The organism is Micromonospora sp. WMMD723 (assembly GCF_049863385.1).
GTDB classification, from domain to species: domain Bacteria; phylum Actinomycetota; class Actinomycetes; order Mycobacteriales; family Micromonosporaceae; genus Micromonospora; species Micromonospora wenchangensis.
In genome coordinates this window covers 5,450,569-5,681,254 of the sequence record NZ_JBMKNR010000001.1, presented here as the reverse complement: position 1 = coordinate 5,681,254, position 230,686 = coordinate 5,450,569, and the positions used below count along the sequence as shown (strand labels likewise).

The 230,686-nt window shown below is 73.6% G+C and carries 190 protein-coding genes, 1 pseudogene and 1 riboswitch (2 of these 192 running past the window's edge); of the genes and pseudogenes, 101 read left to right on the top strand and 90 right to left on the bottom strand.

Annotated features, from left to right (window positions below; genetic code table 11):
* Together ACN261_RS24620 and ACN261_RS24615 are read left to right on the top strand one after the other, a co-directional pair.
* Positions 1 to 528 carry the final stretch of an ABC transporter ATP-binding protein gene (locus tag ACN261_RS24620; RefSeq protein ID WP_425852379.1) on the top strand. It extends 1,206 nt beyond the left edge of the window, so only the last 528 of its 1,734 coding nucleotides appear in the window; its start codon lies beyond the left edge, outside the window; it ends in the stop codon at positions 526 to 528.
* A gap of 132 nt (positions 529 to 660) precedes the next feature.
* A complete protein-coding gene (locus ACN261_RS24615; protein WP_425852377.1) occupies positions 661 to 1,365 on the top strand; it encodes a VOC family protein in 705 nt (234 codons plus the stop codon).
* 57 nt (positions 1,366 to 1,422) lie between these two features.
* On the opposite strand, the gene ACN261_RS24610 is transcribed toward ACN261_RS24615, so the two are convergent.
* Complete coding sequence (locus ACN261_RS24610) at positions 1,423 to 1,722, bottom strand: STAS domain-containing protein (protein WP_357927539.1); 300 nt, start codon at positions 1,720 to 1,722, stop codon at positions 1,423 to 1,425.
* Complete coding sequence (locus tag ACN261_RS24605) at positions 1,719 to 5,828, bottom strand: SpoIIE family protein phosphatase (RefSeq protein WP_425852374.1); 4,110 nt, start codon at positions 5,826 to 5,828, stop codon at positions 1,719 to 1,721. The genes ACN261_RS24610 and ACN261_RS24605 overlap by 4 nt, the downstream gene beginning before the upstream one ends.
* A 360-nt stretch (positions 5,829 to 6,188) precedes the next feature.
* On the opposite strand from ACN261_RS24605, the gene ACN261_RS24600 reads away from it, so the two are divergent.
* Positions 6,189 to 7,205, top strand: coding sequence for a LacI family DNA-binding transcriptional regulator (locus tag ACN261_RS24600; protein ID WP_421482011.1), 1,017 nt, complete (start codon positions 6,189 to 6,191; stop codon positions 7,203 to 7,205).
* Between the two features lie 59 nt (positions 7,206 to 7,264).
* Here the strand turns inward: ACN261_RS24600 and ACN261_RS24595 are convergent, their stop codons facing one another.
* On the bottom strand, positions 7,265 to 7,915 hold the full coding sequence (locus ACN261_RS24595; protein ID WP_425853647.1) for a formylglycine-generating enzyme family protein: 651 nt from the start codon (positions 7,913 to 7,915) through the stop codon (positions 7,265 to 7,267).
* 59 nt (positions 7,916 to 7,974) lie between these two features.
* Positions 7,975 to 9,633, bottom strand: a complete 1,659-nt coding sequence (locus ACN261_RS24590) for an FAD-binding dehydrogenase (RefSeq protein WP_425852372.1) — start codon at positions 9,631 to 9,633, stop codon at positions 7,975 to 7,977.
* 96 nt (positions 9,634 to 9,729) lie between these two features.
* Here ACN261_RS24590 and ACN261_RS24585 point away from each other — a divergent pair, with 96 nt between their 5' ends.
* The 4 genes from ACN261_RS24585 (at position 9,730) to ACN261_RS24570 (ending at position 15,658) form a co-directional block, all read left to right on the top strand.
* Positions 9,730 to 10,974 (top strand): PucR family transcriptional regulator, encoded by a 1,245-nt coding sequence (locus tag ACN261_RS24585; RefSeq protein WP_425852370.1) that lies wholly within the window; start codon positions 9,730 to 9,732, stop codon positions 10,972 to 10,974.
* A 32-nt stretch (positions 10,975 to 11,006) separates the two neighbouring features.
* Positions 11,007 to 12,644, top strand: coding sequence for a copper resistance protein CopC (locus ACN261_RS24580; protein WP_425852368.1), 1,638 nt, complete (start codon positions 11,007 to 11,009; stop codon positions 12,642 to 12,644).
* A 114-nt stretch (positions 12,645 to 12,758) separates the two neighbouring features.
* Positions 12,759 to 14,012 (top strand): kynureninase, encoded by a 1,254-nt coding sequence (gene kynU / locus ACN261_RS24575; RefSeq protein ID WP_425852366.1) that lies wholly within the window; start codon positions 12,759 to 12,761, stop codon positions 14,010 to 14,012.
* An 80-nt stretch (positions 14,013 to 14,092) separates the two neighbouring features.
* Positions 14,093 to 15,658: a Na+/H+ antiporter gene (locus ACN261_RS24570; RefSeq protein ID WP_421482005.1), complete on the top strand. Its 1,566-nt coding sequence runs from the start codon at positions 14,093 to 14,095 to the stop codon at positions 15,656 to 15,658.
* A gap of 71 nt (positions 15,659 to 15,729) precedes the next feature.
* Here ACN261_RS24570 and ACN261_RS24565 read toward each other — a convergent pair whose 3' ends face one another.
* The gene (locus tag ACN261_RS24565) at positions 15,730 to 16,062 is read right to left on the bottom strand and encodes a hypothetical protein (RefSeq protein ID WP_421482004.1); all 333 of its coding nucleotides are present in this window, start codon (positions 16,060 to 16,062) and stop codon (positions 15,730 to 15,732) included.
* 335 nt (positions 16,063 to 16,397) lie between these two features.
* Here ACN261_RS24565 and ACN261_RS24560 point away from each other — a divergent pair, with 335 nt between their 5' ends.
* From ACN261_RS24560 to ACN261_RS24545, 4 genes are all read left to right on the top strand, one after another.
* The gene (locus tag ACN261_RS24560; protein WP_421482003.1) at positions 16,398 to 16,565 is read left to right on the top strand and encodes a hypothetical protein; all 168 of its coding nucleotides are present in this window, start codon (positions 16,398 to 16,400) and stop codon (positions 16,563 to 16,565) included.
* Positions 16,566 to 16,706: 141 nt separating this feature from the next.
* The gene (locus tag ACN261_RS24555) at positions 16,707 to 18,410 is read left to right on the top strand and encodes a pectinesterase family protein (protein ID WP_425852365.1); all 1,704 of its coding nucleotides are present in this window, start codon (positions 16,707 to 16,709) and stop codon (positions 18,408 to 18,410) included.
* Positions 18,411 to 18,537: 127 nt separating this feature from the next.
* The gene (locus tag ACN261_RS24550) at positions 18,538 to 19,917 is read left to right on the top strand and encodes a carbohydrate-binding protein (RefSeq protein ID WP_421482001.1); all 1,380 of its coding nucleotides are present in this window, start codon (positions 18,538 to 18,540) and stop codon (positions 19,915 to 19,917) included.
* A 59-nt stretch (positions 19,918 to 19,976) separates the two neighbouring features.
* A complete protein-coding gene (locus ACN261_RS24545) occupies positions 19,977 to 21,314 on the top strand; it encodes an MFS transporter (RefSeq protein WP_425852362.1) in 1,338 nt (445 codons plus the stop codon).
* On the opposite strand, the gene ACN261_RS24540 is transcribed toward ACN261_RS24545, so the two are convergent.
* Both ACN261_RS24540 and ACN261_RS24535 read right to left on the bottom strand, forming a co-directional pair.
* The gene (locus ACN261_RS24540) at positions 21,226 to 23,061 is read right to left on the bottom strand and encodes a right-handed parallel beta-helix repeat-containing protein (protein ID WP_425852360.1); all 1,836 of its coding nucleotides are present in this window, start codon (positions 23,059 to 23,061) and stop codon (positions 21,226 to 21,228) included. The genes ACN261_RS24545 and ACN261_RS24540 overlap by 89 nt on opposite strands.
* 167 nt (positions 23,062 to 23,228) lie before the next feature.
* Complete coding sequence (locus ACN261_RS24535; protein WP_421481997.1) at positions 23,229 to 25,421, bottom strand: carbohydrate-binding module family 20 domain-containing protein; 2,193 nt, start codon at positions 25,419 to 25,421, stop codon at positions 23,229 to 23,231.
* 301 nt (positions 25,422 to 25,722) lie between these two features.
* On the opposite strand from ACN261_RS24535, the gene ACN261_RS24530 reads away from it, so the two are divergent.
* Positions 25,723 to 27,018 carry a low temperature requirement protein A gene (locus tag ACN261_RS24530; RefSeq protein ID WP_425852358.1) on the top strand — a complete coding sequence of 432 codons (1,296 nt, stop codon included), beginning with the start codon at positions 25,723 to 25,725 and terminating at the stop codon, positions 27,016 to 27,018.
* A gap of 97 nt (positions 27,019 to 27,115) precedes the next feature.
* Here the strand turns inward: ACN261_RS24530 and ACN261_RS24525 are convergent, their stop codons facing one another.
* Complete coding sequence (locus ACN261_RS24525) at positions 27,116 to 28,561, bottom strand: pectinesterase family protein (protein WP_425852356.1); 1,446 nt, start codon at positions 28,559 to 28,561, stop codon at positions 27,116 to 27,118.
* Positions 28,562 to 28,764: 203 nt separating this feature from the next.
* Here ACN261_RS24525 and ACN261_RS24520 point away from each other — a divergent pair, with 203 nt between their 5' ends.
* The 7 genes from ACN261_RS24520 to ACN261_RS24490 all read left to right on the top strand — a co-directional run bounded on the left by ACN261_RS24520 (position 28,765) and on the right by ACN261_RS24490 (position 38,031).
* Positions 28,765 to 29,697 carry an STM4015 family protein gene (locus tag ACN261_RS24520; RefSeq protein WP_421481994.1) on the top strand — a complete coding sequence of 311 codons (933 nt, stop codon included), beginning with the start codon at positions 28,765 to 28,767 and terminating at the stop codon, positions 29,695 to 29,697.
* A 6-nt stretch (positions 29,698 to 29,703) separates the two neighbouring features.
* Positions 29,704 to 30,654 carry an STM4015 family protein gene (locus ACN261_RS24515; protein ID WP_425852353.1) on the top strand — a complete coding sequence of 317 codons (951 nt, stop codon included), beginning with the start codon at positions 29,704 to 29,706 and terminating at the stop codon, positions 30,652 to 30,654.
* A 1-nt stretch (position 30,655) separates the two neighbouring features.
* Positions 30,656 to 31,774, top strand: coding sequence for an STM4014 family protein (locus ACN261_RS24510; protein WP_421481992.1), 1,119 nt, complete (start codon positions 30,656 to 30,658; stop codon positions 31,772 to 31,774).
* Positions 31,762 to 32,565: an STM4013/SEN3800 family hydrolase gene (locus ACN261_RS24505; RefSeq protein ID WP_425852351.1), complete on the top strand. Its 804-nt coding sequence runs from the start codon at positions 31,762 to 31,764 to the stop codon at positions 32,563 to 32,565. Before ACN261_RS24510 ends, ACN261_RS24505 begins: the two co-directional genes overlap by 13 nt.
* Entirely contained in the window at positions 32,562 to 33,887 is a 1,326-nt protein-coding gene (locus ACN261_RS24500; RefSeq protein ID WP_425852349.1) for an STM4012 family radical SAM protein, read from the top strand. The genes ACN261_RS24505 and ACN261_RS24500 overlap by 4 nt, the downstream gene beginning before the upstream one ends.
* Complete coding sequence (locus ACN261_RS24495; RefSeq protein WP_425852347.1) at positions 33,884 to 34,942, top strand: STM4011 family radical SAM protein; 1,059 nt, start codon at positions 33,884 to 33,886, stop codon at positions 34,940 to 34,942. The genes ACN261_RS24500 and ACN261_RS24495 overlap by 4 nt, the downstream gene beginning before the upstream one ends.
* 125 nt (positions 34,943 to 35,067) lie before the next feature.
* Positions 35,068 to 38,031 (top strand): COR domain-containing protein, encoded by a 2,964-nt coding sequence (locus tag ACN261_RS24490; protein ID WP_425852345.1) that lies wholly within the window; start codon positions 35,068 to 35,070, stop codon positions 38,029 to 38,031.
* Between the two features lie 13 nt (positions 38,032 to 38,044).
* On the opposite strand, the gene ACN261_RS24485 is transcribed toward ACN261_RS24490, so the two are convergent.
* The 7 genes from ACN261_RS24485 to ACN261_RS24455 form a co-directional block, all read right to left on the bottom strand.
* Positions 38,045 to 39,535, bottom strand: coding sequence for an MFS transporter (locus tag ACN261_RS24485; RefSeq protein WP_425852343.1), 1,491 nt, complete (start codon positions 39,533 to 39,535; stop codon positions 38,045 to 38,047).
* Positions 39,532 to 41,316 (bottom strand): IucA/IucC family protein, encoded by a 1,785-nt coding sequence (locus ACN261_RS24480; RefSeq protein WP_425852341.1) that lies wholly within the window; start codon positions 41,314 to 41,316, stop codon positions 39,532 to 39,534. Before ACN261_RS24480 ends, ACN261_RS24485 begins: the two co-directional genes overlap by 4 nt.
* Positions 41,313 to 41,888: a GNAT family N-acetyltransferase gene (locus ACN261_RS24475; RefSeq protein WP_421481984.1), complete on the bottom strand. Its 576-nt coding sequence runs from the start codon at positions 41,886 to 41,888 to the stop codon at positions 41,313 to 41,315. Before ACN261_RS24475 ends, ACN261_RS24480 begins: the two co-directional genes overlap by 4 nt.
* Positions 41,885 to 43,177 carry a lysine N(6)-hydroxylase/L-ornithine N(5)-oxygenase family protein gene (locus ACN261_RS24470; protein WP_421481983.1) on the bottom strand — a complete coding sequence of 431 codons (1,293 nt, stop codon included), beginning with the start codon at positions 43,175 to 43,177 and terminating at the stop codon, positions 41,885 to 41,887. The genes ACN261_RS24475 and ACN261_RS24470 overlap by 4 nt, the downstream gene beginning before the upstream one ends.
* A 46-nt stretch (positions 43,178 to 43,223) precedes the next feature.
* A complete protein-coding gene (locus ACN261_RS24465) occupies positions 43,224 to 44,753 on the bottom strand; it encodes a pyridoxal phosphate-dependent decarboxylase family protein (RefSeq protein ID WP_421481982.1) in 1,530 nt (509 codons plus the stop codon).
* Positions 44,754 to 44,898: 145 nt separating this feature from the next.
* On the bottom strand, positions 44,899 to 46,140 hold the full coding sequence (locus ACN261_RS24460; protein ID WP_421481980.1) for an MFS transporter: 1,242 nt from the start codon (positions 46,138 to 46,140) through the stop codon (positions 44,899 to 44,901).
* Positions 46,137 to 46,847 (bottom strand): siderophore-interacting protein, encoded by a 711-nt coding sequence (locus tag ACN261_RS24455; protein WP_422756465.1) that lies wholly within the window; start codon positions 46,845 to 46,847, stop codon positions 46,137 to 46,139. Before ACN261_RS24455 ends, ACN261_RS24460 begins: the two co-directional genes overlap by 4 nt.
* Before the next feature lie 106 nt (positions 46,848 to 46,953).
* Between ACN261_RS24455 and ACN261_RS24450 the strand changes: the two are divergent.
* Both ACN261_RS24450 and ACN261_RS24445 read left to right on the top strand, forming a co-directional pair.
* Positions 46,954 to 48,972, top strand: a pseudogene (locus tag ACN261_RS24450) (penicillin acylase family protein); the annotation flags it as partial.
* 36 nt (positions 48,973 to 49,008) lie between these two features.
* The gene (locus ACN261_RS24445) at positions 49,009 to 49,569 is read left to right on the top strand and encodes a GNAT family N-acetyltransferase (protein WP_421486813.1); all 561 of its coding nucleotides are present in this window, start codon (positions 49,009 to 49,011) and stop codon (positions 49,567 to 49,569) included.
* 54 nt (positions 49,570 to 49,623) lie between these two features.
* Here the strand turns inward: ACN261_RS24445 and ACN261_RS24440 are convergent, their stop codons facing one another.
* Together ACN261_RS24440 and ACN261_RS24435 are read right to left on the bottom strand one after the other, a co-directional pair.
* Positions 49,624 to 50,214 carry a hypothetical protein gene (locus ACN261_RS24440; protein WP_421481978.1) on the bottom strand — a complete coding sequence of 197 codons (591 nt, stop codon included), beginning with the start codon at positions 50,212 to 50,214 and terminating at the stop codon, positions 49,624 to 49,626.
* A 223-nt stretch (positions 50,215 to 50,437) separates the two neighbouring features.
* The gene (locus ACN261_RS24435) at positions 50,438 to 50,905 is read right to left on the bottom strand and encodes a hypothetical protein (protein WP_425852337.1); all 468 of its coding nucleotides are present in this window, start codon (positions 50,903 to 50,905) and stop codon (positions 50,438 to 50,440) included.
* 116 nt (positions 50,906 to 51,021) lie between these two features.
* Between ACN261_RS24435 and ACN261_RS24430 the strand changes: the two genes are divergently transcribed.
* A complete protein-coding gene (locus ACN261_RS24430; protein ID WP_204924296.1) occupies positions 51,022 to 51,249 on the top strand; it encodes a hypothetical protein in 228 nt (75 codons plus the stop codon).
* A 40-nt stretch (positions 51,250 to 51,289) separates the two neighbouring features.
* On the opposite strand, the gene ACN261_RS24425 is transcribed toward ACN261_RS24430, so the two are convergent.
* Positions 51,290 to 51,787, bottom strand: a complete 498-nt coding sequence (locus ACN261_RS24425; protein WP_421481976.1) for a DinB family protein — start codon at positions 51,785 to 51,787, stop codon at positions 51,290 to 51,292.
* 185 nt (positions 51,788 to 51,972) lie between these two features.
* On the opposite strand from ACN261_RS24425, the gene ACN261_RS24420 reads away from it, so the two are divergent.
* Entirely contained in the window at positions 51,973 to 52,671 is a 699-nt protein-coding gene (locus tag ACN261_RS24420; protein WP_425853646.1) for a GyrI-like domain-containing protein, read from the top strand.
* Here the strand turns inward: ACN261_RS24420 and ACN261_RS24415 are convergent.
* Positions 52,656 to 53,003: a hypothetical protein gene (locus tag ACN261_RS24415; RefSeq protein WP_425852335.1), complete on the bottom strand. Its 348-nt coding sequence runs from the start codon at positions 53,001 to 53,003 to the stop codon at positions 52,656 to 52,658. The genes ACN261_RS24420 and ACN261_RS24415 overlap by 16 nt on opposite strands.
* Positions 53,004 to 53,373: 370 nt before the next feature.
* Between ACN261_RS24415 and ACN261_RS24410 the strand changes: the two genes are divergently transcribed.
* From ACN261_RS24410 to ACN261_RS24390, 5 genes are all read left to right on the top strand, one after another.
* Positions 53,374 to 53,841 (top strand): hypothetical protein, encoded by a 468-nt coding sequence (locus tag ACN261_RS24410; RefSeq protein WP_421486811.1) that lies wholly within the window; start codon positions 53,374 to 53,376, stop codon positions 53,839 to 53,841.
* The gene (locus ACN261_RS24405) at positions 53,841 to 55,238 is read left to right on the top strand and encodes a hypothetical protein (protein WP_425852333.1); all 1,398 of its coding nucleotides are present in this window, start codon (positions 53,841 to 53,843) and stop codon (positions 55,236 to 55,238) included. The genes ACN261_RS24410 and ACN261_RS24405 overlap by 1 nt, the downstream gene beginning before the upstream one ends.
* Positions 55,235 to 56,767, top strand: a complete 1,533-nt coding sequence (locus ACN261_RS24400) for a VWA domain-containing protein (protein ID WP_421481973.1) — start codon at positions 55,235 to 55,237, stop codon at positions 56,765 to 56,767. The genes ACN261_RS24405 and ACN261_RS24400 overlap by 4 nt, the downstream gene beginning before the upstream one ends.
* 14 nt (positions 56,768 to 56,781) lie before the next feature.
* Positions 56,782 to 57,894, top strand: coding sequence for an ATP-binding protein (locus ACN261_RS24395; RefSeq protein WP_421481972.1), 1,113 nt, complete (start codon positions 56,782 to 56,784; stop codon positions 57,892 to 57,894).
* Between the two features lie 74 nt (positions 57,895 to 57,968).
* On the top strand, positions 57,969 to 60,788 hold the full coding sequence (locus ACN261_RS24390; protein ID WP_425853645.1) for a DUF5682 family protein: 2,820 nt from the start codon (positions 57,969 to 57,971) through the stop codon (positions 60,786 to 60,788).
* A 151-nt stretch (positions 60,789 to 60,939) separates the two neighbouring features.
* Here ACN261_RS24390 and ACN261_RS24385 read toward each other — a convergent pair whose 3' ends face one another.
* Positions 60,940 to 62,577 carry a hypothetical protein gene (locus tag ACN261_RS24385; RefSeq protein ID WP_421481970.1) on the bottom strand — a complete coding sequence of 546 codons (1,638 nt, stop codon included), beginning with the start codon at positions 62,575 to 62,577 and terminating at the stop codon, positions 60,940 to 60,942.
* A gap of 528 nt (positions 62,578 to 63,105) precedes the next feature.
* On the opposite strand from ACN261_RS24385, the gene ACN261_RS24380 reads away from it, so the two are divergent.
* The 3 genes from ACN261_RS24380 to ACN261_RS24370 all read left to right on the top strand — a co-directional run bounded on the left by ACN261_RS24380 (position 63,106) and on the right by ACN261_RS24370 (position 69,426).
* Entirely contained in the window at positions 63,106 to 64,611 is a 1,506-nt protein-coding gene (locus ACN261_RS24380) for a phosphoesterase (protein ID WP_425852330.1), read from the top strand.
* Positions 64,612 to 64,885: 274 nt separating this feature from the next.
* Positions 64,886 to 67,705, top strand: a complete 2,820-nt coding sequence (locus ACN261_RS24375) for a M14 family zinc carboxypeptidase (RefSeq protein WP_425852326.1) — start codon at positions 64,886 to 64,888, stop codon at positions 67,703 to 67,705.
* 164 nt (positions 67,706 to 67,869) lie between these two features.
* On the top strand, positions 67,870 to 69,426 hold the full coding sequence (locus ACN261_RS24370) for a class I SAM-dependent methyltransferase (protein WP_421481967.1): 1,557 nt from the start codon (positions 67,870 to 67,872) through the stop codon (positions 69,424 to 69,426).
* A gap of 69 nt (positions 69,427 to 69,495) precedes the next feature.
* On the opposite strand, the gene ACN261_RS24365 is transcribed toward ACN261_RS24370, so the two are convergent.
* A complete protein-coding gene (locus ACN261_RS24365; protein ID WP_425852324.1) occupies positions 69,496 to 70,389 on the bottom strand; it encodes a hypothetical protein in 894 nt (297 codons plus the stop codon).
* 483 nt (positions 70,390 to 70,872) lie between these two features.
* Between ACN261_RS24365 and ACN261_RS24360 the strand changes: the two genes are divergently transcribed.
* Both ACN261_RS24360 and ACN261_RS24355 read left to right on the top strand, forming a co-directional pair.
* On the top strand, positions 70,873 to 72,342 hold the full coding sequence (locus ACN261_RS24360) for an RICIN domain-containing protein (RefSeq protein ID WP_421481965.1): 1,470 nt from the start codon (positions 70,873 to 70,875) through the stop codon (positions 72,340 to 72,342).
* Between the two features lie 164 nt (positions 72,343 to 72,506).
* Positions 72,507 to 73,634: a helix-turn-helix domain-containing protein gene (locus tag ACN261_RS24355; RefSeq protein ID WP_425852322.1), complete on the top strand. Its 1,128-nt coding sequence runs from the start codon at positions 72,507 to 72,509 to the stop codon at positions 73,632 to 73,634.
* A 3-nt stretch (positions 73,635 to 73,637) separates the two neighbouring features.
* On the opposite strand, the gene ACN261_RS24350 is transcribed toward ACN261_RS24355, so the two are convergent.
* On the bottom strand, positions 73,638 to 75,875 hold the full coding sequence (locus ACN261_RS24350) for an ATP-binding protein (protein WP_421481963.1): 2,238 nt from the start codon (positions 75,873 to 75,875) through the stop codon (positions 73,638 to 73,640).
* Positions 75,876 to 76,099: 224 nt separating this feature from the next.
* A complete protein-coding gene (locus tag ACN261_RS24345) occupies positions 76,100 to 77,545 on the bottom strand; it encodes an arabinofuranosidase catalytic domain-containing protein (protein WP_421481962.1) in 1,446 nt (481 codons plus the stop codon).
* A 369-nt stretch (positions 77,546 to 77,914) separates the two neighbouring features.
* Between ACN261_RS24345 and ACN261_RS24340 the strand changes: the two genes are divergently transcribed.
* Entirely contained in the window at positions 77,915 to 78,928 is a 1,014-nt protein-coding gene (locus ACN261_RS24340) for a LacI family DNA-binding transcriptional regulator (protein ID WP_425852319.1), read from the top strand.
* 116 nt (positions 78,929 to 79,044) lie between these two features.
* On the opposite strand, the gene ACN261_RS24335 is transcribed toward ACN261_RS24340, so the two are convergent.
* Positions 79,045 to 80,775 carry an amylo-alpha-1,6-glucosidase gene (locus tag ACN261_RS24335; protein ID WP_421481960.1) on the bottom strand — a complete coding sequence of 577 codons (1,731 nt, stop codon included), beginning with the start codon at positions 80,773 to 80,775 and terminating at the stop codon, positions 79,045 to 79,047.
* A gap of 326 nt (positions 80,776 to 81,101) precedes the next feature.
* On the opposite strand from ACN261_RS24335, the gene ACN261_RS24330 reads away from it, so the two are divergent.
* Both ACN261_RS24330 and ACN261_RS24325 read left to right on the top strand, forming a co-directional pair.
* Entirely contained in the window at positions 81,102 to 82,934 is a 1,833-nt protein-coding gene (locus ACN261_RS24330) for an RICIN domain-containing protein (protein WP_425852316.1), read from the top strand.
* 157 nt (positions 82,935 to 83,091) lie between these two features.
* Positions 83,092 to 84,681, top strand: a complete 1,590-nt coding sequence (locus ACN261_RS24325; RefSeq protein ID WP_425852315.1) for an arabinofuranosidase catalytic domain-containing protein — start codon at positions 83,092 to 83,094, stop codon at positions 84,679 to 84,681.
* An 82-nt stretch (positions 84,682 to 84,763) separates the two neighbouring features.
* Here ACN261_RS24325 and recD2 read toward each other — a convergent pair whose 3' ends face one another.
* A complete protein-coding gene (gene recD2 / locus ACN261_RS24320; RefSeq protein WP_425852313.1) occupies positions 84,764 to 86,980 on the bottom strand; it encodes an SF1B family DNA helicase RecD2 in 2,217 nt (738 codons plus the stop codon).
* 111 nt (positions 86,981 to 87,091) lie between these two features.
* Complete coding sequence (locus ACN261_RS24315) at positions 87,092 to 90,454, bottom strand: M12 family metallo-peptidase (protein ID WP_425852311.1); 3,363 nt, start codon at positions 90,452 to 90,454, stop codon at positions 87,092 to 87,094.
* Positions 90,455 to 90,799: 345 nt separating this feature from the next.
* On the opposite strand from ACN261_RS24315, the gene ACN261_RS24310 reads away from it, so the two are divergent.
* The 4 genes from ACN261_RS24310 to ACN261_RS24295 are packed head-to-tail and all read left to right on the top strand — an operon-like array spanning position 90,800 to position 94,201.
* Complete coding sequence (locus tag ACN261_RS24310; protein WP_425852309.1) at positions 90,800 to 91,693, top strand: ABC transporter ATP-binding protein; 894 nt, start codon at positions 90,800 to 90,802, stop codon at positions 91,691 to 91,693.
* A gap of 1 nt (position 91,694) precedes the next feature.
* Positions 91,695 to 92,426 carry an ABC transporter permease gene (locus ACN261_RS24305; protein ID WP_421481954.1) on the top strand — a complete coding sequence of 244 codons (732 nt, stop codon included), beginning with the start codon at positions 91,695 to 91,697 and terminating at the stop codon, positions 92,424 to 92,426.
* A gap of 21 nt (positions 92,427 to 92,447) precedes the next feature.
* Positions 92,448 to 93,599: a sensor histidine kinase gene (locus ACN261_RS24300; protein ID WP_421481953.1), complete on the top strand. Its 1,152-nt coding sequence runs from the start codon at positions 92,448 to 92,450 to the stop codon at positions 93,597 to 93,599.
* On the top strand, positions 93,596 to 94,201 hold the full coding sequence (locus ACN261_RS24295; RefSeq protein ID WP_421481952.1) for a response regulator transcription factor: 606 nt from the start codon (positions 93,596 to 93,598) through the stop codon (positions 94,199 to 94,201). Before ACN261_RS24300 ends, ACN261_RS24295 begins: the two co-directional genes overlap by 4 nt.
* 25 nt (positions 94,202 to 94,226) lie before the next feature.
* Here the strand turns inward: ACN261_RS24295 and ACN261_RS24290 are convergent, their stop codons facing one another.
* From ACN261_RS24290 to ACN261_RS24280, 3 genes are all read right to left on the bottom strand, one after another.
* Entirely contained in the window at positions 94,227 to 94,823 is a 597-nt protein-coding gene (locus ACN261_RS24290) for a GNAT family N-acetyltransferase (RefSeq protein ID WP_425852305.1), read from the bottom strand.
* Between the two features lie 3 nt (positions 94,824 to 94,826).
* On the bottom strand, positions 94,827 to 95,957 hold the full coding sequence (locus ACN261_RS24285; protein ID WP_425852303.1) for a DNA glycosylase AlkZ-like family protein: 1,131 nt from the start codon (positions 95,955 to 95,957) through the stop codon (positions 94,827 to 94,829).
* Positions 95,958 to 96,063: 106 nt separating this feature from the next.
* Positions 96,064 to 97,290 (bottom strand): sensor histidine kinase, encoded by a 1,227-nt coding sequence (locus ACN261_RS24280; protein WP_425852302.1) that lies wholly within the window; start codon positions 97,288 to 97,290, stop codon positions 96,064 to 96,066.
* A 168-nt stretch (positions 97,291 to 97,458) separates the two neighbouring features.
* Between ACN261_RS24280 and ACN261_RS24275 the strand changes: the two genes are divergently transcribed.
* Positions 97,459 to 97,677: a hypothetical protein gene (locus ACN261_RS24275; RefSeq protein WP_425852300.1), complete on the top strand. Its 219-nt coding sequence runs from the start codon at positions 97,459 to 97,461 to the stop codon at positions 97,675 to 97,677.
* A gap of 60 nt (positions 97,678 to 97,737) precedes the next feature.
* On the opposite strand, the gene ACN261_RS24270 is transcribed toward ACN261_RS24275, so the two are convergent.
* The 3 genes from ACN261_RS24270 to ACN261_RS24260 form a co-directional block, all read right to left on the bottom strand.
* Positions 97,738 to 98,751, bottom strand: a complete 1,014-nt coding sequence (locus ACN261_RS24270) for a HEAT repeat domain-containing protein (RefSeq protein ID WP_425852297.1) — start codon at positions 98,749 to 98,751, stop codon at positions 97,738 to 97,740.
* A 4-nt stretch (positions 98,752 to 98,755) separates the two neighbouring features.
* Entirely contained in the window at positions 98,756 to 99,418 is a 663-nt protein-coding gene (locus ACN261_RS24265) for a HEAT repeat domain-containing protein (RefSeq protein ID WP_421481946.1), read from the bottom strand.
* An 86-nt stretch (positions 99,419 to 99,504) separates the two neighbouring features.
* Positions 99,505 to 100,245, bottom strand: a complete 741-nt coding sequence (locus ACN261_RS24260) for a YqjF family protein (protein ID WP_425852294.1) — start codon at positions 100,243 to 100,245, stop codon at positions 99,505 to 99,507.
* Between the two features lie 355 nt (positions 100,246 to 100,600).
* Here ACN261_RS24260 and ACN261_RS24255 point away from each other — a divergent pair, with 355 nt between their 5' ends.
* The 23 genes from ACN261_RS24255 to ACN261_RS24145 all read left to right on the top strand — a co-directional run bounded on the left by ACN261_RS24255 (position 100,601) and on the right by ACN261_RS24145 (position 138,370).
* A complete protein-coding gene (locus ACN261_RS24255) occupies positions 100,601 to 102,616 on the top strand; it encodes a phage tail sheath family protein (protein ID WP_421481944.1) in 2,016 nt (671 codons plus the stop codon).
* Between the two features lie 12 nt (positions 102,617 to 102,628).
* Positions 102,629 to 103,147, top strand: coding sequence for a phage tail protein (locus tag ACN261_RS24250; protein ID WP_204924330.1), 519 nt, complete (start codon positions 102,629 to 102,631; stop codon positions 103,145 to 103,147).
* Positions 103,144 to 103,857: a hypothetical protein gene (locus ACN261_RS24245; RefSeq protein ID WP_421481943.1), complete on the top strand. Its 714-nt coding sequence runs from the start codon at positions 103,144 to 103,146 to the stop codon at positions 103,855 to 103,857. The genes ACN261_RS24250 and ACN261_RS24245 overlap by 4 nt, the downstream gene beginning before the upstream one ends.
* Positions 103,854 to 104,687 (top strand): hypothetical protein, encoded by an 834-nt coding sequence (locus tag ACN261_RS24240; protein WP_425852291.1) that lies wholly within the window; start codon positions 103,854 to 103,856, stop codon positions 104,685 to 104,687. The genes ACN261_RS24245 and ACN261_RS24240 overlap by 4 nt, the downstream gene beginning before the upstream one ends.
* Entirely contained in the window at positions 104,684 to 105,970 is a 1,287-nt protein-coding gene (locus ACN261_RS24235) for a DUF4255 domain-containing protein (RefSeq protein WP_421481941.1), read from the top strand. The genes ACN261_RS24240 and ACN261_RS24235 overlap by 4 nt, the downstream gene beginning before the upstream one ends.
* Positions 105,970 to 107,814, top strand: a complete 1,845-nt coding sequence (locus ACN261_RS24230) for an ATP-binding protein (RefSeq protein WP_421481940.1) — start codon at positions 105,970 to 105,972, stop codon at positions 107,812 to 107,814. The genes ACN261_RS24235 and ACN261_RS24230 overlap by 1 nt, the downstream gene beginning before the upstream one ends.
* A complete protein-coding gene (locus tag ACN261_RS24225; RefSeq protein ID WP_421481939.1) occupies positions 107,811 to 108,053 on the top strand; it encodes a hypothetical protein in 243 nt (80 codons plus the stop codon). The genes ACN261_RS24230 and ACN261_RS24225 overlap by 4 nt, the downstream gene beginning before the upstream one ends.
* Positions 108,050 to 115,570, top strand: coding sequence for an eCIS core domain-containing protein (locus tag ACN261_RS24220; RefSeq protein ID WP_425852288.1), 7,521 nt, complete (start codon positions 108,050 to 108,052; stop codon positions 115,568 to 115,570). The genes ACN261_RS24225 and ACN261_RS24220 overlap by 4 nt, the downstream gene beginning before the upstream one ends.
* Positions 115,567 to 116,211, top strand: a complete 645-nt coding sequence (locus tag ACN261_RS24215; RefSeq protein ID WP_363794604.1) for a hypothetical protein — start codon at positions 115,567 to 115,569, stop codon at positions 116,209 to 116,211. Before ACN261_RS24220 ends, ACN261_RS24215 begins: the two co-directional genes overlap by 4 nt.
* The gene (locus ACN261_RS24210; RefSeq protein ID WP_421481937.1) at positions 116,208 to 116,627 is read left to right on the top strand and encodes a hypothetical protein; all 420 of its coding nucleotides are present in this window, start codon (positions 116,208 to 116,210) and stop codon (positions 116,625 to 116,627) included. Before ACN261_RS24215 ends, ACN261_RS24210 begins: the two co-directional genes overlap by 4 nt.
* The gene (locus tag ACN261_RS24205; protein ID WP_421481936.1) at positions 116,620 to 117,771 is read left to right on the top strand and encodes a hypothetical protein; all 1,152 of its coding nucleotides are present in this window, start codon (positions 116,620 to 116,622) and stop codon (positions 117,769 to 117,771) included. Before ACN261_RS24210 ends, ACN261_RS24205 begins: the two co-directional genes overlap by 8 nt.
* Positions 117,768 to 118,274: a phage baseplate assembly protein V gene (locus tag ACN261_RS24200; RefSeq protein ID WP_067303923.1), complete on the top strand. Its 507-nt coding sequence runs from the start codon at positions 117,768 to 117,770 to the stop codon at positions 118,272 to 118,274. The genes ACN261_RS24205 and ACN261_RS24200 overlap by 4 nt, the downstream gene beginning before the upstream one ends.
* Complete coding sequence (locus tag ACN261_RS24195; RefSeq protein WP_421481935.1) at positions 118,274 to 118,618, top strand: hypothetical protein; 345 nt, start codon at positions 118,274 to 118,276, stop codon at positions 118,616 to 118,618. The genes ACN261_RS24200 and ACN261_RS24195 overlap by 1 nt, the downstream gene beginning before the upstream one ends.
* A complete protein-coding gene (locus ACN261_RS24190; RefSeq protein ID WP_363655134.1) occupies positions 118,615 to 118,977 on the top strand; it encodes a GPW/gp25 family protein in 363 nt (120 codons plus the stop codon). The genes ACN261_RS24195 and ACN261_RS24190 overlap by 4 nt, the downstream gene beginning before the upstream one ends.
* The gene (locus tag ACN261_RS24185; protein WP_425852285.1) at positions 118,974 to 121,352 is read left to right on the top strand and encodes a baseplate J/gp47 family protein; all 2,379 of its coding nucleotides are present in this window, start codon (positions 118,974 to 118,976) and stop codon (positions 121,350 to 121,352) included. Before ACN261_RS24190 ends, ACN261_RS24185 begins: the two co-directional genes overlap by 4 nt.
* Positions 121,349 to 123,805: a putative baseplate assembly protein gene (locus ACN261_RS24180; protein ID WP_425852284.1), complete on the top strand. Its 2,457-nt coding sequence runs from the start codon at positions 121,349 to 121,351 to the stop codon at positions 123,803 to 123,805. The genes ACN261_RS24185 and ACN261_RS24180 overlap by 4 nt, the downstream gene beginning before the upstream one ends.
* Positions 123,802 to 125,925 (top strand): hypothetical protein, encoded by a 2,124-nt coding sequence (locus ACN261_RS24175; RefSeq protein ID WP_421481932.1) that lies wholly within the window; start codon positions 123,802 to 123,804, stop codon positions 125,923 to 125,925. Before ACN261_RS24180 ends, ACN261_RS24175 begins: the two co-directional genes overlap by 4 nt.
* A complete protein-coding gene (locus tag ACN261_RS24170; protein ID WP_425852282.1) occupies positions 125,922 to 129,353 on the top strand; it encodes a DUF6519 domain-containing protein in 3,432 nt (1,143 codons plus the stop codon). Before ACN261_RS24175 ends, ACN261_RS24170 begins: the two co-directional genes overlap by 4 nt.
* Before the next feature lie 615 nt (positions 129,354 to 129,968).
* On the top strand, positions 129,969 to 131,078 hold the full coding sequence (locus ACN261_RS24165) for a hypothetical protein (RefSeq protein WP_425853644.1): 1,110 nt from the start codon (positions 129,969 to 129,971) through the stop codon (positions 131,076 to 131,078).
* Between the two features lie 11 nt (positions 131,079 to 131,089).
* Positions 131,090 to 131,932, top strand: a complete 843-nt coding sequence (locus ACN261_RS24160; RefSeq protein ID WP_421481929.1) for an ACP S-malonyltransferase — start codon at positions 131,090 to 131,092, stop codon at positions 131,930 to 131,932.
* Between the two features lie 8 nt (positions 131,933 to 131,940).
* On the top strand, positions 131,941 to 135,534 hold the full coding sequence (locus ACN261_RS24155) for an SDR family NAD(P)-dependent oxidoreductase (protein ID WP_425852280.1): 3,594 nt from the start codon (positions 131,941 to 131,943) through the stop codon (positions 135,532 to 135,534).
* A 30-nt stretch (positions 135,535 to 135,564) separates the two neighbouring features.
* Positions 135,565 to 136,896 carry an MATE family efflux transporter gene (locus tag ACN261_RS24150; protein ID WP_421481927.1) on the top strand — a complete coding sequence of 444 codons (1,332 nt, stop codon included), beginning with the start codon at positions 135,565 to 135,567 and terminating at the stop codon, positions 136,894 to 136,896.
* Positions 136,897 to 136,933: 37 nt separating this feature from the next.
* The gene (locus ACN261_RS24145) at positions 136,934 to 138,370 is read left to right on the top strand and encodes a condensation domain-containing protein (RefSeq protein WP_425852277.1); all 1,437 of its coding nucleotides are present in this window, start codon (positions 136,934 to 136,936) and stop codon (positions 138,368 to 138,370) included.
* A 50-nt stretch (positions 138,371 to 138,420) separates the two neighbouring features.
* On the opposite strand, the gene ACN261_RS24140 is transcribed toward ACN261_RS24145, so the two are convergent.
* The 3 genes from ACN261_RS24140 to ACN261_RS24130 form a co-directional block, all read right to left on the bottom strand.
* Positions 138,421 to 139,644: a multidrug effflux MFS transporter gene (locus ACN261_RS24140; protein WP_204924640.1), complete on the bottom strand. Its 1,224-nt coding sequence runs from the start codon at positions 139,642 to 139,644 to the stop codon at positions 138,421 to 138,423.
* A 193-nt stretch (positions 139,645 to 139,837) separates the two neighbouring features.
* Positions 139,838 to 140,791, bottom strand: a complete 954-nt coding sequence (locus ACN261_RS24135; RefSeq protein ID WP_425852275.1) for a siderophore-interacting protein — start codon at positions 140,789 to 140,791, stop codon at positions 139,838 to 139,840.
* Between the two features lie 100 nt (positions 140,792 to 140,891).
* The gene (locus ACN261_RS24130; RefSeq protein WP_421481924.1) at positions 140,892 to 141,452 is read right to left on the bottom strand and encodes a GNAT family N-acetyltransferase; all 561 of its coding nucleotides are present in this window, start codon (positions 141,450 to 141,452) and stop codon (positions 140,892 to 140,894) included.
* Between the two features lie 441 nt (positions 141,453 to 141,893).
* Here ACN261_RS24130 and ACN261_RS24125 point away from each other — a divergent pair, with 441 nt between their 5' ends.
* From ACN261_RS24125 to ACN261_RS24110, 4 genes are read left to right on the top strand one after another with little or no spacing between them, the layout of a single operon-like run.
* Positions 141,894 to 142,598 carry a tryptophan 2,3-dioxygenase family protein gene (locus ACN261_RS24125; RefSeq protein ID WP_425852273.1) on the top strand — a complete coding sequence of 235 codons (705 nt, stop codon included), beginning with the start codon at positions 141,894 to 141,896 and terminating at the stop codon, positions 142,596 to 142,598.
* A gap of 55 nt (positions 142,599 to 142,653) precedes the next feature.
* Positions 142,654 to 143,949 carry a tryptophan 2,3-dioxygenase family protein gene (locus tag ACN261_RS24120; protein WP_425852271.1) on the top strand — a complete coding sequence of 432 codons (1,296 nt, stop codon included), beginning with the start codon at positions 142,654 to 142,656 and terminating at the stop codon, positions 143,947 to 143,949.
* Positions 143,946 to 145,112, top strand: a complete 1,167-nt coding sequence (locus tag ACN261_RS24115; protein ID WP_425852269.1) for an aminotransferase class V-fold PLP-dependent enzyme — start codon at positions 143,946 to 143,948, stop codon at positions 145,110 to 145,112. The genes ACN261_RS24120 and ACN261_RS24115 overlap by 4 nt, the downstream gene beginning before the upstream one ends.
* Positions 145,109 to 146,131 carry a methyltransferase gene (locus ACN261_RS24110; RefSeq protein WP_421481919.1) on the top strand — a complete coding sequence of 341 codons (1,023 nt, stop codon included), beginning with the start codon at positions 145,109 to 145,111 and terminating at the stop codon, positions 146,129 to 146,131. The genes ACN261_RS24115 and ACN261_RS24110 overlap by 4 nt, the downstream gene beginning before the upstream one ends.
* A gap of 54 nt (positions 146,132 to 146,185) precedes the next feature.
* On the opposite strand, the gene ACN261_RS24105 is transcribed toward ACN261_RS24110, so the two are convergent.
* Positions 146,186 to 147,202, bottom strand: coding sequence for a methyltransferase (locus ACN261_RS24105; protein WP_425852267.1), 1,017 nt, complete (start codon positions 147,200 to 147,202; stop codon positions 146,186 to 146,188).
* A gap of 57 nt (positions 147,203 to 147,259) precedes the next feature.
* Here ACN261_RS24105 and ACN261_RS24100 point away from each other — a divergent pair, with 57 nt between their 5' ends.
* Positions 147,260 to 147,640 (top strand): YccF domain-containing protein, encoded by a 381-nt coding sequence (locus tag ACN261_RS24100; RefSeq protein ID WP_421481917.1) that lies wholly within the window; start codon positions 147,260 to 147,262, stop codon positions 147,638 to 147,640.
* 121 nt (positions 147,641 to 147,761) lie between these two features.
* On the opposite strand, the gene mnhG is transcribed toward ACN261_RS24100, so the two are convergent.
* From mnhG to ACN261_RS24060, 8 genes are all read right to left on the bottom strand, one after another.
* Complete coding sequence (mnhG, locus tag ACN261_RS24095) at positions 147,762 to 148,127, bottom strand: monovalent cation/H(+) antiporter subunit G (protein ID WP_145920159.1); 366 nt, start codon at positions 148,125 to 148,127, stop codon at positions 147,762 to 147,764.
* Positions 148,124 to 148,387 (bottom strand): monovalent cation/H+ antiporter complex subunit F, encoded by a 264-nt coding sequence (locus ACN261_RS24090; protein ID WP_088645903.1) that lies wholly within the window; start codon positions 148,385 to 148,387, stop codon positions 148,124 to 148,126. The genes mnhG and ACN261_RS24090 overlap by 4 nt, the downstream gene beginning before the upstream one ends.
* The gene (locus ACN261_RS24085) at positions 148,384 to 148,947 is read right to left on the bottom strand and encodes a Na+/H+ antiporter subunit E (protein ID WP_421486809.1); all 564 of its coding nucleotides are present in this window, start codon (positions 148,945 to 148,947) and stop codon (positions 148,384 to 148,386) included. The genes ACN261_RS24090 and ACN261_RS24085 overlap by 4 nt, the downstream gene beginning before the upstream one ends.
* Positions 148,948 to 149,057: 110 nt before the next feature.
* Entirely contained in the window at positions 149,058 to 150,638 is a 1,581-nt protein-coding gene (locus ACN261_RS24080; RefSeq protein WP_421481916.1) for a Na+/H+ antiporter subunit D, read from the bottom strand.
* Positions 150,635 to 151,126, bottom strand: a complete 492-nt coding sequence (locus ACN261_RS24075) for a Na(+)/H(+) antiporter subunit C (protein WP_425852263.1) — start codon at positions 151,124 to 151,126, stop codon at positions 150,635 to 150,637. The genes ACN261_RS24080 and ACN261_RS24075 overlap by 4 nt, the downstream gene beginning before the upstream one ends.
* Positions 151,123 to 153,945, bottom strand: a complete 2,823-nt coding sequence (locus ACN261_RS24070) for a Na+/H+ antiporter subunit A (protein WP_425852261.1) — start codon at positions 153,943 to 153,945, stop codon at positions 151,123 to 151,125. The genes ACN261_RS24075 and ACN261_RS24070 overlap by 4 nt, the downstream gene beginning before the upstream one ends.
* A gap of 146 nt (positions 153,946 to 154,091) precedes the next feature.
* A complete protein-coding gene (locus tag ACN261_RS24065) occupies positions 154,092 to 154,571 on the bottom strand; it encodes a potassium transporter TrkA (RefSeq protein WP_357930412.1) in 480 nt (159 codons plus the stop codon).
* 254 nt (positions 154,572 to 154,825) lie between these two features.
* Complete coding sequence (locus tag ACN261_RS24060) at positions 154,826 to 155,764, bottom strand: ion transporter (RefSeq protein ID WP_421481911.1); 939 nt, start codon at positions 155,762 to 155,764, stop codon at positions 154,826 to 154,828.
* Positions 155,765 to 155,954: 190 nt separating this feature from the next.
* On the opposite strand from ACN261_RS24060, the gene ACN261_RS24055 reads away from it, so the two are divergent.
* The 3 genes from ACN261_RS24055 to ACN261_RS24045 are packed head-to-tail and all read left to right on the top strand — an operon-like array spanning position 155,955 to position 157,949.
* Positions 155,955 to 156,713: a hypothetical protein gene (locus ACN261_RS24055; protein WP_421481910.1), complete on the top strand. Its 759-nt coding sequence runs from the start codon at positions 155,955 to 155,957 to the stop codon at positions 156,711 to 156,713.
* Positions 156,713 to 157,378 (top strand): DUF6529 family protein, encoded by a 666-nt coding sequence (locus ACN261_RS24050; RefSeq protein WP_421481909.1) that lies wholly within the window; start codon positions 156,713 to 156,715, stop codon positions 157,376 to 157,378. Before ACN261_RS24055 ends, ACN261_RS24050 begins: the two co-directional genes overlap by 1 nt.
* A gap of 7 nt (positions 157,379 to 157,385) precedes the next feature.
* A complete protein-coding gene (locus ACN261_RS24045) occupies positions 157,386 to 157,949 on the top strand; it encodes a Rieske (2Fe-2S) protein (RefSeq protein WP_421481908.1) in 564 nt (187 codons plus the stop codon).
* Between the two features lie 14 nt (positions 157,950 to 157,963).
* Here the strand turns inward: ACN261_RS24045 and urtE are convergent, their stop codons facing one another.
* The 6 genes from urtE to ACN261_RS24015 form a co-directional block, all read right to left on the bottom strand.
* On the bottom strand, positions 157,964 to 158,656 hold the full coding sequence (gene urtE / locus ACN261_RS24040) for an urea ABC transporter ATP-binding subunit UrtE (protein ID WP_421481907.1): 693 nt from the start codon (positions 158,654 to 158,656) through the stop codon (positions 157,964 to 157,966).
* The gene (gene urtD, locus ACN261_RS24035; protein WP_425852257.1) at positions 158,656 to 159,411 is read right to left on the bottom strand and encodes an urea ABC transporter ATP-binding protein UrtD; all 756 of its coding nucleotides are present in this window, start codon (positions 159,409 to 159,411) and stop codon (positions 158,656 to 158,658) included. The genes urtE and urtD overlap by 1 nt, the downstream gene beginning before the upstream one ends.
* On the bottom strand, positions 159,408 to 160,595 hold the full coding sequence (urtC, locus tag ACN261_RS24030; RefSeq protein WP_421481905.1) for an urea ABC transporter permease subunit UrtC: 1,188 nt from the start codon (positions 160,593 to 160,595) through the stop codon (positions 159,408 to 159,410). The genes urtD and urtC overlap by 4 nt, the downstream gene beginning before the upstream one ends.
* Entirely contained in the window at positions 160,592 to 161,479 is an 888-nt protein-coding gene (urtB, locus tag ACN261_RS24025; protein WP_421481904.1) for an urea ABC transporter permease subunit UrtB, read from the bottom strand. The genes urtC and urtB overlap by 4 nt, the downstream gene beginning before the upstream one ends.
* Before the next feature lie 63 nt (positions 161,480 to 161,542).
* Complete coding sequence (gene urtA, locus ACN261_RS24020; RefSeq protein WP_363794735.1) at positions 161,543 to 162,787, bottom strand: urea ABC transporter substrate-binding protein; 1,245 nt, start codon at positions 162,785 to 162,787, stop codon at positions 161,543 to 161,545.
* Positions 162,788 to 163,352: 565 nt separating this feature from the next.
* Complete coding sequence (locus ACN261_RS24015) at positions 163,353 to 164,492, bottom strand: substrate-binding domain-containing protein (RefSeq protein WP_421481901.1); 1,140 nt, start codon at positions 164,490 to 164,492, stop codon at positions 163,353 to 163,355.
* Positions 164,493 to 164,587: 95 nt separating this feature from the next.
* On the opposite strand from ACN261_RS24015, the gene ACN261_RS24010 reads away from it, so the two are divergent.
* The gene (locus ACN261_RS24010; protein WP_204924370.1) at positions 164,588 to 165,028 is read left to right on the top strand and encodes a MarR family winged helix-turn-helix transcriptional regulator; all 441 of its coding nucleotides are present in this window, start codon (positions 164,588 to 164,590) and stop codon (positions 165,026 to 165,028) included.
* Between the two features lie 71 nt (positions 165,029 to 165,099).
* Here the strand turns inward: ACN261_RS24010 and ACN261_RS24005 are convergent, their stop codons facing one another.
* From ACN261_RS24005 to ACN261_RS23970, 8 genes are all read right to left on the bottom strand, one after another.
* Positions 165,100 to 165,954, bottom strand: a complete 855-nt coding sequence (locus tag ACN261_RS24005) for an urease accessory protein UreD (RefSeq protein ID WP_425852253.1) — start codon at positions 165,952 to 165,954, stop codon at positions 165,100 to 165,102.
* Positions 165,954 to 166,691: an urease accessory protein UreG gene (gene ureG, locus ACN261_RS24000; protein ID WP_421481899.1), complete on the bottom strand. Its 738-nt coding sequence runs from the start codon at positions 166,689 to 166,691 to the stop codon at positions 165,954 to 165,956. The genes ACN261_RS24005 and ureG overlap by 1 nt, the downstream gene beginning before the upstream one ends.
* Positions 166,681 to 167,364 carry an urease accessory protein UreF gene (locus ACN261_RS23995; RefSeq protein WP_425852251.1) on the bottom strand — a complete coding sequence of 228 codons (684 nt, stop codon included), beginning with the start codon at positions 167,362 to 167,364 and terminating at the stop codon, positions 166,681 to 166,683. The genes ureG and ACN261_RS23995 overlap by 11 nt, the downstream gene beginning before the upstream one ends.
* Positions 167,364 to 169,067, bottom strand: coding sequence for an urease subunit alpha (locus ACN261_RS23990; protein WP_425852249.1), 1,704 nt, complete (start codon positions 169,065 to 169,067; stop codon positions 167,364 to 167,366). Before ACN261_RS23990 ends, ACN261_RS23995 begins: the two co-directional genes overlap by 1 nt.
* Positions 169,064 to 169,423 (bottom strand): urease subunit beta, encoded by a 360-nt coding sequence (locus ACN261_RS23985; protein ID WP_425852244.1) that lies wholly within the window; start codon positions 169,421 to 169,423, stop codon positions 169,064 to 169,066. The genes ACN261_RS23990 and ACN261_RS23985 overlap by 4 nt, the downstream gene beginning before the upstream one ends.
* The gene (locus ACN261_RS23980; RefSeq protein ID WP_088646841.1) at positions 169,420 to 169,722 is read right to left on the bottom strand and encodes an urease subunit gamma; all 303 of its coding nucleotides are present in this window, start codon (positions 169,720 to 169,722) and stop codon (positions 169,420 to 169,422) included. The genes ACN261_RS23985 and ACN261_RS23980 overlap by 4 nt, the downstream gene beginning before the upstream one ends.
* 251 nt (positions 169,723 to 169,973) lie before the next feature.
* Positions 169,974 to 170,759 (bottom strand): 2OG-Fe(II) oxygenase, encoded by a 786-nt coding sequence (locus ACN261_RS23975; protein WP_425852243.1) that lies wholly within the window; start codon positions 170,757 to 170,759, stop codon positions 169,974 to 169,976.
* Between the two features lie 38 nt (positions 170,760 to 170,797).
* Positions 170,798 to 172,996 carry a tetratricopeptide repeat protein gene (locus ACN261_RS23970; RefSeq protein ID WP_425852241.1) on the bottom strand — a complete coding sequence of 733 codons (2,199 nt, stop codon included), beginning with the start codon at positions 172,994 to 172,996 and terminating at the stop codon, positions 170,798 to 170,800.
* Positions 172,997 to 173,399: 403 nt separating this feature from the next.
* Here ACN261_RS23970 and ACN261_RS23965 point away from each other — a divergent pair, with 403 nt between their 5' ends.
* Positions 173,400 to 173,957: a hypothetical protein gene (locus ACN261_RS23965; protein ID WP_421481893.1), complete on the top strand. Its 558-nt coding sequence runs from the start codon at positions 173,400 to 173,402 to the stop codon at positions 173,955 to 173,957.
* 33 nt (positions 173,958 to 173,990) lie between these two features.
* On the opposite strand, the gene ACN261_RS23960 is transcribed toward ACN261_RS23965, so the two are convergent.
* The gene (locus ACN261_RS23960; protein ID WP_425852239.1) at positions 173,991 to 174,623 is read right to left on the bottom strand and encodes an SGNH/GDSL hydrolase family protein; all 633 of its coding nucleotides are present in this window, start codon (positions 174,621 to 174,623) and stop codon (positions 173,991 to 173,993) included.
* A 292-nt stretch (positions 174,624 to 174,915) separates the two neighbouring features.
* Here ACN261_RS23960 and ACN261_RS23955 point away from each other — a divergent pair, with 292 nt between their 5' ends.
* Positions 174,916 to 175,647: an ANTAR domain-containing protein gene (locus ACN261_RS23955; protein ID WP_425852237.1), complete on the top strand. Its 732-nt coding sequence runs from the start codon at positions 174,916 to 174,918 to the stop codon at positions 175,645 to 175,647.
* Positions 175,648 to 175,658: 11 nt separating this feature from the next.
* Here ACN261_RS23955 and ACN261_RS23950 read toward each other — a convergent pair whose 3' ends face one another.
* The 3 genes from ACN261_RS23950 to ACN261_RS23940 form a co-directional block, all read right to left on the bottom strand.
* A complete protein-coding gene (locus ACN261_RS23950) occupies positions 175,659 to 176,369 on the bottom strand; it encodes a GAF and ANTAR domain-containing protein (RefSeq protein ID WP_425852235.1) in 711 nt (236 codons plus the stop codon).
* A gap of 167 nt (positions 176,370 to 176,536) precedes the next feature.
* Positions 176,537 to 177,073, bottom strand: coding sequence for an RNA 2'-phosphotransferase (locus ACN261_RS23945; RefSeq protein WP_425852233.1), 537 nt, complete (start codon positions 177,071 to 177,073; stop codon positions 176,537 to 176,539).
* Between the two features lie 74 nt (positions 177,074 to 177,147).
* Positions 177,148 to 177,996 (bottom strand): SDR family oxidoreductase, encoded by an 849-nt coding sequence (locus ACN261_RS23940; protein ID WP_425852231.1) that lies wholly within the window; start codon positions 177,994 to 177,996, stop codon positions 177,148 to 177,150.
* 120 nt (positions 177,997 to 178,116) lie between these two features.
* Between ACN261_RS23940 and ACN261_RS23935 the strand changes: the two genes are divergently transcribed.
* The 4 genes from ACN261_RS23935 (at position 178,117) to ACN261_RS23920 (ending at position 181,436) form a co-directional block, all read left to right on the top strand.
* The gene (locus ACN261_RS23935; RefSeq protein ID WP_421481887.1) at positions 178,117 to 178,512 is read left to right on the top strand and encodes a winged helix-turn-helix transcriptional regulator; all 396 of its coding nucleotides are present in this window, start codon (positions 178,117 to 178,119) and stop codon (positions 178,510 to 178,512) included.
* A 67-nt stretch (positions 178,513 to 178,579) separates the two neighbouring features.
* Positions 178,580 to 178,692: riboswitch (SAM riboswitch) on the top strand.
* 267 nt (positions 178,693 to 178,959) lie between these two features.
* Positions 178,960 to 179,856, top strand: a complete 897-nt coding sequence (locus ACN261_RS23930; protein WP_425852229.1) for an ABC transporter substrate-binding protein — start codon at positions 178,960 to 178,962, stop codon at positions 179,854 to 179,856.
* Positions 179,857 to 179,895: 39 nt separating this feature from the next.
* The gene (locus ACN261_RS23925; protein ID WP_425852226.1) at positions 179,896 to 180,690 is read left to right on the top strand and encodes an amino acid ABC transporter permease; all 795 of its coding nucleotides are present in this window, start codon (positions 179,896 to 179,898) and stop codon (positions 180,688 to 180,690) included.
* Positions 180,687 to 181,436: an amino acid ABC transporter ATP-binding protein gene (locus tag ACN261_RS23920; protein ID WP_421481884.1), complete on the top strand. Its 750-nt coding sequence runs from the start codon at positions 180,687 to 180,689 to the stop codon at positions 181,434 to 181,436. Before ACN261_RS23925 ends, ACN261_RS23920 begins: the two co-directional genes overlap by 4 nt.
* A 47-nt stretch (positions 181,437 to 181,483) precedes the next feature.
* Here ACN261_RS23920 and ACN261_RS23915 read toward each other — a convergent pair whose 3' ends face one another.
* A complete protein-coding gene (locus ACN261_RS23915; RefSeq protein ID WP_421481883.1) occupies positions 181,484 to 181,981 on the bottom strand; it encodes a hypothetical protein in 498 nt (165 codons plus the stop codon).
* 400 nt (positions 181,982 to 182,381) lie between these two features.
* Here ACN261_RS23915 and ACN261_RS23910 point away from each other — a divergent pair, with 400 nt between their 5' ends.
* On the top strand, positions 182,382 to 182,714 hold the full coding sequence (locus ACN261_RS23910) for a hypothetical protein (protein ID WP_425852223.1): 333 nt from the start codon (positions 182,382 to 182,384) through the stop codon (positions 182,712 to 182,714).
* Positions 182,715 to 182,776: 62 nt separating this feature from the next.
* Here the strand turns inward: ACN261_RS23910 and tatC are convergent, their stop codons facing one another.
* The 5 genes from tatC to ACN261_RS23885 form a co-directional block, all read right to left on the bottom strand.
* Positions 182,777 to 183,730, bottom strand: a complete 954-nt coding sequence (gene tatC, locus ACN261_RS23905; RefSeq protein ID WP_421481880.1) for a twin-arginine translocase subunit TatC — start codon at positions 183,728 to 183,730, stop codon at positions 182,777 to 182,779.
* 18 nt (positions 183,731 to 183,748) lie between these two features.
* Complete coding sequence (gene tatA / locus ACN261_RS23900; RefSeq protein WP_363655222.1) at positions 183,749 to 184,102, bottom strand: Sec-independent protein translocase subunit TatA; 354 nt, start codon at positions 184,100 to 184,102, stop codon at positions 183,749 to 183,751.
* A 214-nt stretch (positions 184,103 to 184,316) separates the two neighbouring features.
* Positions 184,317 to 184,562 (bottom strand): hypothetical protein, encoded by a 246-nt coding sequence (locus ACN261_RS23895; RefSeq protein ID WP_421481879.1) that lies wholly within the window; start codon positions 184,560 to 184,562, stop codon positions 184,317 to 184,319.
* 13 nt (positions 184,563 to 184,575) lie between these two features.
* Positions 184,576 to 185,571, bottom strand: a complete 996-nt coding sequence (locus ACN261_RS23890) for a helix-turn-helix transcriptional regulator (RefSeq protein WP_421481878.1) — start codon at positions 185,569 to 185,571, stop codon at positions 184,576 to 184,578.
* Complete coding sequence (locus ACN261_RS23885) at positions 185,568 to 186,566, bottom strand: helix-turn-helix transcriptional regulator (protein ID WP_421481877.1); 999 nt, start codon at positions 186,564 to 186,566, stop codon at positions 185,568 to 185,570. Before ACN261_RS23885 ends, ACN261_RS23890 begins: the two co-directional genes overlap by 4 nt.
* A 110-nt stretch (positions 186,567 to 186,676) precedes the next feature.
* Here ACN261_RS23885 and ACN261_RS23880 point away from each other — a divergent pair, with 110 nt between their 5' ends.
* Both ACN261_RS23880 and ACN261_RS23875 read left to right on the top strand, forming a co-directional pair.
* Positions 186,677 to 187,747 (top strand): cation diffusion facilitator family transporter, encoded by a 1,071-nt coding sequence (locus ACN261_RS23880; protein ID WP_421481876.1) that lies wholly within the window; start codon positions 186,677 to 186,679, stop codon positions 187,745 to 187,747.
* Positions 187,748 to 187,801: 54 nt separating this feature from the next.
* The gene (locus ACN261_RS23875) at positions 187,802 to 188,887 is read left to right on the top strand and encodes a DUF3866 family protein (RefSeq protein WP_421481875.1); all 1,086 of its coding nucleotides are present in this window, start codon (positions 187,802 to 187,804) and stop codon (positions 188,885 to 188,887) included.
* An 83-nt stretch (positions 188,888 to 188,970) separates the two neighbouring features.
* Here ACN261_RS23875 and ACN261_RS23870 read toward each other — a convergent pair whose 3' ends face one another.
* From ACN261_RS23870 to rfbA, 4 genes are all read right to left on the bottom strand, one after another.
* Complete coding sequence (locus ACN261_RS23870) at positions 188,971 to 189,168, bottom strand: hypothetical protein (RefSeq protein WP_088646859.1); 198 nt, start codon at positions 189,166 to 189,168, stop codon at positions 188,971 to 188,973.
* Positions 189,169 to 189,223: 55 nt separating this feature from the next.
* Positions 189,224 to 190,582: a Pup--protein ligase gene (gene pafA, locus ACN261_RS23865; protein ID WP_088646860.1), complete on the bottom strand. Its 1,359-nt coding sequence runs from the start codon at positions 190,580 to 190,582 to the stop codon at positions 189,224 to 189,226.
* A gap of 83 nt (positions 190,583 to 190,665) precedes the next feature.
* Entirely contained in the window at positions 190,666 to 191,274 is a 609-nt protein-coding gene (gene rfbC, locus ACN261_RS23860) for a dTDP-4-dehydrorhamnose 3,5-epimerase (RefSeq protein WP_425852218.1), read from the bottom strand.
* The gene (gene rfbA / locus ACN261_RS23855) at positions 191,271 to 192,188 is read right to left on the bottom strand and encodes a glucose-1-phosphate thymidylyltransferase RfbA (RefSeq protein WP_421481873.1); all 918 of its coding nucleotides are present in this window, start codon (positions 192,186 to 192,188) and stop codon (positions 191,271 to 191,273) included. Before rfbA ends, rfbC begins: the two co-directional genes overlap by 4 nt.
* Positions 192,189 to 192,276: 88 nt before the next feature.
* On the opposite strand from rfbA, the gene rfbB reads away from it, so the two are divergent.
* From rfbB to ACN261_RS23825, 6 genes are read left to right on the top strand one after another with little or no spacing between them, the layout of a single operon-like run.
* On the top strand, positions 192,277 to 193,278 hold the full coding sequence (rfbB, locus tag ACN261_RS23850) for a dTDP-glucose 4,6-dehydratase (RefSeq protein WP_421481872.1): 1,002 nt from the start codon (positions 192,277 to 192,279) through the stop codon (positions 193,276 to 193,278).
* Positions 193,275 to 194,162, top strand: a complete 888-nt coding sequence (gene rfbD / locus ACN261_RS23845; protein ID WP_421481871.1) for a dTDP-4-dehydrorhamnose reductase — start codon at positions 193,275 to 193,277, stop codon at positions 194,160 to 194,162. Before rfbB ends, rfbD begins: the two co-directional genes overlap by 4 nt.
* Positions 194,159 to 194,566 (top strand): DUF2304 domain-containing protein, encoded by a 408-nt coding sequence (locus ACN261_RS23840; protein ID WP_145920204.1) that lies wholly within the window; start codon positions 194,159 to 194,161, stop codon positions 194,564 to 194,566. The genes rfbD and ACN261_RS23840 overlap by 4 nt, the downstream gene beginning before the upstream one ends.
* Positions 194,559 to 195,260 (top strand): glycosyltransferase family 2 protein, encoded by a 702-nt coding sequence (locus ACN261_RS23835; RefSeq protein ID WP_145920205.1) that lies wholly within the window; start codon positions 194,559 to 194,561, stop codon positions 195,258 to 195,260. The genes ACN261_RS23840 and ACN261_RS23835 overlap by 8 nt, the downstream gene beginning before the upstream one ends.
* Positions 195,260 to 196,570, top strand: coding sequence for a lipopolysaccharide biosynthesis protein (locus ACN261_RS23830; protein WP_425852214.1), 1,311 nt, complete (start codon positions 195,260 to 195,262; stop codon positions 196,568 to 196,570). Before ACN261_RS23835 ends, ACN261_RS23830 begins: the two co-directional genes overlap by 1 nt.
* Positions 196,571 to 197,599: a glycosyltransferase family 2 protein gene (locus ACN261_RS23825; RefSeq protein WP_425852212.1), complete on the top strand. Its 1,029-nt coding sequence runs from the start codon at positions 196,571 to 196,573 to the stop codon at positions 197,597 to 197,599. It begins immediately after the preceding gene.
* Between the two features lie 55 nt (positions 197,600 to 197,654).
* Here the strand turns inward: ACN261_RS23825 and prcA are convergent, their stop codons facing one another.
* The 7 genes from prcA to arc form a co-directional block, all read right to left on the bottom strand.
* Complete coding sequence (gene prcA, locus ACN261_RS23820) at positions 197,655 to 198,488, bottom strand: proteasome subunit alpha (protein ID WP_088646869.1); 834 nt, start codon at positions 198,486 to 198,488, stop codon at positions 197,655 to 197,657.
* Between the two features lie 62 nt (positions 198,489 to 198,550).
* On the bottom strand, positions 198,551 to 199,390 hold the full coding sequence (gene prcB / locus ACN261_RS23815; protein ID WP_204960155.1) for a proteasome subunit beta: 840 nt from the start codon (positions 199,388 to 199,390) through the stop codon (positions 198,551 to 198,553).
* Positions 199,309 to 199,995 (bottom strand): endonuclease VII domain-containing protein, encoded by a 687-nt coding sequence (locus tag ACN261_RS23810; protein ID WP_421481869.1) that lies wholly within the window; start codon positions 199,993 to 199,995, stop codon positions 199,309 to 199,311. The genes prcB and ACN261_RS23810 overlap by 82 nt, the downstream gene beginning before the upstream one ends.
* Before the next feature lie 21 nt (positions 199,996 to 200,016).
* Entirely contained in the window at positions 200,017 to 200,229 is a 213-nt protein-coding gene (locus tag ACN261_RS23805) for a ubiquitin-like protein Pup (RefSeq protein WP_302743503.1), read from the bottom strand.
* A 109-nt stretch (positions 200,230 to 200,338) separates the two neighbouring features.
* Positions 200,339 to 201,856, bottom strand: coding sequence for a depupylase/deamidase Dop (gene dop / locus ACN261_RS23800; RefSeq protein ID WP_363655246.1), 1,518 nt, complete (start codon positions 201,854 to 201,856; stop codon positions 200,339 to 200,341).
* Positions 201,857 to 201,914: 58 nt separating this feature from the next.
* Positions 201,915 to 203,984: a hypothetical protein gene (locus tag ACN261_RS23795; RefSeq protein ID WP_425852206.1), complete on the bottom strand. Its 2,070-nt coding sequence runs from the start codon at positions 203,982 to 203,984 to the stop codon at positions 201,915 to 201,917.
* 151 nt (positions 203,985 to 204,135) lie between these two features.
* Entirely contained in the window at positions 204,136 to 205,917 is a 1,782-nt protein-coding gene (gene arc, locus ACN261_RS23790) for a proteasome ATPase (protein ID WP_088646667.1), read from the bottom strand.
* 176 nt (positions 205,918 to 206,093) lie between these two features.
* Between arc and ACN261_RS23785 the strand changes: the two genes are divergently transcribed.
* Positions 206,094 to 206,390 carry a ferredoxin gene (locus ACN261_RS23785; protein ID WP_088646668.1) on the top strand — a complete coding sequence of 99 codons (297 nt, stop codon included), beginning with the start codon at positions 206,094 to 206,096 and terminating at the stop codon, positions 206,388 to 206,390.
* A 66-nt stretch (positions 206,391 to 206,456) separates the two neighbouring features.
* Here ACN261_RS23785 and ACN261_RS23780 read toward each other — a convergent pair whose 3' ends face one another.
* The 3 genes from ACN261_RS23780 to ACN261_RS23770 form a co-directional block, all read right to left on the bottom strand.
* Entirely contained in the window at positions 206,457 to 207,029 is a 573-nt protein-coding gene (locus ACN261_RS23780; protein WP_088646669.1) for a hypothetical protein, read from the bottom strand.
* Positions 207,030 to 207,110: 81 nt separating this feature from the next.
* Positions 207,111 to 208,055, bottom strand: coding sequence for a tRNA (adenine-N1)-methyltransferase (locus ACN261_RS23775; protein WP_425853643.1), 945 nt, complete (start codon positions 208,053 to 208,055; stop codon positions 207,111 to 207,113).
* A 74-nt stretch (positions 208,056 to 208,129) separates the two neighbouring features.
* Complete coding sequence (locus ACN261_RS23770) at positions 208,130 to 209,221, bottom strand: site-2 protease family protein (protein WP_425853642.1); 1,092 nt, start codon at positions 209,219 to 209,221, stop codon at positions 208,130 to 208,132.
* Positions 209,222 to 209,360: 139 nt separating this feature from the next.
* Between ACN261_RS23770 and ACN261_RS23765 the strand changes: the two genes are divergently transcribed.
* From ACN261_RS23765 to ACN261_RS23745, 5 genes are all read left to right on the top strand, one after another.
* A complete protein-coding gene (locus ACN261_RS23765; RefSeq protein ID WP_421481867.1) occupies positions 209,361 to 210,272 on the top strand; it encodes a RecB family exonuclease in 912 nt (303 codons plus the stop codon).
* A 103-nt stretch (positions 210,273 to 210,375) separates the two neighbouring features.
* Positions 210,376 to 211,569 (top strand): sensor histidine kinase, encoded by a 1,194-nt coding sequence (locus tag ACN261_RS23760; protein ID WP_363795341.1) that lies wholly within the window; start codon positions 210,376 to 210,378, stop codon positions 211,567 to 211,569.
* Positions 211,570 to 211,589: 20 nt separating this feature from the next.
* Positions 211,590 to 212,321 carry a response regulator gene (locus ACN261_RS23755; RefSeq protein WP_425853641.1) on the top strand — a complete coding sequence of 244 codons (732 nt, stop codon included), beginning with the start codon at positions 211,590 to 211,592 and terminating at the stop codon, positions 212,319 to 212,321.
* A 354-nt stretch (positions 212,322 to 212,675) separates the two neighbouring features.
* Complete coding sequence (locus tag ACN261_RS23750; RefSeq protein ID WP_204924410.1) at positions 212,676 to 213,443, top strand: ABC transporter ATP-binding protein; 768 nt, start codon at positions 212,676 to 212,678, stop codon at positions 213,441 to 213,443.
* A complete protein-coding gene (locus ACN261_RS23745; RefSeq protein ID WP_421481866.1) occupies positions 213,443 to 215,995 on the top strand; it encodes an ABC transporter permease in 2,553 nt (850 codons plus the stop codon). The genes ACN261_RS23750 and ACN261_RS23745 overlap by 1 nt, the downstream gene beginning before the upstream one ends.
* A gap of 75 nt (positions 215,996 to 216,070) precedes the next feature.
* On the opposite strand, the gene ACN261_RS23740 is transcribed toward ACN261_RS23745, so the two are convergent.
* The 3 genes from ACN261_RS23740 to ACN261_RS23730 form a co-directional block, all read right to left on the bottom strand.
* Positions 216,071 to 216,718, bottom strand: a complete 648-nt coding sequence (locus ACN261_RS23740; RefSeq protein ID WP_425852201.1) for an HAD family hydrolase — start codon at positions 216,716 to 216,718, stop codon at positions 216,071 to 216,073.
* Positions 216,719 to 216,837: 119 nt separating this feature from the next.
* On the bottom strand, positions 216,838 to 217,605 hold the full coding sequence (locus ACN261_RS23735; protein ID WP_421481864.1) for a neutral zinc metallopeptidase: 768 nt from the start codon (positions 217,603 to 217,605) through the stop codon (positions 216,838 to 216,840).
* 115 nt (positions 217,606 to 217,720) lie between these two features.
* Complete coding sequence (locus tag ACN261_RS23730) at positions 217,721 to 217,927, bottom strand: hypothetical protein (protein WP_425852199.1); 207 nt, start codon at positions 217,925 to 217,927, stop codon at positions 217,721 to 217,723.
* A 123-nt stretch (positions 217,928 to 218,050) separates the two neighbouring features.
* Between ACN261_RS23730 and ACN261_RS23725 the strand changes: the two genes are divergently transcribed.
* Both ACN261_RS23725 and ACN261_RS23720 read left to right on the top strand, forming a co-directional pair.
* Positions 218,051 to 218,452: a YciI family protein gene (locus ACN261_RS23725; protein WP_421481861.1), complete on the top strand. Its 402-nt coding sequence runs from the start codon at positions 218,051 to 218,053 to the stop codon at positions 218,450 to 218,452.
* A 10-nt stretch (positions 218,453 to 218,462) separates the two neighbouring features.
* Positions 218,463 to 219,716: an RNA polymerase sigma factor gene (locus ACN261_RS23720; RefSeq protein ID WP_425852197.1), complete on the top strand. Its 1,254-nt coding sequence runs from the start codon at positions 218,463 to 218,465 to the stop codon at positions 219,714 to 219,716.
* Positions 219,717 to 219,776: 60 nt separating this feature from the next.
* Here the strand turns inward: ACN261_RS23720 and ACN261_RS23715 are convergent, their stop codons facing one another.
* Both ACN261_RS23715 and ACN261_RS23710 read right to left on the bottom strand, forming a co-directional pair.
* The gene (locus tag ACN261_RS23715) at positions 219,777 to 221,300 is read right to left on the bottom strand and encodes an NAD(P)-binding domain-containing protein (RefSeq protein ID WP_425852195.1); all 1,524 of its coding nucleotides are present in this window, start codon (positions 221,298 to 221,300) and stop codon (positions 219,777 to 219,779) included.
* A gap of 123 nt (positions 221,301 to 221,423) precedes the next feature.
* Positions 221,424 to 222,299: an endonuclease/exonuclease/phosphatase family protein gene (locus ACN261_RS23710; RefSeq protein ID WP_421481858.1), complete on the bottom strand. Its 876-nt coding sequence runs from the start codon at positions 222,297 to 222,299 to the stop codon at positions 221,424 to 221,426.
* A 154-nt stretch (positions 222,300 to 222,453) separates the two neighbouring features.
* On the opposite strand from ACN261_RS23710, the gene ACN261_RS23705 reads away from it, so the two are divergent.
* Positions 222,454 to 223,476 carry a glycoside hydrolase family 43 protein gene (locus ACN261_RS23705; RefSeq protein ID WP_425852193.1) on the top strand — a complete coding sequence of 341 codons (1,023 nt, stop codon included), beginning with the start codon at positions 222,454 to 222,456 and terminating at the stop codon, positions 223,474 to 223,476.
* A 58-nt stretch (positions 223,477 to 223,534) separates the two neighbouring features.
* Here ACN261_RS23705 and ACN261_RS23700 read toward each other — a convergent pair whose 3' ends face one another.
* Entirely contained in the window at positions 223,535 to 223,672 is a 138-nt protein-coding gene (locus ACN261_RS23700; protein WP_421481856.1) for a hypothetical protein, read from the bottom strand.
* Between the two features lie 196 nt (positions 223,673 to 223,868).
* Entirely contained in the window at positions 223,869 to 225,506 is a 1,638-nt protein-coding gene (locus tag ACN261_RS23695; protein WP_425852191.1) for an LLM class flavin-dependent oxidoreductase, read from the bottom strand.
* 233 nt (positions 225,507 to 225,739) lie between these two features.
* On the opposite strand from ACN261_RS23695, the gene sthA reads away from it, so the two are divergent.
* From sthA to prfH, 4 genes are all read left to right on the top strand, one after another.
* Complete coding sequence (gene sthA / locus ACN261_RS23690; protein ID WP_421481854.1) at positions 225,740 to 227,143, top strand: Si-specific NAD(P)(+) transhydrogenase; 1,404 nt, start codon at positions 225,740 to 225,742, stop codon at positions 227,141 to 227,143.
* Between the two features lie 144 nt (positions 227,144 to 227,287).
* On the top strand, positions 227,288 to 228,499 hold the full coding sequence (locus tag ACN261_RS23685) for an ROK family protein (RefSeq protein WP_425852189.1): 1,212 nt from the start codon (positions 227,288 to 227,290) through the stop codon (positions 228,497 to 228,499).
* 216 nt (positions 228,500 to 228,715) lie between these two features.
* Positions 228,716 to 229,888 (top strand): RNA ligase RtcB family protein, encoded by a 1,173-nt coding sequence (locus tag ACN261_RS23680; protein ID WP_425852187.1) that lies wholly within the window; start codon positions 228,716 to 228,718, stop codon positions 229,886 to 229,888.
* Complete coding sequence (prfH, locus tag ACN261_RS23675; RefSeq protein WP_425852185.1) at positions 229,885 to 230,559, top strand: peptide chain release factor H; 675 nt, start codon at positions 229,885 to 229,887, stop codon at positions 230,557 to 230,559. Before ACN261_RS23680 ends, prfH begins: the two co-directional genes overlap by 4 nt.
* Here the strand turns inward: prfH and ACN261_RS23670 are convergent.
* Positions 230,519 to 230,686, bottom strand: partial view of a DUF1349 domain-containing protein gene (locus ACN261_RS23670; protein WP_425852183.1) — the 3' end only. The gene runs 456 nt beyond the window's last position; 168 of the gene's 624 nt are visible here — the last part of the coding sequence; its start codon lies off the right edge, out of view; its stop codon occupies positions 230,519 to 230,521. The genes prfH and ACN261_RS23670 overlap by 41 nt on opposite strands.

Below are 230,686 nucleotides of genomic sequence, written 5' to 3'. Positions count from 1 at the left end.
GCGGTCACCGACCTCGACCCGGCCGAGCGCCGTCGCCGGATCGCCCTGGTCACCCAGGAACACCACGTCTTCCTCGGTACGCTGCGGGACAATCTGGTGTTCGCCGCGCCGGGCGGCACCGACGCGCAGTTGCGGGCCGCCCTGGCGGCGGTGGGGGCCGACTGGTTCGCCGACCTGCCGGACGGTCTCGACACCCCGCTCGGGGCCGGGGTGCGCGACCTGGGCCCGGCCGAGGCCCAGCAGTTGGCGTTGGCCCGACTCGTGCTGGCCGACCCGGACATCCTGATCCTCGACGAGGCGACCGCCGCGCTGGACCCGACGACCGCCAGGCGTACCGAGCGGGCGCTCGGTGCGGTGCTGGCCGGCCGGACGGTGATCGCCATCGCGCACCGGCTCAACACCGCGCACGACGCCGACCGGGTGGCGGTGCTGGAGGACGGCCGGATCACCGAGGTCGGCCGGCACGACGACCTGGTCGCCGCCGACGGCGTCTACGCGTCGCTGTGGCGGTCCTGGCACGGCCACTGACTGGCACGACCCCGCCGCTGATCATCCCGGGCGGACCTTCCGGCCGGACCCGTGTGCCGCCACCGCCGATGCGCCCGGTCGGCCCGGCGCAATCGCCTTGTCGCCCCACCGGTCGGCGTCTACTGTGCGGTGATGCTCTCGGGACCCCTGACGTTGACCCTCGATGCGCGACATCCGGTGCGGCTCGCGCGCTTCTGGGCCGGCCTGCTCCACCGGGAGGTCGTCGAGGACGCCACCGGTGGTGCGCTCCTGCCCGGCACGGCCACCCAGCTCGGCCTCCGGTTCGTCCCGAGCCCCACTGAGAAGCGCGGGCCGAACCGGATGCACCTGCACCTGACCAGCACCAGCCCCGACGACCAGCAGCGGCAGGTGGCGGCCGCGCTGGATCTCGGCGGCAGCCACCTCGACGTCGGGCAGCGTCCCGAGGAGGGGCACATCGTCCTGGCCGACCCCGAGGGCAACGAGTTCTGCGTCATCGAGGCGGGCAACGGCTTCCTCGCCGGGTGCGGTCCGCTCGGCGAGATCGCCTGCGACGGCACGCGGGAGGTCGGCCTCTTCTGGAGCGAGGCGTTGGGCTGGCCGCTGGTCTGGGACCACGATCAGGAAACCGCCGTCCAGTCACCGTACGGCGGCACGAAGGTCGCCTGGGGCGGCCCGCCCCTGGCCCCGAAGCAGGGCCGGAACCGGCAACGCCTGGACCTCACGCCCGAGGGCGACCAGCAGGCGGAGGTCGACCGGCTGGTCGCCCTCGGGGCCACCCGCCTCGATGTCGGCGCGGACGGCGACGTCGTGCTGGCCGATCCGGACGGCAACGAGTTCCGTGTGACGGCGAGCTGACCGACCGGCCGTTCGCCGGGCGTCCCGGCGGCCCCCGGCCGGTGTCGGCCGGTCGGGTCAGTCGCGGATCGTGACCGTGGTGAGTCGACTCAGACCGGAGATGGTCAGGACGCTTGCCAGCAACGGGTTCGCCACCACCGACAGGCCGTCGACGTGGGCGAACAACGCGGCCAGAGCGGCGCTGTCCAGGTATTCCACGCCGGTCAGGTCCACGGTCAGCCGGTGCCCGTCGACGGCGGCGTCGGCTATCGCCGCCCGGAACTCGTCGGCGTTGCTCATGTCGATCTCGCCGGTGACGGTCAGCACCGGCGCGCCGTCGGCCTGCCGGCCGGTGGCCAGGCCCAGGGGCGTGTTCATGCGGGAATCCTCGTGTGCAGCTCGACGGTGGTGCCGGCATCGGTGGTCCGGATGTCCACGTGCGACATCAACGCGCGCATCAGGTTGATGCCGCGTCCCCGGTCGTGGTCGATCTCGGGCACCTTCCACCGTCCGGAGTCGACCACCGTGACGAACAGGTCGGTGCCGGCGGCCACCGCGAGCAGACGGATCAGACCGGGACGGGCGTCGCGGTGGCCGTGCTCGACCGCGTTGGCGCAGGCCTCACCGGTGGCCACCAGCACGTCCTGGGCCAGGTGCGGGTCGGCACCGGTGCGGCGCAACCACTGGCGCAGGGTGGACCGCACCGGGGCCATCTGTGAGCGGTCGGCGGGGAACGACAGCTCCAGCGGTGCCGGATGGCGGTAGAGCAGCAGGGCGATGTCGTCGTACCCGCCCTGCGGGGTCATCCGCCGCATCACCCGGTCGGCCAGCTGCTCCACCCCGGCGGTGTGGTCCTCCCGGACGGCGGAGGCGGCCTGCGCGATCCCCGCGTCGAGCGACTGGCGGCGGCGTTCCACCAGGCCGTCGGTGTAGAGCAGCAGCACAGCCCGGGCCGGCACGATGCTCGTCGCGTCGGGGCGGCCACCGCGCGACGGGATGCCCAGCGGGCTGCCCCGGCCGTCGGCCAGCAGTTCGGTGTGGCCGTCGGGATGGGTGAGGATCGCCGGCGGATGCCCGGCGCTGCTGTAGGTCAGCTTCCCGGTCTCCGGGTCGAGGATGCCGCAGAACACGGTGGTGCAGGCCGCGCCGGGCAGCATCCGGGCGAACCGGTCCAGGGCGGTGAGCACCTGCGCCGGGCCGGACGCCTCCAGCAGCAGGGCCCGGCAGGCGCTGCGCAGTTGCCCCATCACGGCGGCGGCGGGCAGGCCCCGGCCGACGCAGTCGCCGACGACGATGCCGATCCGGCCGTCGGGCAGGGTCACCGCGTCGTACCAGTCGCCGCCGACCTCGAGGGGGCGGGTCGCCGGCTCGTAGCGGACGGCGAACCCGGCGGGGAGTTCGGCGGGGCCGAGGATGGAGCGTTGCAGGGCGACCGCCACCTCACGTTGCTGGTCGGCGGCGTGGGCCCGGTGCAACGCCTGCCCGAGCGCCCCGCACAGCAGCAGCAGGAGCATCTGGTCCTCGGTGCCGAAGCCGCGCGCCGGGTCGAGTTCGAGCCAGATCACCAGCGGGCCCTGCGGCGAGTCGACAGTGGTGCCGACGCCGACGGGCCGGGACCCGGTGGCCGGGTCGATGGTGATCCGCAGGGGTGGCTGCGCCCGCAGCGTGGTGACCGTCTCGCGGACCGGGCCGGACAGTTGCTCCCAGTCGGTGCCGGGTGCGGCGGTCACCGTCGGCGTGCCGTCGGACGCCCAGCGGACGGCGACCGCCCGGTGGGCCTGCCAGAGCTGGCTCAGCTCCTCGATGCCGGCGCGCAACGCCTCGCTGGTGCTGGCCGCCCGGGACAGCCGCTGGTTGAGCGTGCTGAGGGCGGTCTCCCGCTGCACCGCGTACCGTTCGGCGGTGACGTCGCGGATGGTGCCGACGACCATCCGCCGGCCGTGGTCGTCGGTGACCGCGTTGAAGGCGACCGCCGTCCAGAGGCGGTGCCCGTCGCGGTGCCGCAACGGCACCACGAACGATCCGTGGGAGACGGTCATCGCCTGGGCGAACGCGTCGGCCACCAGCCGGTTCGCCGAGGCGTCGGCGACGTCGTCGGGCCACCACGGGTAGCGGGGGCGGTAGGGCAGGCCCTCGGGGCCGTACCCGAACAGTTCGGCGAAGGCGGTGTTCATCTCCACCAGCGCGCCGTCGGCGTCGAGGACGAAGAACCCCTCCTGCAACGAGTTGATCATCGCGGCCCGCCAGTTGGCGTGGTGGTTACGCAACCGGGCCAGGTCGACGTTGGCCCGGACCCGGGCCAGCAGCTCCTCGGCGGAGAAGGGTTTGACCAGGTAGTCGTCGGCACCCGCCTCCAGCCCCTCGACGGCGGCCTCCTGGCCGGCGCGGGCCGACAGCAGCAGCACCGGCACCCCCATCGTGCGGGGCTCGGCGCGCAGGGCGGCGACCAGTTCGAGGCCGTCCAGGCCGGGCATCATCACGTCGCTGACGATCAGGTCGGGCGGTGCGGTCCGGGCCCGGGCCAGCGCGGCGAGCCCGTCGCCGACGGCGGTGACGTCGTAGCGGGACCGCAGCAGCCGGTGCAGGTACTCGCGCATGTCGGCGTTGTCGTCGGCGATCAGCACCCGGGGCCGGTCCGCGCCGGGAAGGTCGGCCGGTGCCGGCTGCGGCACCGGCCGGTCGTCGGTGTGGGCGGCCGGCAGCCAGCGCAGCGCCTCCGCGACGAACGGTTCGGCGCTGTCCGACGGCACCGGCTCGCCGACGCCGGTGACGACGTGCTCGGCGGGCAGGTGGGCGACGCCGTACGGCAGCCGGACGGTGAAGGTGGTGCCGACGTCCGGGGTGCTGTCCACGGTGATCGTGCCGCCGTGCAGGCCGACCAGCTCCCGGACCAGGGCCAGGCCGATGCCGCTGCCCTCGTGGGACCGGGAGCGGGCCTGCGGCACCCGGTGGAAGCGCTCGAAGAGCCGGGGGATCTCGTCGGCCGGCACCCCGATGCCGGTGTCGGTGACCTGCACCGTCGGGGTGCCGTCGCGGTCGGCGACCGTGACCCGGATACCGCCGTGGAAGGTGAACTTGAGGGCGTTGCTGAGCAGGTTGAGCACCACCTTCTCCCACATCGCCCGGTCAACGTGCACCGGCCCCGACAGCGGCGGGCAGTCCACGTCGAGGGTGAGGCCGGCGCGTTCGACCGCCGCCCGGAACACGCTGGCCAGCTCGGCGGTGAACCGGGACAGGTCGACGGGCTCGTAGCTCGCCTGCATCCGGCCGGCCTCGATGCGGGAGAAGTCGAGCAGCGCGGTGACCAGCTTTCCCAGCCGCAACGCGTTGCGGTGCATGACGTCCAGCTCGTCGCGGACCTGCACGTCCCCGTCGCCCAGTCGGGCCCGCAGCTCCTGCAACGGGCCGCTGATCAGCGTCAGCGGGGTCCGGAACTCGTGGCTGATGTTGGAGAAGAACGCCGTCTTGGCTCGGTCCAGCTCGACGAGTTCCTCGGCCCGCTGCTGCTGCACCTCGTAGGCGACCGCGCCGTTGATCAGGGCGGCGCTCTGCTGGGCCACCAGGTCGAAGAAGGTGCGGTAGCCGTCGTCGAGCGCCCGGCCGGCGCTGGCGGCCAGCACGATGACGCCGATGTCCTCTGCGCCGGTCTCGCCGTGCAGCGGCAGCACCATCGCCTCGGTGGGCGCGGTCTGCCAGCCGCCCGCCGGCAGTTCGCCGGCCCGGTCGAGCAGGTCGGTGACGTGCGCCGGTCGACCGTCGGCGAGCACCTGCGCCACCGGCCACACCGCGGCGGCGGCCCCGCCCTCGCGGTCGACCTCGCCGGGGCGGGTGCTGGCGGTCAGCCGCAACCCGCCGTCGCGGGCCCGCAGGTACACCGCCGCGTACGGCACGTCGGCGCCGGCCCGGCCGAGCGACCCGGCGACCAGCCCGCACGCCTCCCCGACGGTACGGGCGGTGCCGGCCTGGGCCCCGAGGTCCTGCAACGTGGCGAGCCGCCGCTGGCCGATCACCCGTTCGGTGGTGTCGCTGACCGCGGTGAACACGCCGCGCACCACACCGTCGTCGTCGTGCAGCGGGCTGTAGGAGTACGTCCAGTAGGTCTCCTCCCAGTAGCCGTGTCGGTTCATCGGCAGCAGCAGGTCCTCCGACCAGGTCGCCTCGCCGGTCTCCACCACGCCGCGCAGCATCGGCCCGATGATGTGCCAGATCTCGCCCCACACCTGGTCGCCGGGCTTGCCGAGGGCCGGGTGTTTGCTGCCGAGCAGCGGGCCGTAGGCGTCGTTGTAGAGGAAGCGCAGCTCCGGGCCCCACCAGACGATCATGGGGAACCGGGAGGTCAGGCAGATCCGGGTGGCGGTGCGCAGGCTCGCCGGCCAGTCGTCGACCGCGCCCAGGGAGGTGGCGGGCCAGTCGAAGGCGCGCATCCGGGCCGCCATCTCGCTGGCGCCGGTGAACACGGAACGCCTCGCCTCAGCCTCGGCCATCGCCGCCCCGCCCTCCCGCACGTCTCGCGCAGGGACGACCGCGTGTCCGCGGCTCGTCGCCGGTCACCGGCAGAGTCTCCTGCCACTGCGGCACAGCATGCCGCATGCGCCGCCGCAGCAGAAATCGGGCGGGGCGTGAAGGCCCGTCGACCCCCGGCCCGACCCACCGCACCCGACAAGTCGGTTTCGGGAAAGTTTCGGCTGTCCGACCCCCGGCGACCCACGTCCCGGGAACGGACCGGCACGCCGCCGGGAGCCGGTGTCGGGCGGTCGCATCGCCGCAACGACCAGGGCGTCACCCGACCTCCGAAACTTTCGGGCTATGCTGCCGACGGGCGCACGACTGCGGAGGAGATGGGCATGGCGGAGGACCGGGCGACGCTGTCGGAGATCGCGACCGCCGCGGGGGTGTCCGTGCCCACCGTCTCGAAGGTGCTCAACGGTCGACCCGACGTCGCCCCGGCGACCCGACGCCGGATCCAGGATCTGCTCGACCGGCGGTCGTACACCGCCCGCCGGGCGCCCTCGATGCCCGGTGCCGCCGGCCTCATCGACCTGGTCTTCCGGGATCTCGGCAGCCCCTGGGCGATGCAGATCCTCGACGGTGTCGAGGATCTGGCCTACCGGGCGGGCGTCGGGGTGGTGGTCTCCGCCGTGCACGGGCGCAGCCGCAGCCGTCCCGACCGGCGGTGGATCGAACAGCTCTCCAAGCGCCGCTGCGACGGGGTGCTGCTCGTGCTCTCCGACCTGTCCCCCAGCCAACAGGGTCAGCTCGAAGAGCTGGGCATCCCGGTGGTCATCATCGACCCCGCCGGCCAGCCCGGCGCGGGCATCCCGTCGGTGGGGGCGACGAACTGGTCCGGCGGGGTGGCCGCCGCCGAGCACCTGCTCGACCTGGGTCACCACCGGATCGCGGTGATCGGCGGCCCGCCGACGGTGCCGTGCAGCCGCGCCCGGGTCGACGGGTACCGGGCCGCGATGAACGCGGCCAACCGCAAGATCCCCGCCGGGTACGTCCGGCACGGCGACTTCACCTCCCCGTCGGGCTACCGGGAGATGAACGCCCTGCTGGACCTCGCCCAGCCCCCCACCGCCGTGTTCGCCTGCGCCGACGAGATGGCGTTGGGCGCCTACGAGGCGCTCTACGAACGCGGCGCCCGGGTCCCCGACGACATCAGCATCGTCGGCTTCGACGACCTCGACTCGGCCCGCTGGGCGGCCCCGCCGCTGACCACCGTGCGTCAGCCGCTGGCCGAGATGGCCGGCATGGCGACCCGGATGCTGCTCTCGCTGGTGGCCGGGGAGGGGCTGGACAGCCACCGGATCGAGCTGGCCACCCCGCTGATCGTGCGGCACAGCACCCGCCGGATGGCCTGACCGGCCCGGTTCCCGCCCGTGGAGGCGCCACGGACCGTCCGGGGGCACCGGTCGCGGGGTCAGCGCGGCAGGGACCGGGCCAGCCGGAAACCGACGTCGTCGATGCGCAACCTCGGGTGGCTGCGGCGGCGTACCGAGGCGCGGCAGCTCCAGTGCTCGTCGAACCAGCCGCCCCCGCGCAGCACCCGGTAGCCGCCGTACACCTCGGCGTCGTAGACGTCGAAGCACCACTCCCAGACGTTGCCGAGCAGGTCGTACAGGCCCCACGGGTTGGCGGCGCGCCCCGCCACCGGGTGCGGCCGTTCGCCGGAGTTCCCCCGGTACCAGGCGATCTCGTCGAGCGGGCCGTAGCGCGGACCGGTGGTGCCGGCCCGACAGGCGTACTCCCACTCGGCCTCGGTCGGCAGCCGGTAGCCGTCGGCGCGCGGGTCCCAGTCCGCACCCTCACCGTCGTCGTGCAGCCGGTACGCCGGGGTCAGCCCCTCCTGGCGGGACAGGGCGTCGCAGAAACGCACCGCGTCGACCCAGGACACCCCCTCGACGGGCAGCCGGTCGCCCCGGGTGGTGCTCGGCCGTTCCCCGGTCACCCGGGCGTACCACCCCTGGGTGACCGGTACGACGCCGAGCCGGTACGCCGCCACCCCGACCGACCAGCGCCGCTCGGTGCGCCTGTCGGAGAGCGTCACCTGCCCCGCCGCCACGGTCACCATCGCGGTCAGCGCGTCGTCGTCCACGGCAGCCGAGCCTAGCGAGGGCCCGGCCGGGGCGGTCAGCCGACGGCCGCCGCCGCCGCGCGACCGGCGGTACGACCGGAGAACAGGCAGCCGCCGAGGAAGGTGCCCTCCAGGGCGCTGTAGCCGTGCATGCCCCCGCCGCCGAAGCCGGCGACCTCGCCGGCCGCGTACACCCCGGCCAGCGGTTCGCCGTCGGGACGCAGCACCCGGGCGGACAGGTCGGTGTGCAGCCCGCCGAGGCTCTTGCGGGTCAGCACGTGCAGTTGCACCGCGATCAGCGGGCCGGCCGCCGGGTCGAGCAGCCGGTGCGGGGTGGCGACCCGGATCAGCCGGTCACCCCGGTAGCGACGGGCCCCCCGGATCGCGGCGAGCTGGGCGTCCTTGCCGAACGGGTGGGCGATCTCCCGGTCCCGCGCCTCGACCAGCGCGGTCAGCGCGGCGGTGTCGAGCTGCGGGCCGTCGGTCTCGGCGGCCAGCTTGTTCATCCCGGCCACCAGCTCGGGCAGCGAGTCGGCGACGACGAAGTCGGCCCCGTGCCGCTTGAACGCCTCGACCGGCCCGGGCGCCCCCGGCCTGACGCGTTGCAGCACCTGCCGGACGCTGCGGTTGGTGAGGTCGGGGTTCTGCTCGGAGCCCGACAACGCGAACTCCTTCTCGATGATCTTCTGGGTGAGCAGGAACCAGCTGTAGTCGTGGCCGGTGGCGCGCAGGTGCCGCAGGGTGGCCAGGGTGTCGAAGCCGGGGAACAGCGGTGCCGGCAGCCGGGCCCCGGTGGCGTCGAGCCAGAGCGAGGACGGGCCGGGCAGGATGCGGATACCGTGCCGGGGCCAGATCGGGTCCCAGTTGCGCAACCCCTCGGTGTAGTGCCACATCCGGTCCGGGTTGATCACCTGCCCGCCGGCGGTCTCGGTGATGGCGAGCATCCGGCCGTCGACGTGGGCGGGGACGCCGGTGACCATCCGGGTGGGCGGGGTGCCGAGCCGGGCCGGCCAGGCCCGCCGGACGAGGTCGTGGTTGCCGCCGATACCGCCCGAGGTGATGATCACGGCCTGGGCGTCGTGCTGGAAGTCGCCCACGACCTCCCGGGAGCTGCTGCACCCCCGGGGCGCGTCGTCGGGGGCGAGGAGCGCGCCGCGCACCCCGGTGACGGCTCCCGCGGTGGTGACGAGTTCGTCGACCCGGTGCCGGAACAGCAGCGTCACCCGGCCCTGCGCGACGGCCTGCCGGACCCGCCTGGCGAACGGCTCGACCACGCCGGGGCCGGTGCCCCAGGTGACGTGGAACCGGGGCACCGAGTTGCCGTGCCCGTGGGCCGCTCCCCCGCCCCGCTCGGCCCAGCTCACCACCGGGAAGACCCGGTGGCCCATCGACCGCAGCCAGGCCCGCTTCTCACCGGCGGCGAAGTGCACGTACGCCTGCGCCCACTGGCGCGGCCAGTGGTCCTCGGGCCGGTCGAAGGCGGCGCTGCCGGTCCAGTCCTGCCAGGCCAGCTCGACCGAGTCGCGGATGCCCATCCGCCGCTGCTCGGGCGAGTCGACGAAGAACAGCCCGCCGAACGACCAGAACGCCTGCCCGCCGAGGTTGTGCTCCGACTCCTGGTCCAGCAGCAGCACCCGACGGCCCGCGTCGGCGGCCTCGGCGGCGGCGACCAGGCCGGCCAGGCCGGCGCCGATCACGATGACATCCGTCTCCATGCGCCGACCCTACGTAGCGTGATGCCAAGATGATCCGTGCCGGGGTGCAGTATTCACCAGCGGAATTGTCACCCGGATGACAAAGGATGGCCGATCGTGTCCGACGCCCTGCTCGACATCGAGCCCGGTCTCGCCGGTCTCGCGCCGTCGGTCGGCGACCACCTGCGGGGGCTGCGCGGGCCGCTGCACGGGCGGATCCTCGCCACCGTCCGGGCCGCGATGGCCGCCCAGGGCCGGTCGCTGACCGGTGGGCAGGGGCAGGGCCTGGCGCTGGGCGTGCAGACCGCCGTCGACACCTTCGTCGAGGCGGTCGCCGACCCGGCCCGGGAGCTGACCGCAACCCGGGAGGTGTTCCACGCCCTGGGACGCACCGAGTACCGCGAGGGGCACCGGGTGGACGCGCTGCGGACCGTGCTCACCCTCGGGGCCCGCGACATCTGGGCCTTCCTGGTGGAACACGCCACCGCGCCGGCCGGGCCCGGCGGGCCCCCCACCACGCCGGCCGGCCCGGCCCCGGCCGACCTGTACGTGATCGCCGGGGCGCTGTTCGGCTACGTCGACGCGCTGGCCGGGGCCGCCGCCGAGGGGTTCCTCGCCGAGCAGCGGGACACCGCCCAGGACTGGGTCACCACCCGACGCCGGCTGGTCACCCTCCTCGTGCAGCCCGACCCGCCGACCGGGGCGGTGCTGCACGCCGCCGCCGACGCGGCCCGCTGGCCGCTGCCGGCGACCGTTGCCGTGTTCAGTGTCGACGGCACCGACGCCGAACACGTGGCCCGGGGCATCGGCGCGGGCGCGCTGGCCGCCGTCGTCGGCGACGCCATCCGGGTGGTGCTGCCCGATCCCGGTACGCCGGGACGGCTCGACCGGGCCCGGCAGGCGCTGGTCGGACGCCGGGCCGCGCTCGGGCCGACGGTGCAGCGGCAGCGGGCGCGGCTGTCGTACCGGCTGTCCCGCCGGGCGCTGGCCCTGCACCAGCAGGGTGCGCTCGGCCCGGACCCGGTGGTGTCCTGCGACGACCACCTGCTCACCCTGCTCACCGCGTGGGAGCCGGGCCTGGCCGGGCACCTCGCCGGCACGGTGCTGGCCCCGCTGGCCGGGCTGCGGCCCACCACCCGCCGGGCCCTGGCCGAGACCCTGCACGGCTGGCTGCGCCGGCAGGGGCAGGTGGTCGCCGTCGCCGAGGACCTGCACACCCACCCGCAGACCGTCCGCTACCGGATGCGGCAGCTGCGCGGCCTGTTCGGCCCGGCCCTCGACGACCCGGACGCCCGCCTCCTGCTGACCCTCGCCCTGCACCAGCACCCGACCGGCGAACCGGATCGTTCCGGCCACGGTTGAACCATGTGATCACGAAATACGAACCACTGTGCGTGCGTACCACCCGTTCCGCCGTGCTGTTGGGCTTGCTCCTCGCGCTGCTGTCCGTACCGCTGACCCCGGCGACCCCGGCCGCCGCCCACGCCGCGCTGGTCGCCACCAGCCCGGTCCGCGACGCGGTGATCGGCTCCCCGCCCGGGGAGGTGGTGCTGGTCTTCAGCGAGTCGGTCTCCCCGGTCATCGGCCGGGTGCAGGTGCTCGGCCCGGACGGGCGGCGGGTCACCGCCGGGGAGCCGGTCGCGGACGGGGCCACCCTGCGCATCCCGGTCCGGGTGCCGGACCGGCCGCTCGGCACCTACCTGGTCAGCTACCGGGTCATCTCGGCCGACAGCCACCCGGTCGCCGGCAGCTTCGCCTACTCGGCCGGCGCGCCGTCGGCGACGCCCCCGGAGCCGGTGAGCGTCGACGAGCGCCCCTCGGGCGGGTGGACCCCCGCCGCCCGCTACGTCGGCTACCTGGGCCTGGTGCTGGCGGTCGGCCCCACCCTGCTGGGCGCGGTGCGCTGGCCGCGCCGTCGCCGCCGTCGCGCGGTGACCGCCACCGGGTACGTCGGTCTCGCCCTGGTGGTCGTGGGCGCCGCCGGAACGTGGGTGACGCAGGCCGCCGACATGGTCGGGGTGCCGGTCGGCGACCTGTCGCGTGGTGACCTGACGGCGGTGGCGGGCAGCGACGTCGGGCCGGTGCTGGGCGCGCGGCTGGCGCTGGCCGCGATCGCCGCCGGGCTGCTGGCGGCGGTGGCCGCAGGGCGGGCCGGGCGCGGCCGGCGGGTGGCGCTGGCGGTGGTGGGCCTGGCCGGGCTGGTGACCTGGCCGCTGGCCGGGCACCCGGTGGCCTCGCCCCTGCCGCCGGTGAGCGTCCTCGCCGACGTGGTGCACCTGGCCGGGATGAGCGTGTGGCTGGGCGGGCTGTTCACCCTGGCGGTGTTCCTGCTGCCCGGCACCCACCGGCGGGTGCTGGGCCGCATCCTGCCGGCCTGGTCGCGGTGGGCGACCGTCGCGGTGGGGTGGCTGGTCGCCTCCGGCGTCGGGCAGGCCGCGATCGAACTCGGCCGGCCCGGCGCGCTGGTCGGCACCGCGTACGGCCGGCTGCTCTGCGCCAAGGCGGCGCTGCTCGCCGCCGTGCTCGGCGTCGCGGCCTGGCAGCGGCGGGCGGTGCGCGCCGGCCGGGCCGCCGACCGGCCGGGCCGGGTCGCGTGGGCCGCCGGGGTGGAACTCGCCGCCACGGCGGTGGTGCTGGCGCTGACCGCCGTGCTGGTGCAGACCCCGCCCGGCCGGACCGCCGACACGCAAGCCGCCCGTGCCACCCGCGAGGGCGTCGCGCAGACCCTCGCCAGCGGCACCTACACCCTCCAGTTCGACATCTACCCGGTCCGGGTGGGGGTGCCGAACTCGCTTCACGCGTACGTCTACACCCCGCAGGGGCAGCCGCTGCCGGTGGCCCAGTGGACGGTCAGCCTCGCCCTGCCGGCGGCCGGGATCGAACCGATGACGGTGCCGGTGGACACCCCGGAGCCGCACCACGGCAGCGCCGAGATCAGCCTGCCGGCGCGCGGGGACTGGACGATCCGGTTCACCGTACGCACCAGCGACATCGACCAGGCCACCGTCACCGCGACCGTCCCGGTCCGCTGACCCGCTGCCGACCCGGCGGGGTACGGGGTGGCCGGGCCACCGGCCCTTACGGTTCGCCGGGCCGATCGGCTAGCCTGCATCGGCCCGGGTGTCCCCGGGCGGAGGGAGGACACCATGACCACACCGACATCCCGGGACGTCGCGCAGGAGTGGGACGCCGCCGATCCACTCGCCGGCCTGCGGGACCGGTTCGTGGTCGACGACCTGCTCTACCTCGACGGCAACTCGCTGGGCCGGCTGCCGGCCGCCACCGGCGACCACCTGGCCGGCCTGGTCCGTGGCGGGTGGGGCACCGAGCTGGTCCGGAGCTGGTCGACCTGGATCGAGTGGCCGCGCCGCATCGGTGACCGGATCGCCGCCCACGCGCTGGGCGCCCGCGACGGTGAGGTGATCGTCTCCGACTCCACCTCGGTCAACCTCTACAAGCTGGCCGCCGCCGCCCTCGACGCCCGGCCCGGCCGGGGCACGATCCTGGCCGACGCCGAGGAGTTCCCCACCGACCGGTACCTGCTGGAGGGGCTGGCGGCCCAGCGCGGGCACACCCTGCGGCTGCTCCCCTCCGACCTCGACGAGGGGCTGGACCCGGACACCCTGGCGGCGGCGCTGACCGAGGACGTGGCGCTGGTGGTGCTGTCGGCGGTGTCGTACCGCTGCGGGGCCCTGCTGGACGTCGCGGCGGTGACCGAGGCGGCCCGCCGGGTCGGCGCGCTGGTGCTGTGGGATTTGTCGCACGCGGTCGGCTCGGTGCCCCTGGACCTGACCACCGCCGGGGCCGACCTCGCGGTCGGCTGCACCTACAAGTACCTCAACGGCGGCCCCGGGGCACCGGCCTTCCTCTACGTGCGGCGGGAGCTGCAGGAGTCGCTGCGGCAGCCGATCTGGGGCTGGTTCGGCCAGCGTGACCAGTTCCGGATGGGCGCCGGCTACGAGCCCGCGCCCGGCCCGGAGCGGTTCCTGGTGGGCACCCCGCCGGTGCTCGGGATGGCCGCCCTCGACCCGGCCCTGGACGTGCTGGCCGACGCCGGGATGGACCGGGTCCGGGAGAAGTCGGCCCGCCTCGGCGAGCTGATCGTCGAACTGGCCGACGCCTGGCTCGTCCCGCACGGCTTCCGGCTCGCCTCGCCCCGCGACCCCACCCGGCGCGGCGGGCACGTGTCGCTGTACCACCCGGAGGCCCTGCGGATCTCCCGCGCCCTGGTCGATGCCGGGGTCGTCGGCGACTACCGGGTGCCGGACCGGTTGCGGCTCGGCCCGGCGGCGCTCTACACCCGGCACGTCGACGTGTGGGACGCGATGGACCGGCTGCGGGACATCGCCGAGCGGCGGGCCTGGACCGGGGTGCCGGCGGAGCCGTCCCGGGTCACCTGAGCCGACCCGGGCAGATCCCGGATTCTCCCCGCCCCGCCGCCGACTTCGTACCAGCATGTCGGGTGGAGGCGGGGGGTGGCGTGGACGTCCTGGTCCTGATCGTGGTGCTGGCCGCCACCGTGCTGGTCGGCACCACCATCGGCGGCCGGTACCGGGTCGCCCCGCCGGTGCTGCTGATCACCATGGGTGGCCTGCTGGCGCTGCTGCCGCCGCTGTCGGACGTGGTGCTCGAACCCGACGTGGTGCTGCTGCTCTTCCTGCCGGCCGTGCTCTACCGGGAGAGCCTGGTGATCAGCCTGCGGGAGATCCGGTCGAACCTGCTGGTGATCGCCTCACTGGCGGTGGCGCTGGTGGTGGTGACCATGGTGGCGGTGGCGCTGGTCGCCAAGTCACTGGGGATGAGCCCGCAGGCGGCCTGGGTGCTGGGCGCGGTGCTCGCCCCCACCGACGCGGCGGCGGTGGCCGGCCTGGCCAAGCGGATGCCCCGCCGCATCCTGACCACGCTGCGGGCGGAGAGCCTGGTCAACGACGGCACCGCGCTGGTGCTGTTCTCGGTCACCGTCGGCCTGATCGTCGGTGGTGCCGCGCCCGGGGTGTTGGGGTTCCTGGGCCGGTTCGTCGGCTCGGCCGGGGGCGGGGTGGCCGCCGGTCTGGTCGTCGGGCTGGTGGTGGTGCTGATCCGCCGCCGGCTGGACGACCCGCTGCGCGAGGGCGCGCTGAGCGTGCTCACCCCGTTCGCCGCGTTCCTGCTGGCCGAGGTGGTGCACGCCAGCGGGGTGCTCGCCGTCGTGGTGGCCGGGCTGCTGCTGTCGTACGCCAGCCCGAGGATCATCCGGGCCCGGTCCCGGGTGCTGGCGTACGCCTTCTGGGACCTGTCCACCTTCCTGATCAACGGGGCGCTGTTCGTGCTGCTGGGGATGCAGATCCCCCGGGCGGTGAACCACGTGACCAGCACCTCGCTGGTGCGGTCGGTGGCGATCGCCGCCTCGGTCACCCTGATGGTGGTGGTGGTCCGGCTGGTGTGGTTGCAGCTGTTCTCCTACGGCCTGCCGGTGGTGGGCCGGGGCGCCACGGTGAGCCGGCGGGTCCGGGTGGCGGCCGGCTGGGCGGGGTTCCGGGGGGCGGTGTCGCTGGCCGCCGCCCTCGCGGTGCCGGTCACCACGGCCACCACGCACACGCCGGTGCCGGAGCGGGATCTGATCATCTTCTGCACCGCCGTGGCGATCGTGTCGATCATGTTGGTGCAGGGCACCACCCTGCCGGCGGTGGCCCGCTGGGCCGGCCTGCGGGGCGACGAGGCACGTGGGGACGAGGTGCGGCACGCCCGCCGCCGGGCCACCGAGGTGGCGTTGGCGGCGCTGCCGGGCGTCGCCGCCGACCTCGAGGTCGACGGCACGGCGGTGGACCGGTTGCGCGCCGACTACCAGCGTTACCTGGACCTGGTGACGGAGTCCGGTGGCGGGCCGGAGGCCGACCGGGCCCAGGAGTCGGACACGCGGCTGCGGTTGGGGGTGCTGGAGCACAAGCGCCGCGAGGTGACCCGGCTGCGCGACAACAACGAGATCGACGACAGCGTGCTGCGCGAGGTCCAGGCGGCGCTGGACATCGAGGAGATCCGCCTGCTCGGCCCCCAGACCGAGGACTGAGCCGGGGGTGCCGCCGACGGTCCCGGTCGGAGAAGGGCGTGCCCGGCGGGATCATCCTGCGGGCGGGGGTGTCAGCCGGGCGGAGGCGGGCACTCGAGAACGGCGATCGAGTTTCCGGTGAACAGTCCCAGGTGCGGATGTCCGGAGAAGATGCGGACCGCCTCGTCGTGCGAGTCCGCCTCCACGATGGTGTAACCCGTCATGCCGTCGGTGAAGTCCTCGACCCCCTGCGCCGTGACCAGCTTCTTCGCGAACAACGGAGCGCCCGGGTCGACGAGAGCCCGCTCGTTGGTCTGGGCCCACGATGCCCAGGCGTCGAGGAACTCGGCCTGCTGCTGTTCGCTGAGTGTGGCCTTGCCTGCCTCATCGGCCGCGCCGTTGAAGAGCGCGAGGAACCTACCCATCCGCGCATCGTACCGGCGGCCGGCCGGGGCGTACCTGCGCGCCTCGCGGACACCGGCGAGGCGGGCGGAGCGGTCAGCGTCCACGAGCGGGTCCGGAAACCCGGACACGTCACCAGCGCGACCAGCGTCGTTGAGCAGGCGGAGACCGCTGTCTGCGCATTGTCCGCACGTGGCCGGCGGACCTCCCCGCTCTCCACCGTATCTGTCCGATCACTGAGTGCTGATCTCGGGTGTGGCTCGCAGGACAACTGCCCTTGCGGCCAGGAGCCACGCCCGCGTCCGGCGCGCCGGTCTCCCTCCCCGGGCACCGTCGCGCCCCGTCGAAGGAGGATCGGGTGGACAGCGTGCAGGGCGAGCCGGCACCGAGTCGGGGCGAGCGGATCCAGGCCGCGGAACACGAGGCGGCGAAGCGACGGCTCCTCGCGCAGGCCGAGGCCGAACGGATACCGGCCGAGGAGACGACCCGGGCACTGCCGGACCGCCGGTGGCGTCACGGACAGTAGCGGACCGTCGCGGGCGGGGCCCGTCCGTTCCCGACGACGGCATCGATTGACAGTCGCGTATGGGTGGCGTTACGGTGCGCCGGGAAAGCGCTTTCACGCACCGTCGCCCGCCTCCATCCCGTCCCCGGAGGTTCATCCGCCATGCGCCGAAGCCGCCGCCCGCTCGCCGTCGCCGCGCTCGCCACCGCGCTGCTCGCCGTCGCCGCGCTCGCCGGCACGCAGATCGCCCACGCCGCCACCCTGTTCAGCGACGACTTCACCGACGGCGACCTGCGCGGCTGGTCGAGGTCCGGCGGCTCCTGGTCGGTGGCCGCCGACGACACCCCCGCGTTGCAGCAGGCCAGGGCCGACACCGGCGACGCCCGGCTGTTCGCCGGCAGCGCGTCCTGGGCCGACCAGGCCGTCCAGGCCCGGGTGAAGCCGCTGACCCTGCCCGGCACCGGCATGGTCGCGCTGCTGGCCCGGGCCAGCGGCGCGACCAGCTACTACCGGCTCGCCCTGCACGCCGGCGACCAGGTCCGGTTGGAGGCGGTACGCAGCGGCCGGGTCACCCCGCTGGGCGCGGTGTCCCACCCGGTGACGGTCGGCGACTGGCACACGCTGCGGATCGAGGTCGCCGGGACGGTGGTGAGCGGCTGGGTCGACGGTGTCCCCGTCGGCTCCGGCACCGGGACGCTCACCGCGACCGGTCGGATCGGCGTGCAGACCGGCTACGCCACCGCCCGCTTCGACGACGTACTGGTGACCGGGGGCGGTTCCGCGCCGACCAGCACGCCACCGACCCCCGGCGGCACGCCGACCGGCACGTCAGCCACCGCCACCCCGTCCGGCACGCCCCCACCGGGGAGCCCGACGCCCACGCCCACCGACACCGGTCCGGCGCAACGGTCCTCCGTGGTCGCGCCCGACGGCAGCGGGGACTTCACCAGCGTGCAGGCGGCCGTGGACGCGGTGCCGGCGGGCAACGCGAGCCGGTACACGATCACCATCCGGCCGGGCACGTACCGGGAGACGGTGACGGTGCCGGCCGGCAAGCCGTACGTGTCGTTCGTCGGGTCGACCGGGGACCCCCGGGACGTGGTGATCGTCTACGACAACGCCTCGGGCACCCCGAAGCCGGGCGGCGGCACGTACGGCACCTCGGGCAGCGCCTCGGTGACCATCGACGGCAACGACTTCACCGCCCGGCACCTGACCTTCGCCAACGACTTCGACGAGGCGGCGCACGACTACAGCGCCGAGCAGGCGGTGGCCGTGCTGACCCGGGCCGACCGGCTGGTCTTCGACGACGTGCGGTTCCTGGGCAACCAGGACACGCTCTACCACAACAGCGCCTCCGCCGACGCCGTCGGCCGGGCCTACTTCCGGGACTGCTACGTCGAGGGCGACGTCGACTTCATCTTCGGCCGGGGCACCGGGGTCTTCGACGGCTGCGAGATCCGCTCGCTGGACCGGGGCTCGACCGGCAACAACGGCTACGTCACCGCCGCCTCCACGATGATCGGCAACCCCTACGGCCTGCTGTTCACCGGCTGCGCCCTGACCACCGACGCGGCGGCGGCGCAGAGCGTGCACCTCGGCCGGCCGTGGCACCCGGGCGGGGACGTCAACGCGATCGGTCAGGTGGTGTTCCGCGACAGCGTGCTCGGCGCACACGTGAAGGACTCCCCCTGGACCGACATGTCCGGCTTCTCGTGGCGCGACGCCCGGTTCGCCGAATACCGCAACAGCGGACCCGGCTCGACGGTCACCGCCGACCGGCCACAGCTGACCGACGCGCAGGCCCCGGACTTCACCCCGCAGCGCTACCTGGCCGGCGTCGACGGCTGGAATCCGGTCCCCTGAGCACCCGCGTCGCCGCCGGCCACGATCCGCCCCGTGGCCGGCGGCGGCGCGGACCCGACGACGGCCGGGCATTTACATTTAACAAACTTAACTGCTAGCCTCCCCGCCATCGACGAGGAGGTATGTCATGCGACTTCGACCTGCGACGACGGCCGTGCTGGCCGGCGCGGTGCTGCTCGCCGCCGCGCTGCCCGCCGCGACCGGCGTCGCCGCGCCGACCACCGCCACCACCACCGCCGGCACCCTCGCGGCCTGCTCCGCACCGGCCTGGGCCGAGGGCGTCAGCTACCCGGCGGGCACCCGGGTCAGCTACCTCGGCCGCCTCTACGAGTCGCTGGTGACCCACACCCCGCCGGCCGGCGCCGGCTGGAACCCGGCCGCCGTCCCGGCGCTCTGGCGCGACCTCGGCGTCTGCGCCGGCACCCCCTCCCCCACCCCGTCGCCGACGCCGACCGCCACGCCCACCCGGCCCCCGACACCGACCCCGACGCCCACCCGCACGCCGTCCCCGACCGCCACCCCCGGCACGACCACGCCGCCGCCGGACGGCACGGGCTGCGCGCTGAAGTCCCGGCCGACCGGCACGGTGCTCCAGGGCTACTGGGAAAACTGGGACGGCGCGGCCAACGGCGTCCACCCGCCGCTGGGCTGGATACCGATCACCGACGCCCGGATCACCGGGCACGGCTACAACGTGGTCACCGCCGCCTTCCCGGTGATCCGCGCCGACGGCACGGTGCTCTGGGAGGACGGCATGGACGCCACCGTCCGGGTGCCCACCCCGACCGAGATGTGCCAGGCCAAGGCCGCCGGGCTGACCCTGCTGCTGTCGATCGGCGGCGCCACCGCCGGCATCGACCTCGGCTCGGCGACCGTCGCGGACCGGTTCGTCGCCACCGTCGTGCCGATCCTCAAGCGGTACCACTTCGACGGCATCGACATCGACATCGAGACCGGGCTGACCGGCAGCGGCGACATCACCCGGCTGTCCCCCTCACAGGCGAACCTGATCCGCATCATCGACGGGGTGCTGGCCCAGATGCCGGCCGGCTTCGGCCTGACCATGGCCCCGGAGACCGCCTACGTCACCGGCGGCAGCGTCACCTACGGCTCCATCTGGGGCGCGTACCTGCCGGTGATCAAGCGGTACGTCGACAACGGGCGGCTCTGGTGGCTGAACATGCAGTACTACAACGGCAGCATGTACGGCTGCGCCGGTGACTCGTACCCGGCCGGGACGGTGGCGGGCTTCACCGCCCAGACCGACTGCCTCAACGCCGGCCTGGTCGTCCAGGGCACCACCATCCGGGTCCCGTACGACAGGCAGGTGCCCGGCCTGCCCGCGCAGCCCGGCGCCGGCGGTGGCTACCTCGCGCCGGCCTCGGTGGCGCAGGCGTGGAACACCTACCGGGGCGGCCTCAAGGGGCTGATGACCTGGTCGGTGAACTGGGACGGCGCCAAGGGCTGGACCTTCGGCGACAACGTCCGCACGCTCCAGGGACGCTGAACCCGACGGGTCGGGGCCCCGCTGCGGCCGGGGCCCCGACCGGCGGGAGCATTCCGGGAATGACAGCCGACCCCGTACCCGCGCCGCCGATGACCTACCGGCAGGTCCTCGCCACCCGCAACGTGCCCCAGCTGCTGCTGTCGGCCTCGTTGTCCCGCCTGGCGTCCGAGATGCTGCTGTTCGTCGTCGTGCTCTACGTCCTCGCGCGGTTCCGTTCCCCGGTCCTGGCCGGGTTGAGCGGGTTCTTCCTGACCCTGCCCGGCTTCCTGGTCAGCCCGATGGCCGGCGCGCTGCTCGACCGGGTGGGTGCCGCCCGCGCGGTCATCCTGGACAATCTCGTCAGCGCCGTCCTCATCGGTCTGATCGCGCTGGCCTCCGTGGGCGGCCGGCTCACCCCCGCCGTGCTGCTGACCCTGCTGGGGCTCTTCTCGTTGACCAGCCCGCTCAGCGCGGGCGGGATCCGCACGCTGATCCCCCGGTTCGTGCCCGACGACGCCTACGACCGGGCCAACGCGCTGGACCTCAGCACCTACTCGGCCATCGAGGTCGTCGGTCCGCTGGTCGGCGGTGCCGTGATCGCGCTGATCGGCCCCGACCCGGCGCTGGTGCTGGTGGCCGCGATGTACGTCCCGGCCGCGCTGAGCCTGCTGCTGCTGCGCGGGTCAGCCGCCGGACCGCCCCGGACGGAGCGCCGGCACCTGCTGCGCGAGGCGTGGGAAGGCGTCACCTACCTCGTCCGCGACGCCACCCTGCGCGGACTCGCCCTGTCCTACTCCTGCTACCAGGTCACCTTCGGCATCCTCGTCGTGGCGGTGCCGGTCTCGGTGGCCCAGCGGGTCGGTGGCGCGGGGCACACCGAGCAGTACGCCGGCGCGCTCTGGAGTCTGGTGGGTCTGTGCGGTGCGGCCGGTGCGCTGACCGCCGGACGACTGCTGCGGGCCGGTCGCGAACGGCTGCTGCTGATCGTCACCACGGTGCTCTCCGCCGTCGCGATCCACCCGCTGGGCGCCATCGCGACGCTCGCCACCCTGGCGGTCGGGCTGGCGCTGTTCGGCCTGCTGGAGGGCGCTCTCAACGTGGGTGTGCTGTCGCTGCGGCAACGGCGGACCGATCCCGCCCGGCTGGGCCGGGTGATGACGGTCTCCATCAGCGTCAACCTGATCGGGTTCCCGGTCGGCACCGCGCTCGGCGGGGTCCTGGTCGAGCGTTCCGGGTCGCTCGCGTACGCGGTCGCGGCGGGCTTCGCGCTCCTCGCGGCGCTGTGGGGCGCCCTGGTCATCCCCCGCGAGCCGGCCGGGACGCCCCCGGTCAGAGCCGGGCGCCCACGTCGACGCCGCTTGCGGGGCGCAGGAAGTCCGACGTCGGGACGGACCCGTCGGTGGCCCGGGGGCCGGTGATGGTCGACGGGTCGGTGCTGGCCAGCGGCCAGGTGCCGCCGAGGTCCCAGGAGTTGCCGGTCCCGGTCGAGGAGCCGGGCGACACCTCCGGGGCGTTGTCGACCGCGAGGTTGCGGTACAGCTGGGAGGCGGAGCGGGAGACGTCGAAACCGGCCCTGCCGTTGCGCCACGCGGTGTTGCGGTCGAAGACCAGCGCGCCCGGGTTGCCGTTGTCGATGAAGCCGCCGGCCGAGTTGCCCCAGGCCATGCTGTTGCGGGTGACGTGGTCGACGGCGGGGCGGGGATCGTTGCCGCCGCCGTGCTTGAAGCCGTTGCCGTCGCCTGCGTAGTCGGGCAGGTCCCAGTAGTTGTAGCCGTTGTCGTAGGCGACGCTGTCCTCGATCAGGATGGGCGACTGGAACAGCCAGGCGTCGAACCCGTCGTCGGAGTTGCGCCACAGCCGCGCGCCGCGTACCTGGTTGTCGAGGCCCGAGCCCTCCTTGATGGCCAGCCCGTCGGCGCTCTCGCCGTTCTTGCGGGGGTCCCGGTTGCCGTAACTGTCCAGGTTGATGATCCGGTTGCCGCTGGACTCGCCCTGCAGGTGCAGCCCGGACTCGTAGTTGTCCCGGGTGACCAGACGCTCGTACCTGCCGTAGTTGGTGTCCACCCCGAAGATGCCGTACGGGCCGTGGACGATCTCCAGGCCGACGAACCGCCACCAGTCCGCCTCGACGTGCAGCACGCCCCGGTCGGCCCGGGGGATGCTGGTGCCCACCGCGGCCGGCGTGTACGGCATGTTCTCGCCGTCGATGACCACCTTCTCGCCCTGGTAGTTCATCAGGGTGATCGGATGGTATCCGTTACCGTCCTTGAGGATCTTGATGGTGCTGGTCGGCGCGTAGGTGCCACCGCGTACCGCGATGGTGGTGCCGGGCTCGGCCAGGTCGTGGGCCCGCTGGATGGTGCGCAGCGGCCGGGCCAGCGTGCCGGGGTTGGCGTCGTCACCGTCGGTGGCGACCACCAGCACGACGGTCCCGGGCGGCGGCACGGTGGGTGGCGGGGTCACGGGCGGCGTGGTGGGTGACGGCGTGACCGACGGGGTGGGGACCGGGGGTGTGGTCGGGCTCGGCGGCGTGGTCGGCGCGGTGCCGCCGTCGCGGACCAGGACGTCGTCGAAGGTGGCCGCCGACGACGCGGTCTGCAGGCCGATCCGGCCGGCGGCGACCAGCGGGCTGGTGGCCTGCCCGACGGGGACGCCGTCGACGCTGCCCCGCACGGTGCTGCCGGTGACCTCGACGGCGAGGGTGTACCAGACGCCGGTCGTCACGGTGCGGGTGGCGCTGGCGAGCACGGTGACCGCGTTGCCGTTGACCGCCTGCAACTGCACCCGGTCACCGGGCAGCAGCGCCAGCCGGTGGTAGCGCGTCGCGCCGGACGCGCGGGCCAGCAGCCCGACGTGGCCGCCGGGCCCGAGGCTGAGCGGCTTCACCCGGGCCTGGACGGTGTAGTCGGTCCAGCCGGCGTTGCCGGCGAAGAGCCGGGCGTTGCCGCTGCCCGCGTCGGACTGCCGCAGGGCTGGGGAGCCGTCGGTGACGACACCCCACTTCCCACCCGACCGGGACCAGCCGGCGGTGTCGCCGTCGGTGAAGTCGTCGCTGAACAGGGTGGCGGCCGAGGCGGTGCTCACCGACCCGGCCAGGAGGGCGGCCGTGGCGGTGAGCACGGCGGCGAGCAGCGGGGCCAGCCGGCGCAGCGGGGACGGACGCATGGGGCGTACCTCCGGCGGGGTGGGCGGCGCGGAGCAAGAAAGCGCTTGCCGGACGATACGAGAGGGCATCGACATCCGTCAACCTGATGGGGTCGAAACCGACCGGAGGTCGAACGGCACGGCGGCCGACCCCCGGAAAGGGATCGGCCGCCGTGATCCGCCAGGCGTCACCGCCAGGTGTCGTTGGCGCTCCACGAGCCGGTGGACCCGACGGTGCCGCTGCGGTTGCCACCGGACTCCCAGGTCACCGTGCCGTTCGGGTTCTTCTTGAGGTACTTGTACTCGAACGTCGTGTTCGCCGGCAGGGCGACCGTGGCCCGCCACAGCGGGTAGGCGGCCGAGGAGAGCGCCACCGCGCCGGCCGGGTTCCACGAGCCGAGCGCCGCGACGCTGCCCACCACGTAGACGTTCTGCCCGTACGCGGTGGTGGCGTTGACGGTGAACGACGCGCCCTGGGTGCCGGCCGGGTCACCCCGGAAGGTGTCGGTGACCGACGCGGTGCCGCCGCTCGGCGTGGTCAGCGTCCGGTTGCTCCCCGACTCCCAGGTCACGACGCCGGCCGCGGTCTTCTTGAGGAACTTGAACTCCACCGTCGAGGACGCCGGCAGGGTGACCACCGCCCGGTACGTCCCCCCACCCTGCGCGGTCAGCGCGACGGCGGCGGCCGGGGCCCACGAGCCCAGCGCCGGGACGCTGCCGACGACGTAGGCGCTCTGGTCACCGCTCAGCGTGGCGGTCACGGTGAAGGTGGTGGCGACGGAGCCGGCCGGCGCGGTCGGCGTCGGCGTGGCGGTGGGCGTGGGCGTCGGGGTGGCGGTGGGCGTGGGCGCCGGGCCGGCCTTCGCGTTGACGTGCAGCGCCACCGCGCCGTTGGCGGGGATCTGCACGGTGGCCCGGCCACCGCTGACGGTCACCGTCGTGCCGGTGCAGCCGGACCCGCCCCGCGCCCCGGAGATCACGTCGCAGTACGACCCGTCGGCCAGGCCGGTGGTGAAGGTGGCGGTGGTGGCAGACCCGGAGTCGTTGATCCCGATCCAGGCGCGGTCGCCCCGGTGGAAGCCGATGACGTTGCTGTTGACCACGGTGAAGTCGGAGACGGTCCTGACCGACTTCGCGGCGTTCGCCCAGCCGACCATGCCCTTGATCCCGGTGGACCGGGTCAGACAGTTCCAACTGCCGCCGCAGACGGTGTCGGTGACGTAGCCGTTGCCGTCGGCGGGCGGCGACTGGTTGCGGTTGGACCAGGTGAAGCTGTCGTAGACCGACGGCTTGCCGTGCGGGTAGGCCAGCGCGAAGTAGTTGGCCAGGACGTAGTCGCTGCCGTCGCGGTAGGACAGCACCACCCCGTCGCGTTCCAGGTCGTGGTTGGTGACCATGGCGAACACGTTGGCACTGGGCGCGTCGAGGTTCCAGCTGCCGACGTTGGCCAGGTTGGCGATCGAACCCTGGAACGCGGACTTCAGGCCCTTGGCGTACCCGAAGTCGAGCACGTCGCCGTTGCCGGTGAAGGCACGCGCCTTGAGCGCGTCGTTGCTGGCTCCGTCGAAGATCTCCTGGGCGACGTACGGACGCTTGTTCTCGGCGGTGGTGTTGCGCACCTTGCCGAGGATCGCGGCGAAGTCGTCCTTCTTGACGTGCTTGACCGCATCCACCCGGAACCCGTCGACGCCGAGGCCGACCAGATCGTTGAGGAACCCGGCGATCTTGGTGCGGACGCTGTCCTTCTCGGTGTAGAGGTCGGTCAGGGACAGCAGCTCGCAGCTGGTCACCTGGGCCTCGTTGTTCCAGTCGTTGATCGCACCGGAGGTCGGGCAGTTGTCCCCCGGGCGGTGGAAGTCGCCCGTGCCGTAGGGCACGGCGGGGAAGCTGTAACCGGGGCCGGAGAAGTCGGTGCCGGCGTACCCGACGACCGACTCGGGGTTGTTGGCGCCGGCCATGTGGTTGACCACCGCGTCGACGTACACCCGCACGCCGGCGGCGTGGCAGGTGGTGACCATGTCGGCGAACTGCTGCCGGGTGCCGAACCGGCTCTCCAACCGGTAGGAGACCGGCTGGTAGACCTCGTACCAGGGGTGGACGCCGTCGGCGCTGCTCGGCAGGCTGACCGACTCCTGCGGCGGGGCGACCTGCACCGCGCCGTAGCCGGCCGGGCCGAGGTGGTCGGTGCACGCGGCGGCGACGGAGCGCCAGTTCCATTCCCAGAGATTCGCGGTGACCTCGCTGTCGTTGAGGGCGACGGCGGCGGAGGCGGGAACGGTCGCCGGCAACGCGCTCAGGCCGGCGAGGGAGGTGGCGGTGACGGCGAGGGCGAGGAGACCCCGTCGCAGACGGGTTCCCCGGGAGACGCGGGGTGTGGACATCGGGAGTTGACCTACTTCCGGGGGTCGAAGAGGCGCTTGACGGTGGGACGGCCGTCCGGTGGAGAAGACGATGCGGCATCGATGAAAGGTTTTGCAAGAGCTTGCGGCAAACTTTTCGACATCCGCCGGCAATGATCCGTAAGGAGTTGCAGCGTGCGGTGTGCCGGCCACCCGGCGTCGCCACCGCTCCGAACGGGGGGTTTGCCCTACGTCGCGCCGGGAACCCGGCGTCGTCCGTACCGTCACGAGGGGGTGCCGTGACCCGTCCGCCCGCCGGCCGGGCCGGCACCGCATGGCACCGGTGACCACGTCGTTACGCCGGGGCCTGCGGCCGGTCACCGAAGCCACCCGGGTGAGCACCACCGAGGTCTTCTTCGACCTGGTGTTCGTCTTCGCGTTCCTCCAGGTCACCACCCTGATGATCGCCGAGGACAACGACCTGGGCGTGCTGCACGGGCTGCTCGTGCTGAGCCTGCTGTGGTGGTCCTGGTCGCTGTTCGCCTGGCTCGGCAACCGGGTACGCGCCAACTACGGCATCGCCCGGCTCACCCTGCTGGCCACCACCCCGGTGATGTTCGTGCTCGCCGTCACCACCCGGGAGGCGTTCCAGGACTCACCAGGCGGGATCGACACACCGCTGTGGTTCGTGGGCTGCTATCTCGCCGTACGGTGCTGCTACCTGGGCCTGCGCCTGTACTCGTCGCCGGAGCTGCGGGCCCGCGACGTCCTGGCGCTCACCGGGCCTCCGGTCCTGGCCGCGGCGCTGCTGACCGGCGCGGCGCTGCTGCCGCGCACCGCGCTGCCCACCGACCGGATGGTCGCCGCGCAGGTGCTGCTGTGGGTGCTGGCCGGCATCGTCGACTATGTCGCCGGCCAGGCCCTGCCGCTGCCGCCGCGCAGGATCTTCTCCGCCCGGCACTGGACCGAACGGCACAACCTGATCGTCATCGCCGCCCTCGGGGAGGTGCTGATCGCGGTCGGCATCGCCGGCTCCCAGCTCACCAACTCGATCGGCCTACTGACTGCCTCTGCCCTCGCGGTGGTGGTGGCGGGCGCCCTGGAGTGGATCTACATCGACCTGTCGACGCTGGTCGGCGAGCACGCCCTGCGCGCCGCCCCACCGGCCGAACGGACCGCGCTCGCCCGGGACTGCTACTCCTTCCTGCACCTGCCGATGATCGCCGGCATCATGCTGCTGGCCCTGGGCTTCAAGCACATGCCCACCCTCGTCGGGGAGGCCGGCACCTACACGGGCGGTCAGCCGCTGGACCACACCGGCCGCTACGCGCTGTACGGCGGCGTGGTCACCTTCCTGCTCTCCCACGCGACGTTCCAGTGGCGGCTCAGCCGTACCTGCCGGAACCTGATCTGGCCCCGGCTGGTCGCCGCCGCGACGCTGCTCGCCCTGCTGCCGGTCACCGCCGGCATCCCCGCCCTACGGGCGCTGGCCTGGCTGGCCCTGGTCTGCCTGGCCACGGCGGTCACCGAGTTCCTGGTCAGCCGCCGTGAGCGGCAACGACTGCGTCGCGCCCTCATCGAGGAGCGCGAGGGCACCTGCCCGGTCGAGCGGCACGGGCCGGGCCGGTCGGTCGGCTGACCGGCCCGGCCCGTGCCGCGGACCGTCCCCGCGTCGGCACCCGACGCGGGGACCGGCGTCACCCCGGGTGATCCTCGTCCACCGTCACGTCACACGCTCACATCGGGTTCCAGCCGTCGCTGCCGGCCAGGTACCGCTGCGGCGTGTAGGTGGCCGCCTGGGCGTCGCTGAGCTGGGGACGGTTGCCGTTGGTGCCGGCACCGGGCCCGGTGTTGCGGTACTCGCGGAACCGCGCGTTCTGCCACACGTTGCCGGACATGTCGGTCCAGGGCTGGGCGGTCTTCATGGTCGCGCTCAGCGTCGACTCGCGGTAGAGGACCTGGGCGTCCGGCCCCCACGGGCGGCCGAGCTGGGTGGTGTTGTTCGTCGCCCCGGTGATCGTCGACCGGTAGATCAGCATTCCGTACGTCTTGCTGGCCGGCGTTCGCGCGGCGGTGATCGGTCCACCCGTCGACCGCTTCTCGTAGATCGAACTGCCGTCGATGACGATCGTGCCGCCGCCGAAGATGAAGTCGACGGTGCCCTCCACGTAGGAGCCCACCACGTACGCCCGGGTCTTGTCGTTGACCAGGAAGGTGTCCTGGTCACCGAGGAGCCGGACGTTGCGCAGCACCGCCCGGTCGGCGTTCAGGTGCAGCGCCACCGCCTGTTGGTCGACCCCCGAGGAGTTCTCCACGAAGTCGTTGGCGATGGTCAGGTTCTCGGCGACGAAGTTCGCCCCGTCGACGAACATGCTCGCGCTGTTGAACGTGCCGTAGGTCGTGCCGTCCGGCTTGCGGGTGCCGGCGGAGTTGTTGTAGACCAGCACGACGTTCGACGGTGCCGAGCCGAGGCCGCGCAGGGTGACGTTGGTCTTGTTCGACGCCACCCGGACGACCTCGCGGTAGGTGCCGGGCTTGATGGTGATCGTGGTACGGCTGGAACTGTTCGCCGGCACCGCGTCGAGGGCGGCCTGGACCGTGCGGTACCTGCCGGTGCCGTCCGAGGCGACCGTGGGCGTCCCGCTGGTCGGCGGCGGCGTGGTCGGGGGCGGCGTGGTCGTCGGCGGCGGCGTGGTGGGTGGCGGCGTCGTCGGCGGCGGGGTGGTGGGTGGCGGTGGCGTCGTCGGCGCGGCGGTGGTGGGGGTGGTCGACCCCGTGCAGGCGGTGCCGTTGAGGGTGAAGCCGGCCGGGTCGGGGTTGCTGCCGGTCCAGGTGCCGTTGAAGCCGACGTCCACGACACCGCCGGTGGCGATGGCGGCGTTGTAGTCGAGGTTGGTGGCGACCACGGCGCCGCTGGTCGGGCTGGCGGTGAAGCCCCACGCGCTGGTGATGGTCTGCCCCGCCGGGAAGGTCCAGCCGAGCCGCCAGCCGGTGACGGGATCGCCCAGGTTCCTGATCGAGATGGCGGCGGTGAAGCCGCCGGACCACTGGGCGCCCACCTGGTAGGTGACCTGACAACCGGCGGCGGCCTGCGCCGAGACGGCGGTGACCACGCCGGCGACGAGGGTGATGGTGACGGCGGTGGCGACGATCGACGCCGCCCGCCGGGTGCGATTTCTCACGAACGAACTCCCCAGGGGTATCCGACACGGACAGCCGTGGGAGCGCTTTCCTGAGCCTCCCACACCCGCCTTCCGCTGTAAAGCGTCACCGACCGGACACCCCCGGTGGAGGCGGACCCGTCCGGTCACCCGGTGCTGATCATCCTGTCGGTCGGGCCTGTTACGGTCGCGCCGCTGTCACACCAGTCGAGCCGGAGGTAGGCGTGATCCGTTCGCACTTGTCGTCGTTCGCCGGAATGCCGGTGGTCCCCTTCACACCGGGGATGACCCTGCCCGACGACCCGTCGGCCGTCGCCTGGCGGCTGGAGGTCGAGGACTTCGAGGCCGAGCCGGAGGAGTTCGCCGGCCTGGTCGCGGCGCTGCGGGCCGAGGTGCCCGGTGACGCGGTCCGCGCCCTGGTGATCGGCGAGTGGGGCTCGGCGTACGAGCGGGCGCTCCCGGTCGACCTGCTGGCCGACGCCGCGAAAGACTGGACCGCCCTGCGCGCGGTGTTCCTGGCCGACCTGGTCAGCGAGCAGTGCGAGATCTCCTGGCTCACCCACGGTGACCTCACCTCGCTGCTGACCGCCTACCCGGAGCTGGAGACGCTGTGGGTACGCGGGGCCAACGAGCTGACCCTGCAACCGGTACGCCACACCGGGCTGCGGGAGCTGGGCTTCCAGACCGGCGGCCTGCCGGCCGAGGTGACCCGGGCGGTGGGCGACTGTGACCTGCCCGCCCTGCGCCGGCTCGACCTGTGGCTCGGCCGGCAGGACTACGGCGGCGACACCGGCGTCGACGACCTGGCCGCCGTCCTGACCGGCGACCGGCTGCCCGAGCTGCGGCACCTGGCGGTCTGCAACGCCGAGTTCGCCGACCACGTCGCGCAGGCGGTGGCCACCGCCCCGGTGGTGTCCCGGCTGGAGGTGCTCGACCTGTCGATGGGGGTGCTCACCGACCCGGGCGCCGAGGCGCTGCTGGCCGGGCAACCGCTGACCCACCTGCGCCGGCTCGACCTGCACCACCACTTCCTCTCGCCCGAGGTCGCACAGCGGCTGGTGGACGCGCTGCCCGGTGTCCAGGTCGACCTGGACGACCCGCAGACGCCCGACGAGTACCACGGCACGGTCTACCGGTTCACCGCGGTCGGGGAGTGAGCGACGATGACCTTCGGTTCCCACGCCCGGACGTTCGCCGGCCGGCCGGTGGTCGAGTTCCCCGCCGACGGGCCGCCACCCGTCGTGGACGGCCCGGTCTGCTGGCGGATCGCCGACTGGCACTTCGACGGCGACACCCGGCAGGACATCCTGTCGGAGCAGTTCCGGGACCGGTTCGACAGGTTCGTCGAGCAGCTCGGTGACCAGGTCGAGGCGCTCGTCGTCGGGGCCTGGGGATACGCGGCGTTCCACCACGCCCCGATCGCCCAGCTCTGCGCGGCGGCGCACCGGCTGCCCCGGCTGCGGGCCCTGTTCCTGGGCGACATGGTCACCGAGGAGTGCGAGGTCTCCTGGATGCGGGTCGGCGACGTCAGCCCGTTGCTGACCGCCTACCCGGAGCTGGAGGTGCTGCGGGTACGCGGCGGTGAGGAATTCAGCTTCTCCCCGGTGCGGCACGGGCGGCTGCGGACGCTGTCCGTGCAGAGCGGCGGCCTGTCCCGGGAGTTCGTCGCCGCGGTGCTGGCCTCGGAGCTGCCCGCGCTGCACCACCTGGACCTGTGGCTGGGCACCGACGACTACGGCGGGGACACCACCGTGGCCGACCTGGACGCGCTGCTGGCCGGCAAGCTCTTCCCGGCGCTGCGCCGGCTCGGGCTGCGCAACGCCGAGATCGCCGACGAGCTGGCCGCCGCGCTCGCCACCGCCGCCGTGGTGCCCCGGCTGGAGCGGCTCGACCTGTCACTGGGCACCCTGTCCGACGACGGGCTGGCCGCGCTGCTCGCCGGGCAGTCCCTGACCCACCTGTCCGCCCTCGACCTGCACCACCACTACCTGTCGGAGGAGGCCGCCAACCGGGTGGTCGCCGCATTGCCCGGCGTCGAGGTGGACGTCTCCGAGCCGCAGGAACCGGACGAGGACGACGGGGAGACCTACCGCTACACGGCGGTGTCGGAGTGACATGCGACTGACCGTGGTGGGCAACCCCGACAACCGGCGGGTCGCGCTGTTCCGGCGGGCCGTACGCGAGGCGGGGTTGCCCGACCCGGCGGTGCTGCCCTGGGCGCGGGTGCTCACCGGGGCCGCCCCGCCGGACGCCGACGCCCTGGTCCGGGTCGACTCCCCCGGCGAGGACGCGGAGGTGGACCGGCTGCTGCGCGGCGCGGCCACCCCCGCCCGGCACGGGGAGCTGATCGGCCTCGCCGACACGTACGCCGGGCTGGTGGCCGGAATGGGCCGGGTGGCCGCCGGGGGCGCGACGCTGCTCAACCACCCCGACGACGTGGCGGCGCTGTGCGACAAGCGCCGCTGCCACGCGCTGCTGTCGGCCGCCGGGGTGCCGGTGCCGGCGGCGCTCCCGCCGGTCGGCGGCTATCCGCAGTTGCGGGCGGCGATGACGGCGGCCGGCTGGCACCGGGTGTTCGTCAAGCCGGCACACGGCTCGTCGGCGGCCGGCGTGATCGCGCTCGCGGTGGGACCGCACCGGGTGCAGGCGGTCACCCCGATCGAGATCACCCCGGACGGTCTGTTCAACTCGCTGCGGCTGCGCCGCTACGACGACGAGGCGACCATCGCGGCGCTGGTCGACCGGCTCGCCCCGGAGGGCCTGCACGTGGAGCGGTGGCTGCCCAAGGCCGGGCTGGCCGACCGGGTGGTCGACCTGCGGGTGGTGGTGGTCGCCGGCCGGCCCACCCACGCCGTGGTCCGGGCGGCCCGGGGACCGCTGACCAACCTGCACCTCGGCAACGCGCGTGGCGACCTGGCCGCGCTGCGGGCGGCGGCCGGCCCGGAGTCCTGGGCGGCGGCGATGCGGACCTGCGAGCGGGCGGCGGCGTGCTTCCCCCGGTCGCTGCACGTCGGCGTCGACCTGATGTTCCTGGTGGGCTGGCGGCGGCACGCGGTGGCCGAGGTCAACGCGTTCGGCGACCTGCTGCCCGGGGTTCTGGCCGACGGCCGGGACACCTACGCCGAGCAGGTGCACGCGCTGGCCAGCGGCCGGTGGGACCGGTGGCGGGCGACGGCCACGGCGGCCGGCGGGCCGGCGACGACCCGACGGGAGGAGGTCGGATGCGTACGCTGATCGGCAGTCACGACATCTGCCTGGTCACCCTCGACACGCTGCGCTTCGACGTGGCGGCCGAACTGGCCGCGGCCGGGCGGACGCCCCGGCTGGCCCGGGTGCTGCCCGGCGGGCGGTGGGAGCGGCGGCACTCCCCCGCCAGCTTCACCTACGCCGCGCACCACGCCTTCTTCGCCGGTTTCCTGCCCACCCCGGTCGGGCCGGGCCGGCACGAGCGGCTGTACGCGGCGGCGTTCCCGGGCAGCGAGACCGCCGGGGACGACACCTGGGTCTTCGACGCCCCCGACCTGCCGACCGCACTGGCCGGGGCCGGCTACCACACGCTCTGCCTGGGCGGGGTGGGTTTCTTCAACAGGCGCAGCCCGCTCGGGTCGGTGCTGCCCGGCCTGTTCGCCGAGGCGCACTGGGAACCGGAGTTCGGGGTCACCTCCCCCACCTGCCTGGACGCGCAGCTCGACCGGCTGGCCGAGGTGCTGCCCGGCCAGCCCGCCGACCGGCCGGTGTTCACCTTCCTCAACGTCGCCGCCCTGCACCAACCCAACCGGCACCACCTGCCCGGCGCGGCGCACGACAGCCGGGACAGTCACGCCGCCGCCCTGGAGTACGTCGACTCCCGGGTCGACCGGCTGTTCGCCCTGCTCACCGGGCGGGGACGGCCGGTGTTCACGATCATCTGTTCCGACCACGGCACCGCGTACGGCGAGGACGGGCACACCGGCCACCGGATCGGCCACGACGTGGTGTGGACCGTCCCGTACGCCCACTTCGTCCTGCGACCGGGGGAATGGTGACCAGCACCGACACGGGCCTCGACGGCTCGCCGTACCAGCAGTACCTCTACGCGTACCCGCACAAGACCTCCTACCGGGCGCTGCGGCCCCGGCCGCTGCTGGCCGACGTGTGGCGGGCCGAGGCCCGCGACGCGCTCTTCCTCTACGTGCACCTGCCGTTCTGCGAGATGCGCTGCGGCTTCTGCAACCTGTTCACCCGGGCCAACGCCCCGCAGGAACAGGTGACGGCCTACCTGCGGCAACTGCGCCGGCAGTCCGAACGGGTCGCCGACGCGCTCGGCGACGACGCCGGGTACGCCCGGGTGGCGCTCGGCGGGGGCACCCCCACCTACCTGACCGCCGACGAGCTGACCGACCTGTTCGACATCGTCACCGGCACCTCCGGGGCGCGGCTGCCCGGCGTACCGCTGGCGGTGGAGACCTCGCCGGCCACCGCGACGCCGGACCGGCTCGCGGTGCTCTCGGCGCACGGGGTGCACCGGGTGAGCATCGGCGTGCAGAGCTTCCTCGACGTCGAGGCGCGGGCCGCCGGCCGGCCGCAGCGCCGCGCGGAGGTGGAGGCGGCGCTCGGTGCGATCCGGACCGCGGCGGTCCCCGTGCTCAACATCGACCTGATCTACGGCATCGACGGGCAGACGGCGGCGACCTGGCGGGAGAGCCTGGACGCGGCCCTGGCCTGGCGGCCGGAGGAGCTGTACCTCTACCCGCTGTACGTGCGGCCGTTGACCGGGCTGGGTCGGCGGGCGCACGGCCGGGCCGACTGGGACGCCCACCGGCTGGCCCTCTACGAGCAGGCGGTGCAGGTCCTCGGCGCGGCCGGCTACCGGCAGGAGTCGATGCGGCAGTTCCGCCGTGCCGACGTGCCCACCCCGGACGGGCCGGACTACTGCTGCCAGGACGACGGCATGGTCGGCCTGGGCTGCGGGGCGCGCTCCTACACCACCGCGCTGCACTACTCGTTCGACTACGCGGTCTCGGTGACGCAGGTCCGGGCGGTGCTGGACGACTACCTCGCCCGCCCCGCCGACGACTTCCGGCACGCCGAGTTCGGCTTCACCCTCGACGGCACCGAGCAGCGCCGCCGGTGGTTGCTCAAGTCGCTGCTGCGCGCCGAGGGGGTCGACGCGGCGGCCTACGCCGCCCGGTTCGGCCGGCCGCCCGGCGAGGACTTCCCCCAGCTGGGGCGGCTGGCCGACCGGGGCTGGGCGGACGCCGACGGGCTGCGGCTCACCCCGGCCGGGCTGGCCCGGTCCGACGCGATCGGCCCGTGGCTGACCTCCGCCCGGGTCCGGCAGGCGATGACCGGGTACGTGCCCCGGTGACCGCCCGGCCGCCGCACGTCGTCCCGCCCCGCACGGCGCTGCCGCTGTACCCCGTCCCGCCCCGGGCGGCGCGGTCGGGGTGTTCCGGGGCGGGTGCCACCGACGCCGGGGCGGGTGCCACCGACGCCGGGGCGAGGGCCGACGACCTCGGGGCGGAGCTGGCGGTGCTCTACCGGGGGCCGTTGGCGAGCTGCAACTACGACTGCCCGTACTGCCCGTTCGCCAAGCGGGTCGACCCGCCGGAGCTGCTGCGCGCCGACCGGGCGGCGCTGGACCGGTTCGCCGGCTGGGTGGCGGCCACCACCGACCGGCGGCTGTCGGTGCTGTTCACCCCGTGGGGCGAGGGGCTGACCCGCAGCTGGTACCGCGACGCCATGGTGACGCTGTCGCACCTGCCGCACGTCGACCGGGTGGTCATCCAGACCAACCTGGCCGCCCGGGTGGACTGGTTGGCCGACGCCGACCTCGCGACGGCGGCACTGTGGACGACGTACCACCCGGGGCAGGTCACCCGGGACCGGTTCCTCGCCCGCTGCGCCCGGCTGTCCGAGCTGGGCGTGCGCTACTCGGTCGGGGTGGTCGGCCTGCCCGAGCACCTGGCCGAGGCGCGGGCGCTGCGCGCCGCCCTGCCCGAGACGGTCTACCTGTGGATCAACGCGGCCGACGGGCACCGCTACCCCGCCGAACAGGAGGCGGCCTGGACGGCGCTGGACCCGCTGTTCGGCTGGAGCGTCCGTCCGCACCCGTCGCTCGACCGGCCCTGCCACGCCGGGGAGACGGCGATCTCCGTCGCGGGCGACGGCACCGTGCGCCGTTGCCACTTCCGGCCCACGCCGATCGGCAACCTCTACGACGGGTCGTGGCGGGCCGCCCTGAAGCCCCGGGCGTGCGACGCCGCCCTCTGCGACTGCCACATCGGGTACGTCCACCTCAAGCCGCTCGGCTTGCGCGACGTGTTCGCCGGTGGGGTGCTGGAGCGTATTCCCGCTGCCTGGCCGACGGTCACCCCGCCGTCGGTCCGGACGGCCCAGTCGATCCCCTCCCCCGGCCGGTAGGAGCCGGACGTCGGCTGGCACGTCCTCAGTACGATCGTCGATCTGCCGTCCCCCGGCATGTTCGACGTGGGCGGGCGGCACGACCGCACCACCACCGTCCGTCACCGTCATCAGGGGACCGCTGGATGTCGACGTCCGTGCTCGACCGGATCAGTGAAGCCGACCGGACGAGAAGCACCGTCCTGTCGTTGGCCGGGACGCGGGAGACCGAACTCCCCGCGACGGTCGGCACCCTGCGCCGGTTGCGGACCCTCGACCTGCGACACAGTCGGATACGTACGCTGCCCCCGACCATCGGGGCGCTGAGCAGGCTGGAGGTGATCGACGCCAACGGCGGGGCGCTGACCGGGTTACCGGCAGAGATCGGTCGGCTGCACCGGCTACGCGAGCTGGACCTGGGTGGTTGCCCGGTGCGGGAGATCCCCCGCCAGTTGTGGGAGTGCGCCGCCCTGCGCCGCCTGCGGCTCGACGGCGACTACCAGCAGCTACCCCCGGGCATCGGGCAGCTCCGTCACCTGGAGTGGCTCTACATCGAACCGACCTGCCGGCTCGTCTGGCTGCCGCGCGGCTTCTCGGCGCTGCCGTCGTTGCAGGAGCTGGCCCTGGCGCCGGCCCCCGACGGCACGCTCGCCGGGGCGGTGTTCCGGCTGCCCCGGCTGCTCCGGCTGACCGTGCTCGGTGACGGCCCGGTACGGCTGCCCCCGGAGACGGGCCAGTTGAGCCGGCTACGCGAACTCGATCTCGGTGACGCCGTCGTCACCGACCTGCCGACCGAGCTGGCGGACCTGCCCGACCTGATCACCCTGCGGGCGCGGGCGGACCGGCTGGCCGAACCGCTGGGCGAGCTGTACCGGCGTGGTCTGCCAGCGCTGCTGTCCTACCTGCGTGACGAGGGCCGGGACGGGGTGCCGCTGCACGAGATCAAGGTGCTGCTCGTCGGCGAGGGCGAGGTGGGCAAGAGTTCGCTGGTCGGCGCGTTGCACCGGCATCCGTTCCTGGTGGGCCGGCCGACCACCCACGGGATCGAGCTGAGCAGGCTCGCCCTGCCCCACCCGGAGACCCCGGAGGTGGACATCACCCTGCGGATGTGGGACTTCGGCGGCCAGGAGGTCTACCGGATCACCCACCAGTTCTTCTTCTCCCGCCGGTCGCTGTACCTGCTGGTGTGGAAGCCCCGGCAGGGTCAGGACGAGAACGCGATCGAGTTCTGGCTGCGGCTGATCCGGTTACGCATCGGCCGGGACGCCCGGGTCCTGATCGTGGCCACCCACGGCGACGAGCGGCAACCCGAGATCGACCTGCCCCACCTGCGGGCGAAGTTCGCCCCGTCGCTGCTCGGCCAGTGGGTGGTGGACAACGCCTCCGGCCGGGGCGTCACGCAGATCGAGGCGGAACTGGCCCGGCAGGCGGCCCGGTTCCCGCAGATGGGACGGCGGCTGAGCAAGCGGTGGGTGGCCGTGCGCGACGCCCTGGCCACCTTCACCGAACCACAGATCCCGTACGCCACCTACCATGCGCTGTGCGCGCAGCACCAGCTCGACGCCGATGCCGAACGGACGCTCATCGAACTGCTGCACGACCTGGGCACCGTCGTGCACTTCTCCGGGGACGACGGGCTGCGCGACATCATCGTCCTGCAACCGGAGTGGTTGACCCGGGCGATCGGCTACGTCCTGGAGGACCGCCGGACGCGCGCCGACGGCGGGGTGCTCGACCATGCCCGGCTGCGCGAGATCTGGCAGTCGCCGACTCCGGGACGGGAGCAGTACCCGACCGCCTACCATCCGTACTTCCTGCGGCTGATGGAGAAATTCGACGTCTCCTACCGGCTACCCGAGAACGACCGCAGCCTCGTCGCCCAGCTGGTCCCCTATCAGAAGCCGGAGGTGCCCTGGCAGGAGACGCCGCTGCGGATGCCCCGGGTCAACACGGTCAGCCTGATCTGTGAACTGTCCGACGAGGCCCCAGGGTTGATCTCCTGGCTCACCGTCCGCAACTACCGGTTCTCCACCGGCCTGCACTGGCGGCGGGGGGTGTTCCTGCGGCACCGTGCGTACCACCTCGATGCGTTGATCCAGCTCGACGACGACAGGCGGCTGTCCCTGGTGGTCAAGGGAGGTGCCCCGGTCTACTTCTTCAGCATCCTGCGCGACGCCATCGAGGACCTGCTGCGCAGCCGGTGGCCCGGCCTGGCTTACCGCCTGCTGGTGCCCTGCGTCAACACGCTTGCCGACGGGCCGTGCCGGGGCACGTTCCCGCTGGTCGCGCTCGACGGGTTCCTTCGGGAGAACCGGACGGTGGTGGCCTGCCACACCTGTCTTCAGGACACCGACCTGTGGCTGCTGCTGAGCGGTTTCCCCCCTGAGCAGGGTCCCGCCTTCGCCGCGTTGGCCCGCCAGGAGCGGCGGATCGCCGAGATCGAACAAAGCATCTCGGCGGTGCACGCCACCGTCGGCCACCTGGAGGAGATCGCCAGCGACACCGCGCTGCTGCTGCACGGCATCCGCCGGATGCTGGCCGTCGAGGTGGCCGACTGCCCGGCGCTGGTCAGCATCTGCGAGGTCCCCAGGTCGCGGTACAACCCGGCCCGACTGGTCACGCACCAGTTCCAGCTCAGCCTCTGGTGCGAGGTCCCCGACCAGCAGCACCGGTGTACGCATCCCGGTTACCCGTTCACCCGGTCACGGGACTGGTTCCTGCGGGCCGGGCCGTACCTGGAGCGGCTGGCCATGGTGTTGCGGCTGATCCCGCTCACCGGCGCGGTCACCGGGCTGCTCGGTGTGCTCGAACCGGCCCGCGCCGCCGAGATGGCCCGGCTGAAGGCAGAGATCGACCTGATGGGCGCGGCGACGAACCTGCTACCGGGCGACCGCGGCACACCACCGCGACCGGCGGTGCCCGACTCCCCGGACGCTGCCTTCCGCGGCGACGAGGTAACCGGTTTCCGGGCCGTCCGCGAGCTGCTGTTCGCGCTGGACCCGGCGCGGGAGTTCGCCGGCCTGCGGCGGGTGGTGGCGGAGTCGGGCGACTACCTCTGGGTCTGCCCGGAGCACTACCTGCACTACGACCCGGGGCTGCCGGAACTCTGAGTGACCCGGCCGGTCAGCGGATGCGCTCGGCGCGGCGCAGCAGCCCGGCGGCGAGCAGCCCACCGGCCAGGACCGCCACCGCCCCGGCGGTCTGCCCGGTGACCAGCGCCGACGCGAACGCGTCGGTGACCTGGGCGCGTTCGGTCTCGTCGGCGGCGGCCAGCGCGGCCGGATACGACCCCGCCCCGGCCACCGCGACCGGCACCAACGCGGCGAACCGGGCGTTGAGCACCGCGCCGAGCACGGCGATGCCGAGGCTGCCGCCCACCTCGGCCATGGTGCCGTCGATCCCGGCGCCGACGCCGGCCTTGGCCGGCGGGATGGAACTCATCACCGCCTCGACGATGGCCGGGTTGGCCAGGGCGCAGCCGAAACCCATCACCAGCAGCCCGGTCAGCAGCACCGCGTAGCCGTCGGAGCGGACGTGGGTGACCAGGGTGAGACCGGCGGAGAGCAGCACCATGCCCAGCGCGATGGCCCCGGGCACCCCGAGCCGGCGGATCAGCCGGGTGGCGACCCCACCGAGGTTGAGCAGCACGATGGACAGCGCGAACGGCACCATCCGCAGCCCCGCCTCCCAGGCCGGGTAGCCGCGGACGAACTGGAGGTCCTGGGTGAGCAGGAACAGCGCGCCGGTGGACCCGAAGGTGATCAGGACGACGCCGGTGACCGCGCCGACGAACCGCCTGTCGGTGAAGAAGTGCATGTCCAGCATGGGGGCTGTGATCCGCCGTTCCCACCAGACGAACGCGGCCAGCAGGAGCACACCGCCGCCGGCCGCGCCGAGCACCGCCGGTGCCGTCCAGCCACGCCCGGGACCGTCGATGATCGCCCAGACCACGCCGGTGAGGCCGGCGGTGGACAGCAGCACCCCGCCGACGTCGGGCTGGCCGCCGACCGGGTCGCGGGACTCCGGCACCAGCGTGAGGCCGGCCGCCAGGCAGACCAGCACGATGGGCACGTTGACCAGGAAGATGGCCCCCCATGGCAGGTGGGCGAGGATGATCCCGCCGATCGGTGGGCCGGCGGCGTACCCGAGGGCGCTGGTGGCCGCCCAGATGCCGATCGCCCGGGAGCGTTCGGCACCGTCGAAGACCTGCATGGCGACGGCGAGGGTGGCGGTGACCAGCAGCGCCCCGCCGACACCCATGCCGGCACGGGCGGCGATCAACTGGTCACCGGAGCGGGCCAGCCCGGCGGCCAGCGAACCGACGCCGAACAGCACCAGGCCGGCGACGAGCATCCGGCGGCGGCCGTAGCGGTCGGCGGCGCTGCCGGCGGTGAGCAGCAGCCCGCACTGCACCAGCGCGTACGCGTTGATCATCCACTGGATGTCGGTGGTGCTCGCGTCCAGCTCGGTGGTGAGCACCGGCACCGCCACGGTGAGCACCGTGTTGTCCAGCACCACGGTCAGCTGGGCCAGGCAGAGCACCGCCAGGATCAGCCAGCGGGACCGCAGCGGGGTCGCCGGGCCGGGCCGCGCGGCGGACAGCGCGGTGGTCATCGGGGCGGAGCGTAGCGGGCGAGCGGGTTGGTCAGGGTGCCGGCGAACTGGAGCGCCGCCGACGGGTCGGCGAGGTCGACCATCTGCTGGTTGTTGCGCAGTTGCAGCCGGTTGAGGCAGGACAGGGTGAACTCCGGGGCGAACAGGTCGTGCCGGCGCAGCCGGTCGGCCAGGTGCGGCACCCGGGCGGCGTAGTCGGTCGCGCAGTCGGCGACGGTACGCCAGAAGTCGTCCTCGTCGAGCACCCCGGCCCCGGCCAGCACGGCGTTGAGGTGGCGGAAGAAGCAGTCGAAGACGTCGGTGAAGATGGTCAGCAACTGCTCGTCGTCGGGGATGGCGGCACGGACCCGGCGTACCAGCGGCGGCAGGTCGGCGTCGGGGTCCATCACCACGATCTCCTCGGCGATGTCCTTGAAGATGACCCGCTCCACCACGCCGTCGTGCAGCACCAGGATGACGTTCTCACCGTGTGGCATGAAGGCCAGCCGGTGGGCGTAGAAGCTGTGCAGCAGCGGCACCAGGTAGGCGTCGAGGTAGCGGCGCAGCCACTCCCGCGCGGGCAGGCCGGACGCGGCGATCAGGGCGGCGGCCAGCGACCGTCCGTCGCGGTCGGTGTGCAGCAGGGCGGCCATGGTGGACAGCCGCCGGCCGGGGGCCAGGCCGGGCACCGGGCTCTCCCGCCACAGCGCCGCCAGCATCTTGCGGTACGGCGAGTAGCGGTCGGTGGCCGCCTCGTACTGCGGGTGGCGGTAGCCGACGGCGGCCCGCTCGCGCAGGATGGTCAGCCCGGTGCCGGCGAGCACCGGGTCGCCGGTGACCAGGTCGAGGAGCCAGTCGTTGATCGCCGGGGTGGCCTCCATGTAGGCCGCCGACAGGCCGCGCAGGAACCCCATGTTCAGCACGGACAACGCGGTCTTGACGTAGTGCCGGCGCGGCTCGGTGACGTTGAAGAAGGTCCGGATGGACTGCTGCGCCAGGTACTCGTCGGGGGCCTCGCCGAGGCAGACCAGGCGCTGCCGGGCGACCTCCCCGGCGAAGGTGACGGCGAGCCGGTTCCACCACTGCCACGGGTGCACCGGGATGAGCAGGTAGTCGTCGGGGTCGAGGCCGGCGTCGGTCAGGGTGGCAGTGAACCGGGCCAGGGTGTCCGGGCCGAGTTCGGTGTGCAGCAGGGTGGCGTAGTCGAGGTCGGCGGCGCTGCTGAAGGTGGCGTGGTCGCGGTGCGCGGCGACCCAGACCAGCCGCACCGGCCGGCCGGCCTCCGGGGCGTACGCGTGGTATTCACCGATGCCGAAGCCGATCCGGCCGTTGTTGGCCACGAAGCACGGGTGGCCCTCGGTCATCCCCGTCTCGATGGCCTGGAAGTCGGCGCGGGCCAGCTCGTCGGCGCCCACCGCCGGCCGGGTCAGCTTGTAGGCGGTGCCGGCCAGGGTGGAGGTGATCTCCTCCAGGTAGACGGGGAGCACCTCGTCGCTGAGGCCGAGCGCGCCGCGCAGTTCGAGGCAGAGGTCGACGGCGTCGAGCGGCAGGTCCTCGTCGCCGCGCCGCCTGGTGATGCTCTCCGGGTCGATCTGCCAGTGGTCGAGGGTGAACCGGCGGGCGGTGAAGCGGTACTCGACCGTGTCGTCGTCGCAGCGGACGGCCCACCGGTCGTCGCCGGTGGGGGCGGGCTCGATCAGGCGTTCGTGGGCGAACTCGGCAAGCGCCTTGGCGACCAGCAGCCGGTTGGCGTGGGCCCAGGTGGCGGGGGTCAGGTGGGCCACGGATGCGGCGGGGTTCACGCGGGCACGTCTCCTCGGGTGGCGGCCAGGAACTGGTCGCGGGTACAGACGCTGAGCAGGGCGTCCTTCTCCGGTTTGCGGATCGGTCCGACGACGGTGAAGCCGACGGCGGCGTTGAGGGCGTGCACGGCGGTGTTGCGCACGTCGGGTTCGACGACCACCCGTCGGGTGGCCGGGTCGGCGAACAGCCAGTCCAGGACGGTGGTGATGACGGCCCGGGTGAAGCCGTGCACCGGCTGGTCGGTGGGGGCGCAGAGGAAGTGCATGCCGACGTCGCCGGGCTGCGCGGGGTGCAGGCCGACCAGCTCGACCCGGGCCGGGTCGTAGCGTTCGGCGAGGAACGTCGGTTCGCCGCGCCACAGCCCGAGGTACGCGTCGTGGTGCGGGTGGTCGGCGATCCCCCGGTACTCCCGGGCGACCCGGTCGACGTCGGCGTCCTGCATCAGCCAGAACGCCGACTTCGGGTGGGTCACCCAGCGGTGCAGCAGCCCGGCGTCGCCCTCCGGGTCGAGGGTACGCAGCGCGAACTCACCGAGCGCGGGGTCGTGCCGGCGGTGGACGACGTGGGTCACGAGGTGCCGCCCGCCGGGACGCCGAACTCCTGGAAGGCGATCCGGTCCTCGATCGGGTAGTGCTCGCGTCCGGTCAGCTCCCGGATGATCCAGGAGTTGCGGTACGGGCCCATGCCCAGGTCGGGTGAGGTGATGCTGTGCGTGTGGGTGCCGGCGTTCTGCAGGAACACCCCCCGACCGGTGTGGTCGATGCTGTAGTTGCGGGCCACGTCGAAGCGGCCGTGGGCGTCGAAGCGCAGCCGGTCGCGGATCGGGTCGAGGAACTCGGGCACCCGGTAGTGGTAGCCGGTGGCCAGCACCAGCCCCTCGGTGTCGAGGGTGAGGTCGCGCTCCTGTTCGATGTTGCGCAGCCCGAGGGTGTACGTGCCGGCAGCCTCGTCGTACCGGGCGCTGGTGAGTTCGGTGTTGGTCAGCAGCCGGGTCGGCACCGGCCCGTGCACCCGGTGGGCGTAGAGCAGGTCGAAGATGTCGTTGATCAGGTCGGCGTTGATCCCCTTGAACAGGCTCTTCTGGGCGCCCTCCAGCCGGTAGCGGGTGGCCTCGGGCAGCGCGTGGAAGTAGTCCACGTAGTCCGGGGAGGTCATCTCCAGGGTGAGCTTGGTGTATTCGAGGGGGAAGAAGCGCGGCGACCGGGTGACCCAGTTGAGCTGGTAGCCGCAGGTGCCGAGGTCGGTGAGCAGGTCGTGGTAGATCTCGGCGGCGCTCTGCCCGCTGCCGACGACGGTGATGCTGCGCTTGGCGCGCAGCGCCGCCCGGTGCTCGCGGTAGCGGGAGTTGTGGATGACGTCGCCGCCGAGGCCCCGGCAGGCGTCCGGGACGTACGGCGGGGTGCCGGTGCCCAGCACCAGGTGCCGGGCCCGGTGGGTGACCCGTTCGCCGGCCACCTCGGCGTGCACCACGTACCGTTCGTCGGCGGGGTCGTAGGAGATGCCGGTGACCTGGTGGCCGAAGCGGACCGAGGGCAGCTTCGCCGCCGCCCAGCGGCAGTAGTCGTTGTACTCGTGGCGCAACGGGAAGAAGCTCTCCCGGATGTAGAACGGGTAGAGCCGGCCGACCTCCTTGAGGTAGTTGAGGAACGAGTACGGCGAGGTCGGGTCGGCCAGGGTGACCAGGTCGGCGATGAACGGCGTCTGCAGCCGGGTGGACTCCAGCAGCATGCCGGGGTGCCAGTCGAACTCGTCGCGGGCTTCGAGGAACAGGCCGTCGAGGTCGTCGAGCGGCGCGGTCAGACAGGCCAGCCCGAGGTTGTACGGGCCCAGCCCGACGGCGATGAAGTCGTGGGTCGACACAGGGGTTTTCTCCAGGGCGGGGTGGTCAGCCGACGGGGCTGGGCAGCTAGGCGGTGGCCCGGGTGCGGGCGTACCAGCCGGCGTGTTCGGCGATCAGGTCGCACACGTGGGCGATGTCGTCCAGGGTGGTCTCGGGGTTGAGCAGGGTGAGCTTGAGGTGGTGCGCGCCGTCGACCTTGGTGCCGGCGACCAGCGCCGCGCCGGAGGCGGCCAGCGCCTCCCGGGCGTACAGGTTGGCGTCGTCGACGACGTCCCGGCCGGCACCGGGGGGCAGGTAGCGGAACACCACCGTGCTCAACTGCGAGCGGGTGACCACCTCGAAGCGGGGGTCGTCGGCGAGCAGCCGCCAGGCGGCGGCGGCGAGGTCGACCACCTCGTCGAACAGGCTGCCGATGGCGTCGGGGCCCATGGTGCGCAGGGTGAGCCAGAGCTTGAGGGCGTCGAACCGGCGGGTGGTCTGCAGGCTCTTGTCGACCTGGTTGGGGATCCGCCGCTCGGCCATCCGGGCCGGGTTGAGGTAGTCGGCGTGCCAGGTGGCGTGGCGCAGCACCCGCCGGTCCCGGACGACCAGGGCGCTGGAGCTGACCGGCTGGAAGAACGACTTGTGGTAGTCGACGGTGACCGAGTCGGCCCGTTCGATGCCGGCCAGCAGGTGCCGCCGGGTGGGCGAGACCAGCAGCCCGCAGCCGTACGCGGCGTCGACGTGCAGCCAGACCCCGGCGGCGGTGCAGATCTCGGCGATCCGGTCCAGCGGGTCGATGGTGCCGAAGTCGGTGGTCCCGGCGGTGGCGACCACGGCCAGCACGGTCTGACCGTCGCGACGGCACCGGTCGAGGGTCTCGGCCAGTTCGTCGGTGCGCATCCGCCGGCCGGCGTCGGTGGCGATGGTGAGCACCGCGTCGGCGGCGAGGCCGAGCAGCTTGGCGGCCTTCTGGACGCTGAAGTGTCCGGCGGTGGAGGTGATGATCCGCAGCCGGGACAGCACCTCGGGCCGGCTGGGCCGGTCGGGGCCGCCGCCGACGATCCGGGCGTACGCCTCCTCCCGGGCCAGCAGCAGCGCCTGGAGGTTGGACTGGGTGCCGCCGCTGGTGAAGACGCCGTCGGCGGCCGGACCGAAGCCGATCCGCCCGGCGGTCCAGTCGACCAGGCGACGTTCGATCAGGGTGCCGCCGGCGCTCTGGTCCCAGGTGTCCAGGGAGGAGTTGACCGCGCTGAGCACCGCCTCGCCGACCAGGGCGGGGATGACCACCGGGCAGTTGAGGTGGGCCAGGTAGCGGGGGTGGTGGAAGTAGACGGCGTCGCGCAGGTAGACGTCGTGCAGTTCGTCGAGGGCGGCGGCGGTGTCGCCGAGCGGTCGGTCCAGGTCGATGCCGGCGACCCGGGGGGCCAGCTCGTCGGGGGTGATGCCGGTGCCGGGCCGGTCGACGCCGGCCACCCGGGCCGCGACCCGGTCGATGCCCTCGGTGACGGCCCGACGGTAGTCCTCGACGGTGCCGGCGGTGAACAGGTGGGCGCGGGGCGGGGTGGGACGCGTCCCGGTCACGGGGGCCTCGATTGTGGATCCGGGCAGGCTCATGAGCAGTCCTCGACGGTCGGTGACGGGGGCGCGGGCGGGGGCGGGGGCGGGTCAGGTCGTCCCGGCAACCCAGTTGATCTCGCTGAGTTAGGCTACCCTAACCTAACTACTTGTCAATGCCGACACCCCCGCCCCGCCCACCGGCTCAGCCGACCGGGGCGGGCGCAACCACCGGCTCGGCCGGCCGGATCGCGCCCGGCCGGAACCGACGCTGGTGCCCCAGTCCGACCAGGACGCCGACGGCGACCAGCACCACCGAGGCGAGCGCGACGGCGGGATAGCCGACCCGGTCGGCGGCGGCCAGCCCGACCGAGGCCGCCAGGAACGAACAGATCAGCCCGAACGACGACAGCACGGTGAAGTCGGTCCCCCCGGTGCCCGGCCGCGAGTAGTCCATGTTGACCACGTAGAGCACCACGTTGGCCACCGTGTACGCGGCCATGAAGCAGCACAGCGCGGCCACCGTCGATCCCAGCGGCGCCCGCCCGTTGAGCAACGGCAGCAGCAGCACCGTGGAGACCGCGAGCGCCGCTCCCCCGACGACGAGCAGCCGCGCCCGGCCGAACCGGTCCACCCCGACCCCGGCGAGCAGGCCGGCGACGATCGCCGGTGCGCTGATCACCACACCGGTGACCACGCCGATGCGGGAAAGCGACCAGCCCGCGTCGACCAGCGCCGGGGTGACCAGGGCGTAGGCGGCACCGGCTCCGGTGTAGACCAGCGGCACCACGCCGAAGGTCCACCAGCGGCAACCGGGCTGCCCGAACACCGACAGCAGCGCCCGGTACGCCTGCCCGGCGCCGGCCACCCGGGCGACCCGGTCCGGTTCCCGCAGCCGCCACACCACCACCAGGCCGACGGCGGTCAACGCGGCCAGCAGACCGATCGCCGGCAGCCAGCCGAACCGGTCGTAGACCAGCACGCACGCGCCGCCACCGAGCAGGTTGCCCAGGTAGCTCGCGGCGACCTGGATGCCGTTGCCGGCACCCCGCGTCCCCTCGGACAGCACCCGGACGGCGACCGCGTCGACCGCGATGTCCTGGGTGGCGGAGAGGAAGACGTAGGCGGCGCAGATCGCCACCACCGGGCCGAGCTGCCGGGTCGGGTCGGCGAACGGCAGCAGCGCCAGCAGGCTCAGCACCAGACCCGCCTGCAACGGCAGCAGCCAGGACCGGTAGTGCCCGTGCCGGCGGGAGCCGTACCTGTCGAGCAGCGGGGCCCAGAGGAACTTCAGCGGCCAGACCAGGCCGACGAACTGGAGCAGGGCCAGGGTGTCCAGTGAGGTGCCGCCGTCGCGCAGGATGGCGGTCAGCCCGACGGTGATGAACCCGATGCCGAGATACTGCGTGACGTAGAGCGTGGTGAGCGTGCCGAGGCGTCCGGTCACCGCGCGCTCCAGTAACCCAACGCGGTGAGCTGCTGCTTGCCCAGACCGAGGGTGCGGCGCACGTGCCGGGTGAGCGCGCGGGTGCTGCCCGCCTCGCAGGCCAGCCAGTAGTGGGCGTCCGGCGCGGCCGGCAACTCCGCCCGGACGGTGTCGACGAGCTGCTGCCCGTCCTGCCCGCGCGGCACCCAGGTGACCCGGTGCTGCTCCCCGGCGCGGGGGGTGAGTGCCTGCTCCCCGGGGTGGGCGTACTCCAACCAGACCGTGGCGGGGATGTCGGCGGCGGCGTCGAGCAGGCTGTTCACCGCCGGCAGCGAGGCGGCGTCACCGACCAGGTAGAGGTGGGCGGGGACCGGGTCGGGCAGGGCGAAGGCGCTGCCCTGCAGGGTGGCCACGATGGTGTCACCGACCTGCGCGCCGGCCGCCCAGCGGGCCGCGCAGCCGTCGTGCAGGGCGAACTCCAGGCTGAACCGGCCGGTCGCCGGGTCCGGGTCGACCAGGGTGTACGCCCGCTGGTGCGGGCGGCCCGCGTCGTCGAACCAGAGCCGGATCCACATGGTGGGGTGCACCTTGGCCGCCGCCAGCAGGCCGCCGTCGTCCATCAGCAGACGCCGGTAGTGGTCGCCGACCGGCTCGGTGCCGCGCACGGTCAGCCGGAAGTCCCGACCGCCCATGGCCTTGAGCACCAGGGCCTCCCAGTTCCGTTTCACACGCCCTCCAGGTAAGGTCCGCCTAAGTTAGGCGAGGGTAACTTACCTGGGGAGTCCTGTGGAGAGTGGGACCGGCACGCAACCGGGCGGTCGTCCGGCCACCGGCGTGCACCGCGATCGGTGGGGCGTACCGCACCTGTGGGCCGACACCGTCGACGAGCTGGCCCGATGGCAGGGCCGGGTGGCCGCCACCGACCGGGCCTGGCAGCTCGAGGTCGAACGGTGGCGGGCCGAGGGCCGGCTCGCCGCTCACGTCGGGCCGACCGAACGCGACTGGGACCGGTTCGCCCGGCGCTCCCGCCTCGACGACACCGCCCGGCGCTGCTTCGAACGGCTCACCCCGGCCACCCGGCGCTGGGTCACCGCGTACGCCGACGGGGTCAACGACGCGTTGCCGGCCGGCGCGGCGGCGGCCCCGGAGTTCGCCGCCACCGGCAGCACGCCCGGCCGGTGGCGACCCTGGACGCCGCTGGGCGTGTTCCTGGTCCAGCACATCCTGTTCGGCACCTTCCCGCAGAAGCTGTGGCACGCCCACGTCGCCGCCACCCTCGGCCCGGACGCGACCGAGCTGTTCGCCGTCGAGGGACCCGGCGGCTCCGGCAGCAACGCCTGGGCGCTGCCCGCCGACCCGCTGACCGGACGCGGGCCGGTCATCGCCGGTGACCCGCACCGGCTGCTCGAACTGCCCGGCATCTACCAGCAGATCCGGCTCGCCTGCCCCGAGTTCGACGTGGTCGGGCTGGCCTTCCCCGGCGTGCCGGGGCTGCCGCACTTCGGTCACGCCGGTGACGTCGCCTGGGCGGTCACCAATGCGATGGCCGACTACCAGGACCTCTACCGCGAACAGCTGCGCCGCGACGGCGACCGGGTGCTGGTCCGCGACGCCGACGGCTGGGTGCCGGCCCACCGGCACGTCGAACGGATCGAGGTCCGCGGCGGCGCGACCGAGACCGTCGAGGTGATCGAGACCCCGCGCGGGCCGGTGATCGACCACGACCGGCACACCGGCGAGGCACTCAGCCTGCGCACCCCGACCCGGGTCACCGGGAACCTCGGCTTCGAGGCGCTGCTGCCGCTGCTACGGGCCCGCACCGCCGACGACGTCGCCGACGCGCTGCGTGGCTGGGTCGAACCGGTCAACAGCGTGCTCGTCGCCGACCGGCACGGCACGGTACTCCAACTCGTCGCCGGCCTGGTGCCGCAGCGCGACGACAGGTGCCGGCGCGAACCGGTGCCCGGCTGGGAGCCCCGCTACCGGTGGTACGGCGACTATGCCACGACCAAGCCCGTCGAGGTCGGCGGGCCGGCGGTCTGCGCCAACGACCGCCGCGACGACACCGCCGCCCTCGGCGTCGACTTCGCCCCGCCGCACCGGGCCCGCCGCATCCGTGACCTGCTCGCCGACGGCGTCGCCGCCCCCGACGTCCACATGGACACCCGACGCGGGTCGGCGGTCCTGCGGGACCTGCTCGCCCGGCTCGACCCGACACCGCTGAGCGCGCCGGCCCGACGGCTGCGGGACCGGCTGACCGGATGGGACGGTCGGATGGCCGCCGAGAGCGTCGACGCCGGGGCGTTCGCCGCCTGGCGGGCCGCGCTGGTCCACCGGCTGGCCGCGCACCCCGCGCTGGGGCCGTTGCACTCCCCCGGCGGCTACGACCCCCTCTTCGCGCCGTGGACCGACCCGCTGGCCCGCATCGGGCACGCCGTGGAGGGGGTGGTCGCCGGGCTGCCCCGCCTCGGCGGTGCGGTCGAACCGCTCGCCGTCGCCGCCCTGGAGGACGTCGCCGCCGGCGACCCACCCGGCCCCTGGGGGCGGCGACACCTGCTGCACCCGCTGCACCTCGGGGTGTCCGACGCGGTCACCGCACGGGTCGCCGCGATGCGGGCGGGCACCGCGCTCGGCGGTGACACCGACTGCGTACTGGCCACCTCCAGTGTTCCCGGGGTCTCCGACGCGTGCTGGCGCGGGCCGGTCGCCCGGTACGTGTGGGACCTCACCGACCGGGCGGCGAGCCGCTGGATCGTCCCCTTCGGCGTCTCCGGCCGCCCCGACGACCCGCACTTCGCCGACCAGTTGCCGCTGTGGGCCACCGGTGGGCTGATCCCCGTCGGCACCGACTGGCACACCCTGACCCCCGCACCCCGAGACGAGGACCCCGTGACCTACCAGGAGCAGATCCCCGGCTTCGGTGAGCTGACCCTCACCGTGGTCGACCCGGACGCCCACGCCACGCTGCTGCACGGCTGGGTGACCGAGCCCCACGCGACGTTCTGGGGCATGGGGTCGTACACCGTCGAGGAGGTACGCGAGGTCTACACGTTCGTCGACGGCCTGAGCACCCACCACGCGTACCTGATCGGGTTGGACGGCACCCCGGTCGGCCTGTTCCAGACCTACCAGCCGGAGGCCGACCCGGTCGGGGAACGCTACCGGGTACGCCCCGGCGACATCGGCATGCACCTGCTGCTCGCCCCGGGCCGCCGACCGCCGCGCGGGCTCACCGACGCGGTCGGCCCGGCGCTGGCCCGATTCCTGTTCCGCGACCCCACCCGGCTGCGGATCGTGGTCGAGCCCGACGTGCGCAACCGGTTCGCGCTGCGCCGGCTGGAACGCGAGGGGTTCACCTTCGCCGACGAGATCGACATGCCCGACAAGCGCGCGCAGTTGGCGTTCCTCACCCGCGAGCGGTTCGAGGCGGACCACCCCGTCCCGGCGTGAGCCGTCCGGCCCACCGCCCGTCGAGCGGGTGTGCCGGACGGGCAGGCGGGCCGGTCAACACGTACGGATCCGGCCGTTGTGGCCGGCCGGCACCAGTCGTCCCGCGTACGCCCAGCCCTGCAACGGGTCGGACGACTGGGACGAGCGCATGTCGTCCCCGGGATCGAGTCGTGGCCAACGGATCTTGATCCAGACGCCCGCGACCTCGTCGTCCAGGACCGGATCGAAGCTCGTGGTGGTCGAACAGCCGGCGTAGACCAGGGTCTTGTCCCATGCCGCACCGGCCCGCCTGCCCTCCGGCCCCGGCGACGTACGGACGAACAGGTGGCCGGGAGCGACGACGAGGTACGGTGCCAGATCACCTGCCGGGGGCGCAACGTCCGCGTAGCTCTCGGCCCGCTCCAGTGCCTCTTCGCGGGTGAGTTCCCTGGCGCCGTTCTGGAAGATGTTGGCATTGTTGATGACGTCGGCGGCCTGGCCACCGTTCTGCGCCTGCTTGTTGCCGGTGCCACCGGTCTGGGACTGACTGTCGCCGTGCCCTTCGCCCTGCTCGGACTGCAGGCACGCCACCACACCGAAGAGGACGGTCGCCAGCACCCCGCAGATCGCGACCGCCAGGTTCTTCCTGTTCCAACTCCACGCCATGGCACTCACTCCGCAACTCGGCGTACGACCTCGGAGGTGCGGGACAGCGGACGATCGCTGGGCGATTCGCCCGGAATCTCGACCTGCGGTCAATACAAGCACCGGTTTCGATGTCCACCAAGGCCACGAACTGTCCCGAAGGCGACAAAAGTTCACCGGAACCCCGGGCAGAGCCGTTCGCCCCGACGGCGGGCCAACTTCCACCTTCGGCCACCATCGGTGCTCAGTGCGACGGCGTGTCGGCCCGGGTGCGGACGACCTGTGACCATGCGGGCACCGGCAGGCGGGCGGTGGAATTGATGACGAGTCGGTGCCGGTCGCCGAGCTGGTCGTCGGCCTGGATCCTGATCTCGAACGGATCGCACTGCACGAGCCCGTCGACGGTGAACGAGCCGAGCCGGTATCCCTCCGTGAGCTTGGGCTGCGGCGGTAGGGGCGCCCGACCCAACCAGAAGAACTCCGCGTCGACCGGCCGCACGCCCCGCGCGGCCAACTCCTCCTGGAAGGTCTGGTACGGCAGCCAGGGTCCCGCGACATCGACGTTACGACGGACGGCTTCCCAGACGAAGTTCACACCCAGCAGCCCGAGTACGACCCCAGGAAGCACGGTGAACAGGCGTGATCGCCGCACCGTGTGCCAGTGCGGCACCCCACCCGGCGCGCGGGTAACCGTGAAGTCACCGGTAGTCACCGTTCGACCGTAGTCGAGGGCGGCAACGCGGCTCACGTACGCCCGGCGCCGACGGACGGCGAGCGGCGCGGCGTAATCGGGTCGCGGCCCGGCCCGCCGGCCGGGACGATGTGGCGATGTCCGGCACACCCGAGGGATTCACCTACCGCCTACGCAAGAACGGCGACGTGGAACTGCTGCACCACGGCCGTCTCGCCACCGTGCTGCGGGGCGTCGCCGCGGCCCGGTTCCTGACCGACGTGGACAGCGACGACCCGCAGGAGTTGATGGCCCGCCTCACCGGCAACTACCGGCACGGCAACGAACGGACCGCCAAACGGCACCCCCGCAACCGGGGCCGCTGACCCTCCGCACGCACCCGTCCCGGACCGGGGCCGTGGACCGTCAACCGTCGACGATCTGCTCGCGGAGGATGTCGGCGTGCCCGCAGTGCTGGGCGAGTTCGCGGAGCACGTGCAGATACACCCACCGCAGCGGGACCGGTCCCCTCCGGTGCCCGGACAGGACGTCGTCCAGGCCCAGCGTCGCGGTCGCCCGGCGGGACGCCGCGCAAGCCTCCCGGTGGGCCTGGCGCACGGTGGCGACCGTGTCGCTGTCGTCGAGCACGAACGACTCCTCCGACGCCGCGGGGATGCCCAGTTCGGCGCGCGACCGGCCGGTGACGGCCTCGTCGAACCAGACCCGCTCCACGAAGGTCGCGTGTTTCACCAGGCCCAGCAGCGTGGTCCGGGAGGCCACCAGCGACCGGCGGGCCTGTTCCTCGGTCAGCCCCTCCAGGCAGCCGTCGAGCGCGGCGCGATGCTCGTCGAGGAACGCCTCGAACTGCGCAGCGAGCGGCTGGGCGACGACGGCTTCGGCGAAGGTCGGCGGAAAGGCGGGCATGCAGGACAGCATCCCAGACCCGCCGGTCGTCGACTGCCCGGGAGTCCTCCTGACATAGTGTCGGTCGCACCCGCACGGGCACGTGGTGCCCGACGGACCGCCGGAAGGAGGGTCGGGAGCATGACGAGGTGTCCGGTCCGCTCCGGCGACGGGTCGACGGGCCACGTCCCGGGCGGCGTCGACCGATGCCGGTGACGGGCCCCGCCGACGGGAAGGTCGACTTCCGCCGGACCCTGGACGCCTACCGGGCGCAGAAGGGCCGGTTCCGGCTGGTCGACGTGCCCGACATGCAGTACCTGATGATCGACGGCCGGGGCGACCCCAACACCGCGCCGGCCTTCACCGCAGCGGTCGAGGCGCTCTATCCCGTGGCGTACCGGGTGAAGTTCGCCAGCAGGCGGGAACTCGGGCGGGACTACGTGGTCCCGCCGTTGGAGGGCCTGTGGTGGGCCGAGGACATGGCGTCCTTCACCACCGTGCGGGACAAGTCGCGGTGGCGCTGGACGCTGATGCTCATGGTCCCCGACTGGATCGGGCCGGGCATGGTCGCCGCCGCCGCCGCGCAGGCCGGGGCGAAGCGGCCACCCGGACGGCTGGACGACGTCCGCCTGGAGCGGCTGGCCGAGGGGCGGTGCGTGCAGACCCTGCACGTCGGCTCCTTCGACGACGAGGCCGCCGTGCTCGCCCGTCTGCACCACGAGTTCGTCCCCGCCCACCGGCTCCGCCTGACCGGCACCCACCACGAGATCTACCTGAGCGACTTCCGCCGGGTCGCCCCCGACCGGAGGCGCACCATCCTGCGCCAGCCGGTCGTCGCCGACACCCGGCCCGTCGGGGATCGTCGCGGGGCTGCCGCCGACGGCGGCGGTCAGCCGGCGCGGTAGCTCAGGTGGTAGCCCGTCGGCCAGCTGTGCAGGTTGTTGAGTTCGGCGGCCGGGCCGGTGCAGTCGGTCGTCCGGTAGCCGGACACGGAGTGGAAGCCCCCGCTCCAGGCGAGCAGCCAGGTCGCCGCGGCCGGGACGGGCCGGCAGACGCCGTCGGGCGTGGCCTGCCGACCGACGACCTCGGTCGGGTAGCTGGAGTAGAACACCAGCCCCGTGTCCGGGCTCTGGACGGGCTCGCCGGCGGTCGCGGACGACGTCGGCAGGATCGCGGTGAGCACGACGCCCAGGGCGGCGGCGAGACCCGCGGCTGATCGGTGAACGGCGGCGCGCATGGCGGTCTCCTTCGGCACGGCTGCGGTCCGTAATCCGGCGCGAGCCATAGAAAGTGACATGTCTCGATATAACAATCCGTCGGGATGCGGGCGGTGTCAAGGAGCCGGGGCGGGGCAGCGGCCTGCCGAGGGTGGCATCGGAACCCCGCAGAGTGACGGAACGGCCGGCCGGTGCGACCGCTCGGACCGGACCGCGGGACGGGGCGACGGGAGGCCGTGGAAGTGTCGTACCCGTGGGCCATGATCTTGTGGTCACGGCGACGCCGGCCCGGCCGGCGCACGCCATCAACCATGGTCGACGCCGGTGTACCGGCGGGTGGGAGGACATGCGGTGACGGACGCCGACGAGGCCGCGTGGCGGCGGCGGAGCGTGGTGGCGGTGGTGCCGCCGGCCCGGCCCCGCAAACTGGCCAAGGTGCCCTTCGTCGAGCTGGCCGACGGGCGGTTACAGGGTGTGGTGTCCAGCGGTTCCGACATCGAGCGGGTGTACGTCTCGTCGGTGACCGCCGGTAACCACGCCTACCACTGCAGCACCAACAACAACCGGCCCTGCGGCGGGCTGCGCGGCGCGCCCTGCAAGCACCTGGAGGCCCTGGCCGACGAGGCCGTCCTCCAGTACGGCGTCGACCGGGTCGCCCGCTACCTGCGGGTCGACGCCGGTGACGGCACGCAGACCGGGGTCGAGCTGCTGTCCCGGCTGGACGCCCGGCACGAGCCGACCTCCGCCGCCGTGGTGTTCAGCCGGTTCCTGCGTCACCTGGCCTACCTGGAGCTGCCGACCAGCACCACGGCGCTGCCCGAGCTGCACTGGTTCCCGTCGACCGCGGCAGGCCGCTGATGCTCGGCACACAGCTGGCACAGCTGCACGGCGACGCCCCCACCGGGCTGGCCGACGCCGACGACGTGGTCGCCGGACTCGACGAGGCCCTGCTGCGGGGCTTCGCCCGGGTCGGCGAGGCGGACGCCGCCGCGCTGACCGCACTGGCCGCCGCGGTCGCGGGCACGCCGCCGGGTGAGCGGGTGGCCGAGGCGGTCGGCAAGGTGACCGCCGGCTCCGTCGGGCAGGAACACCTGGCCGCCCTGGCCGGAGCCCGCACGGCGCTGCTGGGCGCGACCCACGACGCCCTGCTCGACCGGCTCGACACCGCCCTCGGGCGGGAACGCACGGCGTGGACGGCACCCGCCGGTGAGCCCGCCGACGGCTCCCCCGCCCGCGCCGCCGCCCGGTCCTGGCTGCACGAGACGGCCCTCGCCGGCTGGCGGGGCATCGACCACGAGCTGCTCTCCGCCGTCGGCACGCCGGTCGAGGCGGCACTGGCCGAGCCGGGGGCGCGCCGGCTGGCGGTGCTGCTCGACGGGCTCGCCGCCGAGCTGCGGGCCGGGTTGCCGGTGGCCACCATGGCGCAGCCGCCGGTACGCCGCTGGGCGGACCTGTGGGCCCGGGGCGTGCTGCTGGCCCAGGACGGGCCGGCCACCGACCCGACGGCCGGCACCACCACGGTGAGCGGTCGCCTGCTGCCGCTCGGGGTCGACGTCCACGAGCACGAGACCGCCGTCCAGGTGCAGCTGCACGCGATCTTCGAACCGGCCGACGCCGGCACGCCCCGGCTGGTCCGGGTGACGGTGGGCGCGGCCAAGGTCGCCACGATCGGCGGCCCGGCGGTGTGGCGGCTACTGTCGGCGTACCCGGTGCTGCTCACCGCGATCGCGCAGCGGCGGGCGCTGACCGTGACCGACCTGCCGGCGTACGGCGGCGACCTGCACTGGGTCGACGAACGGGCGCGGGCCGGCGAGCCCGCCGATCCGTTCGCCACCGCCCGGGTGCTGCTGGGCACGGCGACGTCGGCGGCCACCGCGCCGCTGGACCGGCACCCGGCGGCGATCGCCGAGCCGGTGCTGCTGGAGGGTTACACCGTGCACGACGGCGGGTCGACCGTCGACCTCGGCGGGCAGCGCCTCGCGGTCGCCCTGGACCGGCTGCCGGCCGCCGGGCCGCTCACCCCGGCGCTGGTCGCCGCCTCGTCGTCCTGCCTGGGCCTGGCCCGCTTCGACGGCGGCCGGTGGCTGGTGCAGCCGCTGGCGGTGCAGGCCACCGTCAAGCGCCGGCCGGTGGAGGCGCACAACGGCGACTGGGCCGACGGGGTGACCGACCCGAAGGTGGCGAAGGCCGAGGCCAGGGCGGGCGACGCCGTGGCCGTGCTGCGCGAACGCGCGGGACGGTTGCTGCGCCGATGAGCGACCCGACCCCCACGACCGGTGCCGTGCTCCCGGGTGACGCGCCGACCCCGGGCGATGTGGTGACCCCGGCCGACCTCGCTGCCGCCAACCGCCGGCAGGTGCTCTACTGGCGGCTGCTGGGGCGGCTCTTCGACCCCGACGAGCAGCCCACGCTGGAGGCGGCGAGCGTGGCCGTGGTCGACGACCTCGGCCTGCCCGCCGCCCTGCTGGACCCGACCGTGTCGGTGGACACCGTGGTGCAGCGTTTCCCCGCGCTCGCCGACGAACTCCGGGGCCTGCTCGCCCCCGCCCCGGCCGGCCCGACCGACGACCGGCCCGTCGCCGCCTCCCCCGACGCCGGGGCCCCGTCGGCCACGACGCCGGAGGCGACCACCGACGGCACGGAGGCGACGGAAGCGAGCATCGACGGCACGGGCGCGCCGGGCGGGGGTGACCCCGCCGACGGCGGGGTCCACCGGCCCGGCGAGGCCGAGGTGCGCCGGGCGGCGCTGGTGTCGAAGCTGCTGCTCAACGTCTTCGGCACCGGGTCCGGGCCGGTCAGCGCCGGCCAGTTGGCCCGGTGGCAGGCCGACGCCGGCTGGTTCGAGCAGGCGCTCGGCTGTCCTCCGGGGGAACTGCGTCGGCAGGGCGGCACCGGACTGGGAGCGACGCTCGCCGGGCTGGAGGGTGACCTGGTCCGCCGGATGCACCTGCGGGAGGTGCTGGCCGACCCGAAGCTGGCCGCCCAGCTCACCCCCAGCATGTCGCTGATCGAGCAGCTGCTGCGGGACAAGTCCAACCTGTCCGGGGTGGCGCTGGCCAACGCGAAGTCGCTGATCCGGCGGTACGTCGACGAGGTCGCCGAGGTGCTGCGGACCCAGGTCGAGCAGACCACCGTCGGCGCGATCGACAGGTCGGTGCCGCCGAAGCGGGTGTTCCGCAACCTCGACCTCGACCGCACCATCTGGCAGAACCTCACCAACTGGAGCCCGGAGGACGAACGCCTCTACGTCGACCGGCTCTACTACCGGCAGACCGCCCGCAAGACCACCCCGTCGCGGCTGATCGTGGTGGTGGACCAGTCCGGGTCGATGGTCGACTCGATGGTGAACTGCACCATCCTGGCCTCGATCTTCGCCGGGCTGCCCAAGGTGGACGTGCACCTGATCGCGTACGACACCCGGGCGTTGGACCTGACCCCGTGGGTGCACGACCCGTTCGAGGTGCTGCTGCGCACCAAGCTCGGTGGCGGCAACGACGGACCGGTGGCGATGGCGATGGCCCGCCCCAAGATCGTCGAACCGCGTAACACCGTCATGGTGTGGATCTCGGACTTCTACGAGTTCGACCGCTCCCAGCCGTTGTTCGACGGCATCGAGGCGGTGCACCGCTCCGGGGTGCGGTTCATCCCGGTCGGCTCGGTCAGCAGCTCCGGCCAGCAGAGCGTCAACCCCTGGTTCCGGCAGCGCCTCAAGGACCTGGGCACCCCGGTGCTCTCCGGTCACATCCGCAAACTCGTCTTCGAGCTCAAGAGCTTCCTCACCTAGGAGAATCACCCCTCATGTCCGAGATGTTGCGTGCCCCCGCCGAGGTCAAGTACGCCGACGAACTCGACTACCTGGAGTCGGTCGACACCGGCCCGAAGCCGTTCTCGTGGCGGTTGAGCCCGCGCATGGTGCGGCTGTTCGTCCTCGGCTCGGAACGGGCCGACGGTCTGGAGCGGGAGATCCCGCAGAAGTGGTTCGGTGACCGCAGTTTCGTCGAACGCAGCATCGTGACCCTGGCGTCGGACCGGGGCCTGCTGCTCATCGGCGACCCCGGCACCGGCAAGAGCTGGCTGGCCGAGCTGCTGTCCGCCGCGATCTGCCGCAACTCGACGCTGGTGGTGCAGGGCACCGCCGGCACCACCGAGGACCACATCAAGTACTCGTGGAACGTCTCGATGGTCATCGCCAAGGGGCAGTCCCGGGAGTCGATGATCCCGTCGCCGATCATGACGGCGATGGAGCAGGGCGTGGTGGGCCGCTTCGAGGAGCTGACCCGCTCCACCAGCGACGTGCAGGACGCGCTGATCTCCATCCTGTCGGAGAAGTACGTCTCCATTCCCGAGCTGAACGACGACAACATCGTCTTCGCCCAGCCCGGTTTCTCGATCATCGCCACCGCGAACAGCCGGGACCGGGGCGTCAACGACCTGTCGTCGGCGTTGAAACGCCGGTTCAACTTCGTCCGCATCCCGGTGGTCACCAACAAGCGCAGCGAGGCGGAGATCGTCCGGTTCCGCACCGAGGAACTGCTGCGCCGGCACCGCATCGAACTGGACGTGCCGCCCACCCTGCTCGACATCCTGCTGCAGAGCTTCGCCGACCTACGGGCCGCCGCCGCGTCGGCGACCAGCGACGACGAGAAGCTGGAGTCGGCGCTGTCCACCGCCGAGCAGATCGGGGTGCTGGAGGACGCCATCCTGCACAGCCAGTTCTTCGGCGACCGGGCCCTGCGGGTGGAGACGCTGGCCTCCTCGCTGGTGGGGTCGCTGGCCCGACGCAGCCCGGAGGACCTGGCGATCCTCAACAAGTACCTGCACGGCGTGGTGGAGCCCCGGGCCAAGAAGGACGGCGAGGGCTGGGCCGGCTTCCTCGACGGCGGTCGCCAGGCGATCGCCTCGCTGTCGTGACCACCGCCGACACCGGCACCCCCGCGCCGCCCGGCGTCGCCCCGACCGCGACCGCCGTCGGCGACGCCGACGGGGTGACCGCCGGGCCGTTCGGGGCGCTGCGCGAGCAGCTCACCGACGCGGCGGCCACGTTCGCCGGTTCCGCCGACGCGCTGGCCGGCATCCTCGCCGGGATCGTCGACGACGTCGACCGGGCGCTGGGCGAGCGGTTGGAGATCTTCCCGGTCTGTCACCACTCGCCGGCCTCGGCGCTGGCGATGGTACGCCGGCTGCGGCACAAGCAGCCCAAGGTGATCTATCTGGAGCTGTGCGAGGATCTCCAGCCGCTCCTGGGCGAGCTGCGCAACTGCCGGCTGCCGGTGGCGGTGCAGGCGTTCGCCTCGGAGCTGGACGGCTTCCCCGCCGAGTGGGGGCCGCTGAGCGTCGTCGCGCCGATCACCGAGGCATCCGCCGAGTACCAGGCGATCGCGTACGCGCTGGAGACACCCGGGGTGGAGCTGGTGCTGGTGGACCGCTCCACCGACCACGTCTTCCAGTGGTCACCGCGCGGCGACGCCCCGGCGGCCACCGACGCGCCGGCCGACACCGCACCGGAGGCGGCGGGTGGCGGGGCCGGCGAGGAGGCGGAACTGCACGGGGACGCGGTCGGCGTGGAGATCGGCGACCTGCGGCCCCGGTTCGCCGAGCTGGAGGCGTACCTGCTGCACCACGGCAAGGTGCGGCACTGGTCGGAGTGGTGGGACCAGTACGTCGAACGGCCTCTCGCCGACGCCGACCACGACACCTACCGGCAGGTGATGGTGCTGATCGGCAGCCTGTTCCGCCGGCTGCGGCCGGCCGGGTCGGACCGTACCGACCGCGACGAGGACCGGGAGCGCTACATGTGGACCCGGATGCGGGAGCACCTCGCCGCGTCCGGGGCCGACCCGGCGGACTGTCTCTACGTGTGCGGTGCGTTCCACGCCGCCAGCCGGGTCGAGCAGTTCGGCCTGGATTCCCCCGCCCCGGACTTCGCGATCACCCCCCGCACCGGCACCCGCTGGCGGTACGGGCTGATCCCGTCGAGCCACTCGGCCATCGAGGCGCAGTTCGGGCTGGCGCCGGGGTCGGTGTCGATCGCCGCCGCCAACTGGACGCGGGCGGTCGGCCGGTCGGGACTGGCCCCGTACCGGCTCGACGGTCAACGGGGCGTCAAGGGCGGGCGGGGCAGGCGGAAGGCCACCCCGCCGGTCGCCCCGTCGGCCGGTCCGGTCGCCGACCGGCTCACCGGCTTCCTCGCCGCGCCCCCGGCGCTCGACGGGCTGGACGAGGCGGAGCTGCGCGGGTGGTGCGTGGACATCGTCCGGTTGGCCCGCCGCAACGGGTACCTGGCCAGCACGGCCGACGCGATCGCGGTGTTCGAGACGTCGATCCTGCTGGCCGGGTTGCGCAACCGGGCCCGGCCCACCCCGTACGATTTCGCCGACGCGGCGGTGACCTGCATCGAGAAGGACGTCGTGCCGGGCCGCCGCGACGTGCGGCGGCTCTGCGAGATCCTGCTCGGCGGGGACCGGATCGGGCAGGTCGGCTACGACGCCCTGCCGCCGCTGGCCCGCGACGTGCTCGACCGGCTGCAACCCCTCGGCCTGGATCTGGAGAAGCGCACCATCCAACGGGCCCTGCTCGACCTGCACGCCACCCCGGCGCTGGCCGGCTGCTCGGATCTGCTGTGGATGCTGCGGCACCTGCTGCCCGCCGACGCGGTCCGCCCGATCATGGGTGAGCGCCGGTTGGGGCACCGGTCGATCCAGGAGAGCTGGGACCTGGCGTTGGGCCGGCACCAGCGGGCGCTGATCGAGCTGGGCTACGAGGGGGTGACCGTCGAGCAGGTGCTGGAGCAGCGGCTGCGGCGGTCGGTCCGGGGCCCCGACGCGACGGCCGCCGGCGCCCTCGCCGCCGTGGAGGACGCCATCCGGTTGCTGGACAGCCCCCGGCTGGTCGACGAGTTGGGCGCGCGGGCCGTGGAACTGCTGTCCACCGAACGCACGGTGGACGACGCCCCGGACGTGCTGCGGCGCATCCGCCGGTTGCTGGCCCACCACCGGGCCACCGCGCCGGCCCTGCCGGCCTGGTGCGAGGCGTTCGTGACGACCGGGTACGCGCACTACTGCACCCTGCTGCCGACCGCGTTCGTCGAGGAGGAGACCGGGGTCCGGCAGGTCGGGGCGATGCTCGGCTTCCTGTTCAGCATGGAGAGCCTGGCGCTGTCGCTGGGCTGCGACAGGTCCCAGCTCGAACTCGCGGTGGCCCAGTCGCATCCGGAGAGCCCGGCGAAGGTCGCCCTGCTCTGGGCGGCCCGGCACCAGCTCGGCCTGCTGCCGCTGGCCGAGCTGCGGCAGCGCTGCGCCGACCTGCTGGGTAACCCGCTGGTGGTGCCGGCGTTCCCGAGGTACCTCTCCGGTTTCGTGCACGCGCTGGAACCGGTGCCGGGGCTCGCGCCGTTCGTGGTGGAGACGATGTCCACCGCGTTCGCCCGGTTGCCCGACCCGGTGCTGCTGCCCTGGCTGCCCACGCTGATCACCACCCTGCGCGAGCACGGCCCGGAGCTGGTGCCGCTGCTGGTGCGGGAGGCGGCACGCACCTTCCCGGGGACGCTGCCCGAGCTGGACGCCTGGGTGCCGCCCTGGTCGGGGCCGTCGGCCGGGCCCGCCCCGGCGGCCCGGCCGGGCGCGCCGGCGGGGCAGGTGCACGGCCTGCTCGCGGCGCATCCGGTGGCGGTGGACGCGGTCGCCGGGCTGCTGGGCTGCGACGGCGGTTGGTCGGAGCCGGTCGACGCCCCGGCGGGGTCGGCGGCGGCGACGCTGCTGCTCGCCCATCCGGACACGGTGGAGGCGGTGTCGGTGCTGCTCGGCTGAGGCCGGCGGTCGTGCCGGGCGGCTGGTGCCCGGCACGACCGCCGGCCGCCGGTGGGGTGCCGCCACCACAGGTGCGGTGGCGGCACCCCACGGCCGGGTCACCGGCTGGGGGTCGTCGCCGGATCGCCGGGGTGGGTGGTCAGGGCCCACGTCACGGGGTGTACGTCACACCCGGGTAGTCGGCCTGGGCCTGGACGAACTGCGCCTGCCAGTCGGCGGGCCAGCCGCCGAATGCGGTGGTGGCCAGCGGCTTGAGGCTCACGCCGGCCGCGCCGCTCCAGAAGTGCACGAACTCCCCCCAGTTGAGGTCCCGGGCGTAGACGCCGTCGAACTGGTGGAAGTGCTGGGACAGCAGCTGGAAGAACTTGTTGAGCACGACCTTGCCGCCGTAGTTCTGGTAGATCGGGTAGAACCAGTCCCGGAACCAGTACGTGTTGGCGACGGGGAAGTTGTCCGAGGTGAGCAGCTTCGCGTTCTTCCAGCGGGTGGCGTCGGTGGTCCGGCCGGTGCCGACGTAGCAGTCGTACTGGAAGATCTCGGCCCACTTGCTGTCGCCCCAGATGCCGTACGCGGGTGAGCCGTTCACGCCGAACGCGGTGAACTCGACGGTGTGGTTCATCTCGTGGGAGATGACGTCCTCGTTGAGGTCGGTGTTTCCCCAGCCGCCGCCGCTCATGTCGTTGACGTCGCGGAATGCCGTGTTGGGGTCGAACTGGCTCAGCGCGAACCCGCCCGATCCCGCGTCGTCGTGCAGCACCTCGTACAGCCGCTGGCCGCTGAGGTTGCCGTAGTTGGCCTGGACGTACTCCCAGATCTGTTTGGCGTAGTCCTTCACCCAGGTCAGGTCGGTCGAGGCCAGTCCCGGATCGCGGTAGATGGCCACGTTGGCGTCGTAGTAGTAGCGGGTGAGCGTCTCGTTGGGGGCGTGCCAGGTCTCGGTCCAGGTGGTGGCCGGGGTGGCACTGAGGGTGGTGGTGTCGGCGGTGGCGTAGCCGGAGTTGCCGGCCACCCCCTCGGCCCGCAGCCGGTAGTAGTAGTGGGTGCCGGCCGGCAGTTTCAGGTTGTGGAACTTCGTGGTGCTGGCCGGCAGCACGTACGCGGTGCTCCAGGTGGTGCCGTTGGTCGAGCGTTCCAGCCGGTAGGCCGTCTCCCAGCGGGTGTTGTCGGTCCAGGTGAGCCGGATCTGGTCGCTGGCCGGGGTGGCGATCAGGCCGGTGGGCGCGGCCGGCGCCGGGGTGGTGGCGGTGGTGGTCCCGTAGATCTGCCATTCGCCGATCTGCATGTTGACCGACCCGTTGGTGGCGGTCACCCGCAGCCGGTAGTACCGGTAGGCGGTGGTGTTGCCGAACGAGTAGGTGTTGCGGTGGAAGCCGGTGATGAACGTCTGGTTGCTCTGGGTGTCCAGCGGCGTCCAGCTGCTGCCGGTGGTGGAGGCCTCGAAGACCCAGTTGCGCGGGTTGCGGTCGGGCCAGTCGTTGGCGGAGGTGACGGCGTAGCTGGTCACCACGGCCGCCGTGGTCGCCTCGAACTGGATCCAGCCGGCCCCGCTGTAGGTGAAGTACTTGCGGTAGGGCGTGTTGTCGATGACCTTCTCGATGCCCTCGTCGCCGGTGGTCGACCACTGGTCGGTGATCGTGCCGGGGGTGTCGGTGATGTCCACCGCGGCGGCGAGGTGGACACCGGCCAGCTGGCTCGGGGTCCCCGCGAGGAGCAGGACGATCGCGGCCACCGCGGCGAGCAGGGGCAGTGCCGTGCCCGGGGGGCGGCGGCGGATCGGGTCAGCGCGCATGGAGTGGGTTCCTCTCGGCGTGGTCGGTCCTGTCCGGTGCATGCCGGGAGTCGATGCCACCTCCCGGTGACCCCCGCGCACGCGACATGACGACCCGCCCGGCGTTTCTCGGGACCGGGTCGTGGAATAGGTGGCGGGGAATGGCTCCGAAATGGATTCGCCAGGAGCTTGACGAACAGGCCGGACGACACCGGAATAGCATTCGATGTGGATGCCGCCGACCACTCCCCGTTGACCTTCTGCGCACCGAATACTAGTTGCGGCATAGCAAGCGGTCAATGAGACCTCTTTCTCACCAATGACCCGGAAATGCAACCGCATAGATATCCCACCCGTGGGAGGCGACCCGGGACGGCAGCCGGGGCCACGACAGGTGATGGCCCGGCCACCGGCCGGGCCGGGCGCGCGGCGGCGCTGGCCGGCCGTCGTTCACCCCCCTCCCGCACGCCGTGCAGCGGCCGTTCACCCTCCTCTCGGAGGCTTCGTCACCGACACGGTCGACATCCGGATCACGTGGAGGGCTCCGCAGTGCAGCACAGGGATTCCGAGGACGCCACAGGCGGTCAACTGTCCCGCCGCCAACTGGTGAAATACGCGGGCGTCGGCGCGACGCTCGCCGCCGCCGGCCCGTTCGTGGGCGTCGAGGCGGCCCACGCCGACCCGGACCGGCAGGACCAGGCGACGGCCGGGGCAGGTCGGGCCGATGACCGGAGCTGGCGGGCCGGCGACCACCACATCCACTCCGAGTACAGCGGGGACTTCGACACCTCGACGAACCCGCCGACGTTCCGCAAGGGCACCGACGCGGTCTACCCGATCGTCACCAACGCGATCATGGCGAAGAACTTCGGGCTGACCTGGGCCATGTGCACCGACCACGGTGGACCGACGCACTCCAAGGTGAACCTGGAGCAGGCGTACCCCGATCTGCTCCGGTCCCGCCGGCTGGTGCCCGAGGTGTTGCAGTTCTGGGGCATGGAGTTCGACGCCCCGGCGATGGACCACCACACCCTGATGATCCCCCGGCACGCCGACGAGGCGAAGCAGCTCTTCGAGCTGGAGAGCCGGTTCGCCAAGCGGGACCCGTTCCCGGCCGACCCGGGCCGCGACACCGAGGCCAAGATGGTGGAGTTCCTCAAAGTCGCGCGGACAATGCCGCACAAGCCGCTGGTGATCGCCCACCACACCTCCCGCTCGGCGACCGGGCTCGGGGTGTACGGGCAGGACCTCCCGCACGAGTTCCGCAACGGCAACGACGCGGCCCCGGACGTGTACGTCGGCTTCGAGGGCGCCCCGGGCCACCAGGCGGGCCCACTCAACGGCAGCGCCCGCGGCGGCTACGGCAACCACCCCACCTACGGCGGCTACGACCAGGCGACCGCCCGGGTCGGCGGGCTGTGGGACGCGCTGCTCGGCGAGGGGCGACGCTGGTGGATCACCGCGACGTCCGACTCACACGTGCACTGGACCCGGGGCGGCACCGACTTCTGGCCGGGTGAATACAGCAAGACCTACGTGCTGGCCCGGCAGGAGTACCACGACATCATGGACGGCCTGCGCCACGGACGGATCTTCGTCACCACCGGTGACCTGATCAGCCGCCTCGACGTCACCGCCAGCAGCCAGGGGCACTCGGCCGGAGCGGGCGAGACCGTCACCGTCAGCCGCCGCGACCGCACCGACGTGGACGTCGTTATCCGGTTCCGGCCGCCGGCCGGGACGAACGGCAACGGGGACCGCCCACAGGTCCGCCGGGTCGACCTGATCGTCGGGCAGGTCACCGGCCCGAGCGTCGACCGGGACGCCGACACCAACCCCACCACCGCCGTGGTGGCCCGGTTCGGTCCGCGCGACTGGCGGCAGCAGGGTGCGCAGTACGTCATCCGGCACACCCTGCGCGACGTCGGGGTCGACAGTTACCTGCGGGTCCGCGGCACCAGCACCGACGAGGCGGAGCCGCTGGCCGACGGGCTGGAGAGCCCGTGGAGCGACCTGTGGTTCTACTCCAACCCGGTGTTCGTCCGGGTGCGCTGACCGCCCGGTCCCGGCCCGCGGGCGGCGGGCCGGGACCACCCCCACCCGGTCGACGACGGTGGATATGATCAGGCGTACGGCGAGGGTCTCCCCCGACGGACGAGGGTCCAGGGTGGACGCCAACTCGCCATCAAACGCCCGTGTTCGAGCGGGTGTGGGGCAATTGGCGAATCGCGTACCGGCCCCCGGTTGTGAATCTTGACCACCCGAAAGCGCAGGTCATACGCTCCGGGCACCCCTGATTCATTTCCCGGGAAGGGAAACGAAACGCCTCATGCGAACGCCGATAATCCGCTCCGCATCGCTTTCCCGCCAGCGGTTGGCCAGCGCCACCGCCATCGTCCTCCTGGCCGGAATCACCCCCCTGGTGGTCGGCCCGTCCGCCTCCGCCGCGCCCCCGACGACCTGTAGCACCGATCCCACCGACCGGTTGGCCTCGGTGCCCAGCCCGGAGAGCTTCCTCGGCTTCCCGCTCGGCACCGGCCAGGAACGGGTGGTCACCAACGAGGAGGTACGGGGCTACCTCGACGCCGTGGACACCGCCTCCAAGCGGGTCGTCACCGGCGTGCTGGGCACCAGCGTGCTCGGCCAGCCGCTGCCGTACGCGATCGTGTCCAACGAGCGCAACGTGCGGCCGGCCGTGCTCAGGGGCATCGCCGAGGACGTCCGCTCGCTGCGCGACCCCCGGACGGTCAACCAGCAGCAGGCCGGCGAGATCGCCGAGGCGGCCCCGGCCATCGTCTGGGTCACCGCCAACGTGCACGGCGGCGAGAAGAGCGGCACCGACGCCGCCCTCAAGACGCTGTACGAGCTGGCCGCCGGCCTGTCCTGCGAGGTCCAGCAGCGCAACGACAACCTGGTCACCATCATCGTGCCGACGCAGAACCCGGACGGCCGCGACGCCAACCGCCGGCAGAACGAGTACGGCTTCGACATGAACCGGGACTGGTTCGCCCGGACCCAGCAGGAGACCGACGGCAAGCTCGAACTGATGCGCAGGTACCCGCCGCAGGTCTTCATCGACGCGCACGAGATGGGCGGCCGGCAGTACTTCTTCCCGCCCAACGCCGACCCGATCCACCACGAGATCTCCGGCGAGGCGGTCGACTGGATCAACCGGATCGGCGAGGCCAACAAGGCCGGCTTCGGCTACAACGGCGCGTGCGGTGGCGCGGTGACCACCGAGTGCTACTTCAACTACTCCACCTACGACCTGTTCTTCATGGGGTACGGCGACACGGTGCCGGCCGCAGGCTTCGGGGCCGCCGGCATGACGTTCGAGAAGGGCAGCTCGTCGGCGGTGGCCGACCGGGTGCAGCAGCAGTTCCACACCCAGTGGTCGACCCTCGGGTGGGCGGCGGCGCACAAGGGTGAGGTGCTGAACGGCTGGTACAAGGTCTGGAAGGACGCCCTCGCCCAGGGCCGGGCCGGCACGTTGGAGCCCAACGAGGTGGTCCAGCCGACCAACACCGTGCAGTTCCCGGTGCCGGCGCAGACCGTCCGGTCGTACTTCCTGCTGCCCGACCGGCAGCTCGCCGACGCCCGCCAGCTCGTCGAGCGGCTACGCCGGATGGACGTCGAGGTCTACCAGGTGAAGAAGGCCGTCAAGCTGCCCACCGCCAAGCTCTTCGGCGGCCGGTCGGCGACCAACCTGACCGTACCGGTCGGGTCGTACTGGATCCCGATGAACCAGCCGCAGAAGCACTGGATCCAGGCGATCATGGGCGAGGACCCGTACACGCCGTTCCCGTACTTCTACGACGTGTCGTCGTGGAGCAACCCGCTGCTGATGGGTGTGAACGCCGTCTACACCGGCGCGGACGTCAAGCCCAACGCGGAGCTGATCGACAAGATCCAGAACACCGGTGGCGGCAAGATCCTGGCCGCGCCGCCGTTGAAGGGCTCCTACACCTACGAGCTGGACTCCGCCGCCGCGGCCGAGTTCACCTTCACCCTGCTGGGTCAGGGCGTGCAGCTGGTGCGGGACCTCGACAACGGGCAGGTGGGGATGCCGGCCGGCGCGTTGACGCCGGAGCTGAACACCACGGCCAAGAAGCTGGGCGTCACGCTCACCCCGTACACCACGGCGGCGGTCGGCACCCCGATCAGCCGGCCGGATGTCGGCCTGTTCCAGGGCACCGGCATCTCCACCACCTCCGGTTCGCACGGCGAGGCCCGGTACGTGCTGGGCAAGCGGTGGGGCCTGGACCTCACCCCGGTCACCACCGCCGACATCAACGACAACACCCCCGCCTTCACCGGTCGCACGGTGCTGCTGGTGCCGGACGGCAGCAACGCGACAGGCGGGTTGACCGCGACCGGGCAGGCCAACCTGCGCGCCTGGATCGCCCAGGGCCACACCTACCTGGGCCTGCGTAACGAGGGCACCCGGATGGCCCGCGCCGCCGGTCTCACCTCGACCACGGAGAAGCCGAAGCCGACCGGCTACACGGTGATCGGTTCGCACCTGCGGGTCGACGTGGACCCGGACAGCCCGGTCGGGCTGGGCCGGCCGGCGGAGGACTTCGAGTTCAACAACAACGACCCGATCCTCACCCCCAGCAGCACCGGCCGCAACGTGCTGCGCTACCCGAGCGGGGACACCTTCTGGGCCAACGGCTACACGGTGCAGGGTGACGCGCTCAAGGGCACGGTCGCGGTGGTGGACGAGCCGACCGGCGCCGGACGGGCGGTGCTGTTCGCGTTCAACCCGCTGTTCCGGGCGTACAACGAGAGTGGCCTGCACCTGGTGGCCAACGCGCTGCTCTACCCGGGCGGCGGCACGGCGGCCCGGACCGCGTCGCCGGTCCCGGTCGACCCGGCCCGCGCCGCCGCGGCGGCCGCCCCGGTCGCCGAGAACCTGGGCGGACAGTGGCGGCCGTTCACCCTCCAGGTGGCCGCCGGTGACCTGGCCCGCACCGAGGCGGTCGTCGACAGGTACACCGACACCGCCCGGGTATCCGTGGCGGACGGCTCGGCGTACCTGGTGATCCCGAACCCAGCGGGTCTCCAGATCGACGAGCACCCGTTCCTGGGTGACCTGGTGCGGACCCTGCGGGCCGAGCAGGTCCCGCTGCGTTCCGTGGTGGGTTAACACCCGCCAGGGGTGGGGGCGACGCCGCACGGCGTCGCCCCCACGCCCGGTCCGGGCACCGCGCGCCTCCCGGCACCCACGCCGCACCGGCACCACGTGCGCCGCCGCGACTGCCACCCCACCCCGCGCGGAGCCGGCCATCCGGCGTCGGCTAGGAACGGTGCATGCCCCGCTACCTGCTGTTTCCCGGCCGACATCACCTGCTGACCCGGTTCCAGGCCGACTATCTGCACCGGCTCGCCACCGCCGGTCACCACGACACCCCCGACGGCGACCGGGCCGGCGACGACGGGACGACCGTGGTGTGGGCGGTCACCTCGGCCAACCACGAGAACACCCGCCGCAACCCGGTCCCCTACCACCGGCGGGAGGCGGCGATCGAACGGTTCAGCGTGCTGGCCGGGCTGCGGTCGGTGGTGGTGCCGGTCTTCGACACCGCCGAGACCGACCGGTTCGCCGAGGTGACCCTCAAGAACGTGGCGGCCACCGCCGGCCTGGAGCTGACCCCGGACGACACCGTGGTCGCCTGCTCGACGCCGCAGGTCGCCGCCATGTACGCCCGGTTGGGGTTCCCGATCGCCGGGGTGGAGGCCGACGTAGACCCGACCCCCGCCCGGCCCTGGGACGTGCTGTTGCGGCTGGCCGCCGACGACCCGTCGTGGCGGGAGCTGGCCCACCCGGCGACCCTCGACGTCTACGCCCGCTACCGGCTCGACGACCTGGTCCGTTCGGTGGTCAACGACCCGGTGGTCGGCGACGAGGGCGGGCTGACCGCCACCCGCGACTACCGGACGTACGCCGAGGCGTTCGCCGACGCGGCGCAGCGCAAGTGGGCGGCGGTGCGCGAGCACGTGCGGCCCGGCCGGATCGTCGACGTCGGCTGCGGCGCGGGCGCGGTGCTGGAGCTGGCCGACCGGGAGCCGACGCTGCGGGAGAGCGACCTGATCGGGGTCGAGGTGGCCCGCCACCTGTACGAGGAGTGCGTGCACAAGAAGGCGCAGGGGGTCTTCGCCAACCCGAACGTCTTCTTCTACCGTCGCAACGTGCTCGGCGGGGCGGTGTTCGCGCCCCGGTCGGTGGACACCACGATGACCTTCGCGCTGACCCACGAGATCTGGTCGTACGGCGATCGGATGGCGTCGCTGCGCCGGTTCGTGCAGGCCATCTACGACCACACGGTGCCCGGCGGGGTGTGGATCAACAGCGACGTCTGCGGGCCGGACGGCCGGGACCGGACGGTACGGCTGCGGCTGTCGACCACCGACGGGGCGAACCCGACCCGGCCCCGCGAGGATCTGGCGTCACTGCCTGCCGACCGGGTGGCCGCGCACCTCGCCGGGCTGTCCACCCGGGCCCGGCTGGACCAGTTCGCCGTCGACTACCGGTTTCCGTTCGGGTTCCGCCCGGTCGACGACGGCACCGGCGCGGTGGTCGAGCTGCCGCTCGGCGCGGCGATGGACTTCCTCACCCGCAAGGACTACACCGACAACTGGCTGTCCGAGACGCAGGAGGAGTTCTGCGGGTTGGAGTGGGCCGACTGGAAGGCCCTGCTGGCCGACGTGGGGTTCGAGGTCGACCCGGCCAGCGGCCCGTACCGCAACGACTGGATCGTCACCCACCGGCTCGCGCCGACCGCGGCGCTGTCGACGGTGGAGGGGGCCCCGCTGGACTGGCCGGTGACGCACGTGCTGCTGGTCGCCCGCCGGCCGGTCAACACCTGATCCGGCGGGAGACGGAAGGCCGGGGGCGGGAGGGATCCGCCCGCCCCCGGCACCGCCGTCAGGAGCCGGTCAGGACAGGAACTTGTCCAGCGCCGCCTCGATGGTGCCGCTGTCCGGGGCCGCGTACGCCTTCATCGTCGTCTTGTTGTACGAGATGAAGCTCGGGCACCGGGTCGCCGGGGCGTTGACGACCCCGCCGTCGCCGATCTTCTCCGCGGTCTTCGCGGCGTAGAAGGTCAGCTGGTAGCGCGAGGAGATGTACGAGACGCTGACGTTCTTGCCGTCGCTGGCCTTGTAGTCGCACTTCTTGGGCGCGCCCTCGCTGCCCGGGACCATCGACATGCAGCCGACGACCGAGACGCTGGTGAAGTCGGCCGACTTGGCGTAGTACCGCTTGTCGGAGCCGACGATCTTCGACGACCAGAACGACGGCCGCTCCGGGTTGTTCGAGAAGACGTACGCCTTGGCGGTGGCCGGGCCGGTGTAGGTGGCCGCGTTGAGGATCGGGCTGCCGTCGCAGACCGACGACAGGTCGCTGGAGTAGCGGGCCGTCACCGCGTTGTTGTTGTTGTTGTTCGGCTGCTCCGTGGGCGGGTCGGACGCCTGCGGAGTGGACGAGGGTTCCGTGCCGGAGCCCTGGTTGGCGGTCGCGCTCGGCGTCGGGGTCGGGTCGGGCTCGTCGTCGTTGCCGACCAGGGCGAGCCCGATGCCGGCGCCACAGAGCGCGAGGATGAGGACCACCGCGCCGATGATGAGGCCGATGACCAGGCCCCGGTTCGACTTCTGCGGCGGCACGGGAACACCGAACTGCGGGGCCTGGCCGAACTGCGGGGCCTGACCGTACTGCGGGGCCTGACCAGGCTGGCCGTACGCCGGGTAGCCGGCGGACGGTGCCGGCGGCCCGCTCCACGGGGTGACGTTCGGATCCGGCTGTTCTCCGTACGGAGGGTGACTGTTGCTCATCTGAAGCCCTTATCGCTGTCGACGGTACCCAGGCACTGGATCATCGGTCAGGGTAGTGAGCGGCACAAACCGAGGCGCTGGTTGTCGGACGGCAACGAACCCCGACCGACCACGGGCAGAGCGGGCACGACTACTTTCCGTGGCGAAGTGCGATCCTCCGCGATGCCCGCCGAGCCGCCGCGGGTGGCTTCGGCGGCGAAATGTGGGGTGCGGAAAAGGGATTCCGCCCGGATCGTGCCTTCCGTGCCGGACACCGCGAGAAGGGTTCACAATGTGATGTAGATCATGCATCACGATCTCGACAACCGCGACGACCGCTGCAAACCACGACGTGGCGCGGATCTCCCACCCACCCGCTATACATCGATGTTCATCACATCGAAGTATGGGCATGTGACGGTGGATCGGCTTATCGTGAGGCTCATGAAAAGGTCCCGCCCGTCCCGGCGGGCACCCCGCGTCCACCGCACGAGGAGGCGGCCCATGCCTGCCGCGCCCCACCCCACCACCCTCCGTCGGATCGTCCTCGTCCTCGCCGCCTGCGCGGCCGTGCTCGCCCCGCTGACCCTCACCGCCCCCGCCGCACGGGCCGCACCCGTCACCGTGGTCAACGGCACGCAGTTCACCGACACCAACGGCGCCGGCGTGCACGCCCACGGCGGCGGCATGATCAAGGTGGGCGACTACTACTACTGGTTCGGCGAGAACCGCAACGACAACAACACCTTCCGGTACGTGTCGGTCTACCGCTCCACCGACCTGCGCACCTGGGAGTTCCGCAACAACGTGCTCACCCAGTCCTCGGCCGGCGAGCTGGCGACGGCGAACATCGAACGCCCCAAGGTGATCTACAACGCCGGCACCGGCCAGTACGTGCTCTGGATGCACTGGGAGAACGGCGTCGACTACAACCAGGCCCGGGTCGCGGTGGCCACCTCCAGCACGGTCGACGGCAACTACCGCTACCTGGGCAGCTTCCGCCCGCTGGGCCACGACTCCCGGGACCAGACGGTGTTCCGCGACGACGACGGCACCGCGTACCTGATCTCGGCCACCCGCAACAACGCCGACCTGAACATCTACCGCCTCACCGCCGACTACACCGGGGTCGCGTCGCTGGTGCGGACGCTGTGGCCGGACAACTACCGGGAGGCCCCGGCGATGTTCAAACGCAACGGGGTCTACTTCCTGGTCACCTCGGGGGCCACCGGCTGGTCGCCCAACCAGGCCCGGTACGCCACCGCCAGCAGCGTCGGCGGCACCTGGACCAACCCGACGAACTTCGCCGACGGCACCACCTACGACTCCCAGTCGGCGTACGTGCTGCCGGTGCAGGGCAGCGCCGCCACCTCGTACCTCTACCTCGGCGACCGCTGGGCCGGCGCGACGGGCGGCCCGGTGAACCAGTCCCGGTACGTCTGGCTGCCGCTGAACTTCCCCACCGCCACCTCGCTGACCATGAACTGGTTCCCGCAGCTCACCATCGACACCGCCACCGGCGTGGTCTCCGGCGTCGACGGCGGCTACACCTTCGACACGCTGCGCGCCCGGCACAGCGGCAAGTGCCTGGACGTGCTCGACCGGTCCACCGCCGACGCCGCCGCCGTGGCCCAGTACGGCTGCAACTCCGGCACCAACCAGCAGTGGCAGCTGCGCGACGCCGGCTCCGGCTACGTCCAGATCGTCGCCCGGCACAGCGACAAGTGCCTCACCGTGGCCGGCGGGTCCACCGCCGACAGCGCCGCGGTGCAGCAGTTCGGCTGCCAGTCGGGGCGTACCGACCAGCAGTGGCAGGTCCGCGACGCGGGCTCCGGGTACGTCCAGCTCGTGGCCCGGCACAGCGGCAGGTGCCTCGACGTCAACGGCTACTCCACCGCCGACGGCGCCCGGGTGATCCAGTACACCTGCGGCACCGGCGCCAACCAGCAGTGGCAGCGGGTCCGGGTGGCCTGACCGCACCCCGTCCGCCGGCCCGCCTCCCGCAGGCCGGGACGGCGGACGACCGCCGCCCCGCATCCCACCAGCACCGGAACCCGGTGTGACGATGACCTCACCCCACGTGTACCCGCGCCGACGTCTACTGGACCGGACAGCAGACGTCCGCGCGGGGGTACGGGGTGCGCGACAGCACGCAGGAACAGCTTCACCGGCTCCGGTCACTGCGGACCGCCGCCGGGCTGACCATCGGGGAACTCGCCGCCCGGTCCGGGGTGAGTGCCCGCACCATCGGAGGGATCGAGCGGCACACGATCCGCCGCCCGCACCCCGGCACACTGCGGGCGTTGGGCACCGCCCTGGGGCTGCACGGGCCCGACGCCGACCGGCTCGGCACCGCCGGCGGGCAGGTGGGTGTGGTCACCGGGCTGCCCGGGGTGACTCCCCACTTCACCGGCCGCCACGCCGACCTCGCCTGGCTGACCGCCCGGCTGGGCCACCGCCACGCGGTGCAACTGATCGGCCTGCCCGGGGTGGGCAAGACCGCGCTGGCCGTCCAGGCCGCCACCCGGCTGGCCGACCGGTTCCCCGACGGGGTGCGCTTCCTCGGCCCGGTCGGGGACGCCACCGCCGCCACGATCGCGCGACGGCTGCTGCCGGCCGCCACGACGGCATCGACCGGGTCGGACCCGGAGGCCGTCGGGGCGTACCGCGATCTGGTGCGCGCCCGGCGGATGCTGGTGGTGCTGGACGGCGTCCGGGACACCCGCCAGGTCGGGCCGTTGCTCCCCGTGGACGCCACCGCCGTCACCCTGGTCACCGGCGGGCAGCCGCTGGCGGGGCTACCGGAGGCCGACAGGTGGCTGGTGCCGCCGCTGCCGGCCACCGACGCGCGGGCCGCACTGACCGCCATGGTGGACGGCAGCACCCCCGCCCCGGCGGTGGCCGAACTGGCCGCCTGCTGCGCCGGCCTGCCGCTGGCCCTGCGGGTGACCGCGAACCGGCTGCTGACCCGCCCGCAGTGGAGCGCACAGTGGCTGATCGACCGGTTGACCCGACCGGAACGGGTGCTCGGCGCGCTGGTCGCCGGGGACCTGTCGGTCCGCGACGCCTTCGAGCGGGCGTACGCCGGGCTGTCGTCGCCGGCCCGGCGCGCCCTGCGGCTGCTGCCCCGGCTGGTCGGACCCGCGCCCGCCGAGGCGGGTTTCCTCGATCTGGCCGAACGGGGCTGGCTCACCGCCGGCCGGGACCACCGCTACCAGCCCCATCCGCTGGTCCGCGCCTTCGCCCGGGTGGTGCCCGGCACCTGACGTTCAGTCGGTCCCGGACAGCTCGGCGAGCAGGTCCCCGGCCCGGCGGGCCAGGTCCGGGTCGTCACAGTCGTCGGCCAGCGCGATCGCCCGCGCCAGGTACGCCGGGGCCGACCGGGTCTCCCCGGTACGACGCAGCGCCTCGACCAACTCCACCAGGGCCAGCGCCTCGGTCGCCGGCATCGCGGTCGCGCGCAACCCGGCCACCGCCTCCCGCCGGACCGCGACGCACTCCGGCCACCGGCCGAGGGCGGCGAGGTCGTCGCCGATGCGCCGACAGGTCAACGCGTCGGTGCAGGCCCGGGCGAAAGCCGCGATCGGATGGTGCGGATCGCGCAGCAGCCGTCGGGTCCGCTCGTGCACCCGCAGCGCCTCGGCGGGCCTACCCAGCGCCAGCAGGGAGGAGCCGAGTGAGGCCATCGCCTGTGGCAGCCCCTCCGGGTCGGCCGCGCGGCGCAGCATCACCCAGGCCCGCTGCCGGTGCCGCAGCGCCGCCGCGTGCTCGCCCAGCCCGGTGTGGCCGCTGGCGGCGTAGAGCAGCGCCCACCCCTGCTGGGCCGGATCGCCCGCGCGGACGGCCCGCTCCAGCGCCCGGGTGGCGGTGGCGACGCTGCGCGCGTACTCACGTTGGCAGATCGCCTGCGCCCAGGACAGGTAGTTGAGGTGGACCGCCTCCGTGCGGGGGTCGCCCAGCCGGGCGGCGGAGCCGGCGGACAACCGGAAGACCTCCGGCCAGACGTCGAGGTGCACCCGGCTGTCGGAGAACCAGTGCAGCGCGTCGACGGTGTCGACCACCTGCCCGTGCAGGTCCTCGGCGGCGGCGGACCGCAGCGCCGCGAACCAGTTGCCCCGCTCGGCGTCGAGCCAGCCGGCCGCCGCCGTCCGGTCCGGGAACTCCGTCAGCGACGCCGGTCCACCCGGCTCGAAGTGCTGCCCGGCGGCCGTGGTGCGGGCCAGCCACCAGCGCAGCAGGATGGTCCGCAACGCACCGGTCGTCGCCGGCTCCTCGGCGGTCATCCGGTCGGCGGCGAACTCCCGGACCAGGTCGTGCAGCCCGTACCGGTCCGCCGGCACCGCGGCCACCAGGCCGCTCTCGACCAGGGCCTCCAGCCGTCCCTCGGCCTCCTCGGCGTCGGTGCCGCCGAGAACGGCGACCGGATCCGGGCCGAAGTCCGGGCCGGGCACCAGGGACAGCCGCCGGAAGGTGCGCCGCAGGTCCGTCCCCAGCCGCCGGTACGACAGGCTCAGCGCGGTGTGGATGCCGGCGGCCCCGGCGTCGATCACCGTGAGCCGGGCCTGCTCGCCGGTGAACCGCCGGTTCAGCTCCCCCACCGACAGCCCCGGCTCGTCGGACAGCCGTTGCCCGGTGACGCGCAGGGCCAACGGCATGTGCCCGCAGTGCCGGGCCAGCTCCGCCCACCCGGTCGGGTCGGCGGCGGCGTCGGGTGCGGCGATGGCCCGCAGCATCGCGGTCGACTCCTCGGCCGGCAACGGCTCCAGGGACAGCCACCGGGCGGCGTCCAGGCCGCTGAGCCGTCGCCTGCTGGTGACCAGCACGAGACCGGGCCCGGCCCCGGGCAGCAGCGGCCTCGCCTGGGCCTCGTCGGCCGCGTTGTCCCACACCACCAGGGCCCGGCGCTGGCAGAGCACCGACCGGTACGCCGTGGCCCGCTCGTCGAGCCCGGCGGGGATCCGCCGCTCCGGCACACCGAGGGCGCGCAGCAGCAGGTGCAGCGCCTCGCCGGGCGGGGTGGGGACGTCGTCCATGCCGCGCAGGTCGACGAAGAAGCAGCCGTCGGGGAACTCCGGGGCCAGGTCGGCTGCGGCCCGTGCCGCGAGGCCGGTCTTGCCCACCCCGGCCGGCCCGGTGACGACGACCACGGTGGCCTGCCGCCGGTCGCCCGACGGCCGACGCGCGGCGTCGCCGAGGGTACGCAGTGCCGCCGCCCGCCCGGTGAAGTGGCACGGTGGGGCGGGTGGCTCGCAGCCGGCGGGCCGGTCGGAGGTGGCCTCGTCCAGCCGGTGGCGCACGTCGTCAGGCACGTCGAGGACGTCGCACAGGACGGTCAGGGTACGCCGCTGCGGGCGACGGACCCGGTCGCGTTCGATGTCGCTGATCGCCCGGACACTGACCCCGCAACGCTCGGCGAGCCCCTCGATCGACAGGCCCGCCGCCAGCCGGTGGGCCCGCAGCACCGCGCCCAGCGACGGCCGTTCGGGTGTGCTCGGTATCGGGTTCACCGGGCACACCCTCACAGATCGCCGACCCGCGGTGCCACACATCGACCAGTGACTTACCGCATGCCCGGGTCACCGACCATTCAGCCGCCACGTCTGGTATCCGTCGTCGGGCCGCAGCGGCACCGGGTTCCGGTTCGGACCGTGGCCCTCGATCAGCTGCCACCGGCCGCCGTACTCCCCCCATCTCGACACACCGGCCCGACCTGCCGGTTGCGGCGCAGCGGTCAGCTCCGCAGGCTCCACTGCTGGTTCTGTTGCCCGTTGCAGGCCCAGAGAACGAGTTTGGTGCCGTTGGCCGTGGCCGCGTTGGCGGCGTCCAGGCAGAGACCCGACTGCACGCCGGTGATGGTGCCGTTGGCGTTGACGTTCCACTGCTGGTTGGCACCCTCGTGACAGTCCCAGATGATCACCTTGGTGCCGTTGCCGGTGCCCTGCCCGGAGGCGTCGAGACACTTGCTGCCCGAGACCTGGAGCTGCCGGCCCGCCGTGCGGGTGAAGCGCTGCGCGGTTCCGCCCGTACAGTCCCACAGCTGGACCTGCGTGCCGTTGGTGGTGCTGCCGTTCGGCACGTCGACACAGCGACCCGACTGGGTGCCCACGAGTTGGACACTCTGCGCCGGGGTGCCGCCACCGGCCGGAGCGTATCCCGCCCCGGCGATGTTCGCCTGCACCGCGTCCTCCGTGGCCGGCGACGGGTAACCCGAGGTCAGCACGCCCTCGAAGAAGGTACCCCGGCCGGAGACGCTGTTGTCGCCGCCGATGCCGAGCAGAATCGCGCCCTCCTTCTTCATCGGGTGGTATCCGTTGGGCCGCCGCCCGTCGAAATAGGTCGTCAGGCCACCCGACTGGGCGTTGCCACCGCGGATCGCCCAGTGGTTCGGCTCGCCTTTGACCATGGCGGTCACGAAACGGTGGTTGATGGACGCGATGTTGTTGTAACCGGCGTTCACCCCGGAGAACAACCCCCACTCCAGATCGGCCATGACCCACGGGCCGGCGCCGGCACCGTATCCCCACTGCTTGTTGGCGCCGAAGTAGACCGTCTCCATGATGGCCGGCGAGTCGGCCTGGCCGTCGGTCTGCGCATTGCCGTAGTCGAAACAACACCACTGGTTGTAGTGCGTGCCGTCGACCACGGCGTAGATGCCCTCGGGCTGGTCACCGGTGGCGACGCCGTTGGTGTTGTTGTTGCGGTAGCCGGTGCCGGGCGAGACGTAGACGCCGTACGCCTTCTGGCCGCCGATCGTGATCGGGGCCGCCTTCGCGTCGGCCAGGTTGTCCCAGCCGCCCGGCGCGGGGCCGGGCCAGTAGCCGCCGGGCGCCTGGGTGAGGCGGTTGTTGCGGCCCGACTGGTCGTAGATGATCGTGATCACGCAGCTCGTGTTGGCACAGAAGGAGTCCTGGATCGCGGCGTCGACGACGCCACCCGCGCTCAGCACCCCGACGTCCCGGGTGGTGTTGTCCGACGTCCGGCGCACCTGGTACAGCGGCCCGTTGTACGCGCCGTACAGGGCGCGGGTGGTGCTGTGCGCGGCCACGCACGGTGTGCCGCCCGAGGCGTAGATGTCGCACGGGCCGGTGGTCGCGGCCTGCGCGCCCGGCGCGTCGGCCAGCACGGAGCCGCCGCTGACGACGGCGAGGGTCGCCATCGTCGCCACGGCGATCGTCATACGACTGGGCCTTCTCTTCACCTTCATCGAATCCCTCTCCGGAACGGTACGGGTGCGGTGGTGGCCGCCTCCGGCACGGCTGTGCTTCGCGTCCGAACGACCGGGGGTACGGAACCGATCCATCGGCCGTGCCTTCTCCTGACATAAAACGTCAGATCTTTAACATTAACTTCTGTCGATATATTGCGCTACCCCGCTGGCCCTGTCCGCCCCGACCTGCGCCCCACGGAACGCCGGGCATCGGCGGATTGCCCCCGGGGGTGGCCACGGAACTGTTCCTGCCCCGTGGGGAATTGCCGTACGGCTATGCTCCACGGGAAACACGACGCATTCCCGCGTCGGTGGCGGAATTCGGCGTTGAGGGCGGGCATGAACATCGGGGAGATCGCCCGGCGGGCCGGAGTGTCCCGCAGCACCGTGTCCTATGTGTTGAGCGGGAAGCGGGCGGTGTCGGCGACGACCCGGCAACGGATCCAGGCGGTCATCGACGAGCTGGGCTACCGGCCCAACGCCAGCGCCCGCGCGTTGAAGGAGGGGCGCACCCGCACCCTCGGGCTGGTGATCCCCCCGGCCAACCAGCGTCTGACCGACATGCAGCTCGGCTTCGTCGCCAGCGTCGTCGAGGCGGCGGCCCGGCACGATCTGGACGTGCTGCTGTCCCCGTCCGGCGGCGACCACGACCGGTCCTTCGAGCGGATCGTCACCGGCCGCCGGGTGGACGGGGTGGTGCTGATGGAGATCCGGCTGACCGACGAGCGGGTGACCCGGCTGGCGACGGCGGGAGTGCCGTTCGTGACGATCGGTCGGACGGCCGACCCGCACGCGATGAGCTGGATCGACGTCGACTACGCGACGTTGATCTCCCGCTGCGTACACCACCTGGCCGACCTGGGACACCGCCAGGTGGCCCTGGTGAACCGGTCCGCCGAGCTGGTCGCGGCGGGTTACGGCCCGAGCCACCGCGCCCTGGCCGGGTTCCGGGCGGCCGTCGCCGAGCGGGGCCTGACCGGTGTCGACGTCTGCTGCGGCGACGACACGCCCTCCGGTGAGGCGTGCGTGGCGCACCTGCTGGCGGCGCATCCGGAGGTCACGGCGGTGGCCACCATCAACGAGGCGGCGCTGCCCGGCATCCAGCGGGCGTTGAACGGCGCCGGCCTCTCGGTGCCTGGCGACTTCTCCGTCACCGGGGTCGCCGCCCAGCACTGGGCGGAGGATTTCCACCCCCCGCTGACCGCCGCCGACGTGCCGATGCGCCAGATGGGCGCCGAGGCGGTGGCGCTGCTGCTGGAGCTGATCGCCGCGCCCGGCGGCCCACCCCGGCACCGGCTCTACGCGCCACCCGTCTCGCTGCGCTCCAGCACCGGCCCGGTCCGACCCCGCTGACCCGGCTCCGACCTCCGGCCGGGGCGGCCGTCCCGGTCGCCGGCCGGGGCAGCCGGCACACCGCGCGCCGAACGTCCCCGCGCCGGGACCCCGCCCCGCCGGGCCCGGCGCGGGGTTCACGCGTCGCACGGCCCCGGGCCCGCCGACGCTGCCCGGCGTTCCTGCTGCGCGGCGGCGAGGATGAGATAGCTACTGGCCGTCCAGGTGTACGCCCGGTCGCGCAGGCCCGCACCGGTCTCGGCGTCGAAGTTCTCGGCGAAGCCGGACTTCTCGCACAGGGTCAGGAACCGCCTGCTGATCTCGTCGGCCAGCGCGGTGTGCCCGGCCCGGCGCAGCCCGTCCTCGACCAGCACGGTGGAGGGTGCCCAGATGGGGCCCCGCCAGTAGCCGTCGGCGAGGTAGTGCGGCGAGTCGGTCGGTTCGGTGGCCAGCCCGTGGGTCGTCAGGTGGGCCGCGACGCCCCGGGCCAGCGCACCGGCGACCGGGGCGGGCAGGTCCTCGCCGAGGATGACGGGCATCAGGTCGAGCAGGCTGCGGCTGGCCCGGCGTCGCCCGGTGTGCGGGCTGCGGGCGGTGAAGCGTTCGCCGTCCCACAGGTCGCGCAGCAGGGCGGTACGGACCCGGTCGGCCTCGGCCGACCAGCCGGCGGCGGGCCCGCCCAGTTCGGCGGCGAGGTCGGCCAGGCAGCGTAGTTGGCTGACCAGGAGGGCGGCCAGGTCGGCGGTCTCCAGGACCCGGCCGTCGTCGAAGGTGGTGGCGTTGTCCCAGCCGCTGTCGTTGCCGTGCTGGTAGTGGGGCAGGTCGCTGCCGGGGGCGCGGCGTGCGTCCAGCCAGAACCGGGTCCACCGGGCCAGCCGGTCGTACGTCCGGGCCAGCACCGCCCGGTCCGGCGGGGTAGGCAGCCGGCGGCGCAGCTGGCCCAGGGCCCAGCCGTGCACGGGCGGCTTGACGAAGTTGTGCAGCACCTCGGAGTGGGTGACCGAGTCGGGCAGGGCGCCGGCGGCGTCCTGGTGGTCGAACGGCAGGTGGAACTGGTGCCAGGCCAGGTCGGGTTCGCCGGCGGCCAGGGCGATCGCGTTGAAGCAGTGGTCCCAGCTCCACACCTTGTCCATCCAGTGCTTGGACATCAGCACGGCCGGTCGGGTGACGAAACCGCCCGGCTCGACGGTGGCCGACCACAGCACGTACGCGGCCAGGTCGGCGGCGGGGGTGTCGGCGTCGCGCCAGGGGGCGACCGCGTCGACGAAGGCGGCGAACTCGGCCGTGCGCTCGCGGTACAGCTCGTCGAAGGTGCCGGTCGGCCGGTAGGGGGGCCGGGCGGTGGCGTACTCCTCGATGGCGATCTCCCAGGGCCGGTCGGCGGGGAGGTCCAGCCACCGGTCGGCGACGCCGAGCGCCTCGACGCCGACCACGTCGTGCAGCGGCGCGGACAGCCCGGTGACCCGGTAGCGGCGGCCCGTCTCGTAGGAGGTGAACACGGCCGAGCCGTCGACCGGGTCGCGGTAGAGGTAGGTCCCGCTGAACGGGGTGAGGGTACGGGCGGCGGCGGCGATCCGCAGGCCGAGCCCCCGGCCCCGCAGCCGCAGGGTGTCCGGCCCCTGGTAGCCGACGTCGATCCGGCCGTCGCCGTCGCGCCAGGTGAGCAGCGCGGGGGTGGCGACGACCGTGGCGTCGGCGTGCGGGGCCAGGCGCAGCACCGGGTGCATGCCGCTCTGGTGGGAGACCAGGTGCAGGTCGTCGGCGTACGTCTTCTCGGCCACCACCGGGGAGATGTCGAACCAGGAACCGCGGTAGCTGAACGGGACGTCCTGGAGGGAGAACTCCGGGCCGGACGGTGCGACGGTCATGTCGGGTGACGCCCTTTCGTGGTTCGGGTGGTCAGCCTTCGACGGTGCCACGTCGGCCCACCGGCGGCGGACGACGGAACCGAAGCCTCGAATCGGTTCGAACGAACATAGGTCCGTCCGCGCCGGGTGGTCAAGGAGGACTCCTGCCGGTCCGGGCCAGCAGGCGCGACCGGCTGACCGGAACGCAGATCATCTGCGGAAACATCCCCTTCACCGGACCGTCATTACATTGACATCCTTCATCATGTCGCTCTACGATCCCTTGCGAATCGATTCGCCTGCGAAGCCCTCCCGGAGAGCGTCCCCACGCCCCACAAGGAGCCGCCGTGAACACCCCGTCCCACCGCCGCCCCGGACGAGCCCGCGCGATCGCCACCCGGATCGCCGTCGGTCTGCTCGCCGTCGCCACCACCGCCGTCGCCGCCACCCCGGCCCGGGCCGCCGACGAGTCGATCAGCGTCAACTTCGCCAGCGTCGACGGCACCCCCACCTACCGGGCCTCCGGCTGGATCTACGGCATGACCGAGAACGCCAGCGGCCCGGCCGACCACTTCTACCGGGACGTCAGGTTCCAGTACATGCGGGCCGGGGGCGCGCAACTGCCGGGCAGCGGTTGGGTCGGCGGCAACTACGACCGCCGGTGGAACTCCACGCTCGCCCAGGCCCGCCGCACCGCCGCCCTGGGCGGTCAGTTCATCATCCTGCCGCACGACCTGTGGGGCGCCGACGGCGCGGGGATCTCCCGCTTTCCCGGCGACAACGGCAACTGGACCGACTACGACAACTTCCTGACCCGGCTCATCGGCGACGTCCGGGCGGCCGGACTGAGGGTGCAGTGGGACATCTGGAACGAACCCAACATCACCATCTTCTGGAACCGCCCGATCTCCCAGTACCTCGAACTGTGGCGGCGCACCTACCAGCGGCTGCGGGCGGAGTTCCCCGACCAGCTCATCGTCGGGCCGAGCTGCGCCTGCGTGCCGTCGACCAACCATGCGTTCTGGAACCAGTACCTGGACTTCGTCCGCTCCACCAACACGGTGCCGGACATCGTCAGCTGGCACTCGCTGCCCGGCGACCCGGTCGCCAACGTCGCCGCGGCCGACGCCACCCTCGACGCGCGCGGCATCACCCACCCGCGGCCGTACCAGATCAACGAGTACGGCGCGTCCAACGAGCAGAACCCGGCGGACGGCGCCTGGTACGTCGCCCGGCTGGAACGGGCCCGCGCGGACGGCCTGCGGGCGAACTGGGCCAGCGCCGGCAACCTGCACAACGACCTGGGCAACCTGCTGGTCCGCAACGCCGCCGGCCAGCACCAGCCCAAGGGCGAGTGGTGGGTCTACCGCTACTACGCCGCGCAGACCGGGCAGATCGCCGCGGTGACCCCCAGCCCCTCCTACGACGCCTTCGCCACCAGGGCGACCGGGACGGCGAGGGTGCTGGTCGGCGGCGGTCGGACCACCGGCAACCTGACGGTCAACCTGCAACGGCTGGACGCCACCAGCGGCATCGTGCAGAACAACCAGGTGCGGGTGCTCACCCAGCGCATCCCGTACAACAACGGTGGCGCGGTGCAGGGGCCGGTCACGGTGTCGAACACCGTGGTCACGCTGACCAACAACGCCGCCTCGGTGAGGCTGCCGTACGGCAACCAGAACGACACGTACACCGTCACCGTGCTGCCGCCCACGGAGACCGGCTTCACGTCGGTGGCGGTGGCCCAGCACTCCCAGCAGTGCCTGGACAACACCGGCTCGGGCGCCACCGACGGCAACCCCCAGCAGCAGTTCCCCTGCGAGGGCGGCGACCAGCAGCTGTGGAACTTCCGCCCGGTCGCCGGGGTGGCCGACACGTACACGGTCGTCAACCAGCAGAGCGGCAGGTGCCTGGACGTCAGCGGGGCGTCCACCGCCGACGGCGCGGCCGTCGACCAGTGGACCTGCCAGAACGGCCCCAACCAGCAGTTCACCCTGCGCCGGGTGACGTACGGGGGCAACGATCCGCACGACTACCAGCTCGTCGCCCGGCACAGCAACAAGTGCGTCGACGTCAACGGGGTCTCCACCGCCGCCCAGGCGCGGATCCTGCAGTGGACGTGCAAGCCGGTCAGCCAGAGCAGCCCGCTGAACCAGACCTGGCGGCTCTGGGGCCGGTGACACCGCCGGCCCGCGCGCCGGGCCGGACCACCCCCCTTCAAATTGATTTCTGTCACTGTCTTGGGTGATCCTGGGAGGGCTGGCGAACCGATTCGCCACCACCACCCGAGGGCGGGTCCACCCGGCCCACCCCGTCGACGCACCAAGGAGCCGCCCCGTGCGTACCCCGTCCCCGAACGGACCGGTCCCCGGTCCCGTCCCCCGGTCCCGCCGCCGGCACCGGCTGACCCTGCTGGTCGGCGCGCTGGCCGGCCTCCTCGTCATCGCCGGGGCCGCCCCCGGCGTCACCTCTCCCGCCGCCGAGGCCGCTGCGGCGATGGCCGCCATCGAGCCGGGACAGAGCACCCGGATCGTCGGCACCGCCTCCGGGCGCTGCCTCGAGGTCCCCAACTCCAGCACCACCAACGGCACCCAGACGCAACTGTGGGACTGCCAGGGCGGCGCCGGACAGACCTGGACCTGGACGGCCAGCCGGCAACTCACGGTCTACGGCAACAAGTGCCTGGACGCCTCCGGTCGGGGCACCACCGCCGGCACGGCCGCGATCATCTGGGACTGCAACGGCCAGACGAACCAGCAGTGGAACGTCAACGCCAACGGCACCATCGTCGGGGTGCAGTCCGGCCTGTGCCTGGACGCGAACGGCAACGGCACCGCCAACGGCACCAAGGTCCTGCTGTGGACCTGCAACGGTCAGGCCAACCAGCAGTGGACCTCGCCGACCACCCCGCCCACCACCGCCCCGCCGACCACCCCGCCGCCGACCACTCCCCCGCCCGCCGGCGCCCTGCCGTGCGACATCTACGCCGCCGGTGGCACCCCGTGCGTGGCCGCGCACAGCACCACCCGGGCGCTCTACGCCGCCTACACCGGCAACCTCTACCAGGTACGCCGTTCCTCGGACAACGCGACCCGCAACATCGGGCTGACCGGCACCGGCGGCACCGCCAACGCCGCCACGCAGGACTCGTTCTGCGCCGGCACCACCTGCGTGGTGACCGTCGTGTTCGACCAGTCCGGCCGCGGTAACGACCTGTGGTACCAGGGCTCCAGTGTGGTGCCCGGGTCGCCGCAGAGCCGGCCGGCGGTCGCGACCTCGGAGTCGCTGACGGTGGGCGGCGCGAAGGCGTACTCGCTCTACATCAACCCGGGCAACAGCTACTGGCGTGACGGTCACCTGACCGGGGTGCCGACCGGTGCCGCGCCGGAGGGCATGTACATGGTCACCAGCGGCACCCACGTCAACAACGGCTGCTGCTTCGACTACGGCAACAGCGAGACCACCCGTAAGGCCGACGCCGCCGGGGCCATGGACGCGATCAACTTCAGCAAGCAGTGCTGGTTCGGCGGCTGCTCCGGCTCCGGGCCGTGGGTGCAGGCCGACCTGGAATGGGGGCTGTTCCCCGGCGGCAGCAGCTCATGGAACCCCAACCAGCGGGCCTTCACCAGCAAGTTCGTCACCGCCACCCTGAAGAACAACGGCACCTCGCGCTTCGCCATCAAGGGCAGCGACGCCCAGTCCGGCAGCCTCTACACCCTCTACGACGGGTCGCTGCCGCCGGGCTACAGCCCGATGAAGAAGCAGGGCGCGATCATCCTGGGCAGCGGCGGGGACTGCTGCAAGCCCGACGGCGGCGCGAACCTCAGCGCCGGCACCTTCTACGAGGGCGCGATGGTCGCCGGCTACCCGTCGGACGCCACCGAGAACGCGGTGCAGGCCAACATCACCGCCGCCGGCTACCGCTGACGGATCTCCGCTGGTGCGCCGCGCCGGTCACCGTCCACGGTGGCCGGCGTGGCGGCCGTCGACGGCGGACGCCGGTCCGGCGCTACCCGGCCGGCGCGCCGAGGCGGTGGTCCAGGGCGGTGTGCCGGCGGCCCGCGCCGACGGTACGCACGGCAGCGGACAGCGCCCGGCGGGAACCGACCAGGACGACGAGTTGCCGGGCCCGGGTGACGGCGGTGTAGAGCAGGTTGCGTTGCAGCATCATCCAGGCACTGGTGGTCAGGGGTACGACCACCGCCGGGTACTCCGAGCCCTGCGAGCGGTGGATGGTCATCGCGTAGGCGTGGGCCAGCTCGTCCAGCTCGTCGAACTCGTAGTCGAGGTTCTCGTCCTCGTCGGTGCGTACGGTGAGGGTCTGTTCCTCGGGGGTGATGGCGGTGACGATGCCGAGGGTGCCGTTGAAGACGCCGGCCTGGCCCTTGTCGTAGTTGTTGCGGATCTGGGTGACCTTGTCGCCGACGCGGAACACCCGCCCGCCCATCCGCCGCTCGGGTTGCCCCTCGCGGTGCGGGGTCAGGCGCTGTTGCAACAGGGTGTTGAGGGCTGCGGCACCGGCCGGTCCCCGGTGCATGGGGGCGAGGACCTGCACGTCACGGCGCGGGTCGAGGCCGAACCGGGCGGGGATCCGGGTGCAGGCGACGTCGACGGTCAGCGCGGCGGTGGCCTCGGTGTCCTCGCAGGCGAACAGGAAGAAGTCCGGCAGGCCGTCGAGCAGGGGCGGCCGGCCGGCGTTGATCCGGTGCGCGTTGGTGATCACGCCCGACTGGGCGGCCTGGCGGAACACCCGGGTCAGCCGCACCCGGGGGATGGCCGGCGCGGTGAGCAGGTCGCGCAGCACCTCCCCGGCGCCGACGCTGGGCAACTGGTCGACGTCGCCCACCAGGAGCAGGTGCGCCCCCGGCGGCACCGCCTTGACCAGCTTGTTGGCCAGGATCAGGTCGAGCATGGACGCCTCGTCGACGACGAGCAGGTCCACGTCGAGCGGGTTGTCCCGGTCGTGGACGGCCTCCCCGCCGGGACGCAGTTGCAGCAGCCGGTGCACGGTGGCGGCGGGGTGCCCGGTCAGCTCCGACAGCCGTTTCGCGGCCCGCCCGGTCGGCGCGACCAGGGTGATCCGGGCCTTCTTCGCGGCGGCCAGCGCGACGATGGACCGCACGGTGAAGCTCTTGCCGCAGCCCGGCCCGCCGGTGAGCACCGCCACCTTCGCCGTCAGCGCCAGCCGGACGGCGTGCTCCTGCTCGGGGGCGAGGTCGTTGCCGGTGACCGCCCGCAGCCAGGCCAGCGCCCGGGGCCAGTCGACGTCGGTGAAGTGGGGCAGCCGGTCGGCCCGGTCGTGCAGCAGTCGCAGCAGGGAGCCGGCCAGCGACTGCTCGGCACGGTGGAACGGCACGAGGTAGACCGCCGGCACCGGCTCGCCGTCGTCGCCGGGCAGGAACTCCCGCACCACGCCCTCCTCGGCGACCAGGTCGTCCAGGCAGCGGGTGACGAGATCACCCGGGACGTCGAGGATCTTCGTGGCGTCGGCGACGAGCGCCGGGGCGGGCAGGTAGCAGTGGCCCGAGTCGGTGGCCTCGGACAGGGTGTACCGCAGACCCGCCATCACCCGCTGCGGGCTGTCGTGCGGGATGCCCACCGCCTGGGCGATGGTGTCGGCGGTCTTGAAGCCGATGCCCCACACGTCGGCCGCCAGCCGGTACGGCTCCTTCGTCACCACCTCGATCGAGGCGTCGGCGTACTGCTTGAAGATGCGCACCGCGAGTGAGGTGGACACCCCGACGCCCTGCAGGAAGACCATCACCTCCTTGATGGCCTTCTGCTCCTCCCAGGCGGCGGTGATCTTCGCGGTGCGTTTCGGTCCGAGCCCGGCGACCTCGACCAGCCGGGCCGGTTCCTCCTCGATGATCCGCAGGGTGTCCAGGCCGAAGTGCGCCACGATCCGCTCGGCGAACACCGGCCCGATGCCCTTGACCAGGCCGGAGCCCAGGTAGCGCTGGATGCCCTGGATGGTCGCCGGCAGCACCGTGGTGTACGAGTCGACCTCGAACTGCCGGCCGTACTTCGGGTGCGACGACCAGCGTCCCGACAGCCGCAGGCTCTCCCCGGGCTGCGCGCCCAGCAACGCGCCGACCACGGTCAGCAGGTCGGAGCCCCGGTCGGTGGCGACCCGGGCGACGGTGTAGCCGGTCTCCTCGTTGACGTAGGTGAGCCGTTCGAGGACCGCGTCCAGGGTGGCGAGCGGCGGGCGGGCGGGGGCGGTCACCCCCTCATCGTGCCGGGTGCCCGACGCGCCCCGTCCACCGCCCGGACGCCGACCGGCGTCCTCCCCCGCCCGGTGGGCGGGGAAGGACGCCGGGTGTCGCGGTGCGCCTGGTCAGCCGATGGTGAGGTTGCCGCCGGAGGCGGTCAGGGTGCTCTCCCGGGTCGACGCGCCGGTCCAGTCCGACGAGAAGAGCAACCGGTCACCGTCCCAGACGGTGATGCCGACCCCGTCGCGCCGGCCCGGCTCGCCCCGGTCGGTGGCGGTCACCCGCATGGTCAGCCCGGTGGCCACCGGGACCGGGTTCTGTGCGGTGGAGATGTCGTACAGGGTGACCTGGTAGCGCAGGTCGGCGACCGCTTCACCGGCCACCGCGACACCGAACGACTCCAGCGCGGTGCTCTGGAACTTGTACCGCTTGCCGCCCGACTTGTAGCCGACCTTCGCGCTGCCGACCAGCTTCTTGCCGTTGTTGATCCGGCCGTCCAGGGTCACCTCGATGCGCCGGTCGTCGTCGAGCGGATAACCACCGGCGGTGGCCCCGCCCTTCAGGTAGCCCGAGCCGGCGACCGTCCGGCCGTACCCGCCGGCCACCGTGACGGTGGCCGTCACGCTGCCGGTGTACGCCCCCGACACCGTGGCGGTGACCGGGTGCGCGCCGTGCGGCAGCACGGCACGGCAACTGGCCGAGCCGTCGTCCGCCGCCGCGCCGAACGGCGTCGCGACCGCCGTGCAGAGGGTCTCGTCGCCCTCGGTGAAGGTCACCGTCGCGTTGCGGACGTCACCGCCGCCACCGAGGACGGTGGCCCGCAGCAGCACGCCTGTCGTGTCGGCGTCGTCCACCGGGGCGGCCAGGGCGTCACCGGTGTAGGTGACGGTGGCCGCGCGGACCCGGGTGATGGTGAGGTCGGCGTCGCTGAGGTCGAAGAAGACGTTGCCGACCGCCTCGATCTTCAACCGGCCCCGGGCGGTGTCCACGTTCGGCAGGGTCACCGTCGCGGCGCCGGTGTTCGGCACGCTCTCGGCCAGCACGTGCGGGAAGGTCGCCCCGCCGTCGGTGGACAGCGAGATGCGCACCTCGCCCACACTGATCGGGGCGGTGTCCGTGCCGGCCACGTCCCAGGTGACGGGCATGGTGCCGCCGCCCAGGTGGGCCGTCGGCGTCGCCTGCGAGGTGACCAGGAACGGGCCGGCCGCCGGGGCGAGGGTCAACGCCACGTCGGCGCTGCCGATGCCACCGCCGCCCGGGTGGTGGTCCCGGCCGGTGAGCCGGAAGTGCAGGGTCCGGTCGTTGGTCACGCCGACCCAGTCGGCGGTGGGCAGGAACTCCGAGTAGCAGTCCACCGTCGCGGCGGGCACGTTGCTCGCCCCGCCGGTGGCCGGTGGGGCCGGCGCGGCCGGGCAGGCCCCGGTGGCGGCGTTGGTGTTGTTCGCCGCGATCTGGGCCAGGTCGGGGAAGTGCCGGGTCGGATCGGTGGTCACCGCGTTCTCCCCCGGCGAGTGGTACTCCAGGGTGTCGGTGGGGCTGACCGCCGCCGCCTCGCCGAACTGCCGGAACAGCGGCCCGTTGGTCTTGGTGTTGTTGACCAGCGCGGTGCCGGTGCTGCCGCCCCGGTCGTTCTGCTCCCACAGGTAGCTGACGGTGTCCCCGTCGGCGTCGGTGGCGCTACCGGTCAGCGCGAACGGGGTCCGCGCCGGGATGGTGTGCGCCGCCGCCGGCACGGTGACCACGGGGGCCCGGTTGCCGGTCTGCGCGGTCTGGAAACCGTTGTTGCCGGCCGCGCCGCCCCGGGCGGTCTCACCGACGAAGCCGGTCGTCCCGACGGTGTCGGTGAGACCGAGCGACGACACGTCGACCCCGGCCAGCGGGCCCGCACCGAAGGTGACCTGGAAGCCGGTGTCGTTCGGCGCACCGAGCCCGCCGAAGGCCGACACGGTGACGGTGGCACCGGCCGGCCAGCCGGCGATCGCCTCGATGGCCGCCTTGATCCCGGCGGCGGTGTAGTTGCCGCCGCGCACGATCGGCACCGAGGACTGCCCCGCGTAGCTGAGGCTGAACGCGTCGCCGTCGGTGTCGAAGCCGGACAGCGAGACGGTCTGCACCTCGTTGAGCGCCGGCCGGGTGCCGGTGACGAACGTGCTGATCTCGGTGTAGCTGCGCTGCGACCAGTACGGGTCGCTGTGCGGCTGGAGGTTGTCCTGCTGGCAGATGCCCGCGTACGCCATGATCGACGAGCCGCTGCCCGGCTCGTAGGAGTTGGCGGCGCTGCGGTTGCTGCCGGAGCAGTTGTACTGGGTGCCGTTGAAGGTGTGGTTGCCGGCGAACTGGTGGCCGATCTCGTGCGCCACGTAGTCGACGGCGTAGAAGTCACCGACCGGGGTGGGCAGGCCGGTGCAGCCGCGCGCCTTGCCGTCCAGGCCGACCACGCCGAGGCCGGCGACGCCGCCACCGGGCAGGCCCAGGCCGATGTGCCCGACGTCGTAGTTGCCCGCGCCGACGAGCTGGCCGAGCACGATCCGGTTGCGGTTGAGCAGCGAGCTGGTGCACGACGAGATCTGTGTCGGCGTGTAGCAGGCCGCCGCGCCGCACGGCCCGTTCGGCTCGGTGGCCAGGGCGGCGGTGTTCAGGTTGGTCTTGTCGGTGTCGTTGACCAGCACCAACCGGATCGCCGTCTCGTCCTCGTAGATCTGGGTGACCCGGTTGATCAGGGTCACCTTCGCCGCGGTGACGTTCTCCGCACCGAAGAAGGTGGCGTACGACGGGTCGGTGACCAGGGCCAGCCGGTAGGTGCGCAGGGTGACCGGCGGGCCCGCCGGCTCGTCCGCGGCCACCTCCGGCGACAGCGCCCCGGCCGCCGCCGCGACGTCCTCCCGCTCCACCATGGCCGGGTCGGTGTCGACCAGGTCACGGGCGTAGTAGCTGGCGTAGACGCTCTGGTCGCCGTGGTAGTACGGGTCGAGGTACCAGCTGCCGCCGGTCGACCGGACCGAGGCGTGGAAGCCCAGCGGGGTCAGGTCGGCGCGGATGGTCGCCGTCGGGTCGTCCAGGCCCCGACCGACGTACGTGCTGATCTCGGGGTGCCGGGCGGCGAGCCCCGGCTCCATCACCGGCGAGTCGACCAGGGCGAACCGCTGGAAGCCCCCGGTGGGGGTGGGCAGCGCGACGGTCAGCGCCGGCTGCGACCGTCGGGCGTTGCCGGCCCGCTCGGCCGGGGCGTCGGCCAGGGTGCCGGCCAACGCGCCCCGGTCGAGGGTGTAGGCGGCGAACCGCTCGGCGCGGATGTCGGGGGTACGCCCGTCCCGGGCGTTGGCCGACGGCTCGCTCGGCAGCTGCCGCCAGGGGCCGGAGTCGGCCGGCGCGGCGACCGCCGCGGTACCGCCGGTCAGCGGCAGCGCGGTGGCGACCAGCACCGCGGCGCACAGCCCGGCCAGTCGGCGGCGGCCGCGACCAGCGGGATCGGGGGGTGGAACCGTCATCGAGTGGGCCTCACTTCACCAGGTATGGGGAACGGGCCGGATGGCGTGGCGTTCGTGGGCCACGCCGGGCTGTCCCGGGAAGCCCACGCTATGACGGGTCCCCTGTCGACAGACATCATCCGTAAAGTCGACGCGGCGGCGAAGCACGGCGGTGTAAGCGGTCCTCGGTGGAGCCCGGTGCGGTCGGCAGGTGACCAGGGACCGGGTGCGTCGTGGTCGGACGACCGCTGACCATAGCGGGGCGACACCGGCCCGCCGACGCGGGCACGGCCGGGACATTTGTCCTGGCCGGACGGGTATCGCCGGCTCTGCCCCCGGCAGCCCCGGCTGCCTAGCGTGACGGGCATGGATGACACCGCGGTACGCCTGACCGGGCTCACCCGGCGGTTCGGCCCCGTCCGGGCCGTCGACGGGATCGACCTGACCATCGCGTCGGGCAGCACGGTCGCCCTGCTCGGCCCCAACGGCGCCGGCAAGACGACCACCCTCTCGCTCCTGCTCGGCCTCGCCCCACCCGACGCCGGAACGGTGACGCTGTTCGGCCGGTCGCCGGGCGAGGCGGTCCGGGCCGGCCAGGTCGGGGCGATGGTGCAGGACGCCGGTTTCGTCCCCGGTGCCACCGTGCGGGACCTGGTCGCCCTCGCCCGGGGGCTGTATCCGCGGCCGCTGGACACCGCCCGGGTGCTCGCGCTGGCCGGGCTGACCGACCTGGCCGACCGCCGGCTGGACCGGCTCTCCGGCGGCGAGACGCAGCGGGCGCGGTTCGCCTTCGCGTTGGCCGGTGACCCGGACCTGCTGGTCCTGGACGAGCCCGGCGCGGCGCTGGACGTCGCCGCCCGGCAGGCGTTCTGGACGGCGATCCGCCGGTACGCCGCCGACGGTCACACCGTCCTGTTCAGCACCCACCACCTGCACGAGGCCGACGAGCACGCCGACCGGGTGGTGCTGCTGGCCGGCGGGCGGGTGGTGGCCGACGGCCCGCCCGCCGAGATCCGGGCGGTGGCCGGCGGTCGTACGGTGGCCTTCGACCTCGCCGACGGGTCGGTGGCGGGCCTCGACCTGCTGCCCGGCGTCCGGTCGGTGCAGGTCCGGGGCGGTCGGGTGGCGCTCGCCACCGACGACGCCGACGCCACCGTGCTGGCGCTGGCCGCCGACCGGGGTTTCCGGGGCCTGGAGGTCACCGGCGTCGGGCTGGAGGCGGCCTTCCTCACCCTCACCGCCGCAGAAGGGAACCACTGACATGCGCGCCTATCTGCGCTTCGAGCTACGTCGCCTGGCCCGGGAGCCGCGGCTGGCGCTGTTCACCGTGCTGGGGCCGGTCGTCACCTACGTGATCTTCTCGGGCCTGCTTCCGGCGGGCGACCGGCTGGAGGGCGTCACCGCCGCCGCCGCGCTCATGGTCGGCCTGGCCGGCTACGGCGCGATGGCCGGGGTGCTCTCGGTGGGCTCGTCGGTGGCCCAGGAACGCGCGGTGCGCTGGCTGCACCAACTGCGGGTCACCCCGCTGTCCCCCCGCCGGGTGGTCGCGGTGAAGGCCCTGGTCAGCACCGTGAGCGGGGTGCCGTCGCTGGTCGCGGTGGGCATCGCCGGCCGCCTCCAGCACCACGTCGAGCTACCCGCCGGCAGGTGGGCGGCCCTGCTGGTGCTGATGTGGGTGGGCACGGTGCCGTTCGCGCTGCTCGGGCTCGCCATCGGGTACGGCCTCACCCCGCAGCTCGCCCAGCCGGTCAACTTCCTCGCCTTCCTCAGCCTGTCGGTGCTCGGCGGACTGCTGGTGCCGGCGGAGTACTTCCCCGACCTGCTGCGGCACCTGGCGCACACGCTGCCGACGTACCGGTTCGCCGAACTCGGCTGGCGTACGGCGGCCGGCCTGGCCCCCGAACCGACCGGACTGGCGGTGCTCGCCGGCTGGACGGTGGCCTTCGGCGTGCTCGCCGCGGTGGCGTACCGCCGGTCGACCGCGCGTCGCTGAGATCCCGCTACGGTGTCGACCATGTCCGGTGCCACGATCGCGGCTCCCGCCACCGGCCGCCGCCGACGGGGATTGCTGCTGGTGGCGTCGCACACGCTCTGGTTCTGGCTGCTGCTGCCACCGTCCACCGCGATCGCCCACGGGCAGGTACGCCCGACGGCGGTCGCGGCGGCCGGGCTGGTCACCTTCGCGCTGCTCTACCTCGCGCTGGTGGCGGTGCCGGTGGCCGACCTGGTGGTGCCGCCCGTGCTGTTCCACCTCGGCCTGCTGGTGTTCGCGGCGCTCGGGGTGGGCCTCGCGGGCGCGTACGCCGGCGGCCCGGAGGGCTGGCTGATCCTGCTGACGTACGTCGCGACGGCCGGTGCGGTCGGGCTGGTCCGGCCGAGCCGGGGGTTCGCCTGGGTCGGCGGCAGTGCCGCTGCCGTCCTGACGATCGGGCTGGCGCACCGGGTGCCGGTCGGTGACATCGCCGCCTCGGCACTGATCACGGTGCTGGCAGGCGCCATGACCCTGGCGTTCACCCGGACGGCCCGACTGGTGGCGGAGCTGCGCCGCACCCAGCAGGAGCTGGCCCGGACGGCGGTCGAGCAGGAGCGGCTACGGTTCGCCCGGGACCTGCACGATCTGCTCGGCCACACACTGTCACTCGTGGTGGTGAAGGCGGAGGTGGTGCGCCGGCTCGCCCCGGCCGATCCGGCGCGGGCAGCGGCCGAGGCCCGGGACATCGAGCGCATCGGCCGTACCGCGCTCGCCGAGGTGCGCGAGGCGGTCACCGGTTACCGGGACCGGAGCTTCGGTCGGGAACTGGACGGTGCCCGGACCGCCCTCGCCGACGGCGGAATCACCGTCACCGTGCGGCAACCCGGTCGGCCGCTGCCGGTGGAGGCGGACGACGCGTTCGGCTGGGTGCTGCGGGAAGGAGTGACGAACGTGCTGCGGCACAGCCACGCGTCGCGTTGCGAGATCGAGGTGCGCGTCGACGCCGAGGAGTCGGTGCTGACCATCGGCGACGACGGTGTCGGCGGCCGGGTCGAGCCGGGCAACGGCCTGCGGGGTCTCACCGAACGGCTCGCACGGGCGGGCGGGGAGCTGCACGTCACCTCCGTCCGTGGCGGCGGTGTGCGGCTCACCGCCCGGATTCCCACCGGCCCGGACGGGGCGGCGCGCGGATGATCCGGCTGCTGCTCGCCGAGGACCAGGGCATGATGCGCGGCGCACTGGCCCTGCTGCTCAACCTCGAACCCGACATGGAGGTGGTGGCCGAGGCCGGCACCGGCACCGCCGCGTTGGCGGCGGCCCTGCGGGTCCGCCCCGACGTGGCCCTGTTGGACATCGAGATGCCCGCCGGCAGCGGGCTGGACACCGCAGCGGCGTTGCGGCGGCAACTGCCCTCCTGCCGGGTCCTGATCCTCACCACGTTCGGGCGACCCGGCTACCTGCGCCGGGCGATGGAGGCCGGGGCGCGGGGCTTCCTGGTCAAGGACGGACCGGTGGAGGAGTTGGCGGTGGCGGTCCGGCGGGTGCTGGCCGGTGAGCGGGTGATCGATCCGGCGCTGGCGGCGGCGGCCCTGGCGACCGGCCCGAACCCGCTCACCGAACGGGAACGGGAGGTGCTCGTCGCCGCCGTGGACGGTGCCACGGTGGCTGACGTCGCCGCCCGGCTGCACCTGTCGGAGAGCACGGTCCGCAACTACCTGTCGGCTGCGATCGGCAAGACGGGCACCCGCAACCGGATCGAGGCGGCCCACACCGCCCGCGCCAACGGCTGGCTCTGACCGGCCCTGGCCCGGGGTGCCGGGGTCAGCCGGCCGGCCGATCGCCCCGGATGCGGGCGTGCAGGTGCATGTCGTGCCGACCGTCGGCGTGCACGGCGTCGCTGCGTTTGGTGCCCTCCAGCCGGAACCCGGCGCGCAGCGCGGTCCGGCAGGAGGCGACGTTGCGGGTCGAGTGGTCCAGGTGCAGCCGGTGGAAGCCCGCCCCGTCCAGCGCCCAGCCGGCCAGCGCCGTCAACGCCCGGGAGGCCACCCCCGCCCGGCGGGCGGCGGGAAGCACCCAGTACGCGCACCCGGCGACACCGTCGTCGAGATCCATGCCGGTCAGGGCGATGCGGCCGAGCACCTCGACGCCGTCGCGGGTCACCGCCCAACTGGCGCCGGTCTCCCCCGCCCAGGCCCGGCGGTAGCCCTCGAACCACTCCTGGACCTGACTCTCGGAGGCCGGATGACGGGTGTGCCAGTGCCGGATCTCCGGATCCCGGTAGGCGGCCAGGAACACCGGGGCGTCGGACGGCTCCCAGGGACGCAGGAGCAGGCCCCCCGGCGCGGCGAGGGTCGGCTGCGCACCGGCGGCGAGGGCCCCGGCGGGAATCGCCGGTGGCGTCGAGAGAGGGACCCGCACGCCTCATCCTCCCCCGGTGCCGTGGGCCGGTGTCAAACGCCGCCCGTCGACGTCGACGTCGACCCGGGCGAGGCCACGGTGCGCGGCGAGGCGTTGCGCCTGCGCGACGATGCCGTCGTGGACGGCGGCGGACAGCCTGCGCCACGGCTGGACGGCGAGCGTCAGCGTCCGGCCGGCCTTACGGGGCCGCCAGGTGCCGACGATCTCACCGCCGGCCAGGACGGCCCCGGGGCGGCCCAGCACCGGCCACAACTGCTTGGCGTGGGCCGCGTCCGGCACCAGGGTCGCCCGGTCCCGCGCCTGCAGGAACAGGTCGAACGGGCCGAGCAGGCGCACGGCCGTGGTGTCGGCGGCAGCGGCGAGCGCCGGCTCGTCGGCGGCGAGCAGCGAGCGGGCCTCCCCGTCGACCCGTACCTCGACCACGTCCTGCGGCCAGCGGGCCCGCACGTCCCGGACCGGGGCGTCGAGGTAGTCGGCGACCTGCTTGGGGGTGGCCGGGCCGAGCAGCCGCAGGTAGGCGCGGACCAGGTCGAACCGGTCGCCGGGCGGGGCGGCCCGGGTGAATCCGGGGATGCGGTGCAGGACCGGTGGCGAGGTGCCGGGGCGCAGCTCCAGCCCGGCCCGCACGGCCGCCAGCCGGAACGGCATCTCGTAGAGGTGGGTGGCGGCGCAGGGACGGCAGAACCGCAGGTAGGGCTCGGGCAGCAGCTCGGCCAGCCGCCCCGAGACGTCGCCCTTGACCGTCGGGGTGGTGACCACCGCCCGCATCCGCGCCGCCACCTCGTCGAGGGCGGCCAGGTTGCCGATGCCGGCGGCCTTCAGCGGCCGGGCCGCGTCGTAGAGGCGTTTGCCCGCGTCCGCGTCGGAGTACGGCGCGACCGCCCCCGCCACCTCGGCCACGTCGGCGCGACGGTAGAGATGCGGCGCGCCGCGGACGGTCCAGAGCAGGATCAGGTCGTCCGCGACCGGTGCCGTCACCTCGACCCCGCGCAGCGCCAGGGCCCACCGGCCGCCGTCCGGGCCGGTGTCCTGCACCCCGATGTCGAGTACGGCGGTGTCCGCCGGGGTGCCCTCGGCCCGGTCGAGCTGCTGCGCCCCGACCCGGAACTGCATCACCTGACGGCGGTCGATCATCCCACCAGCCTAGGTGCCACCCCCGACAATGCCTGTCAGTCACACCCGGCCTCGAGAGCTTCGGCGCGTCCGTGACGCCCCGCTCGTCGGCGGACACCGGCGGCGATCACGATCCGCACGGCAACTCCACCTCCAGTCTCGTCGGTCCGCCCGCTGGGCTGGTCAGCGTCATCCGGCCGTCGTACGCCCCGACCCGTCGACGGATGCCGGTCAGCCCCGAGCCGCCGCCCTCGTCGGCGTCGCCGTGCCCGTCGTCGGTGACGGTCACCAGCAGCCGGTCCTGCTCGCGACGGACGGTCACGTCGACCCGGCCGGCGCCGCTGTGCCGGACCACGTTGGTCAACGCCTCCGCCACCACGAAGTAGGCGGTGGCCTCCACCGAGACGGCGCAGCGGACCGGCACGTCGACGGTGAGGTGGCAGGGCACCGCGCAGCCGCCGGCCAGGCCGGCCAGGGCACCGGTGAGGCCCCGGTCGTCCAGCACGGGCGGCAGGATGCCCCGCACCACCGTACGCAGCTCACCGAGCGCCTGTTCCGCCGCGTCCTGCGCCTGCCCGAGGATCTCGTCGGCCCGGGCCGGGTCCCGCCGCACCGCCCGGCGGGCCGCCCCCAGCAGCACGCTGACCGCGACCAACCGGTTCTGGGTGCCGTCGTGCAGGGAGCGTTCGATGCGGCGCAGTTCGACCGCGTGGGCGTCCAGCGCCGCGGCCCGGGTGGCGGTCAGCTCGGCGACCCGCAGTGACAGGTCGAAGCCCGGCGGTGGGGGCAGCAGCCACCGGCCCGGCCGGGCCTGCAGGCGGGCCAGCACCGGACCGAACGCGACCGTGGCGGCCAGCCAGCCGAGACCGAGCAGGCCGACCAGCAGCGCGTCGGCCAGCCCCTCGACGCGCCACCAGACGATCCCTGGCGCGCCGGCCCCGGGCGGCAGCAGCCGGTACCACAGCGGGAACGTGAGGTCCTGCACGGCGTAGAGCGGCAGGGCCAGGCCGAGTAGTCCGCCGGTCAGGCCGGTGACCGCGTGCAGCGCGACCCAGCCGAGTTCCCGGCGGACGAACGGGTCACGCACCGCCACCCGCAGCTCGGCCGGCACCGGGCCCGGAGCGGGGATCGTCGCGCCCCAGCGGGACAGCCGGGCCCGCTCCCGGTCGGCCACCGCGCGTACCGCCCGCAGCGCGCCGGGTGCCGCCGGCAGTCCCACCCAGACCAGGCAGGTCGCCGCGACGAACACCGCCCAGAGCAGCGCGGCCAACGCCAGCAGTGCGGTGCCGAGCCCACCGACCAGGTGTTCGAGGGCGTCGACCGAGGCACGGACCCGGTCCCGCAGGTGTGTCATCGGAAGACCTCCCGCGCCAACATAGGCCACCGGACGGCCGGCCCGGCACCGTCGGTGCGGAAAGTAGCGCCTGCTGTACCAGCGCCGGTCGTGCTGGCGGGATCGTGCCCGACCCACCCTCGCGCCTAGCGTCGAACTGGTCGAACACCCGCCACCGAGGAGGCAGCCATGACCGATCCGTACCGTGTCGCCGACGCCCCGGCCGACCCGACGCACCCGGCGACCGACCGGCTCCGCCCGCTGCTGTGGGTGGTGCTGGCCGTCAGCCTCGCCGCCAACGCGGCGCTGACGACCGTGCTGGACAACCAGTGGGCCGGCTCCGCCTGCGGCCTGCTGGCGGTGCTCTGCGCCGGGACGCTGGTCGCCCGGCACCGCCGCGCCCGGTGACCGACGCCCGGGACGCCGGGCCGGGGAGGGGCCACCGGTCGGCCCGCCCCCGGCCGGCGTTCAGCGGCCGTCGGGGGCGGTGCGCAGGGTGAGCAGGTAGCGTGCGGTGAGCGCGACGGCCCGGTCGTCGTCCCCGGTCAGCCCGGCCAGGGCCCGGGACGTCGTGTCCCCCGGGATACCCGCGAGCGCCTGGACCAGCCGGCCGCGCGCCGACGCCCCGGCGTCGCCCCCGGTGAGCAGCTCGATCAGGCGGGCGGCGATCCGGTCCGCCGTGGCGGGATCGGTCGCCAGCACGCTGAGCGCGTCGGCGGCGTCGACGTCGTTCACCTGGGCGACGATCATGTCGATGAGGATCGGCACGGCGGCGGGCTCGCCACGACTGCCCAGCGCCAGCGCCGCGCACCTGCCGACCACGGGGTCCGGATGGCGCAGGGCGTCGCGGAGCAGCGCGGTGGCGTCCCCACCCGGGATCTCGACGACGGCCCGGACGGCACGTTCCCGCACCTCGGCCGCGGGTGCGCCGAGCCCCTCCGCCAGCAGGGGCAGGGCGTCGACGCCCGCGCGGGCCAGCGCCCAGCGCAGCGCCCCGGCGACGTTCGGGTCGGCCTCGTCCAGCGCCGCCGCGACCAGCGCCTCCACCGGCACCGGCACCTCACCGACCGAGGCCAGCGCCGCACGCTGACGCTGGTCCGCGCGCGGTGAGCCCAGGTCCCGCAGGAGCGCGACCACCTGCAGGACGTCCTGCCAGTCGGCGGGCCCGGCGGCGTCGATCCGCCGCAGGCGGGTGAGCAGCTCCCGCTCCGCGGCGATCCGCGCCCGCGTCTGCCGGATGAGGTCGTCGACGAGTTCCGCAGGGGTGAAGGCGGGGTCGTCGAGCGCCCGTCCCACCGCCCGCAGCGGCAACCCCAGCGAGCGCAGGCTCTCGATGTGGAAGATCCGTCGAAGGTCCGCGTCGGAGTAGTCGCGGTAGCCGACGCCGGTACGACCGGTCGGTCGGAGCAGTCCGAGCGACTCGTAGTGCCTGAGCATCCGGACGCTGACGCCGCAGCGCCGTGACACCTCGCCGATCAGCACCGCCTCACCCCGGCCCGCCGGTCCCGCCGAGAGCCACGACGCGCGTCGCCTCCCCGAGGGAGAACTCGAATCCGGCGTCCGGGTCGCGCACCAGCCGCCGCGTGGCGGCGGCGTGGGCGCGTACCCGGGGGTCCGGGTGCGTCCCGGCGGCATGCAGGACCGTCGTGCCGGCCTCGCCGAGGGTGGCCAACGCCCGGCTGAGGCTCAGCCACGTCGCCTGGTCACCCCGCCCGAGCTGGGTGGCCAGCACCTCGGCCAGTCCGGACTCCGCGCCCTCGGGCACCAGGGCGACCGCCGCCCGCCAGGCGCTGCGCGCCACCTCGTCGTCGGGATCGGTCAACAGGGCCCGGGTGACCGCCGGCCAGGCCCGCCGGTCCCCGATCTTGGACAGCGTGTGCAACGCCTGGCTGCGGGCCTGTGCCCGGGTCGACCCCAGGGCGGCGACGAGCCGGGGCACCGTCGCCTCCGGCGGGTGACGGGTGAGCGCCCAGGTCAGCATCTCGCGGACGGAGAAGTCCGGTTCGGTCGCGCAGCGGGCGACGAGCGGGTCGACGAACGCCGGGTCGGGGGTGGTGCCGATCGCCAGCGCCGCCCGCAGCCGCACCGACGGGTCCCCACCCGCCAGCCCCCGCAGTGCCCGCGTCATGTCCGCATCCGACCTGGTCATCCGGACCACCTCCCCGACGCAGTGTCGACCCTGACACCGTGTCAGGGTCAACCGGCGGCCCGCCGCGTCCGCCCGACCCGGTGGGGTCACCGGGCGCGCAGGGCGGCAGGTGCACCGAACCGGACCGGCACGCCGGGTGAGTACAGCACGCTGACCGGCGGGCCGGTCGGCGTCGGCAGCCCGGCGGCGGTGACCAGTTCGTCGTCCAGGTGCAGCAGCTCGGCCCGGTGCAACGGCCACTGCGGATGCCAGTTCGGCACGTGCCGGGTGCGCCCGTACGCCCGGGTGTGCAGGCCCCACCGGGCGGTGAGGAAATGCTCCACCGGGGTCGGCCGGCGGATCGGCGCGCCCACCCGGACCACCATCTCGCTGGTCGTCCCGACCGGCCCCGGCCAGCGCCGACGACACCGGTAGCTGCGCAGGTCACCGTCGTGGTCCACCCGCATCGCCGACCACAGGTACGGCAGCCCCAGGGTGAGCCGGGCGACCAGCACCGGGATCAGCCGGGACGCGTCGAGGGAACGGAACACCACGGCCCGCCGACCGGTGGGGTCGACCGAGTAGAGCCGCACGTTGGTCTCCCGGAACGTCCCCAGGTACGGCAGGGCCGGCCCCCTGCCGAAACCGAGGCCGACCATCCGGAAGCCGATCAGTCCGACGTAGGTGGTTCCGTCGAGGGTGTCCGGACGGGTGCCGGCCGGCAGCAGCGGCGCGACGAGTTCCGGGGCGACCGCCCAGTGCAGGAACGTCAGGTCCGCCCACCGCTGGCGCAGCAGCGTACGGCGGAACGTCGGGGCGGGCGCGGGGGCGACGGGCTCGATCGGCACGCACCCATCCTGCTGCGCCGCCGCCAGCCGGTCAGGTGGTCGGCCTGTCGGGCCGCTCCCCCCGGCGGCGGGGGACGCCGGATCCACCCCGTCCAGAAAGAGGGATCCGCCTGTCCAGGAAAAATGGCTTGCCCCGTCGGCGGACGGCACCAGCCGACGCCACGGGCACCTCACCGCACGTCCACCCGCGACAGCCTGGGCGCCGGACCGGTCCGGCGCGTCGATGTCCGACCGGGGAACGGGCGGTCGGGGATGTCGGGTAGTTGACGCGGCGTAGTCGGGTGCCCGCTAGAGGCGGGTGCGGGGTGAGCGGAGTGTGACATCAGCCGACCCGCCACTGCGAGACGAGGTAGTCATGCCCGTCACCCCGACCTATCCCGGCGTGTACATCGAGGAAGTCGCGAGTTCCGTCCGCCCCGTGATCGGCGTGGCGACCGGGGTGACCGCCTTCGTCGGGTACGTGCGGACCGGACCGGAGCACCGTGCCGTCCGGGTCAACACCTTCGGCGAGTTCGAACGCCGGTTCGGCGGGGTCGACCGCGACTCCGAACTCAGCCTGGCCGTGCAACAGTTCTTCCGCAACGGCGGGGCCGCCGCCCTGGTCGTGCGGGTGCCCCGCGCCGACGCCCGGGCCGCCTCGGTGACCCTGCTGGACAAGGTCGGCGCCGGGGCGAAGTCCGCGCTGCTGCTGGACGCGACGAGCACCGGCGCGTGGGGCAGCGGCCTGCTCGTCGACGTCGACCACGACGGCGTCACCGACGCCAAGTCGTTCAACCTCACCGTCACCGACACCGCCACCGGCGACACCGAACGGTTCACCGGACTGTCCGCCGACCCGGCCAGCGCCGCGTACGCGGTGGCCCTGCTCAACGACCCGGACCGGGGTTCGGCGCTGGTCCGGGCGCGCGCCGGGGCCTCCGGGGCGGGCCGGCCGGTGCCCAGCGGCACGGTCGGCACCGCTCTCGGCACCCCCACCGTCGACGCGGCGAAGAACTACCGGCTCACCGTGCAACCCGACCGGCCCACCAAGCCGGACCCGAACGACCCGGCCAAGACCGTGCCGGCGGTCGCCCCGGTGACCGTGACCGTGCTGGACAAGGGCGAGCGGTTGCCGTCCTCCCCCGCCGGGGTGGCCGCGCTGCTGCAACGGAAGGTCAACACCGCGCTGGGCGCCGCCGACGGCGCGGCCGGCCTGCGGGTACGGGTGGTCCCCACCGCCGCCGGCGGGTTGCGCGTCCTCGGTGACGTCGACGCGGTGGTCGCCCCGGCGGCGGTCGACGCGGCCTTCACCGTCGCGGGTGTCTCCCCCTCCGGTGACGTCGCCGACGGCGCTGCCCTGCTGGGCCTGGCCGGGACGACCGCCAACGTCGGCCGGTTCAGCCCGCTGGGCGTCAAGCGGCTCGGTCAGGGCGACCTGGTCACCGGCTCCGACGGCACCACCCTGCCCGGCACCGGCGCGCTGATCGGCAGCGAGGCCGCCTACACCGGCATCTACGCGCTGCTCAAGACCGACCTGTTCAACCTGCTCTGCATCCCCGACGCCACCCGCGCCCGGCACGGCGACCCCGCCGCCATCGACAACGGGCTGGACCCGGAGGCCGTCTGGTCGGCCGCCTACGACCTCTGCGAGCGCCGCCGGGCGGTCCTGCTGGTCGACCCGCCGCCCGGGGTGGACGACCCGGAGCGCGCCCTGGACTGGATCAACCAACTCGGGGTCAAGGGCCCCAACGCGGTGGCCCACTTCCCCCGGCTGCGTATCCCCGACCCGACCGACGGCTTCCAGCCCCGCACCGTCGCCCCCGGCGGCACCCTCGCCGGCCTGTACGCCCGGCAGGACACCGAGCGGGGCGTGTGGAAGGCGCCGGCCGGCACCGAGGCGCAGCTGCGCGGGGTGACCAACCTGGTCTATCCGCTGACCGACGCCGAGAACGGGGTGCTCAACCCGTTGGGGCTCAACTGCCTGCGCACCTTCCCGGTGACCGGCACGGTCAACTGGGGGGCCCGCACCACCGCCGGCGCGGACGCGCTGGCCAGCCAGTGGAAGTACACGCCGGTGCGCCGGCTCGCCCTGTTCATCGAGGAGAGCGTCTACCGGGGCACCCAGTGGGCGGTCTTCGAGCCCAACGACGAACCGCTCTGGTCGCAGCTACGGCTGAACCTGACGTCGTTCATGCAGGACCTGTTCCGCAAGGGCGCGTTCGCCGGGCGGACGCCCCGGGAGGCGTACCTGGTGCGGTGCGACGCGGAGACCACCACCAGCGACGACCGGGACCGCGGCGTGGTCAACGTGGTCGTCGGGTTCGCCCCGCTCAAACCCGCCGAGTTCGTCATCGTGCGGATCCAGCAGCTCGCCGGCCAGAGCCCGTCCTGAGAGGTGTGAGTCATGGTGCAGTTCGCGGTCAACCCCACGCGCTTCGACCCGTACAAGAACTTCAAGTTCCGGGTGAAGTGGGACGGCCGCTACGTGGCCGGGGTCAGCAAGGTCAGCGCGTTGAAGCGGACCACCGAGGTGGTCAAGCACCGCGACGGCGGCAACCCGTCGACCAGTCACAAGTCGCCGGGGCGGACCGAGTTCGAGGCGGTCACCCTGGAACGGGGGCTCACCCACGACGCCGAGTTCGCCCAGTGGGCGGGCCGGATCTGGGCGCTGCACGCCGGGGCCGGCGCGGAGGTGTCCCTGGCCGACTTCCGCCGGGACATCACCATCGAGCTGCTCAACGAGGCCGGGCAGGTCGCCCAGTCGTACCGGTTGTTCCGCTGCTGGGTGTCGGAGTACCAGGCGCTGCCGGAGCTGGACGCCAACGCCAACGCGGTGGCGATCGAGCACCTCAAGCTGGAGAACGAGGGCTGGGAGCGCGACGAGGCGGTCACCGAACCGGCCGAACCCCGGCTCGGGTCGTGACCGTCGCGGGCCCGCCATCGACCGAGGTGGCGCTGGTCCACGCCTGGGACGACGCGCTCGGTCAGCCCGCGCCGCGCCGGGGGTTGCTGCTGCTCGGCCGGCCCGACGCCGACCGGCTGCCGGTGGGCGAGGTGACGGCGCTGCTGCTCGCCACGGCCGGTGGCTGGACGGGCGGCCGGGTGGCGACCACGGTGGACTGTCCGGCCTGCCCGGAACAGCTGGAGGTGACCCTCACCGTCGCCGACCTGCTGGCCGCCGCGCCGCAGCGGGCCGACCGGACCGCCGGCCCGTTCACCCTGCACTGGCGGGGGCACCTGCTCACCCTGCGGCTGCCCACCCCCGCCGACCTGGCCGGGGCGGCGCGGGCCGGCGACGCGGCGGCGGCCGAGCGGTGGCTGCTCGACGCCTGCCTGCTCGACGCCGATCCACCGCTGACCGACCCGTCCGCCGCGCTGCCGGCGGTGTCCGCCGCGATGGCCGGGCGTGACCCGCTCGGCGTCGTCGCGGTCGCGCTGACCTGTCCGGGCTGCGGCGGCGACACCGAGGCGCTGTTGGACGTGCCGGCCTGGGCGTGGCACGCCGCCGACGTCCGGGTGCGTCGGCTGCTCGACGAGGTGCACCGGCTGGCCCGCGCGTACGGCTGGTCCGAGGCGGAGGTGCTGGCGCTGGGTCCGCACCGCCGGGCGGCGTACCTGGAGCGGGTCCCGTGAGCGGCTACCTGGCCGCGCTGGCCGCCCTGGCCGTCGGGACCGCGCCCCGACTGCGCCCCCGCCCCCTCGGCCGGTTCGAGCCACAGGAGCCGGAACCGGACGGCTTCGCGGCCGACGAGGCACAGTGGCCGGCCGTCCCGCCGCCGCCCGACCAGCCGGCTGACCCGCCGCCGTCGCCGGAGTCGCCGGCACCGCCGCCGCTGCCGCCGTCGCCGGGTGCGCCGTCGGTCGTTGCGGCGGCACCGGCCGTGCCGGTGGCGACGCCGCCCGCGCCGCCGGCCGGGGCACCGGTCCCCGGGCCGCCCCGCCCGCTGCCTCGACCCGGCACCCGCGCCCCGGCCGTGACCGGGCCGGGCCGGGCGATGGTGGTTCCGGCGGAGGCGACCCGACCGGACCCGCCCGCGCCCGCGCCGGCGCCCCGGGAGGCCCCGCCCCGACCGCCGGTCACCCGGACCACGCCGGCCGCGCCGGCAGGGACACCGGCGCGTCGCCGGGACGACCCGGACGATCCGCCGCCCCGGCCGGTCGCCCCGCCGCCCAGCGTGCCCGCCCCGGTCGCCGCACCGGTCCCCGCCGGGCCGGTGGCCCGCGTCGCGCCGACCGTTCCGCCCGCCCACCGGACGCCGGTCACCCGGGCCGACGCGCGGGCACCGGAGCCGGTCGCCGTGCACGTGCACATCGGCCGGATCGAGGTCCGGCTCACCTCGCAGCGGAATCCGGCGACGCCCCCGCCGGTCACCGCACCGACTGTCGCCCCGGCACCCGCCGTCGCCCCGGGTCCGGCACCGGAACTGGAGTCGTACCTGCGTGGAGCGGGGGTGTCGCGATGAGCACCGGGTACGCCCTCGCCGCCGTCACCGCCGTGCTGCGCGGGCAGTTGATGGCGTACCTGCGGGCCACCGGCGCGTCGTCGGCGGTCGGCGGGGTGTCCGTCTCCGCCGGCCCGCCCGACCGGGTGACCGTCGGCAACCAGGAGGGCAACCAGGTCAACCTGTTCCTGAGCCGGGTGACCCGCAATCCCACCTGGGCCAACCTGGGGCCGCCGCCGCGCAGCACCGGTGGGGACGACGTCGCCGCGCCGCCGCTCGGTGTCGACCTGCACTACGTGGCCAGCGTCTACGGTCACGACCCGCTGACCGGGGAGATCCTGCTCGGGCACCTGCTGGCGATGCTGCACGAGACGCCGGTGCTGACCCGGGCGGCGATCCGCCGCTCGCTCGCCCCCGACCCGCCGGACCCGACGCTGCCCGCCCCGGTGGCCGACTCCCGCCTCGCCGAGCAGGTCGAGCAGTTGCGGGTGAGCGTCACCAACAGCCCCGGCGGGGAGGAGAGCTTCCGGCTCTGGTCGGCGTTCAGCGCGCCGTACCGCAGCAGTGTCTTCTTCGACGTGTCGGTGGTGCTGATCGACCCGCTGCGCGGCGCGCGGGAACCGCTGCCGGTCCGCGCGGTCAGCGCCGGCACGATCGACGTCGACGGCCCCGAGGTCGACCAGGTCCGCGCCGACGGGCCGACCGGCACCCCGGTCACGGCCGGTGCGACCCTGGTGGTGACCGGCCGCAACCTCGCCGGGCCGGACGTACGGGTGCGGATCGGGGCGGCGGCGGCCAGCCCCGCCACCGTCACCGCCGGTGAGCTGCGGCTGCCGCTGACCGCGTTCGACCGGCCCGTCGCCGCCGGCATCCGGGGTCTGGTCGTCACCCACGCGGTGGCGCTGGGCGACCCGCCCACACCCCGGCCGGCGGTCAGCTCCGACGCGGTGCCGGTCACCTACCGGCCGACGGTCACCGTCGCCCCCGCCGACGTGGTGGTCGAGTCCAGCCGCACGGTCGACGGGGTGGCACTGCGCACCGGCACGGTCACCGTCGATGTCGTCCCCGAGGTCGAGACCGGCCAGCAGGTCACCCTCGCGCTGACCGGGGCGGGTGGCACGGTGCTCGCCGCGCCCGCCGGCAACGGGGTGCCGCCCGGCGGGGAGCGCACCGGGCGGATCGGTTTCGCCTTCCGCGACCTGCCGGCCGGCACGTACCTGGCCCGGTTGCGGGTCGACGGGGTGGACAGTCCGCTGCACGCCGACCCGACCGGCCGGTACGACGGCCCGGCCGTGGTGCTGTGATGCCCGCCCCACGCCCGGCCGCCCGCTGGCCCGCCCCGCCCCCGGTCACCGTCGGCGGCGACGGGCTGGCCGGCGAGCTGGACCGCATCCGCCTGCTGCTCAAGGGGGAACCGGCGGCCGACGCCCCGACCGGCGGCTCCCCGCTGGACCGGATCGGCACCGGGTTCGGGCTGACCGGCTTCGAACGTGACGTGCTGGCCGCCACGGTCGCCGGGGAGCTGGGCCTGCTGGACCGGCCACCGACGTTCGCCTGGTGCCTGGACGCCCTGCCCGACGGGCACTGGGACGCCCTCGCCGCCGACCGTCCACTGCGCGCGGCCCGGCTGGTGGAGCTGGGCGAGGGCGCGTTGCCGCACGCGCCGCTGCGGGTCGACGAGCGGGTCCTGCACGAGCTGCACGGCGTCGGCCGGCTCGACGAACGGCTCCGGCCCTACCTGGTGGCGCTGCCTCCGCCGCCGGCCACCCTGCCGGCCAGCCGTCGTCGGGCCGTACGGCAGCTCTGCGCCACCTGGCAGGCCGGGCGACGCCCGCTGCGGGTGTGCGGGCCCGACCACGACGACCGGCTCGACGTGGTGGCGGCGGCCTGCGCGGCGGTGCGTCGGACCGGGCACCGGGTGGCCGCCGCCGAGCTGCCCCGGGCGGTGACCGACCGGGACGCCTTCGCCCGGCTGTGGAACCGGGAGGTGGTGCTCGCCGACCCGGTGCTGGTCGTCGAGCTGGCCGGCGACGAACCGCCGGAGACGCGGGCCGCCGTGGCGCAGCTGCTGGCCCGGCTCGTCGGTGACGTGGTGGTCAGCACGCCCCGCGCGGTCGCCCTCGACGGGGTGACCCCGGGGCCGACGGTGGACCGGCCGACCCGGGACGAGCAGCGGGCGCTGTGGCGGGAGCTGCTGCCCAGCCCCGCCGCGTCGGCCGCCGCCGGGCTGGCCCGGGAGTTCGACCTGGGGCACCGGGACATTCTCGACTCCGCGACCCCCGCCGTCGGGTCGGGCGGCGACCCGGTCACCCGGGCCCGGGAGCTGGTCCGTGAGCGGGTCCGCCGCGACCTGGACGGGTTGGCCGAGCGGATCGACGTGCGGGCCGGTTGGGACGACCTGGTGCTGCCCGCCCCCGCCCTGGCCCAGTTGCGGCAGTTGGCCGCCGCCGCGGCCGGTCGGGCGCTGCTGGTCGAGCAGGGTTTCGCCGGCCGGACCGGTCGGGGCCTCGGGGTGGGCGCGCTGTTCGCCGGGCCCAGCGGCACCGGCAAGACCCTCGCCGCCGAGGTGGTCGCCGGGGTGCTCGGGCTGGACCTGCACCGGGTGGACCTGGCGACCGTGGTGAGCAAGTGGATCGGGGAGACCGAGAAGCAGCTCCGGCGGATCTTCGACGCCGCCGAACGGGGTGGCACGGTGCTGCTGTTCGACGAGGCCGACGCGCTGTTCGGCCGCCGTTCCGAGGTCCGCGACAGCCACGACCGGTACGCCAACATCGAGGTGTCATACCTGCTGCAACGGATGGAGCGGTACCGGGGCGTGGCGGTGCTGACCACGAACATGCGTACCGCCATCGACCCGGCTTTCCTGCGCCGGCTGCGGGTGGTGGTGCCGTTCGGGCACCCCGGTCCCGCCGAGCGGGCCGGGCTGTGGCGGCGGGCCTTCCCGCCCGGGGCCGCCACCGCCGACCTGGACCTGCCCCGGCTGGCCGAACTGGACCTCACCGGCGGGGACATCCACACCGTCGCGTTGCGTGCCGCGCTGGTCGCCGCCGGGGAGGGCGGCCCGGTCGGGATGCGGCACGTGCTCGACGCGGTCGCCGCCGAGTACGCCAAGCACGACCGGCCGGCCGACCCGGGGTTGTGGTCGTGAACGCCGACGTCACGACCGTCGAGGTCGACATCCGCCGGCTGGTCGTCACCGGCGTCGACGCGCCGGTCGACGCCACCCTGGCGGCCGAGGTGGGTGCGCGGCTGACCCGGCTGCTGGCCGAGCGGGGGCTGCCGTCGACAGTGACCCCGGTGACCGACGCGCCGGCCACCGCCGACCTGCCGACCGCGCTGGCCGAGGCGATCTGGGTCCGGCTGCGCCTGCCCGGGTGGCCCCGGTGACCGCCCCCGGCCCGGCCGCGCGGCGGGCCCCGCTCCCGGCGACGGAACCCGTCGCGGCACGGGACGACGCCCTCGCCACGCTGACCCGGGACCTGGTCGACAGGTATGCCCCGGCGCTGGGGCTGCGCCCCGACGCGGTGCGGGTACGCCTCGGCGGGGAGGGTCGCCGGGCCGCCAACCACGGCGCACGGGGCCTGCTGGCCGACCAGGTGGTGCACCTGGCCCCGGGTTTCGACCCGTCCCGGGCCGCCGGGCGGGCCCTGCTCGTGCACGAGCTGGGGCACCTGGCGCAGGCGGGCGGCACCACGGCGTACCCGGGGCGGCAGGTGGCCGACCCGGAGGCCGAGGCGCGGGCGCTGGCCGACGCGGCGGCGGCCGGGCGGGCCCTGTGGCGGCCGGTGGCGTGGCTGCCGGCCGGGGCGGTCGCCGCCGACACCGGTGCCGTGGCCACCCCGCCACGCCCGGCCACCCCGCCGGCCCCGGACCGCGCGCCGGCCGAGGAGGCCACGACCGGGCCGCTGGAGGCGGAGCTGGGCGCGCTGGTGGACCGCCGGTACCGGGCGGAACGGGCCCGGATGGTCGACCTGCTCGACGGGCTGTGGGTCTCCGGCGACGACGTGCGGGGCTGCCTGCGCATCCTGGACACCCTGCCGTTCGTGGTCGCCCGCAGCCTGGTGCACAGCCTGCCGGCGCCCCGGCGCACCGACCTGGCCGGCAACCTCGACGACGACCACCACCGCGCCTACCCCCGGGCCGCGCTGGCCGCCCTCGGTGGGCAGACCCCCTACCTGCTGCGGGTGCTGGAAGCCGACAACGTGCACGGGTTGGACACCGACGGGCTCGACCCGGTGCAGCGGCGCACCGCGCTGACCGTGCTGCGGGCCCTGCGGACCAGCGTGCTGCGGGAGCTGCTGGCCGGTGACCGCAAGGCGCACTTCCGGGCGTTGCTGGCCGAGCGGCCCCCGGCGGGCGACGACGCCGAGGCCCTGCGCGAGCAGGTCACCGCGCTGGGCGGGGCGTCGGCCGACGACGCCCGCCTCGACCGGGACACCGACCTGGCCGCCCGGCTGCGCCAGGTGCGCCTGTCGATCGACGACCGCCGGGCCGACGAGGCGCTGCGCCAGCTCGCCGATCTGGCCCCCGCCGCACCGACCGCCGGCACCCCGGCCACCGCCGCGCCGGCCGCCGCCGGGCCGCCCGAGCCGGGGCCCCGGCTGCGGTACGCGGTCCGCCAGCTCGACGACGGCGGCCACCTCGACACCCTGCTCGACCAGGTGCCGTGGGAGGAGAAGCGGGTCGACGCGCCGCTCGGTCCCCGGCTGTTGGTCGTCCTGGCCGCCCGCGCGGAGCACCGGATCCTGGCCCGGGTGGAGGGGCTGCTGTCGTACGGGCTGTTCGACTGGGCGATCCGCGACCACGAGGCCCGCTTCGCGTACCTGCTGCTGCGTAGCCTGCCGCTGGCCGCCCAGGACCGGTGGCGGCAGCTCGACCGGGGCAGCTGGTTCGACCGGTTGGAGGAGAACATCCCCGCTGCCGACGTGCTCGGCGGCAGCTACACCGGCGTCGGCACCCTCGCCGAGCCGCTGCAACGGCGGCGGCGCAGCGCCGGGCAGGTCGACGCCGACCGGCTCGTCGCCGACATCCACCGGATCGTGCAGGGCGGCCTGGACGGGGTGAACGCCGTCGAGCTGGTCCGCCGGCTGATCGGCTACGACCGGCCGACCGGCGCGACCGCCGGCCCGCAGGCCCAGGGGCGGGAGGCGCTGCGGACCGCCGTGCACCGGTTGGACGCCCTGCGCGATCTGGACCGCATCCTCGCCGCGCTGCCGGACGCGTACCTGACCCACGAGATGTGGCGGGCCGAGCTGCTGGACCTGCTCGCCCTGCGCGACCCGGCGCACCTGCAACGGCAGGCCCGCGGCCTGCTCGCGATCGGGCTGACCGACTGGGCGGTGAACCCCCGGGAGGCGTGGCTGGCCTTCCAGCTGGTGCGCAGCCTGCCGGTGGCCGACCAGACCCGGCTGGCCGCCGAGGACCCGGACCGGTGGGCCCGGATGCAGTCCGGGATGACCCCGCAGATGCGCGCCTCGCTCGCCGTCACCGCGATCTCCGGGCCGCGCCGCGTCGAGGCCCGCGACCAGTTGCGGGACCGGCTGCGGGACGACCGGCTCTGGCGGGCCGGGCGGGTCACCGAGCTGCGCTCGCTGATCATCCAGGCGTACGCGCTTGACGACCGGCGGTGGGTGTTCCTGCGGTCCCGGGAGGTCCGCGCGGATCTGCTGCCCGCCCTGGCGACGCTGGTGGCGGAGCTGCGGCTCTACCACGCGACCCGCAGGCCCTCGTTCGACCCGGAGTCGTTGCGCACCGACGGCACGCCGACGGTGGTGGGTGACCTGGCCCGGCTGGTCGCGGTGGGGCTGAAGCTGCTGTTCCTCAGCCGTACCGGGCTGAGTCTGTTCACCGACGAGGTCACCGTCGACGAGTTCGACCTGCACGACGCCCAGTGGATCAGCGGCGACCTGGGTGGCGCCCGGTTGCGCGACACCGACCGGGAACGCACCAACCGGCTGTCGCTGTCGCTGGACGCCCGGCAGGGGGTGCTGCGGATCAGGCTGCCCCGGCTGGAGCTCGACGGGGTGAACCGCACCTTCACCGGCAGTTCGCTGCGGACCGGCCGGATCACCCTGACCGACCTGGATATCGTCGCCTCGTTCTCCGACCGGGGCTACGAGCGGCCGGTCGGCGCGCAGGCCGGGATGGGCGCGTTGAGCGTCTCCGACGTGGTGTACGCCAGCGACGGGCTGCCCGGCGGGCTGCTCGGCCTGACCCGGTTCGGGCTGTCCACGCTGGCGTTGCGGGCCGGGGCGACCGGGCAGGAGAACCTGACCGAGCCGGGCCGGCACGGCTGGGTCGGCATCCCGATCATCGATCCGCTGATCCACCTGCTGCACAACGTCATCTCGTTCTACGGCGGGCTGCCGTTCCTGTCCAAGATCAGCGATGCGTTGCTGGCCCCGTACACGGCCGGCGCGCCGTTCCTCGCCCAGCAGTTCACCTCGCTGACCGCCGGGGAGATCTTCACCCCGCTGGCCAACGCGACGATCGGACTGCTCACCGACGGGGTGTTCCGTCCACCGAGGACGGTCGGCGAACGGGTCACCGACGCGGTGGAGATGATGCGCTCGCTGCGGGTCAGCTTCTCCAGCGCCACCGCCGAGGGGCTCTCCTTCGCCGGCCTGCAACAGGTCGGCCGGATCGAGGTCGGTCGCACCCTGATCGGGGTGGCCACCAGCCTGCCGGCCCGCCTGCGCGCCGAGCGGGAGTCGCTGCGGCTGCGCCGTGACACCGCCACCGGATCGCAACGCGCCGCCCTGGACGAGCGGCTGCGCGCCGTCGACAGCCAGCTCACCACGCTGGAGCCGGCGGAGCGGGAACTGGACCGGTTGGAGGCCCGGCACCGCTGGCACGCCGAGTCGCTGTCCGAGGCCGAACGTCGCCGGCTGGTGGAGCTGTCCGACCAGCTCCGCCAGTCCGTCGGCGGGGCGATCGACGTCGGCGGCATCCGGGTCACCGGGCTGACCGGCCGGGTCGAGGCCGCCGGTGTGGAGATCGACCCGATCCACGCCGAGGCGTCCCTGCCGTCGCGCGCCGGGGAGTACCTGCCCGACGACGAGCTGATCACCAGGTTCCGGCGCGACCGCGTGCCCGCCGACGCGGCGACGACGGCCCGGGGCAGCACCGGGTCGGCCACCGTCGCCGGGGTACGGCTGCTGCCCGGCCCGGCCGGCGCACCGGCGCTGCGGCTGACCGCCGGGGACCTACCCACCCGCGCCGACGTCACCGCCCAGCTCGCCGCACTGCCCGCCGAACCGCGCTGGGCGGACCGGCGGGCCGAGCTGACCCGCTGGCTGACCGACCTGGACCGGTTGCGGGAGTTGGAGTCCCTTTCCGCCGAGCCGGTCGACCCGGCCGGCCGCTACCTGCCGGGGCACCGCACCCGGGCCCAGGAGCAGGAACTCCAGCTGCTACGGGAGCGGGCCCGGCGGTACTTCGGTGTCACCGTCGGCGGGCTGACCGTCGGCGGGCTCGACGTCACCCTGGACCCGGCCACCCTCGGGGTGCAGGTGCGGCTGGCCGAACTGACCGCCACCGACGTCCGCGCCGGGGCCACCGCCGTGGAACGGCTGGCGGCGTCCCGGCTGCGGGTGCGCGCCGACCTCGACGCCGTCGGCGGCGGTCGACTCCCCGCCGAGCTGGCCGGCCCGGCCGCCGCCGCCGGCTTGCCGGTCGGCCGGGCGGCCGTCGGTTTCGGCGTCGGCGAGCTGGCGGTGACCGGGGTGACCGGGCCGGGCGTCGAGGCCCGACGGATCGCGTTCACCGCCCCGGCCCGCGCCGACGGCACGCCCGGTGAGGCGATCCACGGCCGGGTGCTGCCCGACGGCGACGGCCTGCGCCTGCCCGACCTGGTGGTGGAGCAGACCGAGCTGACCGGGCTGGCGCTGAACTCCCCCGGCCGCAGCGTCTACGCCCGGGGCAGCACCCGGATCGGCCGGATGAGCCTCGACGTGCGGGTCCGCACCGGCGTGACGGCCACCGGCCGGCAGGTCCGTGGCGCGCTGGTGCGCAACCTGGTCATCGAGCGGATCGACGCCGACCGGATCGGGATGGACGTCACCGACCCGGCACCGGGGATGAGCATCGAGGTGGTCTCCGGCGCGCTGATCGGGGTGCGGCTGCGGGACCTCACGGTGGACCTCACCGACGAGGGGCTGGCCTACGACGGGCGGCTGACCGTCGGCCAGCTCGACCGGCTGCGGTTCGCCCTGGTCTCCCGCGCGGTGCAGGGCGGCCCCACCACGATCACCGGCACCGTGGGTGGCCGGCCGGCCGTCCCGGACGCCGCCTCGGTCACCGTGGACCTGATCCGGTCCGGGCCGCACCAGGTCGACCCGCTGACCGGCCGGATCCTCAGCGACCCCACCGACAGCCAGCGCGTCCAGCTCGACGGGCTCACCCTCACCGACACCACCCTGCGGACCCCGGACGGCGCGGTCACCGTACGCCGGGCGGGACTGGGTGGCCGGCTGGTCACCGAGCGGGCCGGCGGGCTGCGCTTCGAGGACGTCGGCCCGGCCCGCATCGAGCTGGGCGCGATCGACTGGCGGGCCGGCGACGGGCGGATCGTCTCCCGGGGGCCGACCGTGCTGGACGGGCTGACCGCCAGCGGGCGCTGGGACAGCACGCCGGAGCAGCGCGACGCCGCCGGCCGGGTCGTCCCGGCCACCGCCGCGCTGCACCTGGAACGGCTGCACATCGCCCGGATCACCGGACGGGACCTGCGCTACCGCGACGGGGTGCTCGACGTCGGCCTCGGCCGGCCCGAACCGGTCCCGGCCGGGGAGCCGGACCGGCCGCCGCTGGAGATCCTCGACGTGGACCTGCGCGGCCTGCGCTGGTCGGCGGCGGCGGGGGTGACCGCCGGACGGCTCACCACCGGGGTGACCCGGGTGGAGATCGCCGGCCGGATCGACGCCGCGCTGCACGTCGACGGCTCGTTGTGGGCGGCCCAGCTCACCCTCGCCTTCGGTCGGGGCGGCCGGATCCAGGCCCGGGTGGTCGGCGGTGAGGCTCAGCTCGGCGTCGGACCCCGGCCGGGCGAGCACGACCAGCACGTCAGCATCCAGGGGCTGGACACCGGGGTGGTCAGCGTCGGCCCGGACCACATCGAGATCGGCCCGGACGGGCAGCCAGGGCTGAGCCTGGCGACCATCTCGGTGGACGCGCTGAACTGGCAGGGCGCGGCGCTCGGCCTGCGCATCCCGTCGGGCGCGGGGGCGATCACCCTGCTCGGCATCAGCGCGCGGGCCCGGGTCGACCTGTGGCCGGCGGGCACCCCCGGCGGCCGGTTCCGCCGGTTGCTGCTGCGGGAGCTGGTGGTGCAGCAGACCCGGGCCAGCGGGCTGCTGGTGGACCTGCACGACGGCGTCACCATCCGGCTCAACCCGGACGTCGAGGCGGTGCTCGGGGAGCTGCGGCTGGTGCCGGCGGCCGGGCAGGACGGCTTCCTGGTGGAGGCGACCCGCACGACGGAGGGGATGCGGATCCTCGGCGGCCTGCGGATCGGGGCGATCGAGGCGGCCCGGGTCGGCTTCGACATCGGCACGTTCCTGTCCGGCGGCACGGCCGACTTCGCCGCCGGTGGGCTCAGCGTCGACTTCCTCGACCACGGCGGGCTGCGGCTCAACCTGGCGCAGCCCACGCTGACCGCGATCAGCGCCCAGGTCACCGCCGACCCGCGTCGGCAACTGCTGTTCCTCGGCGCACCGACCGGCCGCCGCGAGTACGGGCTGCGGTTCACCTCGATCGGCTACGAGCAGGACCCGGCCGGGCCGGACGGCACGGCGGCCCCCGGCCGGCGGATCGCCGTACGCGGTGGCGAGGTGACCGGGCTGAGCTTCGCCGACAGCGGGCTCGGGTTGTACGTCTTCGTCGAGCAGGGGCTGCTCGGCGACCTCACCCACGACCTGACCAGCGGCTCGGGTGAGCTGCCGTCGCTGGACATCCGCAACGCCCGGTTCGTGCTGGACCTGGCCACCATGCTCGGCGGCGGCTCCCCGATCCCGGCCCCGCCGGCCCGGACCACCAGCGCGCAGCGGCGGGCGGCGCTGGCCGGGAAGTGGGACGCGCTGGTGCGGGTGCTGGACGCCTACCGCATCGGCGAGGTGCTGGACAGCCTCAACGGGCACATCGACTTCGACGTCACCCACGACGGGTTCCTGTGGGGCGAGCGCAGCTGGGAGGTGCGCCTGGCGTTGCGCGACGGGGCGGTGGACTACCGCCGGCTCACCGGCGCGCTGCCGTGGTGGACCCCGGGCCGGTTCCTGGTCGAGGGCGACGACCTGGTCTACCGGGTGCACCTGCCCAGCATCGGGCCGGAGGGCGCTCCCCCGCCGGACAACGACGTCGACGTCCTGCGGTGGCAGCTCGACACCGGCGAGGTCAGCCAGGCGCGCACCGCGCACCTGGTACGCCTCAACCGGCTGCTGCGACCGACCGCCGCCTCCCGTGACGACCTGCTGCACACCATCGCCGACGTGCAGAGCGACGAACCGTCGACCGACCCGCCCGGCAGGTTGGCGATCGGCAACGTCGACGTGGACCTGTCGGTCAACAACCCCCGGGAGATCACCCTGCCGCTGGGCGGCGGCAACGAGATCGTGCTGGCCCCCGACGCGCTGGTGCACCTCGCCGTCGGCGGTGGGGTACGCCGGGCCGCCGGTGGGGGCGGCCTGCCGGGCCGGCTGCGGCCGGTGTCGTTGCAGAGCGCCACGGTGGCCCGGGTGAACCTGCTCTTCGACGGGCTCGGCCTGTCCACCGGGCAGATCCGGATCACCGAGCTGACCGACTGCACCGTCGACTTCAGCGGGTTGGACCCGCTGCTGATGCAGGGCCGGATCACCCGGGCCGTGGCGGAGCGGATCCGCTGGCGGCGTCCCACCTCTGGAGGCACCCCGTGACCAGTCCCCTCAGCCCCCGACTGCTGCGCGCCGGCCTGGTCGTGCTCGACCCGGACAGCGGGCGCAGCCGCCGGGTGATCACCCTGCAGTACAACCCGGACGCGCTGACCCGCGGTTTCCAGCTCAAGACGGCCGGGGCCGAGGGTGGGGCCCGGGGCGAGGCGCTGCGGATCACCGGCCCCCCGGTGCAGACGCTCACCCTGGAGGCCGACCTCGACGCCGCCGACCAGCTCGCCGACCCGCAGACGGTGGAGCTGGGGCTGACCGCGCAGCTGGCCGCCCTGGAGTCGCTGGCCTACCCCAGCCTGGCCGCCGTGCAGGACGCGGCGGCGCTGCTGGCCGCCGGAACCCTGGAGGTGGTGCCGCCGCCGGCGCCACTGGTGCTGCTGGCCTTCGGACGACGCCGGCTCTGGCCGGTACGGATCACCGAGTTGACCATCACCGAGGAGGCGTTCGACCCGATGCTGAACCCGATCCGCGCCAAGATCCGGCTGGGTCTGCGGGTGCTGACCGTCAACGACGTGGGCACCGACGGCCGGGCCGGCGGCCTGGCCATGGCCGCCCACCAGCAGCTCGAACAGCTCGCCGGTCGGGCGCGCGGCGGGCGGCTGGCCGACCTCGGCATCGACCGGCTGCCATGAGCGACCCGACCGACACCGACCCGGCCCTGGTGGCCGCGCAGAGCCGGGTCGCGGAGACCCTCTTCGCCGCCACCGGCGCCACCGGCGGCCAGCCGACGCCCGGGGCGCTCGCGCCGGACAGCCGGTACGCCGCCGTGGGCACCACGGTCACCGTCGACCCGGAGACCGGCGAGGAGATCGTGCACCTGCGTCGCCGGTTCGTGCCGCCCGCCGAGCGGCTCGCCACCGCCGGCTGGGAACCCGTCGCCGACGGGGACCGGGTCGACCTGCTGGCCGCCCGTACGGTCGGCGACCCCACCGCGTTCTGGCAGCTCTGCGACGCCAACGGGGTGTTCGACCCGGCGGAGCTGATCCGCCCCGGCCAGGTGGTCCGGGTGGCCCTGCCGGAGGGGTTCCCGGGGAGCCTCGATGCCTAGCGGGGTGCGGTTGCAGGTGCTGGTCGGGCCGCTGACCTTCCGGCCGGCCCCGATGGAGCTGGTGGCGGCGGTGCAGGAGGCGCAGGTCACCCAGAACGCCGGGCAGCGCTCCGGGTTCCAGCTGCGGCTCGCGCTGGGCCGGGGGTCGCTGGTGGAGCGGATGCTCGCCGACGGCAGCCTGGACCCGCCGACCCGGGTGCTGCTGGTGCTGCACCTCGACGGGCGGCCGCAGGTGCTCTCCGACGGGGTGGTGACCCGGCACGACGTGGCCCGCAGCAACGACGCGGGTGCGTCGACGCTCACCCTCACCGGGGTGGACGTCAGCCAGATGATGGACCTGATCGACCTGTCGGACCTGCCGATGCCGATGCCGGCGGAGGCCCGGGTGCTGACCCTGCTCGCCCCGTTCGCCGCGTACGGGGTGGTGCCGATGGTGGTGCCCAGTGTGCTGGTGTTCGCGCCGAACCCGGTGCAGCGGATCCCGGCGGTACGCGGCACCACCTTCGCGTACGTGTCGCAGCTCGCCGACGAGGTGGGTTACACGTTCTACCTGGAGCCGGGGCCGACCCCGGGGATGAACACCGCGTACTGGGGGCCGGAGGTGCGGGCCGGTCAGCCCCAGCCGGCGTTGACGGTCAACGCCGACGCGGGCTCCAACGTGGAGTCGTTGTCGTTCTCCTTCGACGGGGTGCAGAAGACCGTCTACCTGCTCACCGCGTTCCCCGAGCAGGTACGGGTGCCGATTCCGCTGCCGGTGCCCGACGTCAGCCCGCTCAACCCGCCGCTGGGCCGCAAGATCCCGATTCCGCTGTCGTACCGGCGGATGAACGTCGGGCGGTCCAACCCCGACGGTACCGACGACGCCACCGCCCGGATGGACGTCGTGCAGACCCTCGCCCGGGGCCTGGCCCGGGCCGCCCAGTCGGCCAACGTGATCACCGGGTCCGGCTCGCTGGACGTGCTGCGCTACGGCCGGCTGCTGCGCTGCCGCCGGCTGGTCGGGGTGCGCGGGGCGGGCCGCGCCTACGACGGCGAGTACGTGGTGCGCAGCGTGACCACCACGGTCAAGGCGGGCGAGGTCAAGCAGCGGTTCACCCTCGGCCGCAACGCCCAGGTCTCCACCTCCGGAAGGGCACAGCCATGACGACGAGGTACTACGGCAAGTATCGCGGCACGGTGGTCAACCACCTCGACCCGTTGCAGCAGGGCCGCATCCAGGTGACCGTCCCGGACGTCACGCTCCCCCCGTCGAGCTGGGCGATGCCCTGCTTCCCGCTCGCCGGCATCCAGGCGGGCATGTTCGCCGTGCCGTTGCCGGGCACCGGGGTGTGGGTGGAGTTCGAGCAGGGCGACGCCGACCATCCGATCTGGACGGGCTGCTGGTACGGCTCGAAGGCGGAGATCCCGGCGCTGGTGTCGTCGGCCCCGCCGCCCACCCCACCGATCGTGTTGCAGACCCCCGGCCAGGCCACCCTGATGATCTCCGACGCTCCGGGCCCGACCGGTGGCATCCTGCTCAAGACACTGACCGGGGCGATGATCTCGATCAACGACACCGGGATCATCATCTCCAACGGCAAGGGCGCCTCGATCACCCTGGTCGGCCCGACGGTGGCGGTCAACCAGACCGCGTTGACGGTGACCTGATGCCCGGCCCGTTGCTGCACGTCGGTGCCGTGCTGACCTGCCCGCACACCGGCCCGGTCACCCCGCAGACCGGCAACGCGCGGGTGCTGGTCGGCGGCCTGCCGGTGGTCACCGCCACCGACGCGTACCCGGTCACCGGGTGCACCTTCCAGGTGCCGGTGGGTGCCGGCACGAAACCGCAGCCCTGCGTCCAGCTCCAGTGGACCACCCCGGCGGCCCGGGTGCTGGTCAACGGGCAGCCGCCGCTGCTCGGCACCAGCGTCGGGCTCGGCGTCAGCGCGGAGGGCATTCCGCAGGGGCCGCCGACGGTGGCCGGCGTGCAGGTCCGGGCGGTGGCGTCATGACGTACCCGGCGTTTCCGTGGCGGCCCGACAACCGGGGCCGCTCCGGGCTGGCCGGCCCGGAACGGCACGTCGCCGACCTGGTGGAGGCGGTGCTGTTCACCGCGCCCGGGGAGCGGGTCAACCGGCCCGACTTCGGCGCCGGCCTCGGCCAACTGCTGTTCGCCCCGGTCGACGACGCGGTGGTGGGCACCGCCGAGTTGCAGGCCCGCAGCGCGTTGCAGCGGTGGCTCGGTGAGCTGATCGAGGTCGACGACGTCCGCGTCGACCTGGCCGAGGCGGCGGTGCGGGTGCACGTCGCCTACCGGCTGCGGGCCACCGGCCGACCGGCACAGGTGTCGGTGGAGAGGGGTGCGGGATGAGCGTGCGGTGCGACGACGACGAGCGGCGGGCCGAGGTGGCCCGGCCGGGCAGCGCCTTCAACGGCATCGACTGGGTCGAGGTGGACGCCGCCGACCAGCGGCTGCTGCACGTGGGTTTCCTGCACCCGCTGCCCGGCCAGACCGGCGGGGTGCCCGCCGGTGCGCCGTTGGCCGTCGGCAACGTGGTGGTCGACGGCGGGGTCCGGATCACCGGCGTGCGGGTGCTCAGCGTCGCCGCCGCCGGGGCGGAGCTGACCGTCCGGGTGGACCGGGCCGGTGACTTCTCCCCGTACACCCTGCGGTTGGTGCGCTCGGCGGTGGACGACCGGGTGCCGCCGGGCTTCGACCCGGTGCTGTCGGCGCAGGACTTCTCGTTCAAGGCCAACTGCCCCAGCGACCTGGACCCGGCGCCGGCCGCCCCGCCGGTGCCGCCACCACCGGCGACCACCGCGCCGGCCGACTACCTGGCCAAGGACTACGCCGGGTTCCGGCGGCTGATGCTCGACCGGCTCGCCGCCCTGCCCGGCGGTGCCGACCGGCACCCGGCCGACCCGCTGGTCACGGTGGTGGAGGCGCTGGCCCACGTGGCCGACCGGCTGTCCTACCGGCAGGACGCCGCCGGCACCGAGGCCTACCTGGGCACCGCCCGCAGCCGGATCTCGGTACGCCGGCACGCCCGGCTGCTGGACTACGCGGTGCACGACGGCTGCGCGGCCCGCGCCTGGCTCAGCGTGCGGGTGGCCGCCGGGTCGGACGTGGAGAGCCGGGGCCTGCCCGCCGGGACGCCGGTGCTGGCCGCCGACCGGGCCACCCCGGCGGTACGCCCCGCCGACGCGACGGCGCTGTTGGCCGGCGGCGCGACCGGGTTCGAGACGTTGACCCCGCTCGCCCCCCGGGCCTCCCGCAACGAGATCGCCCTGTACGTGTGGGGTGGCCGGGACTGCGGCCTGCCCGCCGGGGCGACCCGGGCCACCCTGGTCGACCTGCCCGCCACCGGCCTGGCCGCCGGTGACCTGCTGCTGCTGGAGGAGGTGCTCTCCCCGCGCACGGGTCGCCGCGCCGACGCCGACCCCACCCACCGGCAGGTGGTCCGGCTGGTGTCGGTGCGTCCCACCACCGACCCGGTGACCGGGGTGGCCGTGCTGGAGGTCGGGTGGAGCGCCGCCGACCGGCTGGCCTTCCCGCTGACCGTCACCGCCTCCGTCGCCGGCACGGGCACCGACCATCTGGTGACCTGTGCGGTGGCCCGCGCCAACCTGGTGGCCGTGCAGCACGCCAGCGCGGTGTCCGGGCAACTCCCGCCGGCCACCGAGCACCGGTGGCGGCCGGTGCTGACCGACGAACCGGTCGCCGCGGCGGTGCCGTTCACCACCGACACCCCGGCCAGCCAGGCCCTCGACCAGGACCCGCGGGCCGCGGTGCCGCTGATCCGGTTGGAGACCACCGAGGGCAGTTGGCGGCCCCGCCGGGACCTGCTCAACGCCGACCGTTTCGACCAGGGTTTCGTCCCGGAACGCGAGCGCGACGGCCGGGTGAGCCTGCGCTTCGGCGACGACGTGTCGGGGCGACGACCACCGGCCGGGACGGTCTTCCAGGTCGCCTGGTGGCGCGGCGGCGGAGCGGCCGGCAACCTCGGCCACGACGCGCTGACCACCCTGGTCACCGACCGGATCGGGCTGCTCGCCGCGACCAACCCGCTGCCCGCCGTCGGCGGCACCGACCCGGAGGACGTCGAGCACGCCCGGCAGCACGCCCCGGTCGCCTTCGCCATCCAGGAACGGGCGGTCACCACCGCCGACTGGGTGGCGGCGGCACGACGGCTGCCCGAGGTGGCCAACGCCACCGCCCGGGTCCGCTGGACCGGTTCCTGGTGGACGGTGTTCCTCACCCTCGACCTGACCGGCGGGCAACGGCTGGCCGACGAGCCGGAACTGGCCCGCCGGCTGGCCGGGCGGCTCGACCGGTTCCGGGTCGCCGGGTACGACCTGCAACTGCGCGACCCGGTGGACCTGCCGGTGGAGCTGCGGCTGTGGGTGTGCGTCACCGGCGGCGCGTTCCGCTCGGACGTGCGCCGGGCCCTGCTGGACCTCTTCTCCGCCCGGGACCTGCCGGGCGGGGCGCGCGGGTTCTTCCACCCCGACCGGTTCAGCTTCGGCACCCCGCTCTACGTCAGCCAGCTGCTGGCCGCCGCGGTCGCCGTCCCCGGGGTCACCGACGTACGGGTGACCGAGCTGCACCCGGTGGGGGTGGCCGCCGGCGGGGAACTGGACGCCCGGGTGCTGCGGGCCGGCGACACCGAGGTGATCCGCCTCGACAACGATCCCAGCGTGCCGGAGCACGGCATCCTGCACCTCGACCTGGTGGGTGGACTGTGACGTCACGAGTGGGACGGGAACCCAATCCGCCCGGCCGGTCCGCCGTCGGGTACCGGCTGGGCCGGCAGGCGGATTTCGCCGCCGAGCTGGTCGACCGGCTCTCCGGCCGGCCGGAGCTGGCCGGGCTGACCACCCGGGAGGTCGACGACCCGGCGGTGGCGCTGCTGCACGCCTGGGCGACCACCCTGGACGTGCTCGCCTTCTACCAGGAGCGGATCGCCAACGAGGGTTTCCTCGGCACCGCCACCGAACGCGGTTCGGTGCTGATGCTGGCCCGCGCGATCGGCTACGAGCTGCGCCCCGGGGTGGCCGCGACGACGTGGCTGTCGTTCACCGTCACCGCCACCCCCGGCGCCCCGGACGGGGTGCCGATCCCGGTGGGTAGCCAGGCGCAGAGCGTGCCCGGCCCCGGCGAGCTGCCGCAGGTCTTCGAGACGGTGGCCCCGCTGCTGGCCCGCCCGGAGCTGAACGCGGTGGGGCTGCGGGTCACCGCGCCCCGCGCGCCCCGACCCGGTGACGACACCCTGCACCTGGCCGGCGTCGACACGGTGCTCACCCCGGGCACCGCGCTGCTGGTCCTCGGCCCCGACTGGTACGACGTGCGCCGGGTGCGCTCGGCCACCCCGGTGCTGCCGGCGGTGGTGGCCGCGTCCGACGGCGGCGCGGTGGTGCCGGCGTACACGGTGGTCGGGTTGGACGCGGCGGTGGCCGCCCAGCCGCTCGGCACGGAGCTGCGCCAGTCGGGCCGGGAGGTGCAGGTGCACCTGCTGACGCAGCGGGCGGCGCTCTTCGGTTACCAGGCGCAGCCGTGGTCGGCGTTGCCGGTGGCGCTGCGGGTCGGCGAGTTGAACCCGGGCACCAACCAGGTGCTGCCGGGCGCGTACGCCACCCGCAAGGACAGCTGGGTCGACGCCGCGCTGGGCAAGGACGAGCGGACGCTGCACCTGGACCAGTCGTACCCGGCGGTGGTGGCCGGGTCGTGGCTGGTGCTGGAGACCGCCGGGGTGGCGCAGGTGCGTCGGGTCGACGCGGTGGCGGAGCTGCCGGTCGCCGACTTCGGCATCGCCGCCCGCACCACCCGGGTCACCGTGGCCGGCGGCGACTCGAACACGTTCACCAGGCGTAGCACCACGGTGCTCGGCGGCAGCCGGCTGCTCCCGACGGCCGCCCCGCCGCTGACCGCCCCGCTGGCCGCGACCGCGACCCTGGAGCTGGCCCGGCCGACGCCCGGACTGGAGCCGGGCCGGCCGCTGGTGCTCACCGGCGTCGACCCGGACGGCGTGCCGGTCGGCGAGGTGGTGACGGTGCTGCGGGTGCGGGACGCGACCACGGTGGACCTGACCGCGAACGTGACCCGCCGCTACCGGCGCGACAGCGTCCGGGTGCTGGGCAACGTGACACCGGCGACCCACGGCGAGAGCCGGGCCGAGGTGCTGGGCAGCGGCGACGCACGGCAGGCGTTCCCCCGGTTCACGCTGCGGCACGCGCCGCTGACCCACGTGCCGGCGGCGACCGCGAGCGGCTCCCGCACCACCCTCGCGGTCTGGGTGGACGGGGTGCGCTGGCAGGAGGTGCCGGCCCTGCTCGGGCAGTCCCCCACCGCCCGGGTCTACACCGTGCGGCGGGCCGACGACGGCGTCGTGACGGTCACCTTCGGCGACGGCCTGACCGGGGCACGGCTGCCCACCGGGCGGGACAACGTGGTGGCCACCTACCGCAGCGGCGTCGGGCGGTCGGCCGACCTCGCGCCGGGACGGTTGACGATTCCGCTGTCCCGGCCGCTGGGCCTGATGGAGGTGGGCAACCCGGTGCCGGCCGCCGGGGCCGACGACCCGGAGGGGGTGGACCGGGCCCGCCGCAACGCGCCGCTGGCGGTCCGCACCCTGGGCCGGGTCGTCTCGCTGGCCGACCACGCCGACTTCGCCCGCGCCTTCGCCGGGATCGGCAAGGCCCGCGCGGACCTGGTCTGGGACGACGCCCGGCAACTCGTCCTGCTCACCGTCGCCGGCCCGGACGGGGCGGAGGTCCCGCCGGACGCGGCGGTCCGCGCCGACCTGCTGCGGGCGCTGGACGCCGCCCGCCAGCCGGCGGTGCCGGTGCGCATCCTCGGCCACCACCGCCGCCGGGTGGCGGTGACCGCCCGGCTGTTGTTGGCCCCCGGGTACCGGTTCGTGGCGGTCTCGGCCGCCGCCCGCGCGGCGCTGGTCGCCGGGTTGAGCTTCGACGTCCGCGACTACGCCCAGCCGGTGCGCGCCAGCGAGGTACAGGCGCTGCTGCACCGGGTGCCCGGCGTCGCGGCGGTCGTGCTGGAGCTGCTGTACGACGCCGGGCAGTCACCGGCCCGGCTCGACGTGATCACCGCAGCGCCGGCCCGTCGGGTCGGTGACGTGCTGCTGCCCGCCGATCTGCTCACCGTGGACGCCGGTGACGTCACCCTGCTGGAGGCATCGTGAGGGTCGAGGAGATCTGGGACCTGCTGCCGGCCGCCCTGCGCAGCCAGGACGAGGTGGCCGGCGGGATGCTGCGCGCCCTGGTGGAGGTGCTGGCCACCCAGGCCGCCGCGCTCGACGCCGACATCGACCAGCTCACCGACGACTGGTTCGTGGAGACCTGCGCCGAGTGGGTGGTGCCCTATCTCGGCGAGCTGGTGGGGGCGGGTCAGCTGCATCCGCTGGCCGACGGCGGCGGGTTGTCCGACCGGGCCCGGGTGGCCGACACGATCCGGTTCCGCCGGCGCAAGGGCACCGCCGCCGCCCTGGAGGAGCTGACCCGGGCCAACACCGGTTGGAGCGCCGCCGTCGTCGAGTTCTTCGAACGGTTGGTCGCCACCCAGCACGTCAACCACGTCCGCGACGCGCCGGCCACCGCGTCGATCCGGGCCGCCGCGCCGTTGGAGCTGGTCGGCGGGCCGTTCGAGACGGTCTGCCGGACGGTGGACGTGCGGGCGATGGACACCGGGACCGGCCGCCCCAACATCGGCCACATCGGCCTGTACGTGTGGCCGTTGCCGTCGTACCGGTTGGACCGGGCTACGGCCGCGCCGGTCGTGACGCCTCCGGACGGCAGGTGGTGGATCGACCCGGTGGGGGTCGGCCGGCAGTTGACCGGGCCGACGGTGACCGAGCCGGACATCGACCACCGGGCCGACGAGGCGAACGTGCCCGGTCCGCTGCGCCGCCGGCCGTTGCGCGACGAGTTGGCGGCGCTGGCCTCGGACAGCCCGCCGTCGGCGGAGCAGCGGCGCTGGTTCCGCGACGACGACCCGTCGTTCGTGGTGTGGATCCAGCCCACCCCGGCCGACGAGCTGCGCCCGGTGCCGCTGGACCTGCTGCGGATCTGCGACCTGGCCGGCTGGGAGCTGCCGACCGGCAGCGTGGTGCGGGTCGACCCGGTGCGCGGCCGGATCACCGTCGCCGCCGGCCGTCCGGTGCACCGCCTGGCGGTCTCCTGGTGGTACGCGTTCAGCGCCGACGTCGGCGCCGGCCCGTACCCGCGCCGGGGTGACCTGGGGGCGGCCGACGGGCCGGTGGACTGGCAGCTCGCGGTGAGCGTGACCGAGCCGCCGCGGGCCGGGGAGGTGGTCGCCTCGCTGGGTGAGGCGGTGACCGCCTGGCACGACTTCCAGGCCGCGCACCCGGGCGGCACCGGCCGGATCGTGGTGCTGGACAGCCACCGCTACCGGGAGAACCTGGCGGTGCGGGTGGGGCAGGGCAGCCGGTTGAGCGTGCTGGCCGCGCAGTGGCCCCGGCCGCCGGACCGGCCCCGCCGGCAGACCGACCTCGACCCGGTCGGGGTGCGCCCCTGCCTGCTGGGCACGCTGGCGGCCACCGGGGTCGGCGTCGGGGACCGCCCGGGTGAGCTGGTCGTCGACGGGCTGCTGGTGGCCGGGACGGTGACCGTCACCGCGCCCGCCGGGGGTGGGCCGGGCCTGGGCCTGGTCGAGCTGCGGCACTGCACCCTCGGGCCGACGGCGACCGGGCTGACCGTCACCGCCGGCAACGACCGGACCCGGGTGGTGGTGCACCGCTGCGTGACGGGGTCGCTGGCCACCACCGACGGACCGCTGACCGTGACCGACTCGCTGGTGCACGGCACGGTGGCCGCCGGCGACGCGGCGGCGGAGCTGACCGGGGTGACGGTGCTGGGCACCACCACGGCGCGGGTGCTGACCGCCACGGACTGCCTGTTCGACCAGCCGGTGACGGTGGCCCGCCGGCAGCAGGGGTACGTCCGGTTCAGCTATCTGCGGCCCGGCTCGGTCACCCCGCGCCGCTACCGCTGCCAGCCGGACCTCGCCCAGCAGGCCCGCCCCGACGACCCGGACGTGGCCACCCGGGTCGGTCCGGCGTGGGCGAGCACCCGCTACGGCGACGCGACCTACGGCCGGCTGGCCGCCACCGCCGCCGTGGAGCTGCGTACCGGTGCGGAGTCCGGGGCGGAGCTGGGGGCGTTCCGGCGTGCCCTGACCCCGCAACGTCTGCACAACCTCACCCTCGCGCTGGCGGAGTACCTGCCGCTGGGGCGGGTGGCCGCTGCCCTGCCCGTCCTGCCGACCGGAGGAACCACACCATGAAGGGCGACATCAGCCGCGTCACGTTCGACCAGCGGCGGCACGCGACGAGCGTCCGCAAGCAGCAGGGCCGGGTCGACCTGGACGCCGACTGGAACGAACAGCAGGACATCCAGGCGCACCTGCGGGCCACCGCGCTGACCGACGTGGTCGGCGTAGCGGGCGCGCCGCTGGTCGGCGGGGCGTTCGGGTTGACCGGCGGGGCCGACCTGAAGCTGTCGGCCGGCCGCTACTACCTCGACGGGGTGCTCTGCGAGAACGACACCCAGGTCTCCGTGTTCGCCCAGCCGGACCTGCCGGCGGCCGGGCCGTTCGTCCGTAGGCTCGACGGCACCTGGCTGGCCGGCGGCGCCCCGGTGCCGCCGGGGGTCTACGCGGCGTGGCTCCAGGTGTGGTCGCAGCACGTGACGGCGATCGAGGACCCGGCGCTGCGGGAGGTCGCCCTCGGCGGACCGGACACCACCACCCGGCTGCGGACCGTGTGGCAGGTGCGGCTGTTGCAGGCCGGGCCGCCGAACACCCCGGTCGGCTGCGCGGACACCCCACCCGGTTGGGCGGAGCTGACCGCCGCCTCGACCGGCACCCTCGCGGTCCGCGCCGACCCGACGGGCAGCTCCGGCGGTGACTGCGTGATCCCGACCGGGTCGCCGTACACCGGGCTGGACAACCAGTTCTACCGGGTGGAGATCCTCACCGGCGGGGCGCCCGGCACGGCCGGTTACGTCTGGTCGCGGGACAACGCCGCCACGGTGGCGACGTGGGAGAGCATCGACGTCGACGTGCTGACCGTGAAGGTCCCCGGCCGCGACGGCAGCGCCGGTTTCACCAACGGTTCCTGGGTGGAGCTGACCGACGACGGCCGGGAGCAGAACGCCCTGCCGGGCACGCTCGTGCAGGTCGACCGGGTGGAGGGGGACCGGATCGTGATCCGGCCGGGCACCGCCACCGGCAGCCTCGACCGGGCGGACTTCCCGTCCCGGCCCCGGGTGCGCCGCTGGGACGGCCGGGGCACCGTGCCGGCCGGCGGCGTCGAGGTGGACCTGGAACTCGGCATCAAGATCCGGTTCTCGGCGGCGGGCAGCTTCCGCACCGGCGACTGGTGGTCGTTCCCCGCCCGCTCGGCGGTGCACGACGTGCAGTGGCCCCGGGTCGGCACCACGCCCGTCGCGCAGACCCCGCACGGGCCGCGCCGGGCGCACGGCCGGATCGGCGTCGTGAGCTGGGACGGCAGCCAGTGGAGCGTGCTGCGCGACTGCCGGCCGGTGTTCGCCCCGTTGACCGGGCAGGCCACGCTGAGCCTGCTCGGCGGGGACGGTCAGGAGGCGGTGCCGGTGCCGGGCAGCCCGGCGACCCTGGTGCCGCTGGGGCACGACCTGGTCACCGGGGTGGCCATGGGTGGCCAGCCGGTCGCCAAGGCCCGGGTCCGGTTCACCGTCACCGGCGGGGCGGGGCGGGTCACCGCCGGGGCGGTCACCGCCAGCACCGTCACGGTGGAGACCGGCACCGACGGGCGGGCCCGGTGCGCCTGGCAGCTCGACTCCGCCGCCGCCACCCAGGAGGTCACCGCCCAGCTCCTCGACGAGGCCGGCCAGCCGGTCCACCTGCCGGTGACGTTCACCGGCGCGCTGTCGCGTGCCGACCGGGTGTCGTACGACCCGACCGGGCGGCCGTCGCTGTCCGGGGCGACCACCGTGCAGGCCGCCATCAACCAGCTAGCCGCGTCCGCCACCGGCGGCTGGGCGACGATCACCATCCGGCCCGGCATCGACTGGGTGCAGGCGCTCACCACGCTGCCCGCCGGGGACGTGCTGATCTGCTTCGCCCCCGGCCTCTACACCAGCACCGTGCCGGTCACCTTCACCGGCCGGGCCAACATCCGGCTGCTGGGCAGCGGGCCGGCCAGCCGGATCCGGGTGCAGGGGCAGGAGTACGCGCTGATGTTCGTCAACTGTGGCACCGTGTCGGTGGCGCAGCTGGCGGTGGAGACCCCCGGCCCGGCCAACGTGCCGGGCCGGCTCGGACCGGTCTCGGCGATCAACTGCGCCGACGTGACGATCGACCAGTGCCAGCTCACCGGGGTGGCCGGCGCGTCACCGCAGAGCACCTGCCTGACCGTCCGCAACGACCAGGGCACCCCACCGGGGAGGGTCCGGGTGCTCGACTCGGACTTCCTCGTCGGTCACGGCCAGCAGGGGGTGCTGCTGGTGAACCCGGACCACGCGGTGGTCACCCGGTGCCGGTTCTCCTGCCCGCCCCGGCCGGCCTCGCTGACCCTGGCCGAGCTGGTCAAGGACGAGATGTTCCGGGGCCAGCTCGCCACCCAGCTGGTGGGCAGGCTCGTCCTGGACCGCGACGACCGGCTGGAGACGGGCGAGTGGAACACCTCGCTGCGGGTCGGCCGGTGGGGCGTCCGGATGAACTCGATGGTCCCGCAGAGCGAGTGGAAGACCCTGTCCACGCTGCGCCCGCCGACCACCGAGGAGCTGCGCACCGCGCAGGGCGCCGGGGCGTACGTGCTGCGGCTGGCCGACGTGGCCACCGAGGATCCGGCCCAGCTGCCCTCGTACAAGCGGCAACTGGCCTCGCTCAAGGGGCGGCTCGGGCAGAACGCCGGGCGGATCTTCGACACCGACGAGGGTCGCAAGACGCTGCGGGACTACCTCGTCGGTGAGGGGATCGACGTGCAGGAGGCCGACGACATCGCCCGCGACCGGCGGGAGGTGGCGTTGCCGGTGCCGGGGGCGAACCTGCGCTTCGACTCGGCGTTGAGCCAGGGGGCCTGGGAGGCGGCGGTGGCGGCGTCACCGCCGTCGCGTCCGGTGCAGACCCCGTCGGCGGCGGCCAGGCACCTGCGCAGCGTCGCCGACCGGATCCTGCTGGAGCCGGCCTTCGGTGAGAAGTACGCCGGTGGGTACCGGCGGGACCTGACCGCCGCGGCGGAGGTGTCGGTGGGGGCCTGCGCGGTGGTGATCGGCGGCGGCACGGCGGTCGGTGACGTCGAGGTCTCCGACTGCCGCATCGACCAGATCGCCGAGGGCGTGCACATCGGCGTGTCCTACCACAAGGGACCGCCGATCCAGGCGCGCACCATCCGGGTAACCGGCAACGACATCCACCTCTACAAGGCGTGGTGGCGCGACGCGAGCACGATCCGGGGCATCAAGATCGGCAGCGTCCGCAACGTGTTCGTCTCGGACAACCGCATCTCGGTGGCCGCCGGTACGGGCGTCGGCATCTGGGCCTTCGCCGCGGGTGGCCCGATCATGGCGATCCGCGACAACCTGGTGCAGAACTGCGGCACGGCGATCCTGTGCAACCCGTCCTGGTCCGGGGCGCCGGCCAAGCGGCTGTGGTCGGTCACCGACAACGTCTCGCTCGACGGCGCCATCCAGGTGGGTGGGGGTGCGCGCAGCACCGGCAACGTCAGTTGAGCTGTCGCAAGGGCGACTGCGTCGGCCGGCGCGCGGTCCTACGCTCATGGTGACTGCCACTTAGCACGGTTGCGGATCACAGATGTGGTCTAGGGGTTCAAATCCTCTGGTAGTCGCCTACAAGCGGCGGGGCGGGCCTTCGGGCCCGCCCCGTTCGTCGCCTGCGCCCCGGCACCGGCGGGTCGGCGGGGGCACGGGGCTGCGGGTCGGACCGCCCGCCGCACACCCGCCGGTCGCGCCCGCCGTGACCACAACCAGGTTTATAAGCGGTGACGCGACCGTTAAATTCGCGCGGGTTCGTCGCACATAAAAGAATCGGCGGGACAAACCACTCCCGTGCGACAAACGTTTCGCCACACCCGGTCACCGAGCCAGGCAGAGCCGACTGAGCTGCCAAAACGGCCGTTCACCGACCGTCAGATCGCGCAGCGCGACCGAACTATTGACCGTGCGCGATGGGTCGCATATTGTTCGCGGTGCAAGTTCCACCGGACGCGATAAACACCGCCGCAATCAGAAGCCAGCCGTCGACAATCGACGCGGCCTTTCCGCTTCCCGCCGTGTCGGGTCAACCGCGCACGCATTCCACCCGACCAGCAAGGAATCCCCGTGGAAATGCTCACCCCTTCCGGGCGCACCCTGGCCCTTTTCGACGGAATAGGTGGTCACCAGGGAAATCTGCTCCCCACCCTCGGGGCGCTGCACGCGCAACCGGAGAACGCGCTGTTCTTCGACCGCATGTTCCGGGCCCTCGACGACCTGCGGGAGCACGTCGGCCACGCGTCCGAGCCGGTCGTTCCCACCGGGGGCCGGCTGCGCCGGTGGTTGACCGACCCCGCCACCGCGCCGCCGACCGGCACCGACGACTCGGTCGTCGCCGGCGTCTGCGTCCACCTGATCCAGCTGTGCGACCTGCAGCCCCGACGGGCCGCCCTCGACACCGTCACCGCCGCCATCGGGCACAGCATCGGGCTCCAGGCGGCCATCGTCGCCGGCCTGCGGCCGAAGCGCACGGACGCCTTCCTCGCCCTCGCCGAGACCTCACTCAGGCTGGTCGCGCTGAGCCTCGTCCGGGGACACCAGGCCACCACCGGCCGTCCCGTCCCCACCGAGCTGACCGAGCGGTACGCCACCTGCGGCGACCCGCGCCAGCGACCCGGCCCGATGGCGCTGGTCGACGGCCCCTCCCGGGCGGATCTCGCCGCCCTGGTCGACCGCTACCGGCGGGACACCCGACGGTCGGTCTCGGTCGGCCTGGTCAACACCCCCACCACCGGCGTGCTCAGCGGGCACACCGAGGACCTGCTGCACTTCCACGCCCACCACGAGGCGATGTTCCGCGCCGGCGCGGCGACCTGGACGTTCCTCACCAACACCCTGCCGTTCCACAGTCCGCACCTGGCCGCCGCCGCCGACGAGGTACGCCGGGACCGGACCTTCGTCGGTCCCCTGCCCGCCGCCGGTGAGCTGCGGATACCGGTCTACGCGGCGGACGCCCCCCGGACCCTGCCACCCGAGGCCGACCTGCTCGACGAGTTCGTCGAGCAGGTGCTGGTGCGCCCGGTCGACTGGGCGACCGCCAGCGTCCACGCCGTCACCGACGCCGGCATCACCACCGTGCTGGACTGCGGCCCCGGCCCCGCCGCCCGCCGGTTCACCCGGGAGTGCCTCGGCGGCCGGACGCTGCGCTTCGAGTCGATCCGACGAGCCTCCCGGCGACCGTGAAAGGACACCACGTGCACTGTCTACTCTTCCCGGGCCAGGGGGTGCAGCGCCGCGGCATGGGCGCCGACCTGTTCGGCCTGTTCCCCGAGGCCACCGCCAGGGCCGACGAGATCCTCGGCTGGTCCATCGAGGAGCTGTGCACCCGGGACCCGCAGCGACGCCTGCGCGACACCCGTTACGCCCAGCCCGCGGTGTTCTTCGTCAACGCCCTGCTGGCGCAGCAGGTGATCGCCGAACGCCCCGGGCACTACCGGTACTTCGCCGGCCACAGCCTCGGTGAGTACAACGCGCTGGTCGCCGCCGGGGTGCTCGACCTCGACGTCGCCCTGCGGCTGGTCGACCGGCGGGCCGAGCTGATGTCCCAGGTCACCGGCGGGGGCATGTCGGCGGTGCAGGGCCTGCCGGTGTCGTTCGTCAGGCGGGCGTTGACCGAGACCGGCCTGCCCCGGGTGTTCGTGGCGAACCTCAACGCCGACACCCAGAGCACGATCGCCGGGGACCGCGCCGAACTCGCCGTCGCGGCCAAGGCGATCGGCGCGCTGCCCGGGGCCCGGGTCGTCCCGCTCAACGTCAGCGGCCCCTTCCACACCCCGCTGATGGCGGCGGCGGAGCAGCGGTTCCGGGCCGTCCTGGACGGCTGCGACTTCGCCGCCGGGCACACCCCCGTGGTCTCCGGGGTCACCGGGGACGTCTTCGACACCGACCGCGCCGCCGAACTGCTCGCCCGGCAACTGTCCACCCCCGTGGAGTGGGTCCGGGCGGTCACCACCCTGCGCGCGGCCGGTGTCACCGGGTTCGACGAGGTCAACGGCAAGACCCTCAGCGCATTTCTCACCCGCATCGCGGAGAGGTGATTCACCGTATGGACACGGATATCGCGGTCGTCGGCCTGTCGGTCGAGGTGCCCGGGGCCGACGACCTCGACACCTTCTGGCAGATCATCAGTTCCGGGGCGAGCCTCACCCGACCATTTCCCACGAACCGTCGGGAAAAGCTCGCCGAATACATCAGATACCTCCGGGCGACGAGCATCGAACCGGTGAACGAGCCCGACGTCGAATACCACAGCGGCTGTTTCCTCGACGAGGTCGACACCTTCGACCACACCGTTTTCGGAATGAATCCCCGGCAGGCCACGCTGACCGACCCGCACCACCGGATGGTCATGCGCGCCATGTTCCTCGCCTTCGAGGACGCCGGTTACGGTTTCGACCGGCTCCGGGGAAGCCGGACGGGGGTGTTCGTCGGTTTCGCGGTCAACCCCGGCTCGACCTATCTGGACTACATCTGCCGGGTCGACCCGAACAACGGCCAGCAGGCCATCACCGGCAACATCCCGGCGATGCTGGCCAACCGGCTGTCGCACCTGCTCGACCTGCGCGGCCCGAGCCTGGTGGTGGACACCGCCTGCTCGGCCACCCTGGTCGCGGTGCACCAGGCCAAGAACGCGCTGCTCGCCGGGGACTGCGAGATGGCGGTGGTCGGCGGCGCACGGATCGTCTTCTCCCCCGTCAAGCACCCGCACTCCACCATCGGCATCGAGTCCTCCGACGGGGTCACCCGCACCTTCGACGAGGCCGCCGACGGCACCGGCTTCGGTGAGGGGTCGGGTGCGGTCGTCCTCAAGCGGATGTCGCAGGCGGTCGCGGACGGCGACCGGATCTACGCCGTGATCAAGGGCAGCGCGGTCAACCACGACGGCAACACCGAGGGCATCACCAACCCCGATTCCGACTCGCAGGCCGACCTGCTGGACGCCGCCTGGCGCAACGCGGGCGTGCACCCGCGGACCCTCGGCTACCTGGAGGCCCACGGCACCGCCACCCGGGTCGGCGACCCGATCGAGCACGAGGGGATGAAACGCGCCTTCGCCCGGTACACCACCGACCGGGGGTTCTGCGCGGTCGGCACCGTCAAGGCGAACGTGGGGCACCTGTTCGAGGGCTCCGGCGTCATCGGCCTGATCAAGGCCATCGCGGTGCTACGCAACCGGATGATCCCGCCGCAGGCCAACTTCAAGAACCCCAACCCGAAGCTCGACTTCGCCGCCGGGCCGCTGTACGTCTCCACCAGCCTGCGACCGTGGGAGTCCCCCGACGACGGCCCACGGCGCTGCGGGGTCAGCGCCTTCGGCCTCGGCGGCACCAACGCCCACGTGGTGCTGGAGGAGTACGTGGCCGAGACACCGGCGGCCCCCGCCGGCCCGGGGCCGTTCCTGTTCACCCTCAGTGCGGCCACCCTGAAGTCCCTGGTCCGCCTCGGCGAGCGGTACGTGCGGTTCATCGACGCCGCCGGCCTCGACGGGGTCGACATCGCCGACGTCTGTCACACCAGCCAGGTCTCCCGCAGCGGGCACCGGCACCGGGCCGCGTTCGTCGTCCGCGACGTCGCCGACCTGCGCCGGCAACTGGTCGCCTCGCTGGCCGACGGGGCGTCGCCGCCGCCGGACGGCCCGCTGGGCGACGAGGCCCGCCGCTACCTGGCCGGCGCGCCGGTGGACTGGCGGCGGCTCTCCGACGGCCGCCGCCGGATCGTCCGCCTTCCCGGGTACGCCTTCGACACCACCCCCGCGTGGGTGCAGTTCCCCGACACCTGGCGGGCGCAGCTGTCGCTGGGCACCGTCGACGAGGACCACCCGGTCACCCACGACGTGGTGTTCGCCCCCGCCGCCGACCCGGCGCCGGCGACACCCGGGGCGCGGGTGCTGGCCCTGGTCGACCCGGACACCGACGCCGCACGGCTGCTCGCCGCGACCGGCCTGGACGACCTGCGGGTGCTGCGGCTCGGCGAGCCGGTACGCCCCGGCGGCGCGCCCTTCGACGCCCGCTCGGCGGACTCCTTCGCCGAGATCGCCCAGCTCGTCGAGGACGACGGCGTCACCCACCTGGTGCACGCGCTCGGTTTCGACGCCGTCCCCGCCGCCGACCTCGCCGGGCTCGACCTGCGGACCGGCAAGAACCTGCACAGCCTGTTCCACCTGACCAAGGCGTTGATGGCGGCGGGCGTCAAGCTGGAACTGACGGTGCTCACCCGACGCGCGGTCTGCGCCCACGACGCGGAACCCGACGTGGTGGTCGAGAACGGCGCGCTGGTCGGCTTCGGCAAGGTCATCGGCCGGGAGTACCCGTACCTCGGGGTCACCCATCTCGACGTCGACCCGGACGTGTCGCCCGACGCGGTACGGGCGGAGATCCTCTCCCCCGAACGCGGGGTGTTCCTGTGGCGCGACGGCCGACGCCTGCACGAGGTCTTCGTCGAGGTGCCGCAGGTCGACACCGACGGCCCGCAGAGCTACCTGCGGCCGGGCGGCACCTATCTGGTCACCGGCGGCACCGGCGCGCTCGGTCTCGCCGTCGCCCACGCGTTCGCCACCCGGCAGCCCGACGTGACCCTGGTGCTGCTCAGCCGGTCCGGCCTGCCGCCGCGCGCGCAGTGGCCGGACCTGCTGGCCGCACCGGCCGGCGACGCCCGCGCCGGGCGGGTGCGCGCGGTGCGGGAGCTGGAGGAACTCGGCGCGCGGGTGCGGGTGGTGGCCGCCGACGCCGGTGACCCGCAGGCGCTGGCCGCCGCGGTGGCCGACGTCCGGGGCGAGTACGGCCGCATCGACGGCATCGTGCACGCCGCCGGCCTGCCCGGTGGCAGCACCGTGATGTTCCGGGAGCTGGCCGACTTCGACGCGGTGGTGCGGGCGAAGCTGCACGCCGCTTTCCTGCTCGACCAGCTCACCCGGGCCGACCGGCCGGACTTCGTCGTGCACTTCTCGTCGGTGGCGTCGGTGTTCCCCGCCCCCGGTCAGGCCGACTACGCGGCGGCCAACTACTACCTGGACAACGTGGCCCGCAGCCGGGCCGGCGGGCCGACCCACGTGATCGCGCTGGACTGGGTCGCGTGGAAGGAGATCGGCATGGCGGTCGACCACGGCACCAGCGGCGACACCATGTTCCGGGCCCTGCCCACCCGGGTCGCGTTGGACGTCCTCGACGCGGGCCTGCGCTCCGGCCGGTCCCGGCTGTTCGCCGGGGAGCTGCACTACCGGGGGGAGCTGATCCACCTGCTGCGCTCCTACGACGTGCGGCTCTCCGCCGAGATCGACGCGAAGGTCGAGCAGGAGATGCAGGCGTTGGAACAGCGGCTGCGGCAGGCCGCCGACAAGATCCGGGCCACCGTCGACGCGGTCGACGTCGCGCTGGAGGGTCGGCCGGACGGCGGGTACACCGACGTCGAACGGTCCGTGGCGCAGTGCCTCGCCCTCGCCTTCGGCTATCCGACGCTCGACGTGGAGGCGGACTTCTTCGACCTGGGCGGCGACTCCATCATGGCCGCCTCGGTGGCCAACTCCATCGCCGTGCGGCACGGCGTGCAGTACGACGTCGCGGACCTGCTCGCCGACCGGACCGTCGCCGAGATCGCCTACCACGTCGAGGACCTCGTCGCGTTCGCCGACGCCGCCGCCTGACGACACCGATCGGAGGGTGGCATGTCGGACATGACTACGGGGCCGGCGCTGCGGCGCATCGTCGGCTTCGCCCTGCCGCTGACCGCGGCGAACCTGCTGCAACAGGGTTACCTGCTGGTCGACAGCGTCGTCGTCGGCCGGTACGTCGGGGTCGAGGGGCTGGCCGTGGTGGGTGCCTGCGGGCCCCTGTTCTATCTGCTCAACGCCATGTTCATCGGGCTGGGCACGGCGTTCACCATCCGGTTGGCCCACCTGACCGGCGGCCAGCAGGTCGACCGTCGCCGCGACGTGGTCGCCGCCCTCGCCGTCCTCACGGTCGTCTGGGCCGCCGGCTGTGTCGTGCTGGCGACGCTGCTGGTCGAGCCGGCGCTGGCGGTGATGGGCATCGACGGGCGGCTGGCCGCCGACTCGGCCCGGTTCTTCGGCACCCTGGCGCTCGGCTTTCCCGGGATCTTCGGCAGCGCCGCGGTCAGCGCCTACTTCCGTGGGCTGGGTGACTCCCGCTCGGCGATGTGGGTGCAGGGCGTCGGCAGCATCGCCAACGTCGTGCTGGTGCTGCTCTTCGTCGCCGTCCTGGACGGGGGTGTGGTCGGCGCGGCGCTGGCCACCGCCGTGGCCAGCACGATCGCCCTGGTGGTCGGGCTGGTCTGGGCGGCGCGCACCCACCCGGTGCGGCGCGACGGGCCGCGGCCGGCGCTCCGCCGGGAACTCGTCGACGCCGCCCGGCTGGGTCTGCCCCTGGCCAGCCAGCACATCGTGCTCGCCCTCGGGATCATGGTGCTGGTCGGGATCATCCAGTCCTACGGGGAGGTGGTCCTCGCCGCGTTCACGATCGTCTCCCGGATCGAGTTGTTCACCGGCATCCTGTTCCTCGACTTCTCCGGGGCGGTGACCGCCTTCGCCGCCCAGAACCTCGGCGCGGGCGACCTGGCCCGGGCCCGCGCGGGGCTGCTGCGCACGCTGCGGTTGACGGCCGTGCTGTCGGTGCTGGTCGCCGGGGTGGTGCTGGTCGCCCGTGCCCCGCTCGCCGCGCTGTTCACCGACGATCCGGCCACCCGGGAGCTGACCGGACGCTACCTGACGATCATCTACCCCTTCCTGCTCCTCTACACCGCCATGGTGGTCATCCACGGCTACCTCAACGGTGCCGGTCGGACGACCGCGCCGCTGATCTGCACGCTGATCGCCTTCGTCGCCGTGCAGATCCCCTTCGCCTGGCTGCTCAACGGCCCGTTCGGCATCGACGCCGTCATGTGGGCGGTGGTGGCCAGCTGGACCGCCGGGCTGACCTACAGCGTGTTCTGCCTGCGGCGGGTGCTGTTCGTCAGGCCCGCGCCGGCGGCGGTGCCCGCTTCGACCTGATGCCCCGTCCATCCCCCGCGCCCCGTGAGGACCACCAGTGATCAACAGTCGCACCGTCGAGGTGACGTTCCACGCGGGCCGCAGCCGGACCGCCCACCTGACCTGGGGCCAGCAGGGCACCTGGGACGTCCTGCGCCGCTGGCTGCCGGAGATGAAGCCGTTCTTCGTGCTGACCCGCTGGCTGGACGTACCCCTGCTGCTCGAGGTCGACGACGTGCTGGCGCAGCTGTCCCACCTGCTCCAGCGGCACGAGTCGCTGCGGACGCTCTTCCCGCCGGGGGTCGACGGCCAGGGCGGCCAGCACGTCCTCGGCGAGGGCGTCGTCACCGTCGAGGTCGTCGACCGGCCCGACGGTGACCCGGTCAGCTTCGCCGACATCGTCGCCGACTGTCTGGGCCGGGCCGGTGGCCGTCCGTTCGCCCACGACACCGAGCTGCCGATCCGGTTCGCGGTCGCCACCCACGAGGGCATCCCCGTGCTGCTGATGTTCGCCGTGTCCCACCTGGCGGCGGACCACCTCGGCGCGGACCTCCTGGCCGACGAGCTGGCCGCGTTGCTGCGGGCCAGGACCGACGGCGAGGCCCCACCGCCGGCCCGACCGGCGGTGCAGCCGGTCGACCTGGCCGTCTTCGAACGCTCCCCGGACGGGCAACGCCTCAACGTCGACGCGTTGGCGTACCTGCGTCAGCAGCTCCGCCGGCTGCCGGCCGACCCGCTGCCCGAGCGGGTCACCCCGGTCACCCCCCGGTACTGGCGCGGTGAACTCGCCTCCGACGCCGCCGCCGTGGCCCTGCGGCTGGCCGCCCGACGGCTGCGCACCAGCACGTCGGTCACCCTGCTGGCCGTCGTCAACGCGCTGGTGCGCACGGTTTGCGCCACGCCGGTCTACCCGCTGGACATCATGCAGAGCAACCGGGTGGAACCGGAGCTGCGGTACACCGTGACCAGCCTCAACCAGGCCGTCCGTACCGCCATGGAGGTGTCCGGCGACACCGTGGGCGACCTGGTCGGGCACGCCCGCGCCGCGATGGGGGCGGCGATGCGGCACGCCCGCCACGACGGCCGGGCCGCCGCTCAGGTGGCCCGCGCCGCCGACGCCGCCGCCGGGCGGCCCCTGCCGGCCGGCGGCCAGTTCAACGACCGGTGGTCGCTGCAACCGCGACCCGCCGGCCCGGCACCGGGCCCGCAGGCGTTGGCCGGGCTGGCCGCGACGACCACCTTCGCGTGGCCGCAGCGGGCCGCCGCCGAGGCGATGCCGTTGTACGTCGACGCGGGCGGCACCGCCGAGCGGATCCACCTGTCGCTGATGGCCGACACCGCGCTGCTCGCCCCCGCCGACATCCGGGGTTTCCTGTACGCCGTGGAGCAGGTCGCCATCGAGCTGGCCCGGGACGACGTCAGCCTGCGCCGGGTGACGGAGATCTTCGACAGCCACCGGCTCTGTGAGGTCCCCGGCCACCCGGACACCCCGTGACCGGCCCGCCCCGGCCGTGAGCGGGCGGTCCGGTGCCCGGCCCGGCCGGGTCAGTGCACGACGACGACCGCCGAGGGCGGTTCCAGGTCGGCGAGCCGGGACGGACGGACCACGAGGAACAGCACCGCCAGCGCGGCCACCATGCCCCCGGCGACCACCAGCGCCATCGCCACCGCGCCGTTGCCCAGCACCCCCACCATCGGCGCGGCCACCGCGCCGACGCCGAACTGCACCGCGCCGAGCAGGGCCGAGGCGGTGCCGGCGGCCTCACCGTGGCGGGACAGCGCCAGCGCCGGGGCGTTCGGCATCGCCAGGCCGGCCGCCGCCAGCACCACCCACAGCGCCACCAGCAGGGCGGGCAGCCCACCGAACCCGGTCACGGCGAAGGCCAGCAGGGCCAGCCCGGCCAGGGTGCCGACGCTCAACGAGGTGACCAGGATGCGTTGCGGGGAGTGGCGGCGCAGCAGCCGCACGTTGTACTGGGCCGCCCCGATCAGGCCCACCGCGCCCGCCCCGAACGCCAGCCCGAACTGCTGCTCGTCGAGCCCGTACCGTTCCTGCAGGACGAACGACGAGCCGGCCACGTACGCGAACAGCGCCGCCATGGCCAGCCCGGCGACCACGACGAGCCCCACGAAGGTCCGGTCGCGCAGCAGCGCGCCGTACAGGCGCGCGGTCGACCACACGCCGCCGGGTTGGCGACGCTCGGCGGGCAGGGTCTCGGGCAGGCCGATCACGGCGACCACGACGAGCAGCACCCCGAAGACGGCCAGGGTCACGAAGACCCCCCGCCAGTCCGTCCAGCGCAGCACCCCGCCGCCGAGGGTCGGGGCGAGGACGGGGGCGGCACCCATCACCAGCAGCAGCCGGGACAGCAGGGTGGCGAAGGCGGTGCCGTTGAACAGGTCCCGCAGCACCGCCATCGCGACCACCGTGGCGGCGGCGACGCCGAGGCCCTGCACCACCCGCAGCGCGCCGAGGACGGCGATGTGCTGGGCGACGACGCAGAGCGCCGACGCCACGACGTGCAGGGCGAGGCCGGCGATGAGCGGGCCACGGCGGCCGACGGCGTCGGAGAGCGGCCCGATCAGCAGTTGGCCGAGGGCCAGCCCGGCGAGCGTGCCGGTGAGGGTCAGCTGGACCGCCGCCGAGGTGGTCATCAGGTCGGCGGCGATGGCGGGCAGCGCCGGCAGGTACATGTCGATGGTCAGCGGGCCGATGGCGATCAGCGAGCCGAGGACGAGGACGAGCCGTACCCGCTGCCGGCGGGTCATCAGGTCTCCGGGCGTCGGTGCGACCTTCGTCAGCCGGTCGGGGGCGAGATCGGTCATCGGGGAAGCTCCGCCCGGTCGTGGTGCGGCCGGGCGCGAGACGGTACGACTGTCACACCTGGCTTCAAATCCTGACCTGCTGCTCTGATTCCCGCTCCACGCAGAGGTAACGCGGGTCACAGCCGTCGGTCACGGCTCAGGCCGGGTCCACGCGCCCCAGCCGCCAGTACCCCATGAAGGCGACGGCGCGGCGGTCCACGCCCCGCTCGACGACGAGGTGCCGGCGCAGCGCGCGGATGACACCGGCCTCCCCGGCCAGCCAGGCGTAGACGGGCACGGGCGCGGTCGGGGCCGGCACCTCCCACAGCGGAGCCACGTCGACGTCGACGTCGACGACCGCCCCGGCGGGCGTCGTCCCGGTGCCCGACAGCAGCCGTTGCGCCGCCGCGGCCACGGCGGGCAGCAGCCTGCTGCCGTGGCCGCCGCCGGCGCGGGCCAGCCAGCTCACGGTGACGCCGGGCGGGGCGGCCACCGGCAGGACGTCGGCCGGGTCCGGCACCTCGAGCAGCACCTCGCCCCGGGCGTCGAGGGGCAGGCGTTCCAGGATGGCGCTGATGGCGGGCACGGCGGTCTCGTCACCGGCCAGCAGCAGCCGGCCGGCGGGCGGCGGGCGGAACTCGATGCCGCCGTGCTCGCCGTCGTGGCCGGCGTCGGGTCCGAGCAGCCCGGCCTCGTCGCCGGGGCGGACCCGCAGCGCCCACCGGCCCGCCGGGCCGTGGTCGCCGTGCAGCACCAGGTCCACGTCCACCTCGGCCAGGTGCTGCCGGACCGCCCGGACGGTGTACGTGCGGATCGGGCAGCGCTCCTGCTCGGGCAGGGCGCGCCAGTGGGTGTACCAGTCGTCGCCGCCGGGCAGGTGGACGCCGGGTCGGCCGGGCACCGGTAGCACCAGCTTGATCCGCTGGTCGTACCCGTTGTCGGCGAACCGGTCGAGGTCGGGGCCGGTGAAGGTGACCCGCAGAAACGACGGGCTGAGCCGACGCGCCGCGCGTACCTGGACGTCGAACAGCCGCCAGGGCGCGACGGGCAGGGTCCCGGTGCCGGTCGGGTGGTGCCGCTCCCCCGCCGGGCGAACTCGATCACTAAGCACGTAGGTGAGGCTAACCTAACCAACAACGTGAATGGCGACGTGGGTCACCCACCCCCCGTTCGGGGCACGTCACCCCCTGCCCGAGCGGCCCCGACCCTGGTCAACGGGCCCGGGCGGCGCGGTCGAGGAAGAGCAGCCGGGCCCGCTTCTCCGGCAGCTCGATCTCCGGACCGGGCACGAAGCCGGCCCGGACCAGCCGGTCGATGGCGCGGGCGTTGCGGGCGTCCGGTTCGGCGACGATCCGCAGCCGGGTCGGGTCGGCCAGCACGAACGCGAGGAACACGTCGAGGAGCACGCCGGTGAAGCCGGGTTCCGGGCCGTCGTCCGGCGGACCGATGAGCAGGTGGATACCGAAGTCGCCGGGGCGTACGTCGTAGCACCGCCCGACCGGGTCGGCCGCCGGCTCGTAGGTCTGGAACAGCGCCACCGGCCGGCCGTCCCGGTGGGCCAGGTAGGCGTGGTGGGTGGTCAACGAGTCGAGGTACGCGTAGATCTCGCGGACCCGCTCCCGGCTGGCCCCGCCCATGCCCCAGAACCGGGACCGCTCCCGGGTCACCCAGTCGTGGATGACCGCGACGTCCCGGTCGGGATCCACCGGCCGGAGGGACACCTCCCCGAAGCCGTCGACGCGGCACGAGGTGGAGGTCGGCGCAGTGGTCATGGCACTCCTTCCGGGCGACCGGCCCGGCGGGCCCGTCACGTTTCGCTGTCGAAACGGCACCCTCGGCGACGATTCCGCCAGACCCCATCACAACTTCGGAAAGTATGCAAACGACCACCCGGAGCAATGCCCCACCGGAGACGCCCCACACCGGCGGCGACACCGGAACGGCGACACCGGAAAACCGCACCCGGTCACCGGCCGATCGGCGACCGCATCCCGGGCCGCCGACCTGTGACCCGTCAGGCACGCCCTGGTATTGACTCACGTAATTAGTTCTGATAGCCGACCAGGATCCGATCGCAAAGGCGGCGATTCGCTCGGAGCGCCGAGGATCACTAATCGTGGAACAGGGGGTGACACATTGCCGTTCGTCGTTGAATAATTGCCGCTGTCGAGTGCCGGTCCCGTGCGCGCCGGTGTTCAGGAGAAGGGACAGTCGTGAAACGTGACCAGTCACCGGTACTGCCGGGCGACGGCTCCACGGACTACGCCCGTTACATGCGCACCGACGAGCTGCTCGCCCTGCAACGCCGCCCGGAGGAGATGCTCCACCGCGACGAGCTGCTCTTCCAGGTGGTGCACCAGTCCGCCGAGCTGTGGCTGAAGCTGGCCGAGGCCGAGCTGACCGCCGCCGTCGCGCGGACCGGGGCCGCCGACCCGGTCGCGGCGGCGGCGCTGCTGGCCCGCGCGACGCTCGCGGTGCGACTGGTCACCGACCAGCTGGAGATGTTCCGGCACCTGTCGCCCGTCAACTTCCAGACGATGCAACCCGCGCTGGGCAACGGTTCCGGCGCCGAGTCGCCCGGCTGGCGGCGGGCCGCGACGGTCAGCAGACAGCTCGGCCGGGTCTTCGCCGGGCACCTCGCCACCCGGGGCGGCAGGCTCGACGCGCTGGCACCGAGCGACCCGACCCGACGGCTCGCCGAGGCGATGATCGCCTGGGACGAGCAGGTCCACCAGTGGCGGGTACGCCACTACGAGGTCGCCCTGCGGGTCGGTGGGCACGCCCCCGGCGGCACCCCGGGCAGCGCGGCGAACGTGCTCGCCAAGCTCCTCGAACACCGGTTCTTTCCCGAGCTGCGCCCGCCCCGGCCGGACGCCGACGTCCCGGTGGCGGCGCATTCGGGCACCACAGAGGCATGACGAGCCGCGCCACTCGAAAATTCGTCGGCGCTCCCTGTGACAGATACCCCACGAGGTGCGGTTCGTGCGTGAGCTGACGAGCTGGTCGTCCGGTACGGCCGATCCCGAGCAATTCCCCTACCAGGCAGTGGTCACCGAATTTCATCGTGTCGGTAAACACTTCGTCAAAAAGGAACTCCTCGTCCAGCTGGACGCCGCGCGCGCCCGGGTGAACGCGCGGACCATCCCCGCCCGCGAGTTGTCCACCTTCCTCGACGTGGCGCTCGACAAGTGGGACGGCCGGTACGACTACCGCAGCTACCTGGCCCTGCCCCTGCTCCCCCTGTCCACCGTCGCCCCGGAGGCCGGACCGGGCGGGCGGGCGGCCGACGAGGTCGACCGGCCGGGGCCGGGCGGCGGGCGGCGGGAACGGGACCGGCTCCTGGTCGACCTCGTCGCCGACGCCCTCGCCTTCGAGCTGGCCGCCTCGACCGACGCCATCGACCTGCTTCCCGAGCAGCGGCCCGGACCGGCACTGTCGGCCAAGCGGTGCCGGCTCGGGGTCCGCGCCGTCGCGTCGGCCCTCACCCGGCTCGGCCTGGCCGGGGCGGTCACCGAGCGGGACCCGGTCGCGGCGGCGGTGGCGCTGCACCGGCTCGTCGTCACCGGCCGCGACCCCGCCCGGAAACGCGCCCTGGCGTTGAGCATGCTGCCGGTCTACGTCTCCCACGACGAGTACCTGTTCATCCGGGTCCTCCAGGCCTACGAGTGCGTCTTCGCCGGGGTCGCCGAGGAACTGCGGGGCACCATCGCCGCGTTGGACACCGGCCGGCCCCGCCCGGCCGCCGGTCGGCTGGCGTACGCCCGGGAGCTGATCAGCGGTGCCGGGACGCTGTTCTCCCTGCTGGCCACCATGCAACCGGCGGCGTTCCGGACGTTCCGCGAGTACACCGAGGGGGCCAGCGCGATCCAGTCCCGCTCGTACAAGATCATGGAGTCGCTGTGCCGTACGCCGGAGCCGGAGCGGTTGGACTCCACCGCGTACCGGTCGGTGCCGGAGGTACGCGAGGTGGTGCGGGCCGGCCAGCCGTCGATCGACCGGGCCTACCGCGCGGCGGTCCGGGCCGGCTCGCTGCGGGGGCCCGACCTCGACCTGGTACGGCAGCAGATGGCGGCCTTCGCCGAGGCGGTGCTGACCTGGCGACGCACCCACCACCGGCTGGCGGTCCGGATGCTCGGTGCGCGCTCCGGCACCGGCTACACCGAGGGCACCCCCTACCTGGCGGCCGTCCGCGCCGTCCCGGTCTTCACCACCGTGTCCACCGACAACCGTCCACCCCGGACCGATCCGATCGGAGGCTGCTGCGAGTGAGCGCACCCGCGACCCACCTGGCGCGTTGCCTGGATGCCGCCGCACACGCCGCCCTGCGCGCCGAGTTCCCGCTGCTGGGAACCTGCGTCTACCTGGGCAACAACTCCACCGGCGCGGCGCCCCGGGGCGTCGAGGGGGTGCTCGCCGACTACTGGGCGACCCTGCGCGACTGGCGCGACGAGGTGTGGCACGGCTGGCACGTCGGCCTCGACCGGTACGCCGACTCGGTCGCCGCGCTGCTCGGCGCACCACCGGGCAGCGTGGTCACCGACGCCAACCTGAGCACCCTGCTGGTCCGGGTGCTGTCCTGCTTCGACTACCGGCCGCCGCGCGACCGGATCGTCACCACCGACCTGGAGTACCCGACGGTGCCGTTCATCGGCACCGCGTTCCGCCGCTACGGCGCGCGGCTCGACGTGGTCGGCACCGGCGGCCCCCGGTTCGACGAGGACGCCCTCGAAGCCCGCATCGACGAGCGGACGCTGCTGGTCTGCGTACCCCATGCGAGTTTCTCCTCCGGGGCCACCATCGACCTGGCCCGGCTGGTCGCCCGCGCCCACGCCGTCGGCGCCCTGGTGGTGGTGGACGCCTTCCAGACCGTCGGCGCGGTCCCGCTGGACGTGACCGCGCTCGGCGTCGACGTCGTCCTCGGCGGCGCGCACAAGTGGCTGTGCGGGGCCGGCACCGCCTTCCTCTACGTCCGCCCCGACCTGGCCGGGCGGCTGGAACCGGCGGCGACCGGGTGGCAGGCCGGCGACCGGGCGTTGACCTTCCGGGTGTCGACCGGGTGGGCGGCGGGGGCGCAACGCTTCGCCGGCGGCACGCCGTACCCGTTGACCTCACTGATCTCCCAGGTCGGCCTGGACCTGCTCGCGGGCGTCGGGATGGGGGCGATCCGGGCGCACTCGCTGGCGCTGACCCAGCGGGTCCTGGACCGGGCGGCGGCGGCCGGCGTCACCGTGGTCAGCCCCACCGACCCGGACCGCCGGGGCGGGGTGGTCTGCCTGGACGTCCCCGACGGCGAGGAGGTCAAGCGGCGGCTGGCCGCACGCAACATGATCTGCACCTGGCGGGGCTGGCTGCGGATCGGACCGCACGTCTACAACACCCTCGACGAGGTCGACGCGTTCATGGACGCGCTGGTCGAGGAGCTGGGCCGGTGAGCGTCACCCTGTCCCCCCGGGCGCTGATGAGCCTGCTCGTCAATGGTCCCAAGGCCGTCGACGTGCTGGAGACCGCGCTGGCCCTCGGCCTGCTCGACGCGCTGGAACCCGGCCCGGTCCGCCTGGACGCGCTGGCCGAGCGGTTCGCGGTGCGCCCGCTGCGGCTCTACAAGTTCCTCGACTGTCTGGAGAGCCTCGGCTGCGTCACCCGGCACGAACCCGACGACGACATCGCCGGAGCCAGCTACCGGGCGGTGCCGGGACTGCGCGACGCCGTGCTGGCGGTGGTCGGCCCGGACGCGATCGAACGGGACCGGGACCGCTACCCGTGGCGGCTGCTGCACGGCCGGCTCGCCGAGAGCCTGCGCGGCGAGGTCGGCATGAGCGACGACGACTTCGCCTGGCCGCCGAAGACCGACGCGCAGACCGCCGACTTCGAACGCAGCATGGCCGCCGGGCTCGGCCCGGTGATCGAGACGCTGCGTCGGCACGCCGACCGGCTCTGGTCGGACCGGCGACGCCTGCTGGACGTCGGCGGTGGTGACGGCACCCTCGCCGCACACGTCCTCGACACCGCCCCCGCCCTGCGGGCCGACGTGTTCAACCTGCCGGCGGTGGCACCCCTGGTGGCGGCCACCCGGGTCGACCGGGGGCACCCCGACCGGCTGGGCTTCGTCGGCGGCGACTTCCTGGCCGGGCCGCTGCCGACGGGCTACGACGCGATGGCGTTCGTCCGGGTGCTGCACGACTGGCCCAACGACGTCGCCCGCCGCCTGGTGGAGCAGGCGTACGCGGCGCTGGAGCCGGGCGGGTTGCTGCTCGTCGCCGAGGAGTTCCGCACCCCGGACCGGCTGGCCGTGCAGTTCTTCTGGAGCTACTTCCTGATCGGCGTGGACAGCTGCGTCAGCCGGCTGCGGGAGGTCGAGTTCTACACCGGGCTGCTCACCGAGGTCGGGTTCACCCGGGTGGCGGTGCTGCCCGGCGGGTGGGAACTGGTCACCGCGTACAAGCCGGGATGATTCCCCGGTGGACGCCGGGGCCGGCGGACGGTCCCGCCGGCCCCGGTGGGCCGGTCAGGGGCGGCGGGCCAGCACCGCGCCGTTCGCGCCGGGGGCCTCGAACGGCACCGTACGCACGTCGACGAAGCCGGCGTCGGTCAACCACCGCCGGTACTCCGCGCCGGAGTAGTTCTTGCCGCCCTCGGTCTCGACGAGCATGTTCATGCCCATCAGGGCGGCCTCCGGCGGTCCGGTGCGCTCGTCGTTGAGCAGCAGTTCGGAGATGACGATCACCCCGCCGGGGGGTAGCGCGGCGTGGCAGCGGGCTAGCAGCGCCCGGTTGGTCGGCTCGTCCCAGTCGTGCAGGATCATGCTGAGCAGGATCACGTCGTGCCCGTCGGGCAGGGCCGGGTCGGCGAGGAAGTCACCGGCGACCGTGCCGATCCGGTCGGTCAGGCCCGCCTCCGCGATCCGCTCCCCGGCCCGCACGCACACGTGCGGCAGGTCCAGGATCGTCGCCCGTAGCTCCGGCAGCCGCAGGCAGAACTCGATCGGGAACGCCCCCGCGCCACCGCCGACGTCGAGCAGCCGGCGGTGCGCGCCGAAGTCGTACGCGTCGGCCAGCGCGCGGGCGGTGAACCGGGAGGTGGCGAACATGGCGTCCCAGAACTGGGCCACCAGCTCCGGGTCGGTGGTGTCGAACAGGGAGTCCTGCTGCTGCGGGTCCCAGGTGAGCGGCCGGTTGCCGCGCAGCGCCTCGCCCACCCGGTGCCAGGGCAGGTAGGTACGCAGGTCGGAGTAGCGCACCTGGGCACCGAAGTAGTAGGGCCGCCCCTCGACCAGGAACTGTTCGGCCAGCGCGGAGTTGCGGTAGCCGTCACCTGCCTTGTCCAGCAGCCCCAGCGACGCGCTGGCCGACAGCAGCAGGTCGGCGGGGCGTTCGTCGAGCCCGAACTCGACGGCGGCCTCGGCCACGGTGACGGTCCGCCCGCCGGCCAGCCTGGTGAACAGGCCGAACTCGACCCCGACGGCGAGGGTCTTGAAGCCCCAGACGCCGGCGACGAGGTGCATGAGAGGAGTGGGAGTGATCATGGGAACATAAGATCATGGAACGGTGACGCGGTGGCACGCACCCGTCACCATGGAGTAATGATTCGCTTCATCCTGAACCTGTTGTGGCTCATCCTCGGTGGCGGAATCGTGCTGGCCCTCGGCTACTTCATCGCGGCGGTGGTCTGCTTCGTGCTCATCATCACCATCCCGTTCGGGGTGGCGTCGCTGCGGCTCGCCTCGTACTCGCTGTGGCCGTTCGGCCGGACCCTGGTCACCAAGCCCGGGGCCGGCGTCCCGTCCGGGCTGGCGAACGTGCTGTGGGTGCTGCTCGCCGGCTGGTGGCTGGCGCTGTCCCACCTGCTCGCCGGGATCGCGCTCTGCGTCACGATCATCGGCATCCCGTTCGGCATCGCCAACTTCAAGCTCGTCCCGGCGGCGTTCTGGCCGCTCGGCCGGGAGGTCGTCGAGGCGCCCTGACCCGACCCCGAGGCGACGTGCGGCGCATCTGCGGCGATCCGGCGGTGTCGACGGGGTGGTCGATACCACTCGATCGGTCCATGAGCGGCCCCGCGGCGGCCGGGCCACGGGGCCGCCGGGGTCATGGCCGCCGGTCGGCGTGCAGCCGGTCGAGGTGGGCGGCGAGTTCGTCGGTGACCAGCAGGTCGGTGCGGATCCGGTCGTGCGGGTAGCCGGCCCGGCCGATCATGTGCGCGGCGACCGGCGCGGTGGCCAACTGGAACGCGCCGACCAGCACCAGCGTGGTGACGTCCACCCCGGTCCGCAGCCGCAGCGCGCAGCCGAGCAGCACCAGCAGCAGGCCGAGCACCTGTGGCTTGGCGGCGGCGTGCATCCGCGACAGCAGGTCGGGGAAGCGGACCAGGGCGACCCCGGCGGCGAGACTGAGCAGCGCGCCGCCCAGCAGGCAGGCCGCGGCCACCACGTCCAGCACCGCGTCGACGCTCACCTGTCGTCCCGGCGGGTGGCGAAGCGGGCGACGCTGACCGAGCCGACGAAGCCGAGGATGGCCAGCACCACCAGGATCGGCAGCGCGGTCGCGTCCCGGCTGTAGGCGGCCTCGGTCGCCACGGCGGCCACCACGATCGCCAGCAGCACGTCGGTGGCGACCGCCCGGTCGAGCACCGACGGCCCCCGGACGATCCGGGTGAGGGTGAGCGCGCCGGCCACCGCCAGCAGCACGGTGACGATCACGGCGACAGCGGTCATCTCGAACTTCCTTCCAGGGTGGACGGTGTGTGCTCCCGGATCAGCCGCTGCTCCTGCGCCGAGCCGATCGCCGCGATCAGCCGGCCCTCCAACTCCAGCACGCCGTCGCGGAAGCGTTCGACCTCGGCCCGGTCGCGCACCCCGAGCACGTGGACGTAGAGGATGCCGGCGTCCCGGTCGACCTCGACGATGAGGCTGCCGGGCACCAGGGACAGCGCCTCGGCGGTCAGCGTGAGGTTGAGGTCGGAGCGGACCCGCAGCCGCACCGCGATGATCGCGCCCAGCGGGGGGTGCCCGAACCGCAGCGCCAGGGCCGCGATCTGGACGCTGGCCACCACCAGGTCACGCAGGAAGCGCAGGGCGAACCGCAGCAGCGGCACCGGGTGCACCCGCCCGGCGAAGGTCACCGGGGGCAGCGGGAAGACGGTCAGCACCACCAGCCCCACGACCAGCCCACCGAGCACGTTGGCCCAGCTCAGCGTCCCCCAGAGCAGCACCCAGACGGTGACCAGGACGATCATCGCGACGGCCTGGTTGCGGCGGCGGGCAGCCCGGGTCAGCGGCCGGTCCTCCGGATGCTCCGCGGCCGGCCCACCCCCGGGAAGCTGCGGCGACGGCTCCCCGGGCGGCGGCGACCGGTCCGAGGGGCGCTGTGGTGGCGGATCGTGGCTCACGGGGTCCCCCCGGGGTAGACGGCCTCGACGTACGGGGTGCGCCGCAGCAGGTCGTCGGCGGCGTCGGAGCTGAGGTCGAACAGCGGCCCGGCCACCACGGTCAGCCCCAGCCCCAGCACCACCAGGGCGACCGTCGGCGCGATCATCAGGCGGGGCAGCATCGCGCCCGGGTGGGCGTCGCGGTCGGGCCCCCGGTAGGGCTGCTCCACCCCGTCGGTGCGGACGGTGTGCACGCTGTCCTGCGGCTCGGGCATCTCCGGGTGCGGACGACGCCAGAACGCCAGGTTCCACACCCGGGCGATGGCGTAGAGGGTGAGCAGGCTGGTCAGCAGCCCACCGGCGACCAGCACCCAGGCCAGCACACCGCCGTCGTCCACCCCGGCCTGGACCAGCCCGAGCTTGCCCAGGAAGCCGGAGAACGGGGGGATGCCGGCCAGGTTCAACGCGGGCACGAAGAACAGCACGGCGAGCAGCGGCGACAGCCGGGCCAGCCCGCCGAGGCGGTCCAGCGCGGTGCTGCCGCCCCGGCGCTCGACCAGCCCGGCGGCGAGGAACAGGGTGGTCTGGATGGTGATGTGGTGCACCACGTAGAAGATCGCGGCGGCCAACCCGAGCGACGAGCTGAGCCCCACCCCGAACAGCATGTACCCGATGTGGCTGATCAGGGTGAACGACAGCAGTCGTTTGATGTCGGACTGGGCGACCGCGCCCAGGATGCCGACCAGCATGGTCAACGCCGCCACCACCAGCAGCAGGTCGGCGGTCCGGCCGCCGGGGAACAGCAGCGTCTCGGTGCGGATGATGGCGTACACGCCGACCTTGGTGAGCAGGCCGGCGAAGACGGCGGTGACCGGCGCGGGCGCGGTGGGGTAGCTGTCGGGCAGCCACGCCGACAGCGGGAAGACCGCCGCCTTGATGCCGAAGGCGAGCAGCAGCATGCCCTGCAGCACCAGCCGCAGGTCGTCGGGGAGCGCGTCGAGCCGGTCGACGAGCTGGGCCAGGTTGAGGGTGCCGGTGGCCGAGTAGACCAGCCCGATCGCCACCAGGAAGATCAGCGACGACAGCAGGCTGACCACGACGTACGTGGTGCCGGCGCGGATGCGGGTCTCGGTGCTGCCCAGGGTGAGCAGCACGTAGCTGGCGACCAGCAGGATCTCGAAGCCGACGTAGAGGTTGAACAGGTCACCGGAGAGGAACGCGTTGCACACCCCGGCGGTCAGCACCAGGTAGGTGGGGTGGTAGACCGACAGCGGGGTCTCCTCGTGCCCGTCGGCCATGCCCTGCCCGATGGAGTACACCAGCACGCAGAGGGTGACGGAAGCGGAGACCACCAGCATCAGCGCGGCGAGCTGGTCGGCGACGAGCACGATGCCCAGCGGTGCGACCCAGCCGCCGACCTCGACGACGAGCGGCCCGTCGATCGAGGAGCGGACGAGCAGGGTGGCGGCCACGGCGACGGTCGCGGTGAGCACGGTGAGGCTGACCCACCGCTGTGCGCGGGGCCGGCTGGCCAGCAGCAGGGTCAGAGCCGCGCCGAGCAGCGGCATCACCACCGGCAGCGGGACGAGGTAGTTCACGCGTCCCTCCCCCGCCCGCCGGCCGTCGCCGCCGCCGAGGGCCGCCGGCTGTCCGGATCGGGCCGGCCGTCACCGTCGAGCTGGTCGTCGGAGTCGGGCTGGTCGGCGTCGTCGGTGCCCGGCCCCTCGTCCCGGTCGGCCAGGTCCATGATCCGGCGGTCCTCCACGTCGTCCTGCACCTCGTCGTGGCCGTTGAGGTGCCAGCTGCGGTACGACAGCGCCAGCAGGAACGCGGTCATGCCGAGGGTGATGACGATGGCGGTGAGCACCATCGCCTGGGGCAGCGGATCGCTCATCTCGGCGGCGTCGCTGGTGCCGACGATCGGCGGGCCACCGGCCCGCCCCCCGGTGAGCAGCAGCAGGTTGGCGCCGTTGCCGAGCAGGATGACGCCCATCAGCACCCGGGTGAGGCTGCGTTCCAGCAGCAGGGTCACCCCGGCGGCGAAGAGCACGCCGACCACCACGATGTAGGTGAGGTTGGGGGTCACACCAGCTCCTTGTCCCGTACGTCGTCGTGGGCGTCCTCCTGCTGGCGGTCCATCTCGGCGCCGAGGCTGCGCAGGATGTCCAGCACCAGGCCCACCACGATCAGGTAGACGCCGACGTCGAAGAAGACCGACGAGACGAAGTGGACCTTGCCGAGCAGGGGCAGGTGCAGGTCGAGCACCGCGCTCTGCAGGAACTCCCCGCCCAGCGGCATCGCGGCCACCCCGGTGCCCACGGCGAGGAAGAGCCCCGCGCCGAGCACCGCCCCGGCGTCGACAGGCGCGGCGGCGTTGAGTTCTCGCCGGCCACCGGCCAGGTAGCGCACGGCCAGGGCCAGGCCGGCGACCAGCCCGGCGGCGAACCCGCCCCCGGGGGCGTTGTGACCGGAGAAGAGCAGGTAGACCGAGAACAGCACGATGGCGTGGAACAGCAGCCGGGTGACCACCTGGAGGATCACCGAGTGCCGGTGCGCCTCGAAGCCGGCGGTCAGCCAGCGCGGCCCGCCGGTGGCCGCCGGTCGGGGGCCGGGGACGGCGCTGCGCCGGTCCAGGTCACGGGAGCGGCGGAAGATCAGGCTGGCCACCCCGGTGGCCGCCACCACCAGCACCGCGATCTCGCCCATGGTGTCCCAGGCGCGGATGTCGACCAGGGTCACGTTGACCACGTTCTTGCCGCCGCCGTAGGAGACCGCCTCGTCGGGGAACCGCTCGGAGATCGGGGTGGCCAGCCGACCGCTCGACGCGACCCAGGCCATCCCGGACACGACCGCGCCGACGGCGACGCCGATGGCGATCCGGCCGCGCCGGCTGCGGCGGATGGGCCGGGCCGAGAACTTCACCGGCAGCCGGCGCAGCACCAGCACGAACATGACGATGGTGACGGTTTCCACCAGGAACTGGGTCAGCGCCAGGTCCGGTGCGCCGTGCAGGACGAACATCAGCGCCGTGCCGTAACCGGCGACACCGACCAGGATCATCGCGGTGAGCCGGCGCAGCGCGCGGGCGGCCATCACCGCGGCCACGATCACCAGGGCGGCGGCGACCGCCTGCAACGGGGTGTCCCAGGCGCGGAACTCCCGGGGCCACGGCCCGCCGGTGAGCAGCGCGCCACCGGGCAGGACGACCAGCACCACCAGGATGATCCCGAGGTAGAACGGCAGCGAGCCCCGCTGGGTGGCGCCGGTCAGCTCCACCGCGAGCCGGTCCACCCCGGCGACCAGCCGCTCGTAGCCGGCCGCGCCGTCGACCGGGGTCCACCGGGTCGCCCGCAGCCGTCGGAGGTGCAGCAGCAGGAACAGCCCGACGCCGGCCGTCACCGCGAGGGCGGACAGCCCCAGCGCGGGGGTGAGGCCGTGCCACAGCGCCAGGTGGTAGCCGGGCCCGGTCGAGGAGAAGCCGTCGGCGTACGGGGCGAGCAGCCCGTCGAACGCCGGGGCGGCGACGCCGACGGCCAGCCCCGCCACGGCGAGCAGCGCCGGGGCGGCGAGGAACGACCGGCCCGCCGGGTGCGGGTCGGTCGGCGCGACCCCCGGCTTGGCGGCGAACGCGCCCCACAGGAACCGCAGCGTGTACGCCACGGTCAGCGCCGACCCGGCCACCACGCCGGCCAGCACCAGCAGGTCCGTCGTGCCGCCGTGCTGGAACGCCTCGAAGGCGGCCTCCTTGGCGACGAAGCCGGCCATCGGCGGCAGCCCGGCCATCGAGGCGGCGGCCAGCACGGCGACCCCGGTCAGCACCGGCGCGCGCCGGCCGAGGCCACTGAGTTCGCGCAGGTCCCGGGTGCCGGTGGTGTGGTCGACGATCCCGACGACGAGGAACAGGGTGGCCTTGAACAGGGCGTGCGCCAGCACCATCGCCGCGCCGGCCAGCGCGGCGTCGCGGCTGCCGGCACCCAGGACCACCATCAGCAGCCCGAGCTGGCTGACCGTGCCGTAGGCGAGGAGCAGTTTCAGGTCGGTCTGGCGCAGCGCCACCCAGGCACCGAGGAAGAGGGTGGCCAGGCCGGTGCCGAGCAGCACCACCCGCCAGGCGGTGACGTCGGCGACGGCCGGGCCGAGCAGGGCGACCAGGAACACCCCGGCCTTGACCATCGCGGCGGCGTGCAGGTAGGCGCTGACCGGGGTGGGCGCGGCCATCGCGCCGGGCAGCCAGAAGCTGAACGGCACGATCGCCGACTTGCTGAGCGCGCCGAGCAGGATCAGCATCAGCGCGGTGACCAGGTAGCCGCCGCCGGGCAGGTCGGTGGCGACGACCGACCAGCGGTAGCTGCCGGCGTGCTGGCCGAGCATGACGAACCCGGCCAGCATGGCGAGCCCGCCCAGGGTGGTGACCAGCAGCGCCTGCATGGCGGCCCGGCGGCTGGCCCGCTTCGCCGGGTCGTAGCCGATCAGCAGGTACGAGAAGACGGTGGTCAGCTCCCAGAACACGTAGAGCAGCAGCAGGTCGTCGGAGACGACCAGGCCGAGCATGGAGCCGGCGAAGGCGACGAAGACCGCGGCGAAACGGCCCAGTCCGGGGTCGTCGGAGCGGAAGTACCTGGCGCTGTACGCCAGCACCAGCGCGCCGACCCCGCCGACGAGCACCACCATCAGCCAGGACAGGGTGCCCATCCGCAGGGCCAGTTCCAGACCGATCCGGGGCACCCACGGCCAGGTCTCCACCACCGGTTCGCCGGCCCGGACCGCACCGGTACGGGTCAGCGCCCAGACCAGCGTGGCGGCCGGGGCGAGCGCGACGGCGTAGAGCGCACGGCGTCCGAAGCGACGTACCAGCCCCGGGGCGACCACGGCTGCCAGTGCGTGGACCGCCACCAGGACCAGCACATACCCTCCTTGAAGATCAGTGTCGGCGGCCACCGGCCCGTTCGGGGCGGTGCGGAACCGGCGGCTCGGGGACGGGCGTCCCCGGGTCGCACGGCCACCGCGGCGGTGGCGTCACCGGTGGTTGGTCGGTCGGTGGTGGTGCCCGGTCAGTGACCGGCGAACACGTCCACGGCGGTCGTGGTGGCCGCCTCCGCACCCGCGACGACGACCTCGTCGCCGGCGAGCAGGACGTAGTCGTCGCCAGGGGTCGGTACGACCCGGCCGGCGCGGACCACCGCCAGCAGCGACAGCGGCAGGCCGGACAACGCGGTGTCCCGCCAACGCTTTCCGTCGCCGTCGCCGCCCACGGCGACGGGTATTCGCACGACGGTGACGCCGGGGAGCTGGCGTTCCAGCTCGGCGAGGTGGTCGACGGTGACCGCCTGGTTGAGCACCCCGGCGACGGCCTGCGCCTCGGACTGGTCGAGCACCAGCGTGCCGACCGCGGTGTCGGTGTCGTCGGGGTGGTAGATCACGATGTCGCGCCGCCCGCCGGGGTGGGAGATGACGCTGGCCCACTGGCCGTGCGCGGTGGCGAAGCGCTGGCAGAGTCCGACCCCGTGAATGACCGTACGTTCGAACCGCACACCGACCTCCTTCGCCCAACATCGAAGGGGCGTCCGGCCGGTAACGGCCGCGCGCCCCTTCATCCCTATCATGATCAGGGCGTGATCGCCCACCTCCATCGTCCCATCATTCGGGAAACCTGGACGTCAGAGGCGGTGCCGACGGACCCTCGGCGGTCCTCGGGCCGAGGGTCGTGGTTGCGCCGACCGGCACCGGCCCGGTCAACGGCCGACGGGACGGGCGACACGTCCGCGGCGGGTGCCGACGCCCGTCGTCAACGGGCGTCGGTGCGTTCGGCCGACCGGTGCCGGCTAGCCGGATCGTCCCGGTCGATGCGCAGCTCGCGTTCCAGCTCGGCGATCACCGCCCGCAGGTCGTCCAGGCGCTGGGTCAGGGCGATCCGGTCCACCTCGTCGGGCACCCCGTCGCCGTCGGCGTCGTAGCCGGGCGCCAGCCGCTCGGTCATCTCCAGCCGGCGGGCCTCCTCCATCGAGTTCACGATGACCGCGATCAGGATGTTCAGCAGCAGGTTGACCGTGATGAGCACGTAGCTGACGTAGTAGACGAGGGTCCACGGGGACAGCGCCATCCCCTGCTCCACCAGATCCGGCAGGGTCTCCAGGGACAGCAGCACGAACAGGGTCAGCAGCGACCGGCCGATGTCGCCGTACTGCTCCGGGTAGGCCCGGCCGAAGATCAGCCAGCCGGCCATGCCGTAGACGTAGAGGGTCACCATGGCCAGCGCGAGGAACCCGCCGACACCGGGCAGGCTGCGCCACAGCGCGGCCACGATGGTGCGCAGACCGGGCGAGAAACGCACCAGGCGCAGCACCCGGGCCACCCGGACGACCCGCAGCAGCGCCGAGTCGCCGTGCAGCCCGGGCAGGAAGATCGCCGCGATCACCACCAGGTCGAACACGTTCCAGCCGTGCCGCAGGAAGTCCTGCGGCCGACGCCCGTACGCCAGCACCCGGACGGCGATCTCGGCGACGAAGGCCGCCCGGAAGCTCAGCTCCAGCCAGTGCAACGCCGGTCGGGCCGCACCGAGATCCGGGTAGGTCTCCACCCCGAGGACCGCCGCGTTGGCCATGATGAGCACCACGATCGCCGCCTCGAAGGGGCGCGACCGGGCGATCCGGGCACACCACTGGGCGAGGCCGGCGGGGCCGACGGGGCCGGGATCGGCGGCACGCCGCCGGGTGGGAACAGGCACGGACGACACCGGTCACCCGGTCCCGGGGCGGTACGGGAACGCGGCGGCCATCCCGACACCCTACCGGCCACCCGGGACGATCACCGTCGGTGATGGACCGGGCACCCGACCACCGGCGATCACAGGTTCTCGTCCCGACATTGAACGACCGACGCCCCGGCTTCGTACCACCCGGTGAAGGGAGCTGCTCATGAAGCGCACGACCCCGTTGCTCACCCTGCTGACCGGGACGGGCATGGCCGCCGTCCTGTTCGCGATGAGCGCCCAGGCGGCGCCGCGTACGGTCGATGCCGGTGCGGCCGCGCCCGCGACGAGCCCGCCCGGTGCCACCGTGGCGTCGCCCGCCGCCCCCGCGGCCGAACCGGATGCCGACCCGGCCGCCGAACCGGAGGCCACCCCGGCGGCACCGGCGGGCGGCCAGCCCGGCCCGGCGCAGACCACGCCGCCGACCACGGCGCCACCGGCGAAGCAGGCCGACTCCAACTGGACCGGACGGCTCGACGGCGGTGCCACCATCGCGATCACCGTCACCGACGGCAAGGCGGTGGCGTACGTCTGCGACGGCAGGAAGCTGGAGGTGTGGCTCAACGGCACCGCCGCCGACGGCCGGATGAAGCTGACCGGCAAGAAGGGTGAGGTCCTCACCGGGTCGTTCGGCGACGGGGTCGCCTCCGGCGAGATGGTGGTCGGTCAGCGCCGGTGGAAGTTCACCGCCAAGCAGACCGGCAAGCCCGACCCGGTGCTCTACCGGGCCACCGCCCAGCAGCGCCGCGCCGGTGTCGACGGCGGCTGGATCATGCTGCCCGACGGCAGCCAGATCGGGGTGGTCACCCGCGACGGCGCGCCGGTGCCGGCCCCGCCGCTGGACCCCGCGTTCGGCACCACCATCCTCGACGGCCGGACCGTCACCGCGTCGCCGGTCGTGGCCGACCCGGGGTCCGGTGCGTGATGACGACGGCACGCCGCAGGTTCGAGACCGACGTGGGACGCGACTTCGACGACGGGCCGTCCGTCCGGGTCCTGTCCGACCCCCCACCCGCCCCGACCCCGCCCGACCCGGTCGCCGCGCCGTCCACCGGCTCCGGTGCCCCGCCCGCCTCGGTGCTCGTACCGCTGCTGGTCGGGGCGGCGGTCGCGGTGGCCCTCGGGGCGTACGGCCGGATGCACCAGCCCACCGGGATCGCGGTCAACGTGGCCGGCTTCTCCAGCCCGCAGGCGGTCAAGGTCTGGCTGGGCACCGGGGCGGCCCTCTTCGCCGTGGTACAGCTGCTCAGCGCGTTGGCGATGTGGGGCCGGCTCGGTGGCTTCTCGCCCTCCTGGGCGGGTGGGCTGCACCGGTGGAGCGGCCGGGTGGCGTTCCTGCTGACCGTTCCGGTGGCGGTGCACTGCCTCTACGCGCTGGGCTTCGCCGACTACGACCTGCGGACCCTGCTGCATTCGCTGCTCGGCTGCCTCTTCTTCGGGGTGTTCACCATGAAGATGCTGGCGCTGCCCAAGCGGGGGCTGGCCGGGTGGGTGCTGCCGGTCGTCGGCGGGTTGGTGTTCACCGTCCTGATGGGGATCTGGGTGACCTCGTCGCTGTGGTACTTCACCACCTTCGGGGTGGGGACGTGACGGGCTCGTGACACGGGAGAGGAACGACGGGCAGATGTGCGACGAGCGTGGGGCCGGTTGCGCGTCCCGACGGGCGGTGCTGGCCGGTGCCGGTGGGGTGGGCGTGACCGCCCTGCTCACCGGCTGCCAGACGTACGGCGAGCCGACCTCGCCGGCCGCGGCGCCGCAGACCGGCGGATCGGCCGCCGCGCCGGCCGACGCCTCGCCGGGCGGCAGCGCACCGGCCGGGCCGTCCGCCGGGGCGAGCGGCTCCCCCGCCGGGGGCGGCGAACAGCCGCCCGCCCCGGCGGCGCTGGCCGCGGTGGCGGACATCCCGGTCGGCGGCGGCAAGATCTTCAAGGCCGAGGGGGTGGTGGTGACCCAGCCGGCGGCCGGCACCATCAAGGCGTTCTCGGCGACCTGCACCCACCAGGGCTGCACGGTCACCTCGGTCAAGGACGGCACCATCGTCTGCGGCTGCCACAACAGCGTCTTCGGCATCGCCGACGGCGCGGTGCGCAGCGGCCCGGCCGGCAGCCCGCTGCCGCCCCGGGCGGTGACCGTCGACGGCGACGACATCCGGCTGGCCTGACCACGCCGGCACTCTCAGACCGCGAGCGCCTGGCGGACCGACCGTTCGGCGTCCCGGCCACCGTCGCCGCTGGCGGTGACCCGGCCGGACTCCAGCACGTAATGCCGGGTCGCCACCCGCAGCGCGAAGCCGAGGTGCTGCTCCACCAGCAGCACCCGGATGCCGGCCCCGGTGGCCAACCCGACGATCCGGTCCTGGATCTCGGCGACCACCGACGGTTGGATGCCCTCCGTGGGTTCGTCGAGCAGCAGCAGCCGGGGTCGGGTGACCAACGCGCGGGCGATGGCCAACTGCTGCCGCTGGCCGCCGGAGAGCAGGCCGGCCCGCCGCCGCAGCAGGGGACGCAGCGCCGGGAACAGGTCCAGCGCCTCGGCGGTGGCGGCGGCCCCGTCGCGCCGGCCGTCGGCCACCAGCCGCAGGTTCTCCGCCGCCGTCAGGTGCGGGAAGCACTGCTGCCCCTGCGGGACGTACGCCAGGCCCCGGGCGACCCGCTGGTGCGGGGCGAGCCGGGTGACGTCCTCCCCGTCGAGGGTGACCGTGCCGGCGCGGGGGCGCAGCAGGCCGACGGCGACCCGCAGCAGGGTGCTCTTGCCCGCGCCATTGTGGCCGAGCACGGCGGCCACCCCGTCGGCGGGGACGGCCACGTCCACCCCGTGCAGCACCTCGCTGCGGCCGTAGCCGGCGTGTACGCCACGCAACTCCAACATCACGCCTCCGGTGCGGTGTCGACGCCGAGGTAGACCTCCTGCACCCGGGGGTCCGCCTGGACCTGGGCGACGGTGCCCTCGCTGAGCACCTTGCCGGCGTGCAGCACGGTCACGCTGCGGGCGAAGCGCCGCAGGAAGTCCATGTCGTGTTCGATGACCACCACGGTGCGGTCCCGGCTGACCGTCTCCAGCAGGGCGCCGGTGGCGTCGCGTTCCTCGTGGCTCATCCCGGCGACCGGCTCGTCGAGCAGCAGCAGCCGGGCATCGGAGACCAGCAGCATGCCGATCTCCAGCCACTGCTTCTGCCCGTGCGCCAGCGCGCCGGCCGGCTGGTCGCCCCGGTCGGCCAGCCCGATCGTCTCCAGCGCGGCGGCCACCTCGTCGGGCACCCGGTGCCGGCGGCGGGCCAGCGTCCACCAGCTCCGGGTGGCTCCGGCGGCGATGTCGAGGTTCTGCACCACGGTCAGTTCCTCGAACACCGACGCGGTCTGGAAGGTGCGGCCGATGCCGAGCCGGGCGATGCGGTGCACGTCGCGGCCGAGCAGTTCCCGGTCGCCGAAGCGGGCCGAGCCGGTGGCCCGGACCAGCCCGGTCACCGCGTCGACCACTGTGGTCTTGCCGGCCCCGTTGGGGCCGATCAGGAACCGGATGTCGCCGGGCGGCACGTCGAGGTCGACCCCGTCGACGGCGGTGAAGCCGTCGAAGGTGACCCGCAGGTCGCGTACGCACAGGCCGTCGAGCTGCGGGCCGGTCATGCCGCCGACACCTCCGTCCGGGTCTCGGCCGGGTCGACCGGCCGGCTCCGCCGCCACCACCGCGCCCCCGCCGGGTCCGACCGGCGCTGCCGGGCCAGCGCCCACAGCGACGCCAGGCCGCCCGGCAGGAACGCCACCACCAGCACGAACAGCAACCCCTGCAGGTACGTCCAGGTGCCCGGGAACCGTTCCGACAGGGCGGTCCGCGCCCAGGCCACCGCCACCGCGCCGAGCACCGGACCGAGCAGGGTGGCCCGGCCGCCGACCGCGACACCGATGACGAACTCGATGGACGGCACGATCCCGATCAGCGCCGGTGAGATGATCCCCACCGCCGGGACGAACAGCGCCCCGGCCAGCCCGGCCATGCCGGCGGCCACGACGTAGCCGACGAGCTTGACGCCGGCCGGGTCGTAGCCGAGGAACCGGACCCGTTCCTCGCCGTCGCGGACGGCCACCAGCAACTCGCCGTACCGGCTGCGGATGAGTTGCCGGGCCAGCGCCAGCAACGCGAGCAGGCTGGCGGCGATGATGAAGTAGACCATCCGCTGGTTGACCGGGTCGTCCAGGTCGTACCCGAAGAAGCCCTGGATGTCGGTGAGGCCGTTGGTGCCGCCGGTGGTGCCCTGCTGGCCGACCAGCAGGATCACCATCGCGGCGGCGAGCGCCTGGCTGAGGATGGCGAAGTAGGCGCCACGGACCCGGCGGCGGAACACCAGCGAGCCGAGGCCGAACGCGACGGCCATCGGCAGCAGCACGGTGGCCGGCAACGCGATCCACGGGCTGGCGAACGGCCGCCACCACAGCGGCAGCTCGTCGAGCTGGCCGTAGAGCTGCATGAAGTCGGGCAGCTCGCCGGGGCCGGCGTCGGCGAGCTTGAGGTGCATGGCCATCGCGTAGCCGCCGAGGCCGAAGAACACCCCCTGGCCGAGGGTGAGCATGCCGCCCCGGCCCCAGGCGATGCCGATGCCGACCGCGACCATCGCGACGCACAGGTACTTGGCCAGCAACGACAGCCGGAAGTCCGACAGGGTCAGCGGGGCGACGGCGAACAGCAGCGCGGCGCCGAGGGCGAACCCGGCGGCGGTGCGGGCCGGGCCGTCGAACCGGCGGCCCCGCCGGCCGCCGGCCGGGGTGCCGGCAGCGCTGGCGGGATCGGTGCGGACCAGCGGCGCGGCGGTCATGCGAGGCTCCTGGTACGCAGGGTGAACAGCCCCTGGGGCCGCCACTGGAGGAACGCCACGATCGCCACGAAGACGATCACCTTGGCGACGCTGAGCGTGGTGAGGTACTCGCCGGTGGCCTGGAGCACGCCCAGCGCGAAGGCGACGATCACGCTGCCCTTGAGCTGGCCGATGCCACCGACCACGACGACCAGGAAGGCGTCGATGATGAGGTTGGTGCCCATCGTCGGGCCGATCGGCCCGAGCAGGGTCAGCGCGACCCCGGCGACGCCGGCCAGGCCGGAGCCGATGAAGAAGGTCGTCCGGTCGACCCGCGCGGTGGGGATGCCGGAGACGGCGGCGAGGTCGCGGTTCTGCACCACCGCGCGGATGCGCCGCCCGAGCGGGGTGAGCCGCAGCGCCAGGGTCAGCGCCAGCACGGCGGCCAGCGCGAGCGCCAGGATGAACAGCCGGTTGTTGGCGACGGTCAGCCCGCCGGGCAGGGACACGTTGCCGGTCAGCAGCGCCGGGGCCCGGGTCTGCACGTTGGGGCTGCCGAAGACGTCGCGGGCCAGTTGCTGCAGCATCAGCGAGACGCCCCAGGTGACCAGCAGGGTGTCCAGCGGGCGGGCGTAGAGGCGGCGGATCAGCAGCACCTCCAGCAGCACGCCCATGGTGCCGGCCACCGCGAAGGCGACCGGCAGCGCCACCAGCAGCGACCAGCCGGCGGCGGTCACGGTCTGCTGCAGGACGTAGGTGGTGTAGGCGCCGGCCATGATGAACTCGCCGTGCGCCATGTTGATCACGTTCATCTGGCCGAAGGTCAGCGCCAGGCCGAGGGCGATGAGCAGCAGCACCGCGCCGATGCTGACGCCGGTGAAGAGCTGACCGAAGAGGACTGTCACGTTCGCGCTCCGAAGGGGTGGGTCGGCCCGGGCGGGGGTGCCTCCCGCCCGGGCCGGGATCGGTCAGCTCAGGCCGCTCGCCCAGGGGTAGCTCTTCAGGTACGGGTCGGGCGTGATCGGCTTGCCCGAGTTCCACACCTCGGTGATCAGCCCGTCCGCGCCGACCTTGCCGATCCGGGCGGTCTTGGCGATGTGCTGGGTGGGGCCGTCCACCGTGACCAGGCCCTCCGGGGCGTCGTAGGTGATGCCACCGGAGGCGGCCCGGACCTTCTCCACCTCGAAGGTGCCGGCCTTGTCGACCATCGCCTTCCACAGGTACACCGCGACGTAGGCGGCCTCCATCGGGTCGCTGGTCGGCTTGTCCGCGCCGTACCTGGCCTTGTAGGCGGCGACGAACTTCTGGTTGGCCGCGCCGGGGGTGGTCTGGTAGTAGTTCCAGGCGGTCAACTGGTCCTTGAGGTACTGGGTGCCGATCCCCTTGACCTCCTCCTCGGCGATCGACACCGACACCACGGGCATGCTCGCGGCGGTCAGCCCGGCGGAGGTGTACTCCTTGAAGAACGCCACGTTGCTGTCGCCGTTGAGGGTGTTGAACACGGCGTCGGCCTTCGACGAGCGGACCTTGTTGACGATGGTGCCGAACTCGGTGGAGCCGAGCGGGGCGTAGTCCTCGCCGAGCACGGTCATCCCGTTCGCCGCCGCGTACGCCTTGATGATCTTGTTGGCGGTTCGCGGGAAGACGTAGTCGCTGCCGACCAGGTAGACCGACTTCTTGCCCTGCGCCTTGAGGTAGTCCAGGCCGGGCACGATCTGCTGGTTGGTGGTGGCCCCGGTGTAGAAGATGTACGGCGACTGCTCCAGCCCCTCGTACTGCACCGGATAGAACAGCAGCGCCTTGTTCTTCTCGAAGACCGGCTTGACCGCCTTGCGGCTGGCCGACGTCCAGCAGCCGAAGACGGCGGCGACCCGGTCCTGGGAGATCAGCTTCTCGGCCTTCTCGGCGAAGGTGGGCCAGTCGGAGGCGCCGTCCTCACCGACCGGGACGATCTTCTTGCCCAGCACGCCACCGGCGGCGTTGATCTCCTCCACGGCGAGCATGATGGAGTCCCGCACGGTGACCTCGCTGATGGCCATGGTGCCGGAGAGCGAATTGAGCAGGCCGACCTTGACGGTGTCGCCGGACACGTCGGCGCTGACCCCGGTGGTCGACTTCTCGTCGGAGGTCTTGCTGCCGCAACCGGCGAGCGCGGCGGCGGCAATCAGGGTCAAGGCGCCCGCCAGGATGCGGCGGCCCCGGAACTGTGACATTCATTCTCCCTGCGGAGCGATGTTCGCCGGACAATTTTTCGTGCCGGCCCGCACTGGCCGACAGGTATTGCTGGCAATGATTGGTAGGCGGTGCGGTCGTGGCGCAGTTCGGCGGGCTCGTCGAGCGACGTGTGGGGCGTCGCGGCGGCGGTCCGCAGTGGACGTTCGGGCAGCAAAAGCCTCTGCCCCTTTGATTGCCGCCACGTTTCCCGGCCCTTAATTGACTGTTTCCCGGACCGATCTCGACACATACGAAAAAGGCCACCGCCACAATGGACGATGACCACTCACGACAATGCGCTACGCCTATCCGACACAGGACGGCCCATCAACCACCGAGCCCGCCCAACAATAGACGGGAATGGCGATTACTTCACGCAGGAAGCATCCTAGAACCCCCACCCACCCCCCTGTCAACACCCCGCCCCACCGCTCCCCGCCCCGCCCAGCCCGCCCGCCCAGCCCGCGTGATCAAGAGGTTTGCGTCAGCCGTGGAGCTGGAGCTGACGCAAACCTCTTGATCACCGGGGACAACCAGGGGCGGGAGGGGGAGGGGAGGGTGGGGTCAGAGTTCGGCGAGGACGGTGAAGTCGAGACCGTCGGCCTCGGCGAGGTAGATGCGTTGGCGGACGTGGCGGCGGCGCAGCTGCAACTCGCCCCGGGGGCCGTGGTAGGTGACCGCGTCCGCCGCCGCCCCGATGGCGCGGACGTCCAGCGTGCGGGCGCGGGCGATCAGGGCGGCGAGCAGCATCACGCCCTCGTAGCAGGACTCCCCCAGGCTGCCCAGCGGCGGCGCGTCCACCCCGAACCGGCGGGCGAACGCGCCGTGGAAGTCCAGGTTCTCCCGGGTGACCAGGCCGGCGAAGAACCCGGCCGTGCTGAACAGCCGGCGGGTGCCGCCGACGCCGCTAGCCAACAGCATGTTCTCGTCCATCAGGGTGCTCAACCGCAGGCACCGCTGGTCCAGACCGGACCGGCCGAAGGCCCGGTTGAACCGGACGGCGTCGGCACCGACGAGCAGCATCAGCACCGCGTCGGCCTCGGCCCGCTCGATCTCCCGCAGCACCGGTCCGAAGTCCTCGGTGCCCAGCGGCAGGAACGCCCGCCCGCACACCCGCGCCCCGTCGTCGCGGGCGTACCGCAGGGCCGCCTGCGCGGTGCGGCGCGGCCAGACGTAGTCGTTGCCGACCAGGTACCAGCGGCGGACCCCCTGCTCCCGGGCCAGCAGCCGCATCGCCGGGCGGAGCTGCGCGTCCGGCGTCTCGCTGGTCAGGAACACCCCCTCGGTACGCTCCCCGCCCTCGTACAGGGCGGTGTAGACGTACGGCACCCGGTGCGCGATCCGGGGCGCCACCGCCTGCCGGACCGAGGAGATGTGCCAGCCGGTGACCCCCTGCACCGCCCCCGTGGACACCAGCGCCTCCACCTCGGCGGCGACCTCGGCCGGGGGCGCACCGCCGTCGACCGGCACCAGCCGCAGCTCCCGGCCGAGCACCCCGCCGGCCCGGTTGACCTCCTCCACCGCCAACTGGGCACACAGCTCGCAGGTGGGGCCGAACATGCCGGCCGGGCCCCGCATCGGAAAGACCAGCGCGACACTGACCACCGACCGGTCGACGGTCAACCAGGGGGCCGCCCCGGCCGTGCCGCCCGAGCGGGGCAACGGCTCCGGCACGCCGTGGGGGCCGGGCACCGGCACGGACATGCTGACATGATTGCCGGCAACCCTGGCGGGCCACCAGACCCGACCGAAAACCGGGACGCTTCGGTAACATGGCAACCCACCGAACGGGGAGAGACATGGCCGACGATCCCACGACGCCCGTCGACCTGATGCGCGCGCTCACCCGCGCCGAACGGCTGCTCGCCCGCCGGGTCGGCGCAGTGCTCACCACCGAGGGGCTCACCGTCGAGGCGTGGCGGGTGCTCTGCCGCCTCGCCGACGGGCAGGGCCACCCGATGAGCGAGGTCTCCACCGAGGAGTCGTTGCCGCCGGGCACCCTGACGAAGCTCGTCGACCAGCTCGTCGACCAGAATCTGGTGCACCGCCGGATCGACCCGTTCGACAGGCGACGTATCCGGGCCTACCTGACCCCCCGGGGCCGCCGCGAACAGGAACGCATCGACGCCCTCGTCCGGGCCGAGCTGGCCGGGGTCCTCGACGACGCGACGCTGACCGGGCAGCTCGTCGACCTGGTCGCCCGGCTCGACCCGCGCCGGCAGCCGGTCCGGGCCGGCTGACCCCGGCCAGCTCCACCAGGGATTCCGCCCAGCGCCCGGCCGGTGGCCGCCGGTGCGGGGTGGTGGGGCCGCTAGGCGACCGGCACCGCGTCGGCCCCGGTGCGGGTCGCGGGTCGGTGGAGACCTTCGGCTGCGCCCCCGGGCGGGGTGTTCGCGTCGACCGGGGTGGTGAGCAGGGTGCGCAGGGTGTGCGCGTCGACGGCGGTGGCGGTGAGCAGCGCCGCCGGGCCGCCCGCCAGCGGCAGCCAGGCGGCGGAGGCCCCGGGGCCGGCGGGGAGCAGCCGGCCCCGGGGCTGACCGCCACCGGCGTCCACGGTGGCCGGTCCCGACGCGGCGGCGGGACCGACCACCAGCAACGACCCGGTCGCCGTCGCCCCGCCCAGCACGGCCGGCCCGGCCCAGCCGGGTGCGGCCGGGCCGACCGCCAGGGACTGGCGCAGCAGCGGCCGGCCGCCGTGGTCGACCGAGGTGGCCACCACGACGTCGCCGGCGGGTTCGCCGTACCGGCCGCAGACCAGTTCCTCGCGCCAGAGCAGCCGGGCCCCCTCGGCGAGGGTCACCCGGGACCCGGCGACGTGGTCGCAGCCGGCCGCCGCGACCAACTGCTCCGGAAGCCAGTGCAGGGTGCCGCCGTCGTGCACGGTCGCGTCGACCCGCATCCGGGAGACCGCGCCGGGCCGGCCGGGCAGGGCCACCGAGGCCGCGACGGTACGCACCCGCACCTGCGCCCCCGGCCCCACCTCGACGCTCAACCGCAGGTCGTCACCGGCCAGCGGACCGGCCGCGCCGCCGACGACGTACACCGTGGGGACGCCGTCCTCGGCGGCGGCCTGGCGCAGCAGCAGCGGTGACTCGCCGCGCAGCTCGCGCAGCACGGTGCGGCCCCGACGGTCGGCCACCGCCACCACCCGGGCGACCGCGCGCATCAGGCGACGGCCAACCGGCCACGGTGGTGGGCCAGCTCGTGGCGGACCCAGTCGGCCACCCCGGTGGCCAGCGGATCGCCCACGATGGACAGGAACACCGTCGGCAGGTCCCCCCGCCGGGCGCGGGCGTCGCGGTCCATCACCGACAGGTCGGCCCGTACCAGCGGGGCCAGGTCGGTCTTGTTGATGACCAGCAGGTCGGCGGCGGTCACCCCGGGCCCACCCTTGCGGGGCACCTTGTCGCCACCGGCGACGTCGACCACGAAGATCTGCCTGTCGACCAGCCCCCGGCTGAAGGTGGCGGTGAGGTTGTCCCCGCCGCTCTCCACCAGCACCAGGTCCAGCGGCCCGACCCCGTCGACCAGCTCGTCGATGGCGTCGAGGTTCGCGCCGATGTCGTCGCGGATCGCGGTGTGCGGGCAGCAGCCGGTCTCCACCGCCCTGATCCGGGCCGGGTCGAGCACCCCGGCCCGGCGCAGGAAGTCGGCGTCCTCGGTGGTGTAGATGTCGTTGGTCACCACGCCCAGGCGCAGCTCGTCGGCGAAGGCCCGGCACAGCGCCGCGACCAGCGCGGTCTTGCCCGACCCGACCGGCCCGCCGATGCCGACCCGCAGTGGGCGGGCGGTGGACGGCAGCGGGGCGTGCGGGTCGACCCCCGGCTCGGGGTGGGTGTGCGGCACGGTCTCGTCGTGCGGGATCGACGCGTGCGGGGTCGGCGATACGGTTTCAGGACGCAAAGAGACGCACCTCCCAGGTGGTGTGGACTTCGGCGTGGATGTCGGTGAGCGGGGCGGCCGGGGACGGCAGCCACTCGGGCGGGTCGTCGGCGGTGGCGACCGCGCGGGCCGCCGTGGCGTCGCAGTCGACGGCCAGCGCCGCCAGCACCGCGTGCACCCGGTACGGGTCGAGGCCGAGCAGCCGGACCGCGGCGCTGGCCGGGCCGGTCACCGACCCGTACGCGGCGACGGTGGCGACCGCCACCGCGTCGAGGCCGCCGGCGGCGGCGACCAGGCCGAGCACCAGCGGCTGGTGCGGCCCGGTCGGGCCGGTGGGCAGGTCGTCGAACCCGCCGCCGGGCCAGATCTCCCGGCCGGCCCGCAGCAGCGCCCGACCCTGCCGGCGGGAGACGGCCCGCAGCGCCGGTGCGGCGGTACGGGCGTCCAGTTCGGCGTCCAGCCGGGCCAGCGTCGCCCGCCGGTCGGCGGTGCCGGCGGCCCGGTGGGCCGCCACCGCGAAGGCGGCGGCGACCAGCCCACCGGTGGCCAACCGGCCGCGCAGGAACCCGGCCAGGGTGGCCGGGTCGGTGACCAGCCCGGCCGCCACCGCCGCCTCCAACCCGGCGGAGTGGGCGTGCGCCCCGGCGGGGAACCTGCCGTCGGCCAGCAGCAGCACCATGCTCGACGGGGTCATCAGAACAGGTGGTACCGCTGGGCCATGGGCAACTCGGTGACCGGTTCCGGGTCGACCACCACCCCGTCGATCCGGACGGTGAAGGTGTCCGGGTCGACCTCGATGCGCGGCAGCGCGCCGTTCTCGGGCAGGTCGGCCTTGCCCCGCGAGCGCACGTCGGCCACCGGGACCAGCGGGCGGCGCACGTCCAGCCGCAGGCCCGCCTCCAACGCGGCCGGCGCGACGAACGCCACGCTGGTCGCGGCGGGCACCACGCCGTACGCGCCGAACATCGGCCTCGGCAGCATCGGCTGCGGGGTGGGGATGGAGGCGTTCGCGTCGCCCATCTGCGCGTACGCGATCATCCCGCCCTTGATCACCAGGTGGGGCCGGACGCCGAAGAACGCCGGGTCCCAGAGCACCAGGTCGGCGAGCTTGCCCGGTTCCACCGAGCCGATCTCCCGTTCCAGCCCGTTGGCCATCGCCGCGCAGATGGTGTATTTCGCCACGTAGCGGCGGGCCCGGTGGTTGTCGGCCGGGCCGTCACCGGGCAGCGCGCCCACCCGGCGCTTCATCACGTGCGCGCTCTGCCAGGTCCGGGTGATCACCTCGCCGACCCGGCCCATCGCCTGCGAGTCGGAACCGATGATGGAGATCGCCCCGAGGTCGTGCAGCAGGTCCTCGGCGGCCATCGTGGACGGCCGGATCCGGCTCTCGGCGAAAGCCAGGTCCTCCGGCACCGACGGGTTCAGGTGATGGCAGACCATCAGCATGTCGAGGTGCTCGGCGAGGGTGTTGCGGGTGTACGGCCGGGTCGGGTTCGTCGACGACGGCAGCACGTTCGGTTCCCCGGCCACCGTGATGATGTCCGGCGCGTGCCCGCCCCCCGCCCCCTCGGTGTGGTACGAGTGGATCGCCCGCCCGGCGATGGCGCGCAGCGTGTCGGCCACGAACCCGGCCTCGTTGAGGGTGTCGGTGTGGATGGACACCTGCACCCCGGACGCGTCGGCGACCCGCAGGCAGGCGTCGATCGCCGCCGGGGTGGTCCCCCAGTCCTCGTGCAGCTTGAAGCCACCCGCCCCGGCCCGCAACTGCTCCCACAGCGCCTCCGTGGAGACCGTGTTGCCCTTGCCCAGCAGCAGCACGTTCACCGGGAAGGCGTCCAGCGCCTCGTGCATCCGGGCCAGGTGCCAGGCGTTCGGGGTGACCGTGGTGGCCCGGGTGCCCTCCGCCGGGCCGGTGCCCCCGCCGACGAGGGTGGTGATGCCCGAGGTGAGCGCCTCGGTGACGATCTGCGGGCAGATGAAGTGCACGTGGGTGTCCACCGCCCCGGCGGTGAGGATGCGCCCGTTGCCGGCGATCACCTCGGTGGACGGGCCGATCACCAGGTCCGGGTGGACGCCGGGCATGGTGTCCGGGTTGCCGGCCCGGCCCAGCGCCACGATCCGCCCGTCGCGCAGCCCGACGTCGGCCTTGGCCACCCCCCAGTGGTCCAGCACCACCGCGCCGGTGATCACCGTGTCCAGCGCGCCCTCGGCCCGGGTGGCCCGGGACTGCCCCATCGACTCGCGGATCACCTTGCCGCCGCCGAACACCGCCTCGTCCCCGCCGACGCAGTGGTCGACCTCCACCTCGATCAGCAGGTCGGTGTCGGCCAGCCGGATGCGGTCACCGGTGGTCGGGCCGTACAGGTCCGCGTAGCGTCGCCGGTCCACGGTGCTCATCGGCCCGCCTCCGCGTCGCGCGGGCCGGACCCGCCGGCATCCGGCCCCGGGTCGAGGGGGCCGGCGACCTCGCCGCGCAGCCCCGGCACCACCCGGGCCCCGCCCAGCGGCACCAGGTCCACGGTGCGGCTCACGCCCGGCTCGAAGCGCACCGACGTCCCCGCCGGCACCGCGAGCCGCTGGCCGTACGCGGCGGCGCGGTCGAAGCGCAGCCCCGGGTTGGTCTCGGCGAAGTGGTAGTGCGAGCCGACCTGGATCGGCCGGTCGGCGGTGTTGACCACCAGCAGGGTGGTCACCGGACGCCCCACGTTGATCCCGACCGGTCCGTCGCCGGGCAGGATCTCCCCCGGGATCACGGGATCGGGTGGTGCACCGTCACCAACTTGGTGCCGTCCGGGAACGTCGCCTCCACCTGCACCTCCCCCAGCATCTCCGGAATGCCGTCGAGCACGTCGTCGCGGCTGAGCACGGTTCGGCCGGCGGCCATCAGGTCGGTGACGGTCCGGCCGTCCCGGGCCCCCTCCAGCAGGAAGGCGGTGATCAGGGCGACGGCTTCGGGATAGTTGAGGCGCAGTCCGCGCTCGCGCCGGCGGCGGGCGACGTCCGCGGCGACGTGGACGAGCAGGCGGTCCTGCTCGTGGGGCGTGAGGAACACGGGATCTCCCGGGCGGCTCGGCGTGTTTCCCACCGTAACGGCCGGAACCGGGCCGGGGGCGCGGAACGGGCACGGGGCAGGAAGGACACACGGGACCGCCGTCGGGCCACCGGCAGGATGCTCCGGGGCCCCACCGGCCCCGGCCCGCCACGGGGCCACTCGGCGGTGGTGGTTGGGAAGGACCGCACCGCCAACCGCTGGACCGACCGTAGAGGATCACCCCGGGCCGTGGCAACGCCCCGGGCGGGCCGTCAGGCGAACAGCAGCAGCGGGTCGGTGTCGCCGCGCACCCCGACGAAACAGGCGGCGGACGTCCGGCAGCCCCGGCGCACCTCCCGCACCCCGTGCATCCGGCCCGCCTCGAACATCACCAGGTCACCCTGGCAGGGCAGCACCGTGTCGTGCGGCGGCCCGACCCGTTCCGGTTCGAGGCCGTAGTCGAGCGGGTCGGCCTTGAGCGCCACGAACTCGTCCTCGCCGAGGCGTCCCCAGAAGTCGATCTCGCCGCCGTCGCCGGGGGCCGGCACCTCCAGGTAGATGTTCACCCCGAGCCGTCGCCGCAGCCGGTAGGTGTCCAGCAGCGGGATCTGCCGGCGGTCGATGTGCGGACGGCCCCGGCCGCCGGGGGTCATCCGGCGCAGCACCCCGGGGAGCATCATCCGCCCCTCGTGCCGGCCGACCGTCGCCCCGTACGGCCACATCTCGTCGAGGTCCAGCCGGATCAGGTCGGTGGGCGACTGCCGGCCGGCGAACACCTCGTGCCGGATCAGCCGGGTGGTGGCCGGCGCGTCGTCGAGGTACCGGCGGACCACCTCACCGCCGTTGGCGACCTGCCCCATCGAGGTGCCGACGCTGGTGAACTCCCTGGTGAGGGAGAAGTTCGCCGCCGCGACGGCGGCCGCCACCCGGGGCAGGACGGCGTCGCACTCGGCCGGCGGGAAGTACTCCCGGTGCCAGATGAGGTCGATCTCCCCGGTGGCGAGGTCCCGCAGCGACCCGGGGGTCAGCCGGTCGCTGCGGCGCAGGTGTTGGCTCACGTCACTCCCTCGTCGGGCGGCTGCGGCACGGGCCGCGCTCAGCCGCCCTGTAGCTGTCGCAGGTCGGCCTCCGCCCGTACCGTGTCGGGGTGGTCGTCGCCGAGGACGCGCCGCCGGTCGGTGACCACCTTGGCGAGGACCTTCTCGGCCGCCACCCGGTCGCCGGTGGCGACCAGCGCCTCGGCCAGGGTGTGCCGGGCGGCGATCATCCCGAGGTGTTGGTCCTCCCGCCGGGCGGTGTCGGTGGCGAGGATCGCCCGCAGGTCGGTCAGCGCCTCGGCGGCCCGCCCCTCGTGCAGCAGGCACAGGGCCAGGGTGTGCCGGACGGTCAGCGTCTCCAGGTGGTCGGGGGCCCAGTGCCGCAGCCGGATCTCCAGGATCTCGGTCAGCTCGGCGCGGGCCTCGGCGTACCGCCCCTGGGCGGCCACCGCGCGGGCCAGGCTGTGCCGGGCGGTCATGGTGTCCCGGTCCTCCGGGCCACGGACCCGGAACTCCGCCCGGACGATGTCCCGCAGTTCCTGCTCGGCGTCGGCCCACCGACCCTGCTCGAGGATGGTCCGGGCCAGCTTGTGCCGGCTGGCCAGGGTGTTGCGGTGCTCCCGGCCGAGCAGCGCCTCCCGGGCCGGGATGATCTCCCGCAGCTCGGCCTCGGCCCAGTCCAGCTGCCCCTGTTCCAACGCCGCCCGGGACCGCTCGTGGCGCAGGCTGAGCACCGCCCGCTCCCGGGGGTCGAGGCCGATCCGACGGCAGGCGGCCAGGCAGCGGTCGAGCAGGATCTCGGCCTGACCGGGCAGGCTGACGGCCAGCAGGAAACGGGCGATCAACCGGGCCAGGTCCAGTGCGGTGGTGAGCAGTTCCGGCTCGGTACGGGGCAGCTCCCCCGCGTCGAAGAAGGCCAGCACCGCCCCGGTCGTCGGCGGGGCCAGCACGTGCCAGCTGGCCCACTTGTCGGGCTCGTCCGGGTCGAACTCCTCCTCCCGGGGCCGGTCCGGGTCCCGCAGCCGCAGCACGTCGAGCAGGGTGAGCACCAGCTCGTGGTAGGCGGGCCGGTCGGCGATCACGTCGGGGTGGTCGTGCACCAGCTCGCGTACCAGCGGGTGCAGGGTCACCACGTGCGCGACCGGCGACTGCGCGGGCAGCGACCCGATCACGCCGAGGTCGACCAGGGCGAAGTCGGCGAGCGACCGGAGCACCTCACGCAGCCGGTCCTCGCCGATCTCACCGACCAGCCGGGACGCCGACAACCGGGCCGGGTCGAGCAGGATCTGGTACGGGATCGGCGCGTCCCCCAGCGAGGCCAGCAGCCGCAGCATCGGGCGGGCCTGGGCCAGCCCTCGCCCGGCGAGCAGGTCCAGCGACATCTCCCAGGACTGCACGACCGGCCGTACCGCCCGGTCGAACGCCTGCGACACGGTACGGGTCGTGCCGGCGCCGGAGCGGCGGTCCAGGGCCTCCCGGTAGCCGTCGTAGGTGCGGATGGAGACCCCGGGGCCGCCGACCGGGATGCGGTTGGCCTCGGCGAGGTAGGTGCCCGCCCCGCGCAGGGCCAACGGATGCCCCTTGAGCCAGGTGGCCAGGCTGGTGGCCTGGGCGAGGTTGCCGGGCGCGTCACCGGCGAGGTCGATCAGGACCTGGGCGGCGTCCGGTGGGGAGAGTTCCCGCACCGGGTGCATGGTCGACCAGTCACCCCAGGTCTCCTGGCGACCGTCGCGGGTGGTGACCAGGACCAGCCCGTTGCGGGTACGCGGCTGGCGGAACCACCCGGTGCCCTCGGCGACCCGGCCGTCGAGCGGGGCCAGCAGGGACGGCTCGTCGGCGTTGTCGAAGATCAGCAGCCACGGCCGGTCCGACTCGTTGAGCAGCGTCCACACCAGCTCCACCGGGCTGCGGGTCTTGCCCGCCCAGGCCAGGTCGAGCTGGCTCTCCGGGGCCTGGAGCTGGCCGGCGATCTCGCGCATGCCGGCACTGACCCGGGCCGAGTCCTTCGCCGAGATCCACCAGACCAGCCGACCGCGTGCCTCCAGCCGGCGGGCCACCTCCAGCGCGGTGGCGCTCTTGCCGCAGCCGCCCAGCCCCCAGAGGATCTGGGCGGCCTCCTCGGCCGGGCGGAGCGTGCCGGCCGGCGGCTCGGCGGCCCGCAGGATCGTCTCGACCAGTTCGTCGCGACCGCGCAGCGGCAGCCGACCGGGGCGGGGCGGGGTGATGGAGAAGCCGGCGTCCTGCGCCGCGCCGGTCATCGTCGACCGGCGCCGGGGCCGGGGGCCGGGGTGCGGCCAGGCCGGAACGTGGACGGGACACCCGGCGTCGCGTGGGGCCGGAAACGGGTCGGGGACGGGAAGGACCGCCGCGTTGCGGGCCGAGCCGCCCGGGTCTGGTGAGCGGGACCGAGGGAACTCATCTGACCTCCCGGAGGGGCGGGACGACAGGGGCCACGCCCACGGGTGGGTGCGGCCCGTGGTGGTGATCCTTCCCCCAACCCTACCCGTCCGCAGCGCCGGTATCACTGCGCGTCGACCACCGGGACCGAACGTGCGGGTCTTGTGGACGGGACGGCGGGACCGGCCGACCGGGCAGGGGAGGCCGACGGCGTGACCCCGCCGGCCGTACGGGTGCTGGCGGGCCGACGGTACCGTGCCGGCCATGTCGACTGTGGAGCTGCTGGCCTGGCTGCCCGTGCACGGGCACATCGACTGGGGATCGGTGCCGGACTGGTTCGGCGGCCTCGGCACGGTGGGCACCCTGCTCTTCGGCGTGCTCAGCCTGCGCCGGGAGATCCGGGCCCGCCGGCGTGAGGACCGGGCCGCCCGCGCCCGGCAGGCCCGCCTGGTGTCGACCTCCACCCGGATCGAGGGCGGCGGGGTGCTACGGGTGCGGGTCACCAACGACAGCGACGGACCGGTCTTCGACCTGACCGCCACCCCCCGGGTCCGGGCCGGGGGCGACGACGGGGACGTCGTCGTCGGGGTCGCGGCGGTGACCGGACCGGTGGACCGGCTCAACGGGCACCGCGACGGCGAACTGTTCGTCACCGTCGACCGCGCGGTCGACCTGACCGGTTTCGCGTCGGCCACCGTGGAGCTGTGCTTCACCGACCAGCAGGGCAACCGGTGGCGACGTCGGGGTGCGACGGAGCCGGAGCTGGACCTGGGTGTCGAGCCGTCGGGCCGCCGACTGCGGCTGCCGTGGCGGCGGGGCTGACCGGCGCTCCGCCGGCCCACCGGCCGGTACGACTCAGGTGGCCGGGGTGACCGCCGCCAGCCACTGCTGGGCCAGCACGGCGTGACCGGACGGGGTCAGGTGCACCCCGTCGTCGGTCCACACCCGGTCGTCGACGTCGGCGGTGTCGAACCGTGCCTGCACCGCGACCAGCGTCGCGTCGAACTCGACGGCCAGCTTGCGCACCGCGTCGAGCTTCGGGTCCAGGTCCTCGTGCCAGCGCCGCTGGTCGTCGTCGACCGGGAGCAGGAACGGTTCCATCAGCACCAGCCGGACGCCGGGCAGCGCGTCGCGGGTGGCGCCCAGCACGTGCCGGTAGTCGGCGGTGAACTCCTCGACGGTGGTGGCCTCGCCGCTGCTGTACCGCCGCCAGGTGTCGTTGATCCCGATCAGCACCGAAACCACCTGCGGGGACAGCGCCAGGCAGTCGTCCGACCAGCGGGCCCGCAGGTCGCGTACCCGGTCGCCGCCGACGCCCCGGTTGCGGAAGGTCACCAGGTGACCCGGGTGCCGCGCGGTGAACCAGGCGGCGGCCATCATCGCCCAGCCCACCCCGAGGTCGGCGGGGTCGGTCCGGTCCCGTCCGGCGTCGGTGATGCTGTCGCCGATGAACAGCACCCGACCGTCGCGCGGTATCTCCACCGTCATCCGTCCGCTCCCCTGTCGTCGTCGGACGCCCATCATCCCCGCTGTCCGACCGGGACACCAGCGCGGAAGTCGGCGCGGCGGTGGTGTCCATCGCCGGTCCGGGCCGGCCGACCGGTACAGTGGTGCTCCGCATCCGACGCCCCAACGGGTGTCGTGCGCGAGCGTCAAGCAGCGGCGCGGTCCCCGGCCCGTCCCGGCGGCTGCACCCGCGGCCCACCGGCATGGACCGATCATCACGCGCCGCCGGCTCCGGCCGGTGGTTTCGCGCCGGTTCGCAAGGACGTCAGACGCCATGCCACAGTCACCGCTCGACCTCACCGAGGCTGTCCTCCGGTTGGGGTCCATCCGTCACGACGAGATGGGCTTGGACGCCGTCCTGTCCCGGATCACCGAGGTGGCCCTGGAGAGCATCCCGGACGCCGCCGAGGTGACGGTGACCCTGGTGCACGGCACCGAGGCGACCACCGCCGCCCACACCGGCGAGCTCGCGCTCCAGCTCGACAGGTGGCAGTTCGAACAGGGCCGTGGCCCGAGCCTGGACGCGGCCACCACCGGCACGGTGCTGATCGTGGCGGACATGACCGAGGAGCGGCGCTGGCCGGAGTGGGCGGCCCGGGCGCACGCCGTGGGGGTGTGCTCGTCGATGTCGCTGGGCCTGCCGATCCAGGAGGCGGTGGTGGGTGCCCTCAACCTCTACGCCACCCGGGTCGGCGCGTTCGGCCCGCTGGTCGCACCGGCCCGGACGTTCGCCGACCACGCCGCGGTGGCCCTGGCCAACGCCCACCTCTACGACAGCACCGCCACCCTGGCCGGGCAGATGCAGGAGGCGATGCGCAACCGGGCGGTGATCGAGCAGGCCAAGGGCATCATCATGGGGCAACGCCGGTGCACGGCCGACGAGGCGTTCGCGATGCTGGCCCGGGTGTCGCAGAATTCCAACCGCAAGCTGCGGGACGTGGCGGAGGCCCTGGTGCGGCAGGTCACCCGGTCGGTGCCCGGTCAGCCGACCGCCGCCGACCGCTGAGGCACGGGGGTTCAGCGGCTGTCGGCGGTGGCCCGGCCGACGAGGGCTGCGGCGACGTCGCGCAGCTTGCGGTGGGAGTCCTGGGAGAGCCTGGCGAGGATGCCGAAGGCCTCGTCGGCGGTGCACCGGCGTTGCCCCATGATGATGCCCTTGGCCTGCTCGATCACCGCCCGGCTCTCCATCGCCGAGCGCATCTGTTCGGCCAGGGTGGCGGTGCTGGCGTAGAGGTGGGCGTTGGCCAGGGCCACCGCCGCGTACGCGGCGAACGTCCGGGCCAGTTCCACCGTCTCGGCGTCGAACGTGTGCGGCCGGACGCCGTAGAGGTTGAGGGCGCCCACCACCGCCTCCTGGATCGGCAGGCCGATCGCGACCACGCTGCCGATGCCGGCGTCGGCGGCCCGCGTCGCCCAGCCCGGCCAGCGTTCCTCGGTGCCGGTGTCGGGCACGACGAGGGTGTCGCCGGTGACCGAGGCGTCCAGGCACGGGCCGTGGCCCTGCCGGTACTGCCACTCGTCGAGCTGTCGCGCGGCGTCGCCGGTGACGGCGACGCTCTGCGGGCTGCCGCCGCGTAGCAGGGTCACCGACACCTCGGACACGCCACGCAGGCTGCGGCAGGCCAGGTCGGCGATCATCCCCAACACCTCGTCCACCCCCACCTCGTCGAGGCGGATCCGGCCGAGTCGGGTCAGGGCGTCGTGCGGGGAGAGCGGGGGCGCTGCCATCACGGCTCCTTTCCGGTGGGCGTCCCCCGGGCTGCCCGTGGTGGGGCGCGTCTGCCCCGGCCCGACGGTGGGCCCGACGCACCGGGGTGCGCACAATCCGCACCATACCCGCACCCGGGGCCGACCGCCCCCGCACGCACCGCCGACGGGCTGGCCACGGCGGCCGGTCAGGCCAGGTAGGCGGGCGGCACCGCGTCGGTGAGCCACACGCCGTTGGCGCTGCGGTAGAAGGTGTGCCCGTCGCGGGCCATGGCCGCCGCGTCGACGGTCAGCACCACCACCGCGCCGCCCCGGCGGGCCCCGACCCGCCGGGCCGTCGGCACGTCCGGCGACAGGTGTACGTGGTGTCGTCCGCCCCGGTTGAGCCCGGTGGCCCGGATCGAGTCGAGGGCCGCGGCCCCGGTGCCGTGGTAGAGCAGGGCGGGTGGCGGTTGCGCGGTCAGTCCCAGGTCGACCGGGTAGGAGTGGCCCTGGCTGGCCCGGATGCGTTCCACCCCGTCGGCGTCCCGGGTCACCGCGAACCGTTGCTTGTCGTTGCCGGCGACCACGGCGTCGAGGGTGGACCTGTCGATGCGCAGGGCGGCCAGCAGGTCGGTGACGGCCACCCACCCGCCCGGGTCGGGGGCGAGGCCGAACCGGGCGGGTCGGTGGCGCAGGGCCAGCGCGATCCGTTTGCTGGTCCGCACCAGCGTGTGGTGATCCATGTGGAGCATTGTCGGGCCGGTGGCGGGCCCGCTCCACCGGTTATCCGGTGCCGCGCCCGCCCCCTGCGGTCGGCTCAGCCGGCGGCGCGCAGCGCCTCGGTGAGGGTGGTGGGACGGCGGCCGAGCAGCTTCTCCAGGTCGGCCACGGGCACGTACAGCGCGCCCCGGGCGAGGCCCCGGTCGGCGTCGGCCAGGGTGGCCGCGTACGGCTCGGGCAGCCCGGCGGAGACGAGCAGCTCGGTGTACGCCGGCACCGGCAGGTCGGTGTAGCGGACGTCGCGTCCACTCTGGCGGGACACCTCGGCGGCCAGTTCGGTCATGGTGAACGCCTCGCCGCCCAGTTCGTAGACCCGACCGGCGTGGCCCTGCGTGGTGAGCACCTCGGCGGCGGCCTCGGCGTAGTCGGCCCGGGTGGCGGCGCTGACCCGGCCGTCGCCGGCCGACCCGGCGACCCCGTGGGCCAGGTAGTTGGCCAGTTGACCTGTGTAGTTCTCCAGGTACCAGCTGTTGCGCAGCAGCACGTACGGCAGGCCCGAGGCGCGCAGTTCCTCCTCGGTGGCCCGGTGTTCGGCGGCCAGCAGCAGGTCGGAGGTGTCGGCGTGGGCGATGCTGGTGTAGACGACCAGGCCGACGCCGGCCTGACGGGCGGCCTCGATCACGTTGTGGTGCTGCGGCACCCGCTGGCCGACCTCGCTGCCGGAGACGAACATCAGCTTCTCGGCGTCGGCGAAGGCGGTACGCAGCGAGTCGGGGTCGGTGTAGTCGGCCGCCCGCACCACGACGCCCCGGTCGGCGAGGTCGGCGAGCCGGTCCACGGAGCGGCCGAGGGCCACGACCTGCCCGGCGGGTACGCCCCGGCGCAGCAGGGATTCGACGATCAGGCGGCCCAGGTGGCCGGTGGCCCCGGTGACGACGACGGACATGGCGCTCTCCTTCGGGTGGCGTGCTCTTGTCGTACTCGCCAACGCGCAGGTAGGAGCCGATACTTCCCGGCAGAGAGTAGGCACCTTGAAGTTTGTGACGCACTGATGGAGAGTAAAGAGATGAGACCCGACCCGTTCCAGCGCGACTGCGGCAGCCGGCAGGTCATCGACCGGATCGGTGACCGGTGGAGCGTGCTGGTCGTGCTCACCCTCGCCGACGGCGAACGCCGCTACAGCGAACTGGCCGAGCACATCGACGGGATCAGCCAGAAGATGCTCACCCAGACCCTGCGCGGGCTGGAACGCGACGGCCTGGTCACCCGTACCGTGCACGCCAGCGTCCCGCCCCGGGTCGACTACGCCCTCACCGACCTCGGCCGCAGCCTGCTCGACCTGGTCTCCGGCCTGGAAGCCTGGGCCACCACCCACCTCGCCGAGGTGCAGGCGGCCCGGGTCCGCTACGACGCCGAGGTCCTGGGCCGCCCGACGACCACCGCGCGGGCCGGCCGCCGGTAAGGGGCGGACGTGAGGGCCGTCATAACGGGTGGACGACCGGCCGGTCGCTGCTGCTAGATTTCGGGCAGGTCATGAGCGCCAGCGTCAAGCCCCGGCTCGCTGGCCGGCAACCCTCCGCCACGGTGGGGTGCTCCGGGTGAGGACCAGGCACCGGTGAACGACCCGGTGCAAGCGTGGCCTGGTCACCCCAGGTCGACACCGATCAGGGAGAACCCGTGTCGAACCACCCACCCGGCGACGGCGTCACCGCCGTGACCCGATCCGGCGTCCGGTCCGTCGGCGTCCGGCTGGTCAGGCGGCGGCACGTCGACCTCATGCGGGTGCACAGCGACTCCTGTCGCCGCCGCTAGTCGGACCCCTCTTCCCGTGACACCCCAGCGGGATGCCCGGTGGGCATCCCGTCGGCGGCGCGCGTCCGCCGCCGCCCGACCACCTCCGGAGACACCCGTGCGATTCCTTCCTGCCCTGACCACCCCCCGACTGTTCCGCGCCACCTGGACGCGGGTCGCCGCGCTCGGCGTCGCCGCCCTGCTCGCCGGCACCGCGCTGACCGCCTGCGGCGGCGACTCCGAGGCGGCCGACAACCCGTACGGCCTGCTCCAGCCGGGGTTGCTGCGCGCCGGCACGCTCACCGACGCCCCACCGAACGTCTACCTCAAGGACGGCACGTTCACCGGCTTCGACAACGACCTGCTCGTCGCCGTCGCCGGCAGGGTCGGGCTGAAGGTCGAGTTCGTCGGCACCGACTTCTCGGCGCTGCTGTCCCAGGTCAACAACCGCAAGTACGACGTCGGCAGCTCCTCGATCACCGTCACCGAGGCCCGGAAGAAGACCGTCGACTTCGGCAACGGCTACGACTTCGGCTACTTCGGCCTCGACGTCCCGGCCGGCTCCCCGCTCACCGGCTTCGACCAGCTCGCCGGCAAGCGGGTGGTGGTCGTGCAGGGCACCGTGCAGGACGACTACGCCACCTCCCGCAAGCTCGACCCGGTGCGGGTGCCCGACTACAACGGGGCGATCAACCAGCTCAAGGCCGGCACCGCCGACGCCTGGATCGCCCCCGCCGAGATCGGCGAGAAGTCGGCCGCCGACAGCAACGGCAAGATCACGGTTGCGGCCACGGAGTTGAGCCCGGCCCCCACCGCGTACGCCGTCGCCAAGGGCAACGACGCGCTGCGCGAGGCGTTGGACAAGGGCCTCGACGAGGTCATCGCCGACGGCACCTGGACCCGGCTCCAGCAGCAGTACTACCCGGGTCGGCCGATCCCGGCCGGCTTCACCCCCGGCAGCGGCGACGTCACCGCCCCGGGCGCGGCGACGCCGTCGGCGTCGGCCACCTCCTGACGGTACGACCAGACCAGCGAGCGGGGCGGTAGGAGAACCATGGATCCGTTGAGCACCCTGTGGGAGACCTTCTTCGACGGGGACGCCATGCGCGAGGCGCTGCCCGAGATGCTGACCGTCGGGCTGCCCAACACGCTGATCCTGGCGGTCTCCGCCGCCCTGCTCGGCTCGGTGCTGGGCATGGCGCTGGCCGTGGCGGGCATCTCCCGTACCCGGTGGTTGCGCTGGCCGGCCCGGGTCTACACCGACGTGTTCCGGGGCCTGCCGGCCGCCGCCACCATCCTGCTGATCGGCGTCGGCCTGGCCCCGCTCGGCATGCAGGTGTGGGGCCCCAACCCGTACCCGCTGGGCATCCTGGCGCTGTCGCTGATCGCCGCCGCGTACATCGGGGAGATCTTCCGATCCGGTATCCAGAGCGTGGAGGCCGCGCAGCTGGAGGGGGCCCGCGCGCTGGGCTTCTCCTGGGGTGAGGCGATGCGCCTGGTGATCGTCCCGCAGGGCGTACGCCGGGTGCTGCCGGCCTGGGTGAACCAGCTGATCGCGCTGATCAAGGACTCCAGCCTGGTCTACTTCCTCGGCCTGCTGGCCAGCCAGCGGGAGCTGTTCCGGATCGGGCAGGACTACGCGGCCAACACCGGCAACCAGTCGGCGCTGCTGCTGGCCGGCCTGTGCTACCTGCTACTGACCGTGCCGCTGACGCACGCGGTCAACGCCATCGACCGCCGGCTGCGCCAGGGTCGGACAGCCACCGTCGACCCTGACGACGACGGCGGGCTGGCCCTGGCCGGCGCGACCGTTCCACCACCACGCCCCACCCGGGAGGACCCCCGATGAGCACCGGCACCGCGACCACCACCTCGGTCAGCCTCGGCCTGCGCGACGTGCACCTGGCCTTCGGGACGAACCGGGTGCTGCGCGGCGTCGACCTGGACGTCGCCCGGGGCGCCACGGCCTGCGTCATCGGCCCGTCCGGCTCCGGCAAGTCCACCCTGCTGCGCACCGTGAACCGGCTGATCGAACCGGACTCCGGTGACGTCCTGCTCGACGGGCGCAGCGTGCTGCGCGACGACCCGGACGCCCTGCGGCAGCGCGTCGGGATGGTCTTCCAGCAGTTCAACCTGTTCCCGCACATGACCGTGCTGCGCAACATCACCCTGGCGTTGCGCCGGCTCAAGAAGCTGCCCGAGGAGGAGGCGGTGGCGCTGGCCCGTTCCCAGTTGGCGCTGGTCGGCCTCGCCGCCAAGGCCGACTCCCGGCCCGCCCACCTCTCCGGCGGGCAGCAGCAGCGGGTCGCGATCGCCCGGGCGCTGGCCCTGCAACCCCAGGTGATGCTCTTCGACGAGGCCACCTCGGCGCTGGACCCGGAACTGGTCAAGGGGGTGCTCGGGGTGATGGCCGACCTTGCCGCCGGGGGCATGACGATGGTGGTGGTCACCCACGAGATGGGCTTCGCCCGCTCGGTCGCCGACACCGTCGCGTTCATGGACCACGGCGTCGTGCTGGAGGCCGGCGCACCGGCGGCGGTCTTCGAGTCACCGCGGCACCCCCGGCTGCGCCGCTTCCTGTCCCAGGTGCTGTGAGCACGCCGGCCGGCGACCGGAGCACCCGCTCCGGTCGCCGGCTCGGGTCAGGGGGTGGTGAACAGCGCCATCCCGGTGGGCGCGGAGCGGGTCCCCATGTAGATCTGGGGGTTGCCGAAGCGGTCGAGGGAGGCGCTGAACTTCACCGTCATCGAGTACGAGCGCGAGCACGGGAAGCCCACCCGTGGCGTACAGGTGCTGGCTGCGATCTTGCCGGTCCAGTACCTGGTCGACGAGCCGATCGAGTCGGTCGGGATCGACACGCCGTCGATGAAGAAACCGAGGTTCTTGCCCGTCGAGTTGACCTGTGCGGTGCCCACGGAGGCGGCCCAGGCTGACGGGGCCTGATTGCTGCACGCCGTGAAGTGGAAGTCCACCTGGCCGTACCGCACGTTCGAGATGCCGGAACCCGGATAGACCGAAAAGGTCGGAGAGGTGCACGCAGCCTGCGCCGCCGCCGGGGCCACCGCTACCGCCGCCGCAACCGCAGGAACGACAGCGAGCATGCGGGCCACACGACGCCTGGACATCAGTTTTCCGTTCATGGTGACTTCCTCCGCCACTATTCGTGGACGCCATCGCCGGTTTTGCGGTCGTACGCCCTTCAGCCGGCCGGTGACGTCAAGTCCGATGGACACCAAAGGTCTATCGGTACGGCGGTCGTGGAATCTACGGCGCGATCGGACGCACACTCTGTGTGTGCCCAGGAGCAGCAGAGTCCGTCAAACCCCTGGCCCGAAACGCCGGACGCGGGGCGGGCACGGCGATAACAGCCCGCACCAGTGCCAATCGGGCAGGATTGGCGCGGCTGGCGGGGTCGGGCACGGTCCCGGTGCGCCCCACCGCGCTTGACAGGGCGCAGGCGCCCGGGTTGCATGGGGTGCACGAACGACCAGGAATGGAACTGGCGTACGTGACACATCGCGTTCACACGGGGGTTAGCGCGTGAAATTTGAATATCTTCGCGACCTGGACAAACTGTTCTCCCACCGTTGGGAGGCACTCGTTATTCTCTGCCTCGCGGATCAGCCCGCACGATTCAGCGAATTAGCGCGCGCCACTGTCGAAAAGGCCGGGGTCCGACTGCCGGACGGGAACATCACCCGCTCCCTGGACCGGCTGCGACGAAAAGGCTTGGTGGGTGTACGGATGGACGATCGGCACCGGGCCTACGAGCTGACCGGCAGCGGCCAACGGCGGGCATCCGAACTGAGGTTCTTGTTGGAGGCGCTGGAGGACCGCGAACACGACGATCGGGTCGGCACCACTCCGCGCTGATCTCGCCCTACGGATCGGGCCCCCGACGGCAACACCGTCAGGGGCCCGCGACGGCTACGCCGTCAGGTCATGTCGTCGTAGCGGCGGTCGATCGGCCTGGGCGGGGCGACCGGCTCGGAGGCGTGCACCGGCTCGGACAACTCCAGCTCCGGTGTCGCCACCACCGGATCGTCGTCCAACTCCAGCGGCGACACCTCGTCGTCACTCAACCCCGCGTAGGAGCCGTCGCGCCGCCTCCTGCGCCGGTCGTTGATGAACGCCACCCCGACCGCGACGAAGTACAGCAGCGACAGCGAGAGGGCCAGCAGCGTCATGCCGAACGGACCCGGGTCCGGGGTGGCGATCGCGGCGAAGGCGAAGCAGATGAAGATGACCGCCCGCCACCAGCTCAGCAGGCGCTTCGCGCTCGCCACGCCGGTGAAGTTGAGCATCAGCAGGATCAGCGGGAACTCGAACGCCACCCCGAACAGCAGGATCATGTTCGTGACGAACGAGATGTAGCGGGTCACCTCGAGCTGGGTCGACAGCCCGGTGACACCGGACTCCATCAGGAACGCGAGCCCCTTGTCCACCACCAGGTAGGCCAGGACCGCACCGGCGGCGAACAGCGGCGCCGCGATCGACACGAAGACGTACGCCCACTTGCGTTCGTGCCGGTGCAGGCCGGGCGCGATGAACGCCCACAGCTGGTAGAGCCAGACCGGCGCGCCGACGATCAGACCGATCCACAGCGCCAGCTTCAGCTTGAGGATGAAGCCGTCCGCCGGTGACAACTGGAGGAACTGCTGACACTCACCCGAACCGTCGAGGGCACCGGGCAGGCGGCAGTACGGCTCCTTGAGCAGATCGAACGCGGGCTGCGCGAGCCAGAAGCCCACGATCAGACCCACCACGATCGCCAGCGAGGCGCGGAACAGCCGGTTCCGCAGCTCACGGACATGTTCCATGAGCGTCATGGAGCCGTCGGCGGCCCGTTCGAAGGTGCTGGGGCCGCGCTTACGGAGTGCGAAGGCCACGGTGATCGGGCCCTTCGGTCAGTTGTCGCGGACGCGCTGCACCGGGTCGACCGGCGGGGCGAGCGGCTGCTGCGGAGCCTGCGGCGGCGCGTACTGCTGCTGAGGCTGGGGGGCGTACTGCTGCTGGGGCTGCGGCGCGTACGGCTGCTGCTGCACGGGCTGCTGCTGGGGCGGCAGCGGCTGGTAGCCGGCCTGCGCGTCGGCCTTCTCGGCCAGGTCGCGGTCGTCGTCGGCCAGGCTCTTGGTCTCCGCCTTGATGATCCGCAGCGAACGGCCGAGCGAGCGGGCCGCGTCGGGGAGCCGCTTCGCGCCGAACAGCAGGATCAGCACGACCACGAGTACGGCGATGTGCCACGGCTTGAGGGCACCCATGGGAAGCTCCAGTCGCTCTGTGTCGAAGGGTGTGTCGAAGCCCATCGTACGTGCGTGACGGGCTGCTGCCACCCGCCGGGCCACCGCTGATGCGGCCCGGCCGGTGAAGTCTTGACCACCTGCGAGTGTCCCGTCAACCACCTGGACGGGTGCAGAGCTGCGTGAAACGGACTCCAGACAGGCTGCGGGCGGGTCGCCCACCGACCGCTGTCGATCAACTCCCGCGCTTCGCCTTGATCAGTTCGAGCCGCTGCTGGGTCGTCTCGGTCTGCCGTTGCAACGCCTCGGCCCGTTCCTGCAACGCCTCGGCGCTGTGCCGCAGCGTCTCGGCCTCGGCCTGGCGACGCTGCAACGCCATCGCCGCCCGGCGCAGCCGGGGCAGTCGCACCAGCACCGGACGGACCGCCAGGGCCAACACGACCAGCGCGAACAGCAGCACCGCCAGAACGATCCACTTCACCACGGCGGTCAGCCTACCGGCACGGCACCGCGCCCGCCGGGCCGGCCGAGGCGGGCGTCGCGTACGCCTCCAACGCGGCGGCGGCCTGGGCGCGTACCTGGGTGGCCAGCTCGACCGGGGCGAGGACGGTGACGTCCGGGCCGAGCCCGAGCACGAAGCGGCGGGCCCAGTCGAGGTCGGTCACCCGCAGCGACACCAGCCAGTGGTCGCCGTCGACCTCGACCCGCTCGCACGGGTAGTACTCGGTGATCCACCGCTCCCCCCGGCCGATCCGCAGGGTGATCAGCGGCAGGTCCGGTGACGGCTGGAACACCCCCTGCCGCAGGTCGTGCGGACGGGCCTGCGGCGGCACCACGGCCGGCTCGTCCAGCTCGACCACCGCGTCGATCCGGTCGGCCCGGAACAACCGGACCGCCTCGGCGCGGCGGCACCACGCCTCGACGTACGCGCGACCGTCGACCATCAGCATCCGCAGCGGGTCGATGACCCGGTCGGTGCTCTCGTCCCGGGCGGCGGTGTAGTAGGTGATCCGCAGCGCCCGCCGTCGCTCGACCGCGGCGCGCAGCTCCTGCACCCGCTGGCTCTCCCCGGGCAGCCGGACCGCCACCGGGGCGCCGACCAGGTCGCCGGCCGCGTTCTCGATCTTGGCCAGGGCCCGTTCGACGGCCTCCCGGTTGGCCACCCCGGGGGTCTCGGCGAGCATCCGCAGCGCCACCACCAGGGCCAGCGCCTCGTCCGGGGTGAGGCGCAGCGGCCGGTCGATGCCGGCGTCGTAGGTGATGGTCACCCGGTCGCCGTCGAAGGCCATGTCGATCAGGTCACCCGGGCCGTAGCCGGGCAGCCCGCAGACCCAGAGCAGCTCCAGGTCCTCGCGCAGCTGCCGTTCGGTGACGCCCAGGTCGCCGGCCGCCTCGGCGATCTCGATGCCCGGCCGGGCCAGCAGGTAGGGCACCAGGTTCAGCAGCCGGGCCAGCCGGTCGGCGGAGGTGCGCGCGGCGGGGCGGGTCACCGGGCACCCCCGGCCACGGCCAACTCGTCGTGCCGGGCGGCGATCTCCTTGAGCCGTTGGATCACCGCGTCGCGCACCTCGGGTGGGTCCAGGACCCGGACGTCCGGGCCGTAGCCGACGAGCTGACCGGCCAGCGACTCCGGATCGGCGTACGGCAGCACCAGCCGGTCGCCGTCGGGGCCGGGCACGCTCTGCACCGCCCACCGGCGCAGCCCGGCGGCCCGCCCGGGGGTGGCCAGCACGGTGGCCCGACCGGTCCGCTCGACCGGCCCGGACCAGGTGGCCACGTGCGAGATCAGGTCGACACCGGCCGGCGGCTCGTAGCCGCCGGGCGCACCGGTGACCCGGACCGCGCCGGTCACCCGGGACAGCCGGAAGCAACGCGTCGCCGCCCGGTCCCGGTCGTGGCCCACGACGTACCAGCGGCCCCGCCAGCAGACCACGCCCCACGGCTGCAGCCGGCGGCGGGTCGGCGCGTCCCGGTCGGGCACCCGGTAGTCGAAGGTGACCTCGCGGCGGTCCCGGGCGGCGGCGGTGAGCGGGGCGAACGCCGGATCGACGGTGACCATCGGCTCCAGCCCCAGGGTGGCCTGCGGGTCGACGTCCACGCCGGCCGCGCGCAGCTTGGCCAGCCCCGAGGAGGCGGCGGCGGCCAGCCCGGCGTGCTGCCACAACCGGGCGGCGATGCCCACCGCGGCGGCCTCGTCCGGTTCGAGCGGAATGTCGGGCAGGGCGTACTCCCGGTGGGCGATCCGGTAACCGGGCTCGGCGTCGAACACGCTGGCCGTCCCGGTCTCCAGCGGCACCCCCAGCTCGCGCAGTTCCGCCTTGTCCCGCTCGAACTTGCGCTGGAACGCCTCGTGTTCCCGGGCGTCGTCCGGATCGTGTTCGTAGCCGGGTACGGTCGCGGCGATCTGCGCGGCGGTCAGGAACCGCCTGGTGGACAGCAGACAGATCACCAGGTTGACCAGGCGTTCGGTACGACTCCGCGACACGGGGTGAACGCTAGCAGCCCGGGCGCGATACCCGTGCACCCGCGCGGGGTGTGGCGTGACGGACACCCCGCCGCCCAGCGCAGGCGGCCCGGCGGACTTACGGTGACCGCATGGCGGAGGCCGAAGGCAACAGCGAGAGCGTCGGCACGGTCGTGGTGGCGGGGGCGGCGAACCTCGCCATCGCGGTGGCGAAGCTGGTCGCCGGGATCATCTCCGGCTCGGCGGCGATGCTCTCCGAGGCGGCCCACTCGGTCGCCGACACCACCACCGAGGTGCTGCTCTACCTGGCGTTGCGCCGGGGGGCCCGGCCCGCCGACGTCAGGCACCCGTTCGGGTACGGCAAGGAGAGCTACGTCTGGGCGTTCCTGGCCGCGCTGTTCACCTTCGTGGCCGGTGCCGGCTTCGCGATCACCCACGGTGTGACCACCATCCTGGTGCACGAGCACAGCGGCGACTACCTGATCTCGTACGTGGTGCTGGCGGTCTCCTTCGCCATCGAGTCGGTGTCGCTGGCCCGCGCGGTCCGCCAGGTACGCGGCGAGTCCCGCCGCTGGGGGACCACCCCGCGCCGGTTCCTGCGGCTGACCGCCGACACCACCGTCAAGGCGGTGTTCCTGGAGGACAGCGCCGCCCTGGTCGGCCTGCTCATCGCGGGGGTCGGGCTGGGCCTGTCGCAGTGGACCGGCGACGAACTGTTCGACGGCGTCGCCTCGATCCTGATCGGCCTGCTGCTGCTCGTCGTCGCCGCCATCCTGGCCAGGAGCAACATCTCGCTGCTGGTCGGCCGGGCGGTGCCCGAACGGCTGCACCACGAGATCGAACGCGAGCTGGCCGGCCTGCCGACGGTGGACCGGGTCGACACGCTGCTGACCATGCAACTCGGCCCGGACGACATCCTGGTGGCCGCCAAGATCGACTTCCGGGACGAGGCGACCGGGGCCGACATCGAGGCCGACGCCGACGAGGCCGAACGGCGGCTCACCGACCGCTACCCGGAGATCGGGTACGTCTTCCTCGACCCCACCCGGTCCCTGCCCGGCGCCGGCCGCCACGCCCGGCGGACCCAGCAGGAGCCCGACCCGGTGCGCGACGCCCCGCCCGACACGGCGTACCCCGGCCCGGCCGCCGACGCGCGCCCGACCGACGGGCCGTCCGATCAGGAGGCCGACGGCCGACGCTGACCGCGGCCGGCCCCGCACGCGGCCGGCCGGGCCGCCGGCGATAGCGTGCCGGGCATGGTGCGATGGCGGTCCGGGACGGTCACGGCGGTACGGCGACGGTGGGCCGGCGCGGTGGAACTCGACGTCGCCCTGCCCGACGGGGCCACCATGCGCGCGCTGGCCTACCCGGAGCTGGTCGGCGACCCCGTCCCCGGCGACCGGGTGCTGCTCAACGCCGGCGCGCTGCTGATGGGCCTCGGCACCGGCGGGTACGCCCTGGTGGTCGCCCTGCCCGACCGGCTGCCCGCCGACCCGCCGCAGGCCGGCGACACCCGCGACGCCGGGCACCTGGTCAAGGCCCGGTACACCCCGTTGCAGCCGATCATGCTCGGGGTCGACGAGGAGGCGTCGCCGCACCACGCGCTGCTCGCCGCCGTCGACGACCTGGACGGGCTGCCGGTGGTCACCGCCGACCTGCACTCCGCCCTGCCGGCGATCCTGGCCGGCATCCACGCCGACGCCCCCCGGGCCCGGGTGGCGTACCTGCTCACCGACGGCGGCGCGCTGCCGGCCTGGTTCTCCCGCACCCTCGACGGGCTGCGCGACGTGCTGGTCGGCACGGTCAGCGTCGGGCAGGCGTTCGGCGGGGACCTGGAGGCGGCCACCCTGCACACCGGCCTGCTGGCCGCCCGGCACGTGCTCCGCGCCGACGTGGCAATCGTCGCGCAGGGGCCGGGCAACCTGGGCACCGGCACCCGGTGGGGGTTCTCCGGCGTCGCCGTCGGGGAGGCGGTCAACGCGGTGGCGGTGCTGGGTGGCCGGCCGGTCGGGTCGCTACGGATCTCCGACGCCGACGCCCGCCCCCGGCACCAGGGGGTGTCGCACCACAGCCTCACCGCGTACGGCCGGGTGGCGCTGGCCCCGGCGGAGCTGGTGGTGCCGGACGGACTGCCGCCGGAGCTGGCGGCCCGGGTGGACGCCGCGCTGGCCCCGCTGGCCGACCGGCACACCCTGGTCCGGGTCGACACCGACGGGCTGGACGCCGCGCTACGGGCCCTGCCGGTGCGACTGTCCACGATGGGCCGTGGTCTGGACGCCGACCACGCCTACTTCCTCGCGGCGGCAGCCGCCGGCCGGCACGCCGCCGCGCTGCTCGGCTGACCGGGCGGCACCACCCGGCAGCGCGGTCTGCGCGACCGTCACCGCTGACCCGAGGTCCCGCCGAAGCCGGTGCCGGACCGGCGTCAGCCGACCAGGAAGATCAACGCGAGCCAGCCGACCACGATGACGACCAGCGCCACGGTCAGCACCCAGGTCGGCACGGTGTACTCGCCCCGGCGGTTGCGGGCGATCTCGTCGCGGATCTTCGCCCGACGCCTGTCGATCCAGTTGAGCCGCTGGGTGTCGCCGCGCTCGCGGTCGGCGGATTCGGAATCGTTCATCGCCCCGCCAGCCTACCGGTGGGCCGGCGGCCGTCACCGACCGCCGGCCCCCTGGTCACATGCTCGCGATCAACCGCTCCACGCGCTCGTCGTACGCCCGGAACGGGTCCTTGCAGAGCACGGTGCGCTGCGCCTGGTCGTTGAGCTTCAGGTGCACCCAGTCGACGGTGAAGTCGCGCCGCTTCTCCTGGGCGTGCCTGATGAACTCGCCGCGCAGCCGGGCCCGGGTGGTCTGCGGCGGGGTCTCCTTGGCCTCGAAGATCTCCGGGTCGGTGGCCACCCGGTCCACCTGGCCGCGCCGCTCCAGCAGCCCGTACAGGCCCCGGCCCCGGCGCAGGTCGTGGTAGGCCAGGTCCATCTGCGCCACCCGGGGGTGCGACAGCGGCAGGTCGTGCTTGCGCTGGTAGCGCTCGATCAGCCGGAGCTTGCTCACCCAGTCGATCTCCCGGGCCACCGGGTCCAGGTTGCCGCTCTCCACCGCGTTCAACACCCGGCCCCACAGCTCCACCACCCGCTTGGCGGTCTGGTCGCCGCCGCGACGCTCGACGAACTCGGTGGCCCGCGCCAGGTACTCCTGCTGGATCTCCAGGGCGCTGACCTCCTTGCCGGAGGCGAGGCGTACCTTGCGCCGGCCGGTGATGTCGTGCGACACCTCCCGGATGGCCCGGATCGGGTTCTCCAGCGACAGGTCGCGCATCACCACGCCCGCCTCGATCATCCGCAGCACGATGTCGGCCGAACCGACCTTGAGCAGCGTGGTGACCTCGTTCATGTTGGAGTCGCCGACGATGACGTGCAACCGCCGGTAGCGCTCGGCGTCGGCGTGCGGCTCGTCACGGGTGTTGATGATCGGCCGGCTGCGGGTGGTCGCCGAGGAGACGCCCTCCCAGATGTGCTCGGCCCGCTGGGACAGGCAGTAGACCGCCCCGCGCGGGGTCTGCAACACCTTGCCGGCGCCGCAGATCAACTGCCTGGTGACCAGGAACGGGATGAGCACGTCGGCGAGCCGGCCGAACTCACCGTGCCGGGACACCAGGTAGTTCTCGTGGCAGCCGTACGAGTTGCCGGCCGAGTCGGTGTTGTTCTTGAACAGGTAGATCTCACCCGCGATGCCCTCGTCGTGCAGCCGCTTCTCCGCATCGACGAGCAGGCCCTCCAGGATGCGTTCACCGGCCCGGTCGTGGGCGACCAGGTCGGTGACCGAGTCGCACTCCGGAGTGGCGTACTCCGGGTGCGACCCGACGTCCAGGTAGAGCCGGGCCCCGTTGCGCAGGAACACGTTGCTCGACCGGCCCCACGACACCACCCGGCGGAACAGGTACCGGGCGACCTCGTCTGGGGACAGCCGTCGCTGCCCGCGATAGGTGCAGGTGACGCCGTACTCGGTCTCGAGGCCGAAGATTCGCCGCTCCATGATGTGACACTAGCCGCCCGGAGGGTCGGTTCGTCACTGTCACAGCACAGGTAGTGTGCTCCGGTCACTCGGATCCGGTCCGGCTATGCCGTCCCGTCCCGCCCCAAGCCGGCCACGAACTCCTGGCAGGCGGCGTGGTCCGGCAGCATTCCCGCCGCCCTGGCCTGCGCGAACGTCGGTGCCGCCGCGTCCCGGGCGGACAGTTGCGGCACCTCGACCGGCCACTCGATGCCCAACTCCGGGTCGAGCGGGTGCACCGCGTGTTCCCCGGTCGGGTTGTAGGTGGTCGAACAGAGGTAGCTCAGGGTCGCGTCGTCGGTCAACGCGCAGAAGCCGTGCCCCAGCCCCTCGGCCAGGTAGACCGCCCGCCGGTCGGTGTCGTCCAGCCGGACGCCCTCCCAGCGGCCGAAGGTCGGCGAGCCGGTCCGCAGGTCCACCACCACGTCGAGCACCGCCCCGCGTACGCAGGTGACGTACTTGGCCTGGCCGGGCGGGACGTCGGCGAAGTGGATGCCACGCACCACGCCCCGGCCGGAGACCGACAGGTTGGCCTGGGCCAGCCGCAGCGGGTGACCGACCGCCTCGGCGAGGTGGTCGAACCGGTACCACTCCATGAACAGGCCGCGCGGGTCGCCGTGCTGCCGCGGGGTGACCTCCCAGGCGCCCTCGATGCTCAGCGGGCGAATCTTCACCGCACCCCCTCCGATCCCGACCGCGCCGCCCTCGGCACCGCCTCGTCGTGCCCGTCGGCCAGCAGGCCCAGCAGGTAGTCGCCGTAGCCGCTCTTGGTCAGCGGCTCGGCCAGCGCGCGGAGCCGGGCGTCGTCGATCAGGCCGGCCCGCCAGCAGACCTCCTCGACGCAGCCGATCTTCATGCCCTGCCGTTCCTCGATCACCCGGACGAACTCGCCGGCCTGCATCATCGAGGTGAACGTGCCGGTGTCCAGCCAGGCGGTGCCCCGGTCCAGCACGGTGACCGACAGCTCGCCGGCCTCCCGGTACGCCTCGTTGACCGCGGTGATCTCCAGCTCGCCCCGGGCGCTCGGGGTGAGCTTGCCGGCGATCTCGACCACCCGGTTGTCGTAGAAGTACAGTCCCGGCACCGCGTAGCGGGACTTCGGCCGGGCCGGCTTCTCCTCGATCGACAGCACCCGGCCGTCGGCGTCGAAGTCGACCACGCCGTACGCCTGCGGGTTGGCCACCGGGTAGGCGAACACCCGACCGCCGACCAGGTCGCCGTTGTCGGCCAACTGCCGGCCGAGGCCGACGCCGTGGAAGATGTTGTCACCCAGCACCAGCGCCACCGAGTCGTCGCCGATGAAGTCCGCGCCGAGCACGAACGCCTGCGCGATGCCCTCCGGGCGGGCCTGGGCGACGTACTCCAGCCGCAGCCCCCACTGGCTGCCGTCGCCGAGCAGCCGCTGGAACTGGTCCTGGTCCTCCGGGGTGGTGATCACCAGGATCTCCCGCACCCCGGACATCACCAGCGTCGACAGCGGGTAGTAGACCATCGGCTTGTCGAAGATCGGCATCAGCTGCTTGGACACCGCCCGGGTGATCGGCCACAGCCGGGACCCGGTGCCACCAGCGAGAAGGATTCCACGCACCGGGGGAGCCTACCGGGACCGACGCGAACCGGACACCGGGGTCACGGTCCCCGGAGCAGCGGGCCGGTGCGCGTACACTTCCGTCCCCGTGAGGATTCTCGTCACCGGCGGAGCCGGATTCATCGGGTCGGAGTACGTACGGATGCTGCTGGGCGTACCCGGCGGCGACGCGTCCGGGGTGCCCGCCGTCGAGCCTGCCACGGTGACCGTGCTGGACAAGCTGACCTACTCCGGCAACCTGGACAACCTCGCCCCGGTGCGTGACGACCCCCGGCTGCGGTTCGTCCGGGGCGACATCTGCGACCCGGCGACCGTCGACGAGGTCGTCGCCGGTCAGGACGTGGTCGTGCACTTCGCCGCCGAGTCGCACGTCGACCGCTCGATCGCCGGGGCCGCGCCGTTCGTCACCACCAACGTGCTGGGCACCCAGACCCTGCTGGACGCGGCGCTGCGGCACGGCACGGGCCGGTTCGTGCACGTCTCCACCGACGAGGTGTACGGCTCGATCGACTCCGGCTCCTGGACGGAGACCTGGCCGCTGGCCCCGAACTCGCCGTACTCGGCCTCGAAGGCCGGGTCCGACCTGCTGGCGCTGGCCTACCACCGGACCCACGGGATGGACGTGGTGGTCACCCGCTGCTCCAACAACTACGGGCCGTACCAGTTCCCGGAGAAGGTCGTCCCGCTGTTCGTGACCAACCTGCTCGACGGGGGCACCGTGCCGCTCTACGGTGACGGCGGCAACATCCGGGACTGGCTGCACGTGCACGACCACTGCCGGGGCATCGCGATGGTGGCGCACGCCGGGCGCTCCGGCGAGGTCTACCACATCGGCGGCGGCACCGAGCTGAGCAACAAGGAGCTGACCGGGCGGCTGCTGGAGGCGTGCGACGCCGGCTGGGACCGGGTCGTCCCGGTGGCCGACCGCAAGGGCCACGACCGCCGCTACTCGCTGGACATCAGCAAGATCAACACCGAGCTGGGGTACGCCCCGAGCATCGACCTCGACGAGGGCCTGACCCGGACCGTCGCCTGGTACCGGGACAACCGGGCCTGGTGGGAGCCGCTGAAGAAGGCGTCGGGCGCATGACCCGGGTGCTCGTCACCGGCGCGGGCGGCATGCTCGGCCGGGACCTGCTGGCGGTGCTGGCCACCCGGGGCGACCTCACGGTGACCGCCGCCACCCGCGCCGACCTCGACGTCACCGACGCCGGGGCGGTCCGGGCCGCCGTCGCCGGACACGACGTGGTGCTCAACACCGCCGCGTGGACCGACGTCGACGGCGCGGAACGCGACGAGGCGGCGGCGACCGCGGTCAACGGCGACGCGGTGGCCCACCTGGCCCGCGCCTGCGCCGAACACGGCGCACGACTGGTGCACGTCTCCACCGACTACGTCTTCGCCGGCGACGCGGACACCCCGTACGCCGAGGACGCCCCCACCGACCCGATCAACGCCTACGGCCGCAGCAAGCTCGCCGGGGAGCGGGCCGTGGTCCGATTCCTCCCCGAAACCGGCTACCTGGTGCGGACCGCCTGGCTCTACGGGGCGCACGGCCGCAACTTCGTCACCACCATGCTCGGCCTGGCCGCCACCCGGGAGCACCTCGACGTGGTCGACGACCAGCACGGCCAGCCCACCTGGTCGTACGCGCTGGCCACCCGGCTGGTGGCGCTCGTCGACGCGGCCCTGGCCGGACGCGCCCCCGCCGGGACCTACCACGGCACCTGCACCGGCCAGACCACCTGGTACGGGCTGGCCCGCGCCGCCTTCACGCTGGCCGGGCTCGACCCGGACCGGGTCCGACCCACCACCAGCGACCGGTTTCCGCGTCCGGCCGCACGACCCGCGTACAGTGTGCTAGGGCACGACCGGTGGGCCGAGGCCGGCCTGCCCCCGCTGCCGGACTGGCACGACGCGCTGTCCGACGCCTTCGCCTCCCCGACTGCACCCGCCCCGTGGAAGGTCGCATGAAGCTCACCCTCGTCACCGGTCTGACCGGCCTGATCCTGCTCGCCACCATCGTCGAGCTGCTGCGCCGCCGGCAGCTCCGCGAGAAGTACGGCATGCTCTGGCTCGGCGTACTGGTCATCGTCATCCCGTTGTCGCTGTTCCCCCGCCTGCTGGACAACGTGGCCGGCTTCTTCGGCGTGGTCTCCGGCGTCAGCCTCGTGCTCTTCCTCGGCATCGTCTTCCTGCTGCTGGTCTGTGTGCACCTGAGCTGGGAGGTCAGCGCGCTGGAGGAGGAGACCCGCACCCTGGCCGAGGACTTCGCCCTGCTCCGCGCGCAGATCGACGCCGAACGCGCCGCCCGGCTCGCCGACGGCGCGCAGGTCACCGCAGCCACCCGAGACGAACTGGTGTCCCACGATGGTTAACGGCAAGCGCGTCCTGATCATCATCCCGGCGCTCAACGAGTCCGGGTCGATCGCCGACGTGGTCGGCGAGGTCCGTGGCGAGTTGCCCGGCGTCGACGTGCTCGTGGTCGACGACGGCTCCACCGACCGGACCGCCGCGGTGGCCGCCGCCGCCGGCGCCCGGGTGGCGAAGCTGCCGTACAACCTCGGGGTGGGCGGCGCGATGCGCCTCGGCTACCGCTACGCCCGCGACAACGACTACGACGTGGCGATCCAGATCGACGCCGACGGCCAGCATGACCCCCGGTACGTGCCCAAGCTGGTCGACCTGCTCGACGACAACGACCTCGTCATCGGCGCCCGGTTCGCCGGCGAGGGCGACTACTCGGTGCGCGGACCCCGCCGCTGGGCGATGGTCATGCTGTCCGGGGTGCTCTCCCGGGTCGCGAAGACCCGGCTGACCGACACCACGTCCGGGTTCCGGGCCGCCAACCGACGGGTCATCGAGATGTTCGCCGGCTGGTACCCGGCCGAGTACCTCGGCGACACGGTGGAGACCCTGGTGCACACCGCCCGGCGTGGCTACCGCATCCGCCAGGTGCCGGTGGCGATGCGTAAGCGGATGGCGGGCACCCCCAGCCACTCCCCCGCCAAGGCGATGATCTACCTGGGCCGGGCCTTCGCGGTGCTCACGCTGGCGCTCATCCGCCGGTGATGCGGCGGCTGCTCAACCTCGTCCCGCCCGGCACCCTCGCCGTCGGAGGCGGGCTCGCCCTGCTCGGGCTCGCCTCCTACGTGCACCTCGCGGTGGCCGGGCACGCCCTCGACCTCGCCGACTACTCCTCGCTGTCGGTGCTCTGGTCGATCGTGTTCACCCTCGGCATCGGCGTGTTCATCCCCGTCGAGCAGGAGGTGGCCCGGGTCGTCGCCGCCCGCCGCAGCCAGGGGCTCCCCCCGGGGCCGGTGCTGGCCCGGGGGGCGGTCGTCGCCGCCGCCGTGCTGGCGCTGCTGGTCGTGGTCACCCTGGCCGGCCACCAGGCGCTCACCGACCGGCTGTTCGCCGGCGACGGCACCATGGTCGCCGTGCTGATCGGCGCGCTGGTCGCGATGGCCGTCGCCTACACCACCCGGGGCGTGCTGTCCGGCCTGCAGCTCTTCCCCTGGTACGGCACCCAGCTCGGCGTCGACGGCGGGCTGCGCATCGCGCTGGTCGCCGGGCTCGGCGTCAGCGGCGTCACCGACCCCGTCTGGTACGGCGCGGTGCTGGTCGTCGCCCCGCTGCTGTCGGTGCTGGTGACCCTCCCGCCGGTGCTGCGGGCCGTCGGCGGCGGCCTCCCGGTGGCCTGGGGCACCCTGCTGCGCGGCCTCGGCCTGCTCACCGTCTCCAGCCTGCTCTCCCAGGTCGTGGTCAACGTCGGCGTGATCAACGCCCGGCTGATCGACCCGGCCGACGTGGCCACCGCCGGCGCGCTGCTCTCCGCCCTGGTGCTGGTACGCATCCCGCTGTTCGTCTTCGGCTCGATGCAGGCGTCGCTGCTGCCCGGCCTGGCCACCACCGCCACCACCGGCGACGTCGCCGGCTTCCACGGCCTGCTGCGCCGGGCGCTCGGCGTGGTCACCGCCCTCGGCGTCGCCGGCGCGATCGGCGCGGTGGCACTCGGCCCGTGGCTCGTCCACCGGCTCTTCGACGCCCCCGGCGTGCTCGGCCACGACGACTTCGCCTGGCTGGCCGTCGGCACCCTCGCCTACCTGTGGGCGATGGTGCTCGGCCAGGCCCTGCTCGCCCTCGACCGGCACCGCGCCCAGGCGGTCTCCTGGACGATCGGGGTGGCCGCCCTGCTCGCCGTCACGGTCGTCCAGGCCCCGGTCGCGCTCCGCGTCGAGCTGGCCTACGCCGTCGGGTCAGTGGTGGTGGCCGCCACCATGGCCGTCCTGCTGCTGCGCCGGGGCACCCGCCCGGCCACCCCCACCCCCGGCCGGCCGCTCGACGACGTGGTGGCCACCGGCGTCTCCGGAGGTCTGTAGATGTCCCGCCCCCAGGTGTCCGCGGTGATGCTCGCCTACGGCGCCGAGCCCTACCTGGTCGACGCGGCCCGCGCCGTGCTGGCCAGCACGGGCGTCGAGATCGAGCTGATCGTGGTCGACAACGGCTGCACCGGTGACGGCATCGACGTGGTCAAGGGCTTCGCCGGGGTACGGGTGGTCCGGCCGGAGGAGAACACCGGCTACTCCGGCGGCTGCCGGGTCGGTGCCGCCGAGGCCACCGGCGAGTGGCTGGCCTTCGTCAACTCCGACGCCGTCGTCGCCCCCGACGCGCTCGCCCGCACCGTGGCGGTGGCCGGTGAGCCCGGCGTGGGCGCGGTGATGGCCTCGATCCGGCTCGCCGAGAACCCCGACCTGATCAACACCTCCGGCAACCCGCTGCACTACATCGGGCTGTCCTGGGCCGGCGGCAACGGCCAGCCCGCCAGCGCGCACGCCCGGCGGACGACCGTGCCGTCGATCAGCGGCTGCTGCTTCGTGATCAACCGGGCGCTCTGGCGGGAGCTGGACGGCTTCGCCGCCGAATACTTCGCCTACCACGAGGACACCGAGATCAGCCTGCGGCTGTGGCAGCGCGGGCTGCGCCAGGAGTACGTCCCGGACGCGGTGGTGGTGCACCACTACGAGTTCTCCCGCAACAAGCTCAAGCACTACCTGCTGGAACGCAACCGGCTGATCTCGCTGCTCACCGCGTACGAGACGCGGACGCTGGTGGTGCTCGCCCCGATGCTGCTGCTCACCGAGACGGCGATGCTGGTGGCCGCGCTGCTCGGCGGCTGGGCGCGGGAGAAGGCGCGCGGCTGGGGTTGGCTGTGGACCAACCGGGCCTGGGTGCGGGCCCGACGCCGGCAGCTCCAGCAGGAGCGGACGGTCCCCGACGGGATCATCGCCGAGCTGATGACCGCCACGGTCGACCCGTCCAACGTCGAGTCGCCGCCCGGCATGGGCGTCTTCAACGTCATCGCCGCCGGCTACTGGGCGCTGGCGAAGCCGCTGCTGCGCACCCGCTGACCGTCGACACGACAGGGGCCCGGGGTTCACACCCCGGCCCCTGTCCGCGTACGCGTCAGGCTTCCGGCTTCTCCTGGGGCTGACCCTCCAGGTCGGCCGAGCCGGCCGAGGTGGTGGGCTTGTGCGCCTCCTCCGTCGGCACCGTCGGGGTCGCGGCCCGGCCGTCGGCCGGCGCGGCGTCGCCCGCCGCGTCGCCCTCCAGCAGCGCGGTCAGCGCCGCGCCGGTGATCCGCCGGAAGGTACGCCCCACCCGGTTGCGGTCCAGGACCGCCACCTCCAGCTGGTTGGGGGCGATCGTCCGGGCCGCACCACCCTCGCCACCGACGCTGCTCAGCGCCTTCGAGGCCACCCTGACCGCTTCGCTGAGCGACATGTCGGGGCGGTGCTCGGACTTGAGCACCCCGGTGATCGCCTCGGCCTGACCGCCCATCGCCATCCGGCCCGGCTCGTCGTTGACCGAGCCGTCGTAGGTGAGCCGGTACAGCTCGTCCTCGTCGGCCGTGGCGCCGACCTGCGCCACGCAGATCTCCACCTCGAACGGCTTGGACTGCTCGGTGAAGATCGCGCCGAGGGTCTGCGCGAAGGCGTTGGCCAACGCCCGGCCGGTCACGTCGCGCCGGTCGTAGCTCAGGCCGTTGAGGTCGGCCATCCGCACCCCGGCGCGGCGCAGGTTCTCGAACTCGTTGTACCGGCCGACGGCGGCGAAGCCGATCCGGTCGTAGATCTCACTGACCTTGTGCAGGGCGCTGGAGAGGTTCTCCGCGACGAATAGCACCCCGCCGGTGTAACTCAGGACCACCGCGCTGCGCCCCCGGGCGATGCCCTTGCGGGCCAGCTCGGAGCGGTCGCGCATGATCTGCTCGGGCGAGGCGTAGAACTGCATGGCCACGGCGGCGGTTCTCCTTCTGGCGCTGTGCTGACGACTGGGGCTGGTGGGGGGTGGGGACGGCGTCAGCCGCCCGGGTTCTCCATCCGCCCGGCGACGACGGCCTCGGCGATGGTGGCCGTCTCGGCCTCGGTGAGCCGGTGGGTGCCCTCGGCGGTCGCCGTCATCACCACCGGGTAGATCCGCCGGGTCAGATCCGGTCCGCCGGTGGCCGTGTCGTCGTCGGCGGCGTCGTAGAGCGCCTCGACGGCGAGCCGGGTCGCGTCGTCGATGGACAGGCCGGCCCGGTAACGCTTCTTCAACGCCGACTTGGCGAACAGCGAACCGGAGCCGATCGCGTCGTAGCCGGTCTCCTCGTAGGGGCCGCCGGTGACGTCGAAGCTGAAGATCCGCCCGGCCCGGGCGGGGTCCCGCGCGGCCAGGTCGAACCCGGCGAACAGCGGGACGACCGCGAGCCCCTGCATGGCGGCACCGAGGTTGCCGCGGATCATCGCGGCGAGCCGGTTGGCCTTGCCGTCGAGGGAGAGCATCGCGCCCTCGATCTTCTCGTAGTGTTCCAGCTCGACCTGGAACAGGCGCATCAGCTCGATGCCGATGCCCGCCGTGCCGGCGATGCCGACCAGCGAGTACGCGTCGGCGGGGTGCACCTTCTCGATGTCGCGCTGCGCGATCAGGTTGCCCATGGTGGCCCGGCGGTCGCCGGCCAGCACCACGCCCCCGGTGGCCGAGATGGCCACGATGGTGGTGGCGTGGGGCGCCAGGTCGGCGGCCATGCCCGGCGGCAGCGGCCGTCGGCCGGGCAGCATCTCGGGGGCCACCCTGCTCAGGAACGAGGTGAAGGAGGACGTCCCCGCGTTGGTGAACACATCTGGTAGACGCCCGGATGGATCAAAGCCCGCTGCCACGTGGTTCCTCTCAGGTACGTGATCGCCCTGGCCAGCCTCGTGGGACTGTCACGGAACTGGCCAAGACCACCGTTGCAGTTGAAGCAGAGTATCCCGCGCACCGATCCGGTGCGGTGATCGTGGTCCACATGTTGAGGATCTTCCGCGCCACAGACGGCGCAGACGCCGCCCTGCTCGGCGAGCAGCTCCTGGAACTCCTTTTCGCCGATCCCGTAGCGGCGGCGCAGGTGGTACTCGCGACTGCCGCCGTAGAGCCGCTGCCTGACTTCCCTTGTCCGGCTGTTGTGACAGGGCTTGCAGTACGTGGCATAGCCCGTACTGTCGGCCCGGTTACGGGGAAAGTCGACCACAGGCTTGACGGTTCCACAGTCGGCGCAGAAGCGATGACCTTCCGGAACTTCCCGGGTGGCCCTCACCTCTCGGCCATGCTGCTCCCTGATCCGTTTGGCGTAACTGGCTTTCGAACGGGTGTTGAAGCAAGGCTTACAGTAGCTGCCACGACCGCTGGGACGCTTGCTGCTCGCACAGAACTCAACGAGCGGCTTCCATTCCCCGCAGTCGCGGCAACGACGACGGCCGTTCTGGTCATCCAGCGGGAGCGGCATGTCCGTTTTGAGCCGATCTGTTCACTGACCTCCTTTTTGTACATAACCCCTGACAAATTCTTCGGCGTTCTCCTCCAGGACCGAGTCGATCTCGTCGAGCAGGTCGTCGACGTCCTCGGTGATCTCGGCGTGCCGCTCGGCGACCTCGGGGTTGACCTCGGTGGTGACGTCGTCGATCTCCTCGGCCTGGTGCGACTTGCCCGACTGGGTCTGGCCGCCCTCTTGTGAAGCCATCTCGCTGCCTCCTCCACGATCGTCTGCGATGAACTTACCTCGCGGAGGCGACGAAAAGCCCGCCGCGCGCCGGCATCCGACGTACGACGGGCCACCGTCACCGGTCGGGTCAGCCGCCGGTCAACGTCTCCAGCAGGTCCTTGGCGGTGTCGCACCTGTCGAACAGCGCGCCCACGTGCTTGCGGGTGCCCCGCTCCGGTTCCATCATCGGCACCCGGACCAGCGACTCCCGGCCCACGTCGAAGATCACCGAATCCCAGCTCGCCGCGACCACCTCGGAGGCGTACTGGGCCAGGCAGCGGCCCCGGAAGTAGGCCCGGGTGTCCTCCGGCGGCTCGGTCATCGCCCGGCGGGTCTGCTCGTCGTCCAGCATGGTCTTCATCGAGCCCCGGGTCACCAGCCGGTGGTAGAGGCCCTTCTCCGGCCGGACGTCGGAGTACTGGAGGTCGACCAGTTGGAGCTTGTGCGAGCCCCAGCCCAGCTTCTCCCGCTCCCGGTAGCCCTCCAGCAGCCGCAGTTTCGCCACCCAGTCCAACTCGTCGGCGCAGAGGAACACGTCCCGGCCCAGCCGGTCCAGCACCCGTTCCCAGCGCTCCAGCACGTCCAGGGTCTGCGCGTCGGCGTCCGCGCCGTACCGCTCGTCCACGAAGGAACGGGCCCGCTCGTAGTAGGCCCACTGGAGGTCCAGGGCGGTCAGTCGCCGGCCGTCACGCAGCCGCATCCGGTGGGTCAGGGACGGGTCGTGGCTGACCGCCCGCAACTCGGCGACCGGGTCCGCGATGCCCAGGTCGGCGCCGAGCGCCTTCTCCTCGATCATGGTGAGGATCAGCGCGGTGGTGCCCACCTTGAGATAGGTGGAGATCTCCGACAGGTTGGCGTCGCCGATGATGACGTGCAACCGGCGGTACTTGTCGGCGTCGGCGTGCGGCTCGTCACGGGTGTTGATGATCGGCCGCTTGAGGGTGGTCTCCAGCCCCACCTCGACCTCGAAGAAGTCCGCCCGCTGGGAGATCTGGAAGCCGCTCTGCCCGCCGTCCTGCCCGATGCCGACCCGGCCCGCACCGCAGACGATCTGCCGGGTCACGAAGAACGGCGTCAGGTACGCCACGATGTCGGCGAACGGGGTCTGCCGCCGCATCAGGTAGTTCTCGTGGGCACCGTAGCTGGCGCCCTTGTTGTCGGTGTTGTTCTTGTAGAGGTGGATCGGCTGGGTGCCGGGGATGGTGGCCGCCCGCCGGGCCGCCTCGGCCATCACCCGCTCCCCCGCCTTGTCCCACCGCACCACGTCGAGGGGGTTGGTCACCTCGGGTGTGGAGTATTCCGGGTGGGCGTGGTCGACGTAGAGCCGGGCACCGTTGGTGAGTATCACGTTGGCCAGGCCGAGATCCTCGTCGGCGAGCGCCTCCGCCGGGTCGTAGGCGGCCCCGGAGTAGGTGAACCCGCGGGCGTCGCGCAGCGGCGACTCCTCTTCGTAGTCCCAGCGGGCCCGGCCGCCCCGGTTGAGTTCCGGGCGTGCGCCGTACGCGTTGACCACCTGCGACGAGGTGACCATCGGGTTCGCTCCGGCCTGGCCGGGCACGGAGATCCCGTACTCGACCTCGGTGCCCATGATCCTTCTGACGCTCATCGACCTACCCGCTCCGCTCGCCTCACCCGGTCCGCCGTCACGTCGAGCGTAGTCCGCCTCACCGGGGAAGGGGGCATGCCGCCTCGGCCGGGTCGGGCGTCGCCGTCTCCGGGGTCGGCGGGGGCGGCTCGTCCGAGGGGGCCACGTCGCACTCGGGGACGGTCAGCGGCACCCAGCTCAACCGGTGCCGCAGCGCGGGTTCGTCGCGCAGCATCCGGTGCACCCGGCGCTCCCCCTTGGGGTCGGAGGTGATGAACCGGACCGGGCCGGAAACCCGGCGCACGATGATGTCGGTGCGGTCCGGTTCGAGGAACGGCAGGCTGTAGATGCCGGGGTCGGTGGCGGCGGTGGTGCCGTGCAGTGCCGACAGGCACAGCGAGATGAGATAGGAGCGCACCGGCCCCCGGTCGATGACCAGGGTGGTGGTCCCCGGGACCTCCGGGTAGCGCTGCTGGGCGTCGGCGCACACCCAGGCCACCCGGGACGGCAGGGTGAGGTCCTGGTGGACCCAGCGCTGCGCCCAGGTCTGCTCGTCGACCACCAGCAGGCTGCGGTGCCAGCCGGTGACTCCGCACAGCGCCACCGCGACCGTCATGGTGAGGGCGGCGGCGAGCACCCCGGCGGCGGTGCTGCCGACCCCGCGCCAGCTCAGGCCGGGCCGGGGCACCGGCAGCAACCGGGCCACCGCGGCGGTGCCGACGATGAGCAGCGCGGTGGCCAGGTGGGTGCCCTTGACGAAGTAGTAGCCCGGTGCCACCCCGGCGTTGGTGTTGATCTGCGCGATGGTCAGCGGCAGGGCCACCCCGACGACGCCGACCAGCAGCCAGCGTCGCCAGGCCGGGTCGGTGCGGGCGATCTGCACGAGCAGGGCCACTCCGACGATCCCGCCGAGCCAGATCAGCGCCCGCCAGCCCTCGACGGCCTGGGACGAGCCGATAACCAGCGCCTCGGTCTGCCCGGCCCGGAGCACGCCGAGCAGCGGGGCGATCAGGGCGAGCGCGGCCCCGGCCAGGCCGACCGTCAGCACGGTGAACCAGCGGCGCAGCGCCTCCCGCCAGTGGGTGAGCACCCAGCACAGGACCAGGACGGCGGCGGCCGGCAGGAACAGGTAGTAGGTGAACCCGACGGCGGCGAGCAGGGCGCACAGCAGCACGACCTGTTCGCGGGTGCCGGGGACGGGCCGGGCGACCAGGGTGGCGATCAGGACGGTCAGGGTCAGCCCGAGCACCTCGGTGGGGTAGCCGGCGTTGAGCAGGCGGGGCAGTTGGGTGCCGAGCACCAGCGCGCCGACGACCACGGTGAGCACGGTGCGGTGCAGCAGGTGGATCGGGCCGGCCAGCCGTTGGGCCGCCCAGATCAGCACGAGGGTGAACAGTCCGAAGCCGGCGATGGTCCAGCCGAAGTAGTGGGCGACGAGGGCGTCGACGCGCGGCCCGGTGGGGGTCAGGAAGCCGTCGAGCAGGGCGGTGACCAGGTGCCAGCCCTGCGGGTAGTAGATGAGCTGGGCGGTGATCTGCTCCCGGGCGGCGGCCGGGTCGACGAAGGTGTAGCCGTCGAGGCGGCCCATGGCGTCGAACAGTGCCAGGTGCCGCCAGTTGTCCTCGCCCATGCCGAGGACGGTGAGCCGGTCGGCGAGGTCGGTGGCGCGCTGCCAGGGCTGCCGCAGGTAGACCACCATGGCGGCGGCGCCGGCCAGCGGGAACAGGTCGGCCCAGCCGGGTCGGGGCAGCCGGGGCCGGCGGCGCAGCGCGGCGGCGGCGAGGGCCAGCGCGGTGAGGGCGATCCCGGTCAGCGGCACCGGCCGCATCCCCCAGGGCCAGACCGGGAAGACCAGGCCGGCGATCGCGGTCAGGCCGAGCAGCAGGCCGAGCGCGAGCATCAACCGGTCGAGCAGGGTGCGGCCACCGCGGAGCAGGCTGGCCGTGGCGACCAGGACGATCGGCGGGAGCAGCCACTCCCGGTGCAGGGCGTGCCCGGCGAGGGGCACGACCCAGGCGGCGACGAGGGCGGCCAGCAGGAGGGGTATCCACCGCCAGCGGCGGCCCCTCGGGGCCGTCGGGACGGTGGGGGGCGTGCGATCCAGTGCCGGGGACAGCGGCGGATCGGCGACGGAGAGCTCGGGCGGCACGCGGTTCCTCGGAGTCGACTACGCGGTGGGGGAAGTCTAACGACGAGTCCGGCATTCCACCCGCCCCACGCGGGGTGGCGCGGTTAACAGTGGGTGACGCAGACGCGCGGGCCCGCGACGCGTCGCGTCGCGGGCCCGCCCGGTCGGCCGGTCAGAGGTACTGGCCGGTGTTGCTCGCGGTTTCGATGGAACGGCCGGCCTCGGTGCCCTTGCCGCCGGAGACGAGCGTGCGGATGTAGACGATCCGCTCGCCCTTCTTGCCGGAGATCCGGGCCCAGTCGTCCGGGTTGGTGGTGTTGGGCAGGTCCTCGTTCTCCCGGAACTCGTCGACGCAGGCGTCGAGCAGGTGCTGCAGCCGCAGCCCCTTGCGCCCGGAGGTGAGGAACTCCTTGATCGCCATCTTCTTGCCCCGGTCGACGATGTTCTGGATCATCGCGCCGGAGTTGAAGTCCTTGAAGTACAGGACCTCCTTGTCACCGTTGGCGTAGGTGACCTCGAGGAAGCGGTTCTCCTCGGTCTCCGAGTACATCCGCAGGACGACCGCGTCGATCATGGCCGCGACGGTGGCCTGCGGCTCGCCGCCGTGCTCGGCCAGGTCGTCGGCGTGCAGCGGCAGCCCGGCGAGGATGTACTTGGAGAAGATGTCCTTGGCCGCCTCGGCGTCCGGACGCTCGATCTTGATCTTCACGTCGAGCCGGCCGGGGCGCAGGATGGCCGGGTCGATCATGTCCTCCCGGTTGGAGGCACCGATCACGATCACGTTCTCCAGGCCCTCGACGCCGTCGATCTCGCTCAACAGCTGCGGGACGATGGTGTTCTCCACGTCGGAGGAGACACCGGAGCCACGGGTCCGGAAGATCGAGTCCATCTCGTCGAAGAACACGATGACCGGGGTGCCCTCCCCGGCCTTCTCCCGGGCCCGCTGGAAGATCAGCCGGATGTGCCGCTCGGTCTCGCCGACGTACTTGTTGAGCAGCTCCGGGCCCTTGATGTTGAGGAAGAAGCTGGTGTGCCGGTCCTTGCCCAGCCGCTCGGCGATCTTCTTGGCCAGCGAGTTGGCCACCGCCTTGGCGATGAGCGTCTTGCCACAGCCCGGCGGGCCGTAGAGCAGGATGCCCTTCGGTGGCCGGAGCTGGTGCTCCCGGAACAGGTCGGCGTGCAGGAAGGGCAGCTCCACCGCATCGCGGATCTGCTCGATCTGCGACTGGAGGCCGCCGATGTCGGTGTAGTCGACGTCGGGCACCTCCTCCAGCACCAACTCCTCGACCTCGCTCTTCGGGATCCGCTCGTACGCGTACGCCGAACGGGGCTCGATCATGAGCGAGTCGCCGGCCCTGATCGCGGTGCCGATCAGGGTGTCGGCCAGGTGGACGATGCGCTCCTCGTCGGAGTGCGAGACCACCAGCGCCCGGTCGCCCGGAGCGCCCTCGGGACCCGCGAGGATCTCCTTGAGCATCACCACCTCACCGACCCGCTCGTAGCCGAACGCGTCGACGATGTTGAGCGCGTCGTTGAGCAGGACCTCCTGGCCGCGCCGCAACTCCTCGGCGTCCAGCGAGGGTGAGACGGCTACCCGGAGCTTGCGTCCGCCGGTGAAGATGTCCACCGTGCCGTCGTCGTGTCGCGCGAGGAAGACACCGTAGCCGGACGGCGGCTGTGCCAGCCGGTCGATCTCCTCCTTGAGCGTCACGATCTGCGCGCGAGCCTCCTTGAGGGTGCTCACGAGCCGGTCGTTGTTCTCGGTGAGCCGCGCCAACTGTGCCTGGGTGGCCGCCAGCCGCTCTTCGAGCTGCCGGACGTGTCGGGGGCTTTCGGTCAACTTGCGCCGCACCAGAGCGAGTTCCTCCTGAAGGAACGCGACCTGCGTGGAGAGATCGTGGGCCTCCTTCTCCCACCGTGCGGCGCGCGAGTCCGCGTCGTCACTGCGTGCCACGTCCCACCTCCCCGGGGGGCTTGAACGTTCTGCCCTAACACTAGCCGCTATGAGGCCGATTCGGTCCCACGCAACGCCCTCGTCACCGAACCTTGATCGCCAGGGACGCCTGAGGGGCAGGTCCGGCCGTTCGGGTACCGTCGGGGAGTGGGACGGGAGAACATGGGGGGTGCCTGGTGACCGACGTCGCTACCGACCAGTTGCAGGTCTGGGTTGACCAGGACCTCTGCACGGGTGACGGGCTCTGCGTGCAGTACGCGCCGGAGGTCTTCGAGTTCGACGTCGACGGCCTGGCGTACGTCAAGGGCGTCGACGGTGAGCTGCGGCTCGCCCCCGGCAGCCGGGTCGACGTGCCGGAACACCTGCGGCTGGAAGTGATCGACTCCGCGAAGGAGTGCCCGGGTGAGTGCATCCACGTGGTGCGCGGCAGCGACGGCGTCGAGGTCGCCGGCCCCGAGGCCGAGGACGACTGAGCCGGGGACGACCGGGCGGCCCCGGGCCGGGATCGCCCCGGCGTCGCCCCCGGCCCGGTCACGGCGTCACAGCAGCGGGCGGCCGACCACCGAGGCGACCAGCCGGGCGAACTCCTCCAGCCGGGCGATCTGGCCGGCCCCGCCGTCGTCGAGGGTCTTGCCGAAGCGCAGCGCGTCGTGCCGGGGCGCACCGACCATCTCGTCGCCGGGCGGGGCCTCGTCCAGCGAGGTGAGCAGCAGGTAGACGTCGATGCTGTCCACCCGTACCTCGCCGTTCTCGGCCCGGGTGAGCCGCCGCCGGCAACCCACCTCGGTGACCGTGGAGACCGGCACCACCCGCAGCGACGACGTCATCGACCCGGGCGGGCCCTCCCCCGGCGGCACGTCCTCGCCGTGCCAGAGCACCAGCCGGCTGCCGTCGCAGACGACGACCTCCTGCCACACCCCGTTGACCTCGTTGACGAAGCGTTCCAGGGTGAAGCCGAGCACCGAGGCACCCCGCAGCACCCCGCCGAGCGCCTCCAGGGCGATGTCCGGGTCACGCAGGTAGGCCCGCGCCGCCGACTCCAGGTCCTGGTACGGCGACCAGTCGGGAAACACGGCCGGCAGCTCACCGCCGCCGAAGCCCGGCCGACTCATGCCCACTCCCCGCGGTCACACCGTCGGCCCGCACCGGCCGTCGGGTTCTGCCCGTTCACGCCCAGCCGCTCCGATCCGCCGTCACGGCAGGTCCTGCCCGTCGGCTCCGGCGGCCGACGCGGCGGCGGTGGCCTGCGCCGCCGCCTCCCGGGCCGCCGCCGCCTCCCGCAGCGCCTGCTTGCGTTCGGCGTACGCCTCCGCGCCCTTGCTGGGCTTGCGGCGGCGCGGCGGCGCGGTGACGCCCGGAGCGAGCTTACGCGCGGACACCAGGAACGCGGTGTGCGCGATCATCCGGTGGTCGGGCCGGACGGCGAGCCCCTCGGCGTGCCAGTCGCGCACCAGCGACTCCCAGGCCCGCGGCTCGGTCCAGCCGCCCCGCTCGCGCAGCGCCTCGACCAGCTCGGACAGCTGCGGGGTGGTCGCCACGTAGCCGATGAACACGCCCCCGGGCAGCAGCGCCCGCTCGACCATGTCGAGGGTCTCCCACGGGGTGAGCATGTCCAGGATGATCCGGTCGAAACCGGTCTCCGGGCAGTCGGCGACGTCGCCGACGTGCAGCCGCCAGGCCGGGTGCGGCGCGCCGAAGAACGCCTCCACGTTGCGTCGGGCGATCTGGGCGAAGTCGTCGCGCACCTCGTAGGAGTGCAGCTCACCACCGGTGCCGACGGCACGCAGCAGGGAGCAGCTCAGCGCCCCGGAGCCGGCGCCGGCCTCCAGCACCTTGGCCCCGGGGAAGATGTCGCCTATGGCGACGATCTGCGCCGAGTCCTTCGGATAGATCACCTGGGCGCCGCGCGGCATCGACAGCACGTAGTCCGACAGCAGCGGACGCAGCGCCAGGAACGCCGTCCCGCCACCTGCGGTGCTGACCACGCTGCCGTCGGGCTGCCCGATCAGCGCGTCGTGCGCCAGGATGCCGCGGTGGGTGTGGAACTCCTTGCCGTGCTCCAGGGTGACGGTGTGCATCCTCCCCTTGGGATCGGTCAACTGCACCCGGTCACCGGGACGGAAGGGGCCCCGGTGCACCGGGGGGAGTTCCGCGACGGCGGTGGACGTCGGTGTGCCGTCGGGGGCCGGGAGGGCGGGGGGATGTGCTGCGGTCACCTGTTCATCTTCCGTGTGGGTTCGAGGACCTGGGCGAGATCCGCGATGTGCAGAACGCCGACCACATCTTCGCCTGACGTCACCACGTACCGTGCGCCCGGGTGGGCCTGCACGGCCGCCATCAGCCGTTCGCCGTCCAGACCGAGGGGCACCGCCGGCAGCGCGGCCAGCGGGCGGGCCACCGCGTCCACCCCCAACCAGGGCCGCCGCCCCACCGGTACGGCCTCCGCCGCCGCCGGGTCGACCAGGGCGACCGGCCGGCCCGCGCCGTCGACCACCAGCACGGCGGACCCGGGTGGTCCCTGCTCGGCGTGCCGGCGTTGCGCCTCGGAAAGCGGCGTGCCGGTGGGGACGGCGACGACCGGACGGACCAGCCGGCCCAGGTCGAGCAGCGGCACCCGGCGGCTGATCCGGGCGTACCGGATCGACTGCCCGGCGCCCCGCCAGAGGGTGACCGCGACCAGCAGCATCAGCGGTAGCGCCAACGGCACCAGCACCCGTTGGACGGTGAGCAGCACGACCAGCCCGGCGGTGCCCACCGCGACGGCCCGCCCGACCCAGCCGGCGACCTCGGTGGCCCGGTGCCGGTCGCGGGTGATCCGCCACAGCACGGCGCGCAGCGCCCGACCGCCGTCCAGGGGCAGGCCGGGCAGCACGTTGAACACGGCGACGATGACGTTGCTCAACGCCAGTTGCAGGGCGAGCTGGTGGGCCAGGGTGTGGTCGGGGGTGGCCAGGGTGGCGGCCACGGCGAGCCCGCCGAGCAGCGCCGAGACGGCCGGACCGGCCAGCGAGACCAGCAGCTCCACCCGGGGGGTGGGGGCGTCCCGGTCCATCTCGGTGTAGCCGCCGAGCAGTTCCAGGGTGATCCCGCGCACACCGATGCCGTACCGGCGGGCGGTCAGCGCGTGCCCCAGCTCGTGCAGCAGGACCGAGCCGAGCAGCGACACCACGAAGCCGAGGCCGATCAGGTAGCCGCCGAGCGGGGACAGGCCGAGCCGGTCCCGGGCGAACTCGGCGTAGGTGACGGTCACCAGCAGGGTGAGCAGCAGCATCGACACGTTGAGGTGCAGCGGCACCCCGAACACCCGGCCGACGGTCAGTCCGCTGCGGGGCCGACGCGGCGGGCGGGGACGGGACTCCACCGCCCCGATGCTACGCGCCGACCCGATCATGCCCGGTGCGGCGAGCACGGCCCTGTCAGACCGGTGTCCTAACCTTCGGGGCATGACGGCGGAACCGGTGATCGACCAGCAGCATCCTCCGGCGGCGCTGCCCGCCACGGTCCGGGCCTCGCTGTCGCCGTCGCGGGCGGCCGACTTCAAGACCTGCCCGCTGCTCTACCGGTTCCGCAGCATCGACCGGCTGCCCGAGCGGCCCAGCGTCGAACAGGCCCGGGGCACCCTGGTGCACGCGGTGCTGGAACGGTTGTTCGACCTGCCGGCGGCCGGGCGCACCCCGCAGGCCGCCGGTGACCTCGTCGGCCCGCAGTGGGACCGGCTGGTCACCGGGCAGCCCGAGCTGGCCGGCCTGTTCGACCCGGGCGACGAGCCGGGCACGGCCGAGTTCCTCCGGTCGGCGGCGGCCCTGCTGGAGGGCTACTTCGCGGTGGAGGACCCGCGCCGGCTGGAGCCCGCCGAGCGGGAGAGCCTGATCTCCGCGGTGGTCGACGACGAGCTGCTCATCCGGGGTTACCTCGACCGGCTCGACGTGGCCCCCGACGGGGCGTTGCGGGTGGTCGACTACAAGACCGGCGGCGCACCGAGGGAGGCGTTCGAGGCACGGGCGCTGTTCCAGTTGAAGTTCTACGCGCTGGTGCTGTGGCGCACCCGGGGGGTGGTGCCGCGGGTGTTGCGCCTGCTCTACCTCAAGGACGCCGAGGTCTGCGACTACTCCCCCGACGCCGACGAGCTGCTGCGGTTCGAGCGTACGGTGGTGGCGCTCTGGCAGGCCATCGAGCAGGCCACCGCGCGGCAGGACTTCCGTCCCCGGCCGAGCCGGCTCTGCGACTGGTGCAACCACCAGGCGCACTGCCCGGCCTTCGGTGGCACCCCGCCGCCGTTTCCCGAGCGGGCCGGGGCGGCCGACCCGTTGCGCGACGCCCGGTCCCGTCCGGCCACCCCGGGCGCCGACGAGTAGCGCCAGCGTCCCCGGCGGGTGGAGACCGGCTCATCCGTGAGGAGGAGGCGAGGTTCACCGTCGGCGACGACCGGACGCCCCGGCGGGCGGCTAGCGTCGCGGTATGACCGAGGGACCCGAGCGGTGGTGGGTGCGCCGGCCGTTGGCCGGTGACGTCCTGTTCGCCGCCGCGCTGGTGCTGGTCGAGGTCGCCTTCGTCCTGCTCACCCCGCGCGAGTTCTGGCCCCGGCAGTTGCCGTCCATGCTGGCCTGGAGCGGGTTGTGCGCGGCCCCGGTGGCGTTGCGCCGGGTCGCGCCGTGGCCGGCGGTGGGGGCGGCGCTGGCCACCCTGGCCGTGCCGGCGGTGCTCGGGCACGCCCCGACCACGCAGAGCCTGACGTTCCTGGTCTTGACGTACACGATGGCGGTGCACCGGGCGGCGCTCGCGGCGGTGGCCGCCACGGTGCTGCTCTGGGTGCCGGTGGCCGCCCTCAACGTGCTCACCCCGCTGGACACCGGGCTCGACGTCGGTCCGGCGTACCTGGTGCTCAACAACCTGCTCACCGCGTTGCTCGCCTACGCGGTGGGGCGGGCGGTGCGGGCCCGGCGCACCTCGCTGCGGGCCCTGCGGGAGCGGGCCCGGGCGGCCGAGGACAACCAGCGGGCGCTGGCCGAGCAGGCGGTGGCCGACGAGCGGCGTCGGATCGCCCGGGAACTGCACGACGTGGTAGCCCACCACGTCAGCGTGATGGGGGTGCTGGCCACCGGGGCCCGGCGGGTGCTGCACCGGGATCTGGCCGCCGCCGACGAGGCGATCGCCACCATCGAGGACACCAGCCGGGTCACGCTGCGGGAGATGCGCCGGCTGCTGGACGTGCTGCGGACCGACGCGGAGCCCGCCGCCGACCTCACCCCGCAGCCCGGCCTGGCCGGCATCACCGCGCTGGTGGAGCAGGTACGCGAGGCGGGGCTACCGGTCGTCCTGGAGGTCGCGGACCCGGTGCCGACGGTCGACGAGGGTGTCTCGCTGACGGTGTACCGGATCACCCAGGAGGCGTTGACCAACGCGCTCAAACACGCCGGTTCGGCCACCGCGACCGTCCGGCTGGGCGTCGACGGCGGCGGTCTGACCGTGGAGATCACCGACACCGGGCGGGGTCCGGAGCCGGGACCCGACCGGATCGGGCACGGACTTGTCGGCATGCGCGAACGGGTGGCCCTCTACGGTGGAACCCTGCGGATCGGGCCACGGCCCGGCGGCGGCTTCCGGGTGTACGCGAGAATTCCGGTGGAACCGGCCGGGACGGTCCCGGCGTGACGGGGGAACGGGGACAGCAGATGGGCCAGACGTACGGCAGCCCCCCGTCGTCCGCGCCGGACGGTGCGGCCGCCGCCCGCCCGCCCGGACGGCCGGTGCGGATCCTGCTCGCCGACGATCAGCCGTTGCTGCGCACCGGGTTCCGGATGGTGCTGGGCACCGAGGACGACCTCGACATCGTCGCCGAGGCCGGGGACGGTCAGGAGGCGGTGGAGCTGTCCCGGCGGCTGCTGCCCGACGTGGTGCTGATGGACATCCGGATGCCCCGGATGGACGGGGTGGCCGCGACCCGGGCGATCGTCGAGGCACGCTTGCCGGTGCGGGTGCTCATCCTCACCACCTTCGACCTCGACGAGTACGTGGTGGGGGCGTTGCGGGCCGGGGCGAGCGGCTTCCTGGCCAAGGACGTGCCGGCCGACGACCTGGTCACCGCCATCCGGACGGTGGCCGCCGGGGAGGCGGTGGTGGCGCCGCGCATCCTCAAACGGCTGCTGGACCGGTTCGCCACCGTGCTGCCCGACCCGTCGGCGAGCCCACCGAAGGCGTTGGGCACGTTGACCGAGCGGGAACGGGAGGTGCTCGTCCAGGTGGCCCGGGGGTTGTCCAACGCGGAGATCGCCGCCGCGTTGTCGGTCAGCGAGACGACGATCAAGACGCACGTCGGGCACGTGCTGACCAAGCTACGGCTGCGCGACCGGGTGCAGGCGGTGGTGCTGGCGTACGAGTCGGGGCTGGTCCGCCCCAAGGCGTAGCCGGGCGGCACCGGGTGCCCCTCGGGGCGTACCCGGGGTGAGGCCGGTGGGGGGACGGCAGCGTTGCCGCGCTCACCTACCGTGACGAAAGGCGGCGCGGCGCGGTTGACCGTGTCGTGGCGTCAGATCCTGACGTCGGTGCCGGGGCCCCACCGCAGGGTGGGGTGGCACGACCGGTCTGCGGGTCAGGGACAACCCTGAGCCGTTCTCCGGGCCGACCCGCAGCGGGAAATCCGCGCCGGGTCAGTCCGTGGTCGGACGGATCCGCGCCGACCGGCACCGAGGATGGGATCGACCCCACCGACCAGCGGGGGCGGTGGGGGCACACACAGCCAGACGGAAGAGGTAGATGACGTGACCGCGACGGTAGGCCAGCATGCGCAGGCCGCGGCCCGGGCGAACGACGTGTGGAAGGTGTACGGCACCGGCGAGGCGCAGGTCGCCGCGCTACGGGGGGTCAGCGCCGAGTTCGAGCGGGGCAGGTTCACCGCGATCATGGGCCCGTCGGGCTCGGGCAAGTCGACGCTGATGCACTGCCTGGCCGGGTTGGACTCGGTCAGCAAGGGCACGGTGCAGATCGGCGACACCACGGTGACCGGGCTGGGTGACTCGGGCCTGACGAAGCTGCGCCGGGACAAGGTGGGCTTCATCTTCCAGCAGTTCAACCTGCTGCCCACGCTCACCGCCCAGGAGAACATCCTGCTGCCGATGTCGATCGCCGGCCGCAAGCCCGACCCGGCCTGGTACGACACGGTGATCGACACCGTCGGCCTGCGGGACCGGCTGGGGCACCGGCCGGCGCAGCTCTCCGGTGGCCAGCAGCAGCGGGTCGCCTGCGCGCGGGCACTGGTCGCCCGCCCCGAGGTGATCTTCGCCGACGAGCCGACCGGCAACCTGGACTCCCGCTCCGGCGCGGAGGTGCTCAACTTCCTGCGCAACTCGGTCCGCGAGCACGGGCAGACCATCGTGATGGTCACCCACGACCCGACCGCCGCCGCGTACGCCGACCGGGTGGTCTTCCTGGCCGACGGGCAGATCGTCTCGGAGCTGATCGAGCCGACCGCCGACACGGTGCTGGACACCATGAAGAAGCTGGACACCCTGGTCGAGGTGGCCGGCTGATGTTGCGGGCCACCCTCAAGAGTCTGCTGGCGCGCAAGGTGCGCCTGCTGCTGTCCGGCCTGGCCGTGGTGCTGGGTGTCATGTTCGTCTCGGGGGCGTTCGTGCTCACCGACACGCTGGGCCGCTCGTTCGACGCGGTCTTCGCCGACGCGTACGAGGGCATCGACGTCAACGTCGCCGGCAAGCCGAAGGTGGCGCTCAGCGAGATGCAGGGCGAGCAGGTGCCGACCACGGTGTCGGCGGCGACGGTGCAGCGGATCGCCGGGGTGCCCGGGGTGGCCGAGGCCACCGGCGTGGTCACCACCGACGGGGCCCAGTTGATCGGCAGCAACGGCAAGGTGGTCACGTCGTTCGGGCCGCCGCAGCTCGGGTCGAACTGGCAGGGCGAGAGCGACCTGGTGAAGCTGCGGGAGGGCCGGGAGCCCCGGGCCGACGACGAGATCGTCGTCAACGCGGCGCTGGCGCGGGCGGCCAAGGTGAAGGTCGGCGACCGGGTCGGGGTGCTGACCCCGCTGACGCCGAAGCAGACCTTCACCCTGGTCGGGGTCTTCGGCTACAGCGGTGACCGGGACTCGATCGGCGGGGTCAACGAGATCGCCTTCACCACCCCGGTGGCGCAGCGGCTGCTGCTGGGCGAGCGGGACGCCTTCACCAACGTCACGGTACGGGCGGACGCCGGGGTCGGCGACGCCACGTTGCGTGACGACGTGGCCCGGACGCTCGGCGACGGCTTCGAGGTCAAGACCGGCGAGCAGTTGTCGGCGGACGCCTCGGCGAGCCTGAAGGAGGGGCTGTCCTTCTTCAACAAGATCCTGCTCGGCTTCGCGGCCGTCGCGCTGCTGGTGGGCACGTTCCTCATCCTCAACACCTTCTCGATCATCGTGGCGCAGCGGACCCGGGAGCTGGCATTGATGCGGGCGATCGGGGCCAGCGGTCGGCAGATCATCGGTTCGGTGGTGCTGGAGGCGGTGGCGATCGGCCTGATCGCCTCGGTGCTGGGGCTGGGTGCCGGCATCGGCATCGGCGCGCTGCTGGCGTACGTCTTCGGCAACCTGGCCGGCGGGTTGACGCTGGCCGGCATCGGCGTCCCGGCGTCGGCGGTGATCGGCTCGTTCGCGGTCGGCCTGCTGATCACGGTGGTGGCGGCGCTGCTGCCGGCGCTGCGGGCCGCACGCATCCCGCCGATCGCGGCGATGCAGGACGTGGCCAACCCGGACCGGCCGCTGACCCGGGTCACGGTCACCGGTGGGGTGATCACCGGGATCGGCGCGGTGCTGCTGTTCCTCGGGCTCAGCGACAACGCCGGGGACAACACGCTGGCGGTCATCCTGGGCGGGGTGCTGTTCGCCTTCATCGGGGTGGCGCTGCTGACCCCGCTGATCAGCCGCCCGGTGGTGTCCCTGCTGGGGGCGGTCTTCGCCTGGTCGGTGCCGGGCAAGCTGGGTCGGCTGAACTCCGGGCGCAACCCGCGCCGCACGGCGATCACGGCGGCAGCGCTGATGGTCGGCATCGCCCTGGTGACCGGGGTGACGGTGATCCTGGACTCGGCGAAGGGCAGCATCGGCGCGCTGGCCCAGGACACCATCAAGGCCGAGCTGGTGATCTCGGGGTCGACGACCGGTCCGCGGCCGGCGAGCTTCGACCCGGCGGTGCTGACGAAGGTGGCGGCGCTGCCAGGCGTGCAGATGGCCGACGGCGAGTACGGCGACATGGGCATGGTCGACGGGAAGGTCACCTGGCTGGCCGCGTCCAGCGACGTGACCGCGTTGCAGCGGATCTTCGGGGCCAAGACGACCGCCGGTGACATCAGCCGGCTCGGCCCGGACCAGATGCTGTTCAGCTCCGACGCCGCCAGGTCCCGCAACATCTCGGTCGGTTCGACGGTGACCGTGCAGGCATCCCGGGGCGAGCCGCGCACCTACACGGTCAGCGGCATCTACGAGAGTTCCGAGCTGACCAGCCCGGTGCAGTTGCCGCCGCAGGCGGTGAAGGACTTCGCCATCCCGAAGCCCAACCAGGGGTTCATCCAGCTGGCTCCGGGCACCCGGGTGGCCGACGTGCAGCCGCAGGTGGAGGCGCTGCTGGCCGACAGCCCGGAGGTGTCGGTGGCCGACCGGGACGCGTTCATCGAGCAGCAGACCGGCTCGCTGGACAGCCTGCTCACGATGATCCAGATCCTGTTGGCGCTGGCGATCGTGATCGCGGTGCTCGGCATCGTGAACACCCTGGCCCTGTCGGTGCTGGAGCGGACCCGCGAGCTGGGCCTGCTGCGGGCGATCGGGCTGCGCCGGGCGCAGACCATGCGGATGATCACCGTGGAGGCGGTGGTGATCTCGGTCTTCGGGGCGCTGCTCGGGATCGTGGTGGGCGTCGGCCTCGGTGCCGCGGTGGTGCGGGCGCTCAAGGACGACGGCATCACCGACCTGATCCTGCCGTGGGGTCAGATGGGGCTGTTCCTGCTGCTGGCGGCCATCATCGGCGTGGTGGCGGCGGTGCTGCCGGCGGTGCGGGCGGCCCGGATCAACGTGCTGGGCGCGATCGCGCACGACTGATCCCGTCCGACCCGAGGGGGTTCCGCCGGCCGGCGGGACCCCCTCGTCGTGGCCGCGCGGGGTCCGCCCGACGGCTCAGCCGGGTGGCTCGCCGAGCAGCGCCGCGAGCAGCTCCAGGTCCGCCGAGGTCAGGCTCTCCACCTGGTGTACGCCGTCGGTCGGCGGCACCGGCACCTCCGCCGGCACGGCCAGCACCGCCGCACCGGCGGCGAGCGCGCTGGCCACCCCGGTCGGCGAGTCCTCGATCGCCACGCAGCGACCGATCGGCACGTCGAGCAGCCGGGCGGCGGTCAGGTACGGCTCGGGGTGCGGCTTGGCCGAGTCGACCTCGTCGCCGCAGACCACGGCGTCGAAGCTGTCCCGGCCGAGGGTGTCCAGGGCCACCTCGACCAGGGGCCGGCCGCTGGAGGTGACCAGCGCGGTGGGGATGCCGGCGGCGCGGACCGCCCGCAGCAGGGTCAACGCGCCCGGCCGCCAGCGCAGCCCGGTGCGGAACAGCTCCAGGATCCGCGCGTTGATCCACTCCGCGCTGACCTGCGGGTCCCGCTCGGGTTGGCCGAGGTCGTCGTGGAGGATGCGCATCGACGCGGCCATCGCGGTGCCGATCATCGCCCGCCGGGCCGGGCCGGTGAGCGTGCCCCCGTACTCGGCGGCCAGCTCGTGCAGGGCGACGTCCCACAGCTTCTCGCTGTCGACCAGGGTGCCGTCCATGTCGAAGAGCACGGCGGCGGGGTGTGGGCTGCTCAGCGGAATCCTCCTGGCGCTCGCGGATGGTCTCCGGGCGATCCTGCCAGCCCGGCCCGGGGCGCGTACCGCCGTACCGGCCGGACGTGACCTGCTCCTCAGCGCAGGTTGCAGGCGTCCAGGGACCGCTCGTAGCCGCGGAAGAACCAGTCGGTGCGCTGTTCGGCGGTGCCGTGCGAACCCTCGGCGAACCACGGCTGGTCGGGGTCGTCGCCGACGGCGAGCAGCCCCTCACGGAACTCGTCGAGGTCACCGGCGTCGAGTCTCAGGGTGCCGTCACGGACGGAGTCGCCGAGGTACGCCCCGGCCATGCAGTCGGCCTGCAGCTCCTGCTGGATGGTGAAGTTGGCGCGGATGCCGAGCCGGATCTGGATGCCGTGGGCGTACTCGTGGCCCAGCAGGTAGAACACGAACGCGTCACCGACCTGCCGGAACGCCGCCACCGACCAGTTGACGTCGTAGGCGATGAAGTCGCCCTGGGAGCAGTAGACGGCGTTGTTGCGGGGCAGCGCCTGACCGCCGCAGGAGATCTCGCCCTCCCGCTGGTAGGGCACGATCCGGCGGATCGGGCGGAACTCCTGGCCGGAGGCCCGGAACTGGGCGGCCCAGTAACGTTCGGCGATGGTGACCGCGTCGTCGATGTCGCTCTTGAACTCGGCCACGCTGGTGGTGCCGTCGGCGCGGGTGGTCTCCGTCTCCGACGGGGCCGGGGCCGCCGGGCGCGACGACTGCCGGGGGGCCGGTTCCCGGGGTTCCTGCGGGCCGCTCTCCCCCACCCCGCCGGCCGCGCAGCCGACCGCCACCACCAGCGCCGTCAGCGCGGCGAGCAGTGGTCCGTGCGAGCGGCGTCGCGAGCCTGCCGTCACCGTGTGCCTCCCAGGCGTGCCGGTCCTGCGATCGGTGGTACCCCGACCGTGGAACGATCATGCCCGGCCGGCGTCCCGTTGACCATGGGTGACCCGGGTCGGCCCGGCCGGACGGTCAGTGGTGCTCCTGCCCCCGGTGGATCGTGTCGTTCTGGGCGAAGTGGCGTTCCGCCTCGTACCGGTGCTGTCTGGCCTGGGCGTCCCGCCCGGCGGTGCGGTCCTCGACCCCGACGGTGCGGGCCCGGTCGCGCCAGGCGACCCAGCCGACCGTGCCGATCATCACCAGGGCCGCCGCGCCGACCACGAGCCACATCGTCGTCATGGGACCACGGTAGGTGACCGCCACCACCCGTCCCGGGGTTAACCTCGGGCCCGGTGTCCGGACCGGCCCGGCGGCTCCGACGTCCCGGTTGTCCGGCCGCACCCCGCGGCCGAGAGGAGAACCATGAAATACATGATCATGTTGTACGGCTCGCAGCGCGACTACGACGCCATGGCCGGCCGTCCCGGGGCGCAGCCGCCGATGACGCCGGAGCAGGTCGCCGCGATGCATGAGCACATGGCGGCGGTGCACCGGGACCTGGCCGAATCCGGCGAGCTGGTCGACGGGCAGGGGTTGACCGCGCCGGTGCACGCCCGGCGGGTACGGCTGCGACAGGGCACGCCCGTGGTCACCGACGGGCCGTACCCGGAGACGCAGGAGGTGCTGGCCGGGTTCACCGTCGTCGACTGTGTCAGCTTCGACCGGGCCACCGAGATCGCCGCCCGGTTCGTCGACCCGGACGCCGAGGGCGGGTACGTCGACGTACGACCGGTCGCCGACGGCGTCGACGACCTGGACGGCTGACCCGGTCGCCATGGGACCGTCCACCGTCGAGGACCTGCTGCGTGTGCTCGCGCCGCAGGTCCTCGGCGCGGTCGTCCGCCGGTACGGCCACTTCGACACCGCCGAGGACGCCGTCCAGGAGGCGCTGCTGGCCGCCGCGACCCGCTGGCCGGTCGACGGGCTGCCGGAGCAGCCCCGGGGCTGGCTGGTGACCGTGGCCGCCCGGCGGCTGACCGACCTGCTCCGCGCCGAGCAGGCCCGGCGACGGCGGGAGGACGACGCCGGCCGGGGGCGACGGTGGGTCGCCCCGGCGGCCGACCACCGGGAGCCGGGCGACGACAGCCTGGTGCTGCTGTTCCTGTGCTGCCATCCGGCGCTGCCGCCGGCCGCGCAGGTCGCGTTGACCCTGCGCGCCGTCGGCGGGTTGGGCACCGCCGAGGTGGCTCGGGCGTTCCTGGTGCCCGAGGCGACCATGACCCGCCGGATCACCCGCGCCAAGCAACGCATCCGCGACAGCGGGCTGCCGTTCGCGCTGCCCGGACCCGACGAGCGGGCAGTCCGGCTCGACGCCGTCCGGCAGGTGCTCTACCTGATCTTCAACGAGGGGTACGCCAGCACCACCGGCCCGCATCTGCGCCGGGTGGACCTGTCCACCGAGGCGATCCGGCTGACCCGGTTGCTGCACCGGCTGCTGCCGGACGATCCGGAGGTGACCGGTCTGCTGGCGTTGATGCTGCTCACCGACGCCCGGGGGCCGGCCCGGGTGGGCCCGGACGGCGAGCTGGTGCCGATGGCGGAGCAGGACCGCAGCCGCTGGCGGGCCGACCAGATCGCCGAGGGGGTGGCACTGGTCAGCGCGGTGCTGCCGCGCGGCGACGTCGGGCCCTACCAGCTCCAGGCGGCGATCGCGGCGGTGCACGACGAGGCGGCGAGCGCCGAGGCGACCGACTGGGCGCAGATCGAGGCCCTCTACGGGGTGCTGCTGGGGATGTCGGACAACCCGGTGGTGGCGCTCAACCACGCGGTAGCGGTGGCGATGGCCCGGGGTCCCGCCGCCGGGCTGCGCCTGCTCGACGCGCTGGCCGACGACCCCCGCGTCGGCGACGACCCCCGGCGGCACGCGGCCCGCGCGCACCTGCTGGAACGCTGTGGCAACCTCGCCGAGGCCCGGACGGCGTACGCCCACGCGGCCCGCCGCTCGACCAGCCTGCCCCGCCAGCGCTACCTGTACGCCCGGCTGGCCCGGCTGACCGACGCCGGGGACGGTGGGTCGGGCGACGGATGACCGTCACCTGGCGACGCCGTGACGGTGCACGGGTCGCCGCCCGCGGACCGCCCGACGGGATCATGAGTCGTCGGTGAGATCCCTGCCGAGGAAGCGGACCAGTGGTTCCACGTGCCGGTCCACCCGCCGCCACTCGGCCAGCAGGTCCCCCGGCAGGTGCTGCTCGGCCACCAGTTCACCGTGGCGGTACCGCCGCACCACCGGGTGGATGACGGTGCTGTCCCGGGCCGGTCGTCGGTCGGTGTCGGACCCGTCGGCGCGGCCCCGGCGCAGGGCCAGGGTGTAGCAGTGGGAGGAGTGGGCGAACCGGGGCACCGCGTAGTCCTCCGGCAGTTCCTCGTGGTGCCGGAAGCCCCCGGTGGCGTCGTCGCGGACGAAGACGTCGCAGAGGTACCCGGACTGGGTCCACAGCGCCGGGCTCCCGTTGACCCGGTCCAGCATCACCGTGGTCAACGAGGCCGGCTCGCCCGACGTGGTGGCGGCGGGCAGCGGCACGCCGTCGTAACGCTCCCGCAGCAGCCTGGTCAAGGTACGCAGGTTGTACCGGAATCCGTCGATGAACGGCGACGCGGCGTGCCGTACGTCCCGCGCCTGGGCGACGGTGCCGGCGAAGTACAGGTCGTCGACGTTGCTCGACTGCCAGTCGGGGCGCAGGCCCGGCAGCCGGCCGTCGCGCACCATGTCCGGCGTGCAGGAGGCGTCGAACAGGGAGGTGTCCATCCGGAAGCCGGTGCAGCGCAGCACCTCGTGGTAGTCGAGTTCGGCGGTCTCGCCGGGGGCGTGGGGGTCGGTGACCGAGACGCGGAACCCGCCGTCGACGGGCCGGATCGCGTCGATGGTGCCGTCGAGCACCGCGTGCAGCGGCGTGAACCGGTCGCTGTCGAGGATCGCGCCGTGCCGGCCCCGGACGTCGCCGGGGTGCCCGGTGTCGCGGGCCAGCCGCAGCGGCCGGCGGCTCGCCAGGTGCACCACCGACGCCCTGCCCAGGATCGACGAGGCGGTGTCGAACGCCGCGTTGCCCTTGCCGATGATCAGGACCCGCCTGCCGGCGTACCGGTCGGGGTCGACGTCCATCTCCTCGTAGCCGGTGGCGTGCTCGATGCCCGGGATGTCCGGCACGAACGGCCGACCCCAGCCGGTCGCCACGACCAGGCAGCGCGCCCGTACGACCCCCCGGTCGGTGCGGACGGTGAAGCCGTCTTCCTCCCGGGAGACCTGCTCGACGGTGGTGCCGTAGCGGACCCGGAGCTGGTGGATGCGCTGGAACTCGGCGAGGTACCGCACCAGGTCGTCGGCGGCCGGCAGGTACTCCTGGCTGAACTTCGCGAACAGCAGCTCCGGGTCGTCGTTGAGCAGCGAGTTCCCGTCGGACCGCAGTCGGATCCCGGGGTCGCTGCTGTCGGTGTGCACGGCGTTGAGCGAGTTCAGGCGGCGGTGGCGCGGGAACCGCCGGAAGAAACCCCCCGGTTCGGCGCCACGTTCGAACGTCAGGTAGTCGGCGCCCTGCTGCTGGAGGTGGTAACTCAGCTGCAGGCCGGCGGGCCCCGCTCCGACGATGACGTACGTGTGCGCGGTGTCGACCATCAGGGGAGCCCTTCGACGCGGAGGCGGTTGCTCCGACGATGAAGTGGATCACGATAGGTGTCAATGGTCGACGGCCGGCGTCGGCGGTCGGGGCCCGCCGGGGAGGCGGCGCAGCGTCGGTGGCTACGAGGAGATGGTGAACGCCGCGACGACGCCGTTGTGGTCGGAGTTGGTGCCGCTGACGATGCTGTAGTCGGTCATCCACATCTCGCGGTGTTCCTCGACGCGCTTCCAGAAGTAGATGTAGTCGATGTGCCGGTTGCCGTGCGTCCCGTTCCCCTTCTCGCCGTACAGGTTGTAGCAGGACCGCAGGTTCGGCAGCTCGTTGGCCTCGAACACCTTCCAGGGGAACTTCTGGTACCCGTACGCCCGGTCGGCGCTGAAGTCGACGTTCAGGTCGCCGCTGACGATGACCTGGCCGGAGTCCTTCTTGGCGGCCGCCAGGGTCTTCAGGGCCTGGAACTGCTGCTCGGCGCAGGCGGTCCGGGGCAGGTCCTCGGGCTGGCCGTTGTTCTCGATGCTCGCGTTGGCGTGCGCGTTGAGGTGGTAGACGCTGCGCCCGGTCGCCTTGTGGCGGTAGCGGACCCAGTTGTTGTAGCGGGCCGGCGGCACCTCGCCGGGCCCGTTGGTGTCGCACACGAAGTCCGATCCCTTGTCGAGCACCTCGAACATGCTCTTGCGGGCCAGCAGCGCCTCGTTGGCCGCCTGCGTCGGTTCGGGCGCGTACAGCCACCAGCCGTTGTCCGCCGCCCAGTCCTTCAGGTACGCCTTGCGGTTGCCCACCTCGTTGAGCCCGACCAGGTCCGCCTTCGCGGTGATCAGTTCCAGGTCATGGACGAAGTCGGCCTGGTTCAGCTCGTTGAGGATGTTCAGGGTCGCCGCCTTGAAGGTGGAGTTCGCGGCGGCGGCGGGAGTGGCCGGCACCAGGCTCACCAGCAGCACCGCCGCGCCGACGAGGGCACCCGCACTCCGTACCGACCACCGTTTTCCGCCTGCCATGGCTGTCCTCTCCGGAACGCCGACGGCCGGCGCGACAGACCCGGCCGTGAAGGAAGGTTACTTTGTCAACTCCGGCACGGTAGCTTAGTTTCACCCTCCGGACAACGGAGGCGCATTGTCCGTAGTGAATTGCCTATCCCGCCGGGGAGAACCCATGCACCTCCGAAGGACCTGGCGACCGGCGCTGATCGCCGTCGCGATGACGGTCGTCGCCGGCACCGTCGCCGCGCCCGCCGCAGCCGCCACCCCGCAACCGGTCTACGCCCCCTCGGGGGGTGTCGCCGATCCCGGCGTGGTGCGGCACAACGACAGCTTCGTCGTGTTCGCCACCGGCACCCGCGCCCCGGCCCACCGGGGTGACACCGCGTCCGGGCCGTGGAGCGCCCTCGGCACGGCCCTCGGGTCGGTGCCGGACTGGGCCGAGAACGGCGCGGTGTGGGCCCCCGACGCGGTCCGTACCGCCACCGGGTGGGTGCTCTACTACTCACTGCCCGCCAAGGGCAAGAACGGGCAGCGGTGCATCGGGGCCGCCACCTCCGACGCGGTCGGTGGGCCGTACACGCCGGTCGGCACCGCCCCGCTGATCTGCCCGGGTGGCGCGCACGGGGCGGACGACGTGGTGGCGGGGCGGCCGGTGGCCGCCGCCGGGGTGATCGACCCGTCCCCGTTCGAGGACGCCGACGGCAAGCGGTTCGTGCTCTACAAGACGCAGCAGACACCGTCGTCGATCCGGATGCTGCGGCTCGACGACACCGGCACCCGCTGGGTCGGCAACGCCAGTGGTGAACTGGTCCGCAACACCGGCATCATCGAGAACCCGGTGCTGCGGCAGCGGGGCTCCACGTTCGTGCTGTTCGCCTCCCGGTACGGCTACGACAACTGCAGCTACGCCACCGTCTATCTGACCTCCACCGACCGGTGGGACTTCCACGGTCGGACCGAGCACCAGTTGCTCACCACGTCCGGCACCGGGATCTGCGGCCCGGGAGGCGCGGACCTCGTCCCCGCCCTGGTCGACGACGAGCAGCGGCTGTTCCTGCACGGATGGGTCTGCGGCGGGACCACGCCCTGCCGGCAACGGGCCGACGGCTCGCTGCCGGCCGACGCCCGCCGCGCGCTGTACGCGGCGGTCTTCCGTTGGGAGGGCGCGACACCCCGGGTCGGCGCGTTCCTCTGACCCGGCCACCTCGCCCGGCGACGACCACCGGCCGCCGGGCGAGGTGGCCGTGGGCCGGTCAGTCGTCACGCTGGCGGCCCGACCGGCGGGTGGAACGGGCGACCACGACGGCGGCGGCGAGGCTGAGCGCGGCGGCACCCAGTTGCAACAGGCCGTCGAGCAGATCGACGAGGTCGACGAGAGAGGGGAAATCCACTGTGGCCTCCGGGGGTCGGTCCCCCGCCGTCCGCGTGCTGCGGAGGCGGCCCCCCGGGCCCGGCGGTGACAACCGCGGGCGCCACCGGAATTATGGCACGGCGGTCCGAACGCCGTCACCCGGCGACCACTGCGCGTCGCACCCGACCGGACCGGCGTGTCCCGGCCGGCGCGGGAACCCGTCGGCCGGCGCGGGATCAGAGCTGGCCGGGGTAGAACCCGTACCGGGCCAGCGGTTCGACGATGTTCTCCTCCTCGTAGGACAGGTGGGACAGCAGGGTGTCGGTGAGCACGTCCACCGCCTGCTGCAGGCCGGTGAGCCGCCCCGGGTCCCCGATCAGTGCGACCAGGGCCCGGTCGACGCCCTCGACGACCTCGTGGATGACGACGTGCTCCTGCTCCAGCCGGTCGATCACCGGGACCAGCCCCGGATCGGCCCGTCGCAGGTGCGGGAAGATCGCGTCGTCCTCCAACCCGTGATGCTGGGTGACCAGCGCGCAGTAGGCGGCGCAGTACGCCCCCAGCGTCCAGTTGTTCTGCCGCAGGGTCATCCGGTTGAGCACGCCCCGGGCATCGCCGGCGGAGACCACCCCCCGGCGCACCTGGTCGAGCAGGTCACGGATCTCGCCCAGTTCCCGACGCAGGTGGTCGTGCACGTCGACCAGGTGCCCACCGACGGCCTGGGCCTGCGGCGAGTAGACGTGCCCGGCCGGCGCGGGCGGGGCGACCGGCCGGGTCGACTCGTCCCAGAGCCGGTGGTCGCTGTGCCGTTCCCGGGGTGCGGGGGTGGGGGTGACCGCGAGCCCCGCGACACCCCCGGCCCGGACGGTTTCCCGTCCCTGCCGCGCCGGTCCCGCCGGCCCGCTCGGCTCCCCCGTGCCGCCCGCCGGCCCGGTCGGCTCCCCCGGTGCCGGGGCGGCCGGCGTGGGGACGGCCGAGCCGGCCCGCTCGGCGGCGACCAGTTCGCGGACCCCGGGGGCGACCTCCTGGGCGAAGAGCTGGATGCTGGCGGGGTCGTCGGCGCCGAGGACGAACCCGGAGGTGCCGTGCTCCAGCACCAGGTCGGTCAGCTCCCGCACCCACTGCCGGGGCGGGCCGTCGAGGAAGCCCGCACCGGTGCCGGTGAACCGGCCGGAGACGTTCAGCAACCGCCGCACCTCGGCGGGGTCCCGCCCGGCCGCCGCCGCGCCCTCGTCGACGAGCGCGTCGAGCCCGGCCAGGTCCGCCGGCCCGTTCGGCAGGTACGCCAGCGACGGCAGCCAGCCGTCCGCCGTCCGCCCCACCAGCCGCAGCAGCCTCGGCTTGTACGCCCCGACCCAGATCCCCACCGGGTGTGCCGGGGCGGGGCCGCGTTTCGCGCCGACCACCCGGTAGTGCTCGCCGTCGACCCGTACCCCGCCGCGCCGGTCGGCCGCCCACACCTCCCGGATGATCCGGATCGCCTCGTCGAGGGCGTCCACCGCCTGCCCGGGGGTGAGCCGTCGACCCCCGTTGGCCTCGATGGCGTCCCAGAACGCGCCGGTGCCGAGGCCGAGTTCGATCCGGCCGCCGCTGAGCAGGTCGAGGCTGGCGACGCTGCGGGCCAGCACCACCGGCTGGCGCAGCGGCAGGTTGAGCACGTTGCCGGCCAGCCTGATCCGGCTGGTCGCCGCCGCCAGGTAGGACATCAGCGTCCAGGTGTCGAGGAAACCCGGCTGGTAGGGGTGGTCCTGGAAGGTGACGAGGTCCAGGCCGGCCTGCTCGCAGAGCCGGGCGCGGGCGACGACCTGCTCCGGCTGCCGGGCGTCGGGGGTGAGGAAGCCGCCGAACAGCAGCTCGTGTCCGTAGTCGGTCATGACGCTGCCGTCACCTGGTCCCCTCGTCGCGTTCCCGGCGTCGCCCGGCGGCCCGGCACGGCCGCGACGACCGGCCCACCGTAGCGCTGACCTGCGCCGACCCGCCGGGCGGTCGCGGGTTTCGGGTCGCCCGGGGCCGGGTGCCGGCGCGGTCGGACGTCGACGGTGAGGTGCACGGCCACCGGGACGGCCACGAGTGGCACATCTTGCGGCCGCTTGCGAGGCTAGGAGCCGTGTATGACTACGACCTGTTGGTGCTGGGCTCCGGGCCCAGCGGTCAGAAGGCGGCGATCGCCGCCGCGAAGCTCGGTAGGCGGGTCGGCATCGTGGACCGCCGCGACATGATCGGTGGGGTGTGCATCAACACCGGCACCGTCCCCTCCAAGACGCTGCGGGAGGCCGTGCTCTACCTCACCGGCCTGAGCCAGCGGGACCTGTACGGCAGCAGCTACCGGGTCAAGGAGGAGATCACCGTCGGTGATCTGGCCGCCCGGACGCAGCACGTGATCAGCCGGCAGACCGACGTCATCCGCAACCAGCTCGCCCGCAACCGGGTCGCGTTGATCACCGGCACCGGCCGGTTCGCCGACCCGCACTCGATCTGGGTGGACGGCGGCTCCGGGCACGAGTCGAAGCTCACCTTCGACAAGATCGTCATCGCCGCCGGCACCCGCCCGGCCCGGCCGGACAGTGTCGACTTCGACGACCGGACGATCGTCGACTCCGACGGGGTGATCAACCTCCAGGCCGTGCCGCGCAGCATGGTGGTGGTCGGCGCGGGCGTGATCGGCATGGAGTACGCGTCCATGTTCGCCGCGCTCGGCACGAAGGTGACAGTGGTGGAACGCCGTGACGGGATGCTCGACTTCTGCGACGAGGAGATCGTCGAGTCGCTCAAGTACCACCTGCGCGACCTGTCGGTGACGTTCCGCTTCGGCGAGGAGGTCGCGGCGGTCGAGAAGCACGAGACTGCCGCGCTGTGCGTCCTCAAGAGCGGCAAGAAGATCGTCGCGGACACCGTCATGTACTCGGCCGGCCGGCAGGGGCAGACCGACGACCTGGCCCTCGACGCGGCCGGGCTGGAGGCCGACGCGCGCGGCCGGATCGCGGTGGACGAGCACTACCGCACCAGCGTCGAGCACATCTACGCGGTCGGTGACGTGATCGGCTTCCCGGCGCTGGCGTCCACGTCGATGGAGCAGGGCCGGATGGCGGCGCTGCACGCCTGCGGGGAGCCGGTGCGCGAACTCCAGGAGCTGCAGCCCATCGGGATCTACACGATCCCGGAGATCAGCTTCGTCGGCAAGACCGAGGAGGAGCTGACCAACAGCGCCACCCCGTTCGAGGTCGGCGTCGCCCGCTACCGCGAGCTGGCCCGGGGGCAGATCGTCGGCGACTCGTACGGCATGTTGAAGCTGCTCGTGTCGCCGCAGGACGGCCGGCTGCTCGGGGTGCACGTGTTCGGCACCGGCGCGACCGAGATCGTCCACATCGGGCAGACGGTGATGGGCTGCGGCGGCACGGTCGACTACCTGATCGACACGGTCTTCAACTACCCGACCCTGTCCGAGGCGTACAAGGTCGCCGCGCTGGACGCGTCCAACAAGATCCGTAACATCACCCGGATCGAGGGGTGAGCCACGGTCTGCCGTGGGCCCGACGTCGGGCCCACGGCGGACCGTGGGCACGGTCACCGGCCCGGTACGCGAGGTGGCCGGCGGTCGTCGACGCCACTACCCTCGACGGGTAGCCAACCGCCGATCGACAGGGTCCGCCGCGTGATGCCGAGAAGTCCCACCGTGGACGGGCAGTCGCCGGGTGACAGTCGCCGCCGGAGCCTCGGGGCGCTGCTACGGCGGGTGCATCTCGGTGGCCCGGTGTCGCGGGCCGGGCTGGCCGAGTGGCTGGGTGTCAACCGCAGCACGGTCCTGGCGCTCACCACGGACCTGGTCGCGGCCGGCCTGGTACGGGAGGGCTTTCCCGAGCTGACCGGGCGGGCCGGGCGGCCGTCCCTGGTGGTCCGGCCGGCCGCCGACCGGGTGTACGTGCTCGCCTTCGACATCGCGGTGGACCGGCTGGTCGCGGCCCGGGTGGGGTTGGGCGGGGTGATCCAGGACCGCCGCGAGGCGCACCGGGCCCGCGCGGGCGCCGACCTGGACACCGTCGTGCGGGTGCTGGCCGACCTCGGGCGGCAGTTGCACGCCACGGCGGCGTCGGGGGCGACCTGCGTCGGGATCGGCGCGTCGTACTGCGGGATGATCCGGCCGGGCGACGGGATGGTCCGCTTCGGGCCGGACATGGGCTGGGTGGACCAGGCGTTCGGCGCGGAACTGGCCCGCCGGCTCGATCTCGGGTTGCCGGTCCTGGTCGGTAACGAGGCCCACCTGGGCGCGGTGGCCGAGCACCAGCGCGGGGTGGGTGTCGGGGTGGACAACCTGGTCTACCTGCACGGCGACGTCGGGGTCGGCGGCGGGATCATCGTCGGTGGCGACCTGCTCGGCGGCGACGGCGGGTACGGCTCCGAGGTCGGTCACATGCTGGTCAACCCGTACGACGGCAGACCGTGCGGGTGTGGTTCACGCGGCTGCCTGGAGGCGGAGGTCGGCGAGCGGGCACTGCTCGACGCGGCGGGTCGGCCCGCCGACCGGATCGGCCGGGGCGCGGTCCGGGAGGTGGTCGACGCGGCGGACCGCGGCGACCCGGCCGCCCGGGAGGCGTTACGGACCGTCGGCGACTGGCTCGGCATCGGGGTGGCGAACGTGATCAACCTGTTCAACCCCGGCATGGTGATCTTCGGCGGGATGCTGCGGGAGGTGTACCGGGGATCGGCGGCGCACGTACGGCAGCGGATCGCCGTCAACGTCCTGCCGGTCTCGCGTACCCGGGCGCAGTTGCGGGTGTCCGCCCTCGGCGACGACGCCACCCTGGTCGGCGCGGCGGAACTCGGCTTCACCAGGCTGCTCGCCGACCCGTTGGGGACACCGGTCGGCTGAGCGGCCGGGGCGAAAACCGGTTGGCGGAAGCGGTCCGGTGGGCCAGGCTGGCGGGCATGACGTACTGACGGACACCCCCGCACCCCGCCCGCCCGCACCCGCACGCCCGTGCCGCGCCGCGGCACGCCGTGACGCCGTCGCGAGCCGTCGTGCCGCCGGCTGCCACCGTGCCGCCGCGTGTCGTCCGTCGTTCCCGTCACCCCGAAACGAGCGTCCGTGTTCCTACCGCACTCCCTGCCGTCCCCGTCCCCGTCCCTGACCACGGCCACGGCCACGGCCACCGTCACCGTCTTCGCCTCCCCCGAGAGCTGGATCGAGTCCGACGCCGTCCGGCAGTGCCACCAGGTGGCCGCCCTCGACGGCATGCGGCACGTCGCCGCCATGCCCGACCTGCACCCGGGCAAGGGCGCCCCGATCGGCGCGGCGATGGCGTCGACCGTGCTCTACCCGCACCTGGTGGGCTCCGACATCGGGTGCGGCATCGCCGTGTTCCCGATCGGCCTGAAGCGGGCCGTACCCGAGCGGATCGCCGCCCGGTTCCCGGACCTGGACCGGTCGCCGGACCCCGACGACCCGGCCTGGGCCGTCGTCCCCGGCGAGCCGCCCGCCGGCCACGTCGAGGGGCTCGGCACGGTCGGACGGGGCAACCACTTCGTCGAACTGGCCCGGATCGACACCGTCCTCGCGCCGGACCACGCGGCCCGGCTCGGGCTCACCGCCGGTGACCTCGTGCTCATCGTGCACAGCGGCTCGCGGGGCCTGGGCGAGCGGATCCTGCGGGCCCACACCGGGGCGCACGGCGCGGGGCCGGCCCCGGACCCGGCGGGCTACCTGGCCCGGCACGACGAGGCTGTCCGCTGGGGCGCACTCAACCGGCGGGTGCTGGCCGCCCGGGTCGCGCACGCCCTGGGGGCCGCGCCCACCGAGCCGGTCGTGGACCAGTGCCACAACCTGGTCGAGGTCCGTGACGGCGAGTACCTGCACCGCAAGGGGGCGGCCCCGGGCGACGGCCGGGACGTGCTGGTCGCCGGCACCCGGGGCACCCCGTCGTACCTCGTGGCCGGGCACGCCGGCCCGGCGGCCAACCACTCCGTGGCGCACGGCGCGGGTCGCAAGATGTCCCGCGCCGACGCGTTGCGCCGGGGCCGGGCCAAGCACACCGTCGCGCAGTTGCGGCGTACGCCGGTGGGTTCGCTGGTGGTGTGCGGCGACCGGCAGCTGCTGTTCGAGGAGGCACCGACGGCCTACAAGCGCATCGAGCAGGTGGTCGCCGACCTCGTCGCGCACGACCTGGCCACCCCGGTGGCGAGTACCCTCCCGCTGGTCACCTACAAGACGCCCGACCTCGGGCCGACCCACCGGGACGGGCGTCGGCGGGGTCGGGAGTGAGCGTCCACCTGCTCCTGTCGGCCGGGCGCGGCCCACAGGAGTGCGCCTGGGCGGTGGCCCGGCTGCTGGACCGGTTGCAGGCCGACGCCGCCCGGCACGGGGTGGACAGCCGCCGGGTCGAATCCGTCGTCGGCGACCGACCGGGCACCTACCGGTCGGTCCTGGTCCGGCTCGACGGACCCGACGTGGCGGGGTTCGCCGCCGGGTGGACGGGCACCCTGTGCTGGCAGGCGGCCAGCCCGTACCGGGCGACGACCGGCCGGAAGAACTGGTACGTCACCGCCCGACCGTGCCGGGTGGACACCCCGACCACCGCGTTCGTCGAGGCCGACGTGCACGTCGTCGCCTGCCGGACCGGTGGGCCGGGGGGTCAGCGCCGGAACAAGGTGAGCACGGCGGCGCGGGCGACCCACCGCCCCTCCGGCACCGTCGTCGTGGTGGACACCGAACGGCAGTTCGGTCTCAACCGCGCCGCCGCCCTGCGGTTGCTGCGGCAGCGCCTCGCCGACGACGATGCGCGTGCCGGCCGCGCCGTCACCGCCGCCCGCCGACGCCTGCACGACGAACTCGTCCGGGGCGACGCCGTGCGGGTCGAACGTCCCCGGCCGCCCGGCGCGACCGGGGCCCGGGTCAGGAGCCGTTCCGCAGGTCGGTCAGCCGGTCGCGGGTGAAGCGGATGTCGTCGAAGACGACCCGGCAGCCGTCGCCGGTGGGCGACTGCGCCTCCAGGCCGATCCTGGCGGCGGTGGCCGCGCCGTCGACGCTGAAGTACCTGACCATCCGCCAGGTCCGTCCGTC

Coding starts and splice junctions, on each gene's coding strand:
- ACN261_RS24615 (WP_425852377.1), top strand. CDS start 661: ATGCTCTCGGGACCCCTGACGTTGACCCTCGATGCGCGACATCCGGTG.
- ACN261_RS24610 (WP_357927539.1), bottom strand. CDS start 1,722: ATGAACACGCCCCTGGGCCTGGCCACCGGCCGGCAGGCCGACGGCGCG.
- ACN261_RS24605 (WP_425852374.1), bottom strand. CDS start 5,828: ATGGCCGAGGCTGAGGCGAGGCGTTCCGTGTTCACCGGCGCCAGCGAG.
- ACN261_RS24600 (WP_421482011.1), top strand. CDS start 6,189: ATGGCGGAGGACCGGGCGACGCTGTCGGAGATCGCGACCGCCGCGGGG.
- ACN261_RS24595 (WP_425853647.1), bottom strand. CDS start 7,915: ATGGTGACCGTGGCGGCGGGGCAGGTGACGCTCTCCGACAGGCGCACC.
- ACN261_RS24590 (WP_425852372.1), bottom strand. CDS start 9,633: ATGGAGACGGATGTCATCGTGATCGGCGCCGGCCTGGCCGGCCTGGTC.
- kynU (WP_425852366.1), top strand. CDS start 12,759: ATGACCACACCGACATCCCGGGACGTCGCGCAGGAGTGGGACGCCGCC.
- ACN261_RS24565 (WP_421482004.1), bottom strand. CDS start 16,062: ATGGGTAGGTTCCTCGCGCTCTTCAACGGCGCGGCCGATGAGGCAGGC.
- ACN261_RS24555 (WP_425852365.1), top strand. CDS start 16,707: ATGCGCCGAAGCCGCCGCCCGCTCGCCGTCGCCGCGCTCGCCACCGCG.
- ACN261_RS24550 (WP_421482001.1), top strand. CDS start 18,538: ATGCGACTTCGACCTGCGACGACGGCCGTGCTGGCCGGCGCGGTGCTG.
- ACN261_RS24545 (WP_425852362.1), top strand. CDS start 19,977: ATGACAGCCGACCCCGTACCCGCGCCGCCGATGACCTACCGGCAGGTC.
- ACN261_RS24540 (WP_425852360.1), bottom strand. CDS start 23,061: ATGCGTCCGTCCCCGCTGCGCCGGCTGGCCCCGCTGCTCGCCGCCGTG.
- ACN261_RS24535 (WP_421481997.1), bottom strand. CDS start 25,421: ATGTCCACACCCCGCGTCTCCCGGGGAACCCGTCTGCGACGGGGTCTC.
- ACN261_RS24515 (WP_425852353.1), top strand. CDS start 29,704: ATGACCTTCGGTTCCCACGCCCGGACGTTCGCCGGCCGGCCGGTGGTC.
- ACN261_RS24510 (WP_421481992.1), top strand. CDS start 30,656: ATGCGACTGACCGTGGTGGGCAACCCCGACAACCGGCGGGTCGCGCTG.
- ACN261_RS24505 (WP_425852351.1), top strand. CDS start 31,762: ATGCGTACGCTGATCGGCAGTCACGACATCTGCCTGGTCACCCTCGAC.
- ACN261_RS24490 (WP_425852345.1), top strand. CDS start 35,068: ATGTCGACGTCCGTGCTCGACCGGATCAGTGAAGCCGACCGGACGAGA.
- ACN261_RS24485 (WP_425852343.1), bottom strand. CDS start 39,535: ATGACCACCGCGCTGTCCGCCGCGCGGCCCGGCCCGGCGACCCCGCTG.
- ACN261_RS24465 (WP_421481982.1), bottom strand. CDS start 44,753: ATGAGCCTGCCCGGATCCACAATCGAGGCCCCCGTGACCGGGACGCGT.
- ACN261_RS24440 (WP_421481978.1), bottom strand. CDS start 50,214: ATGGCGTGGAGTTGGAACAGGAAGAACCTGGCGGTCGCGATCTGCGGG.
- ACN261_RS24430 (WP_204924296.1), top strand. CDS start 51,022: ATGTCCGGCACACCCGAGGGATTCACCTACCGCCTACGCAAGAACGGC.
- ACN261_RS24425 (WP_421481976.1), bottom strand. CDS start 51,787: ATGCCCGCCTTTCCGCCGACCTTCGCCGAAGCCGTCGTCGCCCAGCCG.
- ACN261_RS24420 (WP_425853646.1), top strand. CDS start 51,973: ATGCCGGTGACGGGCCCCGCCGACGGGAAGGTCGACTTCCGCCGGACC.
- ACN261_RS24415 (WP_425852335.1), bottom strand. CDS start 53,003: ATGCGCGCCGCCGTTCACCGATCAGCCGCGGGTCTCGCCGCCGCCCTG.
- ACN261_RS24405 (WP_425852333.1), top strand. CDS start 53,841: ATGCTCGGCACACAGCTGGCACAGCTGCACGGCGACGCCCCCACCGGG.
- ACN261_RS24400 (WP_421481973.1), top strand. CDS start 55,235: ATGAGCGACCCGACCCCCACGACCGGTGCCGTGCTCCCGGGTGACGCG.
- ACN261_RS24395 (WP_421481972.1), top strand. CDS start 56,782: ATGTCCGAGATGTTGCGTGCCCCCGCCGAGGTCAAGTACGCCGACGAA.
- ACN261_RS24385 (WP_421481970.1), bottom strand. CDS start 62,577: ATGCGCGCTGACCCGATCCGCCGCCGCCCCCCGGGCACGGCACTGCCC.
- ACN261_RS24375 (WP_425852326.1), top strand. CDS start 64,886: ATGCGAACGCCGATAATCCGCTCCGCATCGCTTTCCCGCCAGCGGTTG.
- ACN261_RS24370 (WP_421481967.1), top strand. CDS start 67,870: ATGCCCCGCTACCTGCTGTTTCCCGGCCGACATCACCTGCTGACCCGG.
- ACN261_RS24365 (WP_425852324.1), bottom strand. CDS start 70,389: ATGAGCAACAGTCACCCTCCGTACGGAGAACAGCCGGATCCGAACGTC.
- ACN261_RS24360 (WP_421481965.1), top strand. CDS start 70,873: ATGCCTGCCGCGCCCCACCCCACCACCCTCCGTCGGATCGTCCTCGTC.
- ACN261_RS24345 (WP_421481962.1), bottom strand. CDS start 77,545: ATGACGATCGCCGTGGCGACGATGGCGACCCTCGCCGTCGTCAGCGGC.
- ACN261_RS24340 (WP_425852319.1), top strand. CDS start 77,915: ATGAACATCGGGGAGATCGCCCGGCGGGCCGGAGTGTCCCGCAGCACC.
- ACN261_RS24335 (WP_421481960.1), bottom strand. CDS start 80,775: ATGACCGTCGCACCGTCCGGCCCGGAGTTCTCCCTCCAGGACGTCCCG.
- ACN261_RS24315 (WP_425852311.1), bottom strand. CDS start 90,454: ATGACGGTTCCACCCCCCGATCCCGCTGGTCGCGGCCGCCGCCGACTG.
- ACN261_RS24310 (WP_425852309.1), top strand. CDS start 90,800: ATGGATGACACCGCGGTACGCCTGACCGGGCTCACCCGGCGGTTCGGC.
- ACN261_RS24305 (WP_421481954.1), top strand. CDS start 91,695: ATGCGCGCCTATCTGCGCTTCGAGCTACGTCGCCTGGCCCGGGAGCCG.
- ACN261_RS24300 (WP_421481953.1), top strand. CDS start 92,448: ATGTCCGGTGCCACGATCGCGGCTCCCGCCACCGGCCGCCGCCGACGG.
- ACN261_RS24295 (WP_421481952.1), top strand. CDS start 93,596: ATGATCCGGCTGCTGCTCGCCGAGGACCAGGGCATGATGCGCGGCGCA.
- ACN261_RS24285 (WP_425852303.1), bottom strand. CDS start 95,957: ATGATCGACCGCCGTCAGGTGATGCAGTTCCGGGTCGGGGCGCAGCAG.
- ACN261_RS24280 (WP_425852302.1), bottom strand. CDS start 97,290: ATGACACACCTGCGGGACCGGGTCCGTGCCTCGGTCGACGCCCTCGAA.
- ACN261_RS24275 (WP_425852300.1), top strand. CDS start 97,459: ATGACCGATCCGTACCGTGTCGCCGACGCCCCGGCCGACCCGACGCAC.
- ACN261_RS24265 (WP_421481946.1), bottom strand. CDS start 99,418: ATGACCAGGTCGGATGCGGACATGACGCGGGCACTGCGGGGGCTGGCG.
- ACN261_RS24255 (WP_421481944.1), top strand. CDS start 100,601: ATGCCCGTCACCCCGACCTATCCCGGCGTGTACATCGAGGAAGTCGCG.
- ACN261_RS24250 (WP_204924330.1), top strand. CDS start 102,629: ATGGTGCAGTTCGCGGTCAACCCCACGCGCTTCGACCCGTACAAGAAC.
- ACN261_RS24235 (WP_421481941.1), top strand. CDS start 104,684: ATGAGCACCGGGTACGCCCTCGCCGCCGTCACCGCCGTGCTGCGCGGG.
- ACN261_RS24230 (WP_421481940.1), top strand. CDS start 105,970: ATGCCCGCCCCACGCCCGGCCGCCCGCTGGCCCGCCCCGCCCCCGGTC.
- ACN261_RS24210 (WP_421481937.1), top strand. CDS start 116,208: ATGAGCGACCCGACCGACACCGACCCGGCCCTGGTGGCCGCGCAGAGC.
- ACN261_RS24205 (WP_421481936.1), top strand. CDS start 116,620: ATGCCTAGCGGGGTGCGGTTGCAGGTGCTGGTCGGGCCGCTGACCTTC.
- ACN261_RS24200 (WP_067303923.1), top strand. CDS start 117,768: ATGACGACGAGGTACTACGGCAAGTATCGCGGCACGGTGGTCAACCAC.
- ACN261_RS24195 (WP_421481935.1), top strand. CDS start 118,274: ATGCCCGGCCCGTTGCTGCACGTCGGTGCCGTGCTGACCTGCCCGCAC.
- ACN261_RS24190 (WP_363655134.1), top strand. CDS start 118,615: ATGACGTACCCGGCGTTTCCGTGGCGGCCCGACAACCGGGGCCGCTCC.
- ACN261_RS24185 (WP_425852285.1), top strand. CDS start 118,974: ATGAGCGTGCGGTGCGACGACGACGAGCGGCGGGCCGAGGTGGCCCGG.
- ACN261_RS24170 (WP_425852282.1), top strand. CDS start 125,922: ATGAAGGGCGACATCAGCCGCGTCACGTTCGACCAGCGGCGGCACGCG.
- ACN261_RS24165 (WP_425853644.1), top strand. CDS start 129,969: ATGCTCACCCCTTCCGGGCGCACCCTGGCCCTTTTCGACGGAATAGGT.
- ACN261_RS24155 (WP_425852280.1), top strand. CDS start 131,941: ATGGACACGGATATCGCGGTCGTCGGCCTGTCGGTCGAGGTGCCCGGG.
- ACN261_RS24150 (WP_421481927.1), top strand. CDS start 135,565: ATGACTACGGGGCCGGCGCTGCGGCGCATCGTCGGCTTCGCCCTGCCG.
- ACN261_RS24140 (WP_204924640.1), bottom strand. CDS start 139,644: ATGACCCGCCGGCAGCGGGTACGGCTCGTCCTCGTCCTCGGCTCGCTG.
- ACN261_RS24130 (WP_421481924.1), bottom strand. CDS start 141,452: ATGACCACTGCGCCGACCTCCACCTCGTGCCGCGTCGACGGCTTCGGG.
- ACN261_RS24105 (WP_425852267.1), bottom strand. CDS start 147,202: ATGATCACTCCCACTCCTCTCATGCACCTCGTCGCCGGCGTCTGGGGC.
- ACN261_RS24100 (WP_421481917.1), top strand. CDS start 147,260: ATGATTCGCTTCATCCTGAACCTGTTGTGGCTCATCCTCGGTGGCGGA.
- ACN261_RS24090 (WP_088645903.1), bottom strand. CDS start 148,387: ATGACCGCTGTCGCCGTGATCGTCACCGTGCTGCTGGCGGTGGCCGGC.
- ACN261_RS24055 (WP_421481910.1), top strand. CDS start 155,955: ATGAAGCGCACGACCCCGTTGCTCACCCTGCTGACCGGGACGGGCATG.
- ACN261_RS24050 (WP_421481909.1), top strand. CDS start 156,713: ATGACGACGGCACGCCGCAGGTTCGAGACCGACGTGGGACGCGACTTC.
- urtE (WP_421481907.1), bottom strand. CDS start 158,656: ATGTTGGAGTTGCGTGGCGTACACGCCGGCTACGGCCGCAGCGAGGTG.
- urtD (WP_425852257.1), bottom strand. CDS start 159,411: ATGACCGGCCCGCAGCTCGACGGCCTGTGCGTACGCGACCTGCGGGTC.
- urtC (WP_421481905.1), bottom strand. CDS start 160,595: ATGACCGCCGCGCCGCTGGTCCGCACCGATCCCGCCAGCGCTGCCGGC.
- urtA (WP_363794735.1), bottom strand. CDS start 162,787: ATGTCACAGTTCCGGGGCCGCCGCATCCTGGCGGGCGCCTTGACCCTG.
- ACN261_RS24015 (WP_421481901.1), bottom strand. CDS start 164,492: ATGTCCGTGCCGGTGCCCGGCCCCCACGGCGTGCCGGAGCCGTTGCCC.
- ACN261_RS24010 (WP_204924370.1), top strand. CDS start 164,588: ATGGCCGACGATCCCACGACGCCCGTCGACCTGATGCGCGCGCTCACC.
- ACN261_RS24005 (WP_425852253.1), bottom strand. CDS start 165,954: ATGCGCGCGGTCGCCCGGGTGGTGGCGGTGGCCGACCGTCGGGGCCGC.
- ACN261_RS23995 (WP_425852251.1), bottom strand. CDS start 167,364: ATGACCCCGTCGAGCATGGTGCTGCTGCTGGCCGACGGCAGGTTCCCC.
- ACN261_RS23990 (WP_425852249.1), bottom strand. CDS start 169,067: ATGAGCACCGTGGACCGGCGACGCTACGCGGACCTGTACGGCCCGACC.
- ACN261_RS23970 (WP_425852241.1), bottom strand. CDS start 172,996: ATGACCGGCGCGGCGCAGGACGCCGGCTTCTCCATCACCCCGCCCCGC.
- ACN261_RS23965 (WP_421481893.1), top strand. CDS start 173,400: ATGTCGACTGTGGAGCTGCTGGCCTGGCTGCCCGTGCACGGGCACATC.
- ACN261_RS23960 (WP_425852239.1), bottom strand. CDS start 174,623: ATGACGGTGGAGATACCGCGCGACGGTCGGGTGCTGTTCATCGGCGAC.
- ACN261_RS23955 (WP_425852237.1), top strand. CDS start 174,916: ATGCCACAGTCACCGCTCGACCTCACCGAGGCTGTCCTCCGGTTGGGG.
- ACN261_RS23950 (WP_425852235.1), bottom strand. CDS start 176,369: ATGGCAGCGCCCCCGCTCTCCCCGCACGACGCCCTGACCCGACTCGGC.
- ACN261_RS23945 (WP_425852233.1), bottom strand. CDS start 177,073: ATGGATCACCACACGCTGGTGCGGACCAGCAAACGGATCGCGCTGGCC.
- ACN261_RS23940 (WP_425852231.1), bottom strand. CDS start 177,996: ATGTCCGTCGTCGTCACCGGGGCCACCGGCCACCTGGGCCGCCTGATC.
- ACN261_RS23935 (WP_421481887.1), top strand. CDS start 178,117: ATGAGACCCGACCCGTTCCAGCGCGACTGCGGCAGCCGGCAGGTCATC.
- ACN261_RS23925 (WP_425852226.1), top strand. CDS start 179,896: ATGGATCCGTTGAGCACCCTGTGGGAGACCTTCTTCGACGGGGACGCC.
- ACN261_RS23920 (WP_421481884.1), top strand. CDS start 180,687: ATGAGCACCGGCACCGCGACCACCACCTCGGTCAGCCTCGGCCTGCGC.
- ACN261_RS23915 (WP_421481883.1), bottom strand. CDS start 181,981: ATGAACGGAAAACTGATGTCCAGGCGTCGTGTGGCCCGCATGCTCGCT.
- tatA (WP_363655222.1), bottom strand. CDS start 184,102: ATGGGTGCCCTCAAGCCGTGGCACATCGCCGTACTCGTGGTCGTGCTG.
- ACN261_RS23880 (WP_421481876.1), top strand. CDS start 186,677: ATGGCGGAGGCCGAAGGCAACAGCGAGAGCGTCGGCACGGTCGTGGTG.
- ACN261_RS23875 (WP_421481875.1), top strand. CDS start 187,802: ATGGTGCGATGGCGGTCCGGGACGGTCACGGCGGTACGGCGACGGTGG.
- ACN261_RS23870 (WP_088646859.1), bottom strand. CDS start 189,168: ATGAACGATTCCGAATCCGCCGACCGCGAGCGCGGCGACACCCAGCGG.
- pafA (WP_088646860.1), bottom strand. CDS start 190,582: ATGGAGCGGCGAATCTTCGGCCTCGAGACCGAGTACGGCGTCACCTGC.
- rfbD (WP_421481871.1), top strand. CDS start 193,275: ATGACCCGGGTGCTCGTCACCGGCGCGGGCGGCATGCTCGGCCGGGAC.
- ACN261_RS23840 (WP_145920204.1), top strand. CDS start 194,159: ATGAAGCTCACCCTCGTCACCGGTCTGACCGGCCTGATCCTGCTCGCC.
- ACN261_RS23835 (WP_145920205.1), top strand. CDS start 194,559: ATGGTTAACGGCAAGCGCGTCCTGATCATCATCCCGGCGCTCAACGAG.
- ACN261_RS23830 (WP_425852214.1), top strand. CDS start 195,260: ATGCGGCGGCTGCTCAACCTCGTCCCGCCCGGCACCCTCGCCGTCGGA.
- ACN261_RS23825 (WP_425852212.1), top strand. CDS start 196,571: ATGTCCCGCCCCCAGGTGTCCGCGGTGATGCTCGCCTACGGCGCCGAG.
- ACN261_RS23810 (WP_421481869.1), bottom strand. CDS start 199,995: ATGCCGCTCCCGCTGGATGACCAGAACGGCCGTCGTCGTTGCCGCGAC.
- ACN261_RS23805 (WP_302743503.1), bottom strand. CDS start 200,229: ATGGCTTCACAAGAGGGCGGCCAGACCCAGTCGGGCAAGTCGCACCAG.
- dop (WP_363655246.1), bottom strand. CDS start 201,856: ATGAGCGTCAGAAGGATCATGGGCACCGAGGTCGAGTACGGGATCTCC.
- ACN261_RS23780 (WP_088646669.1), bottom strand. CDS start 207,029: ATGAGTCGGCCGGGCTTCGGCGGCGGTGAGCTGCCGGCCGTGTTTCCC.
- ACN261_RS23765 (WP_421481867.1), top strand. CDS start 209,361: ATGACGGCGGAACCGGTGATCGACCAGCAGCATCCTCCGGCGGCGCTG.
- ACN261_RS23760 (WP_363795341.1), top strand. CDS start 210,376: ATGACCGAGGGACCCGAGCGGTGGTGGGTGCGCCGGCCGTTGGCCGGT.
- ACN261_RS23755 (WP_425853641.1), top strand. CDS start 211,590: ATGGGCCAGACGTACGGCAGCCCCCCGTCGTCCGCGCCGGACGGTGCG.
- ACN261_RS23745 (WP_421481866.1), top strand. CDS start 213,443: ATGTTGCGGGCCACCCTCAAGAGTCTGCTGGCGCGCAAGGTGCGCCTG.
- ACN261_RS23730 (WP_425852199.1), bottom strand. CDS start 217,927: ATGACGACGATGTGGCTCGTGGTCGGCGCGGCGGCCCTGGTGATGATC.
- ACN261_RS23725 (WP_421481861.1), top strand. CDS start 218,051: ATGAAATACATGATCATGTTGTACGGCTCGCAGCGCGACTACGACGCC.
- ACN261_RS23720 (WP_425852197.1), top strand. CDS start 218,463: ATGGGACCGTCCACCGTCGAGGACCTGCTGCGTGTGCTCGCGCCGCAG.
- ACN261_RS23715 (WP_425852195.1), bottom strand. CDS start 221,300: ATGGTCGACACCGCGCACACGTACGTCATCGTCGGAGCGGGGCCCGCC.
- ACN261_RS23710 (WP_421481858.1), bottom strand. CDS start 222,299: ATGGCAGGCGGAAAACGGTGGTCGGTACGGAGTGCGGGTGCCCTCGTC.
- ACN261_RS23705 (WP_425852193.1), top strand. CDS start 222,454: ATGCACCTCCGAAGGACCTGGCGACCGGCGCTGATCGCCGTCGCGATG.
- ACN261_RS23695 (WP_425852191.1), bottom strand. CDS start 225,506: ATGACCGACTACGGACACGAGCTGCTGTTCGGCGGCTTCCTCACCCCC.
- ACN261_RS23685 (WP_425852189.1), top strand. CDS start 227,288: ATGCCGAGAAGTCCCACCGTGGACGGGCAGTCGCCGGGTGACAGTCGC.